Raw genomic sequence first — 230,686 nt, 5'->3', positions numbered from 1 at the left:
GCGGCGCCACAGCTTGACGCCGAAATGACCAAGGTTGAGCGCCGCGTATAGCGTGCCGTCGCGCGGATCGGCGAACGCCATACTCAACGGCTCGCCGAGGAAATGAGTCTGCGCCAGTTCCCACTGCCCGCCACTGCTGCGCTGCAGAATGAATAAGCCTTTGCGGGTGGCCACCAGAAGTCGGTCGCTCATAGGCAATACCTCCTAAACCCACATGCCTGCGTAGCCCGGATGAAATCCGGGAATGCCTGGAGCCCTCTGTTCCCGGATTGCATCCGGGCTACAAGATCAAACGCTCCTGAAGTCGCCCAGTCAGCCACCGGACAGCGCCTGCACCACGTAGATGTCCGTTTCAGTGTCGATGCTGTCGCTGAGGTGGACCCGATCGCGAATCGCCAGACCATCGACGAACACCGCGATATGCCGGCGCAGCTGGCCTTGGTCATCGAGCAGATAACCGCGTAACTGCGGTTTGTCGCCGAACACTTGTTCCAGCGCGGCAGCGACAGTGGGCGCCATCACTTCGCAGTCAGGGATCGCAACATGGCGCTGGATGGCAGGGGCGAAAACAAGTTGGGCCATGGTTCAGAACGCAGTGGGGAAATGAACGCTTACAGTCTAGAAGTGCCATCCGCAGTTGGGCGGGCGCGCGACTGGTGGTCGCCTGGGCCACGATTGAACTCCCCTCTTAATTTTGTGGGGGCGCCTAGTCAAGAGGGGCTGGGAGAGAGGGAGATAGACACGGAGAGGAGCTGAACTGGGCGACCACCCCTCTCCCTAGCCCTCTCCCCAGAGGGGCGAGGGGACGAAAGCAAAAGCAGATCGCCGACCGCCTTTAGAAATCCACCTTGCCGCGCCCGGCCTTGATCGCTCCGCGCTTGGTCTTACCTTCCAGGCGGCGCTTCTTCGAACCGAGGGTGGGTTTGGTCGGGCGACGCGCCTTTTCGGTCTTGCCGGCGCTGCGGATCAGCTCGGCCAGGCGCTCCAGGGCGTCGGCGCGGTTCTGCTCCTGGGTGCGGTATTGCTGGGCCTTGATGATGATCACGCCTTCGGCGGTGATGCGGCTGTCACGCAGCGCCAGCAGGCGCTCCTTGTAAAACGGCGGCAGCGACGAAGCCTGGCTGTCGAAACGCAAGTGCACGGCGCTGGAAACCTTGTTGACGTTCTGCCCGCCGGCGCCTTGGGCACGAATGGCGGTCAGTTCGACTTCATCGTCGGGCAGATGGACGCTGTTGGAGATCACCAGCATGGCGGGCACGCACTGACACAAAGGGCGCTCAGGATACCGCGCGCGCCCAACGCGTAGGACCTGTTTCGGATCTCGCGAGCTAGAGTCATACAAGGCGCAACGACCATCGGAAGTAACAGCCGAAGGCTGGCCCGCAGGGCGAGCGCAGCGAGTCAAAGGGCTGAGGGAGCGGAGTTTATGTGCTGTAAATGAGCATGACTCGTTTCACTCGCCCTACGGGTCGCGCTGAAGCGCGTTAGCAGCAAGCTGCTTTCCGAAGCCATTTTTAACGCCGTATGGCCGACGCGCAGCAGATCCGAGACAGGTCCTACAGCCAGTGGAAGTCCTCGCTCCGCGGCGCATCCTCCATGGCCGCTTTGAGCGCTTGCGGCGGCGCAATGACCTTACGGCTTTCCAGGCTGAACCAGGCGCCGTGGGAAATCACCCGCGCGCACAGCTCGCCTCTTTCGTTCACCACGTCGTTGACCATGATGAACTTGGAGCCGTCCTCCTTTAGCCCGCCCACCCACAGGCGTACGCCGAACTTCTGCAGCAGGCGCAATTCCTTGCGGTATTGCAGACGATCCTCGAACACCACCGGACCCATCTTCGCCTCGGCGAAGGCCTGCGGGGTGAAGCCGAACTCGGCCAGAAAGAGGAAGCGCGCCTGCGAGGCATAGTCCAGATAGCGCGAGTTTTTCACATGGGCATTGGCGTCCAAGTCGGCCCAGGTCACTTGAAAATCGAAGCTGAGCATGGCGGTTTCTCCACGGGGAGCCGTGACTTCATGCTAGTGCGCCTGAGCCGGGGCCGCGTAACCCATGGGCACAAAAAACCCGGCTCCAGGCCGGGTTTTTCGTCAATGGTACACGCCAGTCATTTGGCCGCCGAGCGCGACACCATCGGCGTGGAACCTTTGGCCAGACGCAGGCGATAGCAGACCCAGATGAACGCCAGCCAGAACGGAATCGCGTAGACCGAAATGCGGATGCCCGGGATCAGCAGCATCACGCCGAGGATCATGGCCACCCAGGCCAGGCACAGGTAGTTGCTGAATGGGTACCAGAAGGCCTTGAACGACGGCTCGACGCCCTGCTGTTGCATGGCCTTGCGGAATTTCAGGTGAGCCAGGCTGATCATCGCCCAGTTGATCACCAGCGCCGAGACCACCAGCGCCATCAGCAACTCCAGCGCTTCCTGCGGAGCCACGTAGTTGACCACCACGCACAGCAAGGTGATCAGCGCCGACACGCCGACGGCCAGCACCGGCACGTCGCGCTTGTTCAGCTTCATCATCGCCTTCGGCGCATCGCCCTGCTCGGCCAGGCCGTAGAGCATGCGGCTGTTGCTGTAGACGCCGCTGTTGTAGACCGACAGCGCGGCAGTAAGGACCACGAAGTTAAGGATGTGCGCGGCGGTACCTTCGCCGATCAGCGAGAAGATCTGCACGAACGGGCTGCTGCTGTAGGGGTCGCCGGACGCGTCGATAGTCGCCAGCAACTGGTCCCAGGGGTACAGCGAGAGCAGCACGGCCAGCGCACCGACATAGAAGATCAGGATGCGGTAGACCACCTGATTGATGGCCTTGGGAATCACCTTCTTCGGCTCGCTGGCCTCGGCGGCGGTGATGCCGACCAGTTCCAGGCCGCCGAAGGAGAACATGATGAAGGCCATCGCCATCAGCAACCCGGTGCCGCCGTTGGGGAAGAACCCGCCGTGGCTCCACAGGTTGCTGACCGTTGCTTGCGGGCCGCCGGTGCCGCTGGCCAGCAGGTAGCAGCCGAGCACGATCATGCCGATGATCGCCACCACTTTGATGATCGCGAACCAGAATTCGGTCTCGCCAAACACTTTGACGTTGGTCAGGTTGATCGCGTTGACCAGCACGAAGAACACCGCCGCGCTGGCCCAGGTGGGGATCTCCGGCCACCAGAACTGCACGTACTTGCCCACCGCTGTGAGCTCGGCCATGCCGACCAGCACATACAACACCCAGTAGTTCCAGCCGGACAGAAAGCCCGCGTAACCGCCCCAGTATTTGTGCGCAAAGTGGCTGAAGGAGCCGGCGACCGGTTCCTCGACGATCATCTCGCCAAGCTGACGCATGATCAGGAAGGCAATGAAACCGGCGATCGCGTAGCCGAGGATCATCGATGGCCCGGCCGATTTGAGCACCCCGGCCGAGCCGAGGAACAACCCGGTGCCAATCGCGCCGCCCAGGGCGATCAACTGGATATGGCGGTTCTTCAGGCCGCGCTTGAGTTTGCCCTGGTGCAGGACTGGTTCGGTCATTACGTCCCCTTACTGATTGTTTTTAGCTGTGACGAAATGGGACCCGCCGCGCTTATGACGCGGCGGAATTGAGATCGGCAGGTAGGCCGTGCACCTATCAGGCCGTTGAAAAACTACTGCGCTCGGCTATACCGCGTTGAAATCAGGCTCACAGCCGAAGGCTGAACGCACTTTAGCGCGGCCCCGAAGTGGGTGAGCGAAGCGAATCAAATGCTCATTTACCACTCGTAAACTGCGCTTTTTCGCCTGATTTATTCGCTGGCGCTTACCCTTCGGGCCAGCCTGCGGCTGTTACTCCCGTTGGTCGTTGCGCCTTGTCTAGCCTTCGCTCGCTACGTTTCTAAACGGCCTGCTATTCGGCGTCGGGCTGTTGCTCGGGTGCCGCGTTGCGGAACGCATCGAGACTTTCACAGCGGTCGACGACATCGAGGATGCGGGGATAAGGCTGAAGGTCACAGTTAAAACGCCGCGCATTGTACACCTGCGGGATCAGGCAGGCTTCCAGGTAACCCGGCCGCTGGCCCAGGGACAGACGACTGGGCAGTCGCGCCAGACCTTGCTCGACAGCCGCCAGGCCAGTCTCCACCCAGTGCCGGTACCAGGCGCTCTTGGCCTCGTCGGAGAGGTGCAACTCTTCGCTCAGGTACTTGGTCACCCGGGTGTTATTCAGCGGATGAATGTCACAGGCGATATGCAGCGCCAGCGCCCGGACTTGCGCGCGCAGCGGCGGTTCGCTCGGCAGCAGCGCCGGCACCGGGAAGACTTCATCGAGATACTCGATAATCGCCAGCGACTGGCCGATGCGCAGCTCACCGCCGCCGTTGCCGGTGTCCACCAGAAACGGCACCAGGCCTTGCGGGTTGAGTTTGCGGTACTCGGGCGTATGTTGCTGGCCGCCATCGCGAACCAGATGCACGGGGACTTGCTTGTAGGCCAGGCCCTTGAGATTGAGGGCAATTCTGACCCGGAAGGCGGCGCTGGAGCGCCAGTAGGAATAAAGGGTCAGCATTACCAATCTCCCAGTCTGTGTAGGGTGGAAAACCGCGAAGCGTTTTCCACCGGGTGGCGATCCACGGGATGGCCATCCACCGCAACGGTGGATGTAAAAAGCGACATCCACCCTACGGCCTGGGCGCAACCTTATAGGTGGGTTGAGCCTGCGACGCCCATCAACCCGAATGCGATTATCGCTGGTACTTCTCCACAGTCTGGTCGATGGCGCCGAAAAGGCTATTACGCTGATCGTCGAACATCTCAATCCGCACCCGGTCGCCAAATCTCAGGAACGGCGTGGTCGCTGCACCGCTTTCGACAATTTCCAGCATGCGTTTCTCCGCCAGACAGCTGGAGCCGGCCAAGCGGTCGTAGTTGGAGACCGTGCCCGAGCCGATGATGGTGCCGCTCCCCAGCGGGCGGGTCTTCGCGGCATGGGCGACCAGAGTGGGGAAATTGAAGGTCATGTCGACCCCTGCATCGGGCTGGCCGAACAGTTCGCCATTGAGATGGGTGACCAGCGGTCGATGCACCTTGCCATCGCGCCAGGCCTCGCCCAGCTCGTCCGGGGTCAGCGCCACCGGTGAGAAGCTCGAGGACGGCTTGCTCTGGTAGAAGCCGAATCCCTTGGCCAGCTCGCCGGGAATCAAATTGCGCAGCGAGACGTCGTTGACCAGCATCAGCAGCTGAATATGCCCAGCGGCCTCGGCGGCAGTCACACCCATCGGCACGTCATCGGTGATCACCGCGATTTCCGCCTCCAGGTCGATACCCCAGGCTTCGTCTGCCATGGCGATCGGCGCATGGGGCGGCAGAAAGGTGTCGGCGCCGCCTTGATACATCAGCGGCTCGTGCCAGAACGACTCCGGCATCTGCGCCCCACGCGCCTTGCGCACCAGCTCGACGTGATTGACATAGGCGCTGCCATCGGCCCAGTGAAAGGCGCGTGGCAGCGGGCTATGACAGTCGGCTTGATCGAAGACAAACGCGTCTTCGCACAGGCCATCGTTGAGACGCTGATAGATGGCCTCCAGCTGCGGACGTTTGATGTCCCAATCATCCAGGGCGATCTGCAGGGTGGCGGCGATCTGCGGGACCTTCACCGCGCGGGACAGATCACGGGACACCACCAGCAGCACGCCGTCGCGGCCTTGATTCAGAGATGCAAGTTTCATCGTTCAACCTTCTTCGAATTCTGAGTTGTTCTCCCCCTCTCCCACCTGTGGGAGAGGGGCCGGGGGAGAGGGTGAAGTGGTTAACGCTGCCCTACCCTCTCCACTAGGCGTGCCCCCATAAACGGGAGAGGGAGCTATAAAACGCCCGGCGCTCGCCAGGAGTTCACGTACTCGGGCACGTCCACGCCGGCGGCCGCTTCGCCGATTTCCAGGGCGCGGCGGGCGTCGATCATCACCGCCACTTCGTCGGCGAAGGTCGCCGGATCTTCCTGGCTCTTCTTCAGCGCCTTCGGATGCGGGCCGTGGGGGAAGCCGCAGGGATGCAGGGTGACCATCCCCGCCTCGATGTTGTCGCGGCTGAAGAAGTTGCCGCGGTGATAGAACAGCACTTCGTCGTAGTCATCGTTGTTGTGGAAGAACGGCACCTTGAGCACGCCGGGATCGCTTTCCACCGGCCGCGGGGTAAAAGTGCAGACCACGAAACCGTTGGCCACGAAGGTGGTGTGTGCCGAGGGCGGCAGGTGATAGCGGTGGCTCATCAGCGGGCGGATATCGCGCCAGTTGAGGCGCACCACGGTGTTGTCGCCATGCCAGCCGACCACGTCCAGCGGGTTGTACGGATAGGTCACGGTGCTGATCTGGTTGCGCCGCTTGATCCGCACCTGCCAGCGATTCTCGTCCTGCTGGGCCTTGAAGGCCTCGTCGAGGCGCGGATGATCGAGCATCGCCGGGTCGAAGATCGCCTGCGGGCCGAGCAGCCCCTTGTCCGGCAGCATGTAGGCGCCGTCAGTGTTTTCGATCAGCAGCATAAAGGTCGGCGCACTCGGCTCGATGCGCCAGGCGGTGCCGCGCGGGATCATCAGGTAGTCACCGTCGCGGTATTCCAAGTGGCCGAAATCGCAATAGAAGTGCCCGGCGCCCTCATGAACGAACAGCAATTCGTCGCCATCGGCATTACGCACCAGATGGCGCATCGCCTCACGGGATTTCCACAGGCGCAGCTTGAGATCGCCGTTGTGCAGCGCCAGCGGCGCCTGCCACGGACAATCGGATTCGCTGGCGATTTTGTTGAAGTTGAAGGCATGCGGACGCAACGGCCCTTGCCAGTCGACCCACCCGGTCGGCGGATGTCGGTGATGCAGATGCGAAGCCGGGCCGAAGAAGCCTTCGCGGCCCATTTCGCGCTCGTAGGTGCCACTCGGCAGGTCGCAATGCGCCTGCCGCGAGCAGTCACCCTCGCGGATGGGAAAGCTGATCCATTTGCGGCTCATGGCCGGTGTCTCCTCGATGCGGCGTTTTCGGGTGGGTATCGCACGCTCAACCCATCCTGCAATCGCCCCAGTGTCGACCTTTGTAGGAGCGAATTCATTCGCGATTACGGACTATTCAGCATCGCCGGATCGCGAATGAATTCGCTCCTACAGCGCGCGCCAGACCAAGTGGGTTAGACGCATCCAGCGCTTTGCGCTAATACGGCTGCGGTGCGAGCGCCTAACCCACCCGGTTTGTGCTCAGTCCACCTTCAGCACACCACGGCGAATCTGGTCTTCCTCGATCGACTCGAACAGCGCCTTGAAGTTGCCCTCGCCAAAGCCCTGGTTGCCCTTGCGCTGGATGATTTCGAAGAAAATCGGGCCGATCACCGTGTTGGTGAAGATCTGCAGAAGAATCCCGTCATCTTCGGGCGCGCCATCGATCAGGATGCTCAGCTCGCGCAGCGTCGCCGTGGGCTCGCCGTGGCCGGCCACGCGCTGATCGACCTTTTCATAATAGGTGTCGGGCGTGGCCATGAAGTCCACGCCGTTGGCGCGCAGCTTGCGCACCGTGGCGTAGATATCCTCGCTGGCCAGGGCGATGTGCTGAATACCTTCGCCGTGGTACTCGCGAATGAACTCCTCGATCTGCGAGCTCTCGTCCGCCGATTCGTTGATCGGGATGCGAATCTTGCCGCACGGTGCGGTCATCGCCCGGGAGAACAAGCCGGTTAGCTTGCCCTCGATATCGAAGTAGCGAATCTCGCGGAAATTGGCGATGCGCTCGTAGAAACCCGACCACACATCCATCTGCCCACGTTTGACGTTGTGGGTCAGATGGTCGATCTGGGTCAGGCCCACCGCGTTATCGGTGGCGCTGCGCCCTTCGATGAACTGGAAGTCGACGTCGTAGATGCTCTTGTCGCCGTAACGGTCGACCAGATACAGCAGCGAGCCACCAATGCCCTCGACGCAGGGAATGTTCAGCTCACCGAAGTTGGCGTGACTGCCGACCAGCGTGGCGCCCTGGGCCTCGACATACGCCGCCGCCTGCGCGGCATTTTTGACCCGGAAGGCCATCGCGCAGGCACTGGGCCCATGCTTTTCGCCAAAGGCACGCACGTGCCCGGCGGGGCTGCCGTTGAGCACAAAGTTGATGTCGTTCTGCTGGAACAGAAAGACTTCCTTGGAGCGGTGCTTGGCGGTTTCGGTGAAGCCCATGGCGGTGAACAGCTCACGCAGCTGCTCGATGCCGGTGGTGTCGGGGGCAGTGAATTCGACGAACTCGAAGCCGTCAGTACCGATGGGATTGTGCAACTCGATCTTGGCCACGGCGTTCATTCAGCCTCCCGGTGTGATGTTGTTATCGGTGCACCTTGAGCAGTGCAGATAACCCTCATGACAACCGAGAGACTGAACGTCCACAAGCTACCGGCCGGCGCCGGCGCTGCAGCCTGACGACGCTTTTGGCAGGTTTTTCTTACAGCGCGTTTGAGAGCAGCGTTTGCTGGGTACAGATTCGGCCATTCGTAAGAAATTCCTTACAAGGTGGTGCATCCGCCTGCCGATCCATCTTCCATCAGCGCCCTGGCTCCTGATCGCAGGTTGAGTAGTTGATCATCCACGGCACGCCAAAGCGGTCGACCAACATGCCAAAGCGTTTCGCCCAGAAGGTTTCCTGCAAGGGCATCTGAATCTCACCGCGATCGCCGAGGGCGCTGAACAGGCGTTCGGCCTCCTCCACGCTGTCGACTTGCAAGGTCACCGAGCAGCCCTTGATACCCTCGTAGACGTGCGGCGGGCAGTTGTCGGAGCCCATCAGCAGCTGATCGCCCACGGTCAGGCAGGTATGCATGATGCGCTCCCGGTACTCGGCGGGCATTTCGGCGCAGTCGGGCGCTTCGCCGAAACGCAGCATGGCGTCGAGCGTGCCGCCCAGGCATTTGGCGTAAAAAGTGAAGGCGGCCTCGCATTGGCCATCGAAGATCAAATAGTTATGGATTTTCATCGCATGCCTCTCAGGACTTAGCGGCGATTTGCGCGCGGATACGGTCTTCCTGCTCGCGCAGTTCGGGGGTGAACTCGGCGCCAAAATCTTCGGCTTCGAAGATCTGCCGAATCTCGATATCGGAGGCGCCAGGCATCGGGTTGGGGCAGCGTTTCACCCAGGCGATGCACTCTTCCAGGGAGGCGACCTGGAAGATCCAGAAGCCGGCGATCAGCTCCTTGGTCTCGACAAAAGGCCCATCGATCACGCTGCGCTGATCGCCGGAAAAACGCACCCGCGCGCCTCTGGAACTGGGATGCAAACCCTCGCCGCCGAGCATCACCCCCGCCGCGGCCAGTTCTTCGTTGTAACGACCCATTGCCGCGAGCAGCTCTTCGCTAGGCATCACGCCGGCTTCGGAATCCTGGGTGGCTCTGACTATCACCATAAATCGCATCGTCATTTCTCCTTATCTGGTCAAGAAGCCGCTGGCTGCGCAGGCGGCAGGGAATGAACCAATAGCGTGGTTCTGACCAGTAATCGAACCAGCAGCGGGCAAATCGACGGAGCGTCGAAAAATTTTGTGGCCGAGGTGTTTCGAGGCGAGAAACCAGTGCGCTGGCGGACAGCGAGACGCATTGCCAGGAAGGCAAGATCGAGCCGGGCACCTGACGGTCTGCGCTAACGAAAAAGCCGCCTCAATTGAGGCGGCTTTTTTTATGCGCGGATCAGTGCTGCAGGTGGCCGTACAGCCGGGCGTAGAGGCCGCCATCGGCGATTAGTTGCTGATGGTCGCCATCTTCGGCGATCCGTCCGCCGTCGAAGACCAGCACGCGGTCGGCCTGTTTAACCGCAGACAAGCGGTGGGCGATGATCAGCGTGGTGCGACCATGCAGGAAGCGGCCCAGGGCTTGATGCAGGGCGTATTCGGTAGCCGCATCGAGGGCCGAGGTGGCCTCGTCGAGAATCACCACCTTAGGCTCGGCAAGGACCATCCGGGCAATCGCCAGACGTTGCCGCTGGCCGCCGGAAAGACGCACGCCGGAGCGGCCGACCACACTGTCCAGGCCTTGTGGCAAGGCGCGAATGGTGTCGGCCAGCTGGGCGATTTCCAGCGCCCGCCAGCAGGCGTCGTCGCCGCGCTCACGGCCCATGGTCAGGTTGGCGCGCACGCTGTCGTTGAACAGCGCCGGATGCTGCAACACCACCGCCACATGGTCACGCACCCGCTCCAGGCCAATCTGTTCGAGGCTGCTGCCGCCAAAGCGGATACTGCCGGCCTGGGCGCTGTAAAGGCCGAGGAGCAGCTGCACCAAGGTACTTTTGCCGCCGCCACTGGCACCGACGATGGCCACCTTCTCGCCCGGCGCGATGGCCAGATCGAGACCGTCGAGCACTGGCTCGTCGCGATAGGCGAAGGTCAGCCCGCGCACTTCGATACCGACCGTTTCGCGGCCCTTGAAGGGATCGACGCTGCCGACGTGCTGCGGCTCGTCGGCCCGCGCCAGCAGCTCATTGATGCGGGTCAGCGCACCACCGGCGGCGTAGTAGGCGTATTGCAGGCTGAGCAATTGCTCGACCGGGCCGATCATGTACCAGAGGTAGCTGAACACCGCGAGCATCTGGCCGATGGTCAGGTCGGAGAACAACACGGTGAGCATCGCCGCGGCGCGAAACACGTCGATACCGAACTGGAACAGCAGACCACTGGCGCGCCCGGCCGCATCGCTCTTCCACATCGAGGCCACGGCATAGTCGCGGACTTCCTCGGCACGTTTGCCCAGGCGCCCGAGGAAGAAGCCCTGGCGGTTGGCGGCGCGGACTTCCTGAATCGCCTCGAGGGTTTCGGTCAGCGCCTGGGTAAAGCGCGACGTGCTGTCGTTCTCCAGTTTCTTCAGATGCTTGACGCGCTTGCCCAGCTGCACCGTGGCGTAGATCACCAGCGGGTTGAACAGCAGGATCAGCAGTGCCAGCTGCCAATGCATCCACATCAGGATGGCGGCGGTGCCGGTCAGGGTCAGTATCGCGACCAGAAACCGGCTGAGGGTTTCGCCGACGAATTTGTCCAGGGTATCCAGGTCGGTGACCAGGTGCGTGGTCACCGTGCCGCTACCCAGGCTTTCGTACTCACCCAGCGAGATGCGCTTGAGGCGCTCGATCAGGCGGATGCGGATGCGGTAGACGATGTCCTTGGACAGCCGCGCGAACAGGCGCGCCTGCAGCACGTTGAAGACCATCGAAGTGCCGCGCAGCAGCAGGGTCAGGACCACCATCAGGCCGACATAACCCAGCGGGCTCTGCCATGCCACCGGCAGGAAGTTATCCATCACCTTGAGCGCCGCGTCGCCCTGCTTAAGCAGCACCTCATCGACCAGCAGAGGCAGGAGCAGAGGAATCGGCACGCTGCACAGCGTCGCCAGGACCGCGATGCCATTGGCCAGAATAAGGGCTTTACGGTGGCGCAAGGCCAGGCGACGGATTTCCGTCCAACTCAGCCGATCAAGCATGCGCACCTCGCTCCAGCCAGCGCGCCAGCAGCGGCGCCAGTTGGCTGAGCGGCTGATAACCATTGGTCAACAGTGCCAACTGGCCGTTGCGCTCGGCCAACAGGGTCGGAAATCCGGCAATGCCCAGATCCTGAACCCAGGAAAAATCCGCCTGCGTCGCCGCGCGTTGCTCGGCGCTGTCGAACGCATCGACAAACACCATCCGCGGCAGCCCCACCGCTTCAGCCAGTTCGACCAATACCGTCGGCTGCGTGACATCCCGACCGTCGACGTAGAACGCCTGCTGAATGCGCTGCATCAGGACGTAAGCACTCTCGGCATCCAGGCTGCGCGCCGCGACCAGCGCGCGGCAGGCGGGCTCGGTGTCGTAGACGAAGCCGTCAGGCATGGCGCCCTCGAAACGGAATGGCTGGCCCGTGCTGCGCTCGACTTCATGCCAATGCTCGAGGATGTAGTCGCGCCGGGTTGGCTCAAGTGCCGCCCCGCCGCCGGTGCGCAGGCCGCCGGCGATCAGTTGCAGCGGTACGCCGGCGGCCTGCGCTTGCGCGGCAAGGGCGTCGAGCACCGGGGCAAAGCCCCAGCACCAAGAGCACATCGGGTCCATCACATAGAGCAAACGGGCGTGCATGCAGTCACTACTCTGTTTTTAGACGCGGGTTGTAGCCCAGAGGATGCGGTTGATTGCGCACCCTGGCCAGTTCGATCTGCTTCTGCCGCTCGCGTGCGCCAGCGCGGGTCTTCTCGCTCAGCGAGTCCCAGCAATGCGCGCAGCTGATACCGGCGACATAGTGCGGCGACTGGCGATCCTCGAGCGAAATCGGCATGCGACAGGCGTGGCATTGATCGAACTCGCCTTCGCTGAGGTCATGGCGCACGGTGACCCGGTTATCGAACACGAAACAGTCGCCACGCCAGCGGGTCTGCTCTTCGGGCACTGCTTCGAGGTATTTGAGAATGCCGCCCTTGAGGTGATAAACCTCCTCAAACCCTGCGCCAAGCATGTAGCTGGAGGCCTTTTCACAACGAATGCCGCCGGTGCAGAACATCGCCACTTTCTTGTGCTTGGCCGGGTCGAAGTGCGCCTGGATGTAGTCGGGGAACTCGCGGAACGACTTGGTCTGCGGATCGACCGCGCCTTCGAAGGTGCCGATGGCCACTTCGTAGTCGTTACGGGTATCGATCAGCAGGACTTCCGGGTCGCTGATCAGCGCGTTCCAGTCCTGCGCGTCGACGTAGGTGCCGACCTGCTGATTCGGATCGACGCCCGCCACACCGAGGGTGACGATTTCCTTCTTCAGCTTGACCTTGGTGCGGTAGAACGGCTGCTCATTGCAATACGACTCTTTGTGGTCGATATCGACGAAGCGCGGATCGCCCTTAAGCCAGGCGAGCAACCCGTCGATGCCTTGGCGGCTACCGGAAACCGTGCCGTTGATGCCTTCTTCGGCCAGCAGCAGGGTGCCTTTGATGTCGTGCTCGAGCAGGGTTTGCAACAGCGGTTCGCGCAGCGCGATGTAATCCGTCAAGGTGACGAACTTGTAGAGCGCCGCCACGACTATGTTCTGAGTCATGCGGGGAATTTCCTTCAGTAGTCGCCCCCGTAAAGGGCGGACTGGGATTAAACGACTAGGCCGACTGGAGCCAGCGCGGGCGGATTCTAACAAAAAGTCCGCGGCGCGCCGTCCCCCTTGGTCGACCTCGACCGGCCAAGTCGATTGCCCTGGCCCGGTCGATTGCCAGCACATTGGCTGGCTATTGCAGAAACATGCGCGGTCAGTGGTCGTGCTTGCTGCCACCGCGGCACGTCGGCGAATCTGGCGCATTGCCCTGCACCGCCCATTCCTCGGGGGTATAGGTATGCAGCGCCAAGGCATGGAACTCGCCCATCAACTCGCCAAGCGCGGCATACACCTTCTGATGGCGTTTGACCGCGTTCAGACCGGCAAACAACGCACTGACTACTACCGCCTTGAAGTGCGTTTCCAGGCCACGGCTATGCATATGGCTTTCGTCCAACACTTCAAGATGCTGCGGCTCCAGAGCGGCCAAGGCCGTCTGGATTCGTTCACGCATGCTCATGCAAAGCTCCGCTTACGGCTTTTTGGCTGGCGCTGCGGGTGCGGCGTCTTTAGGGGCCAATTGGGTGGTCATGTCGGCGAGCAGTTTGTTGACTTCCGGCACAGCGGCTTCGAGTTTGCCTTGAGTCATCTGGGCAGACTTCTCGGTCAGCTCCGGCATTTTCGCCAGCATTTTCTTGCCCAGCGGCGACTCATAGAAGGCCAGCAGATCTTTCAGCTCCTGCTCGCTGAAGTTGCTGGTGTACAGCTTGACCATATCCGGCTTGATCTGATTCCAGCCGATGGCTTTGTCCAGCGCAGCGTTGGCCTTGGCCTGGTAGCTCTCGAGCAGCGCTTTCTTGGATTCCGGCGCTTGGGTCTGGGCAAAGCGCTGGGCAAACATCCGCTGCACCTGGGAGTACACCGGCACGGTCAACTTGTCGGCATGCGCCAGTTTGAGAAAACGCTCGGCATTGGCGGCATGGCTAGCGGCATCGGCGAATACCTGGCCGCTGAGACCAGCGAGGAGAACGGCAGTACACAGTGCACGAATCGGTGTCATCAAGGATTCCTTATCTTTCTGAGAGGCCATCGGGCACGGCAAGCCTCGGGGGAGGCCATTCTGCGCCCTGCCCGTCCACGGCTCAAGGGTGTGGCGATTGCGCACGGTTCACAAACCAAGCGAGGCACAAGACACAGAGGACAGAATTGCCAAAGTGCCAGTACTTGCCCATCCTTAGGCCTGCTGGGCATGCTTTACGCCCTCGCCAGGCAAGGCTGTCCTGCCTTATTGCGCCTTGTCTTGCCCCTCTCGAACGCACACACGGACGTGCTGATGAATAGTTTGACCCGTACCGGCAACCCACCCTTGCAATCCCTCTGCGATGCCAATGGCCAGCTATCGTCCGCTGCCATCGGCTGGTCACCCCGACCGCAGGTGCATTGCGCCCTGCCCGGGAATGTCTTTCGCCGGAAACGCTGGAACCACTGGTGCGTCACCACGCCTCGCTGGATGCTGTCGCTGACTCTCGCCAACGTCGATTACCTCAGCTTCGGCGCCGTCTATTTCCTCGATCTGGATAGTGGCGAAGCGGTTGCTCGCCGCCAGATACGCCTGTTTGGCCGCGGCTGCGAGCTGCCCGACACGCCACTGGAAAGCCACGCGTTTCATCACCCGCTCCTACAGCTAAAGGCCGATGCCCAGCCCGGCCGTCTGCGTTTGACCGTGATCGCTCCGGATATCGGTGGTCAGCCCCTGCATGCTGCCCTTGATATCCAGCGCCCGGCCCATCTTGACTCGGTCAATCTGGTCGTGCCCTTGGCCAATAACGGCTTCCATGCCACCTCCCGGCATCTGGGGCTGCCCACCAATGGCAGCGTGCATCTGGGTCAACGCCAATACAATTGCGATCTGGGCCAGAGCTTTGCTGCGCTGGATTTCGGCCGGGGCGTCTGGCCGCTGCATAGCCACTGGACGCGCGCCGCCTTTGCCGCACCAGGCGGCATCGCCGGTAATTTCGGCTCGGGCTGGACCGACGCCAGCGGTCTGTCGGAAAACGCCTTGTGGTTCGGTGGCGAACTGACCCATCTGGAATGCCAGGTCCGCATCGAGCAGACAGCGAGCCATCCCCTCGCCCCCTGGGCCCTGGCGACCGAAGACCGGCGCGTCGACCTGACCTTCACCCCTCGACAATTCCATCGTGCGGGCCCGCGACTGGGACCTTTCTATGCGGGTACCGGCCAATGGTTCGGGCATTTCAACGGCATGCTGCGCGACTCCAATGGCGAGCGCGTGCCCGTACACAATGCAGTCGGCTGGCTGGGCAACACCGAAGCTCGCTGGTAGAGGCAAGCGAGTGGAGTTATATCGATCGATGAGGAACCCGCGGCCGATGATGCGGCCTAAACTGCCGGAAGACCCTCCGGAGAACCATCATGAGCCGTACCGAAACCGATAGTCTCGGCCCCGTCGAAGTCGCCGAAGAGGCCTACTGGGGCGCCCAGACCCAGCGTTCCCTGATCAATTTCGCCATCGGCAGGGAGCATATGCCGCTGGCGGTATTACACGGCCTGGCCTTGATCAAGAAGGCCGCGGCGCGGATCAACAATCGCAACGGCGACCTGCCACACGATATCGCCCGACTGATCGAGCAAGCCGCCGATGAAGTGCTCGACGGGCAACTCGACGATCAGTTTCCGCTGATGGTGTGGCAGACCGGCAGCGGTACGCAAAGCAACATGAACGTCAACGAAGTAATCGCCGGGCGCGCCAATGAACTGGCCGGCAATGGGCGTGGCGGGAAAAATCCGGTCCACCCGAACGATCACGTCAATCGCGGGCAAAGCTCCAACGACTGCTTCCCCACCGCCATGCACATCTCCGCCGTGCAGGCCGTGCAACACGCCCTGCTGCCGGCGATCGCCGAGCTTTCCGGCGGCCTCGCCGAACAGGCCGCGCGCCACAGCAAACTGGTGAAAACCGGGCGCACCCACATGATGGACGCCACACCAATCACCTTCGGCCAGGAACTGTCGGCCTTTGTCGCCCAACTCAACTATGCCGAGCGTGCCTTGCGGGCCGCGTTGCCGGCTGCCTGTGAGCTAGCTCAAGGCGGCACGGCCGTGGGTACCGGACTCAATGCCCCGCCGGGTTTTTCCGAGGCCATGGCCGCCGAACTGGCCGCGCTCTCCGGCCTGCCGCTAACCAGCGCGCCGAACAAATTTGCCGCGCTGGCCGGGCATGAACCCCTGGTGACGCTGGCCGGGGCGCTGAAAACCCTGGCCGTGGCATTGATGAAGATCGCCAACGACTTGCGCCTGCTCAGCTCCGGCCCGCGCGCCGGATTTGCCGAGGTCAAGCTGCCGGCCAACGAACCGGGCAGCTCGATCATGCCCGGCAAGGTCAACCCGACGCAGTGCGAGGCGCTGTCGATGATCGCCTGCCAGGTGCTCGGCAACGATGCATGCATCAGCTTCGCCGCCAGTCAGGGTCATCTGCAGCTGAATGTGTTCAAACCGGTGATCATCCACAACCTGCTGCAATCGATCGAATTGCTCGCCGATGGCTGCCGCAACTTCCAGCAGCACTGCGTCGCCGGCATGGAACCGGATGCCGAACAGATGGCCGCCCACCTGGAGCGCGGCTTGATGCTGGTAACCGCGCTGAATCCGCACATCGGCTATGACAAGTCCGCGGAAATCGCCAAGAAAGCTTACAGCGAAGGCACAACGCTGCGCGAGGCGGCGCTGGAGCTGGGCTATTTGACTGAAGAGCAGTTCGACGCCTGGGTGCGTCCGGAAAGCATGCTGGAGAGTGGGCAACATGGTTGAGATGACGAAAACCGGCGCCACCCCGCTGGAAGGCGACGGCAAACGCATCCTGATGATCTTCGGCACCCCCAAAACCGGCAGCTTGTGCCATGCCCTCGGCGAAGCCTACGCCCAGGGCGCGCGCAGCGAGGGCCATGTAGTGCGCCAGTTGAAGCTGGGCGAGATGCAGTTCGACCCCATCCTGCATGGCGGTTACGACTCGAATCAGCCCCTGGAAACCGACCTGCTTGAAGCGCAGCGGCAGATCCATTGGGCCGAGCATCTGGTGTTGGTCTATCCGGTCTGGTGGGGCGGCTTGCCGGCCTTGCTGCAAGGCTTTTTCGATCGGGTCTTCCAGCCCGGTTTCGCCTTCAAGTACCGCAACACTCGCTCCCAGCACTGGGACAAATTGTTGACCGGACGCAGCGCCGACCTGCTCGTCACGCTCGACACCTCGCGCTGGTACTTCCGCTGGATCTACGGTGCGCCGGCGCATCGCCAGATGACCCGCACGATACTCGGCAGCTGTGGGGTCAAGACCCGCCGGCTGACTGAGTTTTCCCCGGTCCGCCCGTCTTCCGAGGCGCAGCGTCAGGATTGGCTGCGGCGCGCCGAACAACTCGGCATGCGCGCCTGATGCGGTTACAACTGGCCCGCGAGGCGGGCCCGCCGGGCGCGCAGACTCGCCAGCAATGACGGCCCTAGCGCGGTAAGGGCCGAACCCAATACCACCAGCAGCGCGCCGAAATACGACAAGGCATTGATCTGTTCGGGCTGCACATGCTCGGGCCACCAACTCGCGGCCAGCGCTACCGAGGCGAAGGTCACCAGCGGCGTGATCGCCAACGTCGCACTGACCCGCGAAGCCTCCCAATGCGCCAACGCTTCGGCGAACGCACCGTAAGCCACCAGGGTGTTCAAACAGCAGCCGAGAAGTAACCAACCCTGCAGCGGGCTCAGACTGACGATCTGCAGCGGCTGCGCCCATGGCGTGATGACCAGCGCGCAAGCCAGGTAGATCACCATCATCACCTGTACCGAATCCCAAACCGTCAGCAACTGCTTCTGCGCCAGCCCGTAAAACGTCCAGATAAACGCCGCGAGCAGCACGATCAGCACGCCGGTGGTGTACGTCGTCAGGGAGGACAGCAACTCCGCCAGCCGCTGGTTGAAGAACAAGCCGAAACCCAGCAGCAAGATCACCAGACCGACCGCCTGGCCGAAGCTGAAGCGCTCGCGGAACACGAAAATACTGCTGATCAGAAACAACACCGGGGCCATCTGAATCACCAATTGGGTGGTCCCCGGACTGAGCAGCTGCAGGCCCAATAGATAGAAAACGTAGTTGCCAACCAGACCGGCAATGGCCAACAGCAGCAGCCAGCAGCCCTTGCCACCCAAGAGCGGGAGGCTCGGCAAGCGCCGACTCGCGGCTAAATAGCCCAGCAAGATCGAACCGGAAACCAACAGGCGATACCAGGTGACGGTGACGGGATCCATCGCCTGCAGCACTTCTTTGAGCAGGATCGGCAGAACGCCCCACAACACAGCGGTGGTGAGCGCGAGTAGCAGGCCGTAGAGCCAGCGGCCGGAAGAAACGTGCATGGCAGCCTCGAATTGGCAGAGCTGCAAAACCTGAGACGCAAGTAGCAGCTGCAAACCAACATTCTAGGCGCCAGCTGCTGTGGCTCTACAGGGACAGTTGCCCCGTGATCAGGCGAAGAACTGTATGGCTGAAAAATGCATTCGCCGGAAATTTGACGAAAAATAGCGAAAACCAGCAAAAAATTAGTGCGACATAACGGCCTAAATCAACCACTTGTCGCCGCTACGCGCAAATGACCATCAGCCGATTAGACTGAAACTCGGCGATCTGAAGTTTTTCAAAGGAGATGCGAAATGTACGGACAACGCGCGTCGGACAGCGACGCCCGCACCCATTACCGCAGCGAGCGGGTTAGCTCAGTGAACGGGCAATTTTACTTCTCCACGCGCGAAGGCACCCTGGAAGGCCCGTACTTCACGCGCTTCGATGCCGAACGGGAAGTCCACCAGTACATCAATCGTCAGATTCAGGCCAAAGAGCTGCTGAACAGACGCAGCCACTGATCAGGCAGCCGCCCCAGCCGACTGAGCCAGACGTAAAAAAACCGCGCCGAAGCGCGGTTTTTTATTGCCTATCGCGGCTCAGTTATAAGCCTCGAACAAGCCGGTGGCGCCCATGCCGCCGCCCACGCACATGGTGACGATGCCGTAGCGCAGTTTGCGCCGCTGCAGTTCGCGCACCAGATGGCCGACCTGACGCGAACCGGTCATGCCGAACGGGTGACCGATGGAGATCGAGCCACCGTTGACGTTGTACTTGTCGTTGTCGATACCTAGGCGATCGCGGGCGTACAGGCACTGCGAAGCGAAGGCTTCGTTGAGCTCCCACAGATCGATATCGCTGATCTGCAGACCTTTGGCCTTGAGCAGCTTGGGCACCGAGAACACCGGGCCAATGCCCATTTCGTCCGGCTCGCAGCCGGCCACGGTAAAGCCACGGAAATACGCCTTGGGCTTGAGGCCCAGCTCCAGCGCCTTGTCCAGGCTCATCACCAGCGTCATCGAGGCGCCATCGGACAGCTGCGAAGCGTTGCCCGCGGTCACCGAGCCGTCTTCGGCGAAGACCGGCTTCAAAGATTGCAGGCTTTCCAGAGTGGTGTCCGGGCGATTGCAGTCGTCGCGATCAACCACGCCATCGGCCATTTTCTTTTCGCCGGTGGCCTTGTCTTCGACCAGATATTGCACGGTCATCGGCACGATTTCATCGTCGAACAACCCTTCGGCCTGCGCGCGGGCAGTGCGCTGCTGGCTTTGCAGGGCGTAGAGATCCTGTTGCTCACGGGTCACGTTGTAGCGACGGGCGACGATTTCGGCGGTCTGGCCCATCGGGTAGTAAATCCCCGGGTGTTCCAGTTGCAGACGCGGGTTGACCAGATTGTCGTTGTTGGCGCGACCCATGGTCAGGGAGATCGATTCCACCCCACCGGCGACGATCACATCGCTGCAACCCGAAGCCACCTGGTTGGCGGCGATGGCGATGGCCTGCAGGCCAGACGAGCAATAGCGGTTGAGGGTCATGCCCGCGCCGCCGATGCCCAGGCCAGACAGCACGGCGACGTTACGGCCGATGTTGTGGCCTTGCGCGCCTTCGTTGGAGCCAGCGCCGACGATGCAATCGTCGACCAGGGCCGGGTCGATACCCGTGCGTGCCAGCAGGGCATTCACGCAATGCGCGGCCATATCGTCCGGACGGGTGCGGTTGAATTTGCCGCGGATGGATTTGGCCAGACCAGTCCGAACGCTTTCGACTATTACCACTTCACGCATGGCACACACCTCATTGTTTGTTAGTGAGCAATTTGTTGTTAGTGAACAATCTGAAAACCGGCAGCAGAATAAGTCTCGCCCCATGTCGGCGGCGAGGATCATTCATCGCGCATATATGCGCGCCAATTCCGCTGCACCGATCCGCCTCAACTCCGCTCGAACGCCGCCTCCAGCGCATCGTTGATAGTGCGCAGTACTTTGACCCGGGCGAAATTCTTGTCGTTGGCCTCGACCAGCGTCCAAGGCGCGATAGAGGTACTGGTACGGTCCACCATATCGCCAACCGCATCGGCGTAGGCATCCCACTTGTCGCGATTGCGCCAATCCTCATCGGTGATCTTGTAGCGCTTGAAGGCGATCTGCTCGCGCTCCTTGAAGCGTTCCAGCTGGGTGTCCTGATCGATCGATAGCCAGAACTTCACCACCACAACGCCGTAGTTGTGCAGTTGCTCTTCGAAATCGTTGATCTCGTTGTAGGCACGCATCCAGTCGGCCTCCGAACAGAAACCTTCGACCCGCTCGACCAGCACCCGGCCATACCAGGAGCGATCGAAAATGGTGAAATGGCGCTTGCTCGGCACATGCCGCCAGAAGCGCCACAAATACGGCTGGGCGCGTTCCTCTTCGGTAGGCGCAGCGATCGGCACGATGTTGTACTGGCGCGGATCGAGCGCCTCGGTAACGCGGCGAATCGCCCCGCCCTTGCCGGCGGCATCGTTGCCCTCGAACACGGCCATCAGGGAGTGGCGACGAAAACGCTTGTCGCGGATCAGGCCACTCAAGCGCATCTGCTCCTTGGCTAGCTGCGCCTTGTAGACGTCCTTGGCCAAGCTCTGGCGTAGATCGAGGTTGTCCAGCAAGCCACGGTTATCCAGGCTGGAAACCAGCGGCGCGGCATGCGGATTGGCCTCGTGCAGTTTCTTCGCCTTGAGCGCGGCCTGCAGGCTTTCGAGAATGGTGCGGCCGACGCTGAGGCTGCGATAACGCGGATCGAAGCCTTCGATCACATACCAGGGCGCGTAATCACGGCTGGTACGCCGCAAGATCAGCTCGGCGCTGCTGACGAACTTGTCGTAGACCTTGGCCTGCTTCCAGTCCAGCACGCTGATCTGCCAGCTGCGCTGCGAGTCGCCCTGCAATTCCTTCTGACGCTTTTTCAGCTGCTTTTTCGAGAGATGGAACCAAAACTTGAGAATCAGCGCGCCCTCGTCGCTGAACATTTTCTCGGCGCGCACCACCTCGTCGATGTTCTGCTCCAGCTCGCTGAGTTTCACTTGGCGACGAGTCCGGTCGATCAGCATCTGGCTGTACCAGTTGCCGAAGAAGATGCCGATCTTGCCCTTGGGCGGCATCTTGCGCCAATAGCGCCACTGCGGCGGGCGCGCCAGCTCTTCATCGGTCGGCAGCAGGAAACTCTCGGTCTGGATCTGGCGTGGATCCATCCATTCGCTGAGCAGCTTGACCGTTTCCCCCTTGCCCGCCCCCTCGATGCCATTGATCAGGATGAGTACCGGAAAACGACTCTGCTGCTTCAACTCAAGCTGGGCTTCGAGCAGCGCCTCACGCAGTTCGATGACCTCGGCTTCATAGGTTTGCTTGTCGATGGAATGACCGATTTCCGCTGATTCAAACATGGCTAACTCCCTGGAATGACCCGCTGAGCCTAACGGATATGCCTGTTCCTGGGTAATCAGACGCTTGCCCTGATCGGCTAGAATGCGCCATTCGCCAGCGAGCCAGACCATGCCCGACTCACCTTCCGCCCCCTTCAGCCATGCCTGCCTCGACTGGGACGCGCAAGGTTTGCCGCGCTCGCCGCTGTTCGATGACGTGTACTTTTCCAACCTCGATGGCCTCGAAGAGACCCGCTATGTGTTTCTCGCCAACAACGAGCTGGCGCAACGCTTTGCCGCGCTGCCCGACAGTGGCCGGCTGGTCATTGGGGAAACCGGCTTTGGCACCGGGCTGAATTTTCTCTGTGCCTGGGAGCTGTTCGAGCAAACCGCCGCGCCAGGCGCTCAATTGCATTTCGTCAGCGTCGAGAAGTACCCACTGACCGCCGCCGACATGCACCGCGCGCTGGCGCTGTGGCCACAGCTGGCGGGCTATGCCGGGCAGTTGCTGGCCCAGTACCAGGCGATTCACCCCGGTTTCCAGCGCATCCTGCTGGCCGAGGGGCGCGTGGTGCTCACCCTGCTGATCGGCGATGCCCTGGAATGCTTACCGCAGCTCGATGCCCAGGTGGACGCCTGGTTTCTCGATGGTTTTTCGCCGGCCAAGAACCCGCAAATGTGGAACGCCACGCTGTATGCCGAACTGGCCCGGCTGTCGGCGCCAGACGCGACGCTGGGCACCTTCAGCAGTGCCGGCTTCGTACGGCGCGGTTTGATCGCCGCGGGTTTCAAGATGAAACGCCTGCCCGGCTTGGGCAAAAAATGGGAAGTCATGCAGGGCCGCTTCATCGGCTCGCCGCAGCGCGCGGCTACTCCCTGGTTTGCCCGCCCTACTTTCGTGCCGCCGCTGCGCGAGGCGCTGGTGATCGGCGCGGGGCTGGCCGGTTGTGCCAGCGCGGCCAGCCTGGCCGCACGCGGCTGGCAGGTGACCGTGTTGGAGCGACATGCCGAGCCGGCGCAGGAGGCCTCGGGAAATCCGCAAGGCGTGCTGTATCTCAAGCTCTCGGCGCATGGCACCGCGCTGTCGCGGTTGATCGTGGCCGGTTTTGGGCATACCCGCCGGCGCCTCGAACGCTTGAACAAAGGCCAGGACTGGGATGCTTGCGGCGTCCTGCAACTGGCCTTCGACGCCAAGGAGGCCGCGCGCCAGGCACGTCTGGCTGAAGCCTTCCCGGCCGATCTGCTGGTAGCGCTGGATCGCCAGGAAGCCGAGGCCCAGGCGGGCGTCGGCCTGCCCGGCGGCGGGTTGTTCTATCCCGAAGGCGGCTGGGTGCATCCGCCTGCGCTGTGTCGCGCCCAGCTGGCGCATCCGGCGATCCGTTTGCTGGCGCACAGCGAAGCGTTGCATCTGACGCGAGTCGACGGGCAGTGGCAGGCCTGGGCCGGCGATCGTCTGCTCGCCAGCGCGCCGGTGGTGATCTTGGCCGGCGCCGCCGAGGTACGCCGTTTTGCGCAGAGCGCCGAGTTGCCGCTCAAACGCATCCGCGGACAAATCACCCGCCTGCCGCAGACCGCAGCGAGCGCCGCCTTGCGCACCGTGGTCTGCGCCGAAGGCTATGTCGCCCCCGCCCGCGACGGCGAGCACACGCTGGGCGCCAGTTTTGACTTCAGCAGCGACGACCTGACCCCCACCAGCGCCGAACACCAGAGCAACCTGAGTCTGCTCACGGAGATTTCCACCGACCTGGCCGCGCGCCTGCATGTCGACACGCTGAGCGCCGAGCAACTGCAAGGCCGCGCCGCGTTCCGCTGCACCAGCCCAGACTATCTGCCCATCGTCGGCCCACTCGCCGACGCCGCGGAGTTTGCCAGCCGTTATGCGGTACTGGGCAAAGACGCCCGGCAGATTCCGCAAACACCCTGCCCCTGGCTGGACGGGCTGTACGTCAACAGCGGTCACGGCTCGCGCGGGCTGATCACCGCGCCATTGAGTGGCGAACTGCTGGCGGCTTGGCTCAACGACGAGCCCTTACCATTGCCCCGTGACATCGCCGAGGCCTGCCACCCCAACCGTTTCCTGTTGCGCCGGGTGATTCGCGGTCAGTGAGCCAACCGGCGCAGAGCCGTTTGTTGACCTCGATCAAGTCGGTGTTGCGTATTGGGAGTTTGAATAGCGGTAAACCCACTACAAGTCGCCGGCACCCGGCCGGCGCACAGAGTCGAGGGGGCACCAATGTTTCAGCCAGGCCATCTGTATCTGCAGCCGCAAAGTCCATATGGGCAACGCTTCGAGATCCATCTGGATTACGACCTCGAACGTGATCCCCAGGGTGCTCAGCAGGTGCATTTCGACCTGCATGGCGAGATCGATGGGCAGCCATTCACCGAGTCGTTCGAGCTGCCCCGCGAGCTGGCGGTCAACTTCGCCAGCGTGGCCAGCCGCCTGGCCGGCAAGCATGGTTTACGGGTGCCGAGCGGCCCGGTGATGTTCTTTCGCGACGACTACGACGCGATGTTCGATGACCTGCGCCAGCGCCTAGATATCAAGCCCGGCGAGCCGGTCGATCTGCAGAAATTCGCCGACCTGAGCCCGGCGCAACTGCGTTGCCCGGTGGCCGAAGCGATCCTCAAGCACTAACCAGCGCCGTCAGCGAAAAAGGGACACGCGAGAAGGGGACAAACTTTCAGATCAGGCCGGTAATGTAAAACCGCCGTCTTAATTGACGATTGCGGCCAGGCTGAACGACTTGGTGTGGGAAGTTGGGCAATGGAACTCTTCCAATCCTAGGCATAGCGGCTCCCTCCTTCGACTCTAAAACCTGAGCACTCCTGTTCAGCGCATTCAAATAAATCTGTCCCCTTTCCACTTGTCCCCTTTTCCACTTCGCCAGCATACTCCCCCCTGTATACATACCCCCACGGGTATACGGGAGAAACAGCATGACCAGCCCCAACCCCAACCAACAGGGCGCCATGCTCAAACGCCTGGCCCGCGTCGAGGGCCAGATCCGTGGCATCCAGGCGATGATCCGCCGCGGCGACGAGTGCGAAGCCATCGCCCAGCAGTTCTCGGCGGCGCGCAAGGCTTTGGACAGGGCCTATCAGGAGATGCTCGCCTGCCTGCTGGAAGAGACCATGCTCGATCCCGACCGCAACGACGCCGAGACCCTGACGCGAGTCCGCGCGATCTTCACCAAATACACCTGATACTCCCCGGGAGTACCCGAAATGACCGACACCGTATGCCTGATCGATGCCCAACGCTTCGCCGCCATCCGCCAGCAGGGCCGGGTGCGCTTCCTGATCGACGTGCGCAGCCCCGCGGAGTTTCGCGCCCAGCATGTGACCGATGCGCGCAACGTACCGCTCGACCAGCTCAACCCGGCGCAACTGGCCGCCCAGCTCAAGGGCGAGGGCCTGCAACGCGGCGACGAACTCTACCTGCTGTGTCAGAAAGGCCAGCGCGCGCGCCAGGCCGCCGAGCGCCTGCAACACGTGCTACCCGGCGTGCAGGTGATCGACGGCGGCACCGATGCCTGCCTGGCCTGCGGCCTGCCAGGCAATAGCGCGGGCAGCGGCGTGATCAGCCTGCAGCGCCAGGTGCAGATCGGCGCCGGCAGCCTGGTGCTGCTCGGGGTGATCCTCGGTACCTGGCTGCACCCGGGCTGGTACGGCCTGGCCGCTTTCGTCGGCGCCGGGCTGACCTTCGCCGGCCTCAGCAACACCTGCGGTATGGCCCTGCTGCTGGCGCGCATGCCCTGGAATCACTGATGTCCACGTTACTGCTCGGAGCCCTGGGCATCGGCGCGGTGCTCGGCCTGCTGCTCGGCCTGACCGGCGCCGGCGGTTCGCTGGTCGCCCTGCCGCTGCTGCTCAGCCTGCACCTGCCACTGCGCGACGCCATCGGCGTCAGCCTCGGCGCGGTGGCCCTCACCGCCCTGATCGGCGTGGTGCCGCGCGCGCGCCAGGGTCAGGTGGCCTGGCGGCCGGTGCTGCTGCTCAGCCTCAGCGGCCTGCCGGGCAACGCCCTGGGGCAGTGGCTGGGCCATTTCGCCCCCGAAGCGCTGCTGCTGATCGGTTTCTGCCTGCTGGTGCTCTGGTCGGCCTGGCGCATGTGGCGCAGCGCCGCCCTGCCGCGTTCCAGCCAAGGACCGCTGCGCAGCCTGCCGCTGGTCGCCATCGGTCTGGGCGTCGGCCTGTTGTCCGGATTGATGGGCGTCGGCGGCGGCTTTCTGGTCGTTCCCGCACTACTCTGGTTCACCCCGTTGTCGATGCTGGCGGCCGCCGCCACCTCAATGGCAGTGATCGCCGTGGTTTCCGGTGGCGGCTTTCTGCTCTACCTGAGCAGCGCGCAGCCTTCACCGCTGCTGCTCGGCGGTCTGGCCGGCGGCGGTGCGCTCGGCGTAATGCTCGGCAACCAACTCGCCCTGCGCCTCGGCGGGCAACTGCTGCAGCGCCTGTTCGCCGTGCTGCTGGTGGCCACCAGCCTGTCGCTGGCCGGACAAAAGCTCCTGGGAGGTGCCTGACATGCTGTTTCGCCAACTGTTCGATGCCACTAGTTCGACCTACAGCTACCTGCTCGCCGATCAGGGCGAAGCGCTGCTGATCGACCCGGTCAAGGACAAGCTCGACGACTACCTGCGCCTGCTCGACGAACTGCAACTGCGCCTGGTACTCGCGCTCGACACGCACACCCACGCCGACCACATCACCGCACTTGGCGAGCTGCGCAGCGCCACCGGCTGTCGCAGCGGCTTCGGCGCGCAGAGCGGTAGCACCTGCGCCAGCTTCACCTTCGCCGATGGCGAACGCCTGGCGTTTGGCCGGCGCGAGCTGCTCGCCTGGTACACGCCGGGGCACACCGACGACTCCTACTGCTTCCTCCTGCCTGCCGCTGCGCAGCAACCGGCCCGGCTGTTCAGCGGTGATACCCTGCTGATCCGCGGCACCGGCCGCACCGACTTTCAGAACGGCGACGCCCGCCAGCAATGGGCCAGCCTGCAACGCCTGCTGAGCCTGCCGGGCAACACCGAGCTGTGGCCCGGCCACGACTACAAGGGCTGGGCCTGCTCGACCCTCGCCGAGGAAGCCGCCCACAACCCGCGCCTGCAGGTCGCCGATGGCGAGGCCTATGCGGCGCTGATGGCCGGGCTCAAACTGCCCAACCCACGACTGATGGACATTGCGGTACCCGCCAACCGCGCCTGCGGGCAGCCCTGAAGCTGCCCAAATCCGATCTCGATTACCTGCGCAAAACGCGTAGGTTGGGCTGAGCCCGCGAAGCCTAACGGCGGCCTCCGTAGCGACGCAAAGCAACGCTGAAGACCGCTCGCTGGGCTTCATCGCTGTGCTCCTCAACCCAACCTACGCAGCAACGCTCACACCCAAGTTGCCCGAAGGTTCGCTGGAGCGCTTCAGCCATCACACAAACACCCAGCGTGGTCGGACGGCGCGACAAGGACCCTTGATGGCAACAGCGCATAGGAGCAAAGTGCCGTAAATTCCCGGGCAGACGCTCAGGCTCTCGGTACACCCACGCTTTTCCCCGCTCCGGTTGTACGGGCGAAGGATGCAAAGCGCCACCGGATGGCTCTGACGCGCATGCCCGCCTGCATGAGGTGGGCAAATGCCCCGTCTGTTTCTGGCCGTGCTGCTGTTTTGCTGCTCGATTAGCGCCTGGGCCACCCCGCCCGCGCTACTAGAGCGCGATGAGCTGCGTCTGTCGCTGGCGCCGCATCTCAGTTATCTCGAAGATCCGCACGGAACACTCTCCCTCGAAGAGGTGCGGGCCCTGCCCGACTCCGCCTTCACGCCCGTGCAGGGCATCCATGCCAATTTGGGCAAGAACGCTTCAACCTGGTGGTTCAAGGCGCGCCTCGACAATCGCCGCAGCCATACCCTGCGTGGCTTCTTAGAAATCAATTACGCGCTGCTCGATGACTTGCAGCTCTCGCTGATCACCCCGGACGGTCAAGTTCATGCACAACGCAGCGGCGACCATTTAGCCTTCACACAGCGCCCGGTGGGAGTTGTTGATCTGTGGTTTCCGGTCGATTTGCCGGGCGGTGAAAACATCCTGCTGTTACGCGTACAGAGCAGCAGCACGTTGTTCGTACCGATGTATTTCGGCACCTATGCGGCCAGCACGGCCGCCCAGGAAACCCTGACAGGCATCAACGGCGCTTTCTACGGCGTATTGTTCGCCATGTTTTTCTACAACCTGTTCCTGTTCATTTCGCTGCGCGAAGCGAGCTATTTCTGGTACTTGGTGTACATCCTCAACGTCGGCCTGATGGCCGCTAGTTTCGACGGGATGCTGTTCAAGTTGCTACCGGAGCAGGTGGGCTTCCAGTCGATCAGCATCTATCTGTTCATGTATCTGCACTGCCTGGCGGCGTTGCAGTTCAGCCGCCACTTTCTGCACACCCGGCGATTTCTCCCGCAGCTCGATTTGAGCATGCGCGTGGCGATGCTATTGGTGCTTACCTGTTTGCTGGCCACGCCGCTGCTGTCCATGCATGCCTGGAGCATTCTCACTAGTCTGGCCACGCTCGCAGTGTCCTTTTACCTGCTGCTGTGTGGCGCCTACGTGTGGCGCAAGGGCCTGCGCTATGGCTTCTATTACATGCTGGCGTGGGGCATTTTGCTGTTTGCCTTTATCCAAATCACCACCGACTCGCTGGGCATGGCGCTGTTCGGCATCTTCGGCGCCGCCGTGGTGAAGATCGGCGTGACGATCGAACTGATCACCTTATCCATCGGTCTTGCCGATCGCATCAACTTGCTCAAGGAAGAGGGTTTCGTCTCGCGCCAGGCCGCCGAGCAAGCGGAAATCGAGAATCAGGCGAAAAGCCGTTTCCTGGCCAAGATGAGCCACGAAATCCGCACGCCCCTGAATGGCGTGTTGGGCATGTTGCAACTGCTCAAGGAAACCACCCTGGACCGCAGCCAGCGTTTTTACGTCGATACCATCGTCAGTTCCGGCAGCTCGTTGATGGCGGTGATCAACGACATCCTCGATTACGCGCGGATCGAATCCGGCAAGCTCAGCTTGGAGAAAATCGAGTTCGATCTGGAAGAATTGCTCTCCGCCACCCTCAGCCTGTTCACCGCTCAGGCGCTGGAAAAGAATCTGCGCCTGTATTTGAGTATCGAAGGCGGCGTACCGCGGTTCGTGCAGGGCGACCCGACGCGGCTCAAGCAGGTGCTGATGAACCTGCTCGGTAACGCCCTGAAGTTCACCGAAGAAGGGCATGTGGCCATCAATGTGTGCCGCCGTTATGGCTCCAACGAGGCGGAACGACTGGTGTTCGCGGTCAGCGACAGCGGTATCGGCATTTCTGCCTCGGTGCAGACCCAGCTGTTCAAATCCTTCGCCCAGGGCGACTCCAGCACCACCCGCCGTTATGGCGGCAGCGGTCTGGGCCTGGTAATCAGCAAGGAGTTGGTGGAGATGATGGGCGGCAGTATTGAAGTGCAGAGCAACACTGGCCAGGGCACGCGCTTCAGTTTCGACCTGCCGCTCGAATATGAGGCGACGCATAGCGATCCGCTGACTGCTTTGCTGCAGGGCCACACCGCCTTGCTGTGCTCGCTCGATGGCCTGGGTCTGGACGCCCTGAGTCGGGTACTAGGCCGCTGGGGCATGCGCACCGAGCGCTGTCAGAACCCGGAACGCTTGCTGGATTATTTCGATGATTTCGCCGTGCCGCCGCTGCTCGTGCTGATGTCACCCTGGCCCGGCAGCGTGACGTTATGGCTCGACTCGTTGCGCCCGCGCCTGCAAAACGGCCAACGCATACTGGTGCTATGCCCGCCGCAGTACTGTCAGTCGTTGACCGGTATCAACGGGCTGCGTCTGCTCAATTTAGCGCTGCCACTGACCCTGGTGCCGTTGCGCGACACCTTGCATGAACTCTATATGGAACGCCGCATGGAACCACGCCCGGCGCATCGCGAACGCAAACTCGATCCCGATCATATTCCCTGCATCCTGATCGCCGAGGACAATCCGATTAACCAATTGGTGGTGCAGGGTTTCGTCAAAAAACGCGGCTACAACGTACGCCTGGTTAACGATGGCCGCGCGGCTGTCGAGGAATACCAACGCGCTCCGGAGAGTTTTCAGCTGATCCTGATGGACTGCGAAATGCCGGTAATGGACGGCTTTGAAGCGACCCGGCAGATCCGCTTGGTGGAGCGCGAGCAGCACCTCGCCGCGGTGCCGATAGTGGCGTTGACTGCGCATATTCTTGATGAGCATCGGCAGCGCGGGATTGACGCCGGCATGGATGATTTCCTCGGCAAGCCACTGGATGGCGCCCTGCTCTACGCCACGCTGGATCGCTATCTGCTCGACCAGTCGCTGGCGAACGGCTGAACCTTCTGTCCGCGACCGGCTGGTCAGTCGCACAACAGGCTTCCAAGCCAAGAGCTGCCTGTTAGTATCGCCGCCCCGTTCCGGAGAAGCACCATGTTGATTCCCTACGACCTGTTGCAAGCCGAAACGCTGACCGGGCTGATCGAAGATTTCGTGACCCGCGATGGCACCGACAATGGCGACGAGACCGAACTGACCGTCCGCGTCCAGCGCGTGCGCCGCGCCCTGGAGAAAGGCGAGGCAGTGATCGTCTTCGATGCCGACAGCCAGCAATGCCAGCTCGCCCTGAAGCGCGACGTGCCGCGCGAGTGGCTGGAGCAGGAATAGCGCAGGGGCCAGCAGCGCGTCAGACTTCGTGGCCTGCTGCTACGACGAGGAAAAGCGCGGACCGAACAACACGATGCTCGCCCCCAGCACACATAGCGCGGCGCCCAACCAGTCGCTCGCCAATGGCCGGGTCCGCTCGATCAGCGCCAACCATCCCAGCGATGCAACGATGTACACCCCGCCATAGGCCGCATAGGCGCGGCCTGCATACGCCGCTTCGACACGCGTCAGCAGCAGTGCGAACAGGGTCAGGCTGAGTAGCCCTGGCGCCAGCCACCAGGCACTTTTACCGAGCCGCAGCCATAACCAGAAGCTGTAACAGCCGGCGATCTCGAACAGCGCGGCGAGCAAGAACCACAGGTAATTGAGCATGCGAGGATTCCGGATTCGGATTGAATACTGATCAGCCGGCCAAGGCGTTCGGTTCAGCCGCGCAGGCTGCCCTCACGCTCCCACGCACAGCGCACGCGCAGGCTGTCCTCTCGCGGGCTGTGGAAGCCTTTCTCGGACTCCCAGCGAAAGGTGTGAGTACCGTTCAACTCGGTCTCCAGGTGCACCACTGCGCTGGCCCAGTACAACCGTTTGAGAAGCGCTTCGAACTGCTCGACCCAGAGCTTCCATTCATATTCCACGGCCCGATAACTGGCGCCGAAGTGGATCACCTGGGTCTGGTACAAGCCCTCGCCCGGTTGCTGGCAGCAGGAGAACATATCGCGTCCGAGGAACGGCCAATCACTACCGGCAGGCAACGCGGCCAATTCGCGCTGATTGGTGGCGCGACGCTCAGCACGCTGCTCCGGATCGGCAGACGGCCAATCGCGGATGCAACCATAGACGATGGATTCGGATTCCACGCAGACACTCCAGAAGCTGAAGGCAGCCTTCTAACACAGGACCCGTGACCTTGGGAAACGCTGCACCTGCAAAGTTTGTGCAGGTTGGCGCAGGTAGAAAAAAGGCGCCCTGCGGCGCCTTTTCGGTAGTCGAACCTTAGCCGACGAAACGCGTGGCCAGCCAGAACAGGCCGGCGGCCAGACACATCGATGTCGGCAGGGTCAGCACCCAGGCCAGCAGAATGGTGCGCACCGTGCCGCCTTGCAGGCCGCTTTTGTTCGCCACCATGGTCCCGGCGACACCCGAGGACAGTACGTGGGTGGTCGAAACTGGCAGACTGAACACGTTGGCCATGCCGATCGCACAGGCGGCAGTGATCTGCGCCGCCATGCCCTGCGCGTAGGTCATGCCCTGCTTGCCGATCTTCTCGCCAACAGTCAGGACCACGCGCTTCCAGCCGACCATGGTGCCGATACCTAGCGCCAGCGCGACGGCGAAGATGACCCAGAACGGCGCGTACTCGGTGGTTGCGGTCAGGTCCTTACGCAGCTTGTCGAGGTCCGCTTTTTCCCGCGCGGGCAAGCCCTCAAGCTTGCCAACCTTCTTCGCGGTGTCATCCAGGCAGAGCAGATAACGCCGAACTTCGATGCGTTTTTCCGCAGGCAAGGCGCTGTAATCGGTAACGTTCTTCAGCGTGGCAAGTAACGCGTTGATGGTCGGTTCGGTCTGCTTCGGCTCACAGCGGAACAGTTCTGGCAGGTCAGAACCATTGAACTTGCCGAGCGCCAGGTATTCGCCGAGGGTCGCGTTGTTGCGCTGATAGAACTGACTCAGGTGCAGCGTGGCATCCCGGGTGCGCTCGATCTGGTAGGTCGTGCTGTTCAAGTCGAGAACGAACAGGCTCGGCACGATGCCGATCAGCACCAACATGATCAGGCCAATACCCTTCTGGCCATCGTTGGAACCATGCACAAAGCTCACCGCCATCGCCGACAACACCAGCACCAGCCGATTCCAGAACGGTGGGTGTTTTTTGCCTTTGATCTCTTTGCGGTTCTCCGGGGTGTTATGCATCTTTGACAGCGGCAACCAGCGCTTCAAGCCGAGCAGCAGCAGCGCGGCAACAGCAAAACCGGCCATCGGCGACAGCACCAGAGAGATGCCGATATCGATCGCTTTCTGCCAATTGACCCCATCGCTCAGGGAAATATTGGTCAGCAGCGCATTGGCCAGACCCACGCCAAGAATCGAGCCGATCAAAGTATGCGAGCTGGAAGCAGGAATGCCGAAATACCAGGTACCGAGGTTCCAGGCGATCGCCGCGGCCAACAACGAAAACACCATGGCCAGACCATGGCCGGTATTGACGTTGATCAACAGCTCCACCGGCAGCAGGTGGACGATGGCATATGCCACCCCGACCCCGCCGAGCAAAACCCCAAGGAAGTTGAAGATGCCCGACAGGATGACGGCCAGATGCGCCGGCATTGCCTTGGTATAGATAACCGTGGCGACGGCGTTGGCAGTGTCGTGGAAGCCATTGATGAATTCGAAGAACAGCACGAACGCCAAGGCGAGCACCAAACTCACAAGCACCCAGGCATCAAGCCCGCTGAGAAGATCGAACATGAGGTTGTTTAGACCGGTCAAAAGGGGGCGGGATTATGCCAGATAACGGCTACGAACGAAGCGACAAACAGTTGCCCGATAAAACTAGCAGAGGAAATGCTTTGTGCGCGCGGAGCACCTTTCAAACCGCCGTGCCGTGCGACTTGCAGCCCTTAAGACGTAATTGAAGGAAAAACCTCGCAACACTCACGCCCGACCGATGGCAGCACTTTCTCCACGCGGGCGAAGGCGCCAGGCCAGCCAGCTCATGACCAGCGCGAGCACGCTAAGTACCATGAACGGCGCCTGATAATTGCCCGCCAGGTCGCGCCCTAAGCCTGACAGCACTGGAGCCGAGCTAGCCATGCTGTAACCGGCGAATAGCATCATCGCCGTCCAGCGACTGACCGCCAACGGCGTATGCACCTCGTACAACGGCAACACCAGCGACAACGCGAATGACCCACTGAGGCCGAAGCCCATCAGCACCGCCCACAACTCCGGAACGACTGTTGGGGCAAACGTGATCATTCCCAGACACAGGGTCGAGGTCAGCCCGCAGATCACCAACAGCTGATAGCGATTATCGAAGCGCTGCGCCAACCAGGGCAGGATGTACGCGCTCACCAGGCCAACCAGCATAAAGGTGCTGAACAGACCATTACTGTGCAGCAGGCTCAAGCCGCCCTCGTGATAACGCGCCACCAGCCAGGTGGTCAGGGCATAGAACAAGCCCGCCTGGATTGCGAAGAAAGCCGTGATCAGCCACGCCCGCGGCTCACGCCACGGTAAGCCGCCTGCGACCTCATGGGCATTTTCGCGCTGATTGGGTACGCCCAGCCAAAGCACAAACGCCAGCAGCGCCGGCAGCGCCCAAATCGCTAGACCCCACGCCCAGTCGTCGCTCAACAGCCGCGTAGCCGGAACCGTCAATACCGCGCCGGCGGCCCCGCCGAGCGTCATGCTGAACGAATACCAGCCGACCACGTGCCCGACGTGACCAACGAAATGGCGCTTGATGAACCCGGACAGCAGCGGCCCAGCCACCGCAATACCTATGCCGACCAGCGCCGAACTGCCGATCAGTATCGCGCTGTGATGCCCACCTACGCGCACCAGCAAGGCGCCGCCGATCAAGCCGAGACAAGCGAGGATGGTGCGCTCCAAGCCGAACCGCGCGGCCAGTCGCGGCGCCAACGGCGCGAGCAAGCCCATGCACAGCACGGGCAAAGCCGTACTCAGACTGATCAGCCCACGGCTCAGCGACAGCTCTTCAGCGATGCGTTCGATCAACGGGGCAAGTGAGGTGATGCCGGGGCGCAAATTAATCGCCGCCAGCATCAAGGCCAGCAAGAGCATGGCGCGGGACATGGGTTTCATGCGGTTCCAAATGCCGTCGTGGCCGTCGGGGCCGGGCCAGCCACCCTACCCCCCACCTCGCCATCGGGCAACCCCGAGCAGGGAAAAGCTGACTACCTGGACAGCAGTAAAACTCAGCCCTGCTTAGCCTTTGCGCGCATTTTTCCCGCCATATTGGCCATCTCGTCATACAGCGCTTGCGGATTTTTTTGCTTGAGCGCCCACGCCTCGCGCCCCATCTCGTGAGGCAGGATCATGAACGTCCCCTTGGCGACTTCCTGATAGATGTAGTCGGCAATTTCAGTCGCGCTGATAGGCGAGCCTTCGAGCAATTTGCCGATCTGGGATTTCATGCCGACATTGGGACCGTGGAATGAATCCAGCAGGTTGGTCTGGAAGAACGATGGACAAACCACATGGACGCCCACTTCCAGTTGCTTGAACTCGGCCAGCAAGCTTTCCGACAACGCCAGCACACCGGCCTTGGCGACGTTGTAATTGCTCATCGCCGGCCCCTGCATCAACGCAGCCATCGAGGCGATGTTGATGATCCGCCCCTTGCTGAGCTCGAGCAGTGGCAGGAAGGCTTTGCAGCCCTTGACCACCCCCATTAGGTTGATCCCGATCTGCCAGTCCCAGTCCTCCAACGTCAACTCTTCGAAGAAACCACCCGAGGCCACACCGGCATTGTTGACGATGATATCGACGCCGCCGAACTTCTGTTCGCACGCCTGGGCCAGGGCAGTCAGCTGGCTGTAGTCACGGACGTCGCAACGCTGGGTGAAACCATCACCGCCCGCCTCGTGAACCAATTGGAGGGTTTCCGCCAACCCCGCTTCGTTGACGTCGGCCAACGCCAGACGACTACCTTCGCGCGCCCAACGCAGGGCGATTTCCCTACCCAGGCCCGAACCGGCGCCGGTGATCATGATGCGATTTTGCATGTGCTTGCCTTCTGCCCGTTCGGGTTGTGCGGTTGAATAGGCGCAGTGTAGCGAAGGAAATATTCGTCCCCATCAACCATCAGATTGCTGAATGACCGAGACAAACCGCAACGATCAGCGCCTCATCGAGCGCCAGAGGTGGGCGTAGACCAGCCCATTGATCACGACAATCAACGCCCCCAGATACAGCTGAACCTGTGGGGTCAGGCCAGCGGGATAAATCAGCGGCAAGAGGTAATGGTCAACATAGCTACCAGGATAACCAGCCTCACCGGCAGCCCTGCGCAGGTGATTCTCCAAGGGCGTCAGCGGGCAGATCAGATGCAACGCTTCTACCGTCACACCCCAGAGCACAGCCGGTAAATGAAGCGCCAGCAGCCAGCGCCATTTGAGCACCAGCAGGCCGCCGCCGATAACGAAGAGAATGAATAGTCCATGCAGGACGACCACCGCATCGGCTGCTAGACGATACAACCAAGTCAATTCCATAAACCGCCTCCGACAAGGCTCTTTTACCCTCAGCCGGCCGCAATGTATGTATGAATTATTTTTTCAAGCGGCAGTCGGAACATTAAGCGCGGGGCATGAGCAATTTACCTGGCAGGCGCTGACCGAAACCCTCAGGCACTGAAAAAGGAGTCCCAACATGGGCCTAGGTACAATCCTGATAATCGTCCTGATCCTGCTGCTCATCGCCGGGTTGCCCGTCTTCCCCCATTCCCGCAGCTGGGGATATGGCCCTTCCGGCATTCTTGGCACCATTCTGGTGATCGTTCTGATTCTGGTATTGCTCGGAAGAATTTAGCGCCAGCCCAGAATTCAAGGCAAAAAAAAGCCCTCAGGTATTGCTACCTGAGGGCTTTTCTATATGGCGCAGCGGACGGGACTCGAACCCGCGACCCCCGGCGTGACAGGCCGGTATTCTAACCGACTGAACTACCGCTGCGTGTCGGTGGACTTGCGTCCAGTGGAACCCTTGCTTCATCTGGCAGAAAAACCCGGAGCTTTTCTACCTCATGCCGAGCAACCTCGACATGGAAAATATGGCGCAGCGGACGGGACTCGAACCCGCGACCCCCGGCGTGACAGGCCGGTATTCTAACCGACTGAACTACCGCTGCGCGTCGGCCGGACTTTCGTCCGATTCACAAGTGGTGGGTGATGACGGGATCGAACCGCCGACCCTCTGCTTGTAAGGCAGATGCTCTCCCGGCTGAGCTAATCACCCTCGTCTTGCGAGGCGCGCAATTTACGCAGGCGGTTGCGCTAAGTCAACTCCCTGTCTGGAGTTTTTCTTCCTCCAGAGAAAATACCCAAGGCCTTGGCGGGTGTTTTCCGCTCCAGCGACAGGCCTCGTTCGAACGCTTTCTCAAGCTCAGGAGCCAACCCGCAAGGTCAGGCGCGTCGACACACGGCCGTCAGCATTGCGATCCAGGCCTGCTTCGTCGATTCGCACGCCCTGACTTTCCAGTACGCCGAACCAGCGCAGCAGCTGCTCGAATGGTGCCGGCTGCAGACTGACCTGCAGCGCACCGTCGCCTTCGCTATCCAGACGCTCCACCGCCAAGCCTTCTTGTACGGCAGTGGTCGTCACCAGCCCTTGCAAGCGGGCCGGATCGAGGTGAACCACCGGCTTACCCTGGAGACTCCGCGCCAGCGGCGCCTGGCTCTGCAGATAAGCATGCAGTTCACGCTGTTGCTCGAAGTAGGCACGCGCCGCTGTGCGGTTCTGCTCAACTGGTCGCCAGACACCGAGATAAACCACTACCACCACTAGGAACAGCGCCAACCAACCCAGCGCCAGACGCTCGCGCGGCGCCAGAGCACGCCATTTATGCAGCAGCGGCGATTTCTCCAAAAATGCGCCCAGCGGCTTATTCAGACTCTGCAAATTATTCATTCAGCCTCCGATCACCAAACGCGCACTCACCCCGGATTCCTCACGACTCGCCGAGCCCAGCTGCACGCTCAAACCGGCGGCGATCAGATGCTCACGCAAGCGTTCCAACGTATCGAAGCCGGGAGCCTGGACTTGCAGGGCGAGATCGCCGCGGCTGTCGCTGAAATCCAGTTGCTGCACACGCACTTGGGCTCCCTCGGCCAGCAAGGCATCGCGGGCCTTGCCAAGCAGTCCGAGCAGGCGACCACTGCCGGCGCCACTGGCCTCGGCCAGATGCTGATCGAATTGCCGGCGCAGATTGACCATCTTGCTGTCTTCGGGAAACAGCTCCCGGTACAGGCTGGCACTGGCGGTCGCGTAACTGTCGCCCTGTTGGCGCAGATGCCAGGTCTGCGCCAGATTGAATCCCCACTGCAGGACCAGCCACAGCCCTACCAAACCGAGTAGCGGGCGCCAGCGCAACCATTCTGTGCGCGCCTCGCGCACCGCGAATTCGGCTTGCGCCAGATTGCATCCAACCGCCTGCTCGGCCAGCCAGGCGTGCGTATCGGCAACAGTTTGCAGCTCCTCGATTCCTTCTAGCGGCGCCTGCTCGACTGCCGCATGTGCCACTTGCGGATGCGGACAGAGCGCGGCGAGTGCCTGCCAGTCCTCATCGGCAGCCAAGGCCATGCGCGCACCGACTTCACCACCGAGCAGCCAACGACCGTCCAGCCAGCACAGCTGCGTGCCCTCACCTGGCAGCAGATCGGCATCGACCTGAATCATCGTCGGGCGGTTATCGCCACACAGGCCAAGCCAGCTGACCAGCCAATTGCGGCGTACCGCGATGACCCGGTGTCGCCCGTCTGGCAAGCGTTCGCCAATTGCCAAATGAAACTGCTCGACATCTTCGGCCAGCAACTCTTCGACCGCGAACGGCAGGGCCTGGCGCAACCAGCGGGCCTTCTGCGTCGGCAGTTGCACGACACAGGCGGTGATCGCCTCGACCGGAACAACCAGGCGCCAGGGCCCGGCGAGGTGCGCTAGCGCGGTGGCGAAGCGCTCGCGGCGAACCACCCCGTCCTGCACCAGGTGCACGGTCAGCTCCTCACTTATCTCTATGCAGGCGTCCGGCGGCAAAAATACGCAAGTCTGGATCATTTCTTTTCCTCTTCTACCGGCTTCACCGGCAATCCCGACTGGCCCAGATCCCGGGCCAGTACGCGCATGCGTCCATCGCTACTGCGTTTGATGCGACTGACCAACACTTGGCGATGCTCATCGATGCTGACCTCGCTGATAACCTGAAAATATTGGCTACCCACGGCGAGGCCCTGCCCGGTCAAACCCACTCCGGCAAGGGCGGGTTGACCGAGAAACTCGTCAATATTGCGAAAGCCCTCACGGCCGCGCGCCGCCACCAGGCTTTCCGCCATGCCCAGTGAAACACCGTTAGCCAGACTAGCCAGGACCATGGCGCTGGCGGTATTGACGTTCAACTTGGCATCGTCGGGCAAGGCGCTGACGTAAGGCTGCAGGCGGAGGAAATCCGCTTCGTTCATATCCACCAGCAAACGCAGTTCGGAAACATCCATCAGTGGCCGATTGGCCGCACGATACGGTGGCTGGAGCAACAGGTATTGATTGTCTTCCGCGCCGTTTTCGCCGCTGGGCTCCTGATTCTGGTCCAACCAATCCTGCAAGCGCTCGGCGTAAGGACGTTCGATTTCCAGCAGTAGCAGCAGGCGACGAAAACGCGCCACTGCCTGCTGATTGACCTGTCGCTGCTGCACCAGGCTGTTGAGATTGAAGCGTCCGCTGAGATCCTCGATGCGCAGACGCAGCTCGCCCCCGTCCAGGGGAAAGGTTGCCAGCGGTCGAGCCCAGGCTTCGCCGAGGTAATCCACCGGCTGCCGGGGATCGCCCTGACGCAAATCGCGCTGCAATATCGACTTGGCCAGCAATTCGCCGCCTTGCGCGTATTGCCAGGCCTGCCGGACGCTGAGCAGATTGGCGCTGCTGCGGATGCTCAGCTGCTCGCGAGCGATCAAGCCGGCGCACACCACGGTGACTATCGCCACCACCAGCAGAACGGTAATTAGCGCGACCCCGCGCTGCCGCCTCATGGACTGGGCTCTGCGGGCACGTCGGACTCAGTTGGCGCTTCGGGCTCGCCCGGCTCTTCGCCGGTAGCCGCTTGTTCTTCGGGCTCGGCCGTATCAGGCAGCCGCAGCACGCGCCGCAACGTGCCATAGCGACGGTGTTCGAGAGTCATCTCCACCGCCCTGGGCAACAACTGCAGGGATTCTTCACTCGCCCCCCGATCGGCTGGCCAGCTGTCGATCCACTGACCCTCGTCATCGAGATAGCGCAAGGAAAAATGCATAACGCCGTCGAGCACTTGTTGAACTTGTGGCTGGCTGTCTTGGGCCTGATCGAGGACCAGCCAGTAGCGGCGCTGCCATTGCTCGCCGCTCAGCTGCCAGCGCACGCGCTGCAGACGCGAGCGCACCGCTCCGGTCGGGTTGCGCCAGCCGCTGCGAGTCAATTCGATGGCTGGTTTATCGCCGCCTTCGCCCTCCAGCGCTGAACGGGGTTCGCCATAGGCGTCGCGCACCGGGCGTGCCAGCACCTGCAGGACGTCACGCTCGAACGCGGCGATGCCACGGGTCAGCTCGCGCAGCTGACGCTCCTGTTCGCGCGTCGCGGCATCGGTGCGCAACACGCTATCGAGCATGCGATAGGTGGCGAGAGCCAGAACGGCGAATATCGCGATCGCGACCAACAACTCAAGCAGCGTAAAACCAGCGGATCGCTTCATGGCTCGGTTCCGACAAAGCCGGACATGCTCAACACCGCGCGCTCCTCGATGCGATCCCGGGCTTCACCGGGGGCAACCCAGACGGTCACGCGGTGCATCTCCGGCTCGCTGGTCCGCTCGACCAATTGCAGCCATTGCCAATGCCGTCCGGCGAAATCCAACTGCCCCTGAGATCGACCAGCGGCCGGCGGTGTGTCCGCCAGTTGCAGCTCGGTAAGCTGATTGTCGGCAATCCACATGGCCATGGTTTTGTCTTCCAGGCGCGTGGCGGTCTGCAGACTATGCGCGCTGGCGGTCAGCACGCTGGCCGCGACCACGGCGAAAATCGCCAGGGCCACCAGCACTTCCAGCAAGGTAAAACCGCGTGCGTATTTCAACCGGCACGCCCCGGAACCGCCACGGCTTCCACTTTCGGCAGGCTAAAGCCATCACTCGCCATTTGTAGACGCACGCCATCCTTGCGCCGCTCGCCGAGACGCAGGCGGAAGGGGCTGAGTTCGCCACTGGAGAGAATCAGCAGCTGCGGAACGCTGTCGGCGGCGGGTTTCTTTTCGTCATCCTCGCCCTTGGCAACCAAACCGGGCAGCGCCAAGGCTTGGCCTTCGAGTTCGAAGCTCAACTCGGCCCACTCGGGCAGTTGGTAGACTTTTTTCCCGGTCAACGGCCGCCATTTGCCGCTGCTCTCCTCAAAGCGCAGAACCTCGTAGGCACTCGAACTCAGGCGTAGGCCGAACTCGCGGTTATCCAGCACCGCCTCATCGGATAACAGCCCGATCAGGCCAGCCAGGCGCTCGGCCTCGTTGTTGAGTGCGCGTGCGGGACCGGCGATACCGGAGCTGAACACCGCGAGGCCGACCAGGCTGCCGATGATCACCAGGACCACCAGCAGCTCGATCAAGGTGAAGCCGGCCGCGCGACGCATACGGGTTAGAGATCCCAGCTGCCGATGTCGGCATCCAGATCGCTACCGCCTTCCTTGCCGTCCGCACCCAGCGAATACAAATCGAACGGTCCCTTGGCGCCCGGCGCCAAGTATTGATAGGTGTTACCCCACGGATCGACCGGCAAGCGCTTGAGATAGCCGTCTTTGTTCCAGTTTTTCGCCGGCGGGTTGCCTGAGGGTTTCTTCACCAAGGCCTCAAGACCCTGCTGGGTAGTTGGGTAGACATGGTTATCGAGCTTGTACATATCCAGCGCCGCACTGACCGCCTTGATATCGCCCTTGGCGACGGTGACCTTGGCTTGATCCGGACGGCTCATTACCTGCGGCACCACCAGTGCGGCGAGAATCCCGAGGATGACCACCACCACCATGATTTCGATCAGCGTAAAGCCGCTCTGACGTCGTTTCACGTATTTACCCCACCAGTTGATTGAGAGACAGAATCGGCAACAGGATGGCCAGCACGATGACCAGCACCACGGCACCCATGAACACCAGCATGAAGGGCTCGAACAGGCCGACCAGCAGCGCCACCTGGGCACCCAAATCGTTCTCCTGATTGCGCGCGGTGCGCGCGAGCATTTGGTCGAGTTCGCCCGAGCGTTCGCCGCTGGCGATCATGTGCAGCATCATCGGCGGAAACTGACCGCTGGACTCCAGCGCGCGGGTGAGACTGCCACCTTCCCGAACCTTTTGCGCCACGACTACCACGTCGGCGCGGATAACCCGATTACCGATCACTTCGGCAGCGATGCCCAGCGCATCGACCAGCGGCACACCACTTTGCGTGAGGATCGCCAAGGTCGAGGCAAAGCGCGCGCAATCGGTAGCGCGCATCAGCCGGCCAACCAATGGGATGCGCAGTAGGAACGCATGCCAGCGCAAGCGCATGCCCTCTTCGCGCAACGCCCGGCGTAGACCGACCACCACAGCGATGGTGCCGATGATGATCAGCCAGCCCCAGCCCTTGACCAGTTCGCTGACGGCGATCAACCCGCGGGTGAGCGCTGGCAAGGTTTGTCCGGAGTCAACGAAGACTCGCACCACGTCGGGCACTACATAACCGAGCAGGAAGCCGACGATCAGCAGTGAAGTGACCATCAAAATCAGCGGATAAAGCAGCGCCAGCTGGATTTTCTGCCGCGATTGCTGGCGCTGCTCGGTGTAATCCGCCAGTTGCTCGAGCACCGGCCCGAGATGGCCGGCGTGCTCGCCGGCGGCCACGGTGGCGCGGTACAGATCCGGAAAAGCGCTGGGGAACTCCTTAAGGCTGGCCGCCAGACTATGCCCTTCCAGGACCCGGGCGCGCACCGCCAGGAGCATCGACTGAATGCGCGGCGCACTGGCTTGCGCCGCCGCGGCACGCAGCGCCTCCTCGATCGGCAACGCGGCCTGCACCAAGGTCGCCAGCTGGCGGGTCAACAGGGCCAGATCACGCGCAGACAGCCCGCGATTGAAGCGCAACCCGCCTTCATTGCCGGCCTGATCGCGGTTTTGCGAAGTCTTCACCTCAAGCGGCGCCAATTGCCGCTCGCGCAACAACTGGCGCACCTGACGGGCGCTGTCGGCTTCCAGCACGCCTTTTTGCTGACGCCCGTTGGCGTCGAGAGCGAGATATTCGAAGGCTGCCATTGGATTCAGTCGCTCACTCTTCGCGAGTCACGCGTAACACTTCCTCGAGGGTAGTCACCCCTTCGAGCACCTTGCGCCGACCATCCTCGCGGATACTCGAGCCCAGGCTCCGCGCGTGGCGGGTCATGTCCTGCTCCGACGCCGCGTTGTGCACCAGGGTGCGCATATGGTCATCGAAGACCACCAGCTCATAAATGCCGGTGCGCCCGCGATAACCCTGCTGGTTACAGTGCGCGCAGCCGCGCGCACGATGGATCAGCACCTGACCAGTGGCTTCGACGCCGAGCAGCCGGCACGCCGCCTCATCCGCCGGGGTGGCTTCCTTGCACTGTGGGCACAACACGCGCACCAAGCGCTGCGCCAATACGCCGAGCAACGAGGAGGACAGCAGGAACGGCTCGATGCCCATATCCACCAGGCGGGTGATCGCGCCTATCGCGCTGTTGGTGTGCAGGGTGGACAGCACCAGGTGGCCGGTGAGCGAGGCCTGGACGGCGATTTCCGCCGTCTCCCGATCGCGAATCTCGCCGACCATCACCACATCCGGATCCTGTCGCAGGATGGCCCGCAGACCGCGGGCGAAGGTCATGTCGACCTTGGTGTTCACCTGCGTTTGGCCAATGCCCTCGAGGTGATATTCGATGGGGTCCTCGACGGTGAGGATGTTGCGGGTGCGGTCATTGAGACTGACCAGGCTGGCATACAGCGTGGTGGTTTTCCCCGAACCGGTGGGACCAGTGACCAGCAGGATGCCGTGCGGTTTGCGCACCGTCTCTTCCATCAGGTCGCGATCCCGCGCGCTCATGCCCAGGTGTTGCAGCGACAGGCGACCGGCCTGTTTGTCGAGCAGACGCAGAACCACCCGTTCCCCATTGGCCGATGGCAAGGTGGAGACGCGGATATCCACCTCACGGCCGCCCACCCGCAGGGAAATGCGTCCGTCCTGAGGGATGCGCTTCTCGGCGATGTCCAGCCGCGCCATGACCTTGATCCGCGAGACCAGCAGTGCCGCCAGTTCACGCTTAGGTTCCAGCACTTCGCGGAGAATGCCGTCGACGCGAAAGCGCACCACCAGGCGTTTCTCGAAGGTTTCCAAATGGATGTCGGAAGCGTTTTCCTTGATGGCTTCACCGAGGATGGCGTTGATCAAGCGAATGATCGGCGCATCGTCCTCTTGCTCCAGCAAGTCTTCAGTTTCCGGAATTTGCTCGGCCAGGGCGGCGAGATCGAGGCTGCCACCGATGTCCTCGGCCAGTTGCATGGAGGCGGAGTCATGCTGATAGGCGTTGGCCATCGCCTGCTCGAAGGCTTCGCCCGACAGTTGACGTAGCGGCAAGCGCACGCCGGCAAAGCGCTGGGCTTCGGCCAGGGCGGTCAAATCGACCGCCGCACGATGGCCCAGGCAGGGCTGACCGGACTCGGTCAGCAGAACCACACCATGACGTTTGGCGAAGCTGAAGGGCAATCGGCGCAATGGCACCTGGGATAGCAGAACATTCATGCGAGCGACCTTCAAAGGGTAACCGTGGCAGGTTGTCATCTAGGTTTGACAGCCGTGCGAACCGATCCCACATTTTTTTGTTGTTATGTTTTTAGCCGCTGTTTAGAGCGGCGCAGGACGATATCTTTATCACAACGACCGGCATCGTACACCCCACCCGAATTTTGACTTGCTCGTCGCAGTTGAGTGGCTGTTATGATCCTCGCTGGCCTCAATTCCCCCCTATAACAAGAAAACGCCATGGAGTGACGCCTTTTGGCCAGCCCCGCATCCCCGCTCTGGTTGCAGCGACACGCCCCGACTGTGGTCGGTGCAGCACTGATACTCGCCATGAGCATCAGTTTGGCTTGGCAAACAGCCGGCTGGATACGCCTACTGCGCGCCCCCGTGCAGGTTTCCAGCAACACCCCGCAGACAGCCCTTACGCCCCCTGCGCTCGAACGCCTGGCACCGCTGTTCGGCCCCAGCCCGACCAGCGACACGACTGCACCCCCGTCCACCAATCTACGCCTGACCCTGCTCGGCAGCTTCGTCAATGCCGACCCCAAGCGCTCCAGCGCCATCATCCAACGCGATGGCAGCAAGCCACAGCGCTACAACGTAGGTATCGAGGTCGATCAAGGCGTACGCCTGCACGCGGTCTACCGCGATCGGGTTGAACTGGAGCGCAACGGTCGCCTGGAGACCCTGCCCTTCCCCACTCGCACATCCAACGGCAACAACCCCAGCGTTGCCGTCCCAGCTCTGGCTCCGAGAGAAAATTCGGCCGACCAACTCTCCGAATTGCAGGACGAAGACCTCCAGCAACTGCGTGAACGCATGAACGCATTGCGTCAACAGATGGAAGCAGCCGGGACCTTACCGTCTGATCAAGAATCTGCCCCCACCGAACCGCCTACGGAAAGCGAGTGAACGATGCTCACCCCTCTATCGCGCCTGACTTTCGCCTTGCTCGCCGCCGGCCTGTTGACCACGCCGCTGGCCAGCAGCGCCGCCATCACACCAGCCACACCGGCCACCAACGCCAGCCAGCAGGAAGAGCGCTGGACCATCAACCTCAAGAATGCCGATATCCGCGAATTCATCGATCAGGTCGCCGAAATTACCGGTGAAACCTTCATCGTCGACCCGCGCGTCAAGGGCCAGGTCAGCGTGATATCCAAGGCACCGCTGTCCCTCACCGAGGTCTATCAGCTCTTCCTCTCGGTCATGGCTACTCACGGGTTCAGCGTGCTGACCCAGGGCGGTCAGGCGCGCATCGTGCCAAATGCCGAGGCCAAAGCCGAAGCCGGCGGTGGCCGGTCCGGCGCAGGTGCCATGGAAACCCGCCTGATCCAGGTGCAGCACACCCCGGTGACTGAGCTCATCCCGCTGATCCGCCCGCTGGTACCGCAATACGGTCACCTCGCCGCGGTAACGACCGCGAACGCACTGATCATCAGCGACCGCAGCGCCAATATCGCCCGTATCGAAACCCTGATCCGGCAACTGGATCAGAAGAGCGATCACGACTACAGCGTGGTCAACCTGCAGTACGCCTGGGTGATGGACGCCGCCGAAACCCTCAATAGTTCCATGGCCCGGGGCCAGGCCAAAGGCACCAGCGGCACCCAGGTGATCGCCGATGTCCGCACCAACCGCCTGATCCTGATCGGCCCACCCGCGGCGCGGCAGAAGCTCGCGGCGCTGGCACAGTCGCTCGACACTCCGACCACCCGCTCGACCAATACCCGGGTCATCCGCCTGCGGCATAACGATGCGAAGGCCCTGGCCGCCACCCTCGGCGAGATCTCCGAAGGACTCAAGGCGCCGGAAGGCGCCGAGGGCGCCGGTGGTGGCAAACCGCAGAACCTGCTGATCCGCGCTGATGAAAGCCTCAATGCCCTGGTGCTGCTGGCCGAGCCGGATACTGTGGCAACCCTCGAGGACATCGTGCGCCAGCTCGACGTGCCGCGCGCCCAGGTGATGGTCGAGGCGGCCATCGTCGAGGTTTCCGGCGATATCTCCGATGCCCTCGGCGTGCAGTGGGCAGTGGATGCCCGCGGCAATACCGGCGGCCTCGGCGGGGTGAATTTCGCCAATACCGGACTATCGATCGGCTCCGTACTGCAAGCCATCCAGGACGACCGCAACGACGTCGACAACCCTACCCTGAGCAACCTGCCCGACGGCGCCATCATCGGCATCGGCACCGACAGTTTCGGCGCGCTGATCACCGCGCTGTCGGCCAACAGCAAGAGCAATCTGCTGTCCACCCCGAGCCTGCTGACCCTGGACAACCAGAAGGCGGAAATCCTCGTCGGCCAGAACGTGCCGTTCCAGACCGGCTCCTACACCACCACCGCCGATGGCGCCAACAACCCCTTCACCACCATCGAACGCCAGGACATCGGCGTTACCCTGAAGGTCACTCCACACATCAACGAAGGCGCCACCTTGCGCCTGGAGATCGAACAGGAAATCTCCTCCATCGCGCCCAGCGCCAGCCTCACCGCCCAGGCGGTGGACCTGATCACCAACAAGCGCTCGATCAAGAGCACCATCCTCGCCGAGGACGGCCAGGTGGTGGTGCTCGGCGGCCTGATTCAGGACGACGTCACGCAGACCGACTCGAAGATCCCCCTGCTCGGCGATATTCCCCTGCTCGGCCGCCTGTTCCGCTCGACCAAGGAAACCCACGTCAAACGCAACCTGATGGTGTTCCTGCGCCCCAGCGTGATCCGCGATGGCGCAGGCCTGGCCGCGCTGTCGGGCAAGAAGTACAGCGATATCCGCGTGCTCGACGGGCAGGACGACAAGCGTCCGAGCATCCTACCGACCAATCCGGCACAGCTGTTCGATGGCCAGGGCACGCCGGCGGTCGACCTGCGCCGCCCCTGACGCGGGCACCACGCCCAACAAAAAGCCCCGGCAGATACCGGGGCTTTTTGTTATTGCGGGTTGGTTACTTGTCTTCGTGACGCTGGTGCTTGAAGAACACCCCGGAGTCGCCGAACTGCGAGGCGATGAAGTTGGAGGTCAGCTCAATCTCACCAATCTTCGTCGCATTGCTGCGGCGCTGCTTGGCATAGCTCGTGTTGAGCGAGGGGATGATCGAGGTCTTGATCTCCATCGCGGTGGCGTACACGTCGTAGACCTTGGTACCGCTCTTCAGAGTCAGCAGATCCTGGCGGAAGTCGTGCGGCGTGGAGACAAAACGCGAACGCAGTTCGGCACGCGGCACGAAGTAGACCTGGGTCGGCGCCTTCGCGCTGGCCACCGCGGCGCCGCTCTGCGTGACCTTGGCCATGTCGTCCAGGCGCAGCAGGGTCGGCTTGCTGCTCACCGCGGAGAACAGCACGGTGGTGCCCAGGGTCTCGTTGGCTTCCGGCGATACATAGCTGGACAGCTCATTGGTGAAGAAGTTGTAGTTCGTGCCCTGCCCCGACAGGGTGTACAACGCGGACACGTTCTGCGATGGCTTGCCATCGACGAAGGCCTTCCAGGCCAGGCCCGGCGCGAAACCGCGATCGGCCGGGTCGCCGGTGACCGACAGGCGCAGCAAGCCGCTGTCGGCACCGGTGAACAGCCCGGTGTAGCCGTTGTTGGCCACCGGCACGAACTTGGCCTTGGCCATCACGCCATGGGCATGGATCGGCTTCTCGTAGCCCACCGGCGCCACGTCGGTGCGCTCCTCCACCTTCTTCCAGAGGATTGAGCCGATCAGGCCGCCCACGTCCACCGGCACCAGCGGCGGCAGTTGCTCCAGGCTGAACTGAGTGCGCATGGCGCCGTTGATCCAGAGGTTGTCCAGCTTGCCGACCCGCGGCCAGCTCTCGTAGTCGGCGGGAATGTTCAGGCCCCAGGGCTTGAAGGCGTTCTCCACGCCGACCAGGCTGGAACTCAGCTCCGGGTTATGCCGTTGGAGCACGTCGACCATGGTGGTGTGCTCGACCCAGTCGATACCCTCCTGGGTGTACACCTCCGGACGGTAGTCCTTGGTATAGAAGCGGTCGGCCATCAGGCGCCGCGAGGCGTTCATGATGAAGATCTGGAACGCCGTCTCGCCGAAGGCGAAGCCTTCTGGGCGCACGGTTTCGGCCAGTTGCCCGACCAGGGTGTCGATCTGCTCGATGTCGTTGCCGTACAGGCGCTTGAGCTGCGCCAGGGTGGCGGCGTCCGTGGTCAGATCCTCGAACTTGGTGATCGGGCTGAGGCCGATCTGCCGGCGGAACTCGTTGTAGCGTGGCACGCCGCGCTCGCGATCGCGCAGCACGTCGATCGCTGCCAGGTCGATGTTGCCGACCAGCGGCATGGACAGGTTGCGCAGGAAGTTGGGGTAGTTGTTGAGGGTCAGCGAGCCTGGGTTGGTGATCCCGAAGGAATACCACAGACGCTCCGGACGCTCGTCGGCCAGCAGGTTCTCGGCGTCGCGGTCACGAGTGTCCAGCATCGGCACCGAGCGCGACACGATGTTCGAGCCGATGTCGTAAATGTCGACCTTGTCGCGCAGCAGCGGGTGCATGCGGTACACCGCGACGAACTCCTCGGTGAGGCTGAAGGGCACTCCGTAGTTGTTCGGCGCGGTGGTGCCGACGATGCCGCCCAGCGCATGATCGAGGGCGGTGTTGCCGAACCCATCGGCCATGCTCGGGTCGAAGCCGAGGATGCGCTTGACGAAGGAGTCGGACTTGGCCAGATCCTCCTGCAGCATGCGCACTTCGGCCTGGTAGTCGTCACGCGGGCCGCCTTGGCCCAGCAGGCCCCACCAGTTGGCGTACATCGCCCGCTCGGTGACCGGGTTGGCGATCACCGCCGGGGTCCACTCCACGGTGTGGATCTTGGCCATCAGCGCCGAGTTGACCAGCCGGGCGTGGTCGTACAGCCACTGATCGTCCTTTTCCGGGTACTTCGCCTTGAGCTTGGTGGCGATGGCGTTGTGCTCGAGGGTGAACAGTTGGTGCAGCATGCTCAGGCCCACCCACCAGTTCTCGTTGATGCCGGTGATCGACTTGCCGCTGAGCAGTTCGGTCGGCAGGCGGTTGTCACTGCCCACCTTGAGCTTGCCGTCAACGAAGGAACGCACCTTGTCGCTGACCTCCCTGCTGCTGCCGTAGATCTGCGAGCCATCCCACCAGTGGGTGTTGTGGTTGCGGTAGGTCTGCGGCATGCCGGTATCGGCGCCGGCGCGGGTGGGGTCAGGCTGGGTGCGCTTGACCGACATGCTGCCCGAGCCCAGGGCATCGCCCGGCGGCAACGGGAACTGGATCGGGTCGGCATCGCCATTCGGACCGTGGTCGAACCAGTCATGGGTCATGAACTGGATCCAGGACGCGGCGATGAAGTTGAGACTCGGCGCCGGCTTGAACTCACCCCGCGCCATCACGCTGTTGCTGACATCCCGCGGGTTGGGAGTGAGCAGCGTGGCGGTCTCGCCGTGGGTCACCGCCGTATCGACGTTACGCCCGAAGCGTCGCAGCGCCGAGCCTTCGGCCGGGTTCTCGAGAATGTTGCAGGTGCCGTCCTCGGTGCGTGCGGTGTGGCTGCGCGCGTCGCAGGTGATGTTGGCGTTGTAGCGGGCGTAGTCCTCGACATCGAAGAGGTTGTTCTCGAACAACGACTGGCGTTCGACGGCTAGCACCAGCAGCCCTGAGACAACGCCCAGCGTTCCCAGCTTGGTCAAAGCTGGCCAGGTTACCCAAACAGACATGGCTTTATCTCCCACTTGTTCTTGTTGTGCGCACGAATCGCGCGCCGGATGAAGCCGGCACCGTCGAGCTTAGGGAGATAGGCCGGCCCCTCCCCCCTTCCCAGGGAGGGGGTGGGGTCAATCAGCGGTAAACAAACGTGATGCAGCTGGCAATCGCCTAGTTCTGCGGACGCACGCGAAGAATCGCCTCGGTGCGGTTGGTCACCTCCAGCTTCGCGTAGATGTTCTTCAGGTGCCACTTGGTGGTCGACAGCGCCGTGCCGCTCCTGGCGCTGATCTCGGTATTCGACAGACCCTGCAGCAGGTAGTCGAGAATCTGCGCCTCCTTGCCCGTCAGCAGGCTGGAGAGGTCGGCCGTCTCGGACAGGGGGGGCGCCTCGGGCGCGCAGAACTCGGCGTAGAACTGCCGGTAGCGCTCCGGCAACGCCAGCCGTCCCGACTGCACCAGAGCGGCGACCAGGGCACCGAATCCTGGCGCCTCGTCGAACACCGAACAGGTGATGTTGAGCAGCCCGTATTCCTCGACCAACTGCGCCAGCTCGGCCAGTTGCGCCTGCCGGTCCTGCCCCTGGCTACCGAGCACCAGCAGATTGGCATCGACGATCAGGGCCCGCGCGCGCATCTCGCTCTGCCGCAAGGACGCCGCCAGCACCTTGAGGATGCGCCCGGCGCGCACCTGAGCGCCGCGTGCCAGCAGCCAGTACACCACCGCCAGACCGTAGCGCTCCCAGCACTCGTCATGCTCGCGCAGCCGGTCCCAGTGCCCCTCCTCCAGACGCCGATCGAGCTGGTAGTGGCGGGCCAGGCTCTCCAGCTGGCGGTGGTTCCCGCTGACATACGCCTGGCGCAGCCGCTCCTGCACCAGCTGGCTGGCGAAACGCTCGTAGTTGCCCAACTGCAGGATGCCGGCCAGTTGCTCGAGCAGACGCTCGGCGCGCATCTGCAGCTTCCGGCGGTGCAGCAGGCGCGCCAGGGTGAGGTAGACCGTGGCGATGGCCTCGGTCGCCGAGGAAGAGTTGACCCGGGCGATCAGGTCTTCGCACAGCTGCTGCGCCGCGGCGAACTGGCTCTGCTCGTAGAGCACCACCACCATGCCGGTGGCGCGGTTGACCCAGGCCGGACTGGAGCTCTCGGTGCGCTCATAATCGCTGCGCACATCCTTGCGCGCCACGGTCGCCCGGCAGGCATTGTTGTTGCACAGCGCGATGATCAGGTCAGCGTAGCTCTCCAGGAACACATGCCCGGTCTGCACCAACAGCACCTTGGCCCGCACGGCGAAGCGGATCGACTGGTCGAGGCGACCGCCCAGCAGGTGGTGATAGGCGATGACGGTCAACACCCGCGCCCGCGTGCCCGGCGCTACGCCGGGCTCGAGCAGTTGCTCCCAATCCGGGGCGAGGCGGAAATCCTTGTCGTGCTGAAACAACTCCAGGTTCAGCACCAGGTACTGCAGACTCGCCGGCTCGATGGCCGCCGACGCGAGACCGGCGTCGAGGAGTTCGAGGTAATAGCGGGCCTGGTGGAAGCGCCGCGACAGGATCAGGGCCGCGATCAGCGCCTGCAACATGCGCCCGCTGCCCAGCAATTGCGTCTCGGGCAGCGGCGCCACCCATTTGAGCACTTCACCGAACTGCCCGTTGCGCACCCACTGCTCGCAGCAACATTCCAGCATGTCCTGCCACAAGGCCGGTTCGCCACTGCGCCGCGCATGCTGCAAGGCCTGCTCGTGATCACCCTGCTCCTGGTAGTAGCCCGCTGCGCGGCAGTGCAGTTCGGCGAGGCGTTGCCGACCTTCGATCGCCAGGCGGCTGCCGAGGAAGTCATGGAGCAAGGCGTGATAGCGGAACCAGCCGGGCTGGCCGTCCACCGGCAGCATGAACAGTTGCCGGGCCGCCAGATCCTCCAGCAGCAAGGCCGAGCCCTGGCGCTGGAACACCCGATCGCAAAGCTCGCCATTGAATTTCTCGAAGATCGCGCTGCCCAGGAAAAAATCACGTAGCACCGGCGTCAACTGCTCAAGCACCACATGACCGAAGTAATCAACGATCTCCGGCTGAGTGCCATCGAAGCGCTCCAAGGCGCCCGTGCCGAAGCGCGCATAGGCAAGCAGTGCGACCTTGACCCCGGCCACCCAGCCTTCGGTCATCGCCAGCAGATCGGCGACATAGCCCTCGCTCAGCGCGGGGCCACCCAGATCGGCGTTCAGCGCCTGGATCTGCGCCGCCGACAGACGCAGGTCGTGCTGCTCGATGCACAGCAAGGCGTTGTCCAACTTGAAACGGCTCAGCGAAAAACCCGGATGATTGCGACTGGAGATCACTACCCGCACCGAAGGCGGCAAGCCCCGCAGCGCCGCGGCGAGGACCTCGAGGATGAGCGGCGCGTCGAGGTGCTGGAAGTCATCGAACACCAGGCACAAGCCACCCTCGACCCGCCCCAGAGCTTCGGCCAGGTACTCGCCCATGACGACCGGGGAATGGGCGATCTCGGCCCCCAGGGGATTGAACCAGGAGAGGTCGAAATCTGCGACCTTTGTGCGAATGGCCTCGAGCAGCCGGCGAAAGAAACGCAGCGGCTCGTTGTCGCGGGCCTGCAGCGTGTAGTACAGGGTCCGGCGACGCCTTGGGCGACTCAGCCAGTGAGCCAGCAAGGTGGACTTGCCGGAACCGGCCGGGGCCATGATCAGGGTCAGGGGGAAATCTTCGCTGCGGTCCAGTAACTCGAGCAGGTCATCGCGGATGACGCCCGTAGGAAGCACCGCACACCGAGGCTGGCGGTCCATGCATGAGTACCTGTCAGGCTTTTTATTGTTGTTGTGTACTAACAGGCCGTTTCAATGCAGATCGGCACTACAAGTCGACTGCTCCGGGCCTGTTCACGGTTGCCAGCGGAATAGTAATGCCGGGGATCCAGGGCTTCTAGCGCCCCGTGTCACGCTTTCCAGTCGAAACTCGAAAGGCAGCGCTCAACCACCCGAAAGTTCGGGAACAGGCAACGAGCGACATGGAGTGGGTGGCCTACTGGTAGATCATCTTGCGGGTCATCCCGCCATCCACCAGGAACTCCTGCCCCGTGACAAAGCCGGCATTGCCCGACAGTAGCCAGCCGACCAGCGCGGCGACATCCTCAACCGTACCCACCCGCCCGGCGGGATGCTGGGCATGATCCTGATCGCCGAGCGGATTAGCACGACGCTCGGCAGGGTCGCGGGTATCGATCCAGCCAGGGCTGACAGCGTTGACCCGGATATCCGGCCCCAGGCTGAGCGCCAGCGCATGGGTCAGCGCCAGCAGGCCGCCCTTGCTCGCCGCATAGGCCTCGCTATTCGGCTCGGACTGATGCGCGCGAGTCGAGCAGAGATTGATGATCGCCCCGGCATGCGCACGCAAATAAGGTGCACAGTACTTGGCCAGCAGCATGGGGCCGGTCAGATTGACCGCCAATACACGCTGCCAGCGGTTGAGCTCGAGGCTTTCCAGCGGCGGATTATGCGCATCAGCGATAGCGGCGTTATTGATCAACGCATCGAGACGACCGAACTGGCCGAGCACCTCGGCGATGCCAACCACCACCTGGCTTTCCTGGGCGACATCCATAGCGATGAACCAGGCATTGTCGCCCAGCACCTTTGCCACCTTGGAGCCACGCACCCGATCATTGTCTGCAATGACAACTTGCCAGCCCTCGACGATCAACCAGGCGGCGATGCCCAGACCGATCCCGCGCGCCGCTCCGGTGACCAAGGCCACCTTGCCATTGTGCGGGGCGGAGTCTTCCGTCGACCAGTCGATCACAACGCCGCCAGGCCTCGTGCCAGGTCGGCCTTGATATCAGCGACTTCTTCCAACCCCACAGCGACACGCACCAGATTATCGGCAATACCGGCCTGCGCCCGCTCTGCCGGAGTCAGACGCCCATGGGACGTGGTGGCCGGATGAGCAATAGTGGTTTTGGTATCACCGAGATTGGTAGTGATGGAAATCATCCGGGTCGCATCAATGAAGCGCCAAGCGCCCTGTTTACCGCCCTTGACCTCGAAGCTGACTACCGCACCGAAACCAGTCTGCTGCCGTTTGGCCAACTCATGCTGGGGATGGCTAGGCAGACCTGCGTAGTAAACCCGCTCGATGCCCGGCTGCTGCTCCAACCACTCGGCCAATGCCTGCGCACCGGCACTGTGCGCCTGCATGCGAATCCGCAGCGTTTCCAACCCTTTGAGGAACACCCAGGCATTGAAGGGGCTCAAGGTCGGCCCGGCGGTACGCAGAAAACCGACCACTTCTTGCATCTGCGCTTTACGCCCCGCCACTACGCCACCCAAGCAACGACCTTGACCGTCGATGTATTTGGTCGCCGAGTGAATGACGATGTCCGCTCCCAGCTTGAGCGGCTGCTGCAATGCCGGGGTGCAGAAGCAGTTGTCGACGGCCAGCAGCGCACCGTTGGCGTGGGCGACTTCGGCCAGGGCGGCGATATCGACCAGCTCGGCCAGCGGGTTGGACGGTGACTCGACAAAAAACAGCTTGGTGTTTGGCTTGCAGGCCGCCTGCCAACCGGCGACATCGGCCAGCGGCGGGTAATCCACCTGGATGCCGAAGCGCTTGAGGTATTTCTCGAACAAGCTGATGGTCGAACCAAAAACGCTACGCGACACCAACACATGATCGCCGGAGCTGCACAGCGCCATCACCATGGCCAGGATGGAGGACATTCCGGAAGCAGTCGCGACAGCCTGTTCTGCGCCTTCCAGAGCGGCGATGCGCTCTTCGAAAGCACGCACGGTCGGATTGGTATAGCGCGAATAGACATTTCCCGGCACTTCTCCGGCAAAGCGCGCAGCAGCATCGGCGGCAGTGCGGAACACATAGCTGGAGGTGAAGAACAGCGGCTCGCCATGCTCACCTTCGGGGGTACGGTGCTGACCAGCACGCACCGCCAGTGTGTCGAAAGCGGCATTTTCGAGGTCGCTATCCAGCCGTCCGGCATCCCAATCCTGACTCATGACGCGCCCTCCTCAGTCGTTATACAGATCGATAATCGCGCTGACCGCCTGACCTTTGGTCATGCTGACGTCGTTGCGCGCCTGCTCGATCTTGTTCAGGTAAGCCTCGCTGACATCGCCGGTGACGTATTTGCCATCAAACACCGCGCAGTCGAAATTCTCGATCTTGATCTTGCCACCACCGACCGCTTCGATCAGATCCGGCAAATCCTGGTAGATCAGCCAATCGGCGCCGATCAACTCAGCCACTTCGGCAGTCGAGCGGCCGTGGGCAATCAGCTCATGAGCGCTCGGCATATCGATGCCATAGACGTTCGGAAAGCGGACTGCCGGTGCAGCCGAGCAGAAATACACATTCTTCGCCCCAGCCTCACGCGCCATCTGGATGATCTGCTTGCAGGTGGTGCCACGGACAATCGAGTCGTCCACGAGCATCACGTTTTTGCCGCGGAACTCCAATTCGATGGCGTTGAGCTTCTGCCGCACGGATTTCTTGCGCGCCGCCTGCCCAGGCATGATGAAAGTCCGACCGATATAGCGATTTTTGACGAAGCCTTCGCGGAACTTCACGCCCAAGCGGTTAGCCAGTTCCAGGGCCGAGGTACGGCTGGTATCCGGGATCGGGATGATCACGTCGATGTCATGTTCCGGACGTTCGCGGAGTATCTTTTCAGCCAACTTTTCGCCCATGCGCAGGCGTGCCTTGTACACCGACACGCCGTCCATGATCGAGTCTGGTCGCGCCAGGTAAACGTGCTCGAAAATACAGGGCGCATATTGCGGGTGCTGGGCGCACTGCCGGGTGTGCAGCTTGCCATCTTCGGTAATGTAGACCGCCTCACCTGGCGCCAAATCGCGGATTAAGGTGAAGCCCAATACATCCAGCGCCACGCTTTCCGAGGCGATCATGTATTCCACACCCTCGTCGGTGTGCCGCTGACCGAAGACGATCGGGCGAATGCCGTAGGGATCACGAAAACCCACCACACCGTAACCGGTGACCATCGCGACCACGGCATAACCACCGCGGCAGCGCTCATGGACGCCGGATACCGCGGCGAACACATCCTCTTCAGTCGGCTGCAACTTGCCGCGCACGGCCAACTCATGGGCAAACACGTTGAGCAGCACTTCCGAATCGGAGTTGGTGTTCACGTGGCGCAGGTCGGACTCGTAGATTTCCCGCGAAAGCTGTTCGACGTTGGTGAGGTTGCCGTTATGCGCGAGCGTAATGCCGTACGGCGAATTGACGTAAAACGGCTGCGCTTCGGCCGAGCTGGAACTGCCGGCAGTTGGGTATCGCACATGACCGATGCCCACATGGCCGACCAGACGCTGCATGTGGCGCTGCTGGAATACATCGCGCACCAGACCGTTGTCTTTGCGCAGGAATAACCGCCCGTTCGAGCTGGTCACAATACCGGCAGCATCCTGGCCGCGATGTTGAAGTACGGTAAGCGCGTCATACAGCGCCTGATTGACGTTCGACTTACCGACGATGCCGACGATGCCACACATGTGACGCTACCCCTGCTAATGATTCAGGCTAATTCCGAGCGGCACCTCGACCCGAAGGTCAAACCGCGCCCACACACGGCAGTTCAACGGGGTGCGCTGAAGCTGCCTGCAAACCACTGACCAACCAGACCCAAAATCAGAGTCTTGGACCAATCAGCGATCATCAAGAAGTGCGGCAGCAGTGTCGATTGCTGCCACCAAGGATCCTGCTGCACCGGCGCCAGGCTGAGTAGCCCGACCAGCACGACCACCAATAACCCACCACGGGCAGCGCCGAATACCATGCCCAGCACCCGGTCGGTGCCATCCAGACCGGTGACGCGAATCAGTTCGCCAATGAGGAAATTGACCAGCGCTCCAACCAGCAAGGTCACCACGAAGAGCAGAACACAGGCGGCAATCACACGCGCGGAGGGCGTATCGATAAATTCGGTGAGATGTTGCGCGAGCGCGCCACCGAACATCCAGGCGACGACCCCGGCGATGACCCAGGTAACCAGTGATAGCGCTTCCTTGACGAAGCCGCGCTTCAAACTGATCAAACTGGAAATCACGATGATGGCGATAATCGCCCAATCGACCCAGGTAAATGCCACGGCGCAGTCTACATCCAGAAAAGGCGCTGCATTTTAGCAGACCCACTCCCTGCGCGGTAAGCCAAGGATTGCTCTATCCAGGCCGGTTAGCTGGATTCCGGCTGGAAGCGGACAATAAAACCGTTGAGCTTTTGCTGGCGATTGAGCTGGTCACGCAAGCGGTCGGCCTCTGCCCGCTCAATCACCGGCCCGACAAAAACCCGGTTCATGCCGTCAATACTGCGGATATAAGCGTTGTAGCCCTGACCACGCAGTGTTTTTTGCAAGTTCTCGGCGCTTGCCCGGCTTGAAAGGCTGGCCAATTGTATCGACCAACTCACTGGCAAACTGTTGGCGTCCAGACGGGTCGCTTGAGGCGGGCTCTGGACGGAGGGCGCCTTGACGGCAGGAGGCGTAGCAGTTGCTGCAGGAGTTTGTGCAGTTACGGGCACCTTGCTAGTAATCACTGGCGCATCAGCCGGAGAGTTGCCTGTATCTGCCGAAGTATTCTCTGCCGGATCGGATGGGATCGGCTCGTCCGGAAGCGGCTCAGGAATCGGGACCGGTTCGACTTTGATCTTCGGGATGGCCGGCGCTTCCGGCATGCTGGGAGCGTCTACCACCAAACGCCGCGTCTCATCCTCGCGCGACAGCAGCATGGGCAGAAAGATAACCGCCAATGCCACCAACACCAGCGCGCCGACAATGCGTTGCTTGAGCCCTTTATCCAGCAAAGCCATCCTGCTTTTCCCCTGTGGAATGGCGGGCCAGCCACTCCTGGGCCTCGGCCACGCAATAAAAAGAACCGAACAACAGAATCTCATCTGCCGCTGTCGCCCGCTCGCATTGCGCGTCCAATGCTGCCGACACGCCAGGATAGGCAGTAACGTTGGCGCCCCGCGCCAGCAATGTAGTTTCCAGCTCGGTAGCCGAGCGCGTACGCGACGTTTGCAATGGCGCTACAGCCCAATCCTGCACATGATCCAGCAAGGGCGCCAGCACGCCGCCAAGATCCTTATCCGCCAGCAGGCCGAAAACTGCCAATCGGCGGCCGGCAATCGGCCTATCAGCCAAGCGCCCCGCCAAAAAGACCGCTGCATGAGGATTATGCCCAACATCCAGCCATAACGTCAGGGGCTTACCGCGCCAATTCAGCATCCTGCGCTCCAGACGTCCCGGCAGATGCGTATCAGACAACGCCAGCGCTAGCTGATCACGCTGCCAAGGCAAGTCCAGCAAAGCGTAGGCCTGCAATGCCAATGCAGCATTTTCCATGGGCAGGTCCAGCAAAGGCAGTGCGTGTAGTTCGAGCAGTTCACCGGCCCGGGAATGTCCGTACCAATGCCAGACCTGCTCGGCTAACGCCAAATCGTAGTCGCGCCCACGCAGATAAAAAGGCGCCGGCAACTGTTCGACTCGATCCAGCAACGGCTGCGGCGGATCAAGATCCCCGCACAGCGCCGGGCATCCTGGCCGCAAAATCCCGGCCTTCTCGGTAGCTACCGACTCACGCGTATCGCCCAGCCATTCGGCATGATCCACGCCAATACTGGTAATCACTGCCATATCCGCATCGATTAGATTGACTGCATCCAACCGCCCACCGAGGCCAACTTCCAGCACCACGACATCCAGATCAGCGCGCTCGAACAACCAGAACGCCGCCAATGTGCCCATCTCGAAGTAGGTCAGCGAAATGTCGTCGCGCACCGCCTCAACCGCAGCGAACGCCTCACAAAGCTCGGCATCGCTGGCTTCTATGCCATTGATTACCACCCGCTCGTTGTACCGATGCAAATGGGGCGAGCTGTAGACACCGACCTTGAGCCCCTGGCTGCGCACGAAGCTGGCCAAAAATGCACAGGTTGATCCCTTGCCATTGGTACCGGTAACAGTCACTACACGCTTAGCAGGCCTGCCCAAGGCGAGGCGGCTCGCGACTTCGCGCGAGCGCTCAAGCCCCATATCGATAGCCGATGGATGGAGCTGCTCAAGATAGGTAAGCCAGTCGGCCAGCGTGGTGTGAATCATGCTACCGCAGGCGTACGTTCGGACGGAGTTGGCAGGCCGGTCAGCTGCGCAAGCAATTTAGCCAGACGCGGACGCAACTCGTTGCGATGGACGATCAAATCGATGGCGCCATGCTCGAGCAAGAATTCGCTGCGCTGAAAACCTTCCGGGAGCTTCTCGCGGACCGTTTGCTCAATCACTCGCGGACCGGCGAAACCGATCAAAGCCTTGGGTTCCGCCACGATGACATCGCCAAGCATCGCCAAACTCGCGGAAACCCCGCCATATACCGGATCCGTCAATACGGATACGAAAGGAATTCCCTTCTCACGCAGGAGCGCCAGCACGGCCGAGGTTTTGGCCATTTGCATCAAGGAAATCAGTGCCTCTTGCATCCGCGCACCACCGGAAGCGGAGAAACATACGAGGGGACATTTACGCTCCAATGCGACATTTGCCGCACGGACAAAACGCTCACCAACAATGGCCCCCATCGACCCGCCCATGAATTCAAACTCGAAGGCACAGGCCACTATCGGCATGCCTTCCAGGGCCCCGCGCATGGCTACCAAGGCATCTTTCTCGCCAGTCTGCTTCTGGGCAGCAGACAGTCGATCCTTGTATTTTTTACTGTCGCGAAACTTTAAGCGATCTACCGGCTCGAGGTCCGCACCGAGCTCTTCACGCCCTTCGACGTCCAGAAACAGATTAAGACGCATCCGAGCGCCTATGCGCATGTGGTAATTGCACTTCGGGCAGACATCCAGCGTCTTCTCGAGCTCAGGCTTATACAGCACCGCATCGCAGGAGGGACATTTACGCCAAAGCCCTTCGGGCACCGAGCTTTTCTTTACCTCGGAACGCATGATCGAGGGGATCAGCTTGTCTACCAACCAGTTGCTCATGCTCTTAGTTCTCCAAAGCTGTTGACCCGGATGCGCTTACGGTATTGCCGCAGACATTCTCGAGCGAATCATGATTCTGCAGGGAACGATGACTATTTGCCGCAGACCGACGAGGTCTTAACAGCGCACTGGTCACTGTCAAATAATCTGCGCGATCCCGCATCATTCTTGCCAAGTTCACAGCACCCCATGGTGCGCGCCACTCTTGGTCATTGCAGGCTAATGGACGGCCAAGGCCTGGCAGCCGTCACAAAGTCGAAGTGCAAACTTCAACCACGCCCAACCTCACGAATAAAAGCTCGAATTTTTTCCACGTCTTTGATGCCCTTGCTCGCCTCGACCCCGCCACTGACATCTACGGCATAAGGACGGACCTGCTCGATAGCGGCACGCACATTCCCAGGCGTAAGACCACCAGCAAGAATGATCGGCAGCGCTAGCTCGCGGGGTACCAATGACCAATCAAAAGCCTTACCCGTTCCACCGGGCACCCCTTCGACATAGGTATCAAGCAAGATGCCAGAAGCACCAGAGAATTGATTCACCTGAGCGGCGATATCATCACCAGACTTGACACGCAACGCCTTGATATAGGGACGACGATAGCCGGCGCAATCTGATGCAGTTTCATCGCCATGAAATTGCAACAGATCGAGCGGCAGTGCATCGAGCAGAGCGTTCAATTCATCACGATCAGCATTGACGAACAAACCGACGGTTGAAACGAAAGGTGGTAAAGCAGAGATGATTAGCCGCGCTTGCTGCACGCTTACGGCTCGCGGGCTTTTATCATAAAACACCAAGCCAATCGCATCGGCACCCGCATCGACGGCCGCCAGCGCGTCTTCTAGGCGGGTAATTCCACAGATTTTGCAGCGAACGACGGACAAGTTGCGGCACCTTTAGCGAACTAGGCTGGGAATGTTAGCAAATGGCCCGTTACCCGTCAGCCACGCTCTCATCCAGGGCGGAAAGGAAATGCGGACCGATATACCGCTGCGGCAGAATGAACTCGTCCGGATATTCAACCTGCACTAAGTACAAACCATAGGGATGAGCGGTGACGCCCCCCTCGCGACGGTTGCGCCCCTCCAGAACGGTTTTAACCCATGCAGGAGACTGCTCGCCGGCGCCCACAGCCATCAGCACGCCGGCAATATTGCGCACCATGTGATGCAGAAATGCGTTCGCGCGAATATCCAGCACGATCATCTTGCCGTACGGGATAACCTGGAGATGGTGGATTTGTTTGATCGGCGACTTGGCCTGGCATTGGGTCGCTCGAAACGCACTGAAGTCATGCGTCCCCACTAACCACCGGCTCGCTTCGCGCATTCGCTCCACATCCAGTGGCCGATGATTCCAGGTCACCTCTTCGCCAAGATGCGCCGGACGAATCTGATCGTTGTAGATAACGTACCGATAACGACGGGCGGTGGCCTTGAAGCGAGCATGAAAATGGGCCGGCATCACTTGGGCCCAAGTAACACTGATATCCCTTGGCAAATTGGCATTACCACCCATTACCCAAGCTTCCAGTGGTCGCTGTACCTTGGTATCGAAATGCACCACTTGGCCACTCGCATGCACCCCCGCATCGGTGCGCCCCGCGCAAGTGACTGCAACAGGTTCGGCCGCCACGGCAGAAAGAGCCTCTTCGAGGGTCTGCTGAACGGACCGCACATTCGACGCCTGGCGCTGCCAACCTCGGTAGCGAGAGCCTTTGTACTCGATGCCAAGAGCTAATCTGGAAAAGCCAACGGCAGCCGATTCGGCTGCCGTTTTCATTACTGCATCTGACATGGCGCTAAGCGAGACGTGCGATCAACTCGCGCGCTTCCTGCTGTTGACCACCATTACCTTCGCTTACCACTTCATCGAGTATGTCCCGAGCGCCTTCGGTATCTCCCATGTCGATATAGGCTCGCGCCAGATCCAACTTGGTCGCGGTTTCATCCGTACCAGAAAGGAAGTCAAAATCGTCATCGCTCCCTAGGTCGCTAGACGAGGAAGTCTGCAGTTCGGCGAACTCTTCAGATGAACTCTCTTCCTTTAGGCTCGAATGGTCCAGGTCCGTACTCACAGCTTCCAATTGGGCAGCGAAGCTATCGCCAGCTGGTGCCGTAGGAATGTCATCATCCATGGACAGGTCAAAATCCGCCGGTAACTCAAGAGATGTGAAGTCATCCGCCGGCAGCTCCAAGCTCAGGTCTGACAAATCGTCGCGAACCATAGCGGCAGGCAGCTCATCTTCTAGGCCCAGCAGGAAATCTTCCTCTGCTGCTGGCTTTCCGGACTGCTCATCTAGATCCAGATTGAAATCGATAAAATCATCGCTCGTTTCCACTGAGGGGGCTGGTTCACCCTCCAGATTCAGATCGAACTCCAACGCATCCGCGGAGGCCGGCGCAGAAGAAAAACTAAGCTCTTCGTCAATATCGAAATCGCCCAACGAATCTTCAGTCGCGGCATTCTGGATATCACGATCCAACTCCGCGTCCAGATCATCCAGACTCAAATCGAAGGCGTTGTCCTGCACGGGAGCACTCGGCTCTTCATCCAGGCTCAATTCGTCAAGGCTAAAGCTATCCACCTCATCATGGGAAAGCGCAACGGCGCCCGCTGCACTTGCCACACCCGCTGCAGCGCTAGCAGCCATGGCCGGATACTTGGCTCTGAACTGGTTGAGCTCAGCATTCACTCCACCAATTTCGCGCAGCTCCTGCTCTTGACGAGCAAAACCTTCGCGATCGCCTAACTCGGCGTTAACTTCCATCAACTTCAAGCGCAAATCACTGCGCTGCGGCTCATCATTAATGGCGTTCTGAAGGAGTTCTGCGGCCTGATTGAAGCGGCCATAAGCAATATAGATATCCGCTTCGCCGAGTACATCACCGGTCTGTGCTGTTACGCGCTCGGACGGGGTGTCGACAGCCTCAAGCGATTCAAGCCCCTCGAATTCCGTGCCGGACAAATTCGGATCTTCATCGAAGGATCTGTCGGTATCGGCCAGACTCATCTGAAGCTCGTTTTCCTTCACGGCGTTACGGCGTGACAAGACCATGAGTCCAACCAGCAACGCCAACAACCCCGTTCCTCCGAGCACACCGAGGAGCATCGGATTCAACAGAAGATTGTCGATGAAGCCTGGCGCTTGCGGCTGCTCAGCGGATTGCTCAGCCGGAGCTTCGCTGACAACCGGAGCAGCTGGTTGAATGGGCGCCTCGGCAGCTGGGGTTACTGGCGCCAGCTCTGGCTGGACCATATCAGGCGCAGCAGCTTGAGATTTAGCGGAGTCGTCACTGTAGTTGTAATCCGGCACAGTAGTGTCTGCGGCTGGTACTGGCGGCGCAGTATCTGCCGGATTGGGCGCCGGAACAGCCGCAGTATTCGGAGCGGCAACAACTGCTGGAGCCGCTGCATCCTTGGCAGTAGCGCCCTTGGCAACCAGATCCGCCTGCAGTTTGGCCATTTGGTCGTCTTTCAACTGGATTAGTCGCTGCAGCTTATCCAGCTGGCTTTGCAGATCAGTCATGCGACCCTTCAACTCATCGTTCTCACGACGTGTCGAATCAAGACTTTCCTTAGTTACGGCCAGCTTATCGTTCAGTGCTTTGCTGTCTCCGCCTGCACCCTTATCGTTCGCGGCAGTCTTGGCATCGCCGGAAACCAACTTCAAGCTGTCTTTAGCATCGGTCTTCGCAGGAGCGGCACCTGCTTGGGTGCGCTTGGTGGCATCCAATTGGCGAGCGCCAGCGCTTACCACGCTACGCCCTTCTCGCCAGGCAGTGTTTTGCGCCGCTACTTGTGCGATAGCTTCACTTTGCGAACGACTCTTGATCTGCTGATCGTCAGGCAGGCGTAAGACCTGGCCGTTCCTCAACCGGTTTATGTTGCCGCCGATGAAAGCGTCTGGGTTGAGATCCTGAATGGCGAGCATGGCCTGATGCACAGAACCAGATGCTCTTGAACGCTCAGCAATGTCCCACAGGGTATCGCTAGAGGTAGTTTTGTATTGATCGCCGTCTAGCTTGGCAGCGCTTGTCGGCATGACGGCTGATGTCGACTGGCGAACCACTGGGGCACTAGTCACTGGACGCGGCGCAGGGGTTGGCGCAACCGACGGACGCGGCACCGGCGCAGCTACTGGCAATTGCGGAGCTGCCGCAATTGCCGTTTGCGGCGAGTAGAGCGGCGGATCGAGCAGGAGTGTGTACTCGCGCAGCAAGCGACCGTTCGGCCACATCACCTGAACCAGGAAGTTCAAATACGGTTCGCGAACCGGCTTGCTCGACGTCACGCGAATGACGCTTTTTCCGTTTGGCTTTAGGACCGGGGTAAATTTCAGATCAGTGAGGAAGTACTGGCGATCCACGCCCGCCTTGGTGAACTCTTCGGGAGAGGCCAGTACGGGGATTACTTCGTTTGAGGCCAGGTCACGCACCTCAAGCAGATCGATCTCAGCCACCAAGGGTTGATTCAGAGCAGACTTGAGCGTCACCTCTCCAAGACCCAATGCATGCGCCGTACCTGAGGTCAGCGCCGAAGCAGCCGCGATTGCCAGTACTAGTTTGCGTACCCGAACCATAGCGTTTTCCCTTGTTTTATCTTTTTTTTCTCGCGAGGCGAGATGGTCTTGTTTGCTGCCTGCTTCCGCCCTGAGGCGGCTCCCCACCAGCAATCCGCCTGGCCAGTATTGCCAAGCTAGAATATTTCTTCAATTTCTCGGTAAGTATCTTTTACAGATAGTGTTTTATCAATAATTCGCCCAATTGTGCAGCGTTCAATGCGGAGCCTTTGCGCACATTATCAGACGCAATCCACAAATTGAGCTCGGTGGCATCATCCAAGCCTGCACGGACCCGGCCAACATATACCGCATCCTGCCCGACCGCATCCCCTACAGCGGTCGGATAGTCATTACCGCCTATCAGCTCGATGCCTGGCGCCGCTTCCAAGACTGCAATGACCGCGGCCACATCAACAACCTCGGCGCATTGAAGGGACACACTCAAGCTATCGCCAAAAAACACCGGCGCCTGCACACAAGTTGCGGCTACCTTGAGCAGAGGCAACGCCATTACTTGTTTTAGTTCTGCGGATAGCCGTTTTTCCAGAGCTGTGTAACCGCCCTCATCTATCGAACCAACTTGCGCAAGAAGATTGAAGGCAATCTGCCGATCGAAATAGCGCGGCTCCAGCGGACGCATGTTTAGTAACTCGGTGGTCTGCCGGGCCAGCTCGGTCACCCCTTCTCGCCCTAGACTAGAGACTGCCAGGCAGGCGGTGACATTCACGCGTTGCAGTTTCAATACCGCCCGCAGCGGCGCCAGAACAGTCGCCAACACAGCAACTGAAGCGCTTGGACTGGCAATCAGAAACGGTGATTGCAGCGTATCCAATAACTCACCGTTGGCTTCCGGCACCACTTGCGGAACTTGGGACGGCAAGCCGTTGCTCAGATCGATAATCGAGCAACCCGCCGCATGAGCACGTGACGCATGAGCAAGAGTCACCGCTTCGGTTGCGGCGAAAAACACCAGCTGTACCTGGGCAAAGTCGAAATCTTCGACCGTTCGGACGCGCACGTTCTTACCGCGAAACGGCAAAGATTGACCGGCCGATTCGCTACTGGCCAACAGGTGAAGCGTGCCAACGGGGAAACTGCGCTCTTCGAGCAACTCGACGAGTGTTTCGCCAATGCTCCCGGTGGCGCCGATCACGGCTATATCGAAGGACTTGGACATCGGAGAGCCTACGCAGTCAGCTTGAAGTGCGGCACTGTAGCGCCGCCCTGCTGTGCAAGCAATTTGGCGCCGACCAGAACGGTCGGCGCCGGCAATGGCAAACGCCGATCAGCGCTCCAGCAGAATCCGTAGCATGCGCCGCAGTGGCTCGGCGGCGCCCCACAGCAGCTGGTCGCCGACGGTGAAAGCGCCGAGGTACTGCGAGCCCATGTTGAGCTTGCGCAGACGACCGACCGGAACGCTCAGGGTGCCAGTGACCGCGGTCGGAGTCAGCTCACGCATGCTGGCCTCGCGCTGGTTCGGCACCAGCTTGACCCATGGATTGTGCTGACTGATCAGCCCTTCAATGTCAGAGATCGGCACGTCTTTGTTCAGCTTCAAGGTCAGCGCCTGACTGTGGCAACGCATTGCGCCAATACGTACGCACATGCCATCCACTGGGATCGGGCTCTTGAAGCGACCGAGAATCTTGTTGGTTTCGGCTTGGCCTTTCCATTCCTCACGGCTCTGACCGTTCGGCAGTTCCTTGTCGATCCATGGGATCAAGCTGCCGGCCAGCGGCACGCCGAAATTCTCAGTCGGGAATGCTTCGCCGCGCATGGCTTCGGCCACCTTGCGGTCGATGTCGAGGATCGCGCTGGCCGGATTGGCCAAATCGTCCGCTACCGACGCATGGATAGCACCCATTTGCTTGATCAGCTCACGCATATTCTGCGCGCCGGCGCCGGACGCGGCCTGATAGGTCATGGCACTCATCCACTCGACCAGCCCTGCCTCGAACAAACCACCGAGAGCCATCAGCATCAAGCTGACGGTGCAGTTGCCGCCGATGTAGTTTTTGGTGCCGTTATCCAGCGACTGATCGATCACCCGGCGGTTGACCGGATCCAAGACGATGACCGAACTGTCGTCCATGCGCAGCGTGGATGCCGCATCGATCCAATAGCCTTGCCAACCAGCTTCACGCAGCTTGGGGAAGACTTCGCTGGTGTAGTCGCCACCCTGACAGGTCAGAATCACGTCGAGGCTTTTCAGCTCGTCGATGCTGTAGGCGTCCTTCAGCGGCGCGATGTCCTTACCCACCGCAGGGCCTTGGCCACCGACGTTGGAGGTGGTGAAGAACACCGGCTCGATCAAATCGAAATCCCGCTCTTCCAGCATCCGCTGCATGAGCACGGAACCGACCATACCGCGCCAACCGATCAGACCTACACGTTTCATCGCAACTACACCTTTATTGGAATATCGGCCCGCCATTGCGCGACGGGCCTGAGAGATTACAGATTACGCAAAGCGGCGACTACCGCATCGCCCATCGCCTGGGTACCGACCTTGGTAGTGCCTGCCGACCAGATATCACCAGTGCGCAGGCCCTGATCCAGCACCACACCCACGGCCTGTTCAATGGCCGCCGCTGCTTCGGCCTCAGCGAAGCTGTAGCGCAGCATCATCGACACAGAGAGGATGGTCGCCAACGGGTTGGCGATGCCTTGGCCGGCGATGTCCGGCGCTGAACCGTGGCATGGCTCGTACATGCCCTTGTTGTTGGCATCCAGCGACGCTGAAGGCAGCATGCCGATGGAACCGGTGAGCATGGAAGCCTCATCCGACAGAATGTCACCGAACATGTTGTCGGTGACCATCACGTCGAACTGCTTGGGCGCGCGCACCAGCTGCATGGCCGCATTGTCGACGTACATGTGGCTGAGTTCGATGTCCGGGTAATCCCTGGCCACCTCCTCAACCACCGCACGCCACAACTGGCTGGAAGCCAGCACGTTGGCCTTGTCCACCGAGCACAATCTCTTGCCGCGCACGCGGGCCATGTCGAAGCCGACCCGAGCGATGCGGCGGATTTCGCTCTCGCTGTACGGCAGGGTGTCGTACGCCTGGCGCTCACCATTTTCCAACACGCGCGACTCGCGCGGTTGACCAAAATAGATACCGCCGGTCAGCTCGCGGACGATGAGAATATCCAAACCGGCAACCACTTCCGGCTTCAACGACGACGCGTCGGCCAATTGCGGATAGAGGATGGCCGGACGCAGGTTGCCGAACAGGCCCAGTTGCGAACGGATCTTCAGCAGGCCGCGCTCCGGGCGCAGCGCCGGATCGATGCCGTCCCACTTGGGGCCACCGACCGCACCGAGCAGGATCGCGTCGACGGCGCGCGCGCGCTCCAAGGTCTCATCGGCCAGCGGCACGCCGTATTTGTCATAGGCCGCGCCGCCCAGCTCGTCGAAGCTCAGCTCGAAACCCAAGTCGTACTTGGCGTTGGCCAGTTCCAGCACCTTGACCGCCTCGGCCATGATTTCCGGGCCGATCCCGTCGCCGGGAAGAATCAGAATCTGTTTGCTCATGTATCCCTCTCGTTAGGCGCTTACCGCGCCAGCATGCTTAACGCTCGGCCCACAGCACCAGTACGTCGGTGCTGAAGGAACCGTCAGCGGCAATTTCAAAATACTCGCGAACTTCTTCGCCCACTGCTTGTTGCAGCGCTCGAATAGCCGCACGAAAAACTTCGGGCGTGCGCATCCGCTCGACCCAGGAAGCGAATTCCAGACGCAGGCGCTGGCGCGCATGGCTGCGTACCTGCAGACCGGCCTCACCGACCAGGCGCAGCCACTCGGCCGCCGCATAGTCGCGCACGTGGCTGGTATCGCGCAGCAACTCGACCGCCTGCAAATGGGTATCGAGCAACGGCGTGCCCGGCGCGACCACATCGATGAACGCAGCCACCCCGCCCGGCTTGAGTACTCGGCGCACTTCGCGCAGGGCCTGGCCGACATCGCTCCAATGGTGCGCCGAATAACGGCTGAAGACGAAGTCGAAGCTGCCATCGGCAAACGGCAAGCACTCGGCCGCGCCCTGCTCGGTACGGATATTGGCTAACCCGCGCTCCTGCGCGGCGGCGCTCACCACGTCAAGCATCTGCGCAGACAGGTCGTAGGCCACCACCTCGCCGACCAGCGGGGCAACATGAAAACTGACGTGCCCGGCACCGCAACCGAGATCCAGCAGCCGCGCCTCGCCACGACCCGCGACCTCGGCCTGCAGCAGGGCGAACTCGGCGCCCTGGGCATGTACGACGCTGCTCAGATAGGCACTGGCCTGCTCGCCGAACTGGCGCTGGACCACTTGCACATGGGCCTTTTCGCTCATCACATCCTCCGGGTGGCGCACTCAGGCATCGCGGAACAACCAGGGCTGGTTCTGCCGGTAGCCGGCCTCGAACGTGCGAATCGCCTCGGCGTCCTGCAGAGTCAGGCCGATGTCGTCCAGGCCGTTGAGCAGGCAATGCTTGCGGAAGGCATCGACCTCGAAGCCGTACTGCTTGCCATCCGGACGGGTGACTTGCTGCGCCGCCAGATCGACGGTCAGTTGGTAACCCTCGGTGGCTTCGGCCTGCTGAAACAGTTCGTCGACTTCTTCTTCCTTCAGGATGATCGGCAGCAAGCCGTTCTTGAAGCTGTTGTTGAAGAAGATGTCGGCGTAGCTCGGCGCGATGATGGCGCGAAAACCGTACTCTTCCAGCGCCCAGGGCGCGTGTTCACGGCTGGAACCGCAACCGAAGTTCTCCCGTGCCAAGAGCACGCTGGCGCCCTGGTAGCGCGGGAAGTTCAGCACGAAGTCCTTGTTGATCGGGCGCTGCGAATTGTCCTGGTTCGGCTGACCGACATCCAGGTAACGCCACTCGTCGAACAGGTTAGGGCCGAAACCGCTGCGCTTGATCGACTTCAAGAACTGTTTGGGGATGATCTGGTCGGTGTCGACGTTGGCGCGGTCGAGCGGCGCAACGAGACCGGTATGCTGGGTAAAGGCTTTCATGTTCGGTCTCCTCAGGCCTGGGTCAGTTCACGCACATCGATGAAACGGCCGGTCACCGCGGCGGCGGCGGCCATTGCCGGACTGACCAGGTGGGTACGCCCACCCGCGCCTTGGCGGCCTTCGAAGTTGCGGTTCGACGTCGAGGCGCAATGCTCGCCGTTGCCGAGTTTGTCCGGATTCATCGCCAGGCACATGGAGCACCCCGGCTCACGCCACTCGAAACCGGCTTCGATAAAGATCTTATCCAGACCCTCTTTCTCGGCCTGCGCCTTGACCAGACCGGAGCCCGGCACCACCAGCGCCTGCTTGATGGTCGTGGCGACCTTGCGGCCCTTGGCGACGGCGGCCGCAGCGCGCAGATCCTCGATGCGCGAGTTGGTGCAGGAGCCGATGAACACGCGATCCAGCTGGATATCGGTGATCGCCTGATTGGCGTTCAAACCCATGTACTTGAGGGCACGGACGATCGAGTCGCGCTTGACCGGATCGGCCTCGGCAGCCGGATCCGGCACGCGCTGGTCGACGGCCAGGACCATTTCCGGCGAGGTGCCCCAGCTGACCTGCGGCTTGATGTCTTCGGCCTTCAGCTCGACCACGGTATCGAAATGCGCATCGGCATCGGACACCAGGTCAGCCCAGGCGGCGACCGCCTTGTCCCAATCCGCGCCTTGTGGAGCGAACGGACGGCCCTGTACGTAGGCGATGGTCTTCTCATCGGTAGCGACCAGACCGACCCGCGCCCCGGCCTCGATGGACATGTTGCAGATGGTCATCCGGCCTTCGATCGACAAGTCGCGGATTGCGCTGCCGGCGAACTCCAAGGCATGGCCGTTACCGCCGGCGGTGCCGATCTTTCCGATGATGGCGAGGACGATGTCCTTGGCGGTGACGCCCTGGGGCAACTGGCCCTCGACGCGCACTTGCATGTTCTTCATCTTCTTGGCCACCAGGCACTGGGTGGCCAGCACGTGCTCGACCTCGGAAGTGCCGATGCCGTGGGCCAGCGCGCCGAAGGCGCCGTGGGTCGAGGTATGCGAGTCGCCGCAGACCACGGTCATGCCCGGCAGAGTGGCGCCCTGCTCCGGGCCGACCACGTGGACGATGCCCTGGCGCACGTCGTTCATCTTGAATTCGAGGATGCCGAAATCGTCGCAGTTCTCGTCCAGGGTCTGGACCTGAATACGCGACACTTCGTCGGCAATCGCCTCAAGGCCGCCCTGACGTTCAGCGCGGGTGGTTGGCACGTTGTGATCTGGGGTCGCGATGTTGGCGTCGATACGCCACGGCTTGCGGCCGGCCAAGCGCAAGCCCTCAAAGGCTTGCGGCGAAGTCACTTCGTGGAGAATGTGCCGATCGATATAGATCAGCGACGAACCGTCGTCCCGGCGCTTGACCTCATGCATGTCCCAGAGCTTGTCGTACAACGTTTTGCCGGCCATCAGCGAACCCTCATCAGCGTGTCTCTATGCCCTTAAGGCTTGTGGGGATGATGCTAAGTGCTTACATTCGATAACTCAAATTCATATTTTTTATCCATTGGATAACCAAGAGGAATCCGAGATGGATCTGGCCAGCCTCAATACCTTTATTGCCATTGCCGAAACCGGCAGCTTTTCCGAAGCCGGTCAGCGCCTGCACTTAACTCAACCCGCAATCAGCAAGCGCATCGCCGGGCTTGAACAGCAACTCAAGGTCCGTTTGTTCGATCGCCTGGGCCGCGAAGTCAGTCTGACCGAGGCCGGCCGCTCCTTATTGCCGCGCGCCTACCAGATCCTCAATGTACTGGACGACACGCGGCGCGCATTGACCAACCTCAATGGAGAGGTGAGCGGCCGACTGACTCTGGCGACCAGCCACCACATCGGCCTGCACCGCTTGCCGCCGCTGTTGCGGGCCTTTACCCGCGCTTATCCGCAGGTTGCGCTGGATATCCAGTTTCTCGACTCGGAGGTGGCCTATGAGGAAATCCTCCATGGCCGCGCCGAATTGGCAGTGATCACTCTGGCACCGGAAACCCATACGCCGGTCCAGGCAGTGCCAGTGTGGGACGACCCATTGGATTTCGTCGCCGCTCCCGAGCATCCGCTGGCGCGCAGGGTGGCAGTGACGCTCGCCGATGTGGCGCCCCATCCGGCGGTATTTCCCGGCGACAACACCTTCACCCATCACATCGTGCAGGGACTATTTCAGGCGCAAGGCCTGACACCGAACATCGGCATGAGCACCAACTACCTGGAAACCATCAAAATGATGGTGTCCATCGGACTGGCCTGGAGCGTCTTGCCGCGCACCATGCTCGACGCCCAAGTGATTCGTTTACCCGTTTCGGGTGTTCAGCTGACTCGTCAACTGGGCTACATCGTGCATACGGAACGAACACTCTCGAATGCAGCCAAAGCCTTCATGAGTCTCCTCAACGAGCAACGCCAACCTATTGCCTAGCCAACTGGCCTCTGGAGTGTTTTGTCCATAACAATAAGAAAAGGCTCCCGCATGATTCAGCTCCGCCATGTCGGCTGCTGACGGCACGCGATATTGGCGAACCGAGAAGCGCCCAGGCACAGATCCAGCACACGGCCTGTCACGACTCGCTGATCAACGCGCCCTACTAATGAACCGACTGATCGCCCTGGTGCAGCGCCACGACCTGCGCTGCTAGGCGCTGACCGCTTCCTTGAGGTCGGCGCGCGAGGGCTCGCTCCAGCGCACGCTGAGCAGCGCGTCGATGCGCAGGCAGTCGCTCTCACGGCGAATCGCATCGAACAGCTGCACCGCCTCGGGATACGTGCGGGTCAACTGGCCGACCCACTGCTTCAGCCTGCCCGGCGCATAACGCGGCGACAGCTTGCGCCGCGCCTGCAGCCAGAAATCCCGCAGCAGCGGCAACAGCTCGGCCCAGTTCATCGGCGCCAGCGATTCCCCGGAGCGGGCGGCGGCGATCTGCCGGGCCAGGTCGGGGCGCGCGACCAGACCACGGCCGAGCATGATGTCCTCGACGCCACTGATCTCGCGGCAGCGCCGCCAGTCGTCGAGCGTCCACACCTCGCCATTGGCGAATACCGGGATCTTCACCGCCTCCTGCACCCGCGCGACCCACTCCCAATGCGCCGGCGCCTTGTAGCCTTCGACCTTGGTGCGCGCATGCACGACGATTTGCTGCGCGCCGCCGTCGGCCAGGGCTCGGGCGCAATCCAGGGCATCGTCTTTGTGATCGAAGCCGAGGCGCATCTTCGCCGTTACCGGAATCGCCGCTGGCACACTGCGGCGCACTTCGCAGACGATGGCATGCAGCAGCTCGGGCTCCTTGAGCAGTACCGCGCCACCGCGCGACTTGTTCACCGTCTTGGCCGGGCAGCCGAAGTTGAGGTCGATCACCGGCGCGCCCAGCGTGGCAGCGAAGGCGGCGTTGTCGCCCAAGCACACCGGGTCGGAGCCGAGAAATTGCACGCGCAGCGGGGTGCCGGCAGCAGTGCGGGCCCCGCTAAACAGTTCGGGAGCGAGCTTGTGGTAGGTCGAGGCCGGCAGCAGCCGCTCGGTCACCCGGATGAACTCGGTCACGCACCAGTCGACGCCGCCGACGCGAGTCAGCACATCACGGAGGATTTCGTCGACCAGACCTTCCATCGGCGCCAAGGCGATTTGCATGAATTACGCAGCTTCCGGGGAAAAAGGCGCGCAGTTTACCCCTCATCCCCCGCGCTGGCGCAATTCGCGCAGCGGATCGCGACAGACTGCGGGCAGGCTTCAGAGCTGCAGCGGATACGGCTCCATTACTGCTGGCCCGTATCCCTCGATGAACTCCGGGGGCATGCGCTTGGGCTTGCCGCTGGACAGCTCGATACACACGAAGGTGGTCTGCGCGCGCAGCAAAGTGGTGGCATCCGCCGGGCGAACCAGCTGGAAGCGCCGGGTCATCTTCAAGCGATGGTCGGACTCGACGATCCAGGTACCGACCTGCAACTCGTCTTCCTCATAGGCACTGGCCAGGTAATCGATTTCATGGCGCAACACCGCCATGGCCCGGTCCAGATTGCGATAGGTCACCAGATCCAGGCCGAGACTCTGCGAATGACGCCAGGCACAGCGCTCCATCCAGGTGACATACGCAGCATTGTTGGCGTGGCCGAGGCCGTCGATATCGTCGGCCGCGACAGCCAGGTCGATGGTGAACGGATTGGGTAGATCCCAGCTCATGCGTGGTGCTCCAGGCTGGCGGAGAGTTCGCGGGCCTCGGCGGCCAGCTGAGTGATCTGGTCCCAGGCACGGGCGCGGATCAGGTTGTCCGGGGCCACCCAGGTGCCGCCGACGCACGCGACGTTGGGCAGACGCAGAAAGCTCAGCAGGTTGTCCGGCGTGACGCCGCCAGTGGGACAGAAACGGATGCCGGTGAACGGTCCCTTGAAGCTCTTGAGCATCTTCACGCTGGTAGAGCCGTTGGCCGGGAACAGCTTCAGCGAGCGATAACCGTACTCCAGGGCAAGCAACACTTCGGATGGCGTCATCACCCCCGGCAGATAGGGCAATCCAGAATCTTCCGCGGCCGCCGCCAGGCGCTCGGTGCAGCCGGGGCTGACGGCAAACTGTGCACCGGCCTCACGCGCCTCGAGGAACTGCTCGGTATGGATCAAGGTGCCGGCGCCGATCAACAGGTCGGGCAATTCCTTGCGCATCGCCGCTACCGCATCCAAGGCGCGCGGGGTGCGTAGCGTCACTTCCAGCACGCGCACGCCGCCGGCCTGCAGCGCCCGGGCCAAGTCGAGCGCCAGGCTGATGTCCTCGATCACCAGCACCGGCAACACCGGGCGGGCCAGTTGCAGCACTTCATCCATTCTTAAAGGCATGCTTTTCACTCCACGCTATCCCACAACAACGCCGTAGCGCCCTGATCGGCCGGACCGACCAGACGGCGCTGCGCCGCAAACAATTCCAACCCATAGCCGGCGGCCAGTTCGGTATTTGCCACGACCGCTTGGCGAGCCTGCAATTGGCTGTCGTCGATATCCACCCGCAGCACGCCCAGTCGCGCATCGAGTTCGATCCAGTCGCCATCGTGTAATTTCGCCAGGGCGCCGCCACTGGCGGCCTCCGGGGTCAGATGCAAAGCACCGGGAACCAGCCCAGAGGCCCCGGACAAGCGCCCATCGGTAACCAGCGCCACCTGTTGCCCGGCCTGCTGCAGATTGGCCAGCAGCGGCATCAGCTTGTGCAGCTCGGGCATACCGTTGGCCCGCGGTCCCTGGAAGCGCACCACCAGGACCAGATCACCAGTCAGCTCGCCAGCGGCATAGGCCTCCTGCACCGCCGCTTCGCTCTCGAAAACGCGCGCCGGGGCATGCACTCGCCAATGTTCGGGATCGACCGCCGAGGTCTTGAGCATCGCCCGACCGAGATTGCCCTGCAGAAGCACGAAGCCTCCGTCGGCGACGAAGGCGTCGTCAAGGCGGCGAACAATCTCTGGCGCCGAGCTTTGCTTAGGCAACTCGCGCCACGCCAATTGGCCAGCATCCAGCCAGGGTTCGCGGGCGTAATTTTGTAGATCATCTCCGGCAGCGGTTGGTACTTGTGCATGCATCAAGCCGGCAGCGAGCAATTCTCGGAAGATCCAGGCAGGCCCGCCGGCCGCTTGGAATTGGTTCACATCGGCCGCGCCATTGGGGTAAACCCGCGCCAGCAGTGGCACGACTTTCGACAGCGCGGCAAAGTCTTCCCAGGTTAATTCGTAGCCGGCGGCGCGGGCGATGGCCGGCAGGTGCAGGCCATGATTCGTCGAGCCGCCACTGGCCAATAGAGCGACCACGGCATTCACCAGCACCCGCGCATCGATCTGCTTGCCAAGTGGCAGATAGCGCTCGCCCTGGCGGCTGTTGCGCGCCACCAATCGGGCGGCTTCGTCGGTCATCGCCTCGCGCAGCGGCGTATGCGGATGCACGAAGGCGCTACCCGGGACATGCACACCCATGGCCTCCATCAGCAGCTGATTGGTATTGGCGGTGCCGTAGAAGGTGCAGGTACCCGTCTCGTGATAGGCGGCCTGCTCGGCGGCGAGCAATTCATCGCGGGTCGCCTCGCCACGCACGAAGCGCTGGCGGATCGCGGCTTTTTCCTTGTTGGCCAACCCGGAATGCATCGGCCCGGCAGGCACGAAAACCGCAGGCAGATGGCCGAACTGCAGGGCGCCGATCAACAGCCCGGGGACGATTTTGTCGCACACGCCCAGATATAGGCCGCCATCGAAAACCGCGTGGGTCATGCCAATGGCCGTGGCCTGGGCGATCAGATCGCGGGAAAACAGCGACAGCTGCATACCCGCCTCGCCCTGGGTAATGCCATCGCACATGGCCGGCACACCGGCAGCGAACTGCGAGGTGGCACCAAACTTGGCCAACGCGGTCTTGAGCTGTTCGGGATAGTCCTTGAGCGGCGCATGAGCGGAGAGCAGGTCGTTGTAACTGGAGACGATGGCGATGTGGGGGGAACCGCCCTGCTTCATGATCAGCCGAGCGTCCTCGGACTGCGCCGCCAGCGTGTGCGCCAGATTGGAGCAACCCAGCTTGCGTCGCGGATCGCGCTCGGCGGCGATCTGCAAGCGTTCCAGATAACGTCCGCGCCGGGCCGCGGAGCGTTGCTCCAGGGCGGCGGTGACTTGTTCAATGACAACGTTCAGCATGGCGACTTCCGAATTACGAGCGAGCTGTTAGGTCAGTGTACCGCTCACGGCGCCCAATAAATTCTCAATGGCTGACGGCTCTGCCAGACCAGCGCATGCAGCGGCCAGGCACGGCTATGCGCCTGATCAGCCAGCACTGCTTCCAGCAACTCGCGTTTACCGGCGCCAAACGCGAGCAAGCCCAGCCAGCGGCTTGCGCACAGCATGCTCAAGTTAAGTGACAGACGTTGCTGTGGCGAGGCAGGCGCCAAGCCAAGCAGTGCGCCCGACGGCGCCTCGAGATCCAGGGCCGCGGCCAATTCCGGCCGGCCGGGAAACAGCGAGGCGAAGTGTGCATCGTCGCCCATGCCCAGCAATCCCGCATCGAAGGGTTGCCACTCGACCAGATGCTCTGCCCAAGTGCTGGCCGCCGCCTCGGGCGTAGCTGCCTGGCGCGGATCGAGACAATTCGCCTGGGGCAGACCATTGGCCAGGAGCCGCCAGTTGCTGTGCGGATCATCCGCCGCCACCCAGCGCTCGTCGGTCGGACTGACGTCCACTCGGTCCCATTCCAACGCTTGCTCGCGCAACCTAGGCAACAGGGCTTGCGGACTGGTCCCGCCCGGCAATAACAGACTGGCGCGCGGACGCACCGCCAGGCCCTGGCGCAACTGCGTACTCAGATCAGCAGCCAGCTGCATAGCGCAGTCATCACGGTGGGTAAACCAGAATAATTGTGCGGGACTCATGGGCTAGATCGTCGAAATTCAAACGACCCCATGATGCGCCATCACCGTGCACTACCCAAGCAATGCCAGGTTATGGAGGAAAACAAAAGACAGAAAAAACAAAAGGGCCATTCCGTAAAGAATGACCCTTCCAAAGTCCTGCAGAGCAGGAAAAATGGCGTCCCCTAGGGGACTCGAACCCCTGTTACCGCCGTGAAAGGGCGGTGTCCTAGGCCACTAGACGAAGGGGACGAAACCTTCGATGAATAAGGCCAGCACGTGGCTGGCCTTATTAGTGATTGGTGGAGCTAGACGGGATCGAACCGTCGACCTCTTGCATGCCATGCAAGCGCTCTCCCAGCTGAGCTATAGCCCCGGATTTATCGTCTCTCGACTCGTAACGCCGAAACGTTACTGCTGGAATAATGGCGTCCCCTAGGGGACTCGAACCCCTGTTACCGCCGTGAAAGGGCGGTGTCCTAGGCCACTAGACGAAGGGGACGCAAACCCTTCTACAAAATCAGCCAGCCTTACGACTGACCGTGGCAATTTGGTGGAGCTAGACGGGATCGAACCGTCGACCTCTTGCATGCCATGCAAGCGCTCTCCCAGCTGAGCTATAGCCCCGTCTCAAGGACGGGGCGCATATTAGGTTGGCACCTGCAGGCTGTCAACAGAATTTTTCCGCACCGCCTAAAAAAATTCACCGCAAGAACAACCACTTACCCCAATCCAGAGGCAGTACCAACAGCGATCAGCCGACTAACAACCGATCAACGACATACCTCAGGGAATGGCAGCGAAGAGCTTTTCCCATTCCTTACCTTCTTTCTTCGATACTCCGCCCAGCACTTCGATGGCCTGGCGCAAACGGAATCGGGTGAGATCGGGACCGAGGATTTCCATGGCGTCCAGCACCGATACCGAGCTGGCCTGGCCGGTGATTGCGACAAACATCAGCGGCATGGCATCGCGCAGCTTCAACTCAAGATGCTCGACCACCGCCTGAATGCAGCCAGTGATCTGCTCTTTGTCCCATTGGCGCAAAGCTTCCAGCCTCCACAAAATCAGTTGGATGACCTGGCGCACTTGCTCAGCCGAGAGCTTCTTGTGCTCGAACAACTTGGCATCCAGCGGCACGCCGCCGGAGAAGAAGAAGCCCGCCAGCGGCGCAACCTGGCTCAAGGTTTCCACCCGGCCCTGTACGTGCGGCGCAATTTTCATCAGGTAGTCGGGGTTCAACGCCCACTTCTGCATTTCGGCGGCGAAGGTTTCGACGCTCAGCTCACGCAGCCATTGGCCGTTGAGCCAGGAAAGCTTCTCCAGATCGAAAATCGGCCCACCCAGGGAAACCCGTTGGATATCGAAATTTTCGACCATCTCGGCCAGGGTGAACTTCTCGCGCTCATCCGGCATCGACCAGCCCATGCGCCCGAGATAATTGAGCATCGCCTGCGGCAAAAAGCCCATACGCTCGTAGAAGGTGATCGAGGTCGGATTCTTGCGTTTGGATAACTTGCTCTTGTCCGGATTGCGCAGCAGCGGCATATAGCAGAGCTGCGGCTGTTCCCAGCCGAAATATTCGTAGAGCTTGATCAATTTGGGTGCCGAGGGCAGCCACTCCTCACCACGCAGCACATGGGTGATACCCATCAGATGATCGTCGACGACGTTGGCCAGGAAATACGTCGGCAGGCCATCGGCCTTCATCAGCACCTGCATGTCCATGCGGTCCCAAGGAATTTCCACCGTGCCACGCAGCATGTCCGGGACTTCGCAAATACCTTCGCTCGGCACTTTCATGCGAATTACATAAGGCTCACCGGCGCTCAAGCGGCGCTGTACTTCATCAGCCGATAGCGTCAGACCGCGCCCATCATACCGTGGGGTCTCGCCGCGAGCGGTTTGCTCGGCGCGCATCTGATCGAGCTCGGCGGGCGTCGCGAAGCAATAGAACGCGTGGCCTTTTTGCAGCAGCTCATCCGCATATTTGCGGTAAATCTCGCCACGTTCGCTCTGCCGGTACGGACCATGTGGACCGCCAACGTCCGGGCCTTCGTCCCATTCGATACCCAGCCAGCGCAACGCATCGTAGATCTGCTGTTCCGATTCGCGAGTCGAGCGCACCTGGTCGGTGTCCTCGATACGCAGAATGAATTGGCCACCGTGCTGGCGCGCAAAACACAGGTTGAACAGGGCGATATAAGCGGTGCCGACATGCGGGTCGCCGGTTGGCGATGGCGCGATACGGGTACGAACGGTGGTCATCGGAAGAGATCTCGGATCAGCGGATCAAAGTGAAAAGCGCCAGGCACGGGCCTGGCGTCAAAGGCCCAATGTTAGCAGGCGGGCGGTTGCCGGCTCCAGCAACTCGCCTTCATCGCGGGGCAAGTGGTGCATCAGGAAATCGAGGAAAGTCTTCACTTTCATCGCCTGGAAACGGCGCGACGGATAAACCGCATGAACTTCGCCAACCGGCAAACGCGCCTGTGGCAGCAACTCGATGAGTTCGCCACGACGCACGGCGTACTCGCTGATCATCAGCGGCAGCCCCGCAATCCCAGCGCCGGCCAACACCGCCTCGCGAGCGAAAGTAATGTTGTTGCACGACATCACCCGCTGGCACACCACACTCTCACCGATCAGCGGCCAGTAGCGCGGCGCGTCTGAGGGCAACAGAATGGCGCGGTGATCGGCGAGCTGCTCGATGCTTTCCGGCACGCCGTGAGCAGCCAGGTAGGCAGGACTCGCGCAGAGCCGCCGGCGGCTTTCGAACAGCTTGCGGGCAATCAGCGTGGAATCTTGCGGAGGCCCCACCAAAATGGCGATATCGACGCCTTCTTCTACCGGGTCGACAGGTCGCGAGGTCAGTTCGACTTCGGCGCGTATTTCCGGATATTGACGCATAAATGCGCCGAGAACCTTACCCAGAAACAGCTGCCCGAACTCAATTGGTGCGCTAATTCGCAGCAGGCCAGACGGCTCACGCTGAAGCTGCATGACCGCATGCTCGGCCTCGGCAAAATCGAGCATGATCTGCCGGCAGCGCTCGTAGTAGGCCTGGCCCACTTCGGTCAATCGCAATTTTCGGGTCGTGCGATTGATCAAACGTACGCCGAGACGCTCTTCCAGCAGCGCGATCCGCCGACTGACCGTCGACTTCTGCATGCCCAACCCTTGAGCGGCCAGCGTGAAGCTGTGGCACTCGACAACCCGGGTGAAGATCAGCGCATCATCCAATCCCATTATTGTTCCCCATAAGCAACAAGCTTTCTGAAGTGTAACGGCTACATAGCGGGAGGGAACACTGTTAGATTTGCTTACAGTTTTGCCCTTCTTTCGAGCCTTCGCATGCCTGCCAAACTCCAGCGCCGCCTGTTTGTCTTCCTCGCCTTAGTCAGCCTTGTCACTCTTGGATTCTTTTTGCATTGGTGGCTGATTGGCCGCTTCGTCGAAAGCACCGACAACGCCTACGTACAGGGCGAAATCACCCGCCTGTCCAGCCAGCTCGGCGCACGGATCGATAAGGTGTTGGTACAGGACAACCAGCATGTGGAGAAAGGTGACCTGCTGGTAGTGCTCGAAGCGGGCGACTTCAACCTTGCCCTTGAACGTGCGCGCGCCACGCTGGCCACGCGCGAGGCAGAGTTGGTCCAGGCACACAGCAAATTGACGCAACAGGCCAGTACGATTACCGCCAGCCGCGCCGATGTCGCCGCGAGCCAGGCAACCCTGGGACGCACGCAGATCGATCTATCGCGCGCGCAAACCCTGCGTAAACCCGGCTACGTCTCGGAAGAGCGGGTTACCACCCTGACCGCCGATAGTCATGTCGCGCGCTCCCATGTCAGCAAGGCCGAAGCCGATCTGGCCGCACAACGCCAACAGGTCGATACGCTGCACGCGGAAATCAAGCGCCTCGAAGCCCAGATCGCCAGCGCGCGCGCGGAACTGGCGCAAGCCGAGTTGAATCTGACCCGCACGGAAATCCATGCACCGATCAGTGGCATGGTCGGCCAGCGGGCCGCACGCAACGGTCAATACGTGCAGGCCGGGGCGTACTTGCTGTCGCTGGTGCCGGACCAGGACATCTGGGTTCAAGCCAACTTCAAGGAAACCCAGATCGGCAAGATGCAGCCCGGGCAAAAGGCTGAGCTGGAGTTCGACGCCTATCCAGACACACCGATTGAAGGCCGCATCGAAAGCCTGTTCGCCGCCTCTGGCGCACAGTTCAGCTTGCTGCCGCCCGACAACGCCACCGGCAACTTCACTAAAGTCGTGCAGCGCATCCCAGTGAAGCTCACCTTCGCCGCCGACAATCCGCTACGCGGCAAGATCCGCCCGGGTATGTCGGTCAACGTGAAGGTCGAACTCAAGTCCGCCAACCATGGCAGCTGAAACGTTTCTCCGCCCCACCGGAGAGCCTACCCGGCGCGACTGGATCGCGGTGATGAGCATGATGCTGGGCGCCTTTATGGCGATTCTCGACATCCAGATCACCAACTCATCACTCAAGGATATCCAGGGCGCGCTGTCCGCGACCTTGGAAGAAGGCTCGTGGATTTCCACCTCGTATCTGGTCGCCGAGATCATCATGATCCCGATGGCCGCCTGGCTGGTGCAGCTACTTTCCGTGCGGCGTCTGGCGACTTGGGTGTCAGCCGCCTTCATCATTGCCTCGCTGCTGTGTTCAACCGCCTGGAACCTGGAAAGCATGATCGTGTTTCGCGCGCTGCAGGGTTTCACCGGCGGCGCGCTGATTCCGCTGGCCTTCACGCTGACGCTGATCAAACTGCCGGAACACCACCGCGCCAAAGGCATGGCGATGTTTGCCATGACCGCCACGTTTGCCCCATCCATTGGCCCAACCCTGGGCGGCTGGCTGACGGAGAACTGGGGCTGGGAGTACATCTTCTATATCAACGTGCCGCCCGGCCTGCTGCTGATTGCCGGTCTGCTCTACGGCCTGGAAAAGAAACCACCGCATTGGGAACTGCTGAAAAGCACCGACTACGCCGGCATCGTGACCCTAGGCGTGGGCCTCGGCTGCTTGCAGGTGTTTCTCGAGGAAGGCCACCGCAAGAACTGGCTGGAATCGATGCTGATCGTCAATCTTGGCAGCATCGCAGTGGTCAGCTTGATCTGCTTCGTGATCTTGCAGATTTCGCGACCCAATCCACTGATCAATCTGGGCATCCTGCGTAATCGCAATTTCGGTCTGTCGAGCATCGCCAGCGTGGGTTTGGGCATGGGTCTGTACGGCTCGATCTACCTGCTGCCGCTGTACCTCGCGCAGATCCAGAATTACAACGCCTTGCAGATCGGCGAAGTGATCATGTGGATGGGTGTGCCTCAGTTATTCATAATTCCGCTGATTCCCAAGTTGATGAAAGTGGTGCCACCCAAGTTCCTCTGCGCCCTGGGTTTCGGCTTATTTGGTCTGGCCAGTCTATTGTCGGGATCGCTCAATCTGGACTTTTCCGGACCGCAATTCGACTACCTCCAACTCATCCGCGCGCTTGGCCAACCGCTGGTGATGGTGACCATCTCGATGATCGCCACGGTTTATCTGCAGCCTGAAGATGCTGGCTCTGCCTCCAGCTTGTTCAATGTGCTGCGCAACCTCGGCGGCGCCGTGGGGATCGCCCTGCTCGCCACGCTGCTGGACAGTCGTGCCAAGGTGTATTTCGACTATCTGCGCGAAGCGGTGGTGCCAAGCAACCCGCAGGTCGGCGAGCGTCTGGCGCTGCTCACCAACACCCTTGGCAGCGAAACCGCGGCGCTGGGCAAGCTCAGCGAAACCGTGCATCAGCAGGCGATGATCATGGCCTACAATGACGCCTTCCATGCGGTCGGTATCATGTTGTGCATCAGCATGCTGGCCATCCTGTTGACCCGTGCGCTGCCGCCAGGCATGCACGACAGCCCCGCCGCACATTAATCATTTATCTGCCGGTTCCCGCCGGCAGATTCGCTCCAGGTTTCCCATGTCCGCCACTGCCGCCCGCACCCGTTCGCTGCTGATCATCGGTGCTTTTATCGTCATTTATATCGGCTGGGGCACGACCTACCTGGCCAACCATTTCCTGCTCCGCGAGCTCCCGCCTTTCGTCATCGCCACCCTGCGCTTCGCGCTCGCCGGCAGTTTGGCCCTGGCTTGGGCCCTCGCGAGTGGCAGCGCCAAGTTGCAACGCAGTGATTGGGGTAGTGCGCTCATCGGCAGCTTGCTGCTGATCAGCATCGGCCAAGGCGCCTTGCTGTATGCCAACCAATACCTGCCGACCGGATTATTGGCGATGCTGTACACCACCCTGCCGCTCTGGAGCGTGGCCCTGGAATGGTTACTCGGTGACCGGCCACCGCTCTGGGTGCTCTGCGGCCTGGCGCTCGCCTGCGCCGGCATTGTGCTGCTGATGAACAAGGGACTCGACAGCGCCGCCACCGGTCAACAATGGTTGGCCGGCGGACTGGTGGTGATTGCCACGTTGCTGTGGGCCATTGGCGCCTGGTGGATGAGTCGCCGCCCACCGTTTGCATCCCGCTCGCTGGGCTTGAGTCTACAAATGCTGATTGGCGCGGTCTTACTCGGACTGTTTGGCCTTTATCACGGCGACTGGCAGAGCGCCGACGTGCCCGGCCTGTCGCGCTCGGGATGGCTATGGCTGGCCTACCTGGTGCTGCCGGTCAGCCTTGGCGTCTATCCGGCGTACTTCTGGCTGCTGCGCGAGGTTCGACCGAGCCTGGTGTCGACCTTTGCCTTCGTAAACCCATTGATCGCGCTATTGCTCGGCTATCTGCTGCTGGATGAGACGCTGAGTCTGACCGCCCTGCTCACCTGCGTGGCGACTCTGGCGGGAGTCACCCTGATCATTTTCGGCAGACGCTAAGCACCGCGAACGGCTAAACCTCCAGCAGGCGCTGGCGGAGCTTTTGAATTTCATCGCGCATTTGCGCTGCCGCTTCAAACTCGAGATCGCGCGCCAGTTGCAGCATTTTTTCCTCTAGCTGGCGGATGCGCTTGGTGATTTCGCTCGGTGAGCGCAGCTCGGCTTCGTAGCGGGCATTTTCCTCCGCGACCTTGGCCATGCCCTTGCGCTTGCTACTCCGCGAACCCGGCACATGGGCGCCCTCGAGGATATCCTGGACATCCTTTTTCACCCCCTTCGGAACAATGCCGTGGGCGGTGTTGAAATCGACCTGTTTCTGCCGCCGGCGCTCAGTTTCGCCAATCGCCCGCTCCATTGAGCCAGTCATCCGGTCGGCGTAGAGAATCGCCCGGCCCCTGAGATTACGGGCCGCGCGGCCGATGGTCTGAATCAGCGAACGCTCGGAGCGCAGAAAGCCCTCCTTGTCGGCGTCCAGAATCGCCACCAGCGACACTTCGGGCATATCCAAGCCCTCGCGCAGCAGGTTGATACCGACCAGCACATCGAAAGCACCGATGCGCAGGTCGCGGATAATTTCGACTCGCTCGACGGTATCGATGTCCGAATGCAGATAACGCACCCGCACACCGTGGTCGCCGAGATAATCGGTCAGGTCTTCGGCCATGCGTTTGGTCAGGGTGGTGACCAGCACGCGCTCTTCGAGCGCCACACACTTGTGGATCTCCGACAACAAGTCATCGACCTGGGTGCTGGCCGGGCGAATCTCAACTTGGGGATCGACCAACCCGGTGGGCCGCACCAGTTGTTCGATGACCCGGCCCGCGTGATCGGCTTCGTAGGGCCCGGGCGTCGCGGAGACGAAGATGGTTTGCGGACTGATCGCCTCCCATTCGTCAAAACGCAGTGGCCGGTTATCCAATGCCGAGGGCAAGCGGAAACCATATTCGACCAGGGTTTCCTTGCGCGATCGGTCACCTTTGAACATCGCCCCAACCTGCGGAACGCTGACGTGCGACTCGTCGATTACCAGCAGCGAGTTGGCCGGCAAGTAATCGTAAAGGGTCGGCGGGGCCTCGCCGGAACCCCGCCCGGAGAGGTAGCGCGAGTAGTTTTCGATGCCGTTGCAGTAGCCCAGCTCGAGGATCATCTCCAGATCGAAACGAGTGCGTTGCTCCAGGCGTTGCGCCTCGACCAACTTGTTGTTGGCGCGTAGATATTCCAGACGCTGGACCAACTCGACCTTGATGTGTTCCACCGCATCGAGCAACGTTTGCCGCGGAGTGACGTAGTGGCTCTTGGGATACAGGGTGTAGCGCGGCAGTTTGCGGATGACTTCTCCGGTCAGCGGATCGAAGGCGGAAATACTCTCAATCTCGTCATCGAACAGCTCGATGCGAATCGCTTCAAGATCGGATTCCGCCGGGAAAACATCGATCACATCGCCCCGCACTCGGAAGGTCGCGCGCGCAAAATCCATGTCGTTACGGCTGTATTGCAGATCCGCCAAGCGGCGCAGTAAGGCGCGCTGATCCATTTTGTCGCCGCGATCAAGGTGCAGCACCATTTTCAGATACGACTTGGGATCACCTAGACCGTAAATGCACGACACGGTCGTAACGATGATCGAGTCTGGCCGCTCCAGCAGCGCCTTGGTCGCGGACAGGCGCATTTGCTCGATATGATCGTTGATCGAGGCGTCCTTCTCGATAAAGGTATCGGAGGACGGCACATAAGCTTCGGGCTGGTAGTAGTCGTAATAAGAAACGAAGTACTCGACCGCATTATTTGGAAAGAAGCTTTTGAATTCGCCATACAGCTGCGCGGCTAGCGTCTTGTTCGGCGCCAGCACCAGGGTCGGCCGCTGTACCTGGGCAATCACGTTGGCGATGCTGAAGGTTTTCCCTGAGCCGGTCACGCCAAGTAGGGTCTGGTGCGATAACCCAGCGACCAGCCCCTCCACCATTTGTCGGATCGCCTCTGGCTGGTCGCCGGCCGGCTCAAAACGGGTCACAAGTTGAAACTGGGACATGACTACCTCGACATACGGCTGTGACGCGACACCGCAGACTACGTCAAACCGGTGAAAATGGTGCTCGCATATCGCCGCACCAAGCCCTGACCGCTATACTACCGGCCGTTCGCGCAACCCCCTAGCACCACTGTCCGGCGGGTTGCTAAGCCTTCCACTTCTCTTCTTCGAGCTCCCGCCCCATGAGTTTGTTCTCTGCCGTCGAAATGGCTCCGCGCGACCCCATCCTCGGTCTCAATGAAGCGTTTAACGCCGATACCCGCACTACCAAAGTCAATCTAGGCGTCGGCGTCTATTACAATGAAGAAGGTCGAATTCCGCTGTTGCGCGCGGTAGCCGAAGCGGAGAAAGCCCGCCTCGCAGCCCACGCGCCGCGCGGCTATCTGCCCATCGAAGGCATTACCGCCTACGATCAGGCGGTACAGAAGCTGCTGTTTGGCGCCGAATCCGCACTGATCCGCGAAGGTCGTGTGATTACCGCCCAGGCCCTGGGTGGCACTGGCGCACTGAAAGTCGGCGCAGACTTCCTCAAGCGCCTGTTGCCAGATGCCGTAGTCGCCATTAGCGATCCGAGCTGGGAAAACCACCGCGCCTTGTTCGAGTCGGCTGGCTTTCCGGTACAGAACTATCGCTACTACGATGCCGCGACTCATGGCGTAAACCGCGCTGGCCTGCTGGAAGACATTAAAGCTCTGCCCGCGCGCTCAATCGTGGTGTTGCACGCCTGCTGTCACAACCCGACGGGCGTCGACCTGCAACTGGATGACTGGAAGGCGATCCTTGAGGTGTTGCGTGAGCGCGAGCATGTCCCTTTCCTCGATATCGCCTATCAGGGCTTTGGCGATGGCATTGAGCAGGACGCCGAAGCGGTCCGTCTATTCGCTGACTCTGGGTTGAGCTTCTTCGTCTCGAGCTCGTTCTCCAAGTCCTTCTCGCTGTATGGCGAACGAGTTGGCGCGCTATCCATCGTCACCGGCTCAAAGGCAGAAACCAATAACGTGCTGTCCCAGGTCAAGCGGGTCATCCGCACCAACTACTCCAATCCGCCAACCCATGGCGCGACCGTAGTCGCCTCCGTGCTCAACAGCCCGGAACTGCGCGCCATGTGGGAAGCCGAATTGGGTGAGATGCGCGACCGTATCCGCAGCATGCGCCTGGCGATGGTCGAGCAACTGGCAGCCCAGGGAACCAAGCGGGATTTCAGTTTTGTCGCGCGCCAGCGCGGGATGTTTTCCTATTCCGGATTGACCCCCGCACAGGTTGAGCAGCTGAAGAATGAATTCGGAATTTACGCTGTTAGCACTGGCCGTATCTGCGTTGCCGCACTGAATACGAACAACCTCAGCGCCGTGACAAACGCCATCATTCAAGTGCTCTAAACGCGACGAGGGGAAGTCGACCCAAGCTTGACTTCCCCTTTTTAATCAGTAGGATACGCACCATTGTTCCGCGATAGCTCAGTCGGTAGAGCAAATGACTGTTAATCATTGGGTCCCTGGTTCGAGTCCAGGTCGCGGAGCCAAATAAGAACCCCAGCCAACGGCTGGGGTTTTGCTTTTATAGACATCCATAACGCAAAAGGCCGATCATCGACCGGCCTTCATTCATATCAACAAGTGCTTAGTTGATACTCAATTTCTCTCGATTCTTCTCCAATGTTGCCGCGCCAATACCCTTCACTTCCAGCAACTCATCTACCGACGCGAATGGCCCGTTAGCTTCCCGATACTCGATAATCGCCTTCGCCTTGACCGCACCAATACCAGTCAATCCACTCTGCAACGCATCCGCATCAGCGGTATTGAGATTCATTTTTCCGTCAATGGTAGTCGCGCCTTTAACCGGTTGGGTAGCAGTCACGACAGGCTTGCTAGCTGACGACTGAGATGATTCCGCAGCCACTGCGGCTACAGAGAGTGTTGCGAGAACGGCAAACAGGAGGGAAGAAACTCGTCCTTTAAGCATGTTGAAACTCCATTTAATAAGGGATGCGCGGTATTTCCTTCTCCGCGCGACCAACTTAGCCTCAATCCCTTTCTTATCAAAGCTCCGAGTTATTGAACTTTGAACCGCGTTGCAGATGAATCCAGTCGACAATCTCCCCATCCGGCGAATAACCACTCACCGTACTGCGCAAAAGCTCGCGAACCTGCATGTAATCATCAACTTCGATGGCCTTCAGCAAAGCATCCAATACCGACTTCAAAGTGTCCCAAGGAAGATGTTCCTCGTTAGCGCTCATAATCATTGGGTGTTCAGTGCCGATTACATTGTCGCCAATCAGTAACTCTTCATAGAGCTTCTCGCCGGGACGCAATCCGCTGAATTCGATAGCGATATCCCCGTGAGGATTCTTCTCCGAACGCACACTGAGGCCGGAAAGATGGATCATCTTTTCCGCCAGTTCGAGAATCTTCACCGGTTGGGCCATATCCAACACGAACACATCGCCGCCCTGCCCCATCGAGCCGGCTTGAATCACCAGCTGAGCGGCCTCGGGAATGGTCATGAAGTAACGGGTGATATTCGGATGCGTGACCGTCACCGGCCCGCCGCGACGAATTTGTGCATAGAACCGCGGGATCACTGACCCCGAGGAGCCCAGCACATTCCCGAAACGCACCATGGTGAAACGGGTCTTGTTGACCTGATGGACGGCATCCTTGTCTGCAAACAAAACCGGAGCCGATTCCCGGCTCAATGCCTGCAAAACCATTTCAGCCAGGCGCTTGGTGCTACCCATCACGTTGGTCGGCCGCACCGCTTTGTCGGTGGAAATCAGCACGAAATGCTTAACGCCTGCCCTCACAGCAGCCTGAGCGGTGTACAACGACCCCATGACGTTGTTCAGCACCCCCTCGGCAATGTTGTGCTCCACCATCGGTACATGCTTGTAGGCGGCCGCATGGTAGACAGTGTCCACCTGCCAGGTCCGCATAATGTCCAGCAGCCGCTCTGGATTGCGGATCGAGCCCAGGATTGGCACCAGCCGTAGCGGCAAGGACTCACGCTCGATCCTTTGCTCAAGCTCGGTATGGATGCTGTACAGATTGAACTCGCTGTGCTCGAACAGCAGCAGCGTTGTGGGTTCACTCGCCATGATCTGGCGGCACAACTCAGAACCGATCGAGCCTCCAGCGCCAGTCACCATAACGGTCTGACCACGAATGCAACGCTCGAATAACTCCTGTTGCGGCGGAACCGCATCACGCCCGAGCAAGTCGGTGATATCCACTTCCTGGATGTCATCGACCTTCACCCGCCCACTGGCCAGATCCATAAAGCCCGGCACACTGCGCACATGCAGTGGGAACTGTTCAAGGAGTGCTAACACCTCGCGTCGGCGCCCGCGGGAGGCTGAGGGAATTGCCAGCAATATCTCCTGCGCCCCCGTTTCCTCGATCATCTGTTGGATATGCTTGGGCTTGAACACCCGCATCCCGGCAATTACCCGATCGGCAATGCCGCTGTCATCATCTATGAAAGCCACCGGGCGCATCGCGCGGCCCATCCGCAAGGCCCCCACCAACTGGTTACCGGCAGCCCCAGCACCATAGATCGCCACCTTAGGCAAACCGTCATCACGGTTCATAAACGGCATCGGCTGGCTGACTGAAAACCAATCGCCCATAAAATACTGGCGCATTCCCAGACGTAACCCTCCGAGCATCACCACACTCAACCACCAGTAGTTGAACACCAGTGAGCGTGGCACAGCTACTGGTGCATCGCGGTGCCAATACACCGCCAGGGCGAGGAACAAGGCAGACAGCGTGACAGCCTTGGCGATAGCGAGCAGCGCATCGTTACCGAAGTAGCGCATCACCGCCCGGTACATACCGAACCTCACGAACAGCGGGATAGCGATCAGCGGCGCGGCCACAAACAGCCAGAGGTGCCCTCCCCACGGATGAATCAGATTGTCGGTGCCTAGGCGCACGACAAACGACAACCACAAAGCGACCCATACCAGCACCACATCCGCAGTCAGCTGCAAAAAGCGCTTGTAACGACGCGGCAGCCGCAACAGCCCTTCGCGCAACTTATTAGCAGTCCTCAACACTAGGGCGTCCTCGAAATCTTTAACAATCCAATAAGCGGATCTGCCGCAACGCAGTTAATTTTCAGCGCCACACCCACCCAACCACGCATGGAATCAACACTGGGTAAACGGTGTCCCCTGCAGGCATCCTACTCACTGTTAGCATTCGTAACACTCGGCAACGAACTCAACTGTCCCACTCTCGCCTGGAGAGGGACCCGGGGTGAGGGGAGGCTCTACTCCCGCGCCCCGGCCTTGAACCTTATCGCCAACCACACCAACGGCAGGTAAGCCAGCAGCAACCCCAAGGCGCCATCCACTCCACCGAGCCCGACCCACGCCGCAATTGGCAGCAGCCAGAGAAGGTTCAGCATCGCTACCGCCAGCGTTACCGGAAGGTGCTTACCAAACTGGCGTGATGCGTACTGGTAAGCATGGCTGCGGTGAGCCTCGTACACCTTATCGCCCCGCAGCAGCCTGCGAAACAGAGTCCAAGTCGCATCGACGATGAATACCCCCAGTAGAATCAACCAACTCCACAGCAACTGTGGCGCCACCCAGGCGGCTTGCAGCGAGAGCACGCCCAGCGCAATACCGAGAAAGCCACTCCCGGCATCCCCCATGAAGATACGCGCTGGCGGGAAGTTCCAGAACAGGAAGCCCGCCACCGCCACCGCCAGCGACAAGGGCGCTAGTACGGCAGCCCCCTCGCCTAGCAATAAATAGAGCAACGCGCCGCCCAAGCACACGCAGATAGCCTCGACACTGGCGATACCGTCGATGCCATCCATGAAGTTGTACAGATTGAGCAGCCAAACCAGATAAAACGCCGCCAGCGCATAACCCAGCCAGCCCAGCTCCAGGTCGAAGCCAAAGATCACCAGCGGTGGCAAACCACCCAACCAGCCCAGCGCCCAGCCAGCTCCGATGAAATGCGCCAACAGCCGCCAGCGCGCAGCGATATGCCCATGATCATCGAGAAATCCCACCACGGCAATCCAGGCCCCGGCCCCTAGCAACGCCCACATCACCGGCCATGCCAACACGCCGACTGACGCCAATGGAGGCAGCGCCGCCAGAAAGCTGAGCACAATGGCCACCCCCCCCCCGCGCGGCGTGGGCACCGAATGCGAACTGCGCCCACTGGGAATATCCATCAAGCTGCGCGCCAAGGCATAACGGCGCAAGACACCGGTCAGAAAAAGAGAAACGCCGGCCATAGCCGGCAGCAGCCACCAAATTGTCATCAACGATAAACTTCCTGAAACAGCCAAAACAAAAGCTCGCACCGAGGGCATCTGCCACCTTATAGGAGCCGCGCCCCGATACAGACCGCCGGCCCACGCCGGAAACGACAAAATCAGCCACCCCGACCAGCGCCGATGGCATCCCGAACAAACGAAGCCTTGAACTCAAGCGTTGGCGATTCGCCGCCGGCAATCAGGGTTCGGACTTCCGGGTTTGCATGGCCATGTTCTGCGGCGCCGCATCATCGCGTGTGATGATCAAAAAAATGCTTTGCCGTTTTGCGCAGAGCTGCATCAACGCTAACCGGCGGCGCCCAACCCAATAATTCACGTGTCTTGCTGATATCGACCTGTAGCGAGCCGCACAACCGCTGGGAAAGAGCTTTCTTCCCCAGCATCGCCGCCCCCGCTTCCAGCACCCAACTCGGCACCGGCAACAGACGGGCCGGCTTGCCCAAAGCGGCTCCCATTCTACGCAACAACTCGGTAGTCGAGAGATCCTCGCCATCGCTTACCAGAAAAGTCTGGTTCGCTGCGGCAGGGTGGTCGATACAGGTCACGATCAGATCAACCAGATTGTCCAAGGCAACCAGGCTGCGCCGGTTATGAATAGCCCCAAAAGGTAAAGGCACGCCCTTGTGCAGCCAACGCATCATGCTCAAGAAATTGGCTTTCACACCCGGCCCATACACCAGCGTCGGACGGATAATCACAACCTCCATCCCCGTTTCCGCAGCCAGCGCCCGCAACCCCTGCTCGGCCTCCGTCTTGGAGATGCCATAAGGGTCCGCCGGTGCCGATTGAGCATCAGCAATGTAGGGCGTACCAACTGGCGTGCCTTCGCCATTGACCTTGATCGAGCTGATGAAAATGAAACGACGTACGCCCGCCTCCGCGGCTTGGCGAGCAAGGTTCAATGTACCTTCGACGTTGACCTTGCGGAACTCCGTGAGAGGGTCAGCCGACTTGTCATTCATCACATGCACGCGGGCAGCACTGTGGATGACCACATCGGTACCTCGTAGAGCAGTGTTCCAATTGGTCGTACCATCAATTGCAGAAATCTGCGTAACTGAAGTTGCCTGCGGCAGACCCGTCAACGGACCGCGTATTGCCACAATCAACTGGCTTGCGCTGTTCGCTGATAGTCGATCGTGCACTGCGCGACCTACAAAGCCAGATACTCCTGTCAAAAGAGTCCTGTTCATTATTTTTCGTTCCTTCTCAGGCTGGCTCTCCGAAAAAGCATTTCGAGGCGATCGAAGAGATTCGCTTTGGAAAAATGTTCAAGGTAGAACTGCTTACCTGCACAGCCCATGGTCGCACGCTGCTCTGGCGTCAACGCCACCATCGAGCGCACGATACCCGCCAAGGCAGCAGCATCGCCTGAGCTACAGGCCATGCCAGCCCCGGACTCGCGAACAACCCGCGCAGCTTCGCCATCAATCATGGCAATCACTGGCTTACCGGAGGCCAGATAGGCTTGCACTTTTCCAGGTATGGTTTTCTCGAATACCTCGTTAGTCTTCAAGGAAACTAGCAAGGCATTGGCTGTCGCAAATAACGGAGGCATCCTCTCTAGAGGATGTCGCCCCAACAACAACACATTGGTCAGACCACGTGCAGCAACCTGCTCGTGCAACCAGGCACTGACCCTGCCATCCCCCACGATGGCCCAGCGCACTGGCAACTCAGCCTTTATCGTTTCTGCCGCCTCGAGAATTGCAGGAAAATCCTGAGCCTCGCCGAGATTACCGGCAAAGACGATGGTAAAGACCGAGTCATCACGTACGAGAACATCCGATGGACCTTCTATGTCCCCGGAAAAGTCATCCTCTGCCCAGCTGGGAAAATATACCAGACGCTCCGGCGCAATATTCTTCGTACAGTACTTCCTGACGTTGTCGCCAAAAGCTTTCGACTGTAGAAGCAGATAGTCAGTGCGGTTGTAGATACAGGAAACAAGTTTTCCGACAAGCGCCAGGAGTCTCTTGTTTTTGACAATTCCAACCGCGCTCAAGGTCTCCGGCCAGAGATCGAGGATCCATACGAATACGGGAGTCTTCTTCAGCCTGCCAATAACCAGGGCAGGGATAGCCGCCATTATCGGAGAAACCGCATAGACGAAAATCGAGTCGAACTCTTGTCGACGAAGTTTGTACGCCCCAAGTACCGAAGCACTGGTAAAGAAAGAAAGGTAGTTGAGCGCCAAAGTTATGCTGCGGCGGCCACGGGGCAGCATGGGGACACGCACAACCCGCGCGCCGGAATAGCTGGAAAACTGCTCAGGATCTTTCCGATAGGCAGCGAACACCTGACCTTCGGGATAGTTTGGAAGACCGGTGAGCACAGTAACTTCATGGCCCTTGGCAACAAAGCCTTCAACCATGTTGTTGATGCGCATGTTTTCAGGCCAGAAATACTGCGTCACGACCAGAATCTTCAATGGTTTGTCCGTCATACTGTGGGACCAATCAGTACCTTTTCCAAACAGTCCGCATGACATAGTCGCGATAGCTGTGGATGATCCGCGCCACCTTTTCTGCCACGTTGGGCATGCTGTAATCGGCCACCAGTCGAAAACTGCGTGCCTCGCCGCGCCCCTGACTTTCCAACACGTGCAACCCCTGTATCACACGCTCAACTTCCAGGCCAACCATCATCACCGCGGCCTCCTCCATGCCTTCCGGGCGCTCGTGGGCCTCGCGGATATTCAGGGCTGGGAAGTTGAGGATCGAGGACTCTTCATTGATCGTGCCGCTATCCGACAGCACTGCCTTAGAGGCAAGCTGCAACTTGTTGTAGTCCTTGAACCCCAGAGGCTTGAGCAGGCGCACGTTGTCGTGGAACTGCACCCCCATGGCGTCTACCCGCTTCTGGGTACGCGGATGGGTGGAGACGATCACCGGGTAACCGTAGTGCGCCGCCACGGTGTTGAGCACCTCCACCAGCTTGAGGAAGTTTTTGTCGGAATCGACGTTCTCCTCACGGTGGGCGCTGACCACGAAGAACTTGCCGGCCTCCAGCCCCAGGCGCTCCAGCACATCCGAGGCCTCGATGCCATCGCGGTAGTGATTGAGCACTTCGAACATCGGGCTACCGGTCTTGATCACCATGTCAGGCGACATACCCTCGCGCAGCAAATAGTCGCGGGCAATGGTGCTGTAGGTCAGGTTGATGTCGGCCGTGTGGTCGACGATGCGACGGTTGATCTCCTCCGGTACGCGCATATCAAAGCAACGGTTGCCGGCTTCCATGTGAAAGGTCGGAATCTTGCGACGCTTGGCGGGAATTACAGCCATGCAGCTGTTGGTGTCGCCCAGCACCAGCAGGGCTTCGGGTTGCACTTCAGCCAGCACACGATCCACGGCGATGATCACGTTACCGATGGTTTCCGCACCACTGGCGCCGGCAGCATTGAGGAAGTGATCGGGCTTACGGATGCCGAGATCCTGGAAAAATATCTCGTTCAGTTCGTAATCATAATTCTGACCGGTATGAACCAGTACATGATCACAATACTCATCCAGCTTGGCCATGACCCGCGACAGGCGAATAATTTCCGGACGGGTACCTACCACAGTGACAACTTTAAGTTTCTTCATTGCAAAGCTCTACTCAAAACCATCAAAACCGAGCGGGATAGCACTCAGGTACAAAAGCGTCCTTGTCATGCCCTGCCACCGCGGAGCAACCACCGTTGGCGAAATATTACGCCTCAGCCCCTACCGGTCTTGCATAGGTATCCGGCCGTTCACGGTCGAAGATCTCGTTGGCCCAGAGCATCACGATCATTTCATCATCACCCACATTGGTGATGTCGTGGGTCCAGCCCGGGACGGTTTCGACGATCTCCGGTTGCTCGCCGGTGGTGAACAGCTCATAGAACTCCCCGGACACGATGTGGCGAAAGCGGAAGCACGCCTTGCCTTTGATCACCAGAAATTTCTCGGTTTTCGAGTGATGGTAATGCCCACCACGGGTCACACCAGGATGCGCTGTAAAGTAGGAGAACTGACCACTATCACCTGTCTTGAGCATTTCCACGAATACCCCTCGCGGATCGCCATACTTGGACACCTGATAGGTGAAGCGCTCCGGCGGCAGGTAGCTGACATAAGTGGAGTACAACGCACGCACCAAACCTGTTCCAACCGGCTCGCTGATCAGGCTTGTGCGGCTATCGCGAAATGCCTGCAACTGATCGGCCAACGCCCCTACGCTGATGCTGTATTGCGGCTCGACACTGACGAAAGGCTCACCAACCAACTGACCATCCATCACCGCGATAAAGTGGGTGATTACATCGTCGATATACACGAGATTGATGCATGCTTGCGGATCGTTGATCTGAATCGGTAGATCACGGGCAATGTTGTGGCAGAAAGTCGCTACCGCCGAGTTGTAGTTTGGGCGGGCCCACTTGCCAAAGACATTGGGTAGACGGAACAGGTGCACCGCAGAGCCATGCTTGCTTGCCAGCTCGAGCAACGCCTCCTCGGCACCGCGCTTGCTGCTGCCATAGGAGTTATCCAACTCAGCCTGACTGGATGAAGTGTAAAGCACAGGCACAGACTTGCCGCTGGCTTCTATTGCATCACAGAGTGTATGGGTCAGGTCGATGTTACCGGTCTTGAACTCTTGTGGATTCTGCGGGCGATTCACTCCAGCCAGGTGAAACACAAAGTCCACCTCGGGCATCATCACCGGTAGCTGCGAGACCTCATCCCCGCGAGTGAAATGCAGCACTTCGACGTCCTTACGTTCACTCAGATGCGCAATCAGGTTCTTGCCAACAAAACCATTGGCACCGGTGATCAGCACTTTCATCGCTTACTCCTCAGGCGTTGCGTGTTCGCCACGCTGAATGGCGCGCATGAAGTCCAGCTTGAGCAACAAACGCTGCATACCGTCCACATCCAGACGCTCAGTGTTGTGTGAGTTGTAGTCTTCGGTGCGAGAAATTTTCTCCTCGCCCTGCTCCACAAACTTTCCGTAATTCAGATCGCGCAGATCGGGTGGCACACGGAAATATTCGCCGCGATCTTCTGCGCAGGCCATTTCCTCACGACTGAGCAAGGCCTCGTAAAGCTTCTCACCATGGCGAGTACCAATCACCTGAATCGAATGTTCAGGCTTACCAACCAACGCAGTCAAGGCCCTTGCCAAAACTTCAACTGTGGCGGCAGGAGCTTTCTGCACAAACATATCGCCATTGTTTCCATGCTCAAAGGCGTACAGCACCAGATCAACAGCATCGGCCAAAGTCATCATAAAGCGGGTCATGTTGGGATCGGTCAAGGTCAGCGGTGTGCCAGCGCGAATTTGCTCAATAAACAGCGGAATAACCGAACCACGAGAGGCCATGACATTGCCGTAACGAGTGCCGCAAATCACCGTCTTAGTGTCATCGACATTACGTGACTTGGCGACCATCACCTTTTCCATCATCGCCTTGGATATTCCCATGGCGTTAATCGGATACACAGCCTTATCGGTGCTCAGACATACCACACGCCTGACACTATTCTGGATAGCGGCCTCAAGTACGTTTTCAGTTCCGAGCACATTTGTCTTCACCGCCTCCAACGGATGAAATTCGCAGGACGGTACCTGCTTGAGAGCTGCTGCATGGAAGATGTAATCCACACCACGGGTTGCATTTAAAATGCTTTGATAGTCGCGCACATCTCCAATATAAAATTTCAGCTTGGAATTGGCATAGCGCTTGCGCATGTCATCCTGTTTTTTCTCGTCACGGCTGAAGATGCGGATTTCAGCAATATCGGAATTGAGAAAGCGCTTGAGGACAGAGCAACCGAAAGAGCCGGTGCCGCCGGTGATCAGAAGGGTTTTATCCTTAAACATGATATTTCACTTTCGACAGATACTCGGCCAAACCGGCACGACACATCCCATCCTTTTGATCGGGATTAGGATAATTGATGAGGACCGCTCGATAAGATCCCTTGAACACAAACAAGCTTCCAGCCGAAGCCCCGACAACACCGCATTGTCCCACTAGAGCTTCTATATCGTGATGCGAGCCAGCACCGCCCAGAAAGGTAAGAGGAATCCGCAACTCTCGCCGAATATGATCGGCAAGGACAAGGTCGTATCCCTTCATCTGGCCATCACGATCGATCGAGTTGATGACGATCTCCCCCGCCCCTGCAGCCTGCATCTGTTGAGCAAGCGCGGTGGGATCAGAGTTACGAGGCCGCGTGCCATTATGGGTAAAAACCTCGTAGCCCTTGGCAAACAAACCGATCTTCTTGCGCACATCAAGTACAACGACAACACTTTGCCGACCTATAGCTTCAGCTGTACGCGAAACCAATGTCGTGTCTCCGACCGCAGCCGCACTCATGGCCACTTTCTCTACACCGAGAGAAATAATTTTCTTGGCCTGTTCGGGAGTACGCACCCCGCCACCGTAGCAGAGCGGCATACGGCACTCCGCTGCCAAATTGGCAATCATTCGGTAGTCTGGTTCGGCGCCATTCACCGTGGCATCAATGTCCAGCACAACCAACTCGTCCGCTTCCTTTTCGTTGAATATCTTGACCGCGTTGATCGGATCACCGACGTACTTTGGAGCCTTGAATTCGACGGTTTTCACCAAGCCTCCCTGATGAACCAGCAAGCAAGGAATAATTCTAGGTCTCAACATCTCAAAGCTCCGCGAAATTCTTCAGGAGCGCCGCCCCCCAATGATGGCTCTTTTCCGGGTGAAACTGCACGCCGAACACATTGCCGTTCTGGACTGCACAAGCAAACTGAAATCCGTAGTCTGCCCTTGCCGCAACATTGGTCATATGCGAGCACTCGAAGTAGTAGGAGTGCAAAAAATAGAAGCGAGCATTCTCTTCAAGACCTTTGAACAAGGGCGACCCCACAGCGGGAACAACATCGTTCCAGCCCATGTGTGGCATTGGCAATGCAGCGAAAGCCGGGTTGTCCGCAAAGCTGCGAACGCGCCCATCCACCCAGCCCAGACCGGCACCAACACCCTCTTCACTGGAGCGCGCAAGAATCTGCATGCCGACACAAATCCCCAGCACCGGCACCTTGTCCTCTCTGACGAGCCGCTCCAGCGGCTGACGCATCCCAGAAGCATCCAGCAGTTCCATGGCATGATCGAAAGCGCCAACACCCGGAAGGATGAGCTTGCGCACATCACGCAAGTCGCCCCCCCCTTTGGCGCGCACGGCCTCAATACCCAAGCGCTTGTACATCGTCACGAACGCCTGAATGTTCCCCAAACCGTAGTCGATGATATGAATCATCTGAAGTATCTCTTTTCTAAGCCCAATTTTCGGAGCAGATTTGCCCCAAAGCCGATCATCCAGCGCTTGTTTTTGTAGTCACGGTACGTTTTCTTGGGGAGGTCAAACAACTCTTTTAACTGTTCAACCGCCAAGCCGAGTTTGTGCGCGACGTACTCAAACTCTTGAGTGAGGAAATGCTCGTCCATTTCAGGTCTGGAAATCCGATCCAGCGCTTCTTCACGCGTCATCTGGCCCGTCATAATCAAGCTGGAGAAATGAGCACGCCGCTTCTCGAAACCGAAACGGCGCGGGAGCCAGTAGTCTTCATAGAATCTTGTGAAACGCGACTCATGGTGCTTGTGCTGAAAACGCTGCCAGCCGAAATGCAGCCCCAACTCGTCTTCGGCTTCTTTTTTTACATAGGGAACGAGGTTCAAGGGATGGTGAACTGTCATGCCTATAATTTTCTGGTACAAAACTTTGTAAACCAAGATATCCGTAAGCGGAAAGGTTTTGAGCTCCCCCTCTCCAAATTGGCGCCAAATATCCCCAAATAGCCGTTTATCGATACCTAGGTACCCACCCCACTCCTCCGGCTCCCGGCAGCATTCGGTTGAGAAATTCGATCCCGTGATGATGTGTTTGATGCCATGCTGACGAGCGAATTTGTAGAGTCCTGAGAAAAATGCCGCATCCTGCACCAAATCCTGATCAGGTATACCTGATCGCAGGAACGCCACCTGCAGGCGCTTCATTTCCTCCCAGTTAATAACCTCGGTGTAAAGATCCAGGCCCAACCCATCTACAAGTTTTTCAATGTTGCCAACGGCCTGATCAGTGTTCCACCCGGCATCCACATGAAAAAGCAATGGTCGCAACCCCATCTTCACCTTTGCCACGTAGGCTGCATATGAACTGTCAAGCCCGCCACTGAGGCCGATAATGCAGTCGAAATCTCTGCCTGAGCCGGCTTGTTTGATTTCCGCGGCAAGGACTTCCAACCGCCTCGCTCCACGGGAATCCGTATGCCAATTTGGCTTGATAGTTGTCTTAAAATTACCGCAATAATTGCAGCTACCCTGCCAATCAAAAATAATATTAGGGTCAGAGGTATCCATGATGCAGCGCGAGCAAATTGCGTACATAGCATTAAGAGTTGACATTGGTTTTGGGGGATCCTTGACTCAGGTCAAAGTCAGCAGGGGTTTTGCCGCTATCCATAGACCATCGATAGGGGCTAATAAAGAAACGATAAATTCGATGGTACTGCCTTGTCATTTCCCAAAGCCGCAGACTGGGGAGCTTAGACACGGTTGCGTGATCATGATGTCGGACTGGAATGTCTGGCACGTAGTACATCTGCTCGCCTTCAGCTGCAAGTTGACGAGCAAGATAGAACTCCTCACCCATTAAAAAACCTGGCGACCAAAGGCGTTTGTATTTCCGGAAGAAATTTGGAGTTAATATGTAGCATGCGCCGTAACCTTGATAGATAGCCCCCTCGATGGCATGGGCGCAGTGGTCTTTCCGGCTAACCAGCGAGCGTGCACGCTGGGCAGCCCAACCTATCAACTGAGACAGCATGAAGTTCGAAAAGTAGAGATCCCAGACAAATTCACGCAACCGACTAACACCGGCGATAACATGCGGATTTTGATGTTGATTGTCGAGCGTGATGATATTTGGCGAAACCACGGACTGCTTGGCCAAAACGTCCGTATGACGCTTTAAGCCTTCAAAAAACTCGGGCTCGAAGACAAGATCGTTATTGCCGATGACAATCGCGTCATATTGCGATGCGCGCTTGAGCAAAGCAGCCATGCCTAGGTTTAGCCCGTCGAAGTAGCCGACATTATAGGGGTTCCACAACACCGTGCAGTGTACAGGCAGCGCACCAGAAGGGGAGAGGATCATGCGCTCTTCGTCTGTCGAGGCGTTGTCAACCAGCACGATTTCGTAGTCGCAATCGCCGTGGTTCGCGGCGATCGACTGCGCGGCCTGGATACTCAAGCGCGAGTTGTTGTAATTGGTAAATGTAAATCCGATTTTCACAGTTGCTCTCCTTGCCTGCGAGCCAATGCTGCCTCCCAGGCGCGTTCATAGACTTCCAGAACGGCCGACCGAGCGAAGCGCGCGCCCACCCGTGCAGCATTACCGGTCAGGCGTTCCCAGAGCGCCCGTGAGTCGAGGCCTGGAAGTTGGGGCAGCACAGGGCGCCCGTTTCTGATGTCGACGACGATGCCGCACTCGTGCTCACGCACGAAGTCCGCAAGCTCCTGGAGCTCGGACGAGACGATGAGAGGCACGCCCATGGAAAGCGCCTCTGATGCCTTCGTCGAAAAGAGGTTGCATCGCATCTGCAACGTGCGGTAGTAGTCCCCGGCCTGGGCAATCCCGGGGATCACCACCGCTAGCAGGCCGTCGTAGTAGTCCGGCAGTTCCGAATGCCGGTAGAGCTTGCAGTCCAAATCTGCGAAGGCGTTGATCATCCTGCTCGCCAGTTGCGGCCGACACCGTGGGAAGAGATCGAAGATCTGCCGCAGCAATACCGGGTCGTGCCACTGGCCCACCGAGCCCGAGTAGCCGATCCGACGGTTGGCCCAACGCGTATCGAAATCCACCTTCCAACCCTGCTCCCGATCCAGCCCATGGATGGGGGCGTATTGGATGGTCAAGCCGGTTTCCTCAAAGTATTGGCGCCGCCCTACGTTGACAGGCAGGAAGGACACGTCGGAATCGCGAACCAGTTCAAATTCAAGCGCCTTGACGAAGCCATAGGCCGCGGTCCCGACGGCACCATGGCCCATTGGGCTTTCGGGGCCAAGGAAGCTACGCATGTCGAACGACATCACCACCGGGCGGGCGGGATTTTTGCCATGCATGCGCCGGCGCAGGCGGAGCCCAATATCTGCGGCGTCGTAGCTCCTGGCGTGCAACACTGTCGCGCGAGTAGTGCCGGGGCCGCTGACCGGGAGATCCAATGCATGTCGCATCAAACGGTCGTGCCACCAGCCGCGCAGCAGCATCGACCATGGACTGCCAAGTGTCACCGGGACTATTTTGTAGTGAAAAAGGATACCAGCGCTTTTACATTCAGCTTGTAGCCATTGCAGGTCATGGTCGCGCAGTACCCAACGTTTCAGACGCGACAACAACGGAATCGCCGCAAACCATGAGACTGTATGGCCCTTAGCTTGAAGCGCACGTGCGGTCTCCAAGACCTGCGACACCAGCAGGCCCTTTTGCGCTGGCCATTCACCGGCCGTGATACAGACGACGTGAATAGTCATTGAATCTTTAGAGAGCATTGAAGTACCGGCCTCGGTTTATACATCAGAGTGGGAGCCTGCGTGCCTGCGTGCCTGCGCGGTATGTCGGCCCGAACGCCCCGAGCATGGCGAGCAGCAACAGCCCTACCCAGAGCGGCGGAAGCGGAATGGCGGATGAGGGAATGGACGTGGTCAGCAAGATTGCCATAAGGACGAATCCCCGCTGCCCCAAGCTGCCCTGACTGGGTCGCATGTAGGTGATCAGCAGGAATACGCCCAGCACCAACAAACCAGGCCAGCCCATCCAATAACCAAATTCGGCAATCAAGGAGTGCGGGTTCACGTACAGAGCCTTGTCCTCAAAGACAGCGTCGACGGTGAAGTTGGAGTAGTTGAGGATGGCGGCAGAGCCGGTGCCCAAGCGGCCGAGTTGGTCTATGAAATTGAAGTAGGACGCGGCCCGGCTGGACGTGGAGCTGTCCGCTTCCATGCCGACCTGGACGACGGTAGCCAGAGACTTAGCCTTGTAAAGGCTGGCATCGATAGTCTCGTTGCCTGTGTACTCGATGCTGGTGACCCCGACTGCGCAAACCACCAGGATGACCACGGTGGCCAGCAACCGCCCCATCTTGTGCAGTCCCATGCATCGGATCCGGTCAGCAAGATACAGCAGAATGGCCAAGCGGGAGGCGGTGATAAGCAGGATCGCTACCACGATCAAGTTGAACAACAGCCGCTCGCGGCCCCGTGCGTCATGTGACGATGCGTTGTAGAAGATGCTCAGCAGGACGATGATCGCGGCAAGGTTGTTGCCGTTGAACTGCGAGCCCGGGACCATCGATTCGTAGATATCCCCCGGAGGTATGCCAACGCCGATGAGGAAGTAGGCGAGTTGCAGCATCATGATTGCCAGTTCAGTGGCCACATAGACCAGCAGCAGCCGACCGAGCGAGCTTCGTAAGTCCGAGTGCTCGGCAAGCTCGGAGAATGCCAACCACATGACTGGAAGCAGCACAAAAGTGGCGAGGAACTGGAGCTGGACATTCAGGCTTCCCTGGTCAATGAGCGAATAGATCACGCCCAGACCCGCCAGCGAGCAGACGGTGGCAAAAGTCGGCAGCCCGCCGACCCAAGGGAGCCGGCACGACACCAGCACGCGTGAGACCGCTACCATGCAGAACCAGAGCATGCCAAAAACGAGCAGCGCATGGCTCAGCAGGGCGCTACCCGCAAGCGTGATGATAGGGTCGTGCAGAAGCAGTAAGGCCGTGAACGCGAAGGCTGCGCGTGGTCGATTCGGTTTCACGGGGTCGCCTTCGCGGGCAAGGCACATAAAGCGACCTCGCGATACACGTTGGCATAGCGGCGGGCGAATGCGGCTTCGGAGAAACGCTCGATGCAACGTCGGCGAAGATCCTGTGAGTCGAAGCAACCCAACTCGCGCTCCAGTCGCAGCAGGCCGGCGGCCAGGGCGGCGGGATCGTCCTTCTCGACCAGAATGCCATCACGACCATCGATGACGATGTCTTCGGGGCCGCCGCAGCGAGTGCTAAGCACAGGCTTGCCGCTCATAAGGGCTTCGATAACAACTACACCGAACGTTTCGATGCTGCTGGCCACCACAAGAGCATTAGCGGCCGCCATTTCGCCGATGACCACTTCGCGACTGCAATACCCAAGGAACGTGACTCGATCCTGTAGGCCCAGTTCGACAGTGAGCTCCTTGAGAGCAGACTCTTGGGGCCCGCCGCCGCAAATGCGAAGTTCAAAACTCTCGCCGGCGTCAGCCGCCTGGCGCACCGCATTCAGCAAATGGTGATGCCCCTTATTCAGCTCCAACCCGGCAACGCTAAGCAGAACAAGCGGGCGAACGCAATCGTCACCGAGCGGCTTACGGCACGGTTCGGCACCAAATCGAGATGACACCATGTTGGGCATAGCTTCCCAATACCTCCCAGCAGGCAGTGGAACTTGCTTTTGCAGCACGTTGCAGAGCGAACTAGAGACACCAAACGTGCGGGAAGCGCCCGCTGCCTCCTTAGCTAAGTAAGACAGCGCCCCTCCCTTTACAGTGGTTCGCTCGAACTCACTACTGTGCTCCGTCACGATAAAGGGAATGCCGTGCACGCGGTGGATGGCTGCGGCCCAGGCCAGTCCGAAAATCATGGCGTGTACGTGCAGTACGTCTGGCCGGCCGTGGCGATGCTGGTATTCGTCGAAGGCGCACAGACCGGTGCGCTCCCAGAACTTCATGTTCAGCGTATTGTTCCAAGAGAAAACGCGTACACCATGGAAGCGAAGAGTCTCGATACCGCTGTCGTTCTCCGACTGCAAGCCGTAGCCTCCTTGGACGAGGGCCTGCCATCGCGTTAGCGACCTGAAGACAGGCGTGATGACGCCCACCCTCATACCATGGTCTTGCAGTGCCAGCGCCTGCTCCCTGAAGAAACAGCCTGCCATGTCACCAGGCGTCGCCGGATACCAAGAGGGGATGAAAAGCACGTGCATGGATAGATCTCTTAGCAGGAAGACTGGTTGCGCCTGCGGCACAGTTGCGCCAGGATCAATGCCCTGGCTTGCTCGATGCTGCTGCGGAAAGCGATGCATGCGATGGAGAGGAACGCCAGCCAGAAGGCGAGCATCGGCGCACGCGCAGCGGAGCCAAAAAGCGCATGGGCGCACGACAGTACCAGCGCCGCGAGCGTCCAAGTGTATAGGCACTGGCGCGGCATCTGCCGCCAGATACGGTAGGAGACCTCAGTGCGCAGAGCCATGAAGACCCAGATACTGACTGCCAGTGAAACGACGGCACCGATGCTGCCTAATCGCGGTAATAACACCAGATTGAGCCCCACGTTGACCGCGAGGGAAACCGCCGCTAACACCAGCCCAGAGTGTGAGGAGCGCGTAATAGCGATACCCAAGCCAGTAGTTTCGGATAGCGCGTAGAACAGCGGCCAAAGCATACATGCCGGAATCAAGTACTGTACTACGCGGTACTGCTCGGGAAGTGCGAACTCCAGCAGCCAACTCGATGCCCCGGCCGCGCCGATCAGAAACACCACCGCTGCCAGGATATGCTGGGACACCTGGTCGATGCGGGACAGGTCTTCCGTGTTAGCCACCCATCGGTAGACCACAGGAATCCAGATGGTAGTGAACATCGAAGTTGCCACGTTGGCAATGGCAGAGATACTCAGTGCGATACTGTAGACGCCTAGTTCGGAGAAGCTCGACAAAGAGCGCAGCATAAACTTATCGACGCCTTCCAAGCCCCAAAACAGCAGCCCGCCCGCCGCCATCGGCAGTCCGAAAGCCAGCAACTTGGACAGGAGTTTCCGGTCGATAAGCGACGGTCGCATCCTCGACCACAGCGTGTGGGTGGTCGCGAGCAGGTAGATCAAGCCAACGGAGACAGAGGCGCCGTGTGCAAGCAGCAGTTCGAAAAGGCCCGACCCCGACTTGACGTAGGCTAGGCAAATTAGGGCGACAAATGTGATCTTGGAAACAAGAAAGCTCAGGGCGTAGCGTTTGCCATCTTCGCGCATGCGATGACTTAGACTCAGGAACCGCGAGACCAAAACGATAAAAAGGTAACCGACCACGAACAGGCTCAAAGCCAAAGAGTGCTGCCCGAACAGAACCCACGAAAGCCATGTCGATTGGAAGGCGAGGACGAGAACAGCCACCGCGGTGAATAGAGTAAATCCCGGCACCATCGAGTTCAGCAGCAAGGCCACATGGTCGGGTGTTTCGTTGAACTCTCGACTGTAGCCTTGGTCCAGTCCGAGCGAAAACAATATGGTGCACAGCCCGCCAGTCGAGATCAGTAGGGCAGCCTTGCCGATATCCACATCGTTAAACACCCAGGCGATGATGGGGATCGAGATGAAACTAAGCGAGCTTGTAGCAAGCGAACCGAGCGTAAACCAGCGCAAATTACTTTTCTTAATGACACTTACTCCATATAACCAAGGCACATCGCCGGATTCATTAGTTAGTCAATATGGCGTGAACGATCTTCCCCGCAGCCGCTCCGTCGCCGTAGGGGAAGACATTGGGGGTTCCGCCGCTAAGGTTATCGAAAGCATCGACGATGCGAACCTGGCTGGCACCTACAAGTGTGTTCCATCCCAAGTCGACGGATTCAACCCACTCGGTCTCATCTCGCACGGTGATGCAGGGCACCTGGAAGAAAAAAGCTTCCTTTTGCACCCCACCGGAATCCGTCACGATGGCTGCTGCGGATAATTCCAAAGAGATCATATCCAGAAAAGGTAACGGTTCCGTCAACACAACACCTTCGAGCGAACATAGTAGCTGCTGACTGACTAGCGCCTGGCGAGTACGAGGATGCAGGGGCAACACGACTGTTGTTTTTCGAGCTATACCCTGAAGGCCTGCCACGATCTCCCGCAACCGCGCAGGGTCATCTGTGTTTTCGGCCCGATGACAAGTGGCCAGCACGTAACGTGACGACGTCAAACCGAGGTGCGCGAGAATGGTGCTACGCCTTGCTGCCAGACCTCGGAAATACAACGAGACGTCGTACATCACGTCGCCAACATTGCTTACACCCTTACGAATACCCTCGTCAGCTAGATTCCGCATGGCTATTTCGGTCGGACAGAGCAGCAGTGTGGAAACACGATCGGCGAGAATGCGGTTGATCTCTTCAGGCATGTGCATGTTAAAAGAGCGCAGGCCCGCCTCGACATGCGCGACTGGGATATGCAGTTTGGCTGCCGCCAACGCTCCGGCCAAGGTAGAGTTGGTATCACCGTAGATGAGCACCCAGTCAGGCCTCTCGTCGAGCAGGATCTGCTCGATCCCTTCGAGCATGCGCCCGGTCATAGCGCCATGGCCCCCACCGGAAATTTCCAAGTTGTACTTAGGCAGCGGAATTTCTAGTTCGTCGAAGAATACCTGGGACATGTTCGGGTCGTAGTGCTGGCCGGTATGCACTATCACTTCCTCGAGTCTGCCCGGGTGTTTGAGAATCTCCCGCGAGACCGCCGCCGCCTTAATGAACTGTGGGCGGGCTCCCACGATGGTGACGATTTTACAGGTCATGCGCCAGACTCTCTTGCAATGAATGGATGATGGATAGCTGTGATGCTGCATCCAAATAGGGGTGCATCGGCAGGCTCATTACCCGCTCGGCAACGGCGTCGCCCACTGACAGGCGAACAGCGTCGTCCCTTACCGCCGGCTGGCGGTTCAGCGGGATGGGATAATGTACCGCCGCGGGCACGCCGGCCACCTTGAGGCGCTCGAGAACCTCATCACGCCTGCCCACTTGCACCGTGTACTGCGCCCAAGCACTCTGGTTATGAGCCTCGATGTAAGGCGCGGCAATGCCGGCATCACGGAGCAGGCGGACATAAAGTTGCGCGGCCTGCTCGCGCAGCTCCAACTCACGGGGGAAGATTTCTAGCTTGGGCAGGAGAATGGCAGCCTGAATGGTATCCAAGCGACTGTTTACACCCACGCGGATGTGGTGGTAGCGACGATCTTGGCCATGGCGGGCAATCTGGCGGATGACCTTGGCCAGCTCCTCGTCGTTAGTAAAGATTGCTCCGCCGTCGCCGTAGCAGCCCAACGGCTTGCTCGGGAAGAAGCTGGTGCAGGCAATACTGCTCAGGCTGCAGGAGTGCTTGCCCTTGTAGGTAGCGCCAAAGCTCTGCGCAGCATCCTCAATGACCGGTATACCATGGCGCCCAGCGATTGTGTTGATGGCATCAAAATCGGCGCACTGACCGTACAGCGACACTGGGATGATCGCCTTGGTACGCGGCGTGATGGCTGCCTCCAGCAGACGCGGGTCGAGGTTGTAGGTGCGGGGATCGATGTCTACATACACTGGCCTGGCGCCAAGCAGAGCAACAGTTTCCGCGGTGGCGATATAGGTAAAGCCGGGAGTGATCACTTCATCGCCCGGCCCAATGCCCAGGGCCATCTGGGAGATCTGCAAGGCGTCGGTGCCGTTAGCGACGCTGATGCAGTATTTCATGCCGACAAAGGCGGCGAGCCTCTCTTCCAACTCGCTCACTTCCGGACCGAGTATGTACTGGCCGTGCGCTAGGACCCGCTGGATGCCGGCGTCGATCCTGTCCTTGATCAGCGCCTGCTGCGCCTTGAGGTCGATGAACTCGATCACGCCACATTCCCCTTGCTAAGGACGTTGCCGCGAAGCACATAACGCGCACCGGTATGGATACAGGGAGCGCTGCCCTCACCTTCCAGGGGCAATTCCAGCTGCTCGCCGTATTCACTCATCCAGCCAATCTGCCGCGCCGGCACCCCGACCATGAGGGCATAGGCCGACACGTCCTTGTTGATTACTGCACCAGCGCCGATGAAAGCGAACTCGCCAATGGTCACGCCGCAGACTATGGTGCAGTTTGCGCCGAGTGTGACGCCGCGCCTGACCAGGGTGTCGCGGTATTCGCTCTTACGCTCGATCAACGAGCGCGGATTGTACACATTAGTGAAAACCATACTCGGACCGCAGAACACTCCCTCTTCAAGAGTAACCTTGTCGTAGATGGAGACGTTGTTCTGAACCTTGCAGTTGTCACCGATCACAGCCTTATTTCCGACGAAGACGTTCTGACCAAGAGATACGCCCTTACCTATGCGGGCACCACCACAGACGTGGACAAAGTGCCAAACACGCGAGCCTTCACCGATCTGCGCGCCTTCGTCGACGATTGCGCTGGGGTGCTGGAAGTAGTTCATATATGTTTCCTGCGGCCGATCAACACTTTCGTCATGACGCTAGCTCCTACACGATTTAGACCAGGTGACTCAGACACGGGTGACCTTCATCGTTCTGCGCATTGACGATTGCAGCGGTACGAATAGTATTCACCGTATCAACACAATGACGGGCATCTTCGATACCGTAACCACGACCCGCGAGAATTTCCTGATAGCTGGTAGTGTGTAGGTCGGTGAAGCCTTCGGAAAACTCTATTTCCTCACAGTTGACGGTAATGGAACGGTAAGTAGGCTTCTTGCCCTTCACGGACTCAGGTAGGTCGTTCGCATCGATGGAGAGGAACCAGCGCACGCGAGCCTTCTCGTACTCCAAGTAGCCAGCGGCTTTATAGTCCGAAACGAAGTGCACGACATTACGCTGCAGTTTTCCGAAAATGAAATGCAGCATGTCGTAAAAATGCACACCGATATTGGTAGCCACGCCGAAGGACTTGCGCGGGTCGCCTTTCCAGCTCTCCATATACCACTTGCCGCGCGAGGTGATGTAGGTCAGCTCGACATCATATTTGTGTTCGCTGTTTTCGCGAGCGACTTTGTCCTTAAGGTCAAGGATGGCCTGGTGGTGACGTAGTTGCAGGATGTTGTAGAGGCGCTTCCCGGTTTCTCGCTCAACCAAGGCCAGTTCATCGAGATTTTCCGGAGTAGGTACGAGCGGTTTTTCGCAGATGACATCGCAACCCAGGCGCAGGCCCGCGACGATATGCGAATGATGCAGGTAGTTGGGCGAGCAAACGGCGACATAGTCGAGCGCGCTAACTGAATCGCGCTTCAGACGGTAAGCGTGTTCTTGGAAGCGTTCGAACTCGGTGAAAAACTCGCTTTGCGGCGAGATGCTGTCGATGATACCGACGGAGTCATTAATGTCGTAGGCGGATACCAACACGTTGCCGGTGTCTTTGATGGCACGCATATGGCGGGGAGCAATGTAACCGGCAGCGCCGATCAAAGCAAAATGCTTCATTCAATAAATCTCTTCTAGTGCCACTTGAGGCAAACTAAATTAGTTCGTATTAATTACAACCCGCACAGTTGGCCAAAACCTCTATGGGCTGCTTACAATCGAAAGACTGTAAATCCAGCTTCTTTAGCAGCATGGCGATCATACAAGCACTTCAGGTCTGCCAGCACTGGACTTTCACCACGGCAGACCGAGCGTAATTCAGTGACATTCTCCCGCCTGAACTCGCTGTGACCAACAGCAACTATCAACGAGTCCACCGGGTGATCCGAGTCGATAGTCCCCAAGCGGATACCGTACTCATGCTCAACTTCCGCGGCATCAGCCCAAGGATCAGAAACAACAACTGTGACACCCCAAGTTTCAAGCTCGCGAACCAGATCAGCGATTTTGCTGTTGCGGATATCCGGGCAATTTTCCTTGAAGGTTATCCCCTGCACGCCAACTGTGCTCCGCGCCACATCAATGCCATTACACAACATGAGCCTGATCACGTTACGCGCGGCATAGCGTGCCATGTTGTCGTTGATGCGCCGACCGGCGAGGATAACTTGCGGATGGTAACCAACCTCCTCCGCCTTGTGTGTCAGATAGTACGGATCGACACCGATGCAATGCCCACCGACCATCCCTGGGCGGAAGGGCAGGAAATTCCATTTGCTTCCTGCTGCCTCAAGCACCTCCAAGGTATCGATCCCGAGGCGATCAAAAATGATTGAAAGCTCGTTTACCAAAGCGATGTTCAAGTCGCGCTGTGTGTTTTCGATCACTTTCGCCGCTTCGGCCACTTTCAGGCTGGCTGCGGGAAATGTGCCCGCAGAGATGATACTGGCATAGAGCGCATCCACGGCCTTAGCCACTTCTACCGTCGAGCCACTGGTAATCTTTTTGATCTTGGTCAACGTGTTGACCTTATCGCCCGGATTAATGCGCTCCGGACTATAGCCACAGAAAAAATCCTGGTTGAACTTCAGACCAGAGTGCTTTTCCAGAACCGGGACACACACCTCTTCTGTACAGCCCGGATAGACCGTTGACTCATAGATCACCACAGCACCGGCCTTTATAGCCTTGCCAACCGTTTCACTCGCCTTGATCAAGGGTGTCAGATCCGGGCGATTGGCTTTGTCAATTGGCGTCGGTACGGTGACTATAAATACACCGCAATCGGCGATATCTTCGTGACGATTGCTGAATGTCAGCTGATTTGCCGCAACCAACTCTTCATGTGTGACTTCCAGCGTGCTGTCGTTACCAGACTGCAACTCTGCAATCCGCGTCAAATTGATATCAAAACCCACTACGGGGTGCGCTTTTCCGAACTCCACGGCGAGCGGCAAACCTACATAACCAAGGCCAATGATGGCGAGTTTGGTTTGGTTTAGATTGAGCATGTTATTTCCAGAACGCTAAAAATTGGTGATATGCGATTGAGGACGCTCTGAATAGAGCCGATTTCGCGAAGACGCCAGCCGTATCCGCATGTTTACTGGCACTGGCTTCCCCAGAGCGGACTTCTCAGAGCATCCCTAGAGGATTGCTCACATCAAGCAATTGACTCGCGACGCTTGGCCAGCATGCCGCGAATAAGAGCGATAAAGACGCCCAGCATGCCACCCAGAACCAAGCCAAGAGCCAGGATCAGGGCTTTCCGTGGTTTGATTGGGGTTTCCGGTACTTCTGCGGCGCTGTCCAGGGTAAACACCTCTACCCCATCGGGGCTTACGCTGACTTTGGCCAGAAAGTCCAGCTTGTTTTCCAGCTTACGCAGGTCGGTGATGAAGGGGTCGTCATTTTTGCGATTTTGCAGCACGTCCAGCTCAGCACGAATGGCCTTGGCACCGCGCATATACATCAAGTTGCCGTCCACGAACTGCTTCAGTTCGCCATCCGAGGAGGTTCTGCTGGCTTTGACTTGTGGCGCTTGCAGGGCGACTTTGTCTGCCACCATCAAGGCTTCACTCAACCGAGCAATACGGTCTTCGCGGAGCTTTCTAGCACTTTCACGCAGCACCGAAATCCGACTCTGCGTCGATCTGACCCGCGCGCTGATTTCGGCGGCAACAGTGTCAGCCATGTCTTGCCGGGTCTTATTAGCTGCCCGCTCGACATACATGTTCGCCCATTCTGCTGTACGGCCCGGTTCAACGGACTGCACGGTCACTGCAAAGCGCTGGGGACTGTTTTTCATGTCAGGATTGCTAACGCTCAGCTTATTGTTGAAGTTCTCCCACAGCTGATCCTTTGCCTTTGCGACTTGACTTACCGTTTCGGCCGGCAGATAGACTTCTTCGAAAAATTCCCGACGCAAGCCGTCAGAACGAAGGTTCTGGGTGAAAATTGAGTAGACTTTTTCGACCGTAAAATCAGGTAGCTCAGCCTCGGAACGCCCCATGTTATAGGCCGCGATATCCGCCAAACGCGGGGGCAAAATGCTGGACTTACTCTCATAGACGGGCACCGATAAAAAGGCATAGCTGGCAGCAAGCCCCATAACCACCACAATTACAAGGCTGATCAGCAGCTTTTGCTTCCATAAACTCTGAACTAACTCAAGCAAGTCGATTTCATCGCTGTAACCAGCGACAGGGGTGGGGGCGTTCGCGCTCACTGCTACTCCATTTTAGCGTCGGTTTTCAATAGTTTAGCCTAATCAGGCATAGCCGCACAGCGCGCTCGCTGACGCCAACCATATTGCCATTCGCTCTGATCAGACACACTACTGCTTCAGGATCTCTTGGCTTCCTGAAAACTCATTGGTTGTACATTGTGCCGTAAGCGTCTCACAAAGGCATCTGGTGATGCTTCGCTAAGTCCGAATGAAGTAGCCTGATTCCGGCAGACAGTCACGATTGTTACCATCAACGGCCGGGAGCAAGCGACAAAGACCAAGACTCGTATTCTGTGGAGCTTCGGACAGAGGCCGTGAAACTGGTTCTTGAGCACGCACTCAGCCAGGGGAGAGGCCGCCAGAAGGGCTTGGCATTCCCAAAGGCACCGGGGGGGGGGAACTGGGTGGTGGCCGCCAAGACTTGCGATGAGAAGCCGGCGCCGGGAGCCAGATGCGTGGCAGAGTTGGAGCAGAGGATGCCCGCCTGCGTAAGGAACTGGCCGAAACGCGCCTGGAGCGGGCATCATAAAAAATCTCCGCGCACCTTGCTCGGAGTCACTGCCCAGTACCCGGCGATTTTCAAGGTAGTTGTCGTGTGATCGTGCCACGCTGTTTTTAATGTTTGCGGCAGCACCGCCTCCCGCTCGGGGATCAAGCACACCAGCTCCTCAATCACCTGCCGCTCTACCGCTTCAAACAGATCGCCGCCCGTAACGGCGACACCTTGACCGCTCGACCCTTTCCGAGTGGGTCGCGCTACGGTTTTGCCTTAAGCTTTTAGCGGATCGGCTGAGCTAATTATTGCGCCGACGATCCACGCTACACGCCAATGAATCGCCCGCGCAACAACTCGTCCGGCTAGGTCAAAACCAAACGCGCCTACCTCCGGGCCTACCGCAGCAACGATCTGAATTAAGAGCCGCGCCTTGCCATGTTAGACCATCAAGCCAGGCGCAGCGGCGGGCATGCACGAAATTTCTGGGCGACAGGAAAGAGCACCTAGCGCGCCGTCTCGCAAATAACTCCTCCTTCAACAGTAAAGCGAGCGCCTCCCGCGCTCGTTGTATTTTGGGCAAAATAGCCCCTTTGGCACTCCAGACATTGCGAGCGAGCTGAGCATTATGCAGTGCGAGAAACGTGGCGATAGCGCTGGCCAGCCCACCTGCCATACTGAAGCGACCGCCACGCAAGTAGACGGTGATATCTCGGAAAAAGCGTTCAATCATGCTTACCCAGGAACTGAACGTCGGGGTGAAGTGTAGGTGAAAGCGCAGGGGGCGCTTGCGGCCCTCAACTGACAGCAAACATCAACTGCCCGCTCGCAGCTGAAGCTGACCATCGAAGACACGCTCGACACTGGACTACCACCCACTACACACCAGAGGTATATAAGAGCAAATGTTCCGCTGCGCTCGAGCACATCTAGGAAAGCTATCGAAAGCCTGAGTGATCCCCACAATTTTTGTCGACGATAGAGATCGATGAAGCCTGCTGGATGAGCACCTAAGCTGTTACCGGACAAATTCCAAGACCCACTACCCAATGCAGGCAGTTCGATTTTTACATGCCGCCCTCGCGCCGACACTCCCACTGCTCACTACCGTCGCCTCATACGCTAAATTGTACTGCGGCAGCCCTGCTGCAGACCGGCGCCCTAACATTGATCGAACTGGACCACTCCACGCCAGCCAAGGCGCACCCCAAGCACGCAATCAATCGGGTAGACCAACTCGTCGGCAATGCCTACCCAGGCTGAGCGCTCTTCCTGGGGCGATTGGGCCTGGAGCATTGACAAAACCACGGGCAAGAAATCCGTCGGGCCACTCTGAAAGAAATGAAGCTGAGCCTACGCTTGGAGGTACATCAGCAGGCGCAGGGACTGGGCTGGATTTGCGGGAATCACTCCCTGAATTCAACACATAAGTGCAACGCTCACGCCTGAATACACTTCGTGGGGCGTCTTCCAGCCCAAGCGTTTGCGCGGGCGTAAATTGATCGTCACTACAACTCGATTCACGGCTTCGACAGTCAGCTTGCTGAAGTCGCTGCCCTTGGAGAAATACTGTCGCAGCAGGCCGTTGGTATTTTCATTGGTGCCACGTTGCCAAGATGAATAGGGATCTGCAAAAAAGACTCGGCACTGGCTCCGATGGGCGATGCGCTCATACCCGGCAAACTCCCTTCCATTGTCCAGCGTTAGCGTGTGAACCCTGCGCCCTTGGAGCAGCAGATTGATCGCCCCTGTCACCTGTCGGCGTGTCCTGCGCTTGACCGGATAGGCGCACAGGTAGCCGCTTTTGCGATCAACCAGGGTGACCAAATTACCGCCAACTCCATGCACCGTGTCTCCCTCCCAATCCCCCAAGCGCTTGCGGCTTTCGACCTCCACTGGACGCTCGCTGATCGACACGCGATTACGCAGTTGCCCCGCCGGTCGTGGCTCCCGTAGCGTTTGCGGTAACGCTTTCGGCGATGCCGCAGATATCTGTAAAGCTCGCCGCCAGCGCGCCGGTTGGCAGCAATGAATCGGTAAATCCATTCGTGGCTGACCGCGCGTGCAGGTTGCTCCTGCTTCAACCGATGAGCAATTTGCTCCGGGCTCATGCCGTGCTTGAGCCACTCGGGCAAATAATGGCTGAGCCATGTCACCGGCTTGTGAAACTTACGCGTCCCCTCTCGCCGGGCATTACATTCATCGTTCGCTGAAGCTGCCTTGTAGCCCTTCTGAGAGCTGTTTCGGCGTACCTCGCGACTGACCATCGAGGGGTGTACGCCAACCCGTTTCGCAATGTGCGCCTGGCTTTCTCCAGCACTCAGCCCGGCCTCGATCTGGTAACGTTGGTCCTGAGTCAGCTGCCGGTAATGCGTAGTCATCTGCGCTTGAATCCTTTGGTGTGAGAGCCCGGATTCTACCGGTGGCTGGCTCTCTGCCTCTCGTTTCAAGCGTTGCACTTATTCTATGAATTCAGGCTCAGACTCCACCCTAAATTGAAGCCTGCAATATCCCTTTGAAGGAGCGGCAGAACGGAAGCATGCACTTTCATAAACCAGCTTACTGAATAATGCATAGAAGGCAGCGACAGTACTAACAACCAGAGCCACAAGAAAGGATTAGCCCTTTGCGCCCGCTAGCCACATAGCAACTCTTTCTGATCAACTTAATCATTATTAAGCCTGACGAGAGAAATATCATCATTCATAGCTGATCGATCATTTAAAATATTATAAAAACATCACCGACCCACCCTAGACACCTCAATTTCGAATATATATATTTTAATTATCATCACGACACTGACTTTTAGTTTACGGAACAGGAACAGATACAAAATTGCGCAGAAAAACATAGACAATAAACTATTAAGCGAGGCCAACTAACTCAAAAGCTTTCGCTAGTAGATATCAGACAAAAAACGCTTAGGAATCCAGCAGAACTCTAATTAGTAAAACGATCCACATCGGGAATCATCACAATACTGGCCTTTTGTTGAACCAGCGTTTAGGGATGATCTGAAGTAGTCACGTATTTCTGGCTAACTTCAATCACCGCCGATTTTAAAAGCGGAAAATCGATCAAAAGCGATCCGATCAGCTGCTCATTCCTGTGTTTTTAGCCACCGCAGGCACCTCGCGGCAGCTATTTCCTGCTTTACAGATACACCTCTCCTGCATTGGTCAGTAAATATCGGCGTGCCATCCACAGGTTCGACAATGCGAATAGCGTCACCAACTGTGCCGTATTCTTCGCCAGACCACGGAAACGCACCTTCGCGTAACCGAACTGGCGCTTGATCACCCGAAACGGATGCTCAACTTTGGCCCGAACCTGCGCTTTGGCTTTCTCGATCTTGCGTTTTATCCGGTACAGCAGGCTGCGCTTGCCGTACTTCTTGTAAGTACTGCGCCGGGCCGCAATTTGCCAGATGAGTTGGCGGCCCTCATGCTCGGAGCGCTTCTCGACCCCGGTATAACCGGCATCGGCGCAGACCACCCTCTCCGTGCCGTGTAGCAGCTTGTCGACCTGAGTGACATCGGCCACGTTGGCTGCCGTACTCACCACGCTGTGCACCAAGCCCGATTCGTCATCGACGCCTATGTGGGCCTTCATGCCGAAGTAATACTGGTTGCCCTTCTTGGTCTGGTGCATTTCAGGGTCGCGCTTGCCATCCTTGTTCTTGGTCGAACTCGGCGCATTGATCAGCGCGGCATCGACGATGGTGCCTTGGCGCAACGACAAACCTAGGTCGCTCAGGTAGCCATTGATCACGGCAAGGATGCCGGCAGCCAGCTCGTGTTTCTCCAGCAGCCGGCGGAAGTTGAGGATGGTGGTTTCGTCGGAAATGCGCTCCAGACTCAGTCCTGCAAACTGGCGCAGGATGGTCGTCTCGTACAGCGCCTCCTCCATCGCCGGGTCGCTGTAGCCAAACCAGTTCTGCATCAGATGCACACGCAGCATCGCCATCAACGGATAGGCCGGACGACCACCATCACCCTTCGGGTAATGTGGCTCGATCAGGGCAATCAAGCCCTTCCACGACACCACCCGACCCATCTCGATCAGGAACAACTCTTTGCGGGTTTGTTTGCGCTTGCCAGCGTACTCCGCGTCGGCGAAGGTCATCTGCTTCATCGGAGAACTCAGCGGGTGGAGTCCGGGCATATTGCCAAAATCAGGAAGTCTTCTTCAGAGTTTCCTTAGAACAGCAGGTGAACGATCGAGCAGCTTAAGCGATCCAGAAGAAAAACCTTCACATCAAACAATCATTCCTCATTCACCCGATCCCTCAACTCCTTCCCTGGCTTAAAGTGCGGCACAAACTTACCATCCAGCCGCACGGACTCACCGGTCTTCGGATTCCGACCAACACGGGGCGCACGGAAATGTAGAGAGAAGCTACCAAAGCCGCGTATCTCGATACGATCCCCTGTCGCCAGGGCTTGGGACATCTGTTCGAGCATGGTTTTGATCGCGAGCTCCACATCCCTGGACGAAAGCTGCCCTTGGTGGGTGACGATTCGTTCGATCAACTCCGACTTGGTCATAAGTTTTCCCTTCTTTTTCAAGCGGCCAGATCAGCTGTATATCGGTTTTAGCACGACCGTAACGCTTTGAAAAGCCTGGGATTCAGCCGAAGGAAAGCCAGAAACAAAAAAGGGCGACCCATGAGTCGCCCTTTTTTTAATCTGAAGCCTCAGGAATTAACCCTGATTCTCCATCTGCGCACGGATCAGATCACCAATGGTGGTCGGACCGGTGTTTTCTACGTCTTGCTTGCTACGCAGTTCTTTCATCGCGTCTTTCTCGTCCTCGACGTCTTTCGACTTCACGGAGAGGTTGATCACGCGGCTCTTACGGTCGACGCTGATGATCTTAGCTTCAACTTCATCGCCTTCCTTCAGCACGTTGCGCGCATCTTCAACGCGGTCACGGCTAATTTCAGAGGCTTTCAGGATCGCTTCGATTTCGCCGCCCAGGCTGATTACAGCGCCTTTGGCGTCAACTTCTTTCACGGTGCCGCGAACGATGGTGCCTTTGTCATTCAGGGATACATAGCTGGAGAACGGATCGTCTTCCAGCTGCTTAATACCCAAGGAAATGCGCTCGCGCTCCGGATCGACGGAGAGGATAACGGTTTCCAGTTCGTCGCCTTTCTTGAAGCGGCGAACGGCTTCTTCGCCCGGCTCGTTCCAAGAAATGTCGGACAGGTGTACGAGGCCGTCGATGCCGCCATCCAGACCAATGAAGATACCGAAATCGGTGATCGACTTGATGGTGCCGGAAATCTTGTCGTTCTTATTGAAGCGACCAGAGAAGTCTTCCCACGGGTTGGTTTTGCACTGCTTGATACCCAGGGAAATACGGCGACGCTCTTCGTCGATGTCGAGGACCATGACTTCCACTTCGTCGCCGACTTGTACGACTTTCGAAGGATGGATGTTCTTGTTGGTCCAATCCATTTCGGAAACGTGTACCAGACCTTCAACGCCCTCTTCCAACTCTGCGAAGCAGCCGTAATCGGTCAGGTTGGTAACGCGCGCTACAACACGAGTGTTTTCCGGGTAACGAGCCTTGATGGCAACCCACGGATCTTCGCCCAATTGCTTCAGGCCCAAGGAGACGCGGTTACGCTCGCGATCGTATTTCAGAACTTTTACATCGATCTCATCGCCAACATTGACGATTTCCGACGGATGCTTGATACGTTTCCAAGCCATGTCGGTGATGTGCAGCAGACCATCGACACCACCCAAGTCCACGAACGCGCCGTAGTCGGTGAGGTTTTTGACGATACCTTTGACTTGCTGACCTTCCTGCAGGGATTCCAGCAGAGCTTCACGCTCAGCGGAGTTCTCGGCTTCGAGGACGCTACGACGAGAAACGACAACGTTGTTGCGCTTCTGGTCAAGCTTGATGACTTTGAACTCGAGCTCTTTGCCTTCCAAGTGCGTGGTGTCGCGCACTGGGCGAACATCGACCAAGGAACCTGGCAGGAACGCACGGATGCCGTTAACGTCGACTGTGAAGCCGCCTTTAACCTTACCGTTGATAACGCCCTTGACCACTTCCTCAGCAGTGAACGCAGCTTCCAGAACAATCCAGCTCTCGGCGCGCTTGGCTTTTTCGCGGGACAGTTTGGTTTCACCGAAACCGTCTTCAACCGCGTCCAGTGCGACGTGGACTTCATCACCGACCTTGATGGTCAACTCGCCTTGTTCGTTGTAGAACTGCTCGAGTGGGATGACGCCTTCGGATTTCAGACCGGCATGGACAGTGACCCAGTCACCGTCGATGTCGACAACGAGGCCGGTGATGATTGCACCCGGCTGCATGTCGAGGGTCTTTAGGCTTTCTTCAAAAAGTTCTGCAAAGCTTTCGCTCATGTTGATTCCTGAATTGATCAAGGACGAGAATCCGTCCATCTTCCACATCCCAGACTGATATGGGTTCGTTAAGTAAAAAGGAAGCCCGGGACAATGACTGGTTTCCCGTTCGGCTCCTTGGTCATCCGGCCAAATCGCGATCAGCGACTTCGCTCATGATGCGCTCCAGCACCTGTTCGATCGAGAGTTCGGTGGAATCCAGCAAAATCGCATCGGATGCTGGTTTGAGGGGAGCAACGGCACGCTGGGTGTCACGCGCATCACGCTCACGAATCTCGTCTAGCAGACTCGCAAGATTAACACCCTCCCCCTTTTCCTTCAACTGCAGATATCGCCGCCGCGCGCGCTCTTCAGCACTGGCAGTGAGGAATATCTTCAGAGGCGCGGCGGGGAATACCACTGTTCCCATATCCCGGCCATCTGCCACTAATCCGGGATGTTCCTGAAAAGCGCGCTGACGCTGGAGCAACGCTTCACGAACGGCTGGCAGCGCGGCAACTTGCGAGGCACCCGCGCCAATCTGCTCGTTGCGAATCACATCGCTTACGTCGTCCCCTTCAAGAACAATGCGCTGCGACTGACCATTGGCGGCGGCAATGAATTGCACATCGAGATGCGCAGCCAAAACCTTTAACGCTTCTTCATTGGTCAGATCGACCCCGTGGTTGCGCGCGGCGAAGGCCAGCAGCCGATACAGCGCGCCGGAATCCAGAAGCGCCCAGCCCAAACGTTTCGCCAACAAGCCCGCGATGGTGCCTTTGCCAGAACCGCTGGGGCCATCGATAGCGATGACAGGAGCTTCGTTACCCATCATTTGCCCTCCTCCGCCACGCGGATACCGACGTTACTCGCCAATCCGAGGAAGTTTGGAAAGGACGTCGCGACGTTGGCGCAATCATGGATACGAATCGGTGCGGTGGCGCGCAGCGAAGCGACGCTGAACGACATGGCGATTCGATGATCGCCATGACTCCAAACTTCCCCGCCGCCAATAGCGCCGCCGTCGATAATGATGCCATCCGGAGTGGGCTCAGCCTTTACGCCAAGCGCCTGCAAGCCGTCAGCCATCACCTGAATGCGATCAGATTCCTTGACCCGCAATTCCTCCGCACCCCGCAAGACGGTGCGACCCTCGGCGCAGGCAGCGGCGACGAAAAGCACGGGGAACTCATCGATCGCCAGCGGCACCAGCTCTTCCGGAATGTCGATGCCCTTGAGCTTGGCCGCCCGAACACGCAGATCCGCTACCGGCTCGCCACCCACTTCGCGCTGGTTTTCCAGACCGATATCGGCCCCCATCAATTTGAGGATGTCGATCACACCAGTGCGCGTCGGGTTGATGCCGACATGCTCGAGCAACAACTCGGAACCCTCGGCGATGCTCGCCGCAACCAGGAAGAATGCAGCGGAAGAAATATCCGCAGGCACTTCGATATGGCTCGCTGCCAGCTTGTGACCGGACTCGACGGTGGCCGTGTTGCCATCGACCGCCACTGGATAACCAAAACCGCGCAGCATGCGCTCGGTATGGTCGCGAGTGGGCGCTGGCTCGGTAACCGCGGTTTCCCCGGCAGCATACAAGCCCGCCAGCAGCAGGCAGGATTTCACCTGGGCGCTGGCCATCGGCATGTCATAACGCATGCCAGTGAGTTGTTGACCACCCTTGATTTGCAGCGGCGGACGGCCTTCTGGACCGGTGTCGATTACCGCGCCCATCTCACGCAACGGCTTAGCCACCCGATTCATCGGCCGCTTGGACAGCGATGCATCGCCAGTCAGCGTGGTATCAAACGACTGCGCAACGAGCAGGCCCGACAATAGGCGCATGGACGTGCCGGAATTGCCCAGATAGAGCGGCCCCGGTGGCGGCTGCAGACCATGCAGACCGACCCCATGAATAGTCACGCGACCATGATGCGGGCCTTCGATAACCACGCCCATGTCGCGGAACGCCTGCAGCGTCGCCAAGGCGTCCTCACCCTCAAGGAACCCCTCTACCTCGGTGATGCCATCGGCCAGCGAGCCGAGCATGATCGAGCGATGAGAAATGGATTTGTCGCCAGGTACGCGAATGCGTCCGGACAGGCTGCCACCAGGATTAGCGAGGTAAATCAGGTCGTTCGAATGCATGGCGTCCACATAGGCCCGACGGGCCAGGATTTTACTGAAATGCTCGCGGGCCACCCGGGCGCGGGTAAATACGCCCAGCAGTTGGTGCCCATCCCCTGCGTCGACCGCTTGGCGCAGAGCGTCGAGATCGTCGCGAAATGTGTCGAGGGTATGCAGCACCGCCTCGCGGTTGGCGAGGAAGATGTCGTGCCACATCACCGGATCGCTGCCGGCAATCCGCGTGAAATCACGGAAACCACCGGCGGCGTAACGAAAAATCTCCAGATTTTCACCGCGCTTGGCCAATGAATCGACCAAGGTGAAAGCCAGCAAATGCGGAAGATGGCTGGTGGCGGCCAGCACCTGATCATGGTGTTCGACCTGCATGTGCTCAACATCCGCACCCAGTTCGCGCCACAGCCGATCGATCAACGCCAGCGCATCCGGATCGGTGCCCTGGAGTGGCGTGAGGATCACCTTGTGACGGCGGAACAGCCCACTTTGGGCCGCCTCCACTCCACTTTGCTCGGAACCGGCGATCGGGTGACCCGGCACGAAGCGCGCAGGCAGACCAGCGAAAGCCGCCTGCGCCGCCCGCACCACATTGCCCTTGGCGCTGCCGACGTCGGTGAGCACGGCCTTGCCAAGATCGAGCTGAGCCAACGCGACCAACAGCTTCTCCATGGCCAGAATAGGCACCGCCAGCTGAATCACGTCGGCGCCACGACAGGCGGCGGCCAGATCGGTTTCACAGCGGTCGACCACCCCCAGCTCGACAGCCAGGCGTCGCGATTCGGCGTCCAGATCGACGCCCACGACTTCGCCGAACAAGCCTTTTTCGCGCATACCTTTGGCAAACGAGCCGCCGATCAAACCCAAGCCGATGACCACCAGACGAGCGAAGATAGGCGCAGCCGGTTGCAGATGCATGACATCAGCCACGAGCGAGTACCTTGCTCAGCGCGACCAAGAAACGTGCATTCTCCTGCTCGGTACCGATGGAAACGCGCAAGAAACTCGGCATGCCGTAGCCCGCCACGGGACGCACGATCACCCCTTCCTGCAGCAACGCCTGGTTGATCGGCGCGGCGTCGCGGGCAAAGTCGACAGCGAGGAAATTGCCGCGCGACGGTATCCAGCTCAATCCCAGCGCACGCAGACCCGCTTCCAACTGCGCCATGCCGGCATCGTTGGTGCGGCGGCTCGCAGCCAGATAATCGGCATCATCAAAAGCCGCGCAAGCAGCAGCCAAAGCCAGGCTATTCACGTTAAAAGGTTGGCGGACGCGATTGAGCACGTCGGCCACCTGCGCCGAGGACAAGCCATAACCCACGCGCAGCGACGCCAGGCCATAGGCCTTGGAGAATGTGCGCGAAACCAGCAGATTCGGGTACTGCGCCAGGTAGTTCAGGCCATCGGGCAGTTCGTCACCCTCGGCGTACTCGATATACGCCTCGTCCAGCACGACCAGAACATTGGCGGGAACCTGAGCGAGAAATTCCGCAAGCACCTGCGGACCGAACCAGGTACCGGTCGGATTATTCGGATTGGCGATGAATACCACCCGAGTGTCGGCATCGATAGCGGCCAGCATGCCAGCGAGGTCATGAGCGTAGTTTTTGGCCGGCACTACCTTGCCCACGGCGCCCACAGCCTGAGTAGCAATGGGATAGACCGCAAAGGCGTACTGACTGAACACCGCGTTCAGCCCCGGCGCCAGGAAGGCGCGAGCGACCAAATCGAGGATATCGTTGGAGCCGTTACCCAATGTCACCTGCGCCAGCGTTACACCGCAACGCTCGGCCAGCTTCTGCTTGAGTTCGAAACCGTTGCCATCTGGATAGCGGGTCAGATCGGCTAATTCGGCGCGAATCGCTTCCAGCGCCTTAGAGCTTGGACCCAGCGGATTTTCGTTGCTGGCCAGCTTGACGATGCCGGCCGGATCAAGATTCAGCTCACGGGCCAGTTCATCGACAGGCTTGCCGGGCACATAGGGTGAAAGCTTCTGCACGCCCAGCACAGCGCGGGCAAGAAAATCGGTCATACATAAACCTCATGCGGCAAACCTGCAGCAGCAGGTGGCAAATTCGGCGCGACGTCCATTCGTTTGCGACCCCGACTATCGGCCTGCGGCCACCGTCGTCAGAGCACCGCCTTCGGATAAGACCCAAGCACTTTCAGTGCTACGGCTTCCTGATTGATCTTCTCCAGCACATCCTTGATCAGCGGATCACGGTGATGGCCGACGAAGTCGATAAAGAACACATAGGTCCACTTGCCGCTGCGCGAAGGCCGGGTTTCGATACGGGTCAGATCGATGCCGTTGCTGTGGAACGGCACCAACAGCTCATGCAGAGCGCCGGGCTTGTTGCGCATGGAGACGATGACCGACGTTTTGTCATCGCCAGTCGGTGGCACTTCCTGGCTCCCAATGATCAGGAAGCGTGTGGAGTTGTCCGGGCGATCCTCGATCTTCTCGAAGAGCTTGTTCAGACCGTACAGACTGGCCGCCATATCGCCGGCAATAGCCGCCGAGTTCCACTCACTTTTCACCCGCTTGGCCGCATCGGCGTTACTGGAAACCGCCACGCGCTCGACGTTCGGGTAATGCGCATCCAGCCATTTGCGGCATTGCGCCAATGACTGCGCATGGGAGTAGATGCGGGTGATCCGATCGGTCTTGGTGGTGTCGCCCACCAGCAGATGATGGTGGATGCGCAGCTCGACTTCGCCGCAAATCACCATGTCGTGCTCGAGGAAGCTGTCGAGGGTGTGGTTGACCGCACCCTCGGTGGAGTTTTCCACCGGCACCACCCCGAAATTGACCGCACCGGCAGCCACTTCACGGAATACTTCGTCGATCGCCGCCATCGGCGTGCTAATCACCGCATGGCCGAAATGCTTCAGCGCGGCCGCCTGGGAGAAGGTGCCTTCCGGACCCAGATAGGCGATCTTGAGCGGCTGCTCCAAGGCCAAGCAGGACGACATGATCTCCCGAAATAAGCGGGCGACCTCTTCGTTGTCCAGTGGGCCCTTGTTCAAATCCATGATGTGCTTGAGCACCCAGGCTTCACGCTCGGGGCGGTAGAACACCGGCGTTTCGCCTTCGGCGAGGCTGGCCATCTTCACCCGCGCGACCTCTTGGGCGCAGCTGGCGCGATCGCTGATCAGGCCGAGAATCTGCTCGTCAAGATTATCGATGCGCACGCGCAGCGCTTTGAGTTCCAGCTCGGACATCAACCGTGCTCCTTTTCGAACTCGGCCATGTAGGCCACCAAGGCTTCCACTGCGTCGATTCCGACCGCGTTGTAGATGGAGGCGCGCATGCCGCCTACCGAGCGATGGCCCTTGAGATTGAGCAGGCCGCGCGCATCGGCACCGACCAGGAAGGGCTTGTCGAGCTTCTCGTCGGCAAGACGGAACGGCACGTTCATCCACGAGCGGGCATTGTGCGCAATCGGGTTGCTGTAGAAGTCACTGCGGTCGATGGCGCCGTACAGCAGCTCTTTCTTGGCCTTGTTGCGCTGTTCCATCGCCGCGACGCCGCCCTGCTCTTTCAACCACTCGAACACCAGACCCGAGAGGTACCAGGAGAAGGTTGCCGGCGTGTTGTACATCGAGCCGTTATCGGCAGCGACCTTGTAATTGAGCATGGTCGGGCAAGTGGAGCGCGCCTTGCCAAGCAAATCCTCGCGGACGATTACCACCACCAGGCCGCTGGGGCCGATGTTCTTCTGCGCACCGGCGTAGATCAGGCCGAACCTGGAAACGTCCAACTCGCGGGAAAGGATGTCCGAAGACATATCCGCCACCAGCGGCACGTCACCAACCTCGGGAATCCAGTCGAACTGCAGGCCACCAATGGTTTCGTTGCTGGCGTAATGCAGGTAGGCCGCGTTCTGGCTCAACTGCCAGTCGTTCTGCCCAGGAATGGCGAAATAGTCATACGGCTTGGCGCTGGCTGCGACATTAATATTGCCGTAGCGGCGCGCTTCTTCGATGCTCTTCTTCGACCAGATACCGGTGTCGATGTAATCGGCGACACCCTCTTCGGGCAGTAGATTGAGGGGGATCTCGGCGAACTGCTGGCTGGCGCCGCCTTGCAGGAACAGCACCTTATAGTTGGACGGAATGGACAGCAGATCGCGCAGATCCTGCTCGGCCTTCTCGGCGATGGCCACGTACTCGTCGCTGCGATGGCTCATCTCCATCACCGACAGACCCTTGCCCTGCCAATCGAGAAGTTCCGCCTGAGCACGTTGCAGGACGGCTTCGGGAAGCGCGGCTGGGCCGGCGCAGAAGTTATAGGCTCGCTTGCTCACATCCACTCTCACTAAAAGGTAAGGCGAACGGCACGGCGCCGTTCGCCACTTCTCTCATTGCGGATCATGCCAGCATGTCCGCGCTGCAACTCACTCGTCGGCGAGCGGAGCTTCCTCGGCCGCCACGTCTCCGGCGAGCTCGACGGACTCGATAGCTTCGCCCGCCTCATCGCCGACCAGCTCTTCGTCCTCAACCTCGGAAGGCTCCTGCACCCGCTCCAGACCAACCAGGGTTTCATCGCTGGCCAGCTTGATCAGAGTCACGCCCTGAGTGTTGCGGCTCAGGCTGGACACTTCATCGACCCGCGTGCGCACCAGAGTGCCCTGGTCGGAGATCAGCATGATCTCCTCGCCATCGAGCACCTGAATGGCACCGACCAACTTGCCGTTACGCTCGTTGCTGACCATGGCGATGACGCCCTGACCGCCGCGACCACGTTTCGGGAACTCGATCATGGCGGTGCGCTTGCCGTAGCCACGCGCCGACGCGGTGAGGATCTGCGCCTCCGGCTCGGGGATCAGCATGGAAATGATGTGCTGCCCTTCCGGAAGACGCATGCCGCGCACGCCGCGAGCGGTACGACCCATGGTGCGCACCTTGCTTTCCTTGAAGCGGATAACCTTGCCGCCGTCGGAGAACATCATCACTTCCCGCGCGCCGTCGGTTACCGCGGCGGCGATCAAAGTGTCGCCCTCTTCCAGGCGCAGCGCGATCAGGCCGGAACTACGCGGCTTGCTGAACTGCACCAGCGGGGTCTTCTTCACGGTGCCGTTGGCGGTAGCCATGAAGATGTAAGCGCCGGTCGGCTCTTCTTTATCATCCGAGTCGTCGGCTTCATCGGCGTCATCGCCTTCAGCCACGTCCTCGACGACCTCGTCTTGCTCAACCAGTACGCCCTCGATGTCATCCAGCTCTTCGCCTTCCGGCGCTTGCTTACGCAAGGCTTCCAGATCGACTTGCAGCATCGCGGTGATGCGCTCGCCCTCGTCCAGCGGCAACAGGTTGACCAGCGGACGGCCGCGCGCGGTACGCGAGGCTTCCGGAATTTCGAAGGTGCGCAACCAATAGACCTTGCCCTTGCTAGAGAACAGCAACAGCGTGGCGTGGCTGTTGGCGACCAACAGGTGTTCGATGTAGTCCTCGTCCTTCACCCCGGTGGCCGACTTGCCACGCCCGCCGCGACGCTGCGCCTGGTAGGCGGCCAGCGGCTGGGATTTGGCGTAGCCGCCATGGGAAATGGTCACCACGCGCTCTTCTTCGGTGATCAGATCGGCAATGGTCAAATCGACCTGCGAAGCGACGATCTGGGTGCGGCGGGCATCGCCGAACTCAGCCTTGACCTTCTCCAGCTCCTCGCGAATGACTTCCATCAGGCGCTCGGGGTTGGCCAGGATACGGATCAACTCGCCGATCAGTTCGAGGATTTCCTGATACTCGGCGAGCAGTTTTTCATGCTCCAGGCCAGTCAGGCGATGCAGACGCAGTTCCAGGATCGCCTGGGCCTGTTCCGGCGACAGGTAGTACTTACCGTCACGCAGACCGAATTGCGGATCGAGATCCTGCGGGCGGCAGGAATCGGCGCCGGCACGCTCGACCATGGCTTCCACCGCAGTGGATTCCCAGGCGGTAGCAATCAAACGCTCTTTGGCTTCGGCCGAGGTCGGCGAGGCCTTGATCAACGCGATCACCGGATCGATGTTGGACAGCGCAACGGTCTGACCTTCGAGGATGTGGCCACGCTCACGGGCCTTGCGCAGCTCGTACACAGTGCGCCGGGTCACCACTTCGCGGCGGTGACGAACGAACACTTCGAGCATGTCCTTGAGGTTCATGGTGCGTGGCTGGCCATCGACCAGCGCCACCACGTTGATACCGAACACGCTCTGCATCTGCGTCTGGGCGTAGAGGTTGTTGAGCACGACCTCGCCCACTTCGCCGCGACGCAGCTCGATGACCACCCGCATGCCGTCCTTGTCGGACTCATCGCGCAGCTCGGTGATGCCTTCGATTTTCTTCTCTTTAACCAGCTCGGCGATCTTCTCGATCAAGCGAGCCTTGTTCAGCTGGTATGGCAACTCGGTAATGATGATCTGCTGACGACCACCGACCTTGTCGATGTCCTCGATCTCGGCGCGAGCGCGGATATAGATGCGCCCGCGGCCCGTGCGATAGGCCTCGATGATGCCCGCACGGCCGTTGATGATGCCGGCGGTGGGGAAATCCGGACCGGGGATGTACTGCATCAGTTCATCGACGGTCAGTTCGGCGTTGTCCATCAGCGCCAGGCAACCGTCGATGACTTCGCTGAGGTTGTGCGGCGGAATATTGGTCGCCATACCCACGGCGATACCACTAGAGCCATTGACTAGCAGGTTGGGAACTTTGGTCGGCATGACCGCCGGGATTTGCTCGGTGCCGTCGTAGTTGGGCACCCAATCGACGGTTTCCTTGTCCAGATCAGCGAGCAGCTCATGGGCCAGCCTGGCCATGCGCACCTCGGTGTATCGCATGGCGGCGGCGCTGTCGCCATCGACCGAGCCGAAGTTGCCCTGGCCGTCGACCAGCATGTAGCGCAGCGAAAACGGCTGGGCCATCCGCACGATGGTGTCGTATACAGCGGTATCACCATGCGGGTGATATTTACCGATCACGTCACCGACTACACGGGCGGATTTTTTGTAGGGCTTGTTCCAGTCGTTGCCCAACTCGCTCATGGCGAACAGCACACGGCGGTGCACAGGTTTCAAACCATCGCGTGCATCCGGCAGCGCACGTCCGACGATCACGCTCATTGCGTAATCGAGGTAAGACTGCTTCAGCTCGTCTTCGATATTGACCGGTAGAATTTCTTTGGCCAGTTCGCCCATGAGAAGCCTGGTTCCTTTTTCTAGTGAAACTCCGCGCCATCCTTCCTGAATCGCACGAAGCTCGCCGTTGCCGGCATCTGACCAGCAACGACTTACGACAAATCAACGAGTTAAGCCATGGATCTGCGCAGTTGGAAAGGCCTGAGTCGGCCCCCTTGAGAACTGCCGGAGATTACCATAAACAGTGCCCGGCACCTACCCCGACCGACCGAGCGCGACTGTCTCAGTGCAGGCGTTTGCGGCACATCAATTGCGCCAGTTTTGCCGTGTCGGGACGTTCGATCACGCCCTTCTCAGTAACCAGATAGTCGATCAGATCAGCTGGAGTGACGTCGAACACCGGATTGACCGCCTCAGCCCCAGCAGCCACGCGCTGCCCGCCCAACTCCAGCAGCTCACTACTAGCGCGCTCCTCGATTGGAATATCCTCACCGCTTTCCAGGCTCATATCGATGGTCGAACTGGGCGCCACCACCATGAATCGCACGCCGTGGTGCATGGCATTGACCGCCAGTTGATAGGTGCCAATCTTGTTGGCCACATCGCCATTGGCCGCGATGCGATCGGCGCCGACGATCACCCAGGTAATACCCTTGGTCTTCATCAGGTGCGCCGCGGCGGAGTCGGCATTCAGGCTGAGCGGAATCCCCTCGTTGACCAACTCCCAGGCAGTCAACCGACTGCCCTGCAGCCAAGGCCGGGTTTCATCGGCGTAAATGCGCTCGACCAAACCCTCCAGCCAGGCGCCGCGAATCACCCCCAGCGCGGTGCCGAAGCCGCCGGTAGCCAGCGCGCCAGCGTTGCAATGGGTCAGGAACGTCTGCGGATTGCCCTGATGCTTGCGGATCAGATCGACGCCCAGCTGAGCCATGGTCAGATTGGCTTCGCGATCGCTCAAGTGAATGGCCTCGGCTTCAGCCTCCAGCACGATCAGCGGATCGTCGCTCTTCTTCAGGCGAGCCAGGCGCTCGCGCATGCGATTGAGCGCCCAGACCAAGTTGACTGCCGTAGGCCGCGCCTCGGCCAGCAACTGCAGGTCCTCTTCCAGTGCGGCCTGCCAATCGCCACCGACCTGCTGCCGCGCCCGCGCGCCGAGCACCACGCCATAGGCGGCCGCAATACCAATGATCGGGGCTCCGCGCACAATCATTAGACGAATCGCCTCAGCAACCTCAGCTGCAGACGTGCACGCCTGCCATTTTTCCTCGAAAGGCAGGAGCCGTTGATCGAGCAGATACAGCACGCCATCCCGCCAATCGATGGCTTTCACCTTCTCCGCTGCCAACAATTGCTCGCGCATGACCTACCTCTTACCCGAAAACAAAAGCTGCGGATTATAGCGAGCCGCCCCTCTGGACGCTCGGGTATACTGCGACCTGCTCAGAATACCCCCCGCCGGAAGCCGATAATGCCCGAACCGCTCGCCCCGCTCGACCTGTTGCTACTGCCGACCTGGCTGGTACCGGTCGAGCCCGCTGGCGTCGTCCTTCGCGAGCATGGGCTAGGTATTCGCGATGGCGTGATCACCTTGATCGCCCCGCGCGAGCAGGCGCTGCGCCATCCGGCGACGGTCGTGCGCGAGCTGCCGGGCCACCTGCTCACACCGGGCCTGATCAATGCTCATGGGCATGCCGCGATGAGCCTGTTCCGCGGACTGGCCGACGATCTGCCGCTGATGAATTGGCTGCAACAACATATTTGGCCCGCGGAAGCCAAGTGGGTGGATGAAACCTTCGTCCGCGACGGCACCGAACTAGCAATTGCCGAGCAGCTCAAAGGCGGCATCAGCTGCTTCGCCGATATGTACTTTTTTCCGGAAATTGCCAGCGAGTTGGTGCACAACAGTGGCATCCGCGCGCAAATCAGCATTCCCGTGCTGGACTTTCCCACCCCCGGCGCCCGCGATGCCAACGAGGCGCTGCGCAAGGGACTGAAGCTGTTCGATGACCTCAAGCAGCATCCGCGCATCAGCGTGGCGTTCGGCCCCCACGCGCCCTATTCGGTGAGCGACGACAAGCTCGAAAGCGTGCGCATGCTGGCCGAGGAGCTGGATGCCGGCATTCATATGCATGTGCATGAAACCGCCTTCGAGGTCCAACAGAGCCTTGAGCTATACGGCCAGCGCCCCTTGGCGCGCCTGGCCCGCCTCGGCCTGCTGGGGCCGCGCTTTCAGGCCGTGCACATGACTCAGGTCGACGATGAAGACTTGGTCCTGCTGGTAGAAAGCAACAGCAGCGTGATCCACTGCCCCGAGTCCAACCTCAAGCTGGCCAGCGGCTTCTGCCCGGTCGAGCGCTTGTGGCAGGCCGGCGTCAATGTGGCGATCGGCACGGATGGCGCCGCCAGCAACAACAATCTGGACCTGCTTGGCGAAACCCACACCGCCGCCTTACTGGCCAAGGCCGTGGCCGGCTCGGCGAGCGCCCTGGACGCCCACCGCGCGCTGCGCATGGCCACCCTCAACGGCGCCCGCGCACTCGGCATCGAAGCAAAGACCGGCTCGCTGGAAATTGGCAAAGCCGCCGACCTGGTCGTCTTCGACCTGTCGCGCCTGGCCCAACAGCCGATCTACGACCCGGTCTCGCAACTGATCTACACCAGCAACCGCGACTGCGTGCAGCACCTCTGGGTCGGCGGCAAGCAATTGCTGGATGCCGGCCAACTGACGCGCCTCGACGAACAGCGCATTGCCGCCACCGCTCGCGCCTGGGGCGAGCGCATCGCCGGCCACTGAATTCCGTTTCAAGGAGCATTTATGAGCAACGTCGACCACGCTGAAATTGCTAAATTCGAAGCCCTGGCTCACCGCTGGTGGGACCGCGAAAGCGAATTCAAGCCACTGCACGACATCAACCCGCTACGCGTCAACTGGATCGACGAGCGCGCCAAGCTGGCCGGCAAGAAGGTCCTCGACGTCGGCTGCGGCGGCGGCATCCTCAGCGAAGCCATGGCCCAGCGTGGCGCGACCGTCACCGGCATCGACATGGGCGAAGCGCCATTGGCCGTAGCCCAGCTGCATCAACTGGAGTCTGGCGTCGAGGTCGAATACCGGCAGATCACCGCCGAAGCCCTGGCCGAGGAAATGCCCGAGCAGTTCGACGTGGTCACCTGCCTGGAAATGCTTGAGCACGTGCCCGACCCAGCGTCGGTAATCGACGCCTGCCGCCGCATGGTCAAGCCTGGCGGCCAGGTGTTCTTCTCGACCATCAACCGCAACCCCAAGGCCTATCTGTTCGCCATCGTCGGCGCCGAATACCTGATGAACCTGTTGCCGCGCGGCACCCATGACTTCAAGAAGTTCATCCGCCCGTCCGAGTTGGGCGCCTGGAGCCGCACCAGCGGTCTGACCGTCAAGGACATTATCGGCCTGACCTACAACCCGCTGACCAAGCACTACAAGCTGGCTGCGGACGTCGACGTCAACTACATGATCCACACGCTCAAGGAGCAGTAATGCGACTGCGCGCAGTTCTTTTCGACATGGATGGCACGCTACTCGACAGCGCGCCGGACTTCATCGCAGTGGTCCAGGCGATGCGCACCGATCGCGGCTTACCGCTTTTGGATGAACAACTGATCCGCGACCAGGTCTCCGGCGGTGCCCGGGCAATGGTCGCCACCGGCTTCAGCATCGTCCCGAAAGACGCGGCCTTCGAGCCGCTGCGCCTGGAGTTTCTCGAGCGCTATCAGCATCACTGCGCCGTGCTGACGCGGCCCTTCGATGGGATCGCCGAGCTGCTCGCCGACATCGAGCACGCCAAGCTGATCTGGGGCGTGGTGACCAACAAGCCGGTGCGCTACGCCGCGCCGATCATGCAGCAGCTGGGCCTGGCCGAGCGTTCGGCACTGCTGATCTGCCCGGATCATGTGACGCGTAGCAAGCCTGATCCGGAAATGCTCGTCCTGGCTTGCCAACAGCTGGACCTAGACCCAGCCAGCGTGCTGTTCGTCGGCGACGACCTGCGCGACATCGAATCCGGCCGCGCCGCCGGCACGCGCACGGCAGCCGTGACCTACGGCTATATCCACCCGAGCGACAACGCGCGGAACTGGGGAGCCGACGTGGTCGTCGACCACCCGCTGGAACTGCGCAGCGTGCTCGATCGCGCACTGTGTAGCTGCTGAGCCGAAGCGTTTTCACCGCGAGCCGGAGGATGCAGTTAGCTGCCGCCACCCAACCACCAGAGAGACTTGTGCGATGTTCGATTACTCCTCCCGCCCCGACCTGCTGCAAGGCCGGGTAATCCTCGTCAGCGGCGCCGGCCGCGGCATCGGCGCGGCAGCGGCAAAGGCGTTCGCCGCGCACGGAGCCACGGTGCTGCTGCTGGGCAAGACTGAAGACAACCTCAACCGCGTCTATGACGAGATCGCCGCCGCCGGCCATCCGCAGGCGGCCGTGATTCCCTTCAACCTGGAAACCGCGCTGCCCCATCAGTACGACGAACTGGCGGCCATGATCGAAACCGAATTCGGGCATCTCGACGGTTTGCTGCACAACGCCTCGATCGTCGGACCGCGCACGCCGCTGGAGCAGCTGTCAGGCGAAAACTTCATGCGCGTTATGCATATCAACGTCAACGCCATGTTCATGCTGACCAGCACGCTGTTGCCGCTGCTCAAACTGTCGGCGGACGCCTCGGTGGTCTTCACCTCCAGCAGCGTCGGCCGCAAGGGCCGTGCCTACTGGGGCGCGTACGGCGTTTCGAAGTTCGCCACCGAAGGTTTGATGCAAACCCTCGCAGACGAAGTGGACGGCACCTGCGCCGTACGGGCCAACAGCGTCAATCCGGGCGCGACCCGTACCGACATGCGCGCCCAAGCCTATCCGGGCGAAAACCCGCAAAACAACCCACTGCCGGCGGACATCATGCCGGTCTATCTGTACCTCATGGGACCGGATAGCAGCGGCGTCAACGGCCAAGCCTTCGACGCACAATAGGTCCTTGAGCTTGCCGGCCAGCACGGCCGGCAAGCCTCCGCCAGAAAACCGGCAACCCCTTCACCGCCCCTCTCCCCCGCTGGCAAGATTTCGCCAGATTACCGGCAAAAGCTTGCCGCCTGCACCAGGCAACAACAATCAAACCATTGATTTAATTGATTTTTTATTCAACACGAACTACCTGGCATGAAATTCGCTCTAACCCTGTTGTCGTCGCTCGCACCATGCGCCAGGGGTTTTCTTCATGGTTCCTCCAAACAAAACCAACACCATCGATTTCGATGCTGCCAAGCTGCAACGCCTGGGCTTCGCCGGCAAGCGCATGCCTTCGCTGCGGCCGATCAGCCTCAGCCAATTGCGCCAGCAGCTGAGTCTGCAGTTGCAGACCAGCCTGGAAGTTGAAAAGATCCTCGCGGTGTTTTTCCATGAAGTGCAGCGGCTGATTCCCCTGACGGCGCTCGCTTACCTGCAACCGACCAGTGATCTGCGCCTGGAACTGGGCGAACGTGCCAGTCATTCCGCCAGTTACCACCTGACCCATGCCGGCGAATACCTGGGCGAACTGATCTTCCGCCGCAACCAACGCTTCAGCGACGAAGAACTCGGTCAACTCGAATCCCTGCTGGGCAGCCTGCTGTTCCCGCTGCGCAACGCCTTGCTTTACCGGACTGCCCTGCAAAGCGCGTTGCGCGACCCACTGACTGGCACCGGCAATCGCATTGCCATGGATCAGGCCCTGCAACGCGAAATCGATCTGGCCCGGCGCAATCTGCAGCCGCTATCCCTGCTGATGCTGGATATCGACCACTTCAAGAACATCAATGACACCTACGGCCACAGCACCGGCGACGACGTGATCAAAGCCGTGGCCGCCACGATCAAGAGCCAACTGCGCAATATCGACATGGTGTTCCGCTATGGCGGCGAAGAATTTCTCATCTTGCTCTCCAACACCAGCCGTGAAGGCGCAGCCATGGTTGGCGAGCGTCTGCGCCACGCGGTGATGAACCTGCAATGCGCGGTTGATCAACACGCCATCCAACTCTCGATCAGCCTCGGCTGCGCCAACCTGCTGCCAGCCGAATCGGCCGAAAGCCTGTTGAAGCGTTCAGATAGCGCGCTGTACATCGCCAAGCGCGAAGGCCGTAACCGTCTGACCATGGCCGGCTAAGCGGTTTCATAGACAATAAAAAAGGGACTCGATTGAGTCCCTTTTTTACGCCTGCCAATTACTCCGGTTTACGTCCACGGCCAAAGCCTGGACGCTGACCATCACCCGCCGGCGGACGACGCTTGGCAGGTGCCGGCTTGCGCGCCGGCCGGTCGGCCAGCTCAACCGCCGGACGCCCAGCCTTGCCACCGCTGGAGCGCTTTTTGTTTACGTCGGAAGGCCGCTCGGCCACCGTGCTGCGCTTCGGACCCGGGCGCGGTGAGCGCTCGGCCGAATCGCCACGCGGATTGCGGGCGGGGCGATCGGCGCCGTCACGTGGTGCGCGCGCAGGACGATCGGCGCCATCGCGAGAGACGCGAGCCGGACGATCAGCCCCGTCACGCGGCGCACGCGCGGGACGATCACCGTCACGCGGTGCGCGTGCCGGGCGATCAGCGCCATCGCGAGAGACGAGGGCCGGACGATCGCCGCCATCGCGCGGCGGGCGCGCTGGGCGCTCGCCTTCCGATCTTGCGCCACCACCGTGGGCTGGACGCAAGGTTCGCTCCGGGCGCGCCGCACGTCCGACCGGCTTGGCCGACTTACGCTGCAGACGATCGAGCTTGTCGCGGGCCTTCTCCTTCATCGCCGGCAGCTCTACCGGCTCCAGACCGACTTCGGCACTGAGGATGTCGATATCGCGCTGTCCCATTTCCCGCCAGCGACCCATGCTCAGGTCGGAGGTCATAAATACCGGGCCAAAGCGCACGCGCTTCAGGCGGCTGACCACCAGCCCTTGGGATTCCCACAGACGACGCACCTCACGGTTACGGCCTTCCATCACCACGCAGTGATACCAGTGGTTGAAGCCTTCGCCGCCGGGGGCTTTTTGGACATCGGTGAACTTCGCCGGGCCGTCTTCGAGCATCACGCCGGCTTTCAGGCGCTCGATCATCTCGTCCTCGACCTCGCCACGCACACGCACGGCGTATTCGCGGTCCATCTGGTAAGACGGGTGCATCAAGCGGTTGGCCAGTTCACCATCGGTGGTGAACAGCAGCAGGCCAGTGGTGTTGATGTCGAGGCGGCCGATGTTGATCCACCGACCTTCTTTAGGCTTGGGCAAACGATCGAAAACGGTCGGGCGACCTTCGGGATCGTCGCGGGTGCAGATTTCGCCATCCGGCTTGTTGTAGATCAGGACGCGGCGCACGGTCTCGCGCTGCTCTTCGCGCTTGAGCAGACGGCCATCGACGGTGATGGCGTCGTGCATGTCGACCCGCTGACCGAGGCTGGCGACTGCGCCGTTGACCTTGACGCGGCCCTCGGTGATCCAGGCTTCGGCATCGCGGCGCGAGGCCAGGCCGATGCGGGCCAGGACTTTCTGCAGTTTTTCGCCGCTGGGGCTGTATTCGGACTCACTCATGCTAAGCACCTCCCGGTGTGTCTATCGGTGAAAGGGCGCGAATCATACGCGTATCGGTTATACGCCGCACGGATCAGTTGAGGCTAGCAGAGCATTGACCGCCTGTTTCACGCCTCAATACTTGCGCCGGCCAGTGGCCGCCAACTCCAGCAGCCGCAGATCGGCCAAGGCCAATGCCGTGCGTCGGCCGGCTTTGTCGAGATGCTTCCAGGCTCTGATTTCGTCGCGACTACGCCCGCAACCCACGCAGATTTCGTGGCGAAACCCACAGACCTTGATGCACGGGTTTTTCAGCTTGCTCATGGACGCCTTCCGAATCGATGCCCTTCCTCAAGATTGGAACCTGGGGATCGGCCCAACCTGTCGAACAACTTAATGGGTGGTCTTGACCTCACCCTCGCCCGGCGCTGGCGGTTCGGCGGGTTCGCTCAGGTCGTCGAAGTCGGTCTTCAAGTCCTGCTCCATGGCATCCAGCTCGGCCAACAGGCTGCTGAAGCTCAGTTCGTCACGCGGCAGCGCCTCGCCTCCCGGTTCGGCGAGATCGGCGCGCGCTTGCAGGGCTTCCGGCACTGGCAGATCGTCATGGAAGGCCAGCGCCGGCTCCGGTTCCAGTTCACGCAAGGCCGCCAGCGGTGGCAGTCCGTCGAGATTCTTCAGGTTGAAATGGTCGAGAAACCCCTTGGTGGTGGCGAACATCGCCGGCTTGCCCGGTACGTCCCGGTAGCCGACCACCCGCACCCACTCACGTTCGAGCAGGGTTTTGACGATGTGCGTGTTGACCGCCACGCCACGGATGTCCTCGATTTCGCCACGGGTAATCGGCTGGCGATAGGCGATCAGCGCCAGGGTTTCCAGCAAGGCTCGCGAGTAGCGCTGCGGACGCTCCTCCCACAGTCGACCGACCCAGGGCGAGAAGAGCTCGCGCACCTGCAGGCGATATCCCGAGGCGACTTCCTTGAGTTCAAATGCCCGCCCCTCGCAAGAGCGGCCGAGAATCTCCAGCGCTTCCTTGAATACCGCGAGCTCCGGTCGTTCGTTCTCGTCGAACAGCTCACCAAGGCGCTCCAGCGACTGCGGGCGGCCGGCGGCGAGAAGAATGGCTTCCAGCAGTGACGCCAACTGTTGGGGATCTGAAAGGTTGCTCATTCCGCTCTGGCCCGTACGTGAATGGCTGCAAAGGGTTCATTTTGCACCAGCTCGACCAGCGATTCCTTGATCAATTCCAACACCGCCATAAAGGTCACGACCACGCCCAAGCGCCCCTCTTCGGCACGGAACAACGCCACGAACGGCACAAAACCGCCACCTTTCAGGCGCTCGAGCACATCGCTCATGCGTTCGCGGGTGGACAATGCCTCGCGGGTGACCTGGTGGCTTTCGAACATGTCGGCGCGGCGCAGCACCTCGGCCATCGACACCAGCAACTCTTCCAGACTGACATCCGGCAACAGCTTGCGCGCCCGCGCCTCCGGGGCGGCCAGCCGCGGGACGCTGAGGTCGCGGCCGACGCGCGGCAGCATATCAATGCCCTCGGCGGCGGCTTTATAGCGCTCGTACTCTTGCAGGCGGCGGATCAGCTCGGCGCGCGGGTCATCCTCTTCGGCCTCGATCTCGGCGGAGCGCGGCAGGAGCATGCGCGACTTGATTTCGGCAAGCATCGCGGCCATCACCAGATACTCGGCAGCCAGCTCTAAGCGCACCGACTTCATCAGCTCGACATACCCCATGTACTGATGGGTGATGTCGGCCACCGGGATATCGAGGATGTCGATGTTCTGCTTGCGAATCAGGTACAGCAGCAGATCGAGCGGCCCCTCGAAGGCCTCGAGAAACACTTCCAGCGCATCCGGCGGGATGTACAGGTCCTGCGGCAGCTCGGTGACGGCCTGGCCATACACCAGGGCGAACGGCAGCTCTTGCTGGGCACCGGCCTGGCTGGCGGAAGCGTCTTCGGGCGTGGTGTGCTGCATGAAGTCCTCGGCGGGATATTTAGGGGGAACCGGCGTTTTACAAACTAGGTCGAAGTGAATGAGAGCTGCCTCGGCATTCTATCGAGTTGACGTGCTGCCGCCGCGCTCGGAGAGCATAACTGGATCGATAGAACGAGTCCTCAACGGACCCGAGGGAGATCGTGATGAAAGCCCTGACAACGATATGCAGCGTATTAATCCTCTTGGTCAGCATGGTTCAAGTGCCCGCCCAGGCTGCGATGATTGCCACCGGCGACGTGGTGGCAGGCCAGCAGGCGCAAGCTGACCGCGAGAAGGTTCGCGATTTCCTCAACCGTGCGACCGTGCAGGAACAGATGAAAGTAATGGGCGTGAACGCCGCGCTGGCCAAGAGCCGGGTCGACTCGCTGACCCCTAAAGAAGTGGCGACGCTGGCGCAACGGGTCGATTCGCTGCCGGCCGGTGGCGCGCTCAGCACGACGGATATCGTCATCATCCTGCTGGTCGCCATTCTGGTGGCATTGATCGTTTAGGCAACTGCTGTCTGTGCTCGGGGCGTGCGGGTAGCGCCCCGAGATGGTTTTGGAGTCAGACCAATTCGGCGAATGGCGCGGGGTCGCCGCAGCCAACGCGGATTACTTCCACTTCATCGTCGACCAACCCGATCACGGTGGAGGCCTCCTGCCCACCAAAACCGCCGTCGATGATCAGGTCGACCTGATGTTCGAACACCTGACGCATGTCGTAAGGCTCACTCATTGGCAACTCTTCGCCGGGCAAAATCAGACTGCTGCTGATCAGCGGCTCGCCAAGCTCGGCCAACAAGGCTTGCGCGATGGGATGGTTGGGCACGCGCAGCCCGATGGTGCGCCGCTTGGGATGCAAGAGCATGCGCGGCACTTCGCGGGTGGCGTTGAGGATGAAGGTGTAAGGGCCTGGGGTGTAGGTCTTGAGCAGGCGGAACGCCACGGTATCGACCTTGGCGAATATCCCCAGCTGGGACAGATCGCTGCAGACCAAGGTCAAATTGTGCTTCTCATCCAGGCGGCGCAGGCGACGGATGCGCTCGACCGCGCTCTTATCGCCGATCCGGCAACCGATCGCGTAAGAGGAATCGGTCGGATAGACGACCACTCCGCCGGATTTGATGATATCCACCGCCTGCTTAATCAGGCGCGCCTGCGGATTCTCCGGATGAATCTGGAAAAATTGACTCACGGTGACTCCCTGTTCAGCAGGCAGCAAGCGGTCGGTGACCATGCTCGAAACGCCTCCACAACGGCGGTAAGTCGTCTGGGAGAGGGCGATACATGCCCAATTCCGACCAGTCCCCTGGCGCATGAAAGTCACTGCCCGCAGTAACCAACATGCCGAACTCGCGCGCCAGGATAGCCAGACTGCCCACTTGCTCTGCAGGCTGCATGCCATTGACCACTTCCAGTGCGTGACCACCCGCAGCGACGAAATCGGCGATCAGCTTACGTCGTTTGCTGCGGGTGAAATCGTAGTGCCAGGCGTGCGCCAGACTGACCCAGGCGCCCGCCTCTCTGAGCGTAGCAACCGTTTGCGCCAATGTCGGCCAGTGCTGCTTGACGTCGCCGAGCTTGCCGGCGCCCAGCCACTTGCGAAATGCCTCAGCGCGGTCACGCACATGGCCGGCGCGCACCAGGTATTCGGCGAAATGCGGTCGCGCCGGGGCGTTGCCGCTGTCGCCCAGTTCCTGCTGCACCGCACGCGCACCGGCAAAGGCGCCGGGCATGCCCTTGGCTTCCAGGCGGATGCCGATTTCCTCGGCGCGCTGCCAGCGCCCGTCATGCAATTCACGCGTGGCTTGCAACAACGCCGGCGCCTCGGCGGAGAAGCCGTAGCCAAGCACATGGATGGTCGCCCCGCCCCACAGGCAGGACAACTCGATCCCGTTGATCAGCTGCATATCCAGGGCTTGCGCGGCGGACCGCGCCTCATCCAGACCTTCCAAGGTGTCGTGATCGGTCAATGCCAGCACGCGTACGCCACGGGCGTGCGCCCTGGCCACCACTGCGGCGGGCGCCAGGGCGCCATCCGAGGCGGTGCTGTGACAATGCAGATCGACTTCCATGGGTGTGGCCTTCGCTTCTGGTTTGCGGCTTTCGCCGTCAGGGTTGTTTGTTATTATGCCGGCACATCCCGCTCCTGGCTGCCAACGTGAAACAATTCATCGATTTCATCCCGCTTATCCTGTTTTTCATCGTTTTCAAGCTTGATCCCCGCACCGTCGAACTGGCTGGCAACAGCTATGTACTGGGCGGTATTTTCAGCGCCACCGCGGTGCTGATCGCCGCCTCGGTGCTGGTCTACGGCACCCTGTTCCTGATTCAGCGCCGACTGGAAAAAGGCCAGTGGTTAACGCTGATCGCCTGCTTGGCGTTCGGCACGCTGACCCTGGTGTTCCACAACGAAACCTTCCTTAAGTGGAAAGCCCCGATAGTCAGCTGGCTCTTCGCCGCGGCCTTCGCCGGCAGCCACTTCATCGGCGATCAGCCGTTGATTCAACGCATGATGGGCCATGCGATTCAGCTGCCACAGGCAATCTGGACGCGGCTGAACATTGCCTGGATCCTGTTCTTCTTAGTCAGCGGCGCCGCCAATCTGTTCGTGGCCTTTACCTTCCACAGCATCTGGGTGGACTTCAAGGTATTCGGCAGCCTGGGCATGACGCTGCTGTTCCTGATCGGCCAGGGCATCTACCTCGCCCGCCATATGCACGACGGCGACAGCCAGACTGCCTCTTCCGCGACCCACCCCAAGGACTGACATGCTCTACGCGATCATTGCCACCGATGTAGCCAACTCCCTGGACAACCGCCTGGCCGCCCGTCCTGCGCATCTGGCGCGCCTGGAGCAGCTGAAAACCGAGGGCCGCTTGATTCTCGCCGGCCCGCATCCGGCGGTAGACAGCAACGACCCCGGCGCTGCAGGCTTCACCGGCAGCCTGGTGGTGGCCGAATTCGACTCGCTGGCTGCGGCAGAGAGCTGGGCCGCGGCCGACCCGTATCGCACCGCTGGGGTATATGGCGAGGTACAGGTCAAGCCGTTCAAGCTGGTGCTGCCCTAAGCCGCTGGGCATGATCGTGGCTGCACCGGTAACAGCAGATCGTGAACCGGTTCCAAGCTGCCGTGGCGACGCGTAATACATTAATAATAAAACCGCGGGAAATAGGAGTTCCGATGCGCCACAGTCCATTGCCCCTGTTGTTCGCCACCCTGCTGCTGGCTCCCCCGCTGCAGGCCGAAGAGGCTGCTCTGAGCGATACCCCGACACCCACCGTGATCGATGCCGGCGCGGCGCGGATCAACGAACTGGAACAACGCCTGGCCGACAGCGAACAGCGCAGCGCCGATCTGGCCAGTCAGCTGCAAAGCAATGTCGGCGAGCGCGAGAGTGCCCAACTGAGCCGCCTGCGCCAGGAGAATCAGCGCCTCAAGCTGCAGCTCAAGCAGACCCAGGCCGAACAGCAACCGCAACTGCTCAACGATCGGCAACAATGGTTCGCAGCCGGTGGCGGCGTTGGCCTGCTGGGTGTGATGCTCGGGACTTTGTTGCGCGGCCGACGTAAATCCCGCCGCGAATGGCTGAACTGAAGCGCCCATGAGCGAACTGCTACTGATCGACGACGACCATGAGCTGTGCGAGCTGCTGGTCAGCTGGCTGACCCAGGAAGGCTTCCGCGTCACGGCCTGCCATGACGGCAGCAGTGCTCGCGCCGCCCTGGCCCAGCAAACCCCGGATGCGGTGGTGCTCGACGTGATGTTGCCCGATGGCAGCGGCCTGGAATTGCTCAAGCAATTGCGCAGCGAGCATGCCGAACTGCCGGTGCTGATGCTCTCGGCACGCGGCGAACCGCTCGATCGCATCATCGGCCTGGAGCTGGGTGCCGACGATTACCTGGCCAAACCCTGCGACCCCCGTGAGCTCACCGCCCGCCTGCGCGCCGTGCTGCGCCGCAGTCACCCGCCGGCCAGTGCCAGTCAGCTGGAACTCGGCGATCTGAGTTTCAGCCCCGCTCGCGGTGTAGCCAGCATTGGCGACCATGACGTGCTGCTTACCGTATCCGAAGGTCGGTTGCTCGAAGCCCTGCTGCGCCAACCGGGCGAACCGCTGGACAAACAGGAGCTGGCGCAACTGGCACTGGGACGCAAGCTGACCCTATACGACCGCAGCCTGGACATGCACGTCAGCAATCTGCGCAAGAAAATCGGCCCGCATGCCGACGGCCGTCCGCGCATCCTCGCGCTGCGCAGTCGCGGTTATTACTACAGCCCCTGAGCCACAGCCGCCGCGATAAGCATGCGCGTGCGCCTTTACTCAAGCTTTACGCTGGCCTGACTGCCCTTGACCTTGTCATCCCTACACTGGGCTCATCCGGCAAATGGCCGGAATCGAGACAAGGAGATACCTATCATGCGCAAGACTCTGATCGCCGCCCTGTTCGCCGCCACGCTGCCGGCCCTCGCTCTGGCGTCCCCTTATGGGGGCCATCATCGCGGCGGCGAGCATGGTTCGATGTTCTTCAAAGAACTGAACCTGAGCCAGGAACAACGCCAGGACGTACGCAAGCTGATGGGCGAGCAAATGAAAGCCCGCCACGAGATTACCGAGCGTTACCTGAAGAAGCTTCCTGAAGCCGAACAGAAGGCCATGCAAGCTGAACTCAAGGCCAAGCACGACAAAACCCAGAGCGACATCCGCGCGCTGCTGAAGCCGGAGCAACAGAAAGAGTTCGACCAACTGCAGCAGAAGATGCAGGAACGCCGAGCCGAACGCGACGAGTTCGAGGCCTGGAAGGCGCAGAAGGCGCAGAAAGCCCAGTAACCGTCGCCGCCTTCACCCACGCCCATCGGCTCATGGCCGATGGGCTTTTTGTCGTAAGAACCTGTTTACGATCTGCTGCGCGTCGGCCGTACGGCGTTAAAAACCGGGCTCAGATGCTCATTTACAGCTCGTAAACTCCGCTCTTCGCCCGCTTTTTGCCTTGTCCGGCTCTAGCTCGCGAGATCGTAAACAGGCTCTAAGGAGTGACCGTGCGCTCATTGTTCTGGCGGATCTTCGCGAGCTTCTGGCTGGCCATCGCCCTGGTCGCCGGGCTGTCCCTGCTGTTCAGCCATGCGCTGAATCAGGACGCCTGGATTATCGCCCGCCACCCGGCGCTCAAAGAGCTGCCCAGTCGCTGGGTCGAGACCTACCAACGCTGGGGTCCGGAAGCGGCGCAACAACTGCTGGAACACAGCAAGCGGGAATACCGCCTCAACACCCAAGTGCTCGGCGAGGATGGCGAACCGCTGATCCGTGGCACCTTTCCCCCGCGAGCGGCGGCCTTTGAGGCACGCCATGGCGAGCGTCTGCCCTGGCGGCGGCTGACCGAGGAATACAGCGCTCCGGACGGCAATTCTTACTTATTTATCTACCGCATCCCCTATCCCGAGCTGGCCGCTTGGCACCGCAGCAGCTTGCTCTGGCCACTCACGGCGCTGGGCATCGCCTTGGTGGTGCTGACGGTGCTCAGCCTGCTGCTGACCTTGTCGATCACTCGCCCGCTGGATCGCTTACGTCGTGCGGTACATGACCTCGGCCGCACGGCTTATCAACAGAACAGCCTGGAGCGCCTGGCCGGCCGACGCGACGAACTGGGAGTGCTGGCCGGCGACTTCAACCGCATGGGTCAGCGCCTGCAGGATTTGATTGGCAGCCAGCGCCAGCTGTTGCGCGACGTGTCTCACGAACTGCGCTCGCCGCTCGCGCGGCTACGGGTCGCCCTGGCCTTGGCCGAGCGGGCCACACCCGAGGAGCGCGAGGCACTGTGGCCGCGTCTGGCGCGGGAGTGCGACCGCCTGGAAGCGCTGATCGCCGAGATTCTCGCCCTCGCCCGCCTCGACGCCGAGCCCGGCGTACGCCAGCCGCTGATCCTCCGCGAGCTGCTCGAGCGGGTCCGCGAAGATGCGCAATTAGTCGCCCCCGGGCAAGAGATCCAGATCACTGGCAGCAACCCGCAAGAACTGCTCGGCTGGCCGGACATGCTCAGCCGTGCGCTGGACAACCTGCTGCGCAACGCCCTGCGTTTCAGCCCGCCGGATCAGCCAGTGGAGATTCACATCAGCAGCGAACAGGACTGCCTGTTCATCCAGGTTCGCGACCACGGTCCCGGCGTGCCAGCCGAGCAGCTGGGCCGGCTCGGCGAGCCGTTCTTCCGCGCGCCGCAGCAATCGACGCCCGGTCACGGGCTGGGCCTGGCCATTGCCCGCCGCGCCATCGAGCGGCATGGCGGACGGCTAATCCTGGACAATCATCCCGACGGTGGTTTTGTCGCCCGCGTCGAGTTGCCGATGTAAAGCGCAATCAGCCGGCCGCGGCTACAAAAAAACTGCGTTTACCAGTTGCTGACGAAATCGGCCGGATTCAACTCCGGCGGACTGCGCCGCTCGCCCTCCACACTGCCCAAGTAGATGAACCCCACCATCTGCTCGTGGGCCTCCAGACCGAGGCCGGCGGCGACATGCGGGTCATGGGACATTTCGCCGGTACGCCACATCGCGCCAAAACCCTGGGCGTAAGCAGCGAGCAGAATGCCGTGGGCGGCGCAGCCGGCGGAGAGCACTTGCTCTTCCACCGGGATCTTGTGATTGCGCTGCACGGAGGCGATCACCACCACCAGTAGCGGGGCCCGCAATGGCATCGAGCGCGCCTTGCTCAGCGCCTCTGGAGTGGCTTGCGGGTTCTTCTTCAACAGCGCCGCCGCGAACAGCTCGCCGAGTCGGTTGCGTGCGTCGCCCTCGATACTGAGAAAACGCCAAGGCCGCAGATAGCCATGATCGGGTGCACGCAGCGCGGCGCGGAACATCACGTCGCGCTGTTCGGAGTTCGGCGCCGGCGCCTGCAAGCGAGCCAGTGATACGCGGTTGAGCAGAGCGTCGAGAGCCTCCATCGGCCACCTCCTGAAACTGAAGAGGCGGCCATGATAGCCGATCAGGGTGGCTGGTCCGGATTCGCGTGCGTAGTCGGGACCCGAATGCACTCCACGGCATGAACTTGCCGATTTGCGGGTCACCGGCCTTTTCCTGCCACGGGCGGTCCATGCGCGAAAATAGTCGCTGCAGCCTTCATTAACGGCATTCTTTTTGGTTGCGAAGGGCCACCTCCACTAGAATGCGCGCATTCCACCTCGAGCTCGATTTCATGGCCCTGCCGACCCTGCGCATCATCGGTTTCATCATCGGCATCTTTCTGATCACCCTGGCCATCAGCATGGTCGTCCCCATGATCACCCTGCTGATCTTCGAGCGGCCTTCGGACATCCATGCCTTTCTCTGGTCGAGTCTGATCACCTTCGTAGCCGGACTCGCCCTGGTCATTTCCGGTCGCCCGGAGAAGATCCACCTGCGTCCACGCGACATGTACATGCTGACCGTGAGTAGCTGGGTGACCGTGGGCCTCTTCGCCGCCCTGCCGTTCCTGTTCGCTCATCGTCTCAGCTACACCGACGCCTACTTCGAGAGCATGTCCGGCATCACCGCCACCGGCGCCACCGTGCTGTCGGGACTGGACAATATGTCGCCGGGCATCCTCATGTGGCGCTCGCTGCTGCACTGGCTCGGCGGCATCGGCTTCATCGGCATGGCGGTGGCGATCCTGCCGATGTTGCGCATCGGCGGCATGCGTCTGTTCCAGACCGAGTCGTCGGATCGCACCGGTGACAAGGTCATGCCGCGCTCACACATGGTCGCCAAGTACATCGTGCTTAGCTACGTCGGCATCTCGCTATTCGGCACCTGGGCACTCTGGGCCGCCGGCATGAACCTGTTCGACGCCATCAATCACGCCATGTCGGCGATCTCCACCGGCGGCTTCTCCACCTCGGACCAATCGCTGGCCAAATGGCAGCAACCGGCCGTGCACTGGGTGGCAATCCTGTTGATGATCCTCGGCAGCCTGCCGTTCGCCCTCTACGTCTCGACCCTGCGCGGCAATCGCTGGGCGCTGCTCAGGGACCAGCAGGTTCGCGGCCTGCTCGGCCTGCTGTTGTTCACCTGGCTGGTGATGAGCACCTGGTACTGGCTGACGACTCAGCTGCACTGGCTGGATGCCTTACGCCACGTAGCCTTCAACGTCACCTCGGTGGTCACCACCACCGGTTTCGCCCTCGGTGACTACAGCCTGTGGGGCAATTTCTCGCTGATGATTTTCTTCTATCTGGGCTTCATCGGCGGCTGCTCCGGCTCTACCGCCGGCGGCATCAAGATCTTCCGCTTCCAGGTCGCCTATATCCTGCTCAAGGCTAACCTGCACCAGTTGATTCACCCGCGCGCGGTGATCAAGCAGAAATACAACGGCCACCGTCTGGACGAGGACATCGTCCGCTCGATCCTGGCCTTCTCGTTCTTCTTCACCATCACCATCGCCGCCATCGCCCTCGGCCTGGCCCTGCTCGGCCTCGACTGGATGACCGCACTGACCGGTGCGGCCAGCTCGGTCTGCGGGGTTGGCCCCGGTCTCGGTGAGATCATTGGCCCGGCGGGCAACTTCGCCACCGTGCCGGACGCGGCCAAATGGTTGCTGACCCTGGGCATGCTGCTCGGGCGGCTGGAGATCGTCACCGTGCTGGTGCTGTTTATGCCGGCGTTCTGGCGGCACTGAGCAGCGCGCCGCGCCGATGAATCTTCCGTAGGAGCGGATTCATTCGCGATCAGCAGTTAGCTATCGCGAATAAATTCGCTCCTACAGGGCGCTAATCCGGGCGATCTACAACGTGCTGCGGTATTCGCCCGGCGTGGTGTCGAACCAACGGCGGAACGCACGAAAGAAATTGCTCGGATCGGCAAAGCCCAGCAGGTAGGAAATCTCCAGCAGAGTCAGATTGGCCTGCGCCAGATATTGCACGGCCAGTTCACGCCGGGTGTCATCGAGCAACTGCTGGAAACTGGTTGCCTCCTCCTGCAAACGGCGTTGCAAGGTACGCTCCGACAGATGCAGAGCCTGCGCCACTACCTCGCGCTTCGGCTCACCTTGCGGCAACAGGCGACACAGCACCTGGCGAGCCTGATGCGTCACCCGGCTCCCGGAGAAACGCGCCAGATAATCTCCAGCGAAACGGTCGTGCAGTTGCGCCAGCGATTCATTGGCGCTGGGTAGCGGTGCCTCGAGGTCAGCCCGCTCGAAAACCAGTGCGTAGTGCTCGGCATTGAAACGCAGCGACGCCTGAAAGACTTTCTGGTAGGGCTCCAGATCCGCCGGTGCATCCCCCTGAAAGCGCACCAACCGTGGACGCAGCGGCTTGCCGGTCATCCAGCGACAAAATGCCAGGGTATAAGCCAGCGAAGCTTCCGCACTCTGCCGTGCCGGCGCCAGGCGATCGCCATGAATCGCCAGAATCAGCGCATAACCATCAGCCACTGGGCGAAAACTGAGATCGGCACCCTCGGCAATGATCCGCTGGTAGCGCACCAGACGAGCGAACGCTTCCTTCAAGTTGCGGCTCGACATCGCCGCATAACCGACCACGTGGAACGAGGCCGGGCGCACCACGCTGGCCATGTTCAGGCCAATCGCCGGATTGCCGGAAAGCTGTACCGCCCGCTCCCACAGGCGCGTCATGCCGTCCTGCGGAAAGCGCGCATCGGGATCTTCCAGGGCGATGTAATCCAACCCCAGTTCGCTAAACAGCGTGCGGCAATCGACACCGCTCATTTCCAGAGCTTGGACGATGCCAATGGCCCAACTGGAGGACGTCGTACGTTCGGTCATAGGCCTTTTTAATAGAGGAGTAATGGCGGCGGCAAGGATATAAGAGTGGCACGCAATGTCACTGGCTTGGCAAGCCAGCGAACCTAGACTGTCAAAACCACAATGACAGGAGGTGTGTGATGAGCACGCAAGCCGCCGAACGCTTTCAGAGCTTTGCCGAGTTCTATCCGTATTACCTACAGGAGCACAGCAACCCGACCTGCCGCCGCCTGCATTACGTGGGCAGCCTGCTGGTCCTGACTATCGTCGCTTTCGCCTGCGTGACCCAGCAATGGCTGTCGCTGCTGTGGTTGCCGGTAGTCGGTTATGGGTTTGCCTGGGTCGGCCATTTCGTCTTCGAGAAGAATCGCCCTGCCACCTTCAAGTACCCACTGTATTCCCTGCTGGGTGACTGGGTCATGCTCAAGGATGCCTTCACCGGCCGCATCAAGTTCTGATGCCTGTCCGTGATCGCTGCGCGCCCGCCATTCGCGCGGGCGCGGGATCAGGCACCCTGGCTCCGGCAATCGTCCCATACAACGACAAGAGGACTCCTGATGAACGCTCGCGCTCGCTTCACGCATATGCAAGACGGCACCGCGGAGGATTGGGCCATCATCGGCCATGACTTCGTCGAGTACGCCAAGCAGCTGCCGGACCGCATCCTCACGCATCTGCGCCTGCTCGATGGCGACTTCGGTGGCTTCCCGGTCGATCGCCTGACCCATTCCCTGCAGACCGCCACCCGCGCCCATCGCGATGGCCGCGACGAGGAATACGTGATCTGCGCCCTGCTGCACGACATCGGCGACACGCTTGGCTCGTACAACCATCCGGAAATCGCTGCGGCCATTCTCAAGCCCTTCGTTAGCGCCGAAAACCTCTGGATAGTCGAGAAGCACGGGATTTTCCAGGGCTATTACTTCTTCCAGCACCTGGGCCTGGATCGCCATCTGCGCGAGCAATTCAAGGATCACCCGCAGTACCAGCAGACCATCGAGTTTTGCGCCAAGTACGATGCGGCGGCCTTCGATCCCGAGTACGAGAGCCTGCCACTATCGTTTTTCGAGCCGATGATGCGGCGGGTTTTCGCTCAGCCGAAAAACTCCATCTACAAAGCGGCGATGGAGAACCGATAAGTCACGCGGGACAACCGATCGCGACCCCCATTCAGCCGTTTGGCCGCCGTACTTGGCGGCCGGGCGCTAGCTGGTTATGATCCCGGCAGTCAATTTTTTGGCCCCTGTCGTGCGGGGGCAGCCAAGGCGCCCGGCAGAGGCGCCGCGCCTCAGGGATAGTGTCAGCTCGATGAACTCAGCCAGCGTCTTACCGGCCAGCGGCCTCCTTTCTTCATCGCTACGCGCCTACTACTCGCGCATCCTGGCCTATATCGCCACCGCCGCGACCATCGCCGCCGGCACCTACACCCAGCATTTCGGCTCAGAGATTCTTTGGCTGGTGCCCTATGCCTTGCTCTACCCCCATCTCGCGCACCAGCTGAGCCTGCGCTTTCGCCACGATTACCCGGAACAAACCACCCTCGCGCTGCTGTTCGTCGATGCCCTGCACGCCGGCCTGGCTATCACGCTGCTGGGCTTCTCCCTAGTGCCGAGCCTGATGCTCCTGCTGGTGTTGAGTTTCAGCACGCTGCTCAGTGGCGGCCTGCGCTATCTGGGCCTGGCACTGCTGGTCATGGTCAGTGCCACCTTGCTGCTCGGCGGTGCATTGCAGCCCGAGGCCAAGTTCGCCACGCCGGTGCCGGTGGCACTGGTGAGCATTCTGTTCAGCACGTTGTTCATCGCCATCACCGCCTTCTTCATGCATCAGCAGGGACAAAGCCTGTCGCTGGCCCGCAGCGAGATCAAACGCGAGCAGGAAAAGGCCGCGCGGCTGGCCCGCAACCTGGCCAAGTACCTGTCCCCGCAGGTCTGGGAGATGATTTTCAGCGGCAAGAAGCATGTGCGCCTGGAAACCCAGCGCAAGAAACTCACCGTGTTCTTTTCCGATATCAAAGGCTTCACCGAGCTGACCGAAGAACTGGAAGCCGAAGCGCTGACCGACCTGCTCAACAACTACCTCAACGAAATGTCGAAGATCGCCCTCAAGCATGGCGGCACCATCGACAAGTTCGTCGGCGACAGCGTCATGGTGTTCTTCGGCGATCCGGCCAGCCAAGGCGCCAAGAAGGATGCGGTGAACGCCGTATCGATGGCCATCGTGATGCGCAAACACATGAAAGTGCTGCGCCAGCAATGGCGCGCGCAAGGCATCACCAAGCCGCTGGAAATCCGCATGGGCTTGAATACCGGCTACTGCACGGTGGGCAACTTCGGCGCCGATACGCGCATGGACTACACCATCATCGGCCGTGAAGTGAACCTCGCCAGTCGCCTGGAAAGCGCCGCCGAGTCCGGCGAGATTCTGATCTCCCACGAGACTTATTCGCTGGTCAAAGACGTGATCATGTGCCGCGACAAGGGCCAGATCAGCGTCAAGGGCTTCAGCCGCCCGGTGCAGATCTATCAAGTCGTCGACTTCCGCCGCGACCTCGGCGCCACCTCCAGCTACGTCGAGCATGAGCTGCCAGGCTTTTCCATGTATCTGGATACCAACGGCATCCAGAACTACGACAAGGAGCGGGTCATCCAGGCACTCAATCTCGCGGCCGATAAACTGCGCGACAAGATCATCCTGTGATCTAGTGGCCTGTGCGGTTAATTGGTTATCTCAAGTTCGGATGACTGAGGCTCTGAGACAAGGCACCGCGACGAGTCATAGCAGGGCTATGGCGAGGAGCGGTAACGCAGTATCAGGGTCTCAGCGCCGAAATTGACTAACGGAATTAACCAAACAGGCCACTAACCGATGCAAACCCGCCATGCGCTACTGGCCATTCACCTTGGCGCCGTGCTGTTTGGCCTGACCGGGGTACTCGGCAAGCTGGCGCAAACCACCCCGCTGATGATCACCTGTGGCCGGGCGCTGTTCGCCGTGCTGGCCCTCACGCTGTTCGCCCGTCTGGTCAGCCGTGGCAGTGCACAGCCCCTCCCCATGCGGCGCCTCCTGCTGCTTGCCTTGGGCGGTATCTTGCTTGGCGCGCACTGGCTGACCTTCTTCCATGCGGTGAAGATCTCCGGCGTGGCCATCGCCACCCTCGGCTTCGCCGGCTTCCCGGCCTTTACCCTGCTATTGGAAAGCGTGCTGTTTCGCGAGCGCCTGCACTGGCTGGAATTTGTCGTGGTCGGCTTGGTCTGCCTGGGGCTGGCGTTAGTCACGCCGCATTTCGAATGGGCCAGCGAAGCGACGCAAGGACTGCTCTGGGCGGTGCTTTCCGGGCTGCTGTTTTCGTTAGTTTCGCTGCTCAATCGGGTCAGCACCAAAGGCGTCGATCCGGTGCAGGCGGCGCTCTGGCAGAACCTGACGATTGCCGTTTGCCTGCTGCCGTTTTCCTGGTCGGTGCTCCCCACGGTCAGCGCGATGGACTGGCTGTGGATCGGCATACTCGGGGTGTTCTGTACCGGTCTGTCGCACAGCCTGTTCGTAGCCAGCCTGCGCGTCCTCAAGGCGCGTACCACCTCGGTGATCCTCGCCCTCGAACCGGTTTATGGCATCAGCATCGCCTGGGTACTGTTCCACGAGCGACCGACGCTGAGCATGCTGGCCGGGGGCGCCTTGATCATCTTCGCCATCGTTCTATCGTCGCGACATATTCCGAAGGCAAAGGCGACGCCGAGCGCCTAACGCTTAGCCCAGCTCGTTGAGCAGCCAGCGGCAATAGCGCTCCACGCCCTGCTCCACCCGCAACAGCGGTTGCTGATAGCCGGCCTCGCGCAGCAAATCAATATCGGCCTGCGTGAAGCACTGATATTTGCCGCGCAGGGCATCGGGGAATTCGCTGTATTCCAGCAAGCCCTGCTCGACCATCGCCACGCGGTCGAGCGGCGGCAGGTCGTCTTGCGCGCGCAGGGCATTGACCATACTCACCGCCACATCGTTGAACGGCTGCGCCATCCCGCTGCCCAGATTGAAAATTCCCGAGCGTTGCGGGTGATCGAAAAAGTGCAGATTGACCTTGGCGACATCCTCGACCGAGATGAAGTCGCGCTGATGCTCGCCGCCGTCCATGCCGCCATAGGCGCCGAACAGGCTGACCTTGCCGGTAGCCCGGAACTGCTGAAAGCAATGAAACGCCACCGACGCCATGCGCTCCTTGTGCTGCTCGCGCGGGCCATAGACGTTGAAGTAGCGCAAGCCGACGATCTGGCTGCGGGCGCGCGGCAACAGACGCCGGACCTTTTGGTCGAAGAGGAATTTGGAGTAGCCATAAACATTCAACGGCCGCTCAAACTCGCGGCTTTCCCGGAATACCTGACCACCGCCATAGACCGCCGCCGACGACGCATACAGTAGCGGCACACTGACGTTCTGGCAGGCGTCGAGCAGCTCGCAGCTGTAGCGATAGTTGTTATCCATCATGAAACGGCCATCGCCTTCCATGGTGCTGGAGCAGGCGCCTTGGTGAAACACCGCGCGGACCAGGCCGAAATCACCGCGAGAAAAACGGGCGAGGAAGTCGCGCTTGTCCAGGTAGTCGCTGATTTCGCAGTCGACCAGATTGCGGAATTTATCGCCGCTGGTGAGATCGTCCACCGCGATGATGTCGGTCTCGCCGCGCTCGTTCAGTGCGTTGACGATGTTGCTGCCGATGAAACCAGCGGCGCCGGTAACGATGATGCTCATGGCCAATCCTGAGAGCCTGTCCCTAGGGGCTGCGCGTCGGCCATTGCCAACCTAGGAAGCGCCTCTAAAAAGTTCAGAAGCACCCAGCCTACCGAAGCCAGGGCCGTCACCCTTGACCCAGGACAACAGTCTGGATTGGCGTTATTCCGTTCGTCGGTCGTTGTGGCCGAGATCGCGCTCCGGGTCGATCTGGTCGCGGACCCGCTGTTTGAGCACTTTGGCCTCGGGGAAACCGCCGTCTGCCTTGCGCTCCCAGATCTGTACGTCCGCACAAGTGATGCGAAACACGCCGCCCGTGCCCGGCTCCAGGCTGACCTTACCGAGATCGTCAGCGAAGGTGCTGAGCAGCTCCTGAGCCAGCCAGGCGGCACGCAGCAGCCATTGGCACTGGGTGCAATAGGTGATGACAATCTCGGGTTTGCTGGACATGACGAATGGCTCTGGGATGGGAGGTGCAGACCATCATAGCGGCGCGGCGCCGGCAAGGCCGCAACGCAAAACGCCGCGCAGAAATCTGGGCGGCGTTTGATGACAATGACGAATCGGCGGTTACGCGATGCGCGCCAGCAGCGCCCGAGCTTCCTGTTTCTGCTCCGGACTGCCATCGCTGATCACTTCGTTGAGGATGTTACAGGCGCTGTGCATATCGCCTTGGTCGATATAGGCCAAGGCCAAATCGAGTTTGGCGACGTTGGCCTGATCCCCGGCCAGATGCGACAGATCGCGGGTTGGCGCCGAGCGGTCGCCTGGTTGATCGTTAAGGCGCGGATCGGAGAACACGTCGAGGAACTCTTCGTCCAGGGCTTCATCGACGTCTTGCGTGTCGATCTGCAACGGCTCGCCAAACCCATGATCGTGCAGCTCGTGCACTTCAGGCATATCTTGCAGGTTCGAGCGGAAGTCTGGATCGAGCAACGCCGGCTGCTCCACCACCGGCTTGCTGCTTGCCGTTTTCTCGGCAGCAAACGGGCTGACTAAATCCCAGTCGGCATCCAGGGTCAGATCATCGAGATTGAGCAAAAAGTCGTCGGCCTGTGCGGGCGCCTCCGGGGCGTTACTGGCCGGCTCGTCGATCAGCAACACGTCATTGTGTGCCTCGGTCTCGACGGAAACACCGTCCAGTTGCGGATAGCGGGTCCTGATCGGTTCGAGCAGCGCAGTATCAACACCCAGGCCGGTGAGCACGGCGAGCTGGCGAGTGAAGCCGGATGCATCACCCATCAGCCCCAACACCTCGAGCAGGCGCAGCTGGACTTCGGTGCGCTGCGGTTGCTTGTGCGCGGCCTTGCGCAGCACGCTCATGGCCGCACCGTAACGTCCATAGGCGATGTACAGCGCGGCCCCTTCCAGAGCATCGACCGGCGCCGCAGGAGTGTGTGCGCGCGACAAAGGGGCGACAGCCAACGGCGTCGGCTCGGTGTCATTGAGCGCAGCGATACTTGGCGTGATCACCACGGTCGGAACGACAGGAACGATTGGTGGTGCATTCTGCCGGCGACGCGCCAGCAACAGTAATACCAGAGCCAGAAGCAGGGCCAGGGCGGCGATCAGCCAAATCAGGTTGAAACGTTCCTGCGCCGGCGGTGCGAGCGTCGCGATGGCGGGCGCCGCCGGCTCACTGACGCGGCTATCGGTTGCCGGGGGGCTGGCGCTGCCCGCCTGGCGATCAGCCTGGGCCAACTGTACCTGCAAAGCGGCGATTTGCTGGTCCTTGTTGCTCAATTGCTGCTCGAGGCTTTCCAGGCGCAACTGCAGCTGCGCGACGCCCTGCTGCAATTGCAGATTCTCGCTCGCCTGACCGGCCAATTCATGCTCCAGGCGCTGCTGCACCGCGCCCAATTGTTGCAGCGTGGCGTCGGCTGCACTCGGCACCGCCTCGCTGACGACCGGCGCTGGCATGTTCGCCGCTGGCGCTGGGTTTACCTCGGCGATGGCTGGCGCGGGAACGGGTGCTGCTTGAGCAACCTGCGCGGCATCGGGTAACAACAGGGTCTTGCCGACAATCAAGCGGCTGCTGTCGCCGGCAATGAAGGCGGTGGGATTAAGCGCGTGGATGCCTTGCATCAGCTCCGCCAGCGACTGGGAGCCGTCGAGCGCCCGGACTCGCCGGGCGATATTCCACAGGCTATCGCCAGCGCGCACGGTGTACTGCTTGCCTTGGATGGCGGCAGGCGCCGGAGCAGGAGATGCGGCACGCGCTGAGTTCGCTACAGCCTCACGCCGACGTAGCGGCGCGGTACTTACCTGCGCAGACACCGGCACAGCGGCAGAGGCAAGTGGCGCACCGGGTGGATCAAGCAGCAGGGTGTATTCGCGCAACAGGTGGCCGTTGGGACGCACGATTTCGATGATGAAATTCAGGTACGGCTCACGCACTGGCTTGCGCGATACCACGCGGATCACGCTGTTACGCCCGCGAATGATTGGCGTGAAACGCAGATCGGTGAGGAACGGAAAATGCTCGACGCCTAGCCGCGCATAGGTGTCGGCCGGAGCCAGACGCACTTGCAGCTCGTGACTTTCCAGATCGCCCGGTTCGAGGAGCTGAATTTCCGCCGAGAGCGGCTGATTCAGCGCCGAATGCAGACTGATGTCGCCAAGCCCCAGGGCCGCCGCCAAGCCTGGAGAAACCAAGGTGCCAGTGGCTAGCGTGAGCAACAATCGACGAATCCAAGCCATGCATTAACTCCGCATTTCAATCTGCACGCTGTGGCCTCTACCCCGCGGATCTTCCACGAGCAACCAACAGGCAGGCAGCTAAAACGTAACGACGGGAACCATCCTGGTGCCCGATTGACGTTGATTATGGGTGCGGAATTCCAGGATTGCCGGAAAGGAAAGCAATCTGCCATCACACGGATGGCGCATGATACGCAAGATCGCCGCCTCTCAGCTAATCAAACCGACGAGCGAGAATTGTTAGCGAGGTCTCAAAACTACCAACTCAGGGGCTAGCGACGCTCGAGGTTCGCGAGGATTTGGGCATGGATTTGCTGGCAGCGAAGCAGATCTTCCTGATCAATTCCACTGAACAGTTCGGCGCGCAGTTGGCTGGAGATCGCTTCGATCTGCCGAATCAACGGGCCGGCATTGGGCTGCAGAGCGATTTTCTTCGCACGTCGGTCTTCGGCGGCCTGGCGGCTAACCAATCCCTGAGCCTCTAGACTGTCGAGCAGACGCGCCAGGGTCGGTCCTTCTACGCCCACGCTTTGCGCCAGCTCACGCTGGGTCGGCATGGCCTCGAAGCGCGACAGATGTAGTAACACCAGCCAGCGCGCCTGTGACAGGCCCAAGCCAACCAGCCGGCGGTCCAGCTCCGCACGCCAGGCGCGAGACAAATGGGACAATTGCATTCCAAAACGGTGTTGATCGAGCTCGGGCATCAGGTGGGGCTCTGGATAATCGCTAAAGCTAATGATTAGCGAGCTAATCACAACCTTAAAGCCCGGGGCAAGAGCTCGCCGCGCTACCGTTCGGCCTCAGACCACCTGATTACGCCCCAAGGCCTTGGCCCGGTACAGGGCACGGTCGGCACACTCATACAGCTGGCTGAATTCCCCGCCATCGGCCGGACGCATGCACGCGACACCAATCGACATAGTGACCATCTCCGCAGTGCTTGAGCCCTCGTGGCGGATGTTCAACTCCGCCAGTGCCAGGCGTAGCTCTTCGGCACGCTGCAGGGCTTGCTCCATAGAGAGGTCGTAAAGCAGGACCGCGAACTCTTCGCCACCCAGGCGGACCGCCATGTCCAGCGGGCGCCTGGCTGCCTCGCTGAATACCCCACCAGTACGGCGCAGGACATTGTCGCCCGCTTGGTGGCCGTAGCAATCGTTGTAAGCCTTGAAGTGATCGATATCGCACAGCAGCAGCGCCAGGTTCCGGTGCTCGCGCTGAGCTTGGCGCCAGAGCCGCTCCAGTTGCCGATTGAAGCTGCGCCGGTTGTGCAGGCTGGTCAGACTGTCACGGTCAGCCAGCACGCGCATCAGCCGGCTGATCAGAAAGTGCTCACGCGCTTTGTATTCCAGCAAATAACCGCCGACCAAACCCATCACGTTGCCGAAGATCAAAAACAGTACGTTGTTGATCAGCCGAGTAACCGGTAACCCGGACAGCAACTCGAAGCCGACATAACCGAGCAGCACCACCAGCGAACTGGCCAGCGCCTCGGACAAGCGCAACCCGGCAAGAAAATAGGCAGCCATGCAGATCAGCAGCAGGCCTTCATAGGGATAGGTCTGATCAACCGTATGAGCGACCGCCACGACTGCCGCCGCGCCAAGACCAGGCGCGACGATGCAGGTCAGGCTCAGCGGCACCAGCAGATGCGTGTGGCGGCGGATCAGCATCAGCATGCCGCAGGCAAGCAACAGCAGCAGTACGCCCAAGCGGATCGAGAGCATCCACCAGCGCTCGAGACTGGGAATCAGGACTAGGTCGAGGCCGGCGAATGCCAGCCACACCAACACGCCGACGCTCAGCGCGATGCGCTTGAGATCGAAGGAGTCTTCCTGCAGGTAAAGTCGGTATTGGCTCTCCAAAGGACGAGCGAAGCGGAGGCCGCGAAAGCCCATGGCGAGCTGATCGGCATACGGATTGGGGCGGACGTCGTCCAACCAGCTGTGGTGTGTTGTCACGCTTACCTCTTCTGGCGGAGGCCTTGTGACACCATATCCGCTTGGGACGATCGTCACAAGTTTGTCGTCATCCGTTTGACGTGACTGGCTTACACTTGGAACTCCGCTTGCAGCGCCGCACGCACGCAATACAACACGCCCTCGGGAACGCGTCCGGCAAACTGCTCGCTGATCGACGCTACCGGCGGCAATTCCCCCTCGCCGTCGAGAAACGCGTCCTGGATTTCGCCCAACAGCTCTTCCGGCACATCCAGTGCCTGCTCCACCGACAATTGCTGCAGGCCGATTGCCTCGGCCAGTAGGCTGTAGACGTTCTTCTCGCTGCACTTGAGCTGCGCGGCGATCTGCATCGGCGTCATTCCGGCACGCGCCAGACTGGTCAGCTCATGGCGCAAATCGGCCACCGGCGGCGGCGCCTCGACCGCGCCGTTGAGCACTTCGAGAAACGCCGTGCCATAGCGCTCCAGCTTGCGCGCGCCCACCCCGCTAACCTGAGCCATTTCCGCCAGCGAGCCGGGTTGGCTGCGAAGCATTTCCAGCAATGTCGCGTCCGGGAAGATGACGTACGGCGGCACCGCATGTTCTTCCGCCAGCTTGCGCCGTAACGCGCGCAGGGCTTCCCAGAGGCCGCGCTCTTCGCTGCGCACCAGTTGGCTGGCGGCGCTTTTCGCCACTTTGGCGGATTGCTGTGGCTTCAGGTCGCGACGCAGTTCGAGATTGACCTCGCCGCGCAGCAGCGCACGGCAGCTGTCGGAGAGGCGCAGACCGCCAAAACCTTCCAGATCGACATCCGCCAGGCCGCGCGCGACCAGCTGACGAAACAGCGAGCGCCATTCGCTTTCGCTGAGCGCCTTGCCGACGCCGAAGACCGATAGGTGCTGGTGACCGAGGCTGCGAACCTTGTCGTTGTCGCGGCCGAGCAGGATGTCCACCAAGTGGCCGACGCCGAAGCGCTGGCCGCTGCGATAGATCGCCGACAGTGCCTGGCGCGCCGGCTCGGTGGCATCCCAGGTCTGCACCTCGTCGTTGCAGTTGTCGCAATGGCCGCAGGGCTGCGGCATTTCCTCGTCGAAATAGGCCAGCAACGCCTGACGCCGACAGCGCACCTGCTCACACAGCGCCAGCATGGCGTCGAGCTTGTGTTGCTCCAGGCGCTTGTGACGTTCATCGCCTTCGGAATTGCTGAGCATCTGCTTGAGGAAGATCACGTCCTGCAGCCCATAGGCCATCCAGGCATCCGCCGGCAGACCGTCGCGGCCGGCACGACCGGTTTCCTGGTAATAGGCTTCCAATGACTTGGGCAAATCGAGATGCGCCACGTAACGCACGTTGGGCTTATCGATACCCATGCCAAAAGCGATGGTCGCCACCATGATCAGCCCTTCCTCATTGAGGAAGCGCTTCTGGTGGTAGGCGCGCAGTTCGTTGGCCAGTCCGGCGTGATACGGCAATGCCGGGAAGCCTTGCTCGCTGAGAAAGGCCGCGACTTCCTCGACCTTTTTGCGCGACAGGCAATAAACGATACCGGCATCACCGCGCCGCTCGGCGAGAAAGCCGAGCAACTGCTTGCGCGGCTGATCCTTGGCGACGATGCGGTAGAAGATATTCGGTCGATCGAAGCTGGAGAGGAAGCGCTCGGCGTTCTCCAGATGCAGACGCTGGACGATCTCCTCGCGGGTGCGCATGTCCGCCGTGGCGGTCAGGGCGATGCGCGGCACATGAGGAAACAGCTCGGCGAGCTGACCCAACTGCAAATATTCGGGACGGAAATCATGCCCCCACTGCGAGACGCAGTGCGCCTCGTCAATGGCGAACAGGGCGATATTCAGGCTTTGCAAGAAGCTCAGCATGCGCGGCTGGACCAAGCGCTCAGGAGCCAGATACAGCAGTTTGATCTCGCCATTGCGCAACCGCTCGGCGATCGCGCGCTGTTCTTCGGCGCTCTGCGTGGAGTTCAGCGCCACCGCGGCGACGCCCAGCTCATCGAGAGTGGCGACCTGGTCGTCCATCAACGCGATCAACGGCGAAACCACCACCGCCAGGCCGTCGCGCAGCAGCGCCGGGACCTGAAAGCACAGGGATTTGCCGCCACCGGTGGGCATCAACACCAGCGCATCGCCGCCGCCTGCCACCTGCTCGATGATCGCCGCCTGACGGCCACGGAAGCTGTCGTAGCCGAAAACGTCTTTGAGGATGCGCAGAGCCGGTTCGAGCATGGAAACCCCGTGAATGGACAAGCGGCAGACCCGCCAGAAAGTTGCGCAGTATACGCGAGCACTTGCCGACCGGAGCCGACGCCCATCGCCGGATGCTGGCAGAAGCGCTCTCTCTACCTCGCCTCAGCAAAAAAATACCGTGGCACGGGCGCTGGCGGCGTTAACCGGGCTAAAATCCAGCCTTGATAACTTCCAGCAAGGTAGCCCCACGATGTCCTTCGCCGAGCAATTGACCCGCCTGCAAGCTTTCCTCGATGCCGATGACCTGCACGAGGAAGCCTTGGACTACGTGGCCGCCCACGGCTACCTGACCGCGCTGTCGATCTGCCCGGAGCAGGTGCCGGAGCGCGAATGGATCGATGCGCTGTTCGCCGAGCCGCCGCACTATCGCGACGACACCGAGCGCGATGCCGTCGAAGCCACCCTGGTGCTGCTCAAGGCCCACATCACTCGCCTGCTCGCCGCCGACGATGATCTCGAACTGCCTTGCGAACTCGACCTCGGCGATGAGCCGGACGATTCCGATATCCGCGGCTGGTGCATCGGCTTCATGGAAGGCGTGTTCCTGCGCGAAGCGGTGTGGTTTGAAAACGCCGAAGACGAAGTCAGCGAATTGCTCCTGCCGATCATGGTCGGCTCCGGTTTGTTCGAGGAGCAGCCGGAGTTCGCCGATATCGCCCGCGACCGTGACCTGGCGGACGAAATGGTCGCGCAGATCCCGGAGCTGCTGACCGCACTGTTCCTGCTGTTCAACGCTCCTGAAGAAAAACCCGCGCTGCTCAAACCTCGCCACCATTAAGACGGCTATGCCGCAAAAGATTCACCCGAGCCACCATGCCTGGCTGCGTTATACGCTGCTGGGCATCGGCTGGCTGAGTGTGATGCTGGGGGTGATCGGTATTTTTCTGCCGGTATTGCCCACCACACCGTTCCTGCTCCTCGCCGCGGCGTGCTTCGCGCGCAGTTCCGAGCGTTTCTATCGCTGGCTGGTCGAGCACCCCAAGCTCGGCCCGTGGATCCGCGATTACCTGGAAGGCCACGGCATCCCACTCAAGGGCAAGGTCTACGCCATTGGCCTGATGTGGATGAGCATCGCCTTCTCCTGCTTCCTGGTGCCGCTGCCCTGGGCGCGTGCCTTCATGCTCACCAGTGCCTTACTGGTGAGCTTGTACATCCTCAAGCAAAAGACCCTGCCGAACCGTTGACGCTTTCGCGCCGAGAACCTGTTTACGATCTCGCGAGCTAGAGCCTGTTTTTAACGCAGCAGGGCCGACGCGCAGCAGATCGTAAACAGGTTCTGAGGCTGAACTTCGCTCGATAGCGGCAAGATGCTGGCAATCTGCCTAGACTGCGTGCATTGTCAGCAGGCATGACAGCAGAGGATGCTTATGCGGTCTCGGCAGCGCACACAGGGAAGACACCGGTTCCTGCCTTCGGCAGGTTCGGCGTGCGCTGTGCTATTGGGCCTGGCGATCATGACCGCCAGTGTCCGGGCTAACTGGGATTTCACCCTGATGCTGCAAAACGCCGAGACCCGCTATGGCGATCTGGGCTCAGCCAAACAACGCCTACAAGGCTGGGGCCAGCTGATCGATGCCAGCGAGGCACTGCCCGAGCCGGACCAGCTCCGCGCCGTCAATAGTTTCTTCAATCGGCAATTAAGCTTCGTCGATGACAACCGCAACTGGCGGCAAAGCGACTACTGGGCAACCCCGGTCGAGTCCCTGGTCAAGGGCGCCGGCGACTGCGAAGACTATGCCATCGCCAAGTACTTCACTCTGCGCCGCCTGGGCATTCCCAGCGAGAAGTTGCGCATCACGTACGTCAAAGCCCTGCAGCAAAACCAGGCGCACATGGTCCTGACCTATTACGCCAGCCCAGGGGCCGAACCGCTGGTGCTGGACAACCTGATCGGCGAAATCCGCCCCGCCTCACAACGCAAAGACCTGTTGCCGGTATATGCCTTCAACGCCGAGGGCCTCTATCTGCCGGGCACCACGGGCAAGAAAAGCGACACCAAGAAACTCTCCCGTTGGCAGGACTTACTGAAAAAGATGCAGACCGAAGGCTTTGCCGTAGGCGCCGGTTAGGAGGATGTAATGTCATTGCTTAAGCAGTTGTTTATCGCCATCTGTCTGTTTCTCGTGGTGGCGTTCACCGGCAGTTTCATCTCCGGCGTAGGAAACTCCCGCGAGCAGTTGCGCAGCCAACTGCGCTCGCATGCGCAAGACGCCGCCACTGCGCTCGGTTTGTCGCTGACCCCGCATGTCGACGACCCGGCAATGATCGAGCTGATGGTCAGCTCGATCTTCGATAGCGGCTATTTCGCCACCATTCGTGTGGTGCGCATTCCGGGCGACGAGGTGATCGTCGAGCGGCGCACCACGTCCACCCCGGACAAAGTGCCGCGCTGGTTCGTCAAACTGGTCAACCTCGCGCCGCAGGGCGGCGATGCCTTGATCATGCGTGGCTGGGAACAGGCGGCGCGGGTCGAAGTGCTCAGTCATCCCCAGTTCGCCCTGGCCAAACTCTGGGACAGCGCGGTCGGCAGCCTGATCTGGCTATTGGCCTGCGGGGCAGTCAGCGCCGTACTTGGCGGCTGGCTGTTGCGCACCCAGTTGAAACCGTTGGACAGCATGGTCCAACAGGCCCACGCGATTAGCCGCCGCGAATTTATGACCCTGCCCAAGGTGCCGCGCACCCCGGAACTCAAGCGCGTGGTGCTGGCCATGAATCAGATGGTCGAGAAGCTCAAGACGCTGTTCGCCGAAGAAGCCGCGCGCAGTGAAAAGCTGCGCGAGGAGGCCTACCAGGACAACCTCACCGGCCTGGCCAACCGCCGTCTGTTCGATATCAACCTGGCCAACCAACTGATTGCCCACGAACAGAATGCCGCCGGTTACCTGCTGATGATTCGCGTCAACGATCTGGGCGGTCTCAACCAGCGCCTGGGCGGTCAGCGCACCGATACCCTGATTATCGCGATCGGCGAGCAACTCAAACAGCTACTCGATCAGCAACAGCACAGTGGCTGGCTGGCATCGCGCAGTCGCGGCGGCGAATTCACCTTGCTGGCTCCCGGCTTGGCGAGCGAAGACGCCGACCGCCTGGCCAAGCAGCTCAGCGGGGCGCTGGAAAATCTGCGCCAGACCGGCGCCAGCGACTGCACCCCGGTCGCGCATCTGGGCATTGCCGCGTTCCGTCCCGGCGAGCCCAGCAGCCAGGTCATCGGTCGCGCCGACCAGGCTCTGGCCCAGGCGCAGAGCAATCCGCGGCAACCCTGGGAGCGCCTGGACGATTTCAATGCAACGCCCGGTCAGGCACTCAACGACTGGCGCGGCTGGATCGACGAGGCCCTGCAGAAGAGCAAACTCCAGCTGTACTTCCAGCCGGTGGTGGAGTGCACCGATCAGAGCAAAGTGCTGCACCACAAAGTGCTCGCGCGTCTCCTCGACCCACAGGGCGAGGCCATTGCCGCCGGCCGTTTCTTACCGTGGATCGAGCGCCTCGGTTGGGCCGCTCGCTTCGATCAGGCCATGCTCGAGCATTGCCTGGCGCATCTCGAACGCCATCCGCAACCGATTGCCTTGAGCCTCTCGGCGGCCACCTTGCAGGCCGGCGCCGATCTGCAGCGTCTGCTCGACACGCTCAAAGCCCACCCGCAGCACGCCAACCTGCTGACACTGGAAGTCGATGAGCGCCATCTGCCGCCGGCCGCCGAACTGGAACGCCTGAGCCAGGTGATTCGCGACGCCGGCTATGGATTCGGCCTGCAGCATTTCGGCGGACACTTCAGCCTGATCGGCAATCTGACTCGCCTGGGACTCAGTTACCTGAAGATCGACGGCACCTATATCCGCGCCATCGATGCGGAAAGCGACAAACGCCTGTTTATCGAAGCGATGTTCCGCGCCACCAACAGCATCGATTTACCGCTGATTGCAGAGATGGTGGAAACCGCGGGCGAGCTGGAAGTGCTCAAGGAATTGGGTATTTATGGCGCCATGGGCCGGCTGGTCGGTGCGCCGATGCCGTGGCAGGACGGCTAGATCCGGCGCAGAAAAAAGGGATGATCAGCTCATCCCTTTTTTGTTGACTCAGGCCGTCGTTGCGGGGGCCCGGACGACCCGTAGGGCAGCGATAACCAAGGCGAAAACCGCCAGGCTAGCGCTGTACAGCACCAAGGCTGGCAAGGCGAAGAACAGCGCGATGACCGCCAGCGCTCGGCCCGTTCGACCCCTTAGAAAAAACGCCGCCAGCGCCGTAATCAATGCCGTGCCGGCAATAATCCGGAAGTGGATCAACTTGCCCAAGCCAGCGCGCAGCTGACACTCCCAGCGAGCCGCCTCATCGACGCACAAGCCCACCCACTGCGAATCCTCCATCAGCGCATAGCGCAGCCCGTAACAGGCAGCCAGCCACAACGCGAGAGCGATCAGCAGCGATATCAGGGGCAAGCGGCGGGACATGGACGAGCTCCGGTGAGTGGAAAACGGCGCTCAGGATAATGCCCCACCGACGGTATGCAAGCACTACCGCCACTCGCCCGGAAATCGAGACACATAGCGCTGACATACCCTTGATTCCCGCCAGTGCTCAGGTGGCCGGGGGCTGAAGCAGATCAACCCGGGCCAGAGCACTCGTCTCAGCGGGCAACGGGGGCGCGCCGAAGCGACGACGGCTTTATCTGGGCCAATTCCCTGGGCCGTGAGGACAGCGGTCTAGTAGGCGAGCTGATCTGGGGCGAACAGCTGCAAACTCTCCATTGAATAGGCATTTTGCTCGAACGGCGTTAAAGAGCTGCTTGCAGTTGCCATAACAACGGTATTCACTCAGAACTTTATATCTAAAGGGACTTAACAATGCCCGCCTTACCTCTTCTCACCGTCTTTTTGAGCGGGCTTATCCTCAGTACGCCGCTGCTGGCAGCTGACCGGGATGCCGCCAGTTACGGCTACCCGCTTACCAACCCTTTCGAAGCCACCATCGCCACCACACCGCCGGAGCTGCGTCCCGAGCTGCCCGCCGACGACGACATCGATCAGGCCGACTACGCCCTCAAGCTGCGACCGGAGCGCGAGTTCGAACTGCCGGAAAATTTCTGGCCGGTCACCAAGCTGCGCTACCGCCTGGCCCGTCAGGACAAACCGGCGCCGCTGGTGTTCATCATCGCCGGCACCGGTGCGCCCTACTCCAGCACCCTCGCCGAGTACCTGAAGAAACTGTTCTACAGTGACGGCTACCACGTCGTGCAACTGTCCTCGCCGACCAGCTACGACTTCATGGCCGCCGCCTCGCGCCACGCCACGCCGGGAATTTCCGCCGAGGATGCCGACGACCTGTACCGGGTCATGCAGGCGGTGCGCGCCCAGCATCCCGATCTGCCGATCACCGACTTCTACCTCACCGGCTACAGCCTCGGCGCGCTGGACGCGGCTTTTGTCAGCAAGCTCGACGAGACCCGGCGCAGCTTCAACTTCAAGCGTGTGCTACTGCTCAACCCGCCGGTCAACCTGTACACCTCGATCACCAACCTCGATCGTCTGGTACAGACCAAGGTCAAGGGCATCGACGACACCACCACCTTCTATCAACTGGTTCTGAACAAACTGACCCGCTACTTCCAGCAGAAGGGCTACATCGACATCAACGATGCCATGCTCTACGACTTCCAGCAGTCCAAGCAGCATCTGTCGGACGAGCAGATGGCCATGCTGATCGGCACCTCGTTCCGCTTTTCCTCGGCCGACATCGCGTTCACCTCGGACCTGATCAATCGCCGCGGCCTGATCACCCCGCCGAACTATCCGATCAATAAAGGCACCAGCCTCGCACCCTTCCTCTCGCGCGCCCTGCAATGCGACTTCGACTGCTACATCGGCCAACAATTGGTGCCCATGTGGCGGGCGCGCACCGACGGCGGCAGCCTGCTGCAACTGATCGACCAGGTCAGCCTGTACGCCCTCGAGGACTACCTGAAGAGCAGCGACAAGATCGCCGTGATGCACAACGCCGACGACGTGATCCTCGGCCCCGGTGACCTGGGCTTCCTGCGCCGCAGCCTGGGCGAGCGCCTGTTCGTCTATCCGCACGGCGGCCACTGCGGCAATCTCAACTACCGCGTCAACGCCAAAGACATGCTGGAGTTCTTCCGTGGCTAAGAAATTCATTCTGCTTGCCCTGCTCCTCACCAGCGGCCTGGCCCATGCCGAGCACAGCACCGACGAGGACGGCTTCACCCGGCCGATCGAACACCTGCAATACAACCCCGGCCTCGACCAGCGCGAGTTCGAGCGCGCGAGCCTCGACGCGCTGCATGTCTACGACCCCTGGGAGAGCTGGAACCGACGGGTTTACCACTTCAACTATCGCTTCGACGAATGGGTGTTTCTGCCGGTGGTGCGCGGCTACCGCTACGTCACTCCGCATTTCGTCCGTAGTGGCGTGAGCAACTTCTTCAGCAACCTCGGCGACATCCCCAACCTGCTCAACAGCCTGCTGCAGCTCAAGGGCCAGCGCTCGCTGGAAACCACCGGGCGTCTGCTGGTCAACACCACAATCGGCGTGGTCGGCCTGTGGGATCCGGCAACCCGATTCGGTCTGCCCAAGCAGAGCGAGGACTTCGGCCAGACCCTCGGCTTCTATGGGGTCTCAGATGGCCCCTACCTGATGCTGCCCATCCTCGGCCCATCCAACCTGCGCGATACCGGCGGCCTGGCAGTGGACTTCGTTGCGGACTACGAAATCAACTTCCTCAACGTGCCGGAAACCAGCAGCGATCATCCGGAGATCAGCCTGCTGCGCGCGGTGGACAAGCGCCATACCACCAACTTCCGCTACGGCCAGACCAACTCGCCGTTCGAGTACGAGAAAATTCGCTACGTCTACAGCGAAGCGCGCAAGCTGCAAATCGCCGAATAATTTGCAGGTAATGTGTAGGAGCGGCCATGGCCGCCCCTACAACTCCTGCGATGCCAGTGACTCAGCCAACTACTTTGGCGGCTTTCAGCGTGGCGATCTGCTCGGGGCTGTAGCCGAGGCCGCGCAACACCTCTTCGCTGTGCGCACCGAGCGGCGCGCCGACATGTTGCGGCGTCGACAGACCAGCGGAGAACTTGATCGGGCAGGCGATCTGCCGTTGCGCCGGCAGCCCAGCGCGCGGCACCTCGACCACCAGCTCGCGCGCCTTGAGCTGCGGATGCTCGATCGCCTCGGCGAGACCGAGCATCGGCTCCACGCAGGCATCCAGCCCGGCGAACAGCTCACACCACTCGGCGAAATCCCGTAGCTCGAACTCGATCTGCAGCTCGCGCTTGAGCGCCTGCTGGTCCTCCGGTTTGCGCGACAAGCCGCGCGCGGCCAGTTCGGGACGGCCGAGCGCGCTGCACAGCTGCTGCATGAATTGCGGCTCCAGACTGCCGACCGATAGCCAGCGCCCGTCGCGGCTGCGGTAATAGTCGTAGAAGCTGCCGCCGTTGAGGCTCTGGCTTTCCATCTGGGGTTCCTCGCCGCAGGCCAGATAGCCGGCCCCGCCCATGGCATGCAGGCTGAACGCGCAGTCGGTCATGCTGATGTCGATGTACTGCCCCTCGCCCGTCTGCTGGCGCTGGATCACCGCCGCCAGCAGGCCCATCACCGCATGGAAGGAGCCGCCAGCGATATCCGCCACCTGCACGCCGAGCGGCAGCGGGCCAGTGTCGCGGCGGCCGGTCTGCGCGGCGACCCCGGACAGCGCCAGGTAGTTGATGTCATGCCCGGCGCGGTCCTTGTACGGGCCGGTCTGCCCGTAACCGGTGATCGACACGTAGATCAGCCGCGGATTGATCGCCTTGAGCGCCTCGTAGCCGAGGCCCAAGCGCTCCATCACGCCCGGCCGGAACTGTTCAAGAACGATGTCGTAGGCGCCGAGCAGTTGCTTGACCACCTCGAGCGCCTCCGGGCGCTTGAGGTCGAGCGCCAGGCTGCGCTTGTTGCGGTTGAGGTAGGCGTGCGCCGCCGACGCGCCACCATCGTGCGGCGGCATCACCCGCACCAGATCCATGCGCGTCGGCGATTCGATGCGCAGCACCTCGGCGCCCATGTCGCCCAGCAACAGCGAGGCGAACGGACCGGGCAGCAGGGTAGAGAAATCGAGAATCTTCAGGGACGATAACGGGCCTTTCATTGCAACTCCTTCATAGTCCAGTCATTGCCAGTGCAGCGGTTGGCGCACATCGAGACCGGCCACCGCGTCGGCGAAGCGGGCTTCGAGCACATTGCGCCGAATCTTCATGGTCGGTGTCATGCAACCGTTGTCGATGGTCCACGCGTCGCGCACCAGCAGCAGGCTGCTGACCCGCTCGTGCGGCATCAGCCGCTCGTTGAGCGCGCCGAGCACCGCGAGCAGATCGCCGGCGACCTGCTCGCGGGCCGCCTCGCGCGCCGCCGGTGCCAGCTCGATCAGCGCCAGTGGCTGATCCATGCCGCTGCCGATCAGGCAGACCTGCTCGATCCAGGTGCTCTTGGCCAGTTCCCCCTCGATCGGCGCCGGGGCGATGTACTTGCCCTTGCTGGTCTTGAAGATGTCCTTCAGGCGACCGGTGATGGTCAGGTAGCCGCCGGCATCGACTTCGCCCTTGTCGCCGGTGTGCAGCCAGCCGTCGCGCAGGGTTTCGGCGGTCTTTTCCGGGTCGAGGTAGTAGCCGCTCATCAAGGCGCGGCTGCGGATCAGCACCTCGCCGTTGTCGTCGATACGCAGCTCCAGGCCGGGCATCGGCCGGCCGACCGTGCCGAGGTGTACCTGGCCGGGACGGTTGAAGGTGCCGTAGGCGAAGTTCTCGGTCATCCCGTAGCCCTCGCAGATGATCAGGCCGATGCGCTGGTACCACTCGAGCAATGCCCGCGGAATCGGCGCCGCGCCGGAGACCAGGATGCGCGCACGGTCGAGACCCAGACCGCGACGGATCTTGCGCGCCACCAGCGCGCCCACCAGTGGAATGCCCAGCAAACGGTCCAGCTTGGCGGCCGGCAATTTTTCCAGCACGCCCTGCTGGAAGCGCGTCCACAGCCGTGGCACGGCGAAGAACACCGTTGGGCGCACCCCACGCAGGTCCTCGGCGAAGGTCTCCAGCGACTCGGCGAAGCTCACCGTGGCGCCGGCGCACAGGCTTTCGAACTCGACCAGGAAGCGCTCGGCGGCGTGCGACAGCGGCAGGTAGGAAAAGTACTGATCGTCCTCGCCGATCTTCTGTTCGGTCACCGCGCCCTGCGCGGCGAACATCATCGCCCGCGCCGAAAGCATCACGCCCTTGGGTTGGCCGGTGGTGCCGGAGGTATAGAGGATGCTGAGAATTTCCTCGGGCTGCTGCTCGTGAGCCACCGCCAAGGGTGCGTGCTCACGCAACAGCTCGTCCCAGTGGTACTGCGCCGGCAGCGTCGGATAGGGCATGGCGATGCGCTTGACCTCGGCGGGGATCGCCGAATCGAGCTTGTCCTGGCCATCCAGCTTGCCGAGGAAGATCGCCTTGCACGCCGCGTGGCGCAGCACGTAGTCGATGCCGTCGGGAGACTGAGTCGGGTACAACGGCACGCTGACCAGCCCGGCGAGCATGATCGCCAGGTCGGCGACGAACCACTCCGCGCAGTTCTTCGAGAACAGCGCCACCCGATCACCCGGCTCGCAGCCCAGCGCATGCAGCGCCGAGGCCAGGCGTCGCGCCTGGTCGTCGACCTCGCGCCAGGTCAGTGTGTGCCAGACCCGTTCACGCGGCTGGCGCAGCCAGACCGTATCCGGCTTCTGCGCCACCCACTGCGCAAATTGCTGCAACGGCAATTGTTCAGTCATCGCTCAACCCTTCTTCTTGTTGTTGGGAGGGAACAGCATCGGGTGCGCGGCACCCGCAACCTACTCTGCCTTCGCAAAGCGACGAAGACAAAGGCTCAGTGCGTAACGGAACGTTGCGCTGGCGCTGCCGGCTTTGCGTAGGGTGGGTGAAACCCACCGGGTTGGGGTGGCGGGTTTCACCCGCCCTACAGATCTTCCGTAGGATGGGTTGAGGAACAACGCGACGATACCCATCGCCACGAAGCCGATGGGTATCGCTGCGCTCAACCCATCCTACGAAACTACAACTCGGACTTGTCGATCACAGCTTCATGCCGCGGCTGATGATCTCCTTCATGATTTCCGAGGTGCCGGCGAAGATGCGCTGGATGCGCGCGTTCGCGTACATCTTGCAGATCGGGTATTCCCACATGTAACCCCAGCCGCCGTGCAGCTGCACGCCTTCGTCGACCACCTTGCCGAGCAATTCGGTGGTGAACAGCTTCGCCTCGGCAGCCACTTCCGGGGTGAGCTTCTTCTGGTTGTGGTCCATCACGCAGCGGTCGACGAACACCTGGGCGACGTCCACCTGGGTGCGCATCTCGGCGAGCTTGAAGCGGGTGTTCTGGAACTGCGCCACGGTGCGACCGAAGGCCTTGCGCTCCTTGACGTAGTCGATAGTGGTCTGCAGCGCCGCTTCGGCGCCGGCGACTGCGCCGCAGGCATTGGTCAGGCGCTCCTGGGCGAGCATGTTCATCAGGTAGAAGAAGCCACCTTTGGCATCGCCCAACACATTGGTCTTCGGCACTTTGACGTTGTTGAAGAATAGCTCGGCAGTGTCCTGGCTCTTCATGCCAAGCTTCTTCAGGTTCTTGCCGCGCTCGAAACCTTCCATGCCGCGCTCGACCAGGAACAGGCCCATGGCGTGCTTGTTGTCCGGATCGGTCTTCGCCGCGACGATCACCACGTCGGCGAGCAGACCGTTGGAGATGAACACCTTGGAGCCGTTGAGCAAATAGTGATCGCCCTTGTCCACCGCGGTGGCGCGCATCCCGGCCAGATCCGAGCCGGCGGACGGCTCGGTCATTGCCACGGCGAGAATGGTTTCACCGCGGATGATGCCCGGCAGCAGACGGGCCTTCTGCTCGGCGTTGCCATACTCGGCGATGTACGGACCGCAGAGTGCCGAGTGCAGCGGGATCATGAAGCCCGGCTCGTTGATGTTGGCCAGCTCCTCGCACATGATCTGTTCGTAGCGGAAATCCTTGAGCCCGGCGCCGCCGTACTCCTCATCTGCCCAGGGCAACAGGAAGCCCATCTCACCGGCCTTCTTCCACACGTCGCGGTCGACCACACCGGCCTCTTCCCAGGCCTCCTGGTGTGGCACCACTTCCTTCTGCAGGAAGCTGCGGAAGGCGTCGCGGAACAGGGCGTGTTCGGTTTCGAAATGGATGCGCTGCATGGTGTGGTCCTCATGGATTTTTGTTCTGCCCGCAGGGTAGGCAGGCCACCCCGTCCTCTCAATGACGCATGCGCTCAGGATGCGTTGACGCATTCGCACAGCTGATCGTGCGCCGTTACAACGGCCGGGTTGTCGCTGATGGCTCGGCTGACTACCATCGGGCGGCCCCGTCGACGAGCCGCCCCCATGCGTGAACGCACCATCGCCAGCCATTTTGTCCGTGCCGCCCTGCGCGGTGTCGAACAACGCGGACTGGATACCGCAGCGTTGCTGGCCGAACTCAACGTGTCGCCAGCGGTGCTCAACGAGCCGCGCGCACGCATCGCTCCAGAGCAGTTCACCGCGCTGATGCAACGCGTGTGGGACGCCCTAGAAGACGAATACATGGGCTTCGGCCGCCGGCGCAGCAAGCCCGGCACCTTCGCCATGGCCTGCTACACGCTGATCCATTGTCCGACTCTGGAAAAAGCCTGGAGCCGCGGCATGCTGTTCTACGGTCTGTTCGAGGATGCGCCGAAGCTCTCGCTGGAACGCGACGACGACGGCGTCTGGCTGCTGCTCGACGACAGCCAGCTGAACGACCCCGACCACTTCCTCGTCGAAAGCCTGCTGCTGATCTGGCACCGCCTCGGCAGCTGGCTGATCGGCCAGCGCATCCGCCTGCTGGAAGCCACCTTCAGCTACGCCGAGCCGTCGCACAGTGGCGAATACGACCTGCTGTTCCCGGCGCCACGGCGCTTCGCCGCCGGGCGCACCGGTCTGCGTTTCCAGGCCCGCTACCTGGACATGCCGCTGCTGCAGGATGAGCGCACGCTCAAGCAGTTCCTCAAGAACTCCCCGGCCGACCTGCTCGCCCGTCCCGACGGTGGTGACAGCCTGACCAGCCAGATCCGCCGCCTGCTCGGTCGCGACTGCAATCAATGGCCGGACCTCGAGCACGTCGCCAGCCAGTTGCACACCAGCCCGCAGACCCTGCGCCGCCATCTGCGCGAGGAAGGCACCAGCTTCCAGGAGCTCAAGGATCATCTGCGCCGCGACCTGGCCATTTATCACCTTGGTCGCGACAGCCTGACGACCCAGGGTATCGCCGAACAACTGGGCTTCTCCGAACCCTCGGCGTTCCATCGCGCGTTCAAGAAATGGACTGGGCTGACCCCCGGCAGCTATCGAGCCCACCAGGACGGCTAAGAACCTGTTTACGATCTCCTGTCTCGCGGCCAGACGACGTTAAAAGTGGCCTCAAAATGCTCATTTACACTTCGTAAACTGCGCTTTTTCGGCCCCTTTTGCCTTGTCTGGCTCTAATCCAGAAGACCGTAAACAGGCTCTAAAGGCGCTCACCCGAGGCGCCGTTGGTCGCCGGCGCCTCCCCGCGTTTTTGTCCTTATGGAATGCAGGGGCTAGGCTCATGTCAGCCACATGGCTGGAGCCTGACCACCATGATTAGCGATGCTGGATATAAAGCAGACAAGGGCAAGGAAACCCGCCTGTTCCTTTTTCTGGTGATTTGCCTGTTTCCCTTACTCTCCGTGGCCATCGTCGGTGGCTACGGTTTCCTCATTTGGATGTACCAACTGGTCGTTGGCCCACCTGGGCCACCGGTGTAGGAGCGCCCGCATGCTCGCCCGACGCGCCTGGTTCAGGCGCCTCGGCGGTGCGCCCGCTGTACGCCGCCCGCCGTGGACTGCCAGTGATCTCTCCGAGCGTTGCACGCGCTGCAACGCCTGCCTCGACGCGTGCCCGGAACAGGTGCTGATCGTCGGCGATGGCGGCTTTCCGCAACTCGACCTCAGCCAGGCCGGCTGTTCGCTGTGCGGGGATTGCGTCGCCGTGTGCGAAGCCGGGGTGTTCGACCTGGCCCGCGTCGCCTTCACCTGGCACGCGCAAATCGAGGAGCACTGCCTGGCGCTCGCCGGCATTCACTGCCGCAGCTGCGAGGACGCCTGCGACGCGCAGGCCATCCGCTTTCGGCCGCAACTCGGCGGACCGTCCCGACCGCAACTCGACCCGCTTGCCTGCACCGGCTGCGGCGCCTGCCTGGCGCCCTGCCCCAACCAGGCGATCGTCCTGATCACCGAGGAGTCCGCGCATGCTTGAGCCCATCCAGATCGCCAGTCTGATCGTTCATACCCGCCCCGAGCATCTGCTGGCGATCAAAGCCCAACTGCGCCGTTTACCGGGCCTGGAACTGCATCAGGAAAGTCCGCTGGGCAAGCTGGTGGTGGTCCTCGAAGCGGAACGGGAAAGCCAGATTCTCGACTGCCTGAACGCCATCCAGAGCCTGCCCGGCGTGCTCAACGCCAATCTGGTCTACCACGAAGTGTTGGATGAGCCGGATGCCGCGCACGCCAGCGCGACCGTCCACGCCGGAGAAGCGCGACCATGAAGATGACCCGCCGTGAATTCGCCAAGGCCAATGCCGCCGCCATCGCCGCGGCCGCCGCCGGCCTGCCGATCCTGTCCAGCGCCAGCAATCTGGTCACCGAGGCGGACATGACCCGCCTGGACTGGAACAAGGCGCCCTGCCGCTTCTGCGGCACCGGCTGCAGCGTGATGGTCGCCACCCGCGACGGCAAAGTGGTCGCCACCCACGGCGACATCAAGGCCGAGGTCAATCGCGGCATCAACTGCGTGAAGGGCTACTTCCTGTCGAAGATCATGTACGGCAGCGACCGCCTGACCCATCCGCTGCTGCGCATGACGGGCGGCAAGTACGACAAGCAGGGCGAGTTCCAGCAAGTCAGCTGGGAGCAGGCCTTCGACATCATGGAGGAGAAATTCAAGGCCGCGCTCAAGGCCAAGGGCCCGGAATCGGTGGGCATGTTCGGCTCCGGGCAGTGGACGGTGTGGGAAGGCTATGCCGCCAACAAGCTGTTCAAGGCCGGCCTGCGCAGCAACAACATCGACCCCAACGCCCGCCACTGCATGGCCTCGGCGGTGATGGGCTTCATGCGCACCTTCGGTATGGACGAGCCGATGGGCTGCTACGACGACATCGAAGCCACCGACACCTTCGTGCTGTGGGGCTCGAACATGGCCGAGATGCACCCGGTGCTATGGTCGCGGGTCACCGACCGACGCCTCAGCGCCCCGCAGGTCAAGGTCGTGGTGCTGTCGACCTACGAACACCGCAGCTTCGACCTGGCCGACATCCCCATGGTGTTCAAGCCGCAGACCGATCTGGTGATCCTCAACTACATCGCCAACCACATCATCCAGAGCGGCGCGGTGAACAAGGATTTCGTCGCCAAGCACACCAAGTTCGCCCATGGCGCCGAGGACATCGGCTACGGCCTGCGCCCCACCGACCCACTGGAAATGAAGGCGAAGAACGCCGACAAGGCCAACACCTGGACCGACATCTCCTTTGACGAGTTCGCCGCCTACGTCAAACCCTACACCCTGGAGCGCGCAGCCAAGGAGTCCGGCGTACCCGCCGAACGCCTCAAGGCGCTGGCCGAGCTGTATGCCGACCCGAAGCGCAAGGTCATGTCGTTCTGGACCATGGGTTACAACCAGCACACCCGCGGGGTGTGGGCGAACAACCTGACCTACAACCTGCACCTGCTCACCGGCAAGATCAGCGAGCCAGGCAACAGCCCGTTCTCGTTGACCGGCCAACCCTCAGCCTGCGGCACCGCGCGCGAGGTCGGCACCTTCTCCCACCGTCTGCCGGCCGACATGGTGGTGACCAACCCGAAACACCGCGAAACCGCGGAGAAAATCTGGAAGCTGCCGCCCGGCACCATCCAGGAGAAGGTCGGCTTCCACGCCGTGCAGCAGAGCCGCATGCTCAAGGACGGCGTGCTCAACGTGTACTGGACGCAGGCCTGCAACAACGTGCAGGCCGGGCCGAACATCATGCAGGAGATCCTCCCCGGCTGGCGCAACCCGGACAACTTCGTGATCGTCTCCGACGTCTACCCGACCGTCTCCGCGCAAGCCGCCGACCTGATCCTGCCCACCGCCATGTGGGTGGAGAAGGAAGGCGCCTTCGGCAACGCCGAGCGACGCACGCAGTTCTGGCACCAGCTGGTGAAAGCGCCGGGCGAAGCGAAATCCGATCTGTGGCAGCTGGTGGAATTCTCCAAACGCTTCACCACCGACGAAGTGTGGCCCGCCGAACTGCTGGCCAAGGCCCCGGAGCTGAAAGGCAAGACGCTCTATGAGGTGCTCTACAAGAACGGCCAGGTCGACTCCGCGACGAAAGAGGAGATCGCCAAGGGCTACGCCAACGACGAGGCGGAGGCGTTCGGCTTCTATATCCAGAAGGGCCTGTTCGAGGAGTACGCACGCTTCGGTCGCGGCCACGGTCACGATCTCGCCCCGTTCGATCGCTACCACGAAGAGCGCGGCCTGCGCTGGCCGGTGGTCGACGGCAAGGAAACCCGCTGGCGCTACCGCGAGGGCCATGACCCCTATGTGGTCAAGGGCAGCGAGGTGCAGTTCTACGGCTACCCGGACAAGAAGGCGATCATCTTCGCCCTGCCCTACGAGCCGCCGGCGGAGTCCCCGGATAAGGAGTTCCCGTTCTGGCTGTGCACCGGGCGCGTGCTCGAGCATTGGCACACCGGCAGCATGACCGCCCGCGTACCCGAGCTGTACAAGGCGGTGCCGGACGCGCTGGTGTACATGCACCCGGACGACGCCCGCGAACTCAAGGTGCGCCGCGGCAGCGAAGTGAAAGTGATCAGCCGGCGTGGCGAGATTCGCGCGCGGATCGAAACGCGCGGGCGCAACAAGCCGCCGCAGGGCCTGGTGTTCGTGCCGTTCTTCGACGCCAACAAGCTGATCAACAAAGTCACCCTGGACGCCACCGACCCGATTTCCAAGCAGACCGACTACAAGAAGTGCGCGGTCCGCATCGAATTGGTCAGCCTGGCCTGAGGAGCATTGCCATGAATCGCATCTGCCTGCTCCTGACCGGCGCGCTGGCCCTTCCACTGCTGGGCCTGCCGCTGCTCGCCGCCGACTATCCGCTGGACGCGCCGGGCCCCGACGGCCGCCGGCCCGGCGGCCACCTCACCGAAAGCATGCCGGCGCCGCCACTGGCCGACGAGGAAAACAAGGACATCAAGCGCGAGCGCAACTACCCCGAACAACCGCCGACCATCCCGCACACCATCCGTGGCTACCGCATCGACGCCAACAGCAACAAGTGCCTGTCCTGCCACAGCCGTTCGGCCAGCGCGCGCACCCAGGCGCCGATGGTCAGCATCACCCACTACATGGACCGCGACGGTCAGGCCCTCGCCGCCGTGGCGCCACGCCGCTACTTCTGTGTGCAGTGCCACGTGCCGCAGAAGGATGTGAAACCGCTGGTGGACAACGTGTTCGAGGACATCGACACGATCCTGCAACGCGAAGCCGGCACCTCGACAGGCAACCCTTGAGGAGCGTGAGATGAAAGCATTGATCGCTTGGCTCCTCGGTTACTGGCAGGTGCTGCGCCGGCCCAGCGTGCACTACAGCCTGGGCTTCCTGACCCTGGCCGGCTTCATCGCCGGGATCGTCTTCTGGGGCGGCTTCAACACCGCGCTGGAGGCGACCAACTCCGAGAAGTTCTGCACCTCCTGTCACGAGATGCGCGACAACGTGTTCGCCGAACTGAAGGACACCATCCACTACAGCAACCGCTCCGGGGTGCGCGCCACCTGCCCGGACTGCCACGTGCCGCACCAATGGACCGACAAGATCGCGCGCAAGATGCAGGCCTCCAAGGAGGTCTGGGGCAAGATCTTCGGCACCATCAATACCCGCGAGAAGTTCGTCGCCTACCGGCGTGAATTGGCCGAGCACGAATGGGCGCGGCTCAAGGCCAACGACTCGCTGGAGTGCCGCAACTGCCACAACTTCGAGTTCATGGACTTCACCCGGCAGAGCCAGCGCGCCCGCCAGCTGCACTCCACCGCGCTGGCCAGCGGCAAGGCCACCTGCATCGACTGCCACAAAGGCATCGCCCACCACCTGCCGGACATGAGCGGCGTGCCGGGCTGGAAATGAGTGGCGGCGTAAGCCCGCTGGTGGACTCAGGCGCCGCCGAGTGCTGACTCCTACCGCCAGCACTCGGCGGCACAGCACGCTGCATCGGGAAACAGAACTGCGACTAGGCGCATCCGCCAGCTCCCGGCAGAATGCCGGGATGAATCCATTGCCCGCCTGTTGCACCCCGCTGCTCGCCCACTGGCCGCTGCCCCAACCACTGTCTGGTGCGCAGCTAGTCAGCACGCAATTCGATGCAGCATTGCTGCTGCCCAACGATTTCGCCGCCCATCAGATTCCCGCCCCCAACGGCGCGAGCAAGCGTCAGGCGGAATTCCTCGCCGGCCGTCTATGTGCGCGCGAAGCATTGCGCCAGCTCACCGGCAGCGCATCCACGCCTAGCTGTGGCGAGGACCGTGCGCCGCAATGGCCAGCCGGGATCAGCGGCTCGATCACCCACAGCCACGGCTGGGCTGCCGCCGTGGTAGCCCGCGATAGCGACGTGCGCGGCTTGGGTCTGGATATGGAAAAGCTGCTGAGCAGCGAGCGTGCCGCGCGGCTGGCCGGCGAATTGCTCACTCCGAGCGAGCTCCAGCGCTTGCAGGAGTTGCCCAGCGAACAGCGCGCCGAATTGGTAACCCTGACCTTCTCGCTCAAGGAAAGCCTGTTCAAGGCGCTCTATCCGTTGGTGCTCAAGCGCTTCTACTTCGAGCATGCGGAGCTGCTCGAATGGTCGGCGGATGGGCATGCGCGCCTGCGACTGCTGCTCGACCTATCCGAGGAATGGCGCAACGGCGTGGAACTGGAGGGGCAATTCAGTCTGTTCGATGGCCGCCTGCTGAGCCTGGTCGGCATTCCAGCACACTGAGGCTCTCAGCCATTACGGAAACCGCTTCCCGGATTGCATCCGGGCTACGTGACTAAAGCCCCTCTCCCCAGCCCTCTCCCGTAAACGGGAGAGGGCTAAGACCGTAGGTTGGGTTGAGCTCAGCGATACCCAACGGCGCCCCATCGACCTACCTCGTCAACGACGCTGGTTACTGCTCCAACTCTTCCGGCCGCAAGGTCTGGCGCCTTGGCCAAACCAACGTAAACCGCGCGCCTCCCAGGCTTTCGCTGTCGTCGATCGACGCCCGGCCGCCGTGCCAGTAGATGATCCGGCGCACGATGGAAAGCCCCAGACCATGTCCTCCAGAGGCGCGAGTGCGGCTGTTGTCGAGGCGCAGGAAGGGGCGGAACAACCGCTCGCGTTCGCCTTGCGGCACGCCTGGACCATCATCCTCGACCGCCAGAACGCAGCGTCGATTACCGATCCGATAGCTTATCCGGACCCGCGTTTCGGCATGCCGCATGGCGTTGCTGACCAGATTCTGCAAAGCCCGGTGCAGGTAACGCGGCTCGGCTTCGACCGAGACACTGCCGTCCACCGCCGGACGCATTTGTCCGCGCTCGACGCGAACGCCCGCGCGCAGCGGCGCCAATTCGGCAATCACCTGATCGATCAAGGCATCCAGGTCGACAAATTGGAAGTCCAGGGCCGGCCCCCCCTGCTCCAAGCGCGCGTAGGTGAGCATCTCGTCGAGCAGCTTGTCGAGGTCCTCGATATCGCTGTCCATGCCCTCCATGTACTTGTGTCGCGCCTCAGCGCTCTGCGCATCGCCGACCATCTCCAGGCCGAAACGCAGGCGCGCGACCGGAGTACGCAGCTCGTGGGAGACCGCGCGGACCATCTCGCGCTGGATAGTCAGGGAGTTCTGTAGATGTTCGGCCATGGCATTGAAGGTCGCCGCCAGACGCCCCACCGAATCCGCCCCACCGGCTGGCACGCGGGCTTCCAAGCGGCCATTGGCGATCCGCGTCGCGGCGCTTTCCAGCCCCTGCAGGCGTTGCTCCAGCTGGCGCACCAGGAAATACACGATCAAGCCGATCAGCGTCAGGCCTAGAGCGCCAATCAGTACCAGCAGGTGCGGCGGATAGGGGTTCATCTGGTACAGCGGGCCGATCTCCAGCACCCACGGGGTGCCGACGACGCCAGAAAACACGTTGATCGAATCACCGCCCTTGCCCAGCGCCATCACCGTGTCACCTTCGTCGACCCGGCGGCGCTGGTCATCGTCCAGCTTGGTATCTTCGAGGCGCGTCAGATTCAGCTCGAAGCCGAAACGCTTCTCTTCTTTCAAGCGGGCCAAGCGCTGCGGCTGCTCGGCCACGGGATACCGCACCAGCTCATCGGCGAGCAGAAATACCGTGGCGCGCGCCAGCTGCTCACTGACCTGCTGGACTTCACCGACCAGCACCAACTGCTCGCTGGCGCTGACCAAGCTGTAAACCTTGGCGGCGTGCGGGCCGGTTTGCTGCACCAACACCTGACCGCTGAGCAGCCGGTTGCGCACGCTGTTGTCGAGCGTTTGGCCCTGCAACGGCTCCAGCGTCAGAGGAATGCCCAGCAGGCGCACCCAGATTACTATCGAGCGGCGCCGCTCGATGGGCGTCATGCTTTCCAGGTTGTCAGCCATCAGGCTGAACGTGCCACGCGCCAGGCGCTCGCGGTATTGATCGGAGCGCACCTCGTTGACCAGGTGCACGGCGAGCACACCCAGCAGCGCCACCAACACCAGTGCGGCGAGCATGCCGCCGTAAATCCGCAGGAAGATCGAGTTCATCGCCGGCCATCCTTATATATGCATGGCACGCCAGCCTGTGCAGGAGCGGCCCATAGCCGCGCAAAGGGACCGCACGACCCGTAGCTCAGCGGCGCGGCAACAGGCCCGGCAATCACACCAGACCTTCTGCCGCCTCGGCCACAAACAGATAACCCTTGCTGCGCACGGTCTTGATCAGCCGCGGATGCACCGGGTCGTCGCCGATTTTCGGGCGGATACGCGAGATGCGCACATCGATGGAACGGTCCTGACCGTCGTATTCGATACCGCGCAGCGCGGTGAAGATTTCCTCGCGGGACAGAATGCGCCCGGCGTTAGAGGTCAGCAGCCAGAGCAGGTCGAATTCGGCACTGGTCAGCTCGATACTTTGCTCGCGCAACCAGGCCTCACGCCGCGCACTGTCGACCACCAACTGGCCAAACTCCAGGCGCCGCTGACCCTCGCCTGCGCTTTCGCTCGGCTCGCTACGCCGCAGCAGGGCGCGGATGCGGGCCAGCAACACCCGTGGGCGCACCGGTTTACAGACATAATCATCGGCGCCCATTTCCAGGCCGAGCACCTGGTCCATGTCGTCGCTGCGCGCCGTCAGCATCAGGATTGGCGCTTTATAGCGCTCGCGCACCTTGCGGCAGATCGACAAGCCATCCTCGCCCGGCAACATCAGGTCGAGCACCACCAGATCCGGCTGTTCCTTGAGAATGCGCGCGGCCGCTTGCCCGCCGTCGCTCTCAATGGAAACCCGCAGACCATTGCTCTCGAGGTATTCGCGGGTCAACTCAGCCAGACGCTGGTCGTCCTCGACGATAAGAATTTGCCAAGCTTCTTGCTCCACCACGCTCTCCAGAACGGCAATTGCGATGGCCATTGTACCCGCCCGCGCAGCTGCGCACGCGCCCCGCGCGGTGAGGCGGGCAGCGCCTGGCGGATTTGCCGAAACCACCCAAAAAATTTCCGCTGAGCCTTGCGCTACCAACGGCAAAACGCTAGGAGCAGCCCACTACATATAGTGGTAAGCAGAATGGCTGTACGGTCATATTAAGAAGGAAAAAATGGACGTACATCGTCACGACGAACGGCCGCAGCCGGACAACCCCAGCAACCATGGGGCTTGACCAAAGTTACCCCAAAGTAACCCACAGCTTTATCCACAGGCGGGCGTGATTTGTCGACTTGCCATACCCAAACGACCGCACTATCTTGTATCTCCATCGCGCCAAACACCTACATGTTGGGTTTTGGTCAACCACGAGACACAAGTACAAGTTGCACCAAAGCCTGGCGGAAAGCCTCTTTAGGGTGCATATAAACAGTTTCGCCACACCGGCTGGGCGCCCACTGCGCCGGCCCTTACCCGACAATCGCAAGCGACGCGGCGGGTAGTTGATTCAGGTGGTAATGCGTCTGACGCCTACCACTAGATCTAGTAGCGCTGGCTAGACGCCGGCGGTAGTGACTTGAGATCCAGGGAAGTGCTTGAGTCGTAGCCCCTCTCTGACCTCTTTTGAGTTCCATGCACCGGCTTTCGCGCCGTGCGCGTGGCGTTTTTTGAGCGGAACGAAAGCCGGCACCTCAAGTGTCCAGACCCATTAGAGAACACGGAGATATACATGCAGACCGAATCCACCCGCGAGAACCCTCAGGCCGGCCTACCGCCGGTTGCCGATGCGTCCCAGGATCTAGCCGCGACCGCTCCCGGTCAGCTGCGCGTAATCAAACGCAACGGCACCGTGGTGCCGTACACCGATGACAAGATCACGGTGGCCATCACCAAGGCGTTCCTCGCAGTGGAAGGCGGCACCGCTGCCGCTTCGTCGCGTATCCATGAAACCGTCGCGCGCTTGACCGAACAGGTCAGCGCCACTTTCAAGCGCCGCATGCCGTCCGGCGGCACCATTCATATCGAAGAGATCCAGGATCAGGTCGAACTGGCCCTGATGCGCGCCGGCGAGCAGAAAGTCGCCCGTGACTACGTGATCTATCGCGAATCGCGCAGCCAGGAGCGCAAGCGCGGTGCCGGCAGCGAAATCGCCCAGCCGCACCCGAGCATCCGCATCACCAATGCCGAAGGCAATCTGGTCGCACTCGATCTGGGCCGCCTGAACACCATCATCAGCGAAGCCTGCGAGGGCCTGGCCGAAGTCGATGGCGAGCTGATCCAGAGCGAAACCCTGAAGAACCTGTATGACGGCGTGGCGCAAAGCGACGTCAACACTGCTCTGGTGATGACCGCGCGGACCCTGGTCGAGCGTGAGCCGAACTACTCCTACGTCACCGCGCGCCTGCTGATGGACAACATCCGCGCCGAAGGCCTGGGCTTCCTCGGTGTCGCGCAGAGCGCCACCCACCACGAGATGGTCGACCTGTACGCCAAAGCGCTGCCGGCCTACATCGACAAAGGCATCGAGTTCGAACTGCTGGATGCCAAGCTGAAAACCTTCGACCTGGAAAAACTCGGCAAGGCGATCAACCACGAGCGCGACCAGCAGTTCACCTACCTCGGCCTGCAGACCCTGTACGACCGTTACTTCATCCACAAAGACGGCATCCGTTTCGAACTGCCGCAGGTGTTCTTCATGCGCGTGGCCATGGGCCTGGCGATCGAAGAGAAGCAGAAAGAAGACCGCGCCATCGAGTTCTACAATCTGCTGTCGTCCTTCGACTACATGAGCTCGACGCCGACCCTGTTCAACGCCGGCACCCTGCGTCCGCAGCTGTCCTCCTGCTACCTGACCACCGTTCCGGATGACCTGTCGGGCATCTACAACGCCATCCACGACAACGCCATGCTGTCGAAATTCGCCGGCGGGCTGGGCAACGACTGGACTCCGGTGCGCGCGCTGGGCTCCTACATCAAGGGCACCAACGGCAAATCCCAGGGCGTGGTGCCGTTCCTCAAAGTGGTCAACGACACCGCCGTCGCCGTAAACCAGGGTGGCAAGCGCAAGGGCGCGGTCTGCGCGTACCTCGAAACCTGGCACATGGACATCGAAGAGTTCATCGAGCTGCGCAAGAACACCGGTGACGACCGCCGCCGCACCCACGACATGAACACCGCGAACTGGATTCCGGACCTGTTCATGAAGCGCGTATTCGACGACGGCCCGTGGACCCTGTTCTCGCCGTCCGAAGTACCGGACCTGCACGACCTGACCGGCAAGGCCTTCGAAGAGCGTTACGAGTACTACGAAGCCATGGCCGGCTACGGCAAGATCAAACTGCACAAGACCATCGCCGCCAAAGACCTGTGGCGCAAGATGCTCTCCATGCTGTTCGAGACCGGCCACCCGTGGTTGACCTTCAAAGACCCGTGCAACCTGCGCAGCCCGCAGCAGCACGTCGGCGTGGTCCACAGCTCGAACCTGTGCACCGAGATCACCTTGAACACCAACAAGGACGAAATCGCCGTCTGCAACCTGGGCTCGATCAACCTGCCGAACCACATCGTCAACGGCAAGCTGGACACCGCCAAGCTGGAAAAAACCGTCAAGACCGCCGTACGCATGCTCGATAACGTTATCGACATCAACTACTACAGCGTGCCGCAGGCGAAGAACTCCAACATCAAGCACCGCCCGGTCGGGCTCGGCATCATGGGCTTCCAGGACGCGCTGTACCTGCAGCACATCGCCTACGGTTCCGACGCGGCCGTCGAGTTCGCCGACAAGTCGATGGAAGCGGTCAGCTACTACGCCATCCAGGCTTCCTGTGACCTGGCCGACGAGCGCGGCAGCTACGAGACCTTCCAGGGTTCGCTGTGGAGCAAAGGCATCCTGCCGCTCGACTCCCAGCAGATCCTCATCGAAGCGCGTGGCCAGAAGTACATCGACGTCGACCTGACCGAGTCCCTGGACTGGGCGCCGGTACGTGCCCGTGTGCAGAAAGGCATCCGTAACTCGAACATCATGGCCATCGCGCCGACCGCGACCATCGCCAACATCACCGGCGTGTCGCAGTCGATCGAACCGACCTACCAGAACCTCTACGTGAAATCGAACCTCTCCGGCGAATTCACCGTGATCAACCCGTACCTGGTTCGCGACCTCAAGGCGCGCGGCCTGTGGGACTCGGTCATGGTCAACGACCTGAAGTACTACGACGGCTCCGTACAGCAGATCGAGCGCATCCCGCAGGACCTGAAGGACCTGTACGCCACCGCCTTCGAAGTCGAGACCAAGTGGATCGTCGACGCCGCCAGCCGCCGTCAGAAGTGGATCGACCAGGCGCAGTCGCTGAACCTGTACATCGCCGGCGCTTCGGGCAAGAAGCTCGACGTGACCTACCGCATGGCTTGGTACCGTGGCCTGAAAACCACCTACTACCTCCGTGCCCTGGCCGCGACCAGCACTGAGAAGTCGACCATCAACACCGGCAAGCTCAACGCTGTGTCCAGCGGTGCGATTGACGAAGGCAGCTTCGCCGCCCCAGCCGGTCCGGCACCCGTGCCAAAAGCCTGCGCCATCGACCAACCCGACTGCGAAGCCTGCCAGTGACAGGAAGCGCACGAAGCTGAGCGGCGGCGCTAGGCGCCTGACTGCTGCAGTTGCGTTGCTTTCCCTCCCCTCTCCCGCCTGCGGGAGAGGGGAGGGGGAGAGGAAAAAGATCCAGCCCAGCGGACCGCCCTCCCCTCAAGACTTTTGCTTTTGCGTGCATAACCGAAAGCACCCAAACATTGCCGACCGGTACCAACCCGGTCCTAGGAGAACCCCACCATGCTCAGCTGGGACGAATTCGATAAAGAAGACGGCGAAGCCGCACCCGCCGCCAAGGCCAATCCGACCGTCGTCGAGATGAGCCTGGACAAACTCGACAACGACGGCGGCATCGCCGCCCTCGAAGCGCGCGCCGTCAGCGCCGACGACTCCACCGCCGTGGCCCGCGCCAAAGCCGCGCTGGACGAACTGGACATCCAGGAAGGCCTGGACGATCTGGAAGGCACCTCGGCCCGCGTCCACGTCGGCGACAAGCAGATGATCAACGCCCGCGCCGACCTCAACCAACTCGTACCGTTCAAGTACGACTGGGCCTGGCAGAAGTATCTGGATGGTTGCGCCAACCACTGGATGCCGCAGGAAGTGAACATGAACGCCGACATCGCTCTGTGGAAGAGCAAGGACGGCCTCAGCGAAGACGAGCGCCGCATCGTCATGCGCAACCTCGGCTTCTTCTCCACCGCCGACAGCCTGGTTGCCAACAACCTGGTGCTGGCCGTGTACCGCCTGATCACCAACCCCGAGTGCCGCCAGTACATCCTGCGCCAGGCCTTCGAAGAGGCGATCCACACCCACGCCTACCAGTACTGCATCGAATCGCTGGGCATGGATGAAGGCGAGATCTTCAACATGTACCACGAGATCCCGAGCGTCGCGAAGAAGGCCTCCTGGGGCCTCAAGTACACCCGTTCGATCTCCGATCCGAAGTTCGAAACCGGCACCCCGGACACCGACCGCCAGTTCCTGCGCAACCTGATCGCCTACTACTGCGTGCTGGAAGGCATCTTCTTCTATTGCGGCTTCACCCAGATCCTCTCCATGGGCCGCCGCAACAAGATGACCGGCACCGCCGAGCAGTTCCAATACATCCTGCGCGACGAATCCATGCACCTGAACTTCGGCATCGACGTGATCAACCAGATCAAGATCGAAAACCCGCACCTGTGGGATGCCGCAATGAAGGACGAAGCGACCCAGATGATTCTCCAGGGCACCCAACTGGAAATCGAATACGCCCGCGACACCATGCCCCGCGGCGTCCTCGGCATGAACGCCGCGATGATGGAGGACTACCTCAAATTCATCGCCAACCGCCGCCTGTCGCAGATCGGCCTGAAAGAAGAATACCCAGGCACCACCAACCCGTTCCCATGGATGAGCGAGATCATGGACTTGAAGAAAGAGAAGAACTTCTTCGAGACCCGCGTTATCGAGTATCAGACTGGCGGGGCGTTGAGCTGGGATTGATTCCGGGTCAAGACATTAGGAAATAGATAAACGCTTTGCCTTACAGGATGTTGGGGTAGCGACTAGAAAGACAAAAGCCCCGCCTAGTGCGGGGCTTTTGTCTTAGGAGAATATATGAAAGTTTATTTTTAAGTTTTTCAGCGTCAACCAATTTTCCGCCCAGACTGAGCGCTAATACATGGCGCAAAAATCCGTCAGAGACTTACCCGAAGGTTTTTCATGGAAGAACAACAGAGCCAAAACTCCACTACAAATAAAGAATCGAATATCAGCAAAATGCTCTGGATTTCGACTCTTCCAACTCTAGGTGCTTTAGGGTATTCAGCAGTCTATCTAACCGGAGTTGTCTACCATCAAACCTGGGCCAGCCACTTCAGCGCCGGCGTAGGTCTCTTCGAAAAGTCGACTACAGATTACCTCCTGTACGCCTATGCCGCACTAATCCATATCTGCAGCAACTGGCTCAACGTCCTAACCGACCCCTGGATCGTTTTATCCACTTTAGGCTTGGTTTTTTTGGCAGTAGCCGAACTAGTCCTTCTGACGTGGCTGCCTCAGACCAAGCCGTTCAAGGCAGCAGGGACCACTATCAACAAAAATAAACTATTAGGCTTACCACTTGGAGTTCTTGCCCTATCCAGCAGCATCACTTGCATTTTGCTCCTTCTACCTCTCGCAGCAAATCTATTCCTCATAACTCCAGCCATTACTGGCTACAAAGCCGCACAACTCTCAATAGAAAAGCATGAATTAATTTACTCTCGTGACTGCCAAAAAGCCGCGCACAGGAAAGACTACTGCGTACGCGTCATCGATGGTGATAACGAAATCGCCAGAGGCTATCTGATTGACTCGTCGAATGATCGTATTGCGTTATATAAAGATGGTAAATCCACAGTACTCGCTCTGAATAACTACCGAATTGAAACGCTCATTCCTACGACTCAAGCGACAAACTCGCAGCTAGCGAGGTAGCCCGGACATAGCTTAACGACGTATAACCGCCACGCGGTTATACGTCCTACGATAATAGCGAGGTAGCCTGGATAACTTTCGGCGGAAAACGCTTCGCGGTTTTCCACCCTACGCGGGGTGCGTGACGTAGGGTGGACAACGTTTTACTTGTCCACCATCGATGCTTCCAACAACGCAACGCTCAAGGATGAGCCGCCATGTCCAACTACCGCCGTGCCCGGGTTTGATCGTTCCCACGCTCCGCGTAGGAGCCATCGAGATCAAGGGGCGATTCACAAGGTGTGATGGCCAGGCGCTTACAGGCCAGCCTCAACCTGATAACGTCGGCCGGTAATGCGCAGCCATCTGCGTTTGAATCCTTTGGTGTGAGAACCTGAATTCTACCGATGGCTGGCTATCTGCCTATCGTTTCAAGCGTTGCATTTATTCTATGAGCTCAGGAAGAGAAAGAATGAAATATACTTTTTTATATATAGCTCTTATCGCAGTGATTGCGGCCAGCGCATCTGTGCTAGCCGCAAAAGAAGTATCTCAAAAAGACAGCAATCCGATTTTGAGCTCGGAGAACCTGGCAGACCCACACATGATTCGTTATCAGGGTAAGTACTACCTATTTGGGACGTATCTTGACGGAAGCATGTCTGCGGGCTCAGACCATTACGACGCATATGTGTCCGACGATATGCAAACGTGGGAAAAAGTTAGCAATATCTTTAAAGCTGAGTCAATAACACTTTGGGCCCCGGATGTTTTTTACGACCCATTGTCGGAAATGTTTTATATGTATTATTCCAACCAAATGAATATCGGCATTGCAACCGCGAGCAGCCCCACCGGCCCGTTTGATGACAAAGGGGTATTAATCGAGAACGCCATTGACGCGCATATGTACTACGAAGACGGCCAATACTATATGTACTATTCGTCGGTAGACTACAAATCGGATCTGCTCGATATCGTGATCGCCCGGCTTACCGGAAACAAAGGCAAAGAAAACATCCTTGTCCAAAAAATGAACTCTCCGCTAACGAAAGTCGGCGAGCCGAAGCTGTTGCTGGAACCGACGAATGATTGGGAACAGGGCTTTTTCCTGGATATCACTGAAGGTGCGTGGATATACAAGCACGCCGATACATATTACTTGATGTATTCGGGGGGCGAGACGATGTTTGGGGAGTATGCAATTGGTTACGCAACATCAAGCAGCCCGATGGGGCCGTTTGCAAAACATCCGAACAACCCAATCCTAAGCACCACATCGGCTGAAGATGGCCAACCTGGAGTTTACAGCCCTGGACATCACAGCATTGTCCGTGACGAAGAGGGTACTGACTGGATCATCTATCATCAAAAAAAGTCGTATTGGGATGTAACACTGAGCCAGCGCTACACTAGCCGCGACCGACTGCTGGTTGATGACCAAGGGCGACTAGTCATCAAGGCAACGGGTATGACCGGGAACTAAAACGCAAAATCAAAATTCGATGACTCCGTGGTAAGCGCTCCATAAACCCCACCTCCCACTGATGAGGTTTTGCGTTCTACAGTGGCGTCGCTGGCTGGCAGTTCCACGGCAGCGAGGTAGCCTGGATATCTCCGGTGGAAAACGCTTCGCGGTTTTCCACCCTACGAGGGATTGAGGGATGTTTGGCGGACACGAAAGGTTCGGCTGACGTAGGGTGGACAACGTTTACTTGTCCACCATCGATATTCCCGGCAACGCAATGCTCAAGGATGAGCCGCTATGTCCAACTACCGCCGCGCCCGCGTTCCGGGGGCGACTTACTTCTTTACGGTGAACCTGCGGGACCGCTCCAGCGACTTGCTGGTGCGCGAAATTGATCTTCTACGCGACACCGTCCGCGCCACCAAAGCCCGCCACCCCTTTCATATCGATGCCTGGGTGGTATTGCCCGAACACATGCATTGCCTGTGGACACTGCCTGAAGGCGATAGCAACTACGCGCTGCGCTGGAAGGTCATCAAATTCGCCTTTGCCAAACGCTTGCCCATCAAGGAGAGGCGCACCAACACCCACCTCCAGCGAGGCGAGCGCGGCATCTGGCAGCGGCGTTATTGGGAACACCTGATCCGCGACGACCTCGATTACCAGCGGCACTTCGATTACATCCATTTCAACCCGATAAAGCATAGGCATGTGCAACGGTTGGTTGATTGGCCGTATTCCAGTTTTCACCGGGCGGTACGGACGGGGATTTATTCGTGGAATTGGTGTGGCGGCGGGGAATTGCAGGATGAAGGGTTTGGGGAGGGATAAAGGGGCGGTGGAAAATGCTTCGCAGTTTTCCACCCTACGGATCAGCCAATGAGCGACGGAGTCTTGGATCGAGCTGAGCACTGGCGCTACTCCTGTGCTTCGTGACGCGGAGCGTCACTAGCTGCGTTCCCACGCAGAGCGTGGGAACGATCAAGACCTGATCGGCGCCGATGGCATCCTCAGGCAGTTGATCAAGAAGCTGGTCGAGCGCCCGCGAAGCCTTCCTCCTGCGAACGAAAATACCCCTTCGGTTAGTTCGTTAGAATCACGCACCTGCGCCAGGCCGAAACTACCATCGGTGCATACGCCTGTTACTCCCACATCCACAAGTAAGGTGCCGCCATGAACGACCGAGTGCTGATTCAGATCGACGACGATGGAGTTGCCGATGTGTGCCTGAACCGTGCCGACAAGATGAACGCCATCGACGCGGAAATGTTCGACGGCATACTGGCCGCCCAGGCGCAGCTGCGAGAAACGTCGGGGCTGCGCGCTGTAGTGCTGCGCGGCGACGGCGCTGCCTTCTGCGCCGGGCTGGACATGAGCCGGATGCAGAACATGGCGCAGGGCCAGAGCGGTCGCGCCTATCGGCTCAGCGATCGCACCCATGGACTCACCAACGCTCCTCAACAGGCCGCCTGGGGCTGGCGAGAACTACCGGTGCCGGTGATTGCTGCGGTACACGGGGTGGCATTTGGCGGCGGCCTGCAGATTGCCCTCGGCGCCGATATTCGCTGCGTCGCGCCGGACACCCGGCTGTCGGTGTTGGAGATGAAATGGGGGCTGGTGCCGGACATGGCCGGCTTCCCGCTACTGCGCGAACTGCTGCGCGGCGACGTGCTGCGCGAGCTGGTCTATACCGCACGCATCCTCACCGGCGAACAGGCACTGACGCTGGGCCTCGCTACCTGGGTCGGCGCTGATCCGCTCGCACATGCCCGAGAACTGGCCCGCCAGATCGCCCGCAGCAACCCGGACGCGGTGCGCGCCGCCAAGCGCCTGTTAAATCAGACGGCCGACGCCAATTCTGCCGAGCTCTTGCAGAACGAGTCCATCGAGCAGGACCGTCTGGTCGGCAGTCCCAACCAGCGCGAGGCCGCCCGCGCCGGCCTGGAGAAGCGCGCGCCGGCATTCGGCGACCTGCTCCCGGACGCCTGAGCAAGGCTGCCCGGCCCGATGATCAGCGAGGAAGCCTGGATAACCTTCGGTGGAAAACGCTTCGCGGTTTTCCACCCTACGTGATGGATTGAGGGGGGCGGACACGAAAGTGGCGGCTGACGTAGGGTGGACAACGTTTTACTTGTCCACCATCGATATCCCCAGCAACACAATGCTCAAGGATGAGCCGCATGTCCCGTATTCCGGGGGCAGCGTTGATCGTTCCCACAGAGCGTCGGAACGATCAACCGTGCGGGCGTTACAATGCCGCCCTTATCGATTCCCAACGGGCACGCCCCCGGAGCCAGATTCTCGATGTTCACCCTCGTACACCTGGACACCCCACCGCCTGAGTCCCTGAAAAGCCAGGTTCTGCAGATGGTGGTGGACTACTTCAGCGACATTAGCCCGGTGTCACTGACGCCCAGCAACCCCCTCTACCAGCTGTATCAGTACGTGATCGGCTACGAGGTGCACCTGTATCTGCAGGCCATGGACGCTGCCCAGGATACGACTGCGCGGTTGATCCTGGCCCTGGATGATCAGGATCCCTCGAAGGTGCTGGGATTCGCCCTTTACCTGCCGGTCAAGGATGACCCCGAGGCCTGCACCCTGGCCTATATGGCCGTCCAGCTCAGCCGCCGCCGGCACGGTATTGCCCGAGCCATGCTGCAACACATGATCACCCGGCACCCTCACGCCGAACTGGCCTGCGTGGCGAGCAAAGTGCCGTACTTCGAGGCCATGGGTTTTCAGGTACTGGCTGCGCGAGGGCCGCAAGTACTGATGAACACCTGGGACCATGGCTCGGACGGCATGGTGGCGGTACAGGACCTGGCACCTATCTACCAATCCAAGGAAGTTCGGCAGATCCACGCCTACCTGGTGCAACAACACGGCAAGAAAGCCATGAGCGAAGCGGAGAAAAAGCGCGACCGTCAGCTCGACCAGATGGCCCGCCAGGCTCAGGCGCTGGTAGACGAGCGCCACGCATAGAGCTGATCGCTCCCAGGCCCGAGGTAGGAACCAGCCGCAAATGCTCCAACGAGGTAGCCTGGGTGGATAATACTTCGCGGTTTTCCATCTTCCCTGCTCACTCACCCCGCTAGACAAACGGGTACTTTGAAGCCAACCCATCGATTTAACGTCGCTTCCCGATAAGGTGTCTGAGCTGGCACATTGATACTGCGTCAGCTCAACTCACTACTCAGGAACGAGTTCATGTATAAGAAAATGATGATGTGCGCAGCCGCGCTCGGTATTGCGCTGCTGTCCGGTTGTGCATCCGTACCGATGGAATCGGTAGAAAAGAACCAGGAGCTAAAAGCCTTCCCGACTCCTCCAGAGAATCAGGTCGGCGTATACATCTTCCGCGATTCGGTACTGGGCGGTGCCCTGAAAAAGACCGTCAAGATCGACAACGAGGTTGTCGGTGAAACAGCCCCGAACACTTATTTTTACCGCGTGGTCAGCCCCGGCCCCCACGTTCTGGCCACTGAATCCGAGTTCAGTGACAACACCCTCAGCCTAAATACCGTAGCGGGCAAAAACTACTACGTGCGCCAGTCGATCAAACTCGGCGTCTTCGTAGGTGGCGCCAAACTGCAGGAAGTCCCCGAAGCGGAAGGCCAGAAAGGCGTAGCAAGCACTGAACTGGCTCGCTAATCCATAGCCAGCTGGATTGTTACAAGGCGTATAACCACCCCGCTTATACGCCTGACGGCAAGATTAAGTTTCGGGCCACAGCCCGCCTCATCCAGGGATTAGGGAGCGATGCATGGATATGCAGGTAGATGCACCGCAGGAACAAGAACAGGACTTTTTCGATCGGTACGTGGCCAAGACCGGAGAGTAATCGCCCCCGCCCTGATCACCTTGGCCTTCGGGGTCGCAGTACAGATGAAGTTCAAGCTCCCGAAGTGGAGCTTCCTTCGATACTTGTACGCATCCTATCTCTCACTTCTTCTCATCAATATCGTGACCTTTAACGCCATATCCCAATCCGATTCCGCGTTCGGTGGGCTGCTAGCGGGCAAGTTGCAAGTAGTAGGTATTTTCTTGGTTCCCCTGGTGCTGAGCATTTTCATAAGCGTCTTCACCATGGCGGCCTTTGCTGGCATCAACTATTCGCTCTGCTTTTCCCTTCCATTGGCGTTGGGAATCGCCTTCTACAGCGGCGCGCTAACCACCATGCCAGATCGGGTCATGAACGGATTGGGGCTTGGGAACTATCAGGCGAGCGAGATTGCCCTCGACAATGACTACTGCGAAAAGAACCCACCCGCCGTGTTGGCGCTGACTCAGGCGTGTGCCATCCAGAACGCACACGTCATATGGTCACTGGGCGAAACCCTGGTGCTACGCCTCCCGGGCGATAAAGGCATGCAGGTACAGATTCCATTTCGACACGTGAAAGCCATCGTGCGAAAACAGGAGTGAAGGGCGACGGAACCTTCGTCGTATTCCTCACACTAATCCCGCAGCCTTATTCCACAGCCAGGTAATTTGCCATGCATACCATTCCCCGCCTGCTCCTGCTGAGCGCCGCCTTCCTGTCCCTGACCGCCTGTTTCGATAACTCCACGGAAATCGATCAAACCGGCCTGTGCACTTACAACACCGACGCTCAAGCGGAGCGCTGTAAAGCCGGCCAATTGGCCTGGTACCGTCCAGAAGTGAGCAACGATCAAGTGGCCTTGAGCGTGGCGGCGGCCTATTGCGACTTCAATCATCAGGTGATGTACAACGGCGCCGGCGTGCTCTGTGTATTCACCGACCAACGCCTGAAAAACGTGGTCAAGTGATGGACGGAACCGTAGCGCAGGCAAGACGCTAGTGCGCCGCACGGGCTAATCTCCCTCGCTGAAACAGCAGGCCGGAGGTGCCGCATGCAAATCGAACACTTCACCATCGACGAACGTTTCTGCGGGCCGCCCAAGTCGGGCAACGGTGGTTACACCGCCGGGCGCATGGCCGCGCATTTGAACGGCACGGTGGCCGCACGGCTGAAGGCCCCGCCGCCGCTGGGTGTGGAGTTGCGCCTCGAATCCAGCGACAACGAAGCGCGGTTGTTCGACGGCACGACGCTGCTCGGCGAGGCGAAACTGACCAGCCTGGACCTGGCGCCGCCGCCCTGCCCGTCCTACGCCGAAGCGGAAGCCGCCGTCGAAGGGTTTCCCGGGTTCAAGACCCACAACTTCCCCGGCTGCTTCGTTTGTGGGCCGGAGCGTCCGGCGCATGACGGCCTGCGGATTTTCCCCGGCCCGCTACGCGGCACCGCGACCCTCGCTGCACCGTGGTTACCGGACGACTCGCTGGCCGACGACGCGGGTAATGTGAAGCCGGAGTTCATCTGGGCCGCGCTGGATTGCGCCGGCGCCTTCGCGCTCTACCCCATCCCTGCCGGGCTGGCGATCGTGCTCGGCGAGCTGGCGGTATCCACCTTCGCCCAGCTCAAGCCGGACGAGCGCTGTGTAGTGCTCAGCTGGCCGCTGGGCAGCGACGGCCGCAAGCGCTTCGCCGGAACCGCGCTGTATGGCGAAGACCAGCGCCTGGTCGCGGTGGCGCGAGCGGTGTGGGTCGAAGTGCCGGCCAGCAGCTGGAGCTGAGCGAATAGACCGGAGGGAATGGGCGATGCCGTTTTCCCTTCCGCCGCCGCGCCTCGGCTAACTGAGCTGATCGATCAGCACCGCATTGGTGTACACCAGGCTGCCGTCGCTGGCGCGGTGGCCGACCAGGTGAAACTGCCCTCGGTGCTCCGTGGTACTCAGGTACACGCGGAAGTGGCAGTCACTCAGCGGACCGCAATCGTCCGGCGGGACGAGGTGAAGCTCGGAGAGGTCCGCATCGATGGTCAGCTCCTTATTCCCGCTCTCCTGGAGCCGCTCTTCGGCCTGCTCCAGGCGCTGGTGGTTGCTGCCACCGATCTCAAAGTGGAATTGGCCCATCGGCTGGGAACGCAAGGCGTTGTCGGGCTTGCACCAGCCTTCGATCGTCAGAGTACTCATGGCACGCCTCCTGACGCGTAACGTGATATCCGTCATCGATGGTTATAGAACCGAAACGGCACGGATGGCGTGCGAACTGCCGAGCGGCAACCCCAAGCGCTCTGCCGCAATTCACGTCTATGGAGCGCCGAACACCGCTGTCCAGTAGATGCCCGCATCGCTCTTCGGATCGACTGCATAGGCCGCGCCGAGCTCGGAGAATTGGGGGTTCATCAGATTGGCGCAGTGGCCGGGGCTGGCCAGCCAGCCGTCGACAATCTTGCGCGAGTTGTCCAGCCCGGCGGCGAGGTTCTCGCCGATCAGCCCGCCGCTGTAGCCGGCCAGCTCGGCCCGGTCGCTCGGGGTGCGACCATCGCGGTCGCGGTGGGCAAAGAAATTGCCGTTAGCCATCGTCCGGCTGTGGGTCTCGGCGGCTGTCGCCAGCGTCGCATTCCAGGCCAGCGGCGCCGTCGCGCTGAAGGATTGGGCGCCGCACTGACGCGGCTGCGCACGCACGGCGTTGATCTGCTCGAGCAACTTCTGGCCCTCCGCCGCCGAGGCGCCCAGACTCCTGCTCAGCAGCGGTCGCGCCAGGACGATGCGCCAGTCGCGATCCGAGCGGCTCACGCCGATATCGACGAACTGCGGGTCCAGGACTATCTGGCAGAAGCTCTCCTGCAAGGCCTTCATGGCCGCCGGCGCATCGCGTGGCCCGGACAGGCTGATCGCCTGCACATTGACCAACGGATATGCCGCGCTAGCCAGTGCTTGCTGCAGATCTCCACCCCCGATGGCCGGCAGGTTCAGGCGCGGATCGGCGGCCAGCGGCGGTAACTCCTCGGACGCCTGGCCTGCACAGCGCTGTACTTCGCTGCGATAGGCGTTGATCGATTCGACCAATTGCGCCTCTTCGGCCGCACCGGCAGCCGCGGCGAACGCCAGTCCCAGCGAGCACGCGGCGAGGCGCAAGATGAATGATGTGGCGCGCATGAGCATCTCCCTTTGATCTGGCTTGCATCCCATGATGCGCGATTCCGCGCATTTGCGCGCCCCGCTGCGGCACATCCAAGTAGGCAGGCAGGGCACCGCCGGGGCGGAACTCAAGCCGCCTGAAGGTGCCAGAACAAGTACTACATCTGCACCGGAGGCGGCGGTCATGGGCGACGAAAAGACTGTACCCGAGGAGCAAGACCCGGATCTGATCGAAAATCTGCCCGATGACGTGGTAGGGAATCTGGAGAAGCAGGCACCGATTCCCGACCCCGGACCGATGTGACACTGAATTGCCTGAGTCCGTTCAGCCGCTTTACCGGCTTAATCGCGGCCGGTAGGTATACTTCGCGCCTTTCCTCTCTTAACTCTCTGCGACCGTCATGACCACACAGCCCGATCAAACCCTCGAAGCCCAAGCTGCCACTACGGAGACGCTTGATACGGGCGCCGTCGTAGAAACATCCCTTGCGGCGACCGCTGAAGCGCCAGCGCCCAAGACCGCTATCCCGGCATTTACCTTTCCCTTCTCTCCCGCCACGTTCGCGCCGGGTAAGAACGACAATCAGCCGTGGCACCAGAAAGGCAATAAATCCGGTCACGAAAAGAAGATCGGCCCGGCGCCCAACGGCACCCGTCGCTCGATGGGCAAGCGCTAGCATTTCGTTTCCGTGCTGGCGGCGATGCCACCATCCCCAACGGGATTGGGGTCAACACCGCCGGCAATCCACCTGCCGCACGGCGTTTGAATAGCCCCCTGTTTGCGGTAGGCTCTGCAGCTTTCTTGAGAGGAGTACCCCCCATGGCCAAAGCCACTGCCCGTCACATCCTGGTTGCCAGCGAAGCCAAGTGCAATGAATTGAAAGCCGCTATCGAAGGCGGTGCGGACTTCGCCGAAGTCGCCAAAGCCAACTCCACCTGCCCGTCCAGCCGTGACGGCGGCAACCTCGGCTCATTCGGCCCAGGCCAGATGGTTAAAGAGTTCGACACCGTGGTGTTCAGCGCGCCGATCAATGTCGTGCAAGGTCCGGTGAAAACCCAATTCGGCTATCACCTGCTGGAAGTCACCAGCCGCCAAGACTGATGTCTGATGTCCCCACGCCCTGCGTGGGGACATAGTTCGGGGCGCGTTCCAGCGCCCCGTGCAAACACCCCCTCAGCAACACCGCGCGTCACCAGCCATGTCCCACACGATAACCAGGGGGGACAGACTGCGGTTACTTGATCGTTCGATCACTCCACTCTGCACCATGACACAGAGCATCCCAAACGGAGTTCTCACGCAGCAGGAGCGTGGAAACGCTCAACTGCCTGCTTGGGCGCGATCGCGCAATATCTTGGCGAGCCTTTCAGGCCAGACCGCCCTGCCCCGCCAGTAGCAATCCCAGACCAACGAGGATCGAGCCGCAGACAGTGGGGACCAAGCGCCGGCCGCGGCCAGCCGAGGCCGGATCAAAGAGCAGCGAGGCGAAAAACACCGCAGCCAGGTCGGCCAGGGAGAAAACCAGGTTGACGAGGGTGCCGAGGATCAGGAACTGCATCCAGGTAGGCACGTCGCTGGCCGGCTGGACGAACTGCGGAAGGAAGGTCAAGAAGAACAGCGCAGTCTTCGGATTAAGGATCTCGACGACGATACTGTCGCGCAGGACGCCCAGCCTGGCCGGCGTCGCATCAGCCGAGTCGGCGCGCCGACCGAGGATCATCGAACCGCCGAGCCAGATCAGGTAAGCCGCGCCGGTAAGCTTAATAGCGAGGTAAACGAGCGGTGCGTGGTGCAGCAGAGCGGCGAGGCCAGCAGTGGCGGCGGCGATGTGGACATAACAGCCAAGGTGGATACCGAGCGCGGCCATGAGCCCGGCGCGCCGGCCGTGAGCAAGCGTCTGACTGGTCATATAGAGGATTGCGGGGCCGGGCATGCAGGCGAAGGCCAAGGTTGCGAGTGCAAACGCAAGCCAGGTTTCCGACAGGATCATGACAGTCACTCTTATCGATGAATATTTGCGAGGGTGGTGCCGGATTCACACGCTGGCGGTGGGTTATCCGTGGGGCGCAAGGTTATGGCTGGGGCGGGCACGGAGATATACGACGGCTGCCGTATTTTTATGGAAGATAAAGATGGGCAATGTAGAGCCCTCCCCCGCAGCCCGAGGAAGAGTGATGGCGAGGCGGTTGGCTACACCTCCGCTAGCGCGTAGGCCTTCAGCCGGTCGGCAGACCCAGCCGTACGGCGTAGGTGGTCAGTTCGGCAGTGCTGTGCAGGTCGAGTTTACGCATGAGATTTTCGCGGTGCTTGCGCACGGTGAGCGGGCTGATGCAGAAAAGTTCAGCGATGTCGCGTGCCTTCGCACCTTGAGCAACGAGGGTAAGGATCTGCCGTTCGCGGCGGGTCAGCGGCACCGGCGAAACAACATCTGTCTCCGGGGCCAGCGTTGCCTGGCGGCGGTCATGGCCATCCACCGCGAAGCGCACGGCGGCCGCCAGGTAGGTGCGATTCTGGCGAATAGCCTGGATCGCCTCGGCCAATTCGCCAGTCTCGTCGTTCTTGGTAAGGTAGCCGTGGACGCCGGCCTCGAGCACGCCGCGAATCGTGCCCAGTTCGACATTCGCGGTGAGCACGAGGATTTTCAGGCGGGGGAACTGCGCGCGCAGGTCGCGGATGAACTGCAGGCGATTCACCCCGGGCATGCCGAGATCGAGCAACAACAGATCGACCGGCTGGGTGGCAAGGACGGTGTGAATACCAGTACTGTCGGCGGCTTCGCCGACAACACTGATGTCATCCAGCGTGGCGAGGAGGAACCTCAACCCTTCACGCACGATGCTGTGGTCATCTGCGATCAGCACGCTGAGCGGTCGACTTCCTTTCATTACTGTTCTCCTTGAGACGCCAGCATGCAGACCCTCAATCAACGCACGTATCTCGTCGATCTGCTGTTTCGCCAATCCTACGCGGTGCTGTTCGCCAATTTTGTTATCCCGATCCCAGTGGCCTACATCCTCAGGAACAGCCTGTCACTGAACGGGCTGCTCGTCTGGATCATCGTCATGTACATCCTGACAGTGGGCCGCATCCTGCTGGCGCGGCGTTACTTCGAGCACGGCAAGGATTCAACGACACCACTGCGCTGGGCCTGGTGGGTGACCGTGTTGTCCTGGCTGTCCAGCCTGCTCTGGGGCTGGCTCGGCTGGGTCGGCTTCGCTGCTGGCGACCCGCAGCTGCTGGCCTTCACCTGCATAGTCCTGACGGGCCTGGTTTGCGGCGCGATGCCTTCGCTATCGGCGTTCCCGCCTGCCTACATCGGCTCGCTGGCAGCGATGTTGCTGCCGGTCACTGTACATTGCCTGTCCCGCCAGGGGGAGGTTTTCGCGACCTACACGTTCTTCCTCATTTGCCTCGCCGGGGTCAACCTCTATTACAGCCGGGTGACCTACCGCTCGATCTGCGAAACGGCGCGCTTGCGCCTGGAAAATGTCGAATTGGTCGGCCGCCTGGAAGAGGAGCGTGACCGAGCACAGGCTGCCGATCAGGCAAAATCGCGCTTCCTCGCTGCGGCCAGCCACGACCTTCGCCAGCCCATCCACGCCCTCAGCCTGTTCGTCGGTGCGCTGGTCGCGCTGGCCGAGCGCGGCGATGTACAGGCGACCAAAGCGCGCGAGATTGCCGCTCGCTTGCGCACGGTAATCGGTAATCTCGGCGGGCTGCTGAACGGCCTGCTGGATATTTCTCAGCTGGATGCCGGCGTGGTAACGGTGTCCCGCGAGCCGGTCTCGCTCGAGCGCCTGTTTTCCGATTTGCATCACGAGTTCGCCGGTACTGCGCAGGAGCGCCACCTGAGCTGGCGGGTACGGCAGACCGAGCTATGGGTCGACAGCGACCCGGTGCTGCTCAAGCGCACGCTGGACAACCTGCTCGCCAATGCCTTCCGCTATACCACCCAGGGCAGCGTGCTTCTGGGCTGCCGCCGACGTGGGCAGACCGTGGAAATCCAGGTAATCGACAGCGGTCCCGGCATCCCCGCCGACCAGCAAGCGGCGATTTTCGACGAGTTTGTCCAGTTGCATAACGCTGAACGCGACCGCACTCAGGGCCTCGGTCTCGGCCTGGCGATCGTTCGGCATACCAGCCGCCTGCTCGGCCATACCGTCCGACTGGTCTCCGTCGAGGGTTGCGGCTCGATGTTCTCCATCTCCGCGCCAACCGTCGCGGCGCCAAGCATCGCACCGCTGACGGAGCCCTGGCCCACGGACGAACAGGCACTCGGTATCATGATCGTCGACGACGAACAAGACGTATTGGATGCCCTGTGCGCGCTGCTCGAGGCCTGGGGACACCGGATCTATGCCGGGCTCACTGCACAACAGGCTTGCCAGCAGCACGCCGAAGCCGCCCGTAGTGGTCCAGCCTCAGTACAGCTGATCCTCAGCGACTACCGGCTAAGCGGCGGGATGACTGGCCACGAGGCGATCCGCAGGATCCGCGACTACCTGAGACACAGGGTTCCGGCGATTCTCATCACCGGCGACACCTCACCGGCGTACATCAAGGAAGCCTCCGCCAGCGGCCACCGCCTGCTACACAAGCCACTCGACGCCCAGGTTCTGCGCGAGGTGATAGAGGCCAGCCGGCCGTGAGTAACATGCGCGGTGATCGCAAGCCCTAGGCCGCACCTTGGCCTGGCTTGCAGGAGCAGAACTCGCCAACAGAATTAGTTTTGCCGGGTGCCAGCAGCCGCGAGAGCGACTAAAATCCGCCCCCTACCTCCGTAGCACTGGATTTCAACCAGGCGCGCCCCGCGTGAGCGGGTCCGCCGGCGAAACCAGACAAGCGACTCCCCATCCGCACAGATCAAGAGAGCAACCATGGGCGCACAGTGGAAAGCCAAACCTAAAGAAGCCGCAGCCAACGCCAGGGGCAAGATTTTCGGACGGCTGGTGAAAGAGATCATGATCGCCGCGCGCAATGGCGCCGACCCGGACATGAATCCCAAGCTGCGCATGGCCGTACATCAGGCGAAAAAGGCCTCCATGCCCAAGGAAACCCTGGAGCGCGCGATCAAGAAGGGCGCCGGTCTGCTCGGCGAAACGGTGCACTTCGAGCGCACCACCTATGAAGGTTTCGCTCCGCACCGGGTGCCGGTGATCGTCGAGTGCCTGACCGACAACATCAACCGCACCGTCGCCGAGATCCGCGTGCTGTTCCGCAAGGGCCAGCTCGGTGCTTCCGGCTCGGTCAGCTGGGATTTCGACTATCTGGGCATGATCGAAGCGGCCCCTACTTCGGCCGATGCCGATGCCGAATTGGCCGCCATCGAAGCGGGCGCTCAGGATTTTGAAGAAGCCGAGGAAGGCGCCACGTTGTTCCTCAGCGACCCGACTGATATGGATACCGTGAGCCGCGCCCTCCCCGATTACGGCTTTACCGTGCAATCGGCGCACCTGGGCTATCGCCCGAAGAGCCCGGTAACCACGCTGACTGCAGCCGAACTGGAAGAAGTGGAAGCCTTTCTCGAGGCCATCGACGCGCACGATGATGTGCAGAACGTCTATGTGGGCTTGGCGGGCTAGTTCGCCTTCCTAATCCGCAGGAAAGCCCGTGTGACTTGAGCGCACGGGCTTTTTTTTGCGCGTTTTTCTTGAAGGTTGCCGGCTGATCTCGCTCAGCGGCATTGCGAGCAGGCTGGATACGGCTTCACGGACTATCCTTGAAAGCAGGCATCCATGCAGGCTGATGCAGCCTTGGAGGTGGGAATGACGAAACAGACATCCACGTCTATCTGAGTCCAACCATGCATTCCGGAGATCCGCATCATGAGCAAGAGTCTCAACGCGCACAAAGAAGCGAAGAAAAAGCCGCTTAAAACCGCTCACGAAAAACGCATGGCCAAGCGTGATAAAAAATCCGGCCCAACCCTTCTGGGCAGTCACGCCGCCACATAATGCTCTCTTCGCCACTCGCTTTGCTTTAGGTCGCACGGGCGGCGACTCTCCTTTATCCGTTGCGGTCAACCTGTCGACCGCAACGTCCTTCCTTTGACTGATGACACGCCTCGAGCATCGCTGGCCGAGGTTAGGTTGTGAAAGTCAGAACCGCGGCCACAGACCGGGGTCGAAACCAGATCGCACGGGACGAGGTGGAGGAATGGGAAAGTTCGGCAAATGGACGGCAATCAGCGCCCTGTTGGTACTCTCAGGTTGCGCATCGCATTCATGCGATGAACCGCTTAGCGGCAGTGCTTGTCGGGAGGAACAGCTGCTCTATCAGAACGACATGTTGCAAGCCAAGCTGCTGATCACCTCCGGCGACTTGGAGAGTTACGAACTGGCGCAAGCACTACTGGACCGCGCCGCGACTGAGGACAAAGGCGGCGAGGTGGAGTTCTATCAGGCGGTGCTATTGATCCGCCAAGGCCCTGAAATCGATGAAGTGCTTGAGCTCCTCGGGCGCGCAACCGACAAGGGCCATCCGCATGCCACCGCGCTGCTCTACAAGATCTACGCCGAACCTTATCTGCTCAACGAAGCGGACCCCAATAGAGCTGCCGAGTATCGCGAGGCTTACTCGCACCTGGATGTTGCCAAGAGTGGCTATCCATCGTTTGAGCAAGCCCTCAAGGTGGTTAGCGCTTTGGTGACCGAGCCACCTAGTCTCGATACCGCCGCGCATCCTGAGGTTCCGCGGTAAACCAGCCAGCCAACCTGCGCGACGGCAAGCATGTGCTGTTCGTCGATGTGACGCCTACGCAAGAGGCATTGCTCGACCAGATCACCAGCCTTCACCATTTGGAGTTGGCCGGAACCGGCAGCGCGACACCGAATTGGTTGATGCCGGTGGAGCGCAAATGGAACCAATTCCGCCGCATGATGTGAAGCCGGCGAACGGATTGGACAGGACGGAGGGCCGTCGAATGGCGGCCCGTTTTTCGTGCTCGGATGTGGCTATCCGGCTTGCGGTAAGGAAGCGCCACCCGGCAGAAAAAACATAAAGGCCTAGGTAAATGGGCCCTAGCCGTGTAAGGTGCCCCTACTGTGCTGCATGTGTCACCGTAAATCGACCTGCTTAGATTTCGATCCAATCATTCCCTCGGTTTCTTTACTCTTTGCACTCAGTCGCGGGTTGGGCTTTTCCAATACTGCGTTCACTTTGTTCAAGGAGATACATCATGTCCGATCGTCAAACTGGCGTCGTCAAATGGTTCAACGATGAAAAAGGCTTCGGCTTCATCACCCCGGAAAGCGGTGCTGACCTGTTTGTTCATTATCGTTCGATCCAAAGCGCTGGCTTCAAAAGCCTGCAAGAAGGCCAGAAGGTCTCTTTCACCGCGGTGAAAGGCCAGAAAGGCATGCAAGCGGATGACGTGCAGGTGATCTAATCACCCGCCGCACCGAGAAAACCGGCCCTCGTGCCGGTTTTTTTATTAGGGTTGCAGCCTGCAACCCCTTATCTGAAAGAGGACGAACACCATGCGCGTCAAAGGATCCAGCAGTAAACCCAAACCGGCTCCGGCGGTGGAAACTCGCGAATCCCTCGAAGCCCAGATGGCGGCTTTTCTTCAGTCGGGCGGCGAGATTCAGGAAATCGCCCGTGGCGTGAGTGGTCAGGTATATACGCCGACCCGTCACATCAGCCTCGGCAAGAAATGATTTCCACCGCGATCCGGCGCTGGTATTGCTAGGCAAGACCACGCCGGAAGCGGCGCTTTATCCCTTCAGCGCTTGGCCCTCAGTGCTTGGCGGCCTCTCCAGGGAAATCCTTATCCCCCGGATTCTTACCTTCCGCCAGTGAATGCTCGATCACCGCATTCAACTCCGCCCCCAACAACAGCACTGCCGCTGAAATATAGAAATACAACAGCAGGACAATAATCGCCCCGATGCTGCCGTACATGGCGTTGTAGTCGGCGAAGTTCTGCACGTAAAAACCAAAGGTGAGCGACGCGAGAATCCACACGATTACCGCCAGCGTCGACCCCGGGGTAATAAACCGAAACTTCTGCTTCACATCCGGCATGACGTAATAAATTAGCGCTACCGCCATCATCATCAGCACTACGATTAACGGCCAGCGCGCCCACGTCCAAACCGTTACGAACACCTGCTCCAGGCCCACGTATGCGGCCAACCAGCCCATCACCATGGGACCGGTAACCATCAATCCCGCTGCCATCACCAGCATGCCAGCGATACCCAGTGTGTAGATCACCGATAGCGGCAAGCGCTTCCACAACGGCCGCCCCTCGGGCACGTCATAAGCGGCATTCATCGCGGTCATCATCGAGCGCACCGCGGCCGACGCCGACCACAGCGCGACAACGATCCCCGCCGATAACAACCCACCTTCGCGTTTTTGCAGTTGATCGATAATCGGATTGACCTGTTCGACCGCCTGTGGCGGCAACACATATTCGACCTGCTCACGCAGCCAGTCGAAGAACTCCGGAAGATGCAAAAAGCCGATCAGGGCGATCAGAAAGAGCAGAAAGGGGAATAGCGAGAACAACATCTGATAAGCCAATGCCGACGCATAAGTCGGCATCTCGTCCGCCATGAACTCGCTGAGGGTGGCTTTACTGACTTTCACCACCGATAACTCGCGCCAATCCCGATACTCCATATCGGTTCCTACCTCATCAGTTCTAAGGACGAATGAGAAAGCCGGAGCAACAAGTCGGGCTCACCCTGTACCGATTTGGAGCCTAGCGGACGGGCGACAGTTTCACTCGGCCGATGATGCCAATTCGATTCGATCGGGAAGAATGACGATCAAACCCTGCTTGTAGAGCCCACCAATGGCTTTTTTGAAGTTGCCCTTGCTTACGCCGAAGCGGTGGCTAATCTCTGCCGGATCGCTCTTGTCGTTCACATAGAGCACGCCATGGTTGTCGTGCAGCTGCTTGAGAATATTGTCGTTCAGCGCGTTTGGTGCTTCCTTGCCAACTGCCTGCAGACTCAGGCTGATCTTGCCGTCGGCGCGAATTTCCTTGATGAAACCCTGATCGCGGAAACCGACACGCAAAGGTCTGAACAGCTCGTTCTTGTGCACCAGTGCCCAATGCTGATTGTCGATGATGACCTTCACCCCCATCGGCGTAGCTTCCGCCGCGAGGAACTCCACTGGCTGCCCCACCTGATAGCGCGGCGGCGTTTTGTCCAGATAGCGGTCAAGCCGCGCGGTAGCGGTGATACGGCGGGTGTGTTTGTCCAGGTAGAGATGCACAACGCAGTAGTTGCCGACCTGCAACTGCTGCTTCTCTTCGGAAAACGGCAACAGCAAATCCTTGGGCAAGCCCCAATCGAGGAAAATACCGATGCTGTTGATTTCGGCGACCTTCAGGCTGGCAAATTCGCCCACCTGGGCTTTAGGCCGCTCGGTGGTGGCGATCAACCGATCAGCGCTATCGAGGTACACGAAGACGTTCAGCCAGTCGCCTATCTCGGTGGGCGTATCCTTGGGTACATAGCGATTGGGCAAAAGAATTTCGCCGTCACTGCCACCATCCAGATAAAGACCGAAATCGGCCTGCTTGACCACCTGCAAGGAGTTGTAACGCCCGATCAGTGCCATGTTGGTAATCCTTATCGCGAGGCCGGCAGTTTACCCGACTTTAGCCGGCGGCCACGGCGAGCATGACGCGCTTATCGGCTTGCCGGATAATGCCCGCCCAATCCGCGAGACCTTCCGATGACCAGCCCTCGTCCGCAAGACCCGTTGCATGGCGTTACCCTCGAAGCGGTGGTTACCGCCCTGGTCGATCATTACGGCTGGGCGCGGCTCGGCGAGCTGGTGACGATCCGCTGTTTTCAGAGTGACCCAAGCGTCAAATCCAGCCTGAAATTCCTGCGCAAGACGCCCTGGGCGCGGGAAAAAGTCGAAGCGCTCTATATCCAACTGAAAAACCGCTAAGTCACTTCGCGATCAAATCCCCAATCCACATATCTCCTTACATACTTAGATCTGACATTTCGCTTCAGCGCACTGGCAGCTAGCACAGAGTTATTTCAAACTCATGGCGTATTGATGACGTTCGCGTTGTCCAACGGATACTCGCTGCCCTATCTCAGGAGCTCCCGTGCGCCCTATCAGCCGTCGGCTGCTGCAATCCCCTCAGGGTTCATTCCTTTCGCTCTGCTTGGTATTTCTGCTCGCGCCGATGCTGGCCCGCTACGGGTTGGGCTGGTCGGGCGGCTTCGGATATCTGTCCGACCTAGCCATTGGCAGCCTGCTCGTCCTCGTACTGCATAACCGCCCGGTATGGATCGTCTTGCCGGTGATCCTGATCTGGTGCGTATTCACCATTGGCAACGCGGAGCTGATGACGGCGGTTGGGCGCATGCCCGAGGTCAGCGATCTCAAGTATCTGAGCGACCCGCAGTTCGTCAGTCACTCCACGCAAGGCGGCGGTCTGAGCCATCCGTGGCTAGGACTTGCCCTGGCTCTGGGGACGCTACTCTGCCTGCTGACTGGCTGGCGCCGCTATGCAACCAAACGCTTGTCGCCGGTCTGGTATGTGCTGCCGACCGCATTGCTGACCCTGCACGTCGCGGGGCAGTATTTCAAACCCAGCGAAGCCGACCAGTGGAAACAATTCAACCTGGCGCACAAACTGCTGGCCGAAGGCTTCAGTACCGGTCAGTTGGCTGTGGAGACTTGGCTGGACGATGACAGCTCCGAGCCACCGCCCGACATCGCCGGGCTGACCCGCCTGGATTTATCCGGCCCTCGTCTGATCGAACCGGGCAAAGCGCGTAACGTATTGATCGTCACGCTAGAAGGCATTCCCGGTGCCTACCTCGCCCCCAATCGCGCGGCAATCGGCAGTAGCTACCACGAGGACCTGATGCCGCGCCTTGGCCAGTGGGCCACCCGCGGCATGAACACTCCCGACTACGTACTGCACGGACACCAGACCATTCGTGGCCTGTACACCATGCTGTGCGGCGATTACGACAAGCTCGACAGCGGCACGCCGAAAGGCGTGGAAATGCTCAACAACCATTTGCGCAACCAGCAATGCCTACCCGCGCAACTACGCGATCAGGGCTTTAGCACGCACTTCCTGCAAGGCGCCGGGCTGCGCTTCATGGCCAAAGACAAAATCATGCCGCACATCGGCTTTGACAAAACCCTCGGCCGCGACTGGTTCAAGAACAAGCCCTACCTGGAATTCCCCTGGGGCATGGATGACAAGGCCTATTTCGAAGGCGCACTGGGCTACGTCAAACAGCTGCGCAAGCAGAAAAAGCCCTGGATGCTCACCCTGCTGACCGTCGGCACCCATCAGCCCTACTCCGCGCCGGATGACTATCTGGCCCGCTATCCAAGCGCCAAACAGGCGGCCATCGGCTATCTCGACGATGCCATCGGCAATTTCCTCGACGGGCTGGAGAAACAAGGCGTGCTGAAGGATACCCTGGTGATCGTCACGTCCGATGAATCCCATGGCATTGACGATGTGCGCCTGGCCTCAGCCTGGGGGTTCAACCTGGTCTTGGCACCCGAGCAGACGCAGTTGCCCGCCCTTAAACGTGGGGTTTATGGGCATCTCGACCTGACCGCTTCGGTGCTCGACTACTTCGGCTTCAGCGTGCCGTCCAACCTGTCCGGCCGCTCGCTGTTTCGCGATTACAGCACTGGCCGCGAAGTCATTTCCTACACCAACGGCCTGCTGCGCGAGCATGACGGCAAGGGCACGCTGATCGAATGCGACTTCCAACAAGTCTGCCGGCGTTACGCCAGCGCAGGCTTTATTGCCGATCAGGCGCGCTTCCTCGGGCGCTTCCGCGGCAAGCAGGCGCGGCTGGTCAGTCAACGCGCCGAGTTGCTCGATCAATCGCTGAGCAGCGGGCAGATCGGCCAGCATTACCAGTTCGCCAACCGCGAACGCATTCGCCTGCAGGAAACACTCGGCAACGACTGGACCGATAACCTGATCGGCGCCCAGTACCTAGAGCTACCGAAGGGCACGCATACCCAGGTCAAACTAAAGATCCGCGCGGTGCGCCTGGATAAGCAAGGCGCCACACTACAGCTCAAAACCAAGGAGTTCGACCGCGATGTCGCGGCCCTGGCGCCGCAGTTGCCGGCCCTCAAGGCGGGCAAAACCCTGGAGTTGAGCTTTGGCTTCGACAATCTGGCGACTCGCAAGGCGTTCTCCTTCCACCTCCTCGGCCAGGGCCGCGGCGCCATCGAAATCACCGATTTCAGCGTGGTTACCGAGCCGCTGTTGCAGGCCGATCTGCTGGATCTGGAAAAAGTCGAGGAAAGCGCGTTGGCGGAATGACAGCGCTGCGCAAACCGATCCGCAGCAGCTCGCCATCGCTCTCATCGGTGAGCAGATAGAGATAACCATCCGGCCCCTGACGCACGTCGCGGATACGTGCGCCCAAGCCCTTTAGTAAGCGCTCTTCGTGCAGCACCTTGTTGCCATCGAGCTGCAGGCGAATCAACTCCTGATCGACCAATGAGCCGATGAACAGACTGTGCTGCCAGGCGGCAAAGCGCTGCGCGTCATAGAAGGCCATGCCGCTAATCGCCGGTGATTTTTCCCACACATACAGCGCAGCCTCGGTGCCCGGCACGCTTTTGCCTTTGGCCTCGGGAATCGGCAGCAGCGAATAGTTGATACCGTGGGTAGCCAGCGGCCAGCCGTAATTTTTGCCGGCTTGGGGGATATTCACCTCATCACCACCGCGCGGCCCGTGTTCGTGGGTCCACAGCTGGCCACTCCAGGGGTTGAGCGCTGCGCCCTGCTGGTTGCGATGACCGTAGGACCAGATCTCCGGCCGCGCGCCTTGGCGTCCGACGAAAGGGTTGTCGTCCGGCACCCGGCCATCGGGCCAGATGCGCACCACCTTGCCCTGCAACTTGTCGAGATCCTGGGCGGTGGGCCGCTGGTTATTCTCGCCAAGGGCAATGAACAAGTGGCCGTTACGGTCGAACACCAAACGCGAGCCAAAGTGGATGCCGTTAGACAGCTTGGGCTGTTGGCGGAAGATCACCTGGAAATCCTGCAACTGGCGGGCGTCAGCCGACAGCTTGCCACGCCCCACGGCGGTCCCCGCCAGGCCTTTGTCACCGCCGCCCTCGGCGAACGACAGGTAGACCAGCCGATCTCCGGCAAAGCCCGGCGACAGCACCACGTCGAGCAAGCCGCCCTGACCCTCGGCATACACCTCGGGGACGCCGCCGATCGGCTGCGAGACCGCGCCATCGCCACCGATCCATCGCAAGCGCCCCGGCCGCTCGCTGACCAACATCCCGCCGTCCGGCAAAAAAGCCAGCGCCCACGGATGTTCCAAACCGCGAGCCAGCACTTCGACCCGCACAGTGCCTAGCTCGCTGGGATATTCACCAGACGCCGCCTGAGCGCCGACGCCCATCAGGGCCAGTAGGCCCAGCCAGATCATCTTTGCCATGCGCTTGCTCCCCTTTCGGCTCGCCAACAGCCGATTGCCTGGATTCCCTACTGACAATCGAGACGACCATTTGGCCGGCTTGCTCATTCCGTATGAACCTTTACTTATAGCCGCAGGTCGGTCGTTGAGACCTCTGCAAAAGCTTCGCTCGACTCGCACAGGAGGAGCGCCATGAATAGCCGGGCCGAACACTATGCGACCCCGCCCGCCTTCGCGGCCTTACATGCCCGCTTGCAGCATGTGCGCGCGGCGAGCGAGCGGATCTGCGCACCACTGCAGATCGAAGACCATGTGATCCAGAGCATGCCCGACGTCAGCCCACCGAAGTGGCATCTGGCACATGTCACCTGGTTCTTCGAGGCGTTCCTGCTCAAGCCTTACCTGACGGGTTATCGAACGCCGAACGAAGCCTTCGATCACTTGTTCAACTCCTATTACGAAACCCATGGCAAACCCTTTCCACGCGCCCAACGCGGTCTGCTGGCGCGCCCGACGGTGGCCGAGGTGGTCGCTTACCGGCGCTACGTCGATCAAGCCCTTGGCGACTTGCTCAACCAGCCGCCACTTGAACATGTCGCGGAGATCGCCCGACGCATCGAACTTGGCATCCATCACGAACAGCAGCATCAGGAGTTGCTGCTCATGGATATCAAGCACATTTTCGCGCAGAACCCCTTGCAGCCGGCATATCGAGCCGACTTGCCGCTGCCGCCGCCGACCTCCCCGCCACCGCTCAGTTGGCACGCCTACCCAGCCGGGCTGCGCGAGATCGGCCAGGACGATGACGACTTCGCTTTCGATTGCGAGCGGCCGCGCCACCGGGTGTTCATCGACGCGTTCCAGCTCGCCAGCCGGCCGGTGAGCAACAGCGAGTACCTGGCGTTCATGATGGATGGCGGGTACGCCCGAGCGGAGTTGTGGCTGGCCGACGGCTGGGCATTGGCGCGCCAGGCGGATTGGCAAGCACCGCTTTACTGGCGCCATACGCAAGAACGCTGGGAGGAATTCACCCTCGCCGGGGCCCGCCCGCTGGATCCACACGCGCCGGTCTGCCACCTCAGCTTCTTTGAGGCCGACGCCTACGCCACCTGGGCCGGCGCGCGGTTGCCCACCGAGGCCGAGTGGGAAGTCGCAGCGAGCAGCGCAGCGCGCACCGGCAATTTTTGCGAAAGCGGGTATCTGCAACCGATTGCCCTGCCAGCCGTGCCGCAACAGCCGCAGCAGCTGTTCGGCGACGTATGGGAATGGACCGCCAGCGCGTATCGGCCCTACCCAGGCTTTCGTCCGCTGGCAGGCAGCCTGGGCGAGTACAACGGCAAATTCATGTCCGGACAGATGGTCTTGCGCGGCGGCTGTTGCGCGACCCCGGTAGACCACATCCGCACGACCTATCGCAATTTCTTCTACCCGCACATGCGCTGGCAATTCGCCGGCCTGCGGCTGGCCAAGGAGGCTTGAGAATGCCCTCCAACGTGCACTTTCACGATCAACGCAAGCAGGCGGCCGAGACCAGCCTGCTCGCGGAAACCCTCAGTGGCTTCGCCGCCTCGCCGAAGTGGATTTCGCCCAAGTACTTCTACGATCGGCGCGGCTCCGAGCTGTTCGAGCAGATCTGCCGACAACCGGAGTACTACCCGACGCGCACCGAGGAAGCGATTCTGGCGCAAGCGGCGGGCAGCATCGCAGCGATCGCCGGCCACCACGCCAGCCTGGTCGAGCTCGGCAGCGGTGCCAGTCGCAAGGTGCGCTTGCTGCTGGAGGCCATGCATCCGACCAGCTACCTGGGTATCGATATTTCCCGCGACTTCCTCCTGTCCAGCACCACCCGCCTGGCCGGCGATTACCCCTGGCTGGACGTGCACGCCGCGTGCGCCGACTTCTCACAGCCAATGCACCTGCCAGATGGCTTCGACGGTGCACATCCGCTGGCGTTCTTTCCTGGGTCGAGCATCGGCAACTTCACCCCGGAGCAGGCCACGGCGTTTCTCGGCAACCTGCACAACCTGCTGCCCAAAGGCGGCGGTCTGCTGATCGGCGTCGATCTGGTCAAGGACACACAGGTGCTGGAGGCGGCCTACAACGACAGGGCCGGGGTGACGGCGGCGTTCAATCTGAATCTGCTCGAGCGGATCCGCACCGAACTGGATAGCGACATCGACCCGACGCGCTTCGTCCATCACGCCTTCTTCAACGAACACGAATCGCGTATCGAGATGCACCTGATCAGCCCCGCGAAACAGCAGGTCAGGATTGACGGCCACGCATTCGACTTCGCCGCAGGTGAAAGCCTGCACACCGAGAACTCCTACAAGTACACCGCGGAGAGCTTTTGCGACCTGGCCGGCAATGCCGGCTTCAAGTCCATCGCCCGCTGGAGCGACCCACGCCAGCTGTTCAGCGTCCATTACCTGGAGCGGGAATGAGTCGTCCGCCGCCGGCTAGCCTTGAGTCCGCACGGCTTTTTCCGCCAGCGCGTCGAACACCTCGGGAACCAGTGCCGCCTCACCCTGCGCATCGAGCACTTCGCGCGCATGCTCACCGCTCGGATAACTGGTGTCGATCAAGGCCAACAGCTGCGCGCCACGCGGAGTGAGGACAAAGTTTTCGCCATTGCCGCCCTCTTCCTCCGGCCGCGACACAATGAAGCCACCATTGAACAGCAGCGACTCGTAGTCAGCCGCCTGGCTTTTGAAATGATCCAAATTGCCGATCGATTCACCTGCGCGCCCCAGCTCCTCGGCCAGCCCTTCGGCATAAGCGCGGGGTGCAAAACTTTTACCGGCACCGTTCTGCACTTCGTGCAACAGGCGCTCCATGAGATCCCAGTTATAGGCCATTGCGGCGTTCCTCTCGCTGATAAAGCGTACCTTCGCGGCACGCAGACAGTCATAAGTAACGACCGCCATTCCTTGCCAGAGGTTCATGCATTACCCGATTGGTGTGACATGCTCAGCAGCGGGCTGAACTTTCTTTGCTCGCCTGGCCTTAATGCGAGAACACCGGACGCGGCCTCGGCGCAGTTCTGTCATGGGCATGCGCCTGCCGGCGCTAGGTTGCACCGGCGACTTCGATTAGCCGTCAGCGGTATGACAACGTATGCAGGAGTTGCAGCAGGCCTCGAGCCAGGCCGAGGCGAAGGAAGCCACAGGAGAGGAGTGATCTACCTGCGGCTCGGAGAGCGGTTTACTCGGAAGGAGTATCGCCAGCAGCCGGTTTGCGGCGTTTGAGCGGCGCCATGCCGTCCTGGCTGACCAAGGACGGCTGCTCGCGCTTGGCCTTACTCACCGGCTTGCGCGTAACCTTCTTGTCGGCTTTTTTATCGCCTTTCTTATCGACCTTTTTCTTCTTGGTGCCAGCGGCCTTACCGGATGCCTTGACCTTTTTCGGCCCCTGATAGACGCCTTTCAGCTCCTTGATGTTGCGCCGCTCGAAGCTCTGCTTGAGATAGCGCTCAATGCTCGACATCAGGCTCCAGTCGTTGTGGCTGATCAACGAGATCGCCAGACCTTCGCCGCCTGCACGCCCGGTGCGACCGATGCGATGCACGTATTCATCGCCACTGCGCGGCATGTCGAAGTTGATCACCAGATCCAGGCCGTCCACATCCAGACCGCGTGCGGCCACATCGGTGGCCACCAGCACTTTGGTGCCGCCTTGCTTGAGGCGTTCGATGGCTAGCTTGCGATCCTTCTGATCCTTATCGCCGTGCAGGACGAAGGCCTTGAACTCTTTGGCCACCAGCCGCCCGTAGAGGCGATCGGCCTGCACACGGGTGTTGGTGAAGATGATCGCCTTCTGATAGGTCTCGTTGTTGAGCAGCCATTCGATCAACTGCTCTTTGTGATACGCGTGATCGGCGGTGATGATCTGCTGGCGGGTGCCTTCGTTGAGCTCGCCAACGGTGTTGAGCTTCAGGTGCAGCGGGTCCTTGAGCACCGATGCGGTCATCTCGCGTAATCCGGCGCCGCCGCTGGTGGCGGAGAACAACAGCGTTTGATGCGCGCCTTTGCATTCATTGGCCAAACGCTGCACGTCTTCGGCAAAACCCATGTCGAGCATGCGGTCGGCTTCGTCGAGAACCAGTACCTCGACGTTTTTGAAATCCAGATGCCCGGCATTCAAATGCTCAAGCAAGCGTCCCGGCGTGGCGATCAGCACGTCCGGCACTTTGCGCAGCATGGCGGCCTGCACTTTGAAGTCTTCGCCGCCGGTAATCAGCCCCGACTTGATAAAGGTGAACTGCGAGAACAGTTCGACCTGCTTGAGCGTCTGCTGCGCCAGTTCGCGGGTGGGCAAGAGGATCAGTGCGCGAATATCGATCCGTGGCTTGGCATCGCCCATCAGCCGGTTCAACATCGGTAGAACGAACGCCGCGGTCTTGCCGCTACCGGTCTGCGCGATTACCCGCAGATCGCGTCCTTCTAATGCCGGCGGAATCGCCGCCATCTGCACAGGCGTCGGCTCGACGAATTTCAGTTCGCCGACAGCTTTGAGCAGGCGTTCATGCAGGGTGAATTGGGCAAACACGGAAGTACCTCGAAAAAACGGACGATCTTGGATCGCTAGGGTACCGTTTGTGAGCGCAAAAGACTGCATTTCTTGGCTTACAGCCCTGTCAGCGCCACCCCGGCACATATTTCTGACGCATTGCCTTGCCAGATCGTTTAATGAAGGCAAATATTTGAAATGGCGCAGGAAACTTTTCTCCCTAATTCCTGTCAACCATAAGCGACCCACGGCAGGTTCGTATTTGGAGAATCCCAGCATGAAACCAGCCTTGATCTACTACGTTGCAGCCAGCCTAGATGGATATATCGCTCGCCCAGATGGTCGAGTCGATTGGCTGACGCCCATGGAGGAATCCAAGGAAGATCACGGTTATAACGAGTTCTATGCCGGTATCGATGCCCTGCTGATGGGGCGGGTAACGTACGAAACAATCCTCAAGTACGCCGATAAATGGCCGTACCCGGGAAAAACCTGCATCGTGCTGACCCGCTCGGCCTTACCGGCCGCCTCACCGGATGTGCATGTCTGCCATTGGACGCCTGCCGAATCGCTGAACAAGCTCGGCGACCTGGGCTGCAAACGGGTCTGGTTGGTTGGCGGCGGTTCGCTGGCCGGGACCTGCTATAGCGCAGGGCTGCTCGATGAGTTGGTGGTCAGTGTGGTTCCGCACATGCTCGGCGCCGGCATCAAGATGTTCGCCACCGGCCTGGAACGCGGTCTGACCCTGAAAACCCAACGCAACTTCTCCACGGGCGTCGTGCAACTGCACTACCACGTCGAGGGTGAAGGCGGGATTGCCGCCTGATCTCGGGCCACGCCCCACTCGCACTTCACCTCTGTAGCGCCTGCTTCCATAGCAGGCGCTCGCTTTCCAGCTCATCCCTGCAGATCTAACTACTTGGCTTGACGCCAAGTGAATCCGAGCCATAAAAAACCGGCCAATCGGGGAGCCGATGGCCGGAACAGGCGCCGGAGCTTAAAGCGCCAAGAGAGTAAGCGGGGCTATCTCGCGCGAATCAAGCGACCTCGGCCAGTTGAGTTTTCGCCTGAGCCAAACCCTTCTCGAGAAATTCGGCGCCCAGGTTCAGGCCTTCGGCATGGATGAAGCTGACATCGTGGATCCCGATGAAACCCAGCGCCTGGCGTAGGTAGGGTTCCTGATGATCCAGCGTGCTGCCGGCGTAGATGCCACCACGCGCAGTCAGCACGTAAGCGCGTTTGCCGGTGAGCAGGCCTTGCGGGCCGGTTTCGGTGTACTTGAACGTCACCCCAGCACGCAGCACATGGTCCAGCCACGACTTCAGGGTGCTAGGAATCGCAAAGTTGTACATCGGCGCGGCCAATACCAGCACATCGGCACTCAGCAGCTCATCGGTGAGGATGTTAGAGCGCGCCAGCGCGGCTTTTTCAGCGTCGGTGTGTTGATCGGCAGGCTTCATCCAGCCACCGAGCAGGGTTTCGTCCAGATGTGGCACCGGCTGCTGAGCCAGATCGCGCACAGCAATTTCATCGGCGGGATGGACTTTCTTCCACTGCACGATGAAGTCATCGGTGAGCTGGCGGGAAATCGAACCTTGTTGGCGGGCGCTGCTTTCAATGACGAGGACTTTGGACATGTTGGCTAACTCCATCGAGGGGTAAGTGGCGTCGATGGAGAAAGGTTATCCAGGCCTATATCGATTAAAAAGCGCAAAAAGCCGCTCACAATTATCGATTAATTTGATTTATTGAAATAGCCAACTTAGTCTCTGACCAAGTCAATCAAGCGCCCAGCATGGGTTATTTCGGATTGCAGGTTACTTTGATGCGCAGCTTGATGACCTGGCTCTTGAACGAGCTGGTGGTCAGCTTGCTTTCGCCCGGCTGCAGTACCGCACTGCGCTGCCGAGGCGATTCGGGACCATTGCGGAACACCACTTTGCACTCCGCGGCGGCCTTGCCGTAGTTGTACAGCTCGACACCGGCCATGCTGACGTCGATGGCCTGTGGGCTGACGGCAACTTCGGCACCGTTCATTTGCTTATCCACTTCGATGGGATAGGTGGCGGCCAGAGCACTCAAGGGCAGGATGGCGAGCAAGGCACAGCAGATTGTTTTCATGGAACGGACTCCAACGAGGGAGTCCAGCTTAGGACAAGCGCCGGCACAGATGAAGGCCTTTCAGCTTGCCGTCGGCAGTGGCTGGAACCTGTCGATGCCCGACCGCTAGCTCGGCTTGCAGGTCAGCTCAATGCGCATGCGGATGATCTCGCTCCTGAAATTGCCCGTCAGCGTCGCGCTTTCGCCGGGCGCCAGGACGACCTTGCGCACTCGCGGGGTATCCGGGCCGATGTCGAACACCGCCTTGCACTGCGCCGCAGTGGTGCCGCGGTTGCGCAATGACATGACACCAGTATTGAAGGTGATCGGCATCGTCTCATAGGTTACGTCGGCCCCATTCAGCTGCGGCGTGACGTCGATGGGGAAAAACGCCGCCAGGGCCAGCGCCGGCAGGAAGGCCGCCCCGACACCAACAGATCTTTTCATGTTTGCTCTCCGCCACGGCACCCGGTCCAGGCTCGTTCGAGGTTGCTGGAAGGCACCGCGATAATTTCAGTCTATGCCCCTGGAATGGCGCCAGCGGCTGAAAGGGTGAGCGCCACAAAAATATCGATAAGAACGCGCGAAAATAGGCAAAAATACACCAACTTATTTGTTTATTAGATAATGGCCCCTTACTCTCTGACCGAGGCGCCGACTCAGCCGGCGCATTCGACAGGAGCTGACGATGAAAGCCCCCCGCGTGACCCTGGATCAATGGCGCACCCTGCAAGCGGTGGTCGATAACGGCGGATTCGCCCAAGCCGCCGAGGTGCTGCACCGCTCGCAATCCTCGGTGAGCTACACCGTGGCACGCATGCAGGATCAACTTGGCGTGCCGCTGTTGCGGATCGACGGCCGCAAGGCGGTGCTCACCGAAGCCGGCGCCGTGCTGCTGCGGCGCTCGCGGCATCTGGTCAAGCAGGCCAGCCAGCTCGAAGACCTTGCCCATCACATGGAGCAAGGCTGGGAAGCCGAAGTGCGTCTGGTGGTCGATGCCGCCTATCCGATCGCGCGCCTGGTGCGTGCCCTCAGCGCCTTCATACCGCAGAGCCGCGGCTGTCGCGTGCGCCTGCGCGAAGAGGTGCTGTCGGGTGTCGAGGAAGTGCTGCTCGAAGGCGTTGCCGATCTGGCCATCAGCGGCCTGAATATTGGCGGTTATCTCGGCGAAGAGTTGAACTCGGTGGAGTTCGTCGCCGTTGCCCATCCGCAACATCCGCTGCATCTGCTGCAACGGGAAGTTACTTTTCAGGATCTGGAGGGCCACCTGCAAGTGGTCATCCGTGACTCCGGCCGTACCCAGCCGCGCGATGTCGGCTGGCTTGGCGCTGAACAGCGCTGGACGGTCGGCAGTTTGGCCACGGCATCCACCTTCGTCGCCAGCGGCCTGGGCTTTGCCTGGCTACCGCGCCATCTGATCGAACGCGAGCTGAATGAAAGTGTGTTAAAGCCGCTGCCGTTGGATCAGGGTGGCAGTCGCAGGCCCAGCTTCTACCTTTACTCCAATAAAGAGAAAGTCCTTGGGCCGGCAACGCAGATCCTCGTCGACCTGATCAAGAACTTTGACAACGCACCTCTGGATGCACCGTTCGCCTCGCCCCTGCCGACCATCTGAGCGCGTTGAGGATCACCATGTCCTATTTCGACTACCAAGGCTGCCAACTGCACTACGAGGAATATGGCCACGGTGCTCCCGTGCTGCTGGTTCACGGTTTGGGTTCCAGTACGCTGGATTGGGAATACCAGATCCCCGCCCTCAGCCCGCACTATCGGGTCATCGCCCTCGACGTGCGCGGCCACGGTCGCTCGGCCAAACCCCGCGAGCGCTACAGCATCGCCGGCTTTGCCGAGGACGTAGCGGGACTGATTGAGCACCTTGGAGTCGGCCCGGTGCATCTGGTCGGCATCTCGATGGGCGGGATGATCGGCTTCCAGGTCGGCGCCGACTATCCGGCGTTGCTGAAAAGCCTGACCATCGTCAACAGCGGCCCGGAAGTGAAGGCGAAAAAGCCCAGCGATTACCTGATGATTGCCCAGCGCTGGACGCTCTCGCACCTGCTCAGCCTGGAGAAAATCGGCAAGGGCCTCGGCCGCATCCAGTTCCCCAAACCGGAACAAGCCGAACTGCGCAGCAAGATCGAACAACGCTGGCCGCGCAACGACAAGCGCGCCTACAACGCCAGTCTCAACGCGATCATCGGCTGGGGCGTGCGAGAGCACCTGGCGCGCATCACCTGTCCTACCCTGGTGATCAGCGCCGACCACGACTACACCCCGGTCGCGCAGAAAGAGGCCTATGTCCAAGAGTTGCCGAACGCGCGTCTGGTCGTCATCGACGATTCGCGTCACGCTACGCCGCTGGACCAACCGGAACGCTTCAACACCACCCTGCTCGACTTCCTCGGCGAAGTTGAAAACACCCAACAATCCTAGAAAGAGCCCTCACGATGCTACGAAAACTCGCTCTCGCCGCCTGCGCCCTGCTATTCACCGGCAACCTCCTGGCCGCCTCCACGCCAGCTGCGAACCAGTCGCCGCATGTGCTGCTAACCACCAGCCTCGGCGAAATCGAAATCGAGCTGAACGCGACCCAAGCACCGATCAGCGTGAAGAATTTCCTCGCCTATGTGGACAGCGGCCACTACGACAACACCATCTTCCATCGGGTGATTCCCAACTTCATGATCCAGACCGGCGGCTATGACACCGACATGGACGAGAAGAACACCCAGGCGCCGATCAAGAACGAAGCCGACAACGGTCTGCGCAACGTACGTGGCACCCTGGCCATGGCCCGCACCCAGGTGGTCGACTCGGCCACCAGCCAGTTCTTCATCAACCAGAAGGACAATTCCTTCCTCGATCACGGCGGACGCGATTTCGGTTACGCGGTGTTCGGCAAAGTGGTGCGCGGCATGGATGTAGTCGACAAGATCTCCCAGACCCCGACCACCTACCGCGCCGGCATGCGCGACGTACCGGCCAAGCCGGTGCTGATTCTCTCGGCCAAACGTCTCTGATCGTCCATCCGCGGCGCCCCGTGCGCCGCTCTACGGCTCGCTAGCCACGCTCCATCGGCTGGCGCGGCGGTTAGCGTGAACCATGATCTTCCGATACTTCGAACAGCTGATCGATTTCTTCCGCCCCGACCAAGGCGATATGCCGCCGAGCAACGTGTGGCGTTTCTACCTGCATTACCTGCGCCAGGTGTGGCCGAGTTTCGCCGTGCTGCTGGTGGTCGGTCTGATCGTCGCGCTGATCGAAGTGGCGCTGTTCAGCTTCCTCGGCCGCCTAATCGACCTGGCCCAGACCAGCGGCAGCGGCAGCGGCAGCGATTTCTTTCGCCTGCACCGCACTGAGCTGATCTGGATGGCCGTGGTCGCCTTGATCCTGCGTCCGCTGTTCAATGGCCTGCACGATCTGCTCACCCATCAGACGATCAACCCCGGTCTGACCACCCTGGTGCGCTGGCAGAACCACAGCTATGTGCTCAAACAGAGCCTGACGTTTTTCCAGAACGACTTCGCCGGGCGCATTGCCCAACGCATCATGCAGACCGGCAACGCCCTGCGCGATTCCTTGGTGCAGGCCACCGATGCGCTCTGGCATGTGCTGATCTACGTGATCAGCAGCCTGGTGCTGTTCGCCGAGGCGGACTGGCGCCTGATGCTGCCGCTGTTGCTGTGGGTGTTCGCCTATGTTGCCGCGCTGGGCTACTTCGTCCCGCGGGTCAAACAGCGCTCGGTGATCGCCTCCGAATCACGCTCGCGGCTGATGGGCCGCATCGTCGACGGCTACACCAACATCACCACCCTCAAGCTGTTCGCACACACCCGCCTGGAACAGGACTACGCCCGCGAGGCGCTGCTCGATCAAACCCACAAAAGCCAGCTGGCCGGTCGCGTCGTCACCGGCATGGACGTCACCATCACCTGCCTCAACGGCGTGCTGATCACTGCCACTACCGGCATTGCCCTGTGGCTGTGGAATCAGGGTTTGATCAGCGTGGGGGCCATCGCTCTGGCCACCAGCCTGGTGATTCGCATCAACAATATGTCCGGCTGGATCATGTGGGTGGTCAACGGCATTTTCGAGAATATCGGCACCGTGCAGGACGGCATGCAAACCATCGCCCAGCCGCGCACCGTGCTCGATCGGCCGGGCGCCGAAGCACTGCAGGTGAGCCGCGGGGATGTGCGCTTCGAGGGCATCCACTTTCACTACGGCAAGAGCACGGGGGTGATCGGCGGACTCGATCTGCACATCCGCGCCGGCGAAAAAATCGGCCTGCTCGGCCCTTCCGGCGCAGGCAAATCGACCCTGGCTAACCTGTTGCTGCGTCTCTACGATCTGGAGCAGGGACGCATCCTGATCGACGGCCAGAATATCGCCCACGTCAGCCAGGAAAGCCTGCGCGCGCAGATCGGCCTGGTCACCCAGGACACTTCGCTGCTGCACCGTTCGATTCGCGACAATTTGCTTTACGGCCGACCCGACACCAGCGACGCGGAACTCTGGGACGCCGCCCGCAAGGCCCGCGCCGATGGCTTCATTCCGCAGTTGTCGGATGCTCAGGGGCGCACTGGGCTGGACGCGCACGTCGGTGAGCGCGGCGTGAAACTCTCCGGCGGCCAACGCCAACGTATCGCCATCGCCCGCGTGCTGCTCAAGGACGCGCCAATCCTGATCCTCGACGAAGCCACTTCGGCGCTCGACTCGGAAGTCGAAGCAGCGATTCAGGAGAGTCTGGAAACCCTGATGCAGGGCAAGACCGTGATCGCCATCGCCCACCGCCTATCGACCATCGCCCGCATGGATCGTCTGGTAGTGCTCGATCAAGGCCGCATCGTCGAAAGTGGCAGCCACAGCGAATTGCTCGCTTACGGCGGCCTCTATGCGCGCCTCTGGCAGCACCAGACCGGCGGGTTCGTCGGGGTGGAGTGACTAGGTTCTGTACGAAAACTACCTACGCTCGGTGATGCTGCGTTAAAAACAGGCTCGGACTGCTCATTTACAACTCGTAAACTCCGCGTCCTCGCCTGTTTTTGCCTTGCCTGACCTTCGCTCGGTGACTTTTCGTACAGACCTAGTGGCCTGTTTGGTTAATTCAGTTAGTCAATTTCGGCGCCTGAGACCCTGATACTGCGTTACCGCTTCTCGCCATAGCCCTGCTATGACTCGTCGCGGCGCCTTGTCTCAAAGCCTCAGTCATCCGAACTTGAGATAATCAATCAACCGCACAGGCCACTAGCAGGCCGTTGAAAAATGTAGCGAGCGAAGGTTAGACAAGGCGAAATCAGGCGAAAAAGCGCAGTTTACGAGTGGTAAATGAGCATTTTGAGCCTGATTTCAACGCGGTATAACCGAGCGCAGTAGTTTTTCAACGGTCTGCTAGGTGCATTGCGACAAGATTCGCCTGCAATTTCATGACATGTGACGAACGGTCGCACCCCCTCAAGCACGGGCGATTGCCGGTGCCTGCCAGCACGCTGAATAGGACCAAAGTCCGGAGCCTGATGAACTTCCCGGCTCTCCCCGGTCAGATGAAGCCCATGTAAGCGAAACCCAACAGAGGAACAAAGCCTTATGAAAATGGCCTCGGTTGTCAGCGCCGTGATCTCCAGTCTAGCGCCCAGCGTATTCGCCCAGGACGGCGTACAAACTCCCGGCGCGGGCCTCCCCGTCGAGGAATACCACTACGGGATGGAAATCGATGTACAGAAGGTGCTGCACCGCACCGACACCTCCAACCAAACTGGCGCCGTGCCGGTGACCCTGGTCTATGAAGACAGCGAGGGCGAGGTGCACAAGATTCGTTTCCTCGAATGGGGCGGCAGCACCGCCACCACCCCCACCAGCATTGCCTGATCAGCCCTGGCGATAGGGAAGCAGGCCGCCCGCCTCCTCGGCGTAGGCCTGCACCCCGACGCGCTCCTGCCGTAGGAAGTCCGCCACCGCCGCGCGCAAGCCCGGATGGCTGAGGTAATGCCAGGAGCGGGTGATTTCCGGTTCGAAGCCGCGAATTAGCTTGTGCTCGCCCTGAGCACCGGCGTCGAAGCGACACAGACCGTGGGCGATGGCGTAATCCATGCCCTGATAGAAACAGGTCTCGAAATGCAGCCGGTCGAACTCGGCCAAGCAACCCCAATAGCGGCCGTAGAAGCTCTCGCCATCCACCAGGCTGAACGCCATCGCCACCGGCCGCGTGCCCTGTCTGGCCAGCACTACGCGAATCACAGCGGGCAGGCGCTCGGCGAGCAGGCTGAAGAATTCGCGTGTCAGATACGGCAGTTGGCCACGCACATGGTAGGTATTGGCGTAGCAGGCGTAGACAAAGTCCCACTCTGCTTCGCTCAGTTCGTGACCCTCGCGCCAGTCGAAGTCGATACCCTGCCCCACCACCTGTTCGCGTTCCTTGCGCACCTGTTTGCGCTTGCGCGAGGCCAGGCTGTCGAGAAAATCCTGGAAATCCCGATAGTCGCGGTTGTGCCAATGAAACTGGCAGCCGAGGCGCTCCAGCCAGCCCTCGCGCTCACCGAGCAGACTATCGGCCAGCGCGTCGGTGAAGTTGACATGCACGCCGGACAAACCTTCCGCCGCTAAGCCACTGACCAACTCATCGAGCAACTCCCCAGCAGCCTGCGGCACGCCGAGTAGACGCGGGCCGCGCACCGGGCTGAACGGCACCGCGCCGAGCAACTTGGGGTAATACGCGATGCCGGCGCGCTGGCAGGCATCGGCCCAGCCATGATCGAACACATATTCGCCGTAGGAATGGCTCTTGCGATAGGCCGGCAACGCGGCGAGCAACATGCCCTGCGCATCGATCAGCAGCCGATGCGCCGGCTGCCAGCCGCTGCGCCCTCCGACGCTGCCACTGTCTTCCAGCGCCGAGAGAAAGGCGTGGCGCAGGAAGGGCTGCGGCTCGGGCAACAAGGCGTCCCAGGCGTGCGCTGGCAAGGCGGACAGCGAATCGAGAATTTGCACGGGCATGAACAGCATCCAGGGGCTTACGACGGCAGATCCCACCAATCTGCGCATGATAGCCCTGCGCCGCTCCCGCAGCCGCCGAAAAACCGTAGCCGGGATGCAATCCGGGTCAGGGGCCAGCGATCCCCCGGATTGCATCCGGGCTACCTTACGGCGCTAATCCGCCGGAAAAGGCTATGTCTCGGTCACCTGCAGGGACGTACAGGCCATGGGGCGATGATTCGTAGGGTGGGTTAGCCGTAGGCGTAACCCACCGAGCAGGCTGGACGCCGGTGTCCGAGATGGCACCGCTGGTGGGTTACGCCGCTACGCGGCTAACCCACCCTACAAAAGCGATGCGCAACACTTAACGGGGACATAGCCATAAAAAAGCCCCGCACGAGGCGGGGCAATAAAGGAGCGGAGCAGATGAAGCGTGTTGCTTAAAACGCGTATTGCAGACGCATCACGAAGCCATCGCCATCGTCGTCACCGACGCGGTTGGTGATCTTGTCGGTCTTGGCCATGGTGTACATAGCGCCGACCTTGACCGCTTCGTTGGCGTACCAGTTCACACCCAGGTTATGCACTTGGGCTTCGGTATCGTCGGCCGCGCGAATGTAATTGGTCGCGGTGACGGCCACGTCGTTGTCAGCCGAGATGTTGTCGTAGCGGTAATAGACTTCCCAGGCGCCGATTTGCTTGTTGGCCGGTTTGATCGAGTCGAATTTGCCGAGCTTGTAGCCACGCGCTTCGCCGGTCAGGGTGTAAGCGGCTTGGACGTAGTAGCCAGTCGCTTCCAGATCGGATTGCACGCCGGCCGATTCGGTCTCACGCTTCATCCACTCGCCCTGCAGGGAGAACGGGCCGGTTGCCCAGGCAGCTTCCAGACCCCAGGCCGAATCGTCGTCCCAGAAACGGTTGGCGGCGTTGGTGCCAGCGAAGATCGCTCGGTTGCCATTCGCCCCGGCATCGTTGCCGCCGGTGGTTTCCACGCCACGCATGCCCAGACGGGAGCGGTAGCGCACATCGGCGGCGGTCACGTCGTCCAGGCTGCGCTGGGCGAAGTTGGCACCAAAGTGCAGCACCTTGCCGGCTTCGGCCATCGGTGCGATCACACCACGCAGGTTGACCTGTTTGACGCTGTCGCCGTCGGCGTCGTTGATGTCCTTGGAGAAGGCACCAGCAGAGGCGTACGCCCAGTTGCTGTAGGTATAGGCCGCTTGTGCGCCCATGCCGTTCTGGTGGCCGTTGGTCCAGTCGACGATGTCATAGAAAGCGTTACGTTCGAGAGCGGTCACCCACTTGGAGCTGGTGGCTTTTTCCAGGCCGAATTCCGGGTCGAAGCGACCGAACTTCAGGACTACCGGGCTGAAACCGGTGTAGGCAATCGACGCTTCGTCGAAGTAGCCGTCGTCGGCGCTACCGGAGTTGTGCGAGAAGTCGTAGTTGATCTGATAAGCCCAGTCGGTGAACGCAACGCCACCGATTTCCAGGAAGGCACGGCGGAAGTACGCGGCGTCGGCAGTGTTGCCGTTGCCGGTATAGAAACCGTCGAAGCGACCGTAGTCAGCCTGCAGACGGCCGCCGACTTTGAAACCGAATGATTTATCGGTGGTCGCCACTTCCAGGCCACCCTTGGTCTTGACAACGATGTCGGCGCCGTCAGTGGTTACGGTACCGGCGAAAGCCTGGGCGGAAACGGCCAGGGCCAGAGCGCTGGCAGCGAAACCGACGAAGTGCTTGCGAATCATCAAGGAATTCCCCTATTGGTCTTTAGCGTTGAAAACACGCAGGCATCTGGGCCGTTGGTGTTGGAGGGGAATCTTGGCGACGGGTTATTGCAGCGAGGTTGCCGTTATATAAATGTTTTATGACAAAGGAACTTTCTTACTTCGACGGGAAATAACAGTCCGCAGGATGGATCGGGCCGCGCAGGTTGAGCCTGCGATAGCCATCGTTGCGATGGCTCAACCTATCCTACGAGCTAGGGAAACCATGAGAGCTAGGGGAACACTAGCTCCAGGCTGCTGGCGAAACGCCGCGGTTCGCCGCTTAGCGGATCGTCGAAGACCAGTTCCTGAGCCAACAGTTGTAGCGACCGCTGGTAATCGTCCGGGCCGTCGGGCGTGTCGGTGAGATGCGGATAAAAGCCATCGTGCAGAATCGGCGCGCCGAGCGCAGCCATGTGCACGCGCAACTGGTGCTTCTTGCCGGTGACCGGAAACAGCGCATAGCGCCACCAGTCATCGCGCCGCTCAAGCACCTCGATGCGGGTCAGCGTATTCGGCTCGCCTGGCACTTCCTGCATGCGAAAGAACGGCTCGCCAGCCTCCAGCCGGGTGGCGCGCTGTAGAGGGAAATCCAGAGACGGCAACGGCGCAGCGATGGCCTGATAGGTTTTATCAATGCGCCGCTCACGGAACAACGCCTGATACTGCGCGCGACTGGCAGGATTGGCCGAGAACAACACCAGCCCGGCGGTATGCCGGTCGATGCGATGCAGCGGCACCAGTTGCTCATTGCCTAGACGCCGGGTCAGACGCGCCTGCAAGGTTTCTTCGACATACTCACCGGCCGGCATCACCGGCAGAAAATGCGGCTTGTCGGCGACCACCAGATGCTCGTCGGCATACACGATGCTCTCGACGAACGGGATAGGCGTTTCGTTCGGCACCTCGCGAAAATAGCGCACGCGCAAACCGACTTTGTAAGGATGCAACGGCCCAATCGGCTGCCCGTCGGCATCCAGCACCCGGCCGCGGGCCATGCGTTCGAGCCATATCTCGCGGCCAATCGCCGGAAAATGTGCGCACAGGCAGTCCAGCACGGTCGCCCAGGAGCCCGCGGGCAGGTGCAAGGTACTAGGGCGAACAGAGCTGGCGCTGGACATAGGACATACCGGGAAGATGGCCTGGCAGTATATCGACTGGATGCTCGCCAAAGCTGCCGCCCTGGCGGAATGAAACTATCGTCAATGCCATATCCACGCGGAGATGCATGCATGCCCACTGACGTCGAAGCCAATCATCAGCAAACCTTGCTCGATGCCACCCGCGAGCCAGCAGCGGCGTCCTGGCAGGACGACCATCGGCGCCTGCGTCACCTGCCGCGTGCGGTGCAGTTCGTCATCGCGGCCACGGCGATTCTTGGCGTGACCATGGCCTTTGTCGGTCACCTGGTATCCAGTCGCATCGAGCACGCATCGGCGGCCAGCGCCGGCGAAGCGGCGGCCTTGTATATGGAGGCATTTCTTGAGCCCTACGTGCAGGAACTGGCGCACTCGGACAGCCTGTCACCGGAAAGCATTGCGCAGATCAGGCGCCTGATGAGCAGTACCTCGCTCAAGCAGCACATCGTCTCGATAAAAATCTGGGGCGCGGACGGCCATGTGCTGTACAGCACCGACCCGACCGAGCAGCTCAAGCACTACCACAAGACCGAGATCGCGCAGGCACTGCGTGGCGAGATCGTCACCAGCCTCAGCAGACTGGATGATGAGGACAACACCTACGAGCGCAGCCTGCAGGTGCCGCTCTACGAAACTTACGCACCGCTGCGCCAGTTCGACAGCGGGAACGTTCTTGCGGTCGGCGAGTTCTTCGAGCGCAAGCACGAGATCAGTGCGCTGCAGCAGGAGGTCTGGCTGGTGATCGGCGCCGCCACGCTGGGCATGATCGTGCTGCTGTTCTTCATCGTCCGGCGTGGCGATCTGATCATCGACCGCCAGCAAATCGCCCTGCGCCGGCAGATGCAGGAGCAGGAGCAGCTGTATCACCAGAACGTGGCCCTGCAGGAAAAAATCACCGTCGCCAACCATGAGTTCTCACGGGTCGGCGAGCTGATCCTGCGCCGTCTGGGCGCCGACCTGCACGATGGCCCGGCGCAATTGCTGACCTTGATTCTGCTGCGCCTCGACGAACTCGGCGAGCTGCAAGAGCGTCATCGGCAGAGCCACCCGCACGACGACAGCGACGCGCTGGAAACCATCCGCAGCGCCGCCCAGGACGCCCTGAGCGAAGTCCGCAACCTGTCGCAAGGCCTGGCGCTGCCGGAAATCAACGACCTGACCCTGAGCGAGGAGCTGCGCCTGGTCGCCCGGCGCCATGAACAACGCACCAATACCCTCGTGCACTTGAGCCTGGAGCAACTGCCCGAACAGCTGCCACCGCTGTACAAGATCTGCATATACCGCTTCGCCGAAGAGGCGCTCAACAACGCCTTTCGGCATGCCGCCGGCAAAGATCAGCGGCTCAGCGCCAGCTATCGCGACGGCACGCTGGAAGTGGCGGTGGAAGACAACGGCCCCGGTTTCACTTCCCTGGAACCGACCCCGATCGGCCGCGGGCGCTCGCGCCTGGGCTTGGTGGGCATGCGCTATCGGGTCGAATCGTTGGGCGGCTTGTTCAAGGTCGAGTCGGCTCCGGGCCAAGGCACCCGGGTCAGCGCGCTGTTTCGGCTGTAACGCGGCTCAGGACTTTTCGTCCGTCTCACGGGTGGGCTGGAGCAGCAAGCCGAGATCGGCCGCGCGCGCATTGGCCCAATGCTGACGGGCCGCGCTAACGGCCTCGACCCGGTTACGGGCGTGCAGCTTGGTCATCACGCTGGTCATGTGATGTTTGACGGTTTTTTCGCTGAGACCATACCTATCTGCCACTTCGCGATTGGTGAGACCCTCGGCGACCGCACGGATGATGTCGTCCTCGCGCGGCGTCAGCTCCACCTGACGACTGCCGGCTTCATTCGGGCGGAGCAGATTTGCCAGTAGGTGCTGGGCGAATTGCGGGGTGATGAACAACTCGCCAGCGGCAACATTCTGTACTGCTTGGACTAACTCTGGACCGCTGCTGCCCTTCAGCACATAGCCCTGGGCACCGGCTTCCAGCGCCGCATACACATCTTCCTCGGCTTGCGAAACGGTCAGCATCATCACCTTAATCGCCGGGTAGGTGGCACAGATGTCGCGCACTGCCGCAAAGGTATCGCCAGGCATGTTCACATCCATCAGCAGCACGTCGGGTTGCTGGCGCGCGGCAATCTCGCGGGCTTCGTCAGCCGAGCCGCCCTGCTCCACCACCTCGAAGCTTTTCTCCCGCGCCAGCGTTACGGCCACGCCCTGACGCAGGAGCGGATGATCGTCAACGATACAAATGCGTAACTTGGCCGCCATGTGTGTCTCCCCTTCTGAATACGAAGCCCCACCGGGCGAATAATTGGAGTATGCGCCAGATTCGCCGAGCGTCTACCACCGTCAGACGCTGCCGCTGACGATGACTTCGTCGGCTTCCAGCACGGCGGGCAAGCGCTCGCGGAGGAACTCGACCCAGGTCTTGATCTTGGCATCCAGATACTGCCGCGACGGGTACAGGGCATAGACATTCAAGCGCTGCAGACGATAGTTGGGCAGCACCCGCACCAGGCTGCCGTCGCGTAGGCCATGGATGGCCGAATACACCGGCAGCACACCAATCCCCATGCCACAGCGGATCGCCTCGGTCATGCTATCGCCAACGTTGACCTGAAATGGCGAACTGCCCAGGGTGATCATTTCCTGGCCGAACGGCCCGTCGAACTCCCATTTATCCAGCGACAGCACCGGACTGAGCAGACGCAGGCAATCATGCTCGCTCAAGTCCGCCAGCGCTTTGGGCTGACCGCGGCGCAGCAGATAGTCCGGCGATGCGCAGAGAATGCTGTAGGTCTTGCCGATGCGCTGCGAGACAAGGCCGGAATCGGGCAGCTCACGAGCCACCACGATGGCCATATCGTAACCCTCGTCGAGCAGGTCGGGCATGCGGTTGGCCATGGTCAGATCGACCGTCACGTCGGGATAAAGCTGGCGATAGTCGGCAATGGCACGAATAACGTAATGCTGGCCGATGCCAGTCATCGAATGCATTTTCAGCCGGCCTGCGGGCCGCGCATGAGCATCACCGGCTTCGGCTTCGGCCTCTTCGATGTAGGCGATGATTTGTTCGCAGCGCAGCAAATAACGCTGCCCTGCTTCAGTCAAGGCGATGCGCCTTGTAGTACGGTTGAGCAGACGCGTGCGCAGATGGGTTTCAAGGCTGGCGACCGCGCGGGAAACATAGGCGGTGGTAGTCGCCAGCTGAACAGCCGCCGCCGTGAAACTGCCGGTTTCCGCTACGCTGACGAAAGCGCGCATGGTTTGCAAAGTGTCCATCGACGGCCCGAATTCGAAAAGGAAAGCGTGATTGTGACCTACACGCCCTCAAAGATTATTGCAGTATTGGCAATAAACAATCGCAAATTGCCCCGTTTATACCCGGGTTCGTCGCTCTCTAAAATTGCGCCAGTGCTGGGGTTCGGCACGGCCTCTTTTCTCACCTCCTCAGGATCATCAGTGTCCCTTCGGCTGAAACGCGGACTGACCTTCGTCGGCTCCTTTGTGGTTGTTTCCCTGATCGCCGGCTGCATGAGCACTGGCGGTATCGCCCCCCGTCAACAACAGCTGGCCGCCGATCAACTGGCCACCGACACCGCCATCCAGTCTGCCAACCGCGATGCCGGCTGGCCGCAGGAGCGCTGGTGGATGGCATATGGCGATCCGCAGCTGAATGCCTGGATCGACAACGCCGTGCACAGCAGCCCGACTCTGGCGGTCGCCGCCGCGCGCATCCGTCAGGCGCTGGCCATGGCCGGCGCGGCGGAAGCGGCCGAGTCGCCGCAGGTCAATGCTGAGGTGAAGATCCAACGGCATAAATGGCCCACCGACTTTTTCTATGGTCCTGGCGAACTGGCCGACACCTCCACCTGGAACAACGAGGCGGCGCTCGGCCTGAGCTATGCCCTGGACCTCTGGGGTCGTGATCGCAGTGACAGCGAGCGAGCGCATAATTTCGCCCGCATGGCCGCCGCCGAGGCGCGGGTGGCGCAGCTGGAGTTGGAAAGCAATATCGTGCGCAGCTACGTCAAGTTGTCGCTGCAATACGCCGAGCTGGACATCGCCCACGCCATGCTCCAGCAACAGCAGGAAATCCTCGCCTTGGCCGAGGATCGGTTGTCCGGTGGCCTGGGCACCGATTTCGAGGTCAGCCAGGCGCAAGTGCCGCTGCCGGAAACGCGGCGCAAGATCGAAGCGCTGGAAGAAAGCATTGCCCTGACTCGCAACCAACTCGCCGCCCTGGCTGGCAAGGGTCCAGGTGCCGGCGCCAGCTTGCAGCGTCCGCGTTTGCAGTTCGCTGGCCAGATCGGTTTGCCATCGAGCGTGCCGGCCGAGCTGCTTGGTCGCCGTCCGGATGTGGTCGCCAGCCGCTGGCGGGTCGCCGCCACCGCGAAGGGCGTGGATGTCGCGCGGGCCGGCTTCTACCCTAACGTCGATCTGCTCGCCAGCGTCGGCTTCAATGCCGTCGGCGGCGGCATGCTGGAATATTTCAAAAGCCAAAAGTTCAATTACAGCGTCGGACCGGCCGTCACCTTGCCAATCTTCGACGGCGGCCGTCTGCGCGCCGAACTGGGTGAAAGCTCGGCGGCCTACGACGCAGCTGTGGCGCAGTACAACCAGACTCTGGTGACCGCGCTGAAGAGCATTTCCGACCAGCTGATCACCCTGCGTTCGATGGACCAGCAGGCACAGTTCGCCGCGCAATCGGTGCAGGCCGCGCAAACCGCCTATCAGCTGGCGCGCGAAGCCTATGACGGCGGCCTGACCGATTACCTGAATGTGCTGCAAACGCAGACCAGCCTGTTCCAACAGCAGCTCACCGAACAACAAGTCCAGGCTTCGCGACTGGCCGCCCATGCCGACTTGCTGGTGGCGCTTGGTGGTGGCCTGATGGGCAGCGGCGACACCCCGGCGCCGGCCAAACTGGTGCCCGAAACAGTGCCGGTGCAGGCCCGCTGATGAATGGACAGCTCGGTCGCCCGCTTGCCGCGCCGCTCGGCGAAACGCTGCGGCGGGCCTGCTACGAATGGGCGCGTACCGATGGTGTGACCTGGATCTACATCGCCAAAGTGCTCATCGCGGTGTTTCTCACCCTGTGGCTGGCCATGCGCCTGGAGCTGCCACAGCCGAGCACCGCCTGTATCACCGTGTTTATTGTCATGCAGCCACAGAGCGGCCAGGTGTTCGCCAAAGGCTTCTACCGGCTGATCGGCACTGTCATCGGCCTCAGCGTGATGATGGTACTGATCGCCCTGTTCGCTCAGGAGCGCGTGCTATTCCTGCTCACCGCCGGGATCTGGATCGGCCTGTGCACCGCCGGCGCCGCGCGCTATCGCGACTTTCGCGCCTATGCCTGCGTGCTGGCCGGCTATACCGCAACGCTGATCGGCGTACCGGCTACCACCGCGCCGGATACCGCTTTCATGCAGGCCATCTGGCGCCTGCTGGAAATCTGCCTGGGCGTCGGCGTCGCCACCTTGGTCAGCGCGGTGATCATTCCGCAGAGCGTCGGCGCGAGCATGCGCAATGCGCTGTACGTGCGCTTCGGCGCGTTCAGCGCGTTCATGCTCGACAACCTGCGGCACAAGCTCGATCAGCGCGCGTTCGCCAGCGGCAACATGCGCTTTGCCAGCGAGGCGGTCGGCCTGGAAGCGATGCGCAGCGCGAGCAGTTTCGAGGACCCGCACATGCGTCTGCGTAGTGGCAGACTGGCGCGTATGAACAACGAGTTCATGGTGCTGACCACGCGTTTCCACGCCTTCCACCGGCTCCGCGAACGCCTGCTCCTGCAGGGCGACACGCGCCTGCTGGAGGCCCTGCAACCCTGCCTCGAACCGCTCGAAGAATTGCTCGGGGAGTTACGCGACCGGCCGCTGACCGATAGCAATGCGGCCGTGCTGGCCGAGCGCCTGAGCCTCTTGCGCGAACAGCTGCGCCCGCAAATCCGCCAGGCGCGCGCCGCACTGGATGCCAACAACGCGACGCAGTTGCTCGACTTCAACAGCGCCAGCGAGCTGCTCTACCGCCTGGTCGATGACCTGCATAACTACAGCCTCACCCACGCCTCGCTGGCCGCCCGTCACCACGAGCGCGAGCAGTGGGACGCCAACTTCAGCACCAAGGCCAACCCGCTGGCCGCAGCTGTCGCCGGGGTGCGCACGGGGATGATGATCATCCTCTTCGGCGCCTTCTGGATCGTCAGCGCGTGGCCCAGCGGCGCCATGTTCGCCCTCAACGGCGTGGCAATCCTGGCGCTCGCCTCGTCCTCGCCGAACCCGCCGAAGATGGCCGCGCAGATGGCCATGGGTACCGCGCTGTCGGCGGTTCTGGGCATCTCCCTGAATATTTTCGTAATGCCGCTGATCGACGGCTTTCCGCTGCTGTGCCTGGTGCTCAGCCCGGTGTTCGTGTTCGGCATCTTCCTCAGCACCCGGCCGCAATGGGCGGGTTACGGCGTGGGCATGCTGATTTTCTTCTGCGTCGGCGCGCTGCCGGCCAACCCAATCGCCTACAACCCGGCCGGACTGTTCAATAACTACCTCGCCCTGGTGCTGGCTCAGGGGCTTTCCGCCGTCGTAATCGCGGTATTCCTGCCGCCCAACAGTCCGTGGCTGTGGCGCCGCCTGCATCGCGACTTGCGCCAGCGTGTGGTGTTCGCAGTCAGCGGGCCCGCGCCGGGGCTGGTGGCGAATTTCGAGAGCGGCACGCGCGACTTGCTTAACCAGGCCTACGGCCTGGCCGCGAGCCGCCCTGACGTGCAGAGCGACCTGATGCGCTGGGCGTTTCTGGTCCTGGAAATCGGCC

At 60.7% G+C, this 230,686-nt stretch carries 213 protein-coding genes, 8 tRNA genes and 3 pseudogenes (2 of these 224 only partly in view); 86 read left to right on the top strand and 138 right to left on the bottom strand.

All coding sequences use genetic code 11. From position 1 onward, the window contains the following. The 16 genes from NVV93_RS07025 to NVV93_RS06950 form a co-directional block, all read right to left on the bottom strand. On the bottom strand, window positions 1–192 hold the 5' portion of the coding sequence (locus NVV93_RS07025) for an exo-alpha-sialidase (RefSeq protein WP_258253716.1). 927 nt of this gene lie to the left of the window's left edge; only the first 192 of its 1,119 coding nucleotides appear in the window; it begins with the start codon at window positions 190–192; its stop codon lies beyond the left edge, outside the window. Window positions 193–312: 120 nt separating this feature from the next. Beyond that, window positions 313–582, bottom strand: a complete 270-nt coding sequence (locus tag NVV93_RS07020; protein ID WP_258253715.1) for a MoaD/ThiS family protein — start codon at window positions 580–582, stop codon at window positions 313–315. Window positions 583–835: 253 nt separating this feature from the next. Then, the gene (gene arfB / locus NVV93_RS07015) at window positions 836–1,249 is read right to left on the bottom strand and encodes an alternative ribosome rescue aminoacyl-tRNA hydrolase ArfB (protein ID WP_258253714.1); all 414 of its coding nucleotides are present in this window, start codon (window positions 1,247–1,249) and stop codon (window positions 836–838) included. Between the two features lie 307 nt (window positions 1,250–1,556). Further along, window positions 1,557–1,985, bottom strand: a complete 429-nt coding sequence (locus NVV93_RS07010; RefSeq protein WP_258253713.1) for a thioesterase family protein — start codon at window positions 1,983–1,985, stop codon at window positions 1,557–1,559. 119 nt (window positions 1,986–2,104) lie between these two features. Continuing rightward, a complete protein-coding gene (locus NVV93_RS07005) occupies window positions 2,105–3,520 on the bottom strand; it encodes an amino acid permease (protein ID WP_258253712.1) in 1,416 nt (471 codons plus the stop codon). A 352-nt stretch (window positions 3,521–3,872) separates the two neighbouring features. Next, on the bottom strand, window positions 3,873–4,529 hold the full coding sequence (gene maiA / locus NVV93_RS07000; protein ID WP_258253711.1) for a maleylacetoacetate isomerase: 657 nt from the start codon (window positions 4,527–4,529) through the stop codon (window positions 3,873–3,875). A 175-nt stretch (window positions 4,530–4,704) separates the two neighbouring features. Then, window positions 4,705–5,688 carry a fumarylacetoacetate hydrolase family protein gene (locus NVV93_RS06995; RefSeq protein WP_258253710.1) on the bottom strand — a complete coding sequence of 328 codons (984 nt, stop codon included), beginning with the start codon at window positions 5,686–5,688 and terminating at the stop codon, window positions 4,705–4,707. Window positions 5,689–5,822: 134 nt separating this feature from the next. Beyond that, complete coding sequence (locus NVV93_RS06990; protein ID WP_258253709.1) at window positions 5,823–6,959, bottom strand: homogentisate 1,2-dioxygenase; 1,137 nt, start codon at window positions 6,957–6,959, stop codon at window positions 5,823–5,825. A 240-nt stretch (window positions 6,960–7,199) separates the two neighbouring features. After that, entirely contained in the window at window positions 7,200–8,282 is a 1,083-nt protein-coding gene (gene hppD / locus NVV93_RS06985; RefSeq protein ID WP_258253708.1) for a 4-hydroxyphenylpyruvate dioxygenase, read from the bottom strand. 238 nt (window positions 8,283–8,520) lie between these two features. Continuing rightward, window positions 8,521–8,949: a VOC family protein gene (locus tag NVV93_RS06980; protein WP_258253707.1), complete on the bottom strand. Its 429-nt coding sequence runs from the start codon at window positions 8,947–8,949 to the stop codon at window positions 8,521–8,523. Window positions 8,950–8,959: 10 nt separating this feature from the next. Continuing rightward, window positions 8,960–9,385, bottom strand: coding sequence for a YciI family protein (locus tag NVV93_RS06975; RefSeq protein ID WP_258253706.1), 426 nt, complete (start codon window positions 9,383–9,385; stop codon window positions 8,960–8,962). A gap of 271 nt (window positions 9,386–9,656) precedes the next feature. Further along, window positions 9,657–11,435 (bottom strand): ABC transporter ATP-binding protein, encoded by a 1,779-nt coding sequence (locus tag NVV93_RS06970; RefSeq protein WP_258253705.1) that lies wholly within the window; start codon window positions 11,433–11,435, stop codon window positions 9,657–9,659. Next, window positions 11,428–12,063 (bottom strand): DsbA family protein, encoded by a 636-nt coding sequence (locus tag NVV93_RS06965; RefSeq protein ID WP_258253704.1) that lies wholly within the window; start codon window positions 12,061–12,063, stop codon window positions 11,428–11,430. Before NVV93_RS06965 ends, NVV93_RS06970 begins: the two co-directional genes overlap by 8 nt. A 7-nt stretch (window positions 12,064–12,070) precedes the next feature. Beyond that, window positions 12,071–13,006 (bottom strand): rhodanese-related sulfurtransferase, encoded by a 936-nt coding sequence (locus NVV93_RS06960; protein ID WP_258253703.1) that lies wholly within the window; start codon window positions 13,004–13,006, stop codon window positions 12,071–12,073. Window positions 13,007–13,208: 202 nt separating this feature from the next. Then, complete coding sequence (locus tag NVV93_RS06955; RefSeq protein ID WP_258253702.1) at window positions 13,209–13,514, bottom strand: BolA family transcriptional regulator; 306 nt, start codon at window positions 13,512–13,514, stop codon at window positions 13,209–13,211. Between the two features lie 12 nt (window positions 13,515–13,526). Continuing rightward, window positions 13,527–14,054: a DUF2059 domain-containing protein gene (locus tag NVV93_RS06950; protein WP_258253701.1), complete on the bottom strand. Its 528-nt coding sequence runs from the start codon at window positions 14,052–14,054 to the stop codon at window positions 13,527–13,529. Between the two features lie 273 nt (window positions 14,055–14,327). On the opposite strand from NVV93_RS06950, the gene NVV93_RS06945 reads away from it, so the two are divergent. From NVV93_RS06945 to NVV93_RS06935, 3 genes are all read left to right on the top strand, one after another. After that, entirely contained in the window at window positions 14,328–15,338 is a 1,011-nt protein-coding gene (locus NVV93_RS06945) for a DUF2804 domain-containing protein (protein WP_258253700.1), read from the top strand. A gap of 89 nt (window positions 15,339–15,427) precedes the next feature. Further along, window positions 15,428–16,822: a class II fumarate hydratase gene (locus NVV93_RS06940; RefSeq protein ID WP_258253699.1), complete on the top strand. Its 1,395-nt coding sequence runs from the start codon at window positions 15,428–15,430 to the stop codon at window positions 16,820–16,822. Further along, window positions 16,815–17,438, top strand: coding sequence for an NAD(P)H-dependent oxidoreductase (locus NVV93_RS06935; RefSeq protein WP_375162911.1), 624 nt, complete (start codon window positions 16,815–16,817; stop codon window positions 17,436–17,438). Before NVV93_RS06940 ends, NVV93_RS06935 begins: the two co-directional genes overlap by 8 nt. Window positions 17,439–17,443: 5 nt before the next feature. Here the strand turns inward: NVV93_RS06935 and NVV93_RS06930 are convergent, their stop codons facing one another. Further along, window positions 17,444–18,406 (bottom strand): DMT family transporter, encoded by a 963-nt coding sequence (locus NVV93_RS06930; protein ID WP_258253698.1) that lies wholly within the window; start codon window positions 18,404–18,406, stop codon window positions 17,444–17,446. 294 nt (window positions 18,407–18,700) lie between these two features. On the opposite strand from NVV93_RS06930, the gene NVV93_RS06925 reads away from it, so the two are divergent. After that, a complete protein-coding gene (locus tag NVV93_RS06925; protein WP_258253697.1) occupies window positions 18,701–18,910 on the top strand; it encodes a DUF6316 family protein in 210 nt (69 codons plus the stop codon). 78 nt (window positions 18,911–18,988) lie between these two features. On the opposite strand, the gene NVV93_RS06920 is transcribed toward NVV93_RS06925, so the two are convergent. Then, the gene (locus NVV93_RS06920) at window positions 18,989–20,173 is read right to left on the bottom strand and encodes a thiolase family protein (RefSeq protein ID WP_258253696.1); all 1,185 of its coding nucleotides are present in this window, start codon (window positions 20,171–20,173) and stop codon (window positions 18,989–18,991) included. Window positions 20,174–20,319: 146 nt separating this feature from the next. Beyond that, window positions 20,320–21,807 carry a polyphosphate:AMP phosphotransferase gene (gene pap, locus NVV93_RS06915; protein ID WP_258253695.1) on the bottom strand — a complete coding sequence of 496 codons (1,488 nt, stop codon included), beginning with the start codon at window positions 21,805–21,807 and terminating at the stop codon, window positions 20,320–20,322. 109 nt (window positions 21,808–21,916) lie between these two features. Between pap and mnmC the strand changes: the two genes are divergently transcribed. The 8 genes from mnmC to NVV93_RS06875 all read left to right on the top strand — a co-directional run bounded on the left by mnmC (window position 21,917) and on the right by NVV93_RS06875 (window position 30,493). Continuing rightward, on the top strand, window positions 21,917–23,893 hold the full coding sequence (mnmC, locus tag NVV93_RS06910; protein ID WP_258253694.1) for a bifunctional tRNA (5-methylaminomethyl-2-thiouridine)(34)-methyltransferase MnmD/FAD-dependent 5-carboxymethylaminomethyl-2-thiouridine(34) oxidoreductase MnmC: 1,977 nt from the start codon (window positions 21,917–21,919) through the stop codon (window positions 23,891–23,893). A 126-nt stretch (window positions 23,894–24,019) separates the two neighbouring features. Beyond that, a complete protein-coding gene (locus NVV93_RS06905) occupies window positions 24,020–24,424 on the top strand; it encodes a DUF5064 family protein (protein WP_258253693.1) in 405 nt (134 codons plus the stop codon). 302 nt (window positions 24,425–24,726) lie between these two features. After that, a complete protein-coding gene (locus NVV93_RS06900; RefSeq protein WP_258253692.1) occupies window positions 24,727–24,993 on the top strand; it encodes a metal-sensing transcriptional repressor in 267 nt (88 codons plus the stop codon). Between the two features lie 21 nt (window positions 24,994–25,014). Then, window positions 25,015–25,557, top strand: coding sequence for a rhodanese-like domain-containing protein (locus tag NVV93_RS06895; RefSeq protein WP_258253691.1), 543 nt, complete (start codon window positions 25,015–25,017; stop codon window positions 25,555–25,557). Next, window positions 25,557–26,312, top strand: coding sequence for a sulfite exporter TauE/SafE family protein (locus tag NVV93_RS06890; protein WP_258253690.1), 756 nt, complete (start codon window positions 25,557–25,559; stop codon window positions 26,310–26,312). The genes NVV93_RS06895 and NVV93_RS06890 overlap by 1 nt, the downstream gene beginning before the upstream one ends. Window position 26,313: 1 nt before the next feature. After that, complete coding sequence (locus NVV93_RS06885) at window positions 26,314–27,006, top strand: MBL fold metallo-hydrolase (protein ID WP_258253689.1); 693 nt, start codon at window positions 26,314–26,316, stop codon at window positions 27,004–27,006. A 406-nt stretch (window positions 27,007–27,412) separates the two neighbouring features. After that, window positions 27,413–30,166, top strand: a complete 2,754-nt coding sequence (locus NVV93_RS06880; protein ID WP_258253688.1) for a hybrid sensor histidine kinase/response regulator — start codon at window positions 27,413–27,415, stop codon at window positions 30,164–30,166. Between the two features lie 93 nt (window positions 30,167–30,259). After that, on the top strand, window positions 30,260–30,493 hold the full coding sequence (locus tag NVV93_RS06875; RefSeq protein ID WP_258253687.1) for a YheU family protein: 234 nt from the start codon (window positions 30,260–30,262) through the stop codon (window positions 30,491–30,493). Window positions 30,494–30,532: 39 nt separating this feature from the next. Here NVV93_RS06875 and NVV93_RS06870 read toward each other — a convergent pair whose 3' ends face one another. From NVV93_RS06870 to NVV93_RS06845, 6 genes are all read right to left on the bottom strand, one after another. Next, on the bottom strand, window positions 30,533–30,865 hold the full coding sequence (locus tag NVV93_RS06870) for a YnfA family protein (protein WP_258253686.1): 333 nt from the start codon (window positions 30,863–30,865) through the stop codon (window positions 30,533–30,535). A 53-nt stretch (window positions 30,866–30,918) separates the two neighbouring features. Beyond that, window positions 30,919–31,347 carry a hypothetical protein gene (locus NVV93_RS06865; RefSeq protein WP_258253685.1) on the bottom strand — a complete coding sequence of 143 codons (429 nt, stop codon included), beginning with the start codon at window positions 31,345–31,347 and terminating at the stop codon, window positions 30,919–30,921. A 136-nt stretch (window positions 31,348–31,483) separates the two neighbouring features. Next, a complete protein-coding gene (locus NVV93_RS06860; protein WP_258253684.1) occupies window positions 31,484–32,956 on the bottom strand; it encodes an inorganic phosphate transporter in 1,473 nt (490 codons plus the stop codon). Between the two features lie 186 nt (window positions 32,957–33,142). After that, the gene (locus tag NVV93_RS06855; protein ID WP_258253683.1) at window positions 33,143–34,315 is read right to left on the bottom strand and encodes a CynX/NimT family MFS transporter; all 1,173 of its coding nucleotides are present in this window, start codon (window positions 34,313–34,315) and stop codon (window positions 33,143–33,145) included. Window positions 34,316–34,428: 113 nt separating this feature from the next. Continuing rightward, the gene (locus NVV93_RS06850; RefSeq protein WP_258253682.1) at window positions 34,429–35,238 is read right to left on the bottom strand and encodes an SDR family oxidoreductase; all 810 of its coding nucleotides are present in this window, start codon (window positions 35,236–35,238) and stop codon (window positions 34,429–34,431) included. Window positions 35,239–35,352: 114 nt separating this feature from the next. Further along, window positions 35,353–35,727, bottom strand: a complete 375-nt coding sequence (locus NVV93_RS06845) for a DUF2784 domain-containing protein (protein ID WP_258253681.1) — start codon at window positions 35,725–35,727, stop codon at window positions 35,353–35,355. Window positions 35,728–35,884: 157 nt separating this feature from the next. Here NVV93_RS06845 and NVV93_RS06840 point away from each other — a divergent pair, with 157 nt between their 5' ends. Further along, window positions 35,885–36,043 carry a DUF3309 domain-containing protein gene (locus tag NVV93_RS06840; protein WP_258253680.1) on the top strand — a complete coding sequence of 53 codons (159 nt, stop codon included), beginning with the start codon at window positions 35,885–35,887 and terminating at the stop codon, window positions 36,041–36,043. 64 nt (window positions 36,044–36,107) lie between these two features. On the opposite strand, the gene NVV93_RS06835 is transcribed toward NVV93_RS06840, so the two are convergent. The 12 genes from NVV93_RS06835 to gspE all read right to left on the bottom strand — a co-directional run bounded on the left by NVV93_RS06835 (window position 36,108) and on the right by gspE (window position 44,017). Next, a tRNA-Asp gene (locus tag NVV93_RS06835) sits at window positions 36,108–36,184 on the bottom strand. Window positions 36,185–36,282: 98 nt separating this feature from the next. Continuing rightward, a tRNA-Asp gene (locus NVV93_RS06830) sits at window positions 36,283–36,359 on the bottom strand. Between the two features lie 31 nt (window positions 36,360–36,390). Beyond that, window positions 36,391–36,466, bottom strand: a tRNA-Val gene (locus NVV93_RS06825). A gap of 147 nt (window positions 36,467–36,613) precedes the next feature. Continuing rightward, window positions 36,614–37,138 carry a type II secretion system protein M gene (locus tag NVV93_RS06820; RefSeq protein WP_258253679.1) on the bottom strand — a complete coding sequence of 175 codons (525 nt, stop codon included), beginning with the start codon at window positions 37,136–37,138 and terminating at the stop codon, window positions 36,614–36,616. After that, the gene (gene gspL, locus NVV93_RS06815) at window positions 37,139–38,281 is read right to left on the bottom strand and encodes a type II secretion system protein GspL (RefSeq protein ID WP_258253678.1); all 1,143 of its coding nucleotides are present in this window, start codon (window positions 38,279–38,281) and stop codon (window positions 37,139–37,141) included. Further along, entirely contained in the window at window positions 38,278–39,246 is a 969-nt protein-coding gene (gene gspK / locus NVV93_RS06810) for a type II secretion system minor pseudopilin GspK (protein ID WP_258253677.1), read from the bottom strand. The genes gspL and gspK overlap by 4 nt, the downstream gene beginning before the upstream one ends. Then, the gene (gene gspJ / locus NVV93_RS06805) at window positions 39,243–39,941 is read right to left on the bottom strand and encodes a type II secretion system minor pseudopilin GspJ (protein ID WP_258253676.1); all 699 of its coding nucleotides are present in this window, start codon (window positions 39,939–39,941) and stop codon (window positions 39,243–39,245) included. The genes gspK and gspJ overlap by 4 nt, the downstream gene beginning before the upstream one ends. Further along, window positions 39,938–40,318 carry a type II secretion system minor pseudopilin GspI gene (gene gspI / locus NVV93_RS06800; protein WP_258253675.1) on the bottom strand — a complete coding sequence of 127 codons (381 nt, stop codon included), beginning with the start codon at window positions 40,316–40,318 and terminating at the stop codon, window positions 39,938–39,940. The genes gspJ and gspI overlap by 4 nt, the downstream gene beginning before the upstream one ends. Beyond that, window positions 40,315–40,863, bottom strand: a complete 549-nt coding sequence (gspH, locus tag NVV93_RS06795; protein ID WP_258253674.1) for a type II secretion system minor pseudopilin GspH — start codon at window positions 40,861–40,863, stop codon at window positions 40,315–40,317. The genes gspI and gspH overlap by 4 nt, the downstream gene beginning before the upstream one ends. 5 nt (window positions 40,864–40,868) lie before the next feature. After that, window positions 40,869–41,255, bottom strand: a complete 387-nt coding sequence (gene gspG / locus NVV93_RS06790) for a type II secretion system major pseudopilin GspG (protein ID WP_258254306.1) — start codon at window positions 41,253–41,255, stop codon at window positions 40,869–40,871. 43 nt (window positions 41,256–41,298) lie between these two features. Next, complete coding sequence (gene xcpS / locus NVV93_RS06785; RefSeq protein WP_258253673.1) at window positions 41,299–42,516, bottom strand: GspF family T2SS innner membrane protein variant XcpS; 1,218 nt, start codon at window positions 42,514–42,516, stop codon at window positions 41,299–41,301. A 13-nt stretch (window positions 42,517–42,529) separates the two neighbouring features. Then, on the bottom strand, window positions 42,530–44,017 hold the full coding sequence (gspE, locus tag NVV93_RS06780; RefSeq protein ID WP_258253672.1) for a type II secretion system ATPase GspE: 1,488 nt from the start codon (window positions 44,015–44,017) through the stop codon (window positions 42,530–42,532). Window positions 44,018–44,347: 330 nt separating this feature from the next. Here gspE and NVV93_RS06775 point away from each other — a divergent pair, with 330 nt between their 5' ends. Beyond that, complete coding sequence (locus NVV93_RS06775) at window positions 44,348–44,929, top strand: type II secretion system protein N (RefSeq protein ID WP_258253671.1); 582 nt, start codon at window positions 44,348–44,350, stop codon at window positions 44,927–44,929. 3 nt (window positions 44,930–44,932) lie between these two features. After that, entirely contained in the window at window positions 44,933–46,897 is a 1,965-nt protein-coding gene (gene gspD / locus NVV93_RS06770) for a type II secretion system secretin GspD (protein WP_258253670.1), read from the top strand. A gap of 64 nt (window positions 46,898–46,961) precedes the next feature. On the opposite strand, the gene NVV93_RS06765 is transcribed toward gspD, so the two are convergent. From NVV93_RS06765 to leuC, 18 genes are all read right to left on the bottom strand, one after another. Next, window positions 46,962–49,706: a peroxidase family protein gene (locus NVV93_RS06765; protein ID WP_258253669.1), complete on the bottom strand. Its 2,745-nt coding sequence runs from the start codon at window positions 49,704–49,706 to the stop codon at window positions 46,962–46,964. Window positions 49,707–49,863: 157 nt separating this feature from the next. Beyond that, window positions 49,864–52,488, bottom strand: coding sequence for a LuxR C-terminal-related transcriptional regulator (locus tag NVV93_RS06760; protein ID WP_258253668.1), 2,625 nt, complete (start codon window positions 52,486–52,488; stop codon window positions 49,864–49,866). Between the two features lie 235 nt (window positions 52,489–52,723). Then, entirely contained in the window at window positions 52,724–53,500 is a 777-nt protein-coding gene (locus NVV93_RS06755; protein ID WP_258253667.1) for an SDR family oxidoreductase, read from the bottom strand. After that, window positions 53,497–54,708, bottom strand: a complete 1,212-nt coding sequence (locus NVV93_RS06750; RefSeq protein WP_258253666.1) for an O-succinylhomoserine sulfhydrylase — start codon at window positions 54,706–54,708, stop codon at window positions 53,497–53,499. The genes NVV93_RS06755 and NVV93_RS06750 overlap by 4 nt, the downstream gene beginning before the upstream one ends. Before the next feature lie 12 nt (window positions 54,709–54,720). Then, window positions 54,721–56,226, bottom strand: a complete 1,506-nt coding sequence (gene purF / locus NVV93_RS06745; RefSeq protein WP_258253665.1) for an amidophosphoribosyltransferase — start codon at window positions 56,224–56,226, stop codon at window positions 54,721–54,723. 83 nt (window positions 56,227–56,309) lie between these two features. After that, complete coding sequence (locus NVV93_RS06740) at window positions 56,310–56,822, bottom strand: CvpA family protein (protein ID WP_258253664.1); 513 nt, start codon at window positions 56,820–56,822, stop codon at window positions 56,310–56,312. Window positions 56,823–56,908: 86 nt separating this feature from the next. Further along, window positions 56,909–57,541, bottom strand: coding sequence for an SPOR domain-containing protein (locus tag NVV93_RS06735; protein ID WP_258253663.1), 633 nt, complete (start codon window positions 57,539–57,541; stop codon window positions 56,909–56,911). Next, window positions 57,525–58,832, bottom strand: a complete 1,308-nt coding sequence (gene folC / locus NVV93_RS06730) for a bifunctional tetrahydrofolate synthase/dihydrofolate synthase (protein ID WP_258253662.1) — start codon at window positions 58,830–58,832, stop codon at window positions 57,525–57,527. The genes NVV93_RS06735 and folC overlap by 17 nt, the downstream gene beginning before the upstream one ends. Further along, complete coding sequence (accD, locus tag NVV93_RS06725) at window positions 58,829–59,716, bottom strand: acetyl-CoA carboxylase, carboxyltransferase subunit beta (protein ID WP_258253661.1); 888 nt, start codon at window positions 59,714–59,716, stop codon at window positions 58,829–58,831. Before accD ends, folC begins: the two co-directional genes overlap by 4 nt. 269 nt (window positions 59,717–59,985) lie before the next feature. Then, window positions 59,986–60,606 (bottom strand): phosphoribosylanthranilate isomerase, encoded by a 621-nt coding sequence (locus NVV93_RS06720; protein ID WP_258253660.1) that lies wholly within the window; start codon window positions 60,604–60,606, stop codon window positions 59,986–59,988. A gap of 49 nt (window positions 60,607–60,655) precedes the next feature. Continuing rightward, complete coding sequence (gene truA / locus NVV93_RS06715) at window positions 60,656–61,519, bottom strand: tRNA pseudouridine(38-40) synthase TruA (RefSeq protein WP_258253659.1); 864 nt, start codon at window positions 61,517–61,519, stop codon at window positions 60,656–60,658. Window positions 61,520–61,523: 4 nt separating this feature from the next. Next, entirely contained in the window at window positions 61,524–64,304 is a 2,781-nt protein-coding gene (locus NVV93_RS06710; RefSeq protein WP_258254305.1) for a FimV/HubP family polar landmark protein, read from the bottom strand. 151 nt (window positions 64,305–64,455) lie between these two features. Beyond that, window positions 64,456–65,463, bottom strand: coding sequence for an aspartate-semialdehyde dehydrogenase (locus NVV93_RS06705; RefSeq protein ID WP_258253658.1), 1,008 nt, complete (start codon window positions 65,461–65,463; stop codon window positions 64,456–64,458). A gap of 108 nt (window positions 65,464–65,571) precedes the next feature. Further along, window positions 65,572–66,684 carry an aspartate-semialdehyde dehydrogenase gene (gene asd, locus NVV93_RS06700; protein ID WP_258253657.1) on the bottom strand — a complete coding sequence of 371 codons (1,113 nt, stop codon included), beginning with the start codon at window positions 66,682–66,684 and terminating at the stop codon, window positions 65,572–65,574. Between the two features lie 56 nt (window positions 66,685–66,740). After that, window positions 66,741–67,823: a 3-isopropylmalate dehydrogenase gene (gene leuB / locus NVV93_RS06695; protein ID WP_258253656.1), complete on the bottom strand. Its 1,083-nt coding sequence runs from the start codon at window positions 67,821–67,823 to the stop codon at window positions 66,741–66,743. 37 nt (window positions 67,824–67,860) lie between these two features. Continuing rightward, the gene (locus NVV93_RS06690) at window positions 67,861–68,625 is read right to left on the bottom strand and encodes a class I SAM-dependent methyltransferase (protein WP_258253655.1); all 765 of its coding nucleotides are present in this window, start codon (window positions 68,623–68,625) and stop codon (window positions 67,861–67,863) included. Window positions 68,626–68,646: 21 nt separating this feature from the next. Further along, on the bottom strand, window positions 68,647–69,291 hold the full coding sequence (gene leuD, locus NVV93_RS06685) for a 3-isopropylmalate dehydratase small subunit (RefSeq protein WP_258253654.1): 645 nt from the start codon (window positions 69,289–69,291) through the stop codon (window positions 68,647–68,649). Between the two features lie 11 nt (window positions 69,292–69,302). After that, a complete protein-coding gene (leuC, locus tag NVV93_RS06680) occupies window positions 69,303–70,730 on the bottom strand; it encodes a 3-isopropylmalate dehydratase large subunit (protein ID WP_258253653.1) in 1,428 nt (475 codons plus the stop codon). A gap of 121 nt (window positions 70,731–70,851) precedes the next feature. Between leuC and NVV93_RS06675 the strand changes: the two genes are divergently transcribed. Beyond that, window positions 70,852–71,733, top strand: coding sequence for a LysR family transcriptional regulator (locus NVV93_RS06675; protein WP_258253652.1), 882 nt, complete (start codon window positions 70,852–70,854; stop codon window positions 71,731–71,733). A gap of 213 nt (window positions 71,734–71,946) precedes the next feature. Here NVV93_RS06675 and NVV93_RS06670 read toward each other — a convergent pair whose 3' ends face one another. The 11 genes from NVV93_RS06670 to NVV93_RS06620 all read right to left on the bottom strand — a co-directional run bounded on the left by NVV93_RS06670 (window position 71,947) and on the right by NVV93_RS06620 (window position 79,911). Next, window positions 71,947–72,936, bottom strand: coding sequence for a tRNA-dihydrouridine synthase (locus tag NVV93_RS06670; protein WP_258253651.1), 990 nt, complete (start codon window positions 72,934–72,936; stop codon window positions 71,947–71,949). Window positions 72,937–73,035: 99 nt separating this feature from the next. Beyond that, a complete protein-coding gene (locus tag NVV93_RS06665) occupies window positions 73,036–73,485 on the bottom strand; it encodes a thioesterase family protein (RefSeq protein ID WP_258253650.1) in 450 nt (149 codons plus the stop codon). Then, window positions 73,482–74,132 carry a bifunctional 4-hydroxy-2-oxoglutarate aldolase/2-dehydro-3-deoxy-phosphogluconate aldolase gene (locus NVV93_RS06660; protein ID WP_258253649.1) on the bottom strand — a complete coding sequence of 217 codons (651 nt, stop codon included), beginning with the start codon at window positions 74,130–74,132 and terminating at the stop codon, window positions 73,482–73,484. The genes NVV93_RS06665 and NVV93_RS06660 overlap by 4 nt, the downstream gene beginning before the upstream one ends. Window positions 74,133–74,137: 5 nt before the next feature. Further along, window positions 74,138–75,955, bottom strand: coding sequence for a phosphogluconate dehydratase (gene edd, locus NVV93_RS06655; protein ID WP_258254304.1), 1,818 nt, complete (start codon window positions 75,953–75,955; stop codon window positions 74,138–74,140). 47 nt (window positions 75,956–76,002) lie between these two features. Further along, on the bottom strand, window positions 76,003–76,686 hold the full coding sequence (gene pgl, locus NVV93_RS06650) for a 6-phosphogluconolactonase (RefSeq protein ID WP_258253648.1): 684 nt from the start codon (window positions 76,684–76,686) through the stop codon (window positions 76,003–76,005). A 155-nt stretch (window positions 76,687–76,841) separates the two neighbouring features. After that, window positions 76,842–76,917: transfer RNA gene (locus NVV93_RS06645), tRNA-Glu, on the bottom strand. A 48-nt stretch (window positions 76,918–76,965) separates the two neighbouring features. Continuing rightward, window positions 76,966–77,041: transfer RNA gene (locus NVV93_RS06640), tRNA-Ala, on the bottom strand. A 50-nt stretch (window positions 77,042–77,091) separates the two neighbouring features. Beyond that, window positions 77,092–77,167 (bottom strand) — tRNA-Glu (locus NVV93_RS06635). 49 nt (window positions 77,168–77,216) lie between these two features. Continuing rightward, window positions 77,217–77,292 (bottom strand) — tRNA-Ala (locus NVV93_RS06630). Window positions 77,293–77,451: 159 nt separating this feature from the next. Beyond that, window positions 77,452–78,933, bottom strand: a complete 1,482-nt coding sequence (gene gltX, locus NVV93_RS06625; protein WP_258253647.1) for a glutamate--tRNA ligase — start codon at window positions 78,931–78,933, stop codon at window positions 77,452–77,454. A 57-nt stretch (window positions 78,934–78,990) separates the two neighbouring features. Continuing rightward, window positions 78,991–79,911: a LysR family transcriptional regulator gene (locus tag NVV93_RS06620; protein WP_258253646.1), complete on the bottom strand. Its 921-nt coding sequence runs from the start codon at window positions 79,909–79,911 to the stop codon at window positions 78,991–78,993. A 105-nt stretch (window positions 79,912–80,016) separates the two neighbouring features. Here NVV93_RS06620 and NVV93_RS06615 point away from each other — a divergent pair, with 105 nt between their 5' ends. The 3 genes from NVV93_RS06615 to NVV93_RS06605 are packed head-to-tail and all read left to right on the top strand — an operon-like array spanning window position 80,017 to window position 83,552. Then, on the top strand, window positions 80,017–81,063 hold the full coding sequence (locus NVV93_RS06615; RefSeq protein ID WP_258253645.1) for an HlyD family secretion protein: 1,047 nt from the start codon (window positions 80,017–80,019) through the stop codon (window positions 81,061–81,063). A gap of 49 nt (window positions 81,064–81,112) precedes the next feature. Further along, window positions 81,113–82,606, top strand: a complete 1,494-nt coding sequence (locus NVV93_RS06610; protein WP_258254303.1) for an MDR family MFS transporter — start codon at window positions 81,113–81,115, stop codon at window positions 82,604–82,606. Window positions 82,607–82,652: 46 nt separating this feature from the next. Then, window positions 82,653–83,552 carry an EamA family transporter gene (locus NVV93_RS06605; RefSeq protein ID WP_258253644.1) on the top strand — a complete coding sequence of 300 codons (900 nt, stop codon included), beginning with the start codon at window positions 82,653–82,655 and terminating at the stop codon, window positions 83,550–83,552. A gap of 13 nt (window positions 83,553–83,565) precedes the next feature. On the opposite strand, the gene uvrB is transcribed toward NVV93_RS06605, so the two are convergent. Further along, complete coding sequence (uvrB, locus tag NVV93_RS06600) at window positions 83,566–85,581, bottom strand: excinuclease ABC subunit UvrB (protein WP_258253643.1); 2,016 nt, start codon at window positions 85,579–85,581, stop codon at window positions 83,566–83,568. 182 nt (window positions 85,582–85,763) lie between these two features. Here uvrB and NVV93_RS06595 point away from each other — a divergent pair, with 182 nt between their 5' ends. Continuing rightward, window positions 85,764–86,960, top strand: coding sequence for an amino acid aminotransferase (locus tag NVV93_RS06595; protein WP_258253642.1), 1,197 nt, complete (start codon window positions 85,764–85,766; stop codon window positions 86,958–86,960). A gap of 67 nt (window positions 86,961–87,027) precedes the next feature. Then, window positions 87,028–87,103, top strand: a tRNA-Asn gene (locus NVV93_RS06590). Window positions 87,104–87,201: 98 nt separating this feature from the next. On the opposite strand, the gene NVV93_RS06585 is transcribed toward NVV93_RS06590, so the two are convergent. From NVV93_RS06585 to mtnA, 34 genes and pseudogenes are all read right to left on the bottom strand, one after another. Further along, on the bottom strand, window positions 87,202–87,546 hold the full coding sequence (locus NVV93_RS06585; protein WP_258253641.1) for a helix-hairpin-helix domain-containing protein: 345 nt from the start codon (window positions 87,544–87,546) through the stop codon (window positions 87,202–87,204). Window positions 87,547–87,622: 76 nt separating this feature from the next. After that, entirely contained in the window at window positions 87,623–89,641 is a 2,019-nt protein-coding gene (locus NVV93_RS06580) for a nucleoside-diphosphate sugar epimerase/dehydratase (protein ID WP_258254302.1), read from the bottom strand. Between the two features lie 218 nt (window positions 89,642–89,859). Then, on the bottom strand, window positions 89,860–90,870 hold the full coding sequence (locus tag NVV93_RS06575; protein ID WP_258254301.1) for a glycosyltransferase family 4 protein: 1,011 nt from the start codon (window positions 90,868–90,870) through the stop codon (window positions 89,860–89,862). 242 nt (window positions 90,871–91,112) lie between these two features. Then, a complete protein-coding gene (locus NVV93_RS06570) occupies window positions 91,113–92,078 on the bottom strand; it encodes an SDR family oxidoreductase (protein ID WP_258253640.1) in 966 nt (321 codons plus the stop codon). Continuing rightward, window positions 92,078–93,331 (bottom strand): glycosyltransferase family 4 protein, encoded by a 1,254-nt coding sequence (locus tag NVV93_RS06565; protein ID WP_258253639.1) that lies wholly within the window; start codon window positions 93,329–93,331, stop codon window positions 92,078–92,080. Before NVV93_RS06565 ends, NVV93_RS06570 begins: the two co-directional genes overlap by 1 nt. Window positions 93,332–93,344: 13 nt before the next feature. After that, window positions 93,345–94,475, bottom strand: a complete 1,131-nt coding sequence (gene wecB, locus NVV93_RS06560; protein WP_258253638.1) for a non-hydrolyzing UDP-N-acetylglucosamine 2-epimerase — start codon at window positions 94,473–94,475, stop codon at window positions 93,345–93,347. Between the two features lie 106 nt (window positions 94,476–94,581). After that, complete coding sequence (locus NVV93_RS06555; protein ID WP_258253637.1) at window positions 94,582–95,700, bottom strand: capsular polysaccharide biosynthesis protein CapF; 1,119 nt, start codon at window positions 95,698–95,700, stop codon at window positions 94,582–94,584. A gap of 3 nt (window positions 95,701–95,703) precedes the next feature. Beyond that, window positions 95,704–96,738, bottom strand: coding sequence for a polysaccharide biosynthesis protein (locus tag NVV93_RS06550; protein ID WP_258253636.1), 1,035 nt, complete (start codon window positions 96,736–96,738; stop codon window positions 95,704–95,706). Further along, window positions 96,731–97,492, bottom strand: a complete 762-nt coding sequence (locus NVV93_RS06545; protein WP_258253635.1) for an AglZ/HisF2 family acetamidino modification protein — start codon at window positions 97,490–97,492, stop codon at window positions 96,731–96,733. The genes NVV93_RS06550 and NVV93_RS06545 overlap by 8 nt, the downstream gene beginning before the upstream one ends. Window positions 97,493–97,544: 52 nt before the next feature. Then, window positions 97,545–98,159, bottom strand: a complete 615-nt coding sequence (gene hisH, locus NVV93_RS06540) for an imidazole glycerol phosphate synthase subunit HisH (protein WP_258253634.1) — start codon at window positions 98,157–98,159, stop codon at window positions 97,545–97,547. After that, a complete protein-coding gene (locus NVV93_RS06535; RefSeq protein WP_258253633.1) occupies window positions 98,156–99,259 on the bottom strand; it encodes an N-acetyl sugar amidotransferase in 1,104 nt (367 codons plus the stop codon). The genes hisH and NVV93_RS06535 overlap by 4 nt, the downstream gene beginning before the upstream one ends. Window positions 99,260–99,290: 31 nt before the next feature. Beyond that, window positions 99,291–100,193, bottom strand: a complete 903-nt coding sequence (locus tag NVV93_RS06530; protein ID WP_258253632.1) for a glycosyltransferase family 2 protein — start codon at window positions 100,191–100,193, stop codon at window positions 99,291–99,293. Continuing rightward, the gene (locus NVV93_RS06525; protein WP_258253631.1) at window positions 100,190–101,449 is read right to left on the bottom strand and encodes a hypothetical protein; all 1,260 of its coding nucleotides are present in this window, start codon (window positions 101,447–101,449) and stop codon (window positions 100,190–100,192) included. The genes NVV93_RS06530 and NVV93_RS06525 overlap by 4 nt, the downstream gene beginning before the upstream one ends. Window positions 101,450–101,474: 25 nt before the next feature. Further along, on the bottom strand, window positions 101,475–102,716 hold the full coding sequence (locus NVV93_RS06520; RefSeq protein WP_258253630.1) for an O-antigen ligase family protein: 1,242 nt from the start codon (window positions 102,714–102,716) through the stop codon (window positions 101,475–101,477). Continuing rightward, window positions 102,713–103,918: a glycosyltransferase gene (locus NVV93_RS06515; RefSeq protein WP_258253629.1), complete on the bottom strand. Its 1,206-nt coding sequence runs from the start codon at window positions 103,916–103,918 to the stop codon at window positions 102,713–102,715. Before NVV93_RS06515 ends, NVV93_RS06520 begins: the two co-directional genes overlap by 4 nt. Window positions 103,919–103,929: 11 nt before the next feature. Then, window positions 103,930–105,348, bottom strand: a complete 1,419-nt coding sequence (locus tag NVV93_RS06510) for a lipopolysaccharide biosynthesis protein (RefSeq protein ID WP_258253628.1) — start codon at window positions 105,346–105,348, stop codon at window positions 103,930–103,932. 55 nt (window positions 105,349–105,403) lie between these two features. Continuing rightward, window positions 105,404–106,483, bottom strand: a complete 1,080-nt coding sequence (gene wecB, locus NVV93_RS06505) for a non-hydrolyzing UDP-N-acetylglucosamine 2-epimerase (RefSeq protein ID WP_258253627.1) — start codon at window positions 106,481–106,483, stop codon at window positions 105,404–105,406. Continuing rightward, window positions 106,473–107,570: a DegT/DnrJ/EryC1/StrS aminotransferase family protein gene (locus tag NVV93_RS06500; RefSeq protein WP_258253626.1), complete on the bottom strand. Its 1,098-nt coding sequence runs from the start codon at window positions 107,568–107,570 to the stop codon at window positions 106,473–106,475. Before NVV93_RS06500 ends, wecB (NVV93_RS06505) begins: the two co-directional genes overlap by 11 nt. Further along, the gene (locus NVV93_RS06495) at window positions 107,567–108,151 is read right to left on the bottom strand and encodes an acyltransferase (protein ID WP_258253625.1); all 585 of its coding nucleotides are present in this window, start codon (window positions 108,149–108,151) and stop codon (window positions 107,567–107,569) included. Before NVV93_RS06495 ends, NVV93_RS06500 begins: the two co-directional genes overlap by 4 nt. 55 nt (window positions 108,152–108,206) lie before the next feature. Beyond that, window positions 108,207–109,154, bottom strand: a complete 948-nt coding sequence (wbpB, locus tag NVV93_RS06490; RefSeq protein ID WP_258253624.1) for a UDP-N-acetyl-2-amino-2-deoxy-D-glucuronate oxidase — start codon at window positions 109,152–109,154, stop codon at window positions 108,207–108,209. Window positions 109,155–109,246: 92 nt separating this feature from the next. Continuing rightward, window positions 109,247–110,545, bottom strand: coding sequence for a nucleotide sugar dehydrogenase (locus NVV93_RS06485; RefSeq protein WP_258253623.1), 1,299 nt, complete (start codon window positions 110,543–110,545; stop codon window positions 109,247–109,249). A 152-nt stretch (window positions 110,546–110,697) separates the two neighbouring features. Continuing rightward, complete coding sequence (locus NVV93_RS06480) at window positions 110,698–111,762, bottom strand: LPS O-antigen chain length determinant protein WzzB (RefSeq protein ID WP_258253622.1); 1,065 nt, start codon at window positions 111,760–111,762, stop codon at window positions 110,698–110,700. A gap of 1,043 nt (window positions 111,763–112,805) precedes the next feature. After that, window positions 112,806–113,033: pseudogene (locus tag NVV93_RS06475) on the bottom strand (IS630 family transposase); the annotation flags it as partial. A 641-nt stretch (window positions 113,034–113,674) separates the two neighbouring features. After that, window positions 113,675–114,636 (bottom strand): annotated as a pseudogene (locus NVV93_RS06470) (IS30 family transposase). Window positions 114,637–115,411: 775 nt separating this feature from the next. Next, window positions 115,412–116,392, bottom strand: a complete 981-nt coding sequence (locus NVV93_RS06465) for an IS5 family transposase (protein WP_258253621.1) — start codon at window positions 116,390–116,392, stop codon at window positions 115,412–115,414. 131 nt (window positions 116,393–116,523) lie between these two features. Continuing rightward, window positions 116,524–116,805 (bottom strand): integration host factor subunit beta, encoded by a 282-nt coding sequence (gene ihfB / locus NVV93_RS06460; RefSeq protein WP_258253620.1) that lies wholly within the window; start codon window positions 116,803–116,805, stop codon window positions 116,524–116,526. A gap of 156 nt (window positions 116,806–116,961) precedes the next feature. Beyond that, a complete protein-coding gene (rpsA, locus tag NVV93_RS06455; RefSeq protein WP_258253619.1) occupies window positions 116,962–118,644 on the bottom strand; it encodes a 30S ribosomal protein S1 in 1,683 nt (560 codons plus the stop codon). 121 nt (window positions 118,645–118,765) lie between these two features. Further along, window positions 118,766–119,455 carry a (d)CMP kinase gene (gene cmk, locus NVV93_RS06450; protein WP_258253618.1) on the bottom strand — a complete coding sequence of 230 codons (690 nt, stop codon included), beginning with the start codon at window positions 119,453–119,455 and terminating at the stop codon, window positions 118,766–118,768. Continuing rightward, entirely contained in the window at window positions 119,455–121,683 is a 2,229-nt protein-coding gene (locus NVV93_RS06445) for a bifunctional prephenate dehydrogenase/3-phosphoshikimate 1-carboxyvinyltransferase (RefSeq protein WP_375162926.1), read from the bottom strand. The genes cmk and NVV93_RS06445 overlap by 1 nt, the downstream gene beginning before the upstream one ends. 4 nt (window positions 121,684–121,687) lie before the next feature. Continuing rightward, the gene (gene hisC / locus NVV93_RS06440; protein ID WP_258253616.1) at window positions 121,688–122,797 is read right to left on the bottom strand and encodes a histidinol-phosphate transaminase; all 1,110 of its coding nucleotides are present in this window, start codon (window positions 122,795–122,797) and stop codon (window positions 121,688–121,690) included. A gap of 98 nt (window positions 122,798–122,895) precedes the next feature. Beyond that, window positions 122,896–123,990 (bottom strand): prephenate dehydratase, encoded by a 1,095-nt coding sequence (gene pheA / locus NVV93_RS06435; RefSeq protein WP_375162910.1) that lies wholly within the window; start codon window positions 123,988–123,990, stop codon window positions 122,896–122,898. Further along, window positions 123,990–125,075, bottom strand: coding sequence for a 3-phosphoserine/phosphohydroxythreonine transaminase (gene serC / locus NVV93_RS06430; protein ID WP_258253614.1), 1,086 nt, complete (start codon window positions 125,073–125,075; stop codon window positions 123,990–123,992). The genes pheA and serC overlap by 1 nt, the downstream gene beginning before the upstream one ends. 90 nt (window positions 125,076–125,165) lie before the next feature. Beyond that, window positions 125,166–127,943 (bottom strand): DNA gyrase subunit A, encoded by a 2,778-nt coding sequence (gene gyrA / locus NVV93_RS06425; RefSeq protein ID WP_258253613.1) that lies wholly within the window; start codon window positions 127,941–127,943, stop codon window positions 125,166–125,168. A 223-nt stretch (window positions 127,944–128,166) separates the two neighbouring features. After that, window positions 128,167–129,243, bottom strand: coding sequence for an S-methyl-5-thioribose-1-phosphate isomerase (gene mtnA / locus NVV93_RS06420; protein ID WP_258253612.1), 1,077 nt, complete (start codon window positions 129,241–129,243; stop codon window positions 128,167–128,169). A gap of 108 nt (window positions 129,244–129,351) precedes the next feature. Here mtnA and NVV93_RS06415 point away from each other — a divergent pair, with 108 nt between their 5' ends. From NVV93_RS06415 to NVV93_RS06395, 5 genes are all read left to right on the top strand, one after another. After that, complete coding sequence (locus NVV93_RS06415; protein WP_258253611.1) at window positions 129,352–130,677, top strand: TRZ/ATZ family hydrolase; 1,326 nt, start codon at window positions 129,352–129,354, stop codon at window positions 130,675–130,677. Window positions 130,678–130,698: 21 nt separating this feature from the next. Next, a complete protein-coding gene (ubiG, locus tag NVV93_RS06410; RefSeq protein ID WP_258253610.1) occupies window positions 130,699–131,397 on the top strand; it encodes a bifunctional 2-polyprenyl-6-hydroxyphenol methylase/3-demethylubiquinol 3-O-methyltransferase UbiG in 699 nt (232 codons plus the stop codon). Beyond that, on the top strand, window positions 131,397–132,068 hold the full coding sequence (mupP, locus tag NVV93_RS06405) for an N-acetylmuramic acid 6-phosphate phosphatase MupP (RefSeq protein ID WP_258253609.1): 672 nt from the start codon (window positions 131,397–131,399) through the stop codon (window positions 132,066–132,068). Before ubiG ends, mupP begins: the two co-directional genes overlap by 1 nt. Before the next feature lie 73 nt (window positions 132,069–132,141). Beyond that, on the top strand, window positions 132,142–132,882 hold the full coding sequence (locus tag NVV93_RS06400; protein ID WP_258253608.1) for a YciK family oxidoreductase: 741 nt from the start codon (window positions 132,142–132,144) through the stop codon (window positions 132,880–132,882). A gap of 244 nt (window positions 132,883–133,126) precedes the next feature. Further along, complete coding sequence (locus NVV93_RS06395; RefSeq protein WP_258253607.1) at window positions 133,127–134,053, top strand: GGDEF domain-containing protein; 927 nt, start codon at window positions 133,127–133,129, stop codon at window positions 134,051–134,053. 58 nt (window positions 134,054–134,111) lie between these two features. Here NVV93_RS06395 and rluB read toward each other — a convergent pair whose 3' ends face one another. The 4 genes from rluB to NVV93_RS06375 form a co-directional block, all read right to left on the bottom strand. After that, on the bottom strand, window positions 134,112–135,458 hold the full coding sequence (gene rluB, locus NVV93_RS06390) for a 23S rRNA pseudouridine(2605) synthase RluB (RefSeq protein WP_258253606.1): 1,347 nt from the start codon (window positions 135,456–135,458) through the stop codon (window positions 134,112–134,114). Window positions 135,459–135,572: 114 nt separating this feature from the next. Next, a complete protein-coding gene (locus tag NVV93_RS06385; RefSeq protein WP_258253605.1) occupies window positions 135,573–135,761 on the bottom strand; it encodes a DUF1289 domain-containing protein in 189 nt (62 codons plus the stop codon). Window positions 135,762–135,830: 69 nt separating this feature from the next. After that, window positions 135,831–136,604: an SMC-Scp complex subunit ScpB gene (gene scpB, locus NVV93_RS06380; RefSeq protein WP_258253604.1), complete on the bottom strand. Its 774-nt coding sequence runs from the start codon at window positions 136,602–136,604 to the stop codon at window positions 135,831–135,833. Further along, window positions 136,601–137,299, bottom strand: a complete 699-nt coding sequence (locus tag NVV93_RS06375; protein ID WP_258254300.1) for a ScpA family protein — start codon at window positions 137,297–137,299, stop codon at window positions 136,601–136,603. Before NVV93_RS06375 ends, scpB begins: the two co-directional genes overlap by 4 nt. Window positions 137,300–137,592: 293 nt before the next feature. Between NVV93_RS06375 and NVV93_RS06370 the strand changes: the two genes are divergently transcribed. Continuing rightward, entirely contained in the window at window positions 137,593–137,940 is a 348-nt protein-coding gene (locus NVV93_RS06370; RefSeq protein ID WP_258253603.1) for a PA2779 family protein, read from the top strand. 55 nt (window positions 137,941–137,995) lie between these two features. On the opposite strand, the gene NVV93_RS06365 is transcribed toward NVV93_RS06370, so the two are convergent. Both NVV93_RS06365 and NVV93_RS06360 read right to left on the bottom strand, forming a co-directional pair. Then, a complete protein-coding gene (locus tag NVV93_RS06365; RefSeq protein ID WP_258253602.1) occupies window positions 137,996–138,625 on the bottom strand; it encodes an L-threonylcarbamoyladenylate synthase in 630 nt (209 codons plus the stop codon). A gap of 13 nt (window positions 138,626–138,638) precedes the next feature. Then, window positions 138,639–139,505: a PHP domain-containing protein gene (locus NVV93_RS06360; protein WP_258253601.1), complete on the bottom strand. Its 867-nt coding sequence runs from the start codon at window positions 139,503–139,505 to the stop codon at window positions 138,639–138,641. Between the two features lie 86 nt (window positions 139,506–139,591). On the opposite strand from NVV93_RS06360, the gene NVV93_RS06355 reads away from it, so the two are divergent. The 6 genes from NVV93_RS06355 (at window position 139,592) to NVV93_RS06330 (ending at window position 143,773) form a co-directional block, all read left to right on the top strand. After that, on the top strand, window positions 139,592–140,200 hold the full coding sequence (locus NVV93_RS06355; RefSeq protein ID WP_258253600.1) for a septation protein A: 609 nt from the start codon (window positions 139,592–139,594) through the stop codon (window positions 140,198–140,200). A 1-nt stretch (window position 140,201) separates the two neighbouring features. After that, window positions 140,202–140,501, top strand: a complete 300-nt coding sequence (locus NVV93_RS06350; protein ID WP_258253599.1) for a YciI family protein — start codon at window positions 140,202–140,204, stop codon at window positions 140,499–140,501. A 113-nt stretch (window positions 140,502–140,614) separates the two neighbouring features. Further along, window positions 140,615–141,028 (top strand): translation initiation factor 2, encoded by a 414-nt coding sequence (locus NVV93_RS06345; protein WP_258253598.1) that lies wholly within the window; start codon window positions 140,615–140,617, stop codon window positions 141,026–141,028. 7 nt (window positions 141,029–141,035) lie between these two features. Continuing rightward, complete coding sequence (locus tag NVV93_RS06340; RefSeq protein ID WP_258253597.1) at window positions 141,036–141,713, top strand: response regulator transcription factor; 678 nt, start codon at window positions 141,036–141,038, stop codon at window positions 141,711–141,713. Window positions 141,714–141,848: 135 nt separating this feature from the next. After that, window positions 141,849–142,259, top strand: coding sequence for a Spy/CpxP family protein refolding chaperone (locus tag NVV93_RS06335; RefSeq protein WP_258253596.1), 411 nt, complete (start codon window positions 141,849–141,851; stop codon window positions 142,257–142,259). A 209-nt stretch (window positions 142,260–142,468) separates the two neighbouring features. Further along, window positions 142,469–143,773 (top strand): HAMP domain-containing sensor histidine kinase, encoded by a 1,305-nt coding sequence (locus NVV93_RS06330; RefSeq protein ID WP_258253595.1) that lies wholly within the window; start codon window positions 142,469–142,471, stop codon window positions 143,771–143,773. A gap of 38 nt (window positions 143,774–143,811) precedes the next feature. Here the strand turns inward: NVV93_RS06330 and NVV93_RS06325 are convergent, their stop codons facing one another. After that, window positions 143,812–144,366 (bottom strand): nitroreductase family protein, encoded by a 555-nt coding sequence (locus NVV93_RS06325; protein WP_258253594.1) that lies wholly within the window; start codon window positions 144,364–144,366, stop codon window positions 143,812–143,814. A gap of 251 nt (window positions 144,367–144,617) precedes the next feature. Between NVV93_RS06325 and NVV93_RS06320 the strand changes: the two genes are divergently transcribed. Further along, window positions 144,618–146,075, top strand: coding sequence for a TrkH family potassium uptake protein (locus tag NVV93_RS06320; RefSeq protein WP_258253593.1), 1,458 nt, complete (start codon window positions 144,618–144,620; stop codon window positions 146,073–146,075). A 105-nt stretch (window positions 146,076–146,180) separates the two neighbouring features. On the opposite strand, the gene NVV93_RS06315 is transcribed toward NVV93_RS06320, so the two are convergent. Further along, window positions 146,181–147,182 carry an AraC family transcriptional regulator gene (locus NVV93_RS06315; RefSeq protein WP_258253592.1) on the bottom strand — a complete coding sequence of 334 codons (1,002 nt, stop codon included), beginning with the start codon at window positions 147,180–147,182 and terminating at the stop codon, window positions 146,181–146,183. A gap of 119 nt (window positions 147,183–147,301) precedes the next feature. Here NVV93_RS06315 and NVV93_RS06310 point away from each other — a divergent pair, with 119 nt between their 5' ends. The 4 genes from NVV93_RS06310 (at window position 147,302) to NVV93_RS06295 (ending at window position 150,902) form a co-directional block, all read left to right on the top strand. Then, window positions 147,302–147,619, top strand: a complete 318-nt coding sequence (locus NVV93_RS06310; RefSeq protein ID WP_258253591.1) for an Mpo1-like protein — start codon at window positions 147,302–147,304, stop codon at window positions 147,617–147,619. A gap of 99 nt (window positions 147,620–147,718) precedes the next feature. Further along, window positions 147,719–148,300 carry an HD domain-containing protein gene (locus NVV93_RS06305; RefSeq protein WP_258253590.1) on the top strand — a complete coding sequence of 194 codons (582 nt, stop codon included), beginning with the start codon at window positions 147,719–147,721 and terminating at the stop codon, window positions 148,298–148,300. Between the two features lie 169 nt (window positions 148,301–148,469). Then, window positions 148,470–149,858, top strand: coding sequence for an adenylate/guanylate cyclase domain-containing protein (locus NVV93_RS06300; RefSeq protein ID WP_258253589.1), 1,389 nt, complete (start codon window positions 148,470–148,472; stop codon window positions 149,856–149,858). 168 nt (window positions 149,859–150,026) lie between these two features. Beyond that, a complete protein-coding gene (locus NVV93_RS06295; protein ID WP_258253588.1) occupies window positions 150,027–150,902 on the top strand; it encodes a DMT family transporter in 876 nt (291 codons plus the stop codon). A 3-nt stretch (window positions 150,903–150,905) separates the two neighbouring features. On the opposite strand, the gene rfaD is transcribed toward NVV93_RS06295, so the two are convergent. The 6 genes from rfaD to recQ all read right to left on the bottom strand — a co-directional run bounded on the left by rfaD (window position 150,906) and on the right by recQ (window position 158,754). Next, entirely contained in the window at window positions 150,906–151,901 is a 996-nt protein-coding gene (gene rfaD, locus NVV93_RS06290; RefSeq protein ID WP_258253587.1) for an ADP-glyceromanno-heptose 6-epimerase, read from the bottom strand. Window positions 151,902–152,042: 141 nt separating this feature from the next. Then, window positions 152,043–152,330 (bottom strand): SelT/SelW/SelH family protein, encoded by a 288-nt coding sequence (locus tag NVV93_RS06285; protein WP_258253586.1) that lies wholly within the window; start codon window positions 152,328–152,330, stop codon window positions 152,043–152,045. Window positions 152,331–152,450: 120 nt separating this feature from the next. Then, window positions 152,451–154,580, bottom strand: coding sequence for a FimV/HubP family polar landmark protein (locus tag NVV93_RS06280; RefSeq protein WP_258253585.1), 2,130 nt, complete (start codon window positions 154,578–154,580; stop codon window positions 152,451–152,453). A gap of 272 nt (window positions 154,581–154,852) precedes the next feature. After that, entirely contained in the window at window positions 154,853–155,284 is a 432-nt protein-coding gene (locus NVV93_RS06275; RefSeq protein WP_258253584.1) for a MarR family transcriptional regulator, read from the bottom strand. A gap of 96 nt (window positions 155,285–155,380) precedes the next feature. After that, a complete protein-coding gene (locus NVV93_RS06270) occupies window positions 155,381–156,538 on the bottom strand; it encodes a diguanylate cyclase (protein WP_258253583.1) in 1,158 nt (385 codons plus the stop codon). A gap of 89 nt (window positions 156,539–156,627) precedes the next feature. Next, on the bottom strand, window positions 156,628–158,754 hold the full coding sequence (gene recQ, locus NVV93_RS06265) for a DNA helicase RecQ (RefSeq protein ID WP_258253582.1): 2,127 nt from the start codon (window positions 158,752–158,754) through the stop codon (window positions 156,628–156,630). A gap of 211 nt (window positions 158,755–158,965) precedes the next feature. Here recQ and NVV93_RS06260 point away from each other — a divergent pair, with 211 nt between their 5' ends. From NVV93_RS06260 to lapD, 4 genes are all read left to right on the top strand, one after another. After that, on the top strand, window positions 158,966–159,553 hold the full coding sequence (locus tag NVV93_RS06260; protein WP_258253581.1) for a YecA family protein: 588 nt from the start codon (window positions 158,966–158,968) through the stop codon (window positions 159,551–159,553). Window positions 159,554–159,560: 7 nt separating this feature from the next. Further along, on the top strand, window positions 159,561–159,959 hold the full coding sequence (locus tag NVV93_RS06255; protein ID WP_258253580.1) for a YbaN family protein: 399 nt from the start codon (window positions 159,561–159,563) through the stop codon (window positions 159,957–159,959). A 270-nt stretch (window positions 159,960–160,229) separates the two neighbouring features. After that, the gene (lapG, locus tag NVV93_RS06250; RefSeq protein ID WP_258253579.1) at window positions 160,230–160,844 is read left to right on the top strand and encodes a cysteine protease LapG; all 615 of its coding nucleotides are present in this window, start codon (window positions 160,230–160,232) and stop codon (window positions 160,842–160,844) included. A 9-nt stretch (window positions 160,845–160,853) separates the two neighbouring features. Beyond that, window positions 160,854–162,803 carry a cyclic di-GMP receptor LapD gene (lapD, locus tag NVV93_RS06245; RefSeq protein WP_258253578.1) on the top strand — a complete coding sequence of 650 codons (1,950 nt, stop codon included), beginning with the start codon at window positions 160,854–160,856 and terminating at the stop codon, window positions 162,801–162,803. 48 nt (window positions 162,804–162,851) lie between these two features. On the opposite strand, the gene NVV93_RS06240 is transcribed toward lapD, so the two are convergent. After that, window positions 162,852–163,223, bottom strand: a complete 372-nt coding sequence (locus NVV93_RS06240) for a hypothetical protein (RefSeq protein ID WP_258253577.1) — start codon at window positions 163,221–163,223, stop codon at window positions 162,852–162,854. A 393-nt stretch (window positions 163,224–163,616) separates the two neighbouring features. On the opposite strand from NVV93_RS06240, the gene NVV93_RS06235 reads away from it, so the two are divergent. Then, window positions 163,617–164,915, top strand: coding sequence for a serine/threonine protein kinase (locus NVV93_RS06235; protein WP_258253576.1), 1,299 nt, complete (start codon window positions 163,617–163,619; stop codon window positions 164,913–164,915). Between the two features lie 7 nt (window positions 164,916–164,922). Then, window positions 164,923–165,675, top strand: coding sequence for a VacJ family lipoprotein (locus NVV93_RS06230; protein WP_258254299.1), 753 nt, complete (start codon window positions 164,923–164,925; stop codon window positions 165,673–165,675). Between the two features lie 61 nt (window positions 165,676–165,736). On the opposite strand, the gene NVV93_RS06225 is transcribed toward NVV93_RS06230, so the two are convergent. The 3 genes from NVV93_RS06225 to NVV93_RS06215 all read right to left on the bottom strand — a co-directional run bounded on the left by NVV93_RS06225 (window position 165,737) and on the right by NVV93_RS06215 (window position 170,018). Next, window positions 165,737–166,918, bottom strand: a complete 1,182-nt coding sequence (locus tag NVV93_RS06225; protein WP_258253575.1) for a CaiB/BaiF CoA-transferase family protein — start codon at window positions 166,916–166,918, stop codon at window positions 165,737–165,739. A 21-nt stretch (window positions 166,919–166,939) separates the two neighbouring features. After that, complete coding sequence (locus NVV93_RS06220) at window positions 166,940–168,577, bottom strand: AMP-binding protein (protein WP_258253574.1); 1,638 nt, start codon at window positions 168,575–168,577, stop codon at window positions 166,940–166,942. A gap of 301 nt (window positions 168,578–168,878) precedes the next feature. Beyond that, entirely contained in the window at window positions 168,879–170,018 is a 1,140-nt protein-coding gene (locus NVV93_RS06215; RefSeq protein ID WP_258253573.1) for an acyl-CoA dehydrogenase family protein, read from the bottom strand. Between the two features lie 186 nt (window positions 170,019–170,204). Here NVV93_RS06215 and NVV93_RS06210 point away from each other — a divergent pair, with 186 nt between their 5' ends. The 8 genes from NVV93_RS06210 (at window position 170,205) to NVV93_RS06175 (ending at window position 176,868) form a co-directional block, all read left to right on the top strand. Further along, window positions 170,205–171,206, top strand: a complete 1,002-nt coding sequence (locus NVV93_RS06210) for an AraC family transcriptional regulator (RefSeq protein WP_258253572.1) — start codon at window positions 170,205–170,207, stop codon at window positions 171,204–171,206. 251 nt (window positions 171,207–171,457) lie between these two features. Then, complete coding sequence (gene napE, locus NVV93_RS06205) at window positions 171,458–171,625, top strand: periplasmic nitrate reductase, NapE protein (protein WP_258253571.1); 168 nt, start codon at window positions 171,458–171,460, stop codon at window positions 171,623–171,625. A 10-nt stretch (window positions 171,626–171,635) separates the two neighbouring features. Then, the gene (gene napF, locus NVV93_RS06200; RefSeq protein WP_258253569.1) at window positions 171,636–172,115 is read left to right on the top strand and encodes a ferredoxin-type protein NapF; all 480 of its coding nucleotides are present in this window, start codon (window positions 171,636–171,638) and stop codon (window positions 172,113–172,115) included. Next, a complete protein-coding gene (locus NVV93_RS06195) occupies window positions 172,108–172,404 on the top strand; it encodes a chaperone NapD (protein WP_258253568.1) in 297 nt (98 codons plus the stop codon). Before napF ends, NVV93_RS06195 begins: the two co-directional genes overlap by 8 nt. Continuing rightward, window positions 172,401–174,905 (top strand): nitrate reductase catalytic subunit NapA, encoded by a 2,505-nt coding sequence (napA, locus tag NVV93_RS06190; RefSeq protein ID WP_258253567.1) that lies wholly within the window; start codon window positions 172,401–172,403, stop codon window positions 174,903–174,905. The genes NVV93_RS06195 and napA overlap by 4 nt, the downstream gene beginning before the upstream one ends. An 11-nt stretch (window positions 174,906–174,916) precedes the next feature. Then, on the top strand, window positions 174,917–175,411 hold the full coding sequence (locus tag NVV93_RS06185; RefSeq protein ID WP_375162909.1) for a nitrate reductase cytochrome c-type subunit: 495 nt from the start codon (window positions 174,917–174,919) through the stop codon (window positions 175,409–175,411). Between the two features lie 10 nt (window positions 175,412–175,421). Continuing rightward, on the top strand, window positions 175,422–176,021 hold the full coding sequence (locus NVV93_RS06180; protein ID WP_258253566.1) for a cytochrome c3 family protein: 600 nt from the start codon (window positions 175,422–175,424) through the stop codon (window positions 176,019–176,021). A gap of 139 nt (window positions 176,022–176,160) precedes the next feature. After that, complete coding sequence (locus NVV93_RS06175; RefSeq protein ID WP_258253565.1) at window positions 176,161–176,868, top strand: 4'-phosphopantetheinyl transferase; 708 nt, start codon at window positions 176,161–176,163, stop codon at window positions 176,866–176,868. Window positions 176,869–177,037: 169 nt separating this feature from the next. On the opposite strand, the gene NVV93_RS06170 is transcribed toward NVV93_RS06175, so the two are convergent. Together NVV93_RS06170 and NVV93_RS06165 are read right to left on the bottom strand one after the other, a co-directional pair. Beyond that, complete coding sequence (locus NVV93_RS06170) at window positions 177,038–178,663, bottom strand: ATP-binding protein (RefSeq protein WP_258253564.1); 1,626 nt, start codon at window positions 178,661–178,663, stop codon at window positions 177,038–177,040. A 112-nt stretch (window positions 178,664–178,775) separates the two neighbouring features. Then, window positions 178,776–179,495, bottom strand: a complete 720-nt coding sequence (locus NVV93_RS06165) for a response regulator (protein ID WP_258254297.1) — start codon at window positions 179,493–179,495, stop codon at window positions 178,776–178,778. Between the two features lie 775 nt (window positions 179,496–180,270). Here NVV93_RS06165 and NVV93_RS06160 point away from each other — a divergent pair. From NVV93_RS06160 to NVV93_RS06110, 11 genes are all read left to right on the top strand, one after another. Next, window positions 180,271–183,153, top strand: coding sequence for a ribonucleoside-diphosphate reductase subunit alpha (locus NVV93_RS06160; RefSeq protein ID WP_258253563.1), 2,883 nt, complete (start codon window positions 180,271–180,273; stop codon window positions 183,151–183,153). A 219-nt stretch (window positions 183,154–183,372) separates the two neighbouring features. Further along, window positions 183,373–184,620, top strand: a complete 1,248-nt coding sequence (locus NVV93_RS06155; RefSeq protein WP_258253562.1) for a ribonucleotide-diphosphate reductase subunit beta — start codon at window positions 183,373–183,375, stop codon at window positions 184,618–184,620. 219 nt (window positions 184,621–184,839) lie between these two features. Then, complete coding sequence (locus NVV93_RS06150) at window positions 184,840–185,595, top strand: hypothetical protein (protein ID WP_258253561.1); 756 nt, start codon at window positions 184,840–184,842, stop codon at window positions 185,593–185,595. 451 nt (window positions 185,596–186,046) lie between these two features. Then, window positions 186,047–187,060: a glycoside hydrolase family 43 protein gene (locus NVV93_RS06145; RefSeq protein ID WP_258253560.1), complete on the top strand. Its 1,014-nt coding sequence runs from the start codon at window positions 186,047–186,049 to the stop codon at window positions 187,058–187,060. A gap of 279 nt (window positions 187,061–187,339) precedes the next feature. Further along, window positions 187,340–187,873 (top strand): transposase, encoded by a 534-nt coding sequence (locus NVV93_RS06140; protein ID WP_258253559.1) that lies wholly within the window; start codon window positions 187,340–187,342, stop codon window positions 187,871–187,873. Between the two features lie 342 nt (window positions 187,874–188,215). Continuing rightward, window positions 188,216–189,031, top strand: a complete 816-nt coding sequence (locus NVV93_RS06135; RefSeq protein WP_258253558.1) for a crotonase/enoyl-CoA hydratase family protein — start codon at window positions 188,216–188,218, stop codon at window positions 189,029–189,031. A gap of 315 nt (window positions 189,032–189,346) precedes the next feature. Continuing rightward, window positions 189,347–190,027 carry a GNAT family N-acetyltransferase gene (locus tag NVV93_RS06130; protein WP_258253557.1) on the top strand — a complete coding sequence of 227 codons (681 nt, stop codon included), beginning with the start codon at window positions 189,347–189,349 and terminating at the stop codon, window positions 190,025–190,027. Between the two features lie 225 nt (window positions 190,028–190,252). Continuing rightward, complete coding sequence (locus NVV93_RS06125) at window positions 190,253–190,696, top strand: DUF2846 domain-containing protein (protein ID WP_258253556.1); 444 nt, start codon at window positions 190,253–190,255, stop codon at window positions 190,694–190,696. 234 nt (window positions 190,697–190,930) lie between these two features. Then, on the top strand, window positions 190,931–191,470 hold the full coding sequence (locus NVV93_RS06120; protein WP_258253555.1) for a hypothetical protein: 540 nt from the start codon (window positions 190,931–190,933) through the stop codon (window positions 191,468–191,470). A gap of 71 nt (window positions 191,471–191,541) precedes the next feature. Continuing rightward, window positions 191,542–191,835 carry a hypothetical protein gene (locus tag NVV93_RS06115; RefSeq protein ID WP_258253554.1) on the top strand — a complete coding sequence of 98 codons (294 nt, stop codon included), beginning with the start codon at window positions 191,542–191,544 and terminating at the stop codon, window positions 191,833–191,835. A gap of 84 nt (window positions 191,836–191,919) precedes the next feature. Further along, window positions 191,920–192,639, top strand: a complete 720-nt coding sequence (locus NVV93_RS06110; RefSeq protein ID WP_258253553.1) for a hypothetical protein — start codon at window positions 191,920–191,922, stop codon at window positions 192,637–192,639. Between the two features lie 57 nt (window positions 192,640–192,696). On the opposite strand, the gene NVV93_RS06105 is transcribed toward NVV93_RS06110, so the two are convergent. Together NVV93_RS06105 and NVV93_RS06100 are read right to left on the bottom strand one after the other, a co-directional pair. Next, window positions 192,697–193,038, bottom strand: coding sequence for a hypothetical protein (locus NVV93_RS06105; RefSeq protein ID WP_258253552.1), 342 nt, complete (start codon window positions 193,036–193,038; stop codon window positions 192,697–192,699). A 117-nt stretch (window positions 193,039–193,155) separates the two neighbouring features. After that, window positions 193,156–194,007 (bottom strand): CAP domain-containing protein, encoded by an 852-nt coding sequence (locus NVV93_RS06100; protein ID WP_258253551.1) that lies wholly within the window; start codon window positions 194,005–194,007, stop codon window positions 193,156–193,158. 31 nt (window positions 194,008–194,038) lie between these two features. Here NVV93_RS06100 and NVV93_RS06095 point away from each other — a divergent pair, with 31 nt between their 5' ends. From NVV93_RS06095 to NVV93_RS06085, 3 genes are all read left to right on the top strand, one after another. Then, window positions 194,039–194,293 (top strand): hypothetical protein, encoded by a 255-nt coding sequence (locus NVV93_RS06095; protein ID WP_258253550.1) that lies wholly within the window; start codon window positions 194,039–194,041, stop codon window positions 194,291–194,293. 97 nt (window positions 194,294–194,390) lie between these two features. Then, the gene (locus NVV93_RS06090) at window positions 194,391–194,666 is read left to right on the top strand and encodes a hypothetical protein (RefSeq protein ID WP_258254441.1); all 276 of its coding nucleotides are present in this window, start codon (window positions 194,391–194,393) and stop codon (window positions 194,664–194,666) included. Between the two features lie 143 nt (window positions 194,667–194,809). After that, on the top strand, window positions 194,810–195,091 hold the full coding sequence (locus NVV93_RS06085; protein ID WP_258253549.1) for a peptidylprolyl isomerase: 282 nt from the start codon (window positions 194,810–194,812) through the stop codon (window positions 195,089–195,091). 265 nt (window positions 195,092–195,356) lie between these two features. Here the strand turns inward: NVV93_RS06085 and NVV93_RS06080 are convergent, their stop codons facing one another. Then, window positions 195,357–195,980, bottom strand: coding sequence for a LysE family translocator (locus NVV93_RS06080; protein ID WP_258253548.1), 624 nt, complete (start codon window positions 195,978–195,980; stop codon window positions 195,357–195,359). 226 nt (window positions 195,981–196,206) lie between these two features. Continuing rightward, entirely contained in the window at window positions 196,207–196,875 is a 669-nt protein-coding gene (locus NVV93_RS06075) for a response regulator transcription factor (RefSeq protein ID WP_258253547.1), read from the bottom strand. 24 nt (window positions 196,876–196,899) lie between these two features. Between NVV93_RS06075 and NVV93_RS06070 the strand changes: the two genes are divergently transcribed. The 7 genes from NVV93_RS06070 to NVV93_RS06040 all read left to right on the top strand — a co-directional run bounded on the left by NVV93_RS06070 (window position 196,900) and on the right by NVV93_RS06040 (window position 201,648). Continuing rightward, a complete protein-coding gene (locus NVV93_RS06070; protein WP_258253546.1) occupies window positions 196,900–198,639 on the top strand; it encodes a hybrid sensor histidine kinase/response regulator in 1,740 nt (579 codons plus the stop codon). Window positions 198,640–198,867: 228 nt separating this feature from the next. Continuing rightward, entirely contained in the window at window positions 198,868–199,572 is a 705-nt protein-coding gene (locus NVV93_RS06065; RefSeq protein WP_258253545.1) for a YebC/PmpR family DNA-binding transcriptional regulator, read from the top strand. A gap of 243 nt (window positions 199,573–199,815) precedes the next feature. After that, window positions 199,816–199,944: a hypothetical protein gene (locus NVV93_RS06060; RefSeq protein WP_258253544.1), complete on the top strand. Its 129-nt coding sequence runs from the start codon at window positions 199,816–199,818 to the stop codon at window positions 199,942–199,944. Window positions 199,945–200,146: 202 nt separating this feature from the next. Then, window positions 200,147–200,689 (top strand): hypothetical protein, encoded by a 543-nt coding sequence (locus NVV93_RS06055; RefSeq protein ID WP_258253543.1) that lies wholly within the window; start codon window positions 200,147–200,149, stop codon window positions 200,687–200,689. Window positions 200,690–200,721: 32 nt separating this feature from the next. After that, a complete protein-coding gene (locus tag NVV93_RS06050) occupies window positions 200,722–200,874 on the top strand; it encodes a hypothetical protein (RefSeq protein ID WP_258253542.1) in 153 nt (50 codons plus the stop codon). Between the two features lie 293 nt (window positions 200,875–201,167). Further along, the gene (locus tag NVV93_RS06045) at window positions 201,168–201,377 is read left to right on the top strand and encodes a cold-shock protein (RefSeq protein WP_258253541.1); all 210 of its coding nucleotides are present in this window, start codon (window positions 201,168–201,170) and stop codon (window positions 201,375–201,377) included. Window positions 201,378–201,468: 91 nt separating this feature from the next. Further along, entirely contained in the window at window positions 201,469–201,648 is a 180-nt protein-coding gene (locus tag NVV93_RS06040; RefSeq protein ID WP_258253540.1) for a hypothetical protein, read from the top strand. 79 nt (window positions 201,649–201,727) lie between these two features. Here the strand turns inward: NVV93_RS06040 and NVV93_RS06035 are convergent, their stop codons facing one another. Together NVV93_RS06035 and NVV93_RS06030 are read right to left on the bottom strand one after the other, a co-directional pair. Next, window positions 201,728–202,618, bottom strand: coding sequence for a YihY/virulence factor BrkB family protein (locus NVV93_RS06035; protein ID WP_258253539.1), 891 nt, complete (start codon window positions 202,616–202,618; stop codon window positions 201,728–201,730). Between the two features lie 102 nt (window positions 202,619–202,720). Continuing rightward, window positions 202,721–203,569: a S1 RNA-binding domain-containing protein gene (locus NVV93_RS06030; protein ID WP_258253538.1), complete on the bottom strand. Its 849-nt coding sequence runs from the start codon at window positions 203,567–203,569 to the stop codon at window positions 202,721–202,723. A 117-nt stretch (window positions 203,570–203,686) separates the two neighbouring features. On the opposite strand from NVV93_RS06030, the gene NVV93_RS06025 reads away from it, so the two are divergent. Together NVV93_RS06025 and NVV93_RS06020 are read left to right on the top strand one after the other, a co-directional pair. Continuing rightward, window positions 203,687–203,908, top strand: a complete 222-nt coding sequence (locus NVV93_RS06025; RefSeq protein ID WP_258253537.1) for a VF530 family protein — start codon at window positions 203,687–203,689, stop codon at window positions 203,906–203,908. Between the two features lie 166 nt (window positions 203,909–204,074). Beyond that, entirely contained in the window at window positions 204,075–206,285 is a 2,211-nt protein-coding gene (locus NVV93_RS06020; RefSeq protein WP_258253536.1) for an LTA synthase family protein, read from the top strand. Window positions 206,286–206,295: 10 nt separating this feature from the next. Here the strand turns inward: NVV93_RS06020 and NVV93_RS06015 are convergent. Beyond that, window positions 206,296–207,411: pseudogene (locus tag NVV93_RS06015) on the bottom strand (PQQ-dependent sugar dehydrogenase); the annotation flags it as partial. A 180-nt stretch (window positions 207,412–207,591) separates the two neighbouring features. Here NVV93_RS06015 and egtB point away from each other — a divergent pair. After that, a complete protein-coding gene (gene egtB, locus NVV93_RS06010; RefSeq protein WP_258253535.1) occupies window positions 207,592–208,878 on the top strand; it encodes an ergothioneine biosynthesis protein EgtB in 1,287 nt (428 codons plus the stop codon). 2 nt (window positions 208,879–208,880) lie between these two features. After that, on the top strand, window positions 208,881–209,843 hold the full coding sequence (egtD, locus tag NVV93_RS06005; RefSeq protein WP_258253534.1) for an L-histidine N(alpha)-methyltransferase: 963 nt from the start codon (window positions 208,881–208,883) through the stop codon (window positions 209,841–209,843). A gap of 15 nt (window positions 209,844–209,858) precedes the next feature. Here egtD and NVV93_RS06000 read toward each other — a convergent pair whose 3' ends face one another. Both NVV93_RS06000 and NVV93_RS05995 read right to left on the bottom strand, forming a co-directional pair. Next, window positions 209,859–210,257 (bottom strand): transcriptional regulator, encoded by a 399-nt coding sequence (locus NVV93_RS06000; protein WP_258253533.1) that lies wholly within the window; start codon window positions 210,255–210,257, stop codon window positions 209,859–209,861. Between the two features lie 346 nt (window positions 210,258–210,603). Further along, the gene (locus NVV93_RS05995) at window positions 210,604–211,947 is read right to left on the bottom strand and encodes a DEAD/DEAH box helicase (RefSeq protein WP_258253532.1); all 1,344 of its coding nucleotides are present in this window, start codon (window positions 211,945–211,947) and stop codon (window positions 210,604–210,606) included. Window positions 211,948–212,185: 238 nt separating this feature from the next. Here NVV93_RS05995 and NVV93_RS05990 point away from each other — a divergent pair, with 238 nt between their 5' ends. Continuing rightward, entirely contained in the window at window positions 212,186–212,734 is a 549-nt protein-coding gene (locus NVV93_RS05990) for a dihydrofolate reductase family protein (protein ID WP_258253531.1), read from the top strand. Between the two features lie 211 nt (window positions 212,735–212,945). Here NVV93_RS05990 and NVV93_RS05985 read toward each other — a convergent pair whose 3' ends face one another. From NVV93_RS05985 to NVV93_RS05975, 3 genes are all read right to left on the bottom strand, one after another. Continuing rightward, on the bottom strand, window positions 212,946–213,545 hold the full coding sequence (locus NVV93_RS05985) for an FMN-dependent NADH-azoreductase (RefSeq protein ID WP_258253530.1): 600 nt from the start codon (window positions 213,543–213,545) through the stop codon (window positions 212,946–212,948). 163 nt (window positions 213,546–213,708) lie between these two features. Next, the gene (locus NVV93_RS05980) at window positions 213,709–214,029 is read right to left on the bottom strand and encodes a 3-phosphoglycerate kinase (protein ID WP_258253529.1); all 321 of its coding nucleotides are present in this window, start codon (window positions 214,027–214,029) and stop codon (window positions 213,709–213,711) included. 105 nt (window positions 214,030–214,134) lie between these two features. After that, the gene (locus tag NVV93_RS05975; RefSeq protein WP_258253528.1) at window positions 214,135–214,455 is read right to left on the bottom strand and encodes a 3-phosphoglycerate kinase; all 321 of its coding nucleotides are present in this window, start codon (window positions 214,453–214,455) and stop codon (window positions 214,135–214,137) included. Between the two features lie 241 nt (window positions 214,456–214,696). Here NVV93_RS05975 and NVV93_RS05970 point away from each other — a divergent pair, with 241 nt between their 5' ends. The 5 genes from NVV93_RS05970 to NVV93_RS05950 all read left to right on the top strand — a co-directional run bounded on the left by NVV93_RS05970 (window position 214,697) and on the right by NVV93_RS05950 (window position 219,876). Then, the gene (locus NVV93_RS05970) at window positions 214,697–215,623 is read left to right on the top strand and encodes a LysR family transcriptional regulator (RefSeq protein ID WP_258253527.1); all 927 of its coding nucleotides are present in this window, start codon (window positions 214,697–214,699) and stop codon (window positions 215,621–215,623) included. A 17-nt stretch (window positions 215,624–215,640) separates the two neighbouring features. Beyond that, the gene (locus NVV93_RS05965) at window positions 215,641–216,441 is read left to right on the top strand and encodes an alpha/beta fold hydrolase (protein WP_258253526.1); all 801 of its coding nucleotides are present in this window, start codon (window positions 215,641–215,643) and stop codon (window positions 216,439–216,441) included. Window positions 216,442–216,455: 14 nt separating this feature from the next. Beyond that, window positions 216,456–217,028: a peptidylprolyl isomerase gene (locus NVV93_RS05960; RefSeq protein WP_258253525.1), complete on the top strand. Its 573-nt coding sequence runs from the start codon at window positions 216,456–216,458 to the stop codon at window positions 217,026–217,028. 82 nt (window positions 217,029–217,110) lie between these two features. After that, window positions 217,111–218,952: an ABC transporter ATP-binding protein gene (locus NVV93_RS05955; protein ID WP_258253524.1), complete on the top strand. Its 1,842-nt coding sequence runs from the start codon at window positions 217,111–217,113 to the stop codon at window positions 218,950–218,952. 642 nt (window positions 218,953–219,594) lie between these two features. After that, entirely contained in the window at window positions 219,595–219,876 is a 282-nt protein-coding gene (locus NVV93_RS05950; RefSeq protein ID WP_258253523.1) for a DUF2790 domain-containing protein, read from the top strand. On the opposite strand, the gene NVV93_RS05945 is transcribed toward NVV93_RS05950, so the two are convergent. From NVV93_RS05945 to NVV93_RS05935, 3 genes are all read right to left on the bottom strand, one after another. Next, a complete protein-coding gene (locus NVV93_RS05945; RefSeq protein WP_258253522.1) occupies window positions 219,877–221,001 on the bottom strand; it encodes a GNAT family N-acetyltransferase in 1,125 nt (374 codons plus the stop codon). Window positions 221,002–221,420: 419 nt separating this feature from the next. Next, entirely contained in the window at window positions 221,421–222,731 is a 1,311-nt protein-coding gene (locus NVV93_RS05940; protein ID WP_258253521.1) for an OprO/OprP family phosphate-selective porin, read from the bottom strand. 251 nt (window positions 222,732–222,982) lie between these two features. Further along, window positions 222,983–223,870, bottom strand: coding sequence for an RluA family pseudouridine synthase (locus tag NVV93_RS05935; protein ID WP_258253520.1), 888 nt, complete (start codon window positions 223,868–223,870; stop codon window positions 222,983–222,985). 111 nt (window positions 223,871–223,981) lie between these two features. Between NVV93_RS05935 and NVV93_RS05930 the strand changes: the two genes are divergently transcribed. After that, window positions 223,982–225,442 carry a sensor histidine kinase gene (locus tag NVV93_RS05930; protein WP_258253519.1) on the top strand — a complete coding sequence of 487 codons (1,461 nt, stop codon included), beginning with the start codon at window positions 223,982–223,984 and terminating at the stop codon, window positions 225,440–225,442. 6 nt (window positions 225,443–225,448) lie between these two features. On the opposite strand, the gene NVV93_RS05925 is transcribed toward NVV93_RS05930, so the two are convergent. Together NVV93_RS05925 and NVV93_RS05920 are read right to left on the bottom strand one after the other, a co-directional pair. Then, window positions 225,449–226,147 (bottom strand): response regulator transcription factor, encoded by a 699-nt coding sequence (locus NVV93_RS05925; protein ID WP_258253518.1) that lies wholly within the window; start codon window positions 226,145–226,147, stop codon window positions 225,449–225,451. A gap of 81 nt (window positions 226,148–226,228) precedes the next feature. Next, the gene (locus tag NVV93_RS05920; protein WP_258253517.1) at window positions 226,229–227,161 is read right to left on the bottom strand and encodes a LysR family transcriptional regulator; all 933 of its coding nucleotides are present in this window, start codon (window positions 227,159–227,161) and stop codon (window positions 226,229–226,231) included. A 252-nt stretch (window positions 227,162–227,413) separates the two neighbouring features. On the opposite strand from NVV93_RS05920, the gene NVV93_RS05915 reads away from it, so the two are divergent. Together NVV93_RS05915 and NVV93_RS05910 are read left to right on the top strand one after the other, a co-directional pair. Next, window positions 227,414–228,841: an efflux transporter outer membrane subunit gene (locus NVV93_RS05915; RefSeq protein WP_258254296.1), complete on the top strand. Its 1,428-nt coding sequence runs from the start codon at window positions 227,414–227,416 to the stop codon at window positions 228,839–228,841. Continuing rightward, window positions 228,841–230,686, top strand: the 5' portion of a protein-coding gene (locus tag NVV93_RS05910) for an FUSC family protein (RefSeq protein WP_258253516.1). 335 nt of this gene lie beyond the right edge of the window; only the first 1,846 of its 2,181 coding nucleotides appear in the window; its start codon is at window positions 228,841–228,843; the stop codon falls past the right edge of the window. Before NVV93_RS05915 ends, NVV93_RS05910 begins: the two co-directional genes overlap by 1 nt.

The organism is Pseudomonas sp. LS44 (genome assembly GCF_024730785.1).
Taxonomy (GTDB): domain Bacteria; phylum Pseudomonadota; class Gammaproteobacteria; order Pseudomonadales; family Pseudomonadaceae; genus Aquipseudomonas.
Note: the sequence above shows the minus strand (reverse complement) of the source record. Positions and strands in the feature narration are given on the sequence as shown.

Bases quoted from the DNA above. Each gene is read 5' to 3' on its own strand.
- NVV93_RS07020 (WP_258253715.1), bottom strand. From the start codon at position 582: ATGGCCCAACTTGTTTTCGCCCCTGCCATCCAGCGCCATGTTGCGATC.
- arfB (WP_258253714.1), bottom strand. From the start codon at position 1,249: ATGCTGGTGATCTCCAACAGCGTCCATCTGCCCGACGATGAAGTCGAA.
- NVV93_RS07010 (WP_258253713.1), bottom strand. From the start codon at position 1,985: ATGCTCAGCTTCGATTTTCAAGTGACCTGGGCCGACTTGGACGCCAAT.
- NVV93_RS07005 (WP_258253712.1), bottom strand. From the start codon at position 3,520: ATGACCGAACCAGTCCTGCACCAGGGCAAACTCAAGCGCGGCCTGAAG.
- maiA (WP_258253711.1), bottom strand. From the start codon at position 4,529: ATGCTGACCCTTTATTCCTACTGGCGCTCCAGCGCCGCCTTCCGGGTC.
- NVV93_RS06995 (WP_258253710.1), bottom strand. From the start codon at position 5,688: ATGAAACTTGCATCTCTGAATCAAGGCCGCGACGGCGTGCTGCTGGTG.
- NVV93_RS06990 (WP_258253709.1), bottom strand. From the start codon at position 6,959: ATGAGCCGCAAATGGATCAGCTTTCCCATCCGCGAGGGTGACTGCTCG.
- hppD (WP_258253708.1), bottom strand. From the start codon at position 8,282: ATGAACGCCGTGGCCAAGATCGAGTTGCACAATCCCATCGGTACTGAC.
- NVV93_RS06980 (WP_258253707.1), bottom strand. From the start codon at position 8,949: ATGAAAATCCATAACTATTTGATCTTCGATGGCCAATGCGAGGCCGCC.
- NVV93_RS06975 (WP_258253706.1), bottom strand. From the start codon at position 9,385: ATGCGATTTATGGTGATAGTCAGAGCCACCCAGGATTCCGAAGCCGGC.
- NVV93_RS06970 (WP_258253705.1), bottom strand. From the start codon at position 11,435: ATGCTTGATCGGCTGAGTTGGACGGAAATCCGTCGCCTGGCCTTGCGC.
- NVV93_RS06965 (WP_258253704.1), bottom strand. From the start codon at position 12,063: ATGCACGCCCGTTTGCTCTATGTGATGGACCCGATGTGCTCTTGGTGC.
- NVV93_RS06960 (WP_258253703.1), bottom strand. From the start codon at position 13,006: ATGACTCAGAACATAGTCGTGGCGGCGCTCTACAAGTTCGTCACCTTG.
- NVV93_RS06955 (WP_258253702.1), bottom strand. From the start codon at position 13,514: ATGAGCATGCGTGAACGAATCCAGACGGCCTTGGCCGCTCTGGAGCCG.
- NVV93_RS06950 (WP_258253701.1), bottom strand. From the start codon at position 14,054: ATGACACCGATTCGTGCACTGTGTACTGCCGTTCTCCTCGCTGGTCTC.
- NVV93_RS06945 (WP_258253700.1), top strand. From the start codon at position 14,328: ATGAATAGTTTGACCCGTACCGGCAACCCACCCTTGCAATCCCTCTGC.
- NVV93_RS06940 (WP_258253699.1), top strand. From the start codon at position 15,428: ATGAGCCGTACCGAAACCGATAGTCTCGGCCCCGTCGAAGTCGCCGAA.
- NVV93_RS06935 (WP_375162911.1), top strand. From the start codon at position 16,815: ATGGTTGAGATGACGAAAACCGGCGCCACCCCGCTGGAAGGCGACGGC.
- NVV93_RS06930 (WP_258253698.1), bottom strand. From the start codon at position 18,406: ATGCACGTTTCTTCCGGCCGCTGGCTCTACGGCCTGCTACTCGCGCTC.
- NVV93_RS06925 (WP_258253697.1), top strand. From the start codon at position 18,701: ATGTACGGACAACGCGCGTCGGACAGCGACGCCCGCACCCATTACCGC.
- NVV93_RS06920 (WP_258253696.1), bottom strand. From the start codon at position 20,173: ATGCGTGAAGTGGTAATAGTCGAAAGCGTTCGGACTGGTCTGGCCAAA.
- pap (WP_258253695.1), bottom strand. From the start codon at position 21,807: ATGTTTGAATCAGCGGAAATCGGTCATTCCATCGACAAGCAAACCTAT.
- mnmC (WP_258253694.1), top strand. From the start codon at position 21,917: ATGCCCGACTCACCTTCCGCCCCCTTCAGCCATGCCTGCCTCGACTGG.
- NVV93_RS06905 (WP_258253693.1), top strand. From the start codon at position 24,020: ATGTTTCAGCCAGGCCATCTGTATCTGCAGCCGCAAAGTCCATATGGG.
- NVV93_RS06900 (WP_258253692.1), top strand. From the start codon at position 24,727: ATGACCAGCCCCAACCCCAACCAACAGGGCGCCATGCTCAAACGCCTG.
- NVV93_RS06895 (WP_258253691.1), top strand. From the start codon at position 25,015: ATGACCGACACCGTATGCCTGATCGATGCCCAACGCTTCGCCGCCATC.
- NVV93_RS06890 (WP_258253690.1), top strand. From the start codon at position 25,557: ATGTCCACGTTACTGCTCGGAGCCCTGGGCATCGGCGCGGTGCTCGGC.
- NVV93_RS06885 (WP_258253689.1), top strand. From the start codon at position 26,314: ATGCTGTTTCGCCAACTGTTCGATGCCACTAGTTCGACCTACAGCTAC.
- NVV93_RS06880 (WP_258253688.1), top strand. From the start codon at position 27,413: ATGCCCCGTCTGTTTCTGGCCGTGCTGCTGTTTTGCTGCTCGATTAGC.
- NVV93_RS06875 (WP_258253687.1), top strand. From the start codon at position 30,260: ATGTTGATTCCCTACGACCTGTTGCAAGCCGAAACGCTGACCGGGCTG.
- NVV93_RS06870 (WP_258253686.1), bottom strand. From the start codon at position 30,865: ATGCTCAATTACCTGTGGTTCTTGCTCGCCGCGCTGTTCGAGATCGCC.
- NVV93_RS06860 (WP_258253684.1), bottom strand. From the start codon at position 32,956: ATGTTCGATCTTCTCAGCGGGCTTGATGCCTGGGTGCTTGTGAGTTTG.
- NVV93_RS06855 (WP_258253683.1), bottom strand. From the start codon at position 34,315: ATGAAACCCATGTCCCGCGCCATGCTCTTGCTGGCCTTGATGCTGGCG.
- NVV93_RS06850 (WP_258253682.1), bottom strand. From the start codon at position 35,238: ATGCAAAATCGCATCATGATCACCGGCGCCGGTTCGGGCCTGGGTAGG.
- NVV93_RS06845 (WP_258253681.1), bottom strand. From the start codon at position 35,727: ATGGAATTGACTTGGTTGTATCGTCTAGCAGCCGATGCGGTGGTCGTC.
- NVV93_RS06840 (WP_258253680.1), top strand. From the start codon at position 35,885: ATGGGCCTAGGTACAATCCTGATAATCGTCCTGATCCTGCTGCTCATC.
- NVV93_RS06820 (WP_258253679.1), bottom strand. From the start codon at position 37,138: ATGAATAATTTGCAGAGTCTGAATAAGCCGCTGGGCGCATTTTTGGAG.
- gspL (WP_258253678.1), bottom strand. From the start codon at position 38,281: ATGATCCAGACTTGCGTATTTTTGCCGCCGGACGCCTGCATAGAGATA.
- gspK (WP_258253677.1), bottom strand. From the start codon at position 39,246: ATGAGGCGGCAGCGCGGGGTCGCGCTAATTACCGTTCTGCTGGTGGTG.
- gspJ (WP_258253676.1), bottom strand. From the start codon at position 39,941: ATGAAGCGATCCGCTGGTTTTACGCTGCTTGAGTTGTTGGTCGCGATC.
- gspH (WP_258253674.1), bottom strand. From the start codon at position 40,863: ATGCGTCGCGCGGCCGGCTTCACCTTGATCGAGCTGCTGGTGGTCCTG.
- gspG (WP_258254306.1), bottom strand. From the start codon at position 41,255: ATGGTGGTGGTGGTCATCCTCGGGATTCTCGCCGCACTGGTGGTGCCG.
- xcpS (WP_258253673.1), bottom strand. From the start codon at position 42,516: ATGGCAGCCTTCGAATATCTCGCTCTCGACGCCAACGGGCGTCAGCAA.
- gspE (WP_258253672.1), bottom strand. From the start codon at position 44,017: ATGAATGTTCTGCTATCCCAGGTGCCATTGCGCCGATTGCCCTTCAGC.
- NVV93_RS06775 (WP_258253671.1), top strand. From the start codon at position 44,348: ATGAGCATCAGTTTGGCTTGGCAAACAGCCGGCTGGATACGCCTACTG.
- gspD (WP_258253670.1), top strand. From the start codon at position 44,933: ATGCTCACCCCTCTATCGCGCCTGACTTTCGCCTTGCTCGCCGCCGGC.
- NVV93_RS06765 (WP_258253669.1), bottom strand. From the start codon at position 49,706: ATGTCTGTTTGGGTAACCTGGCCAGCTTTGACCAAGCTGGGAACGCTG.
- NVV93_RS06760 (WP_258253668.1), bottom strand. From the start codon at position 52,488: ATGGACCGCCAGCCTCGGTGTGCGGTGCTTCCTACGGGCGTCATCCGC.
- NVV93_RS06750 (WP_258253666.1), bottom strand. From the start codon at position 54,708: ATGAGTCAGGATTGGGATGCCGGACGGCTGGATAGCGACCTCGAAAAT.
- purF (WP_258253665.1), bottom strand. From the start codon at position 56,226: ATGTGTGGCATCGTCGGCATCGTCGGTAAGTCGAACGTCAATCAGGCG.
- NVV93_RS06735 (WP_258253663.1), bottom strand. From the start codon at position 57,541: ATGGCTTTGCTGGATAAAGGGCTCAAGCAACGCATTGTCGGCGCGCTG.
- folC (WP_258253662.1), bottom strand. From the start codon at position 58,832: ATGATTCACACCACGCTGGCCGACTGGCTTACCTATCTTGAGCAGCTC.
- accD (WP_258253661.1), bottom strand. From the start codon at position 59,716: ATGAGCAACTGGTTGGTAGACAAGCTGATCCCCTCGATCATGCGTTCC.
- truA (WP_258253659.1), bottom strand. From the start codon at position 61,519: ATGTCAGATGCAGTAATGAAAACGGCAGCCGAATCGGCTGCCGTTGGC.
- NVV93_RS06710 (WP_258254305.1), bottom strand. From the start codon at position 64,304: ATGGTTCGGGTACGCAAACTAGTACTGGCAATCGCGGCTGCTTCGGCG.
- NVV93_RS06705 (WP_258253658.1), bottom strand. From the start codon at position 65,463: ATGTCCAAGTCCTTCGATATAGCCGTGATCGGCGCCACCGGGAGCATT.
- asd (WP_258253657.1), bottom strand. From the start codon at position 66,684: ATGAAACGTGTAGGTCTGATCGGTTGGCGCGGTATGGTCGGTTCCGTG.
- leuB (WP_258253656.1), bottom strand. From the start codon at position 67,823: ATGAGCAAACAGATTCTGATTCTTCCCGGCGACGGGATCGGCCCGGAA.
- NVV93_RS06690 (WP_258253655.1), bottom strand. From the start codon at position 68,625: ATGAGCGAAAAGGCCCATGTGCAAGTGGTCCAGCGCCAGTTCGGCGAG.
- leuD (WP_258253654.1), bottom strand. From the start codon at position 69,291: ATGAAAGCCTTTACCCAGCATACCGGTCTCGTTGCGCCGCTCGACCGC.
- leuC (WP_258253653.1), bottom strand. From the start codon at position 70,730: ATGGCCGGCAAAACGTTGTACGACAAGCTCTGGGACATGCATGAGGTC.
- NVV93_RS06675 (WP_258253652.1), top strand. From the start codon at position 70,852: ATGGATCTGGCCAGCCTCAATACCTTTATTGCCATTGCCGAAACCGGC.
- NVV93_RS06670 (WP_258253651.1), bottom strand. From the start codon at position 72,936: ATGCAAATCGCCTTGGCGCCGATGGAAGGTCTGGTCGACGAAATCCTC.
- NVV93_RS06665 (WP_258253650.1), bottom strand. From the start codon at position 73,485: ATGAGCTGGGATCTACCCAATCCGTTCACCATCGACCTGGCTGTCGCG.
- NVV93_RS06660 (WP_258253649.1), bottom strand. From the start codon at position 74,132: ATGCCTTTAAGAATGGATGAAGTGCTGCAACTGGCCCGCCCGGTGTTG.
- pgl (WP_258253648.1), bottom strand. From the start codon at position 76,686: ATGAGTCCCGCACAATTATTCTGGTTTACCCACCGTGATGACTGCGCT.
- gltX (WP_258253647.1), bottom strand. From the start codon at position 78,933: ATGACCACCGTTCGTACCCGTATCGCGCCATCGCCAACCGGCGACCCG.
- NVV93_RS06620 (WP_258253646.1), bottom strand. From the start codon at position 79,911: ATGGGATTGGATGATGCGCTGATCTTCACCCGGGTTGTCGAGTGCCAC.
- NVV93_RS06615 (WP_258253645.1), top strand. From the start codon at position 80,017: ATGCCTGCCAAACTCCAGCGCCGCCTGTTTGTCTTCCTCGCCTTAGTC.
- NVV93_RS06605 (WP_258253644.1), top strand. From the start codon at position 82,653: ATGTCCGCCACTGCCGCCCGCACCCGTTCGCTGCTGATCATCGGTGCT.
- uvrB (WP_258253643.1), bottom strand. From the start codon at position 85,581: ATGTCCCAGTTTCAACTTGTGACCCGTTTTGAGCCGGCCGGCGACCAG.
- NVV93_RS06595 (WP_258253642.1), top strand. From the start codon at position 85,764: ATGAGTTTGTTCTCTGCCGTCGAAATGGCTCCGCGCGACCCCATCCTC.
- NVV93_RS06585 (WP_258253641.1), bottom strand. From the start codon at position 87,546: ATGCTTAAAGGACGAGTTTCTTCCCTCCTGTTTGCCGTTCTCGCAACA.
- NVV93_RS06575 (WP_258254301.1), bottom strand. From the start codon at position 90,870: ATGACAATTTGGTGGCTGCTGCCGGCTATGGCCGGCGTTTCTCTTTTT.
- NVV93_RS06570 (WP_258253640.1), bottom strand. From the start codon at position 92,078: ATGAACAGGACTCTTTTGACAGGAGTATCTGGCTTTGTAGGTCGCGCA.
- NVV93_RS06565 (WP_258253639.1), bottom strand. From the start codon at position 93,331: ATGACGGACAAACCATTGAAGATTCTGGTCGTGACGCAGTATTTCTGG.
- wecB (WP_258253638.1), bottom strand. From the start codon at position 94,475: ATGAAGAAACTTAAAGTTGTCACTGTGGTAGGTACCCGTCCGGAAATT.
- NVV93_RS06555 (WP_258253637.1), bottom strand. From the start codon at position 95,700: ATGAAAGTGCTGATCACCGGTGCCAATGGTTTTGTTGGCAAGAACCTG.
- NVV93_RS06550 (WP_258253636.1), bottom strand. From the start codon at position 96,738: ATGTTTAAGGATAAAACCCTTCTGATCACCGGCGGCACCGGCTCTTTC.
- hisH (WP_258253634.1), bottom strand. From the start codon at position 98,159: ATGATTCATATCATCGACTACGGTTTGGGGAACATTCAGGCGTTCGTG.
- NVV93_RS06535 (WP_258253633.1), bottom strand. From the start codon at position 99,259: ATGGATACCTCTGACCCTAATATTATTTTTGATTGGCAGGGTAGCTGC.
- NVV93_RS06525 (WP_258253631.1), bottom strand. From the start codon at position 101,449: ATGCTCTCTAAAGATTCAATGACTATTCACGTCGTCTGTATCACGGCC.
- NVV93_RS06515 (WP_258253629.1), bottom strand. From the start codon at position 103,918: ATGCACGTGCTTTTCATCCCCTCTTGGTATCCGGCGACGCCTGGTGAC.
- wecB (WP_258253627.1), bottom strand. From the start codon at position 106,483: ATGACCTGTAAAATCGTCACCATCGTGGGAGCCCGCCCACAGTTCATT.
- NVV93_RS06495 (WP_258253625.1), bottom strand. From the start codon at position 108,151: ATGAACTACTTCCAGCACCCCAGCGCAATCGTCGACGAAGGCGCGCAG.
- wbpB (WP_258253624.1), bottom strand. From the start codon at position 109,154: ATGAAGCATTTTGCTTTGATCGGCGCTGCCGGTTACATTGCTCCCCGC.
- NVV93_RS06485 (WP_258253623.1), bottom strand. From the start codon at position 110,545: ATGCTCAATCTAAACCAAACCAAACTCGCCATCATTGGCCTTGGTTAT.
- NVV93_RS06465 (WP_258253621.1), bottom strand. From the start codon at position 116,392: ATGAAGCAGATGACCTTCGCCGACGCGGAGTACGCTGGCAAGCGCAAA.
- ihfB (WP_258253620.1), bottom strand. From the start codon at position 116,805: ATGACCAAGTCGGAGTTGATCGAACGAATCGTCACCCACCAAGGGCAG.
- rpsA (WP_258253619.1), bottom strand. From the start codon at position 118,644: ATGAGCGAAAGCTTTGCAGAACTTTTTGAAGAAAGCCTAAAGACCCTC.
- cmk (WP_258253618.1), bottom strand. From the start codon at position 119,455: ATGGGTAACGAAGCTCCTGTCATCGCTATCGATGGCCCCAGCGGTTCT.
- NVV93_RS06445 (WP_375162926.1), bottom strand. From the start codon at position 121,683: ATGCATCTGCAACCGGCTGCGCCTATCTTCGCTCGTCTGGTGGTCATC.
- hisC (WP_258253616.1), bottom strand. From the start codon at position 122,797: ATGACCGATTTTCTTGCCCGCGCTGTGCTGGGCGTGCAGAAGCTTTCA.
- pheA (WP_375162910.1), bottom strand. From the start codon at position 123,990: ATGTCCGAGCTGGAACTCAAAGCGCTGCGCGTGCGCATCGATAATCTT.
- gyrA (WP_258253613.1), bottom strand. From the start codon at position 127,943: ATGGGCGAACTGGCCAAAGAAATTCTACCGGTCAATATCGAAGACGAG.
- mtnA (WP_258253612.1), bottom strand. From the start codon at position 129,243: ATGCGCGAGCAATTGTTGGCAGCGGAGAAGGTGAAAGCCATCGATTGG.
- NVV93_RS06415 (WP_258253611.1), top strand. From the start codon at position 129,352: ATGCCCGAACCGCTCGCCCCGCTCGACCTGTTGCTACTGCCGACCTGG.
- ubiG (WP_258253610.1), top strand. From the start codon at position 130,699: ATGAGCAACGTCGACCACGCTGAAATTGCTAAATTCGAAGCCCTGGCT.
- mupP (WP_258253609.1), top strand. From the start codon at position 131,397: ATGCGACTGCGCGCAGTTCTTTTCGACATGGATGGCACGCTACTCGAC.
- NVV93_RS06400 (WP_258253608.1), top strand. From the start codon at position 132,142: ATGTTCGATTACTCCTCCCGCCCCGACCTGCTGCAAGGCCGGGTAATC.
- NVV93_RS06395 (WP_258253607.1), top strand. From the start codon at position 133,127: ATGGTTCCTCCAAACAAAACCAACACCATCGATTTCGATGCTGCCAAG.
- rluB (WP_258253606.1), bottom strand. From the start codon at position 135,458: ATGAGTGAGTCCGAATACAGCCCCAGCGGCGAAAAACTGCAGAAAGTC.
- NVV93_RS06385 (WP_258253605.1), bottom strand. From the start codon at position 135,761: ATGAGCAAGCTGAAAAACCCGTGCATCAAGGTCTGTGGGTTTCGCCAC.
- scpB (WP_258253604.1), bottom strand. From the start codon at position 136,604: ATGAGCAACCTTTCAGATCCCCAACAGTTGGCGTCACTGCTGGAAGCC.
- NVV93_RS06370 (WP_258253603.1), top strand. From the start codon at position 137,593: ATGAAAGCCCTGACAACGATATGCAGCGTATTAATCCTCTTGGTCAGC.
- NVV93_RS06360 (WP_258253601.1), bottom strand. From the start codon at position 139,505: ATGGAAGTCGATCTGCATTGTCACAGCACCGCCTCGGATGGCGCCCTG.
- NVV93_RS06350 (WP_258253599.1), top strand. From the start codon at position 140,202: ATGCTCTACGCGATCATTGCCACCGATGTAGCCAACTCCCTGGACAAC.
- NVV93_RS06345 (WP_258253598.1), top strand. From the start codon at position 140,615: ATGCGCCACAGTCCATTGCCCCTGTTGTTCGCCACCCTGCTGCTGGCT.
- NVV93_RS06340 (WP_258253597.1), top strand. From the start codon at position 141,036: ATGAGCGAACTGCTACTGATCGACGACGACCATGAGCTGTGCGAGCTG.
- NVV93_RS06335 (WP_258253596.1), top strand. From the start codon at position 141,849: ATGCGCAAGACTCTGATCGCCGCCCTGTTCGCCGCCACGCTGCCGGCC.
- NVV93_RS06325 (WP_258253594.1), bottom strand. From the start codon at position 144,366: ATGGAGGCTCTCGACGCTCTGCTCAACCGCGTATCACTGGCTCGCTTG.
- NVV93_RS06320 (WP_258253593.1), top strand. From the start codon at position 144,618: ATGGCCCTGCCGACCCTGCGCATCATCGGTTTCATCATCGGCATCTTT.
- NVV93_RS06315 (WP_258253592.1), bottom strand. From the start codon at position 147,182: ATGACCGAACGTACGACGTCCTCCAGTTGGGCCATTGGCATCGTCCAA.
- NVV93_RS06310 (WP_258253591.1), top strand. From the start codon at position 147,302: ATGAGCACGCAAGCCGCCGAACGCTTTCAGAGCTTTGCCGAGTTCTAT.
- NVV93_RS06305 (WP_258253590.1), top strand. From the start codon at position 147,719: ATGAACGCTCGCGCTCGCTTCACGCATATGCAAGACGGCACCGCGGAG.
- NVV93_RS06300 (WP_258253589.1), top strand. From the start codon at position 148,470: ATGAACTCAGCCAGCGTCTTACCGGCCAGCGGCCTCCTTTCTTCATCG.
- NVV93_RS06295 (WP_258253588.1), top strand. From the start codon at position 150,027: ATGCAAACCCGCCATGCGCTACTGGCCATTCACCTTGGCGCCGTGCTG.
- rfaD (WP_258253587.1), bottom strand. From the start codon at position 151,901: ATGAGCATCATCGTTACCGGCGCCGCTGGTTTCATCGGCAGCAACATC.
- NVV93_RS06285 (WP_258253586.1), bottom strand. From the start codon at position 152,330: ATGTCCAGCAAACCCGAGATTGTCATCACCTATTGCACCCAGTGCCAA.
- NVV93_RS06280 (WP_258253585.1), bottom strand. From the start codon at position 154,580: ATGGCTTGGATTCGTCGATTGTTGCTCACGCTAGCCACTGGCACCTTG.
- NVV93_RS06275 (WP_258253584.1), bottom strand. From the start codon at position 155,284: ATGCCCGAGCTCGATCAACACCGTTTTGGAATGCAATTGTCCCATTTG.
- recQ (WP_258253582.1), bottom strand. From the start codon at position 158,754: ATGCTCGAACCGGCTCTGCGCATCCTCAAAGACGTTTTCGGCTACGAC.
- NVV93_RS06260 (WP_258253581.1), top strand. From the start codon at position 158,966: ATGTCCTTCGCCGAGCAATTGACCCGCCTGCAAGCTTTCCTCGATGCC.
- NVV93_RS06255 (WP_258253580.1), top strand. From the start codon at position 159,561: ATGCCGCAAAAGATTCACCCGAGCCACCATGCCTGGCTGCGTTATACG.
- lapG (WP_258253579.1), top strand. From the start codon at position 160,230: ATGACCGCCAGTGTCCGGGCTAACTGGGATTTCACCCTGATGCTGCAA.
- lapD (WP_258253578.1), top strand. From the start codon at position 160,854: ATGTCATTGCTTAAGCAGTTGTTTATCGCCATCTGTCTGTTTCTCGTG.
- NVV93_RS06240 (WP_258253577.1), bottom strand. From the start codon at position 163,223: ATGTCCCGCCGCTTGCCCCTGATATCGCTGCTGATCGCTCTCGCGTTG.
- NVV93_RS06235 (WP_258253576.1), top strand. From the start codon at position 163,617: ATGCCCGCCTTACCTCTTCTCACCGTCTTTTTGAGCGGGCTTATCCTC.
- NVV93_RS06225 (WP_258253575.1), bottom strand. From the start codon at position 166,918: ATGAAAGGCCCGTTATCGTCCCTGAAGATTCTCGATTTCTCTACCCTG.
- NVV93_RS06220 (WP_258253574.1), bottom strand. From the start codon at position 168,577: ATGACTGAACAATTGCCGTTGCAGCAATTTGCGCAGTGGGTGGCGCAG.
- NVV93_RS06215 (WP_258253573.1), bottom strand. From the start codon at position 170,018: ATGCAGCGCATCCATTTCGAAACCGAACACGCCCTGTTCCGCGACGCC.
- NVV93_RS06210 (WP_258253572.1), top strand. From the start codon at position 170,205: ATGCGTGAACGCACCATCGCCAGCCATTTTGTCCGTGCCGCCCTGCGC.
- napE (WP_258253571.1), top strand. From the start codon at position 171,458: ATGATTAGCGATGCTGGATATAAAGCAGACAAGGGCAAGGAAACCCGC.
- napF (WP_258253569.1), top strand. From the start codon at position 171,636: ATGCTCGCCCGACGCGCCTGGTTCAGGCGCCTCGGCGGTGCGCCCGCT.
- NVV93_RS06195 (WP_258253568.1), top strand. From the start codon at position 172,108: ATGCTTGAGCCCATCCAGATCGCCAGTCTGATCGTTCATACCCGCCCC.
- napA (WP_258253567.1), top strand. From the start codon at position 172,401: ATGAAGATGACCCGCCGTGAATTCGCCAAGGCCAATGCCGCCGCCATC.
- NVV93_RS06185 (WP_375162909.1), top strand. From the start codon at position 174,917: ATGAATCGCATCTGCCTGCTCCTGACCGGCGCGCTGGCCCTTCCACTG.
- NVV93_RS06180 (WP_258253566.1), top strand. From the start codon at position 175,422: ATGAAAGCATTGATCGCTTGGCTCCTCGGTTACTGGCAGGTGCTGCGC.
- NVV93_RS06175 (WP_258253565.1), top strand. From the start codon at position 176,161: ATGAATCCATTGCCCGCCTGTTGCACCCCGCTGCTCGCCCACTGGCCG.
- NVV93_RS06170 (WP_258253564.1), bottom strand. From the start codon at position 178,663: ATGAACTCGATCTTCCTGCGGATTTACGGCGGCATGCTCGCCGCACTG.
- NVV93_RS06160 (WP_258253563.1), top strand. From the start codon at position 180,271: ATGCAGACCGAATCCACCCGCGAGAACCCTCAGGCCGGCCTACCGCCG.
- NVV93_RS06155 (WP_258253562.1), top strand. From the start codon at position 183,373: ATGCTCAGCTGGGACGAATTCGATAAAGAAGACGGCGAAGCCGCACCC.
- NVV93_RS06150 (WP_258253561.1), top strand. From the start codon at position 184,840: ATGGAAGAACAACAGAGCCAAAACTCCACTACAAATAAAGAATCGAAT.
- NVV93_RS06145 (WP_258253560.1), top strand. From the start codon at position 186,047: ATGAAATATACTTTTTTATATATAGCTCTTATCGCAGTGATTGCGGCC.
- NVV93_RS06140 (WP_258253559.1), top strand. From the start codon at position 187,340: ATGTCCAACTACCGCCGCGCCCGCGTTCCGGGGGCGACTTACTTCTTT.
- NVV93_RS06135 (WP_258253558.1), top strand. From the start codon at position 188,216: ATGAACGACCGAGTGCTGATTCAGATCGACGACGATGGAGTTGCCGAT.
- NVV93_RS06130 (WP_258253557.1), top strand. From the start codon at position 189,347: ATGTTCACCCTCGTACACCTGGACACCCCACCGCCTGAGTCCCTGAAA.
- NVV93_RS06125 (WP_258253556.1), top strand. From the start codon at position 190,253: ATGTATAAGAAAATGATGATGTGCGCAGCCGCGCTCGGTATTGCGCTG.
- NVV93_RS06120 (WP_258253555.1), top strand. From the start codon at position 190,931: ATGAAGTTCAAGCTCCCGAAGTGGAGCTTCCTTCGATACTTGTACGCA.
- NVV93_RS06115 (WP_258253554.1), top strand. From the start codon at position 191,542: ATGCATACCATTCCCCGCCTGCTCCTGCTGAGCGCCGCCTTCCTGTCC.
- NVV93_RS06110 (WP_258253553.1), top strand. From the start codon at position 191,920: ATGCAAATCGAACACTTCACCATCGACGAACGTTTCTGCGGGCCGCCC.
- NVV93_RS06105 (WP_258253552.1), bottom strand. From the start codon at position 193,038: ATGAGTACTCTGACGATCGAAGGCTGGTGCAAGCCCGACAACGCCTTG.
- NVV93_RS06100 (WP_258253551.1), bottom strand. From the start codon at position 194,007: ATGCGCGCCACATCATTCATCTTGCGCCTCGCCGCGTGCTCGCTGGGA.
- NVV93_RS06095 (WP_258253550.1), top strand. From the start codon at position 194,039: ATGATGCGCGATTCCGCGCATTTGCGCGCCCCGCTGCGGCACATCCAA.
- NVV93_RS06090 (WP_258254441.1), top strand. From the start codon at position 194,391: ATGACCACACAGCCCGATCAAACCCTCGAAGCCCAAGCTGCCACTACG.
- NVV93_RS06085 (WP_258253549.1), top strand. From the start codon at position 194,810: ATGGCCAAAGCCACTGCCCGTCACATCCTGGTTGCCAGCGAAGCCAAG.
- NVV93_RS06080 (WP_258253548.1), bottom strand. From the start codon at position 195,980: ATGATCCTGTCGGAAACCTGGCTTGCGTTTGCACTCGCAACCTTGGCC.
- NVV93_RS06075 (WP_258253547.1), bottom strand. From the start codon at position 196,875: ATGAAAGGAAGTCGACCGCTCAGCGTGCTGATCGCAGATGACCACAGC.
- NVV93_RS06070 (WP_258253546.1), top strand. From the start codon at position 196,900: ATGCAGACCCTCAATCAACGCACGTATCTCGTCGATCTGCTGTTTCGC.
- NVV93_RS06065 (WP_258253545.1), top strand. From the start codon at position 198,868: ATGGGCGCACAGTGGAAAGCCAAACCTAAAGAAGCCGCAGCCAACGCC.
- NVV93_RS06060 (WP_258253544.1), top strand. From the start codon at position 199,816: ATGAGCAAGAGTCTCAACGCGCACAAAGAAGCGAAGAAAAAGCCGCTT.
- NVV93_RS06055 (WP_258253543.1), top strand. From the start codon at position 200,147: ATGGGAAAGTTCGGCAAATGGACGGCAATCAGCGCCCTGTTGGTACTC.
- NVV93_RS06045 (WP_258253541.1), top strand. From the start codon at position 201,168: ATGTCCGATCGTCAAACTGGCGTCGTCAAATGGTTCAACGATGAAAAA.
- NVV93_RS06040 (WP_258253540.1), top strand. From the start codon at position 201,469: ATGCGCGTCAAAGGATCCAGCAGTAAACCCAAACCGGCTCCGGCGGTG.
- NVV93_RS06035 (WP_258253539.1), bottom strand. From the start codon at position 202,618: ATGGAGTATCGGGATTGGCGCGAGTTATCGGTGGTGAAAGTCAGTAAA.
- NVV93_RS06030 (WP_258253538.1), bottom strand. From the start codon at position 203,569: ATGGCACTGATCGGGCGTTACAACTCCTTGCAGGTGGTCAAGCAGGCC.
- NVV93_RS06025 (WP_258253537.1), top strand. From the start codon at position 203,687: ATGACCAGCCCTCGTCCGCAAGACCCGTTGCATGGCGTTACCCTCGAA.
- egtB (WP_258253535.1), top strand. From the start codon at position 207,592: ATGAATAGCCGGGCCGAACACTATGCGACCCCGCCCGCCTTCGCGGCC.
- egtD (WP_258253534.1), top strand. From the start codon at position 208,881: ATGCCCTCCAACGTGCACTTTCACGATCAACGCAAGCAGGCGGCCGAG.
- NVV93_RS06000 (WP_258253533.1), bottom strand. From the start codon at position 210,257: ATGGCCTATAACTGGGATCTCATGGAGCGCCTGTTGCACGAAGTGCAG.
- NVV93_RS05990 (WP_258253531.1), top strand. From the start codon at position 212,186: ATGAAACCAGCCTTGATCTACTACGTTGCAGCCAGCCTAGATGGATAT.
- NVV93_RS05985 (WP_258253530.1), bottom strand. From the start codon at position 213,545: ATGTCCAAAGTCCTCGTCATTGAAAGCAGCGCCCGCCAACAAGGTTCG.
- NVV93_RS05980 (WP_258253529.1), bottom strand. From the start codon at position 214,029: ATGAAAACAATCTGCTGTGCCTTGCTCGCCATCCTGCCCTTGAGTGCT.
- NVV93_RS05975 (WP_258253528.1), bottom strand. From the start codon at position 214,455: ATGAAAAGATCTGTTGGTGTCGGGGCGGCCTTCCTGCCGGCGCTGGCC.
- NVV93_RS05970 (WP_258253527.1), top strand. From the start codon at position 214,697: ATGAAAGCCCCCCGCGTGACCCTGGATCAATGGCGCACCCTGCAAGCG.
- NVV93_RS05965 (WP_258253526.1), top strand. From the start codon at position 215,641: ATGTCCTATTTCGACTACCAAGGCTGCCAACTGCACTACGAGGAATAT.
- NVV93_RS05960 (WP_258253525.1), top strand. From the start codon at position 216,456: ATGCTACGAAAACTCGCTCTCGCCGCCTGCGCCCTGCTATTCACCGGC.
- NVV93_RS05955 (WP_258253524.1), top strand. From the start codon at position 217,111: ATGATCTTCCGATACTTCGAACAGCTGATCGATTTCTTCCGCCCCGAC.
- NVV93_RS05950 (WP_258253523.1), top strand. From the start codon at position 219,595: ATGAAAATGGCCTCGGTTGTCAGCGCCGTGATCTCCAGTCTAGCGCCC.
- NVV93_RS05945 (WP_258253522.1), bottom strand. From the start codon at position 221,001: ATGCCCGTGCAAATTCTCGATTCGCTGTCCGCCTTGCCAGCGCACGCC.
- NVV93_RS05940 (WP_258253521.1), bottom strand. From the start codon at position 222,731: ATGATTCGCAAGCACTTCGTCGGTTTCGCTGCCAGCGCTCTGGCCCTG.
- NVV93_RS05935 (WP_258253520.1), bottom strand. From the start codon at position 223,870: ATGTCCAGCGCCAGCTCTGTTCGCCCTAGTACCTTGCACCTGCCCGCG.
- NVV93_RS05930 (WP_258253519.1), top strand. From the start codon at position 223,982: ATGCCCACTGACGTCGAAGCCAATCATCAGCAAACCTTGCTCGATGCC.
- NVV93_RS05925 (WP_258253518.1), bottom strand. From the start codon at position 226,147: ATGGCGGCCAAGTTACGCATTTGTATCGTTGACGATCATCCGCTCCTG.
- NVV93_RS05920 (WP_258253517.1), bottom strand. From the start codon at position 227,161: ATGGACACTTTGCAAACCATGCGCGCTTTCGTCAGCGTAGCGGAAACC.
- NVV93_RS05915 (WP_258254296.1), top strand. From the start codon at position 227,414: ATGAGCACTGGCGGTATCGCCCCCCGTCAACAACAGCTGGCCGCCGAT.